This is a genomic window from Latilactobacillus fragifolii, from assembly GCF_905332535.1.
Classification (GTDB): Bacteria; Bacillota; Bacilli; order Lactobacillales; family Lactobacillaceae; genus Latilactobacillus; species Latilactobacillus fragifolii.
This window is the reverse complement of the sequence record NZ_CAJOCF010000002.1, coordinates 1-230,686: the sequence shown is the minus strand read 5'-3', so window position 1 is coordinate 230,686 and position 230,686 is coordinate 1. Positions and strand designations below refer to the sequence as shown.

Below are 230,686 nucleotides of genomic sequence, written 5' to 3'. Positions count from 1 at the left end.
TGATAATGGTGCTGTTGACTATACTGGTGGACAACAAATTGACAAAAGATTATTAAAAGTGCCAGCTTCAACGATGATTACAGCTCCTAAAGCATTAAATATACAGCCAAAAACTAGTCGAAATGTGGCTTTTAGGGTGAAACAGCACAGCACAGCATTTGTAGGTCAAAAAGCAGCAGCCTTAAACATTATTGCTAGTGGTATTAATACTCCGAAAAGTAGTATTCAAAATCAATATGTTTATGCCATCGGTATTATTTTACAGGGCCGCCCTTTGAAGAAACAACAAATGAAAAAATTGCGACCTGAAGGCATTAAAGTTCGCATTCTTCAAAATAGAAAAGCCGCCATCAGTGTGAAGTTAGTGAACCCTGATGCGACTTATCTGCAGAATACAACAATCGAAATGCGGTTAACGAATCAAAAATATTCCTTTTTTAGTTATCAAAGTACCAAAAAAGGGTTAAAAGTTGCGCCAAGTTCTGCCTTTTATAACGACCTTTTACTCGGGGGGAAACGATTAGTACCAGGCTTATATCGGTTAAAGATCACAATTAAAAGTACTCAGTATCAACATACCACGTATAAATACGTTGAAATTACTAAAGGACAAGCACGTTTTATCAATAATCATAATTATCTGTACTTAAAATACCGTAATCGAATTCTAATGGGTGTTGGTGGTGTACTTGGGTTATTGATTATATATGGAATTGTTATGCGAATTTATTTTAAAAGTAGGAAGAAGCGATTAAATGAATAAATTATGGGTAACACATTATGTTAATGAGCATAATTACAAAAAGTTTAAGTGGATACTGATTGCGCTGGTCGTTGGATTAACAATCATTTTTGGTATCAGTTTATACTTTGCGATTAAGTTCAATATTGAGTTGAACTCATTTACCACAATTACACTAAGTAGTTAGCTAAATAAAAGCTCAATCTTATAAGTAGATTGAACGCTTCTAACGGCCCGCTTGGGCTTGTCTCGTACTAACCAAAAGTTGTTTATAATCTCAATGCATAATCGCTATTGAGTTATAAAAATAAACCGCGACATCGTCGCAAATATTACACAGGGAGGAATTTCGATATGAAATTCACTAAATTAACAAGCGCTACATTAGCTAGCGCAACAGTACTATCAATTCTAGCACCAACTACTTCAGCATTTGCTGCAACCGCTGAAGGTAAGACAGCTGATAATGGTGGGGTTGCCTTACCACAAACCGATACAACTAAAGCTGGTATTTCTTTTGGTGATAATAAACCCAATCCTAATACTGGTTTCTTACGACTTCAAATGGTACCACACGTATTAGATTTCGGGAATCACACGAAATTTGATACAGCTTATACAACATTTACAGCTGACGGCAAGAACTATGCCAATCCATCAAATGATCGCCAAGCATCATATGAAAATGGTAAAGCTAACCAAACTGCTTTATTAAATACGCAAGATCCCGCATTAATAAAAGCTAATGAAAATGGCGACGCATGGGCGACAGTTGTTGATAAACAAGTAACACGCACACCAAATAAAACTTATGATGCTAAAACAACCCAAGCATCAGGTGATTGGACTTTGAGCGTAAAAGCAAATGATTCATTAAAATCGGCTAGTGGTCAAGAATTGGCTGATGGGCAACTATTATTTAAAAATATGAATTATGGACATACACAAGATGTCTTTGGCTTAACAAATGAAACTCAAGATCAATCATTTAAAGATGATATGGCTAATTTAGCTAAACAAACACCAGCAGTTGACCCTGGAACAAAAGATGTTTCAACACTAGATAAAACAATTGCAGTAGACATGAGTTCAAATGATACACAACATGAAGTCGCAAAAGCCGCAACTGGTGAGGGTACCGGTGCAAATGTCTTTGGGTGGGCACCAGAAGATATTCAATTAGTCTTACCAGCAGCTACTTCAGTTCAAAACGCTGAATATACAGCTAACTTAACATGGACACTAAATGCTGTTAAATAATACTTTAATTTAAGCAAGCGAGGCCCTGCTTCACTTGCTTTTTTTAAGATATTGGTTTTATTGAATTAATATAGTAAGAGATTGAGGGAGAAATTATGAAACATTTAGCATACGCAAGTTTAGCTTTAATAGCAGCATCAACCTTGGCAACCAGTACAATGTCGGTAGATGCCGCAACCAATACAGATACGGCGTCAGCGGTAGCTACTCATAACAATATTCACCAATATCAAGACTTTTTAGTCGGCAGCCATACAAGTAATTTTACGACTGCTAACTTAAAAGGCGCTTTACAAAAAGCTGATATTAAAACGGTGATTAACCAAGATATTAATAATAAAGGGGTTGCTTACAACCTTAATAATTATGCAATGGCGGCTATTGAAGTGACAGATACTAAACAAAATGCAGCTGCATTGCACGATTTAGAAAACGCCGTACCAGGTATTTATCACCTAGAAATTGCAGTTGTTGATCATGCTGAATGTACTTCAACAATTACAGTTGTTCTCAAAGATAGCACTCATCCAGACAATTATATTGCCGGACATGATGTGACATTGACAAAAGCGGAAGTGGCCAAGCTTCTTTCTCTGGCACCCAGTCAGCAAGATCAATATTTAATGACACTAGCTGGTGTTAAAACGGTCGACTATCATGGCCATGATATTAGCCAATTAGCACATTTAACTGAAAACGGTAATTTCTATCAATATAATGAATTACTTAAAAAAGGCAAACCAGGTCAATATGTAATTAACTACTCAGATGCTTATTCTAATAGAGTAGTTACTTTTACAATTAAATAGGTAACAGGAAAACAAACCGATTATTGGTTTGTTTTCTTTTTCAATAAACATTAATACTATTATTTTTTGAATGGAAGGACTATTTTAAGATGAAAAGTATTTCAAGTTTTGAACAGTGGTATACAGAAGTTCAAAAAATTATAAGCCAAGTAAATATTATACTCAGTAAGTATGATTTAACGATCGAACAGTTTTTACTAATAGAACAAATTATTGATAATCAAATTGAAACCCCAAGCGAGCTAGCGCGGGCATTAAAGGTATCAACACCAGCAGTCTCGCGTAAATTAAATGTACTATTAGCAAAAAAATTTATTTACAAAGAGCATGACCAAACAATTGACCAACGATTAGTCAAAATTAAAATAACTGATAAAGGCAAGCAGTGTTACCTAGGTGTTAAAAATGAATTGGAGGTGGCTAATATTGTTTGAGATCTATTCAACGGGCTAAATGCTGAGCAATAAAATGTGATAGAAGATAATCCTATATTAGACGATGCTTATTGTTGAATTATTTCTTAAATGTCTTGGTTGGCCAATTTAAAATAGAATGTTCTTTCCTAGCTTGAATTGCCCATATTATAAACATTTTACCCAGCGGTGTCTTTTCAATGGTCCCCAAGTTAAGCACTTTAGGACGGATATATTGCGAAATTTATTTTTCTAAACTTTAACCAGAAATACCACGCTTTGCTGAGATTAATCATTCAAAATAAGTCTACTAATTAAATTCTATCAAATTATAAAAATCCGAATGCTTAAGTAAGCATTCGGACCTAAACTTAGTTAGTATAAAAGCCATTAAAGTCATAACTCATGTCAAGGTTTTGACTATTCCAATGATTCGTAAACTGCCATGCCCCAGCATTATCAACATCTGGTTGTGGTCGGCCATAGTTGGCGACCCAGCAGTTTTGTGGAATCAACTTTTCTCGATAGAACCGTGGTTGGTTAAACCACGACGCAGAAGCATAAATATCACACTTAGGATAACCATTGGCTTTAACCACCGTCATAAAAGCATTAATTTGATCGGTTAAAGCTTGGGGGTTAGTGGTTAAGTCGGTACTTTCAACATCTAATACTAAAATCGTGGTGGAATCCATGCCAAAGGCTTTGACGTGCTGCACAAAAAAGGTTGCTTCATTTTTGGCGTCTTGGACACTTGTAAAGCGGGCAAAGTGGTAACAATGGGCTTGCAAACCAGCATTCAACGCGTTGGTAATTTGGCTAGCCGCTTTGGGATTAACGTAGTTTGTCCCATCGGCTGAACCTTCGGTGATTTTTACAACCGCAGCTTTGATGTTCTGGGTTGCTAGTTGTTTAAAGAATAGTGCGGAATCTTCATTCCACACTGATACATCGGTAAATAAAGTAGTCATCATAAACCCTCCTATTTTATTGGTACTGTTTATAAAATTGACGGAACAAATGACGGAGCCGGCAAATTTTTTGGCGTGACAGGGCCGAATAGTTTGAATCGTGATAGGCAATCTGGGCAACTTCAGCAGGGGTCCAGCCAGCAATTAATAGGCTAATTAAGGCACCTTCCTGGGGATAATGTCGATTAAAATCTGAAAGAATCTTTTTTAGGGTGATTTTATCAACTAAGGCTAAGTGATCACTTAGTTTTTCTGCCAGTGACGTGGTATTAATCGTTTCTTGACGATCTGTATCCAATGAATCGCAAGCAGCAATACTTTGATTTTTGCGATATAAATCAGAGTCTCTCAGTTTAATCCGATGTAAAAATATTTTTTTAGTGAAAGATTAGGGTCTTTTTGACAGGTTAAAATACACGCCCATAGATTTTCTAAAAAAATACTTTTTAAATCATCTCGAGGAATTATCACACCACTACTGATTGCGCGATAATAATAATGCTCAATTAACCTCTCGATTGGTACCCGTAACAGATAATAAATGGTCATAAATTGCTTATCATCAATTGGATAATTAGTTGATTCCAGGATTGTCTGTGCCGCTTGCCACAAAATTATCAACTCCCATTAAAGTCCGTCTACTTAATACGTCGTTGGAAAATAAAAATTGTGACAAAAAAATAAAGAATTTCGAAGAATAATTTAATTTTTCGAAATTCTTTATTTTTTTTTGCTTATTTTTGTCACAAATCAGATTTTCTTACGACGGATTAAGTAGACGATTCAGTCAAACAGAAGGGAGTGGTTGCTTATCATAATTCACCAACAGCTTATTTTTGGCGCTAAGACCAGTCTAGTAGGCACTTATCTGTTGTGTTGCTGTCTGCGTTTCATTTTAACCTTACTAGACTTAAAGCACCAAGCTAGGTGGCAACAGATAGTTGATTTCATAAAAAATGAACTGGTTAATTTGATATTAATTGGTAGTTGTATCGCAATCGATCAATTATTAGTCGATTTGCATATTGAATGGAAATGGTCGATCGCGGTTATGGTCACCGGATTAACAATTATCGATCAACTATCCTTTGTTGTAAATCAGTTACCAGTGACTAACAGTAGCTATTTTGTACGCCAAGTCATTCAACAAATTGAACAGCTACTTACAAAATCGTCTAAATAAAGATTATTAAGAGAGGTGGTGAGGCCATTGATTGCATTAACGGATTACCTCAGAAAGTAAATAAAAATAATGGAGGCTTTAAAAATGACAAAACAATTAAAAGATGACATGGTCCTAGCGGTTCAACAATGGTTAAACAAAACGTATGGTGGTGTTTCAGGATGGACTAAGGTTCCAGAAACAGGTAATACTGGTTGGAATACAGTGTATGGTTTATTGTATGGCTTACAACACGAGTTTGGGTTACCAATGGTTGATAATTTTGGACCTGGTACTGAGGCTGCGTTCGATAAGATTGCGGATAAAATTGTTCCTGGAAAATATAATGGCAATATCGCTCAAATTATTCAAGGTGGATTTTGGGCCAAGGGGATTAATCCTGATGGCTTTGATGGCAAATACTCAACAAAAACTCAGGCGGCGTTTGAATCATTACAAAAAGACGCTGGTTTTTCAACCCCTGATGGCAAGTGGAGTGCAATGTGGATGAAACCTTTGTGTGACATGAGTCAGTTTACCTTAATTCAAGGTGGCGACAGTCGCATACGGACAATGCAACAAGATTTGAATAAAAAACTTTATAAATATACCGGTATTTTACCATGTGATGGTTTTTATCAACGTGAAACAAATACTGCACTAATTTATGGACTTCAAGTGGCGATTGGTATGGCAGATGTCGCCAATGGCGTTTACGGTCCAGGTACAATTGCAAAATGTCCAACTTTAACAATCAATAGTACTGGTGACGTTGTGAAAATCCTTCAGTATGGCCTATACGTCAATAAAGTTTATACTGGGGCGTTTGATGGCACGTATGGAAGTAGCGTTGGGGCTTCAGTTCGTGGCTTTAGGAAAATTATGAATTTAGCGCCTGTTGATTCTGAAGTGGCGCCAAATCGTGTTATGAAGGGCTTATTAACATCTAATGGTGATACTAGTCGAGACTCAATTGCTTGCGACACTTCAAAACAACTCACCGCAAGTGATGTCAAAAATCTTAAAACCTATGGTTTTTCAATTGTTGGTCGCTATTTAACAGGAACGGTTGGTAACGGTGTTAATGAAACCCCCAAAAATTTAACTAACCAAGAAATTAAATTAATTACAGAAGGTGGCTTAAGTATTTTTGCCATCTATCAAGATGGTGGTGCGCAAAAAGAATATTTTACCAATACGCAAGGCCTGATCGATGGACTTGAAGCAATTAGTGCAGCTAGAGTACTAGGATTTACAAATGATACTATTATCTATTTTGCCTGTGATTTAGATTTATTGGAAGGCGAAATCGGCGGTACTATCATTCCTTATATGCAAGGCGTTAACGCGGCATTTAACCAAATTGGCCGATTCCGTGTTGGGATTTATGGTACACGGAATGTCGCCCAGCACGTGATTGACTCAGGGTTGGCTGTTTATGCCTTTGTGTCAGACATGTCGACAGGCTACTCTGGTAATCTAGGTTATCCAATGGCCAAGCCATGGGCGTTTGATCAGTTTGTTGAATATCCAATTGCGGGTACGCCAATTGACCAAGTGGCAGTCAACGATGATCAAGCACCACACGATATTGGCTGTAAAACATTTACACCAGGTAAAGCGACTGAACAGGATAATATTATTGCAATGGCCAAATTATTAGGTGGACATATCAATAATGTCATTGATTTTGAGCTTGGTAAAGAATATTTAATTGGCGCAAACCAATTTATGCGAGTTACTTTTGAAGGCGAAATGGGCGCCGGTGATGGACCCGTCAAAATCAAAAACGGGGTTATTGAGGAAGTTGAATTGGCAAAGCAATTAGAGAAGCAATTTGGTTCATACAATGAGACAGAACTAGTTACTGTTTTTAATAAAACGGGCATTACTAGTCTTGGTGCCAAAATCTCTAATGGCGGCGTTAAGATTAGTGCTGAAATGACGACAGGGGGTCTTTTGATTACAATGGAGGAAAGCATCAAGGGTATGATGCATCAAGATAATTTACCGCTTGATTGTAAAGTAACCTACAAAGTTTTAATTTATAATGCCTACTTTTCCGCTAATGATGCTTTAAAAGTCTTAGAAACTGATGCAGAAAAGATTCGAGCGGGCGTATTAATTGGTTTAGATTGGTTGACTAACCAAAAAGAAACTATTTGGGTTGCGTTTTTAGCCTTCCTTGCAATATTAGCCAAGTTCTTACCTGATATAGCACTTGCAGTATTTGCAGCTTAAAAGAAACAATTTATCTCGATTATTTTTGAGGTAAATTGTTTTTTTTAAATAGTCCTTTTTTTTCTAAAAATTTGTAAAAATTAGAATCAAACGTTAAATATATAGTTAGTGATAAAAACTGAAGTCCACTACTTATCATACTTAATGGTGAGTAAATCGGCATCACTGGAGGTAAAAAGAAGTCATGTAGGGGAAAGTGCCAGCCATAGTTAATATAGCTAAAATTAGGATATATTCCAAATAAGAAAAACAAAAATAAAAAAAGTTCGATACAAGTCGTCATATATTTATAATATCTATACAAGTGGGTCTTTTTTTGTAATATAAAAAAAAGACTAACTAACAACAATAATGCAATCAGACCATAATCTATCAGTGTAAAACTTTTAGGTGTGTTTTTATAATTAAGTGTTGAAAACTTGTAAATATAACGTAAATATATATTGAAAATAGTTGATCCGATGAGTAGATAGATTACTATTTGTTTGTATTTGGCTATATTTATAAACTTATCTTTCAATAATTGAGGATTAAGCTTTCTTTTATCCAATCTAGTCGCTCCCTAATCATATCGATTTTACGAATAGCGCTAGTTTACCATGTAAATTAATAGTGAACAAGGTACGTCTTTGTTTACGGTCAGTATTTGAGATGCTATATTCCGGCAAATAATAACTATTTTTAGAAGTATAATTCAAAGTGAATAAGTTTTGGATTAATAAATTGGATAAATCGCTTGCCTTATAGTTAAGGTAAAGGTGTTAAATGTAATTAACAAGAGGAGGTCAACAACTATGAATATAAAAGAAGCTGCCAAGCTAACCGACTTAACGCCCAACACAATTCGGTACTATGAGCGAATTGGGGTTGTCCCGGCTATTCCTAGAGACCAAAATGGTAACCGCATATTTGGTAATTTAGAAATCCAATGGCTCGAATTTAGTCGTGATTTAAGGCATGCTGGTGTCCATGTTGAAACAATTATTGACTACGTGCAACTGGTTGCCCAAGGGGATCGTAAAATCCCGGCTCGTGTCAATTTACTCGAGGAAACTAAAGCAGAAATCGAAGATACGATAGCTGAACTAACAGCAACTTTAGAACACTTACAATATAAGATAGATCATTATGATACGCATATGGTTAATCTAGAAAATAAACTAACTAATGAAAGTAGGAAAAATTAATATGAATTGGACTACAGAAGAATTAAACATAATTGATCACGAAGACGCATTATTTATTTCGATACCTGATGACCAAGGTGTTATGCACAAACCAACTTATATTTGGGGCGTTAGTGCTAACGGAGATTTCTATGCTCGTGGTGCCCATGGTATTGCATCTAAATGGTATAAAGCCGCGCTAGAAACACAAAAAGCACACATTACAATTGGCAATATTGAAAAAGATGTCTGGCTAACCTTCCCAAAGGATAGTCAAGTACGTCGTGCTATTGATCAAGCTTATAAGAATAAATATGATTCATATCTTGAACTTATGACGAGTGACGAAGTAGCTGAAGCGACTATTAAGCTTACTCCAGTCCAGTGAAGTTTTGTATTGAGCAATAACTAAAAAAGAAGGTATATCGATGAATTATAATTTTGAACCCCCCTTAACACTAAAACACGGTGCTATTTTGAAAAATAGAATTGTAATGGCACCAACAACGCTAGACTCATCTTTTTATGATGGGCATATCTCTAAAGATGAGGTCGACTATTATGCATTACGTTCAGGTGGGCCGGGCATGATTATTGTCGAAGCCGCATATATTAATGACTTAGGTAAAGGATTTCCTGGACAAATTAGCATTGCAAATGACACACTAATTCCCAGTTTATCAAAATTAGCGCACGCAATTACCGACAATGGTTCAAAAGCCGTATTACAGTTGCACCATGCAGGTCGCTTAACCAATCATCAATTATTAAACGACGCTCAACCAGTTGCCCCATCAGCAATTGCCGATCCCAACGGTGGTGAATTACCGCGCGCTTTAACAGCGCTTGAAATTGAACAAACGATTGAGGATTACGGTCAAGCTGTTCGACGTGCCATTCTTGCGGGGTTTAGTGGGATTGAAATCCACGGTGCTAATCGTTTCTTACCGCAACAATTTTTCTCACAGCAAGCAAATCACCGTACGGATAAATGGGGCGATAAATTTGCTTTTCCAATCGCTTTGATCACTAGAATCTCTGAGGTTGTTAAGAAATATGCATCAGAAGATTTTATTATTGGTTATCGCCTAAGTCCAGAAGAAACGTATAAAGATGGTTATCATTACACAGAAGCAATCGAATTAGCACAAAAATTAACTGAAAATGGTCTGTTAGATTACATCCATTTGTCTCAATTTAGTGCGGTCGGGACACCATTTGTCGATCAAAATGTTAAGCGCCCCTTAGTCACAATGTTCAAAGAAGCATTGCCTAAAGATGTAGCGCTGATTACTGTCGGTGGTGTGCGAAATGCACAACAGGTCACTGAAGCCTTAGAAGCTGGTGCTGACTTGGTTGCCATGGGGATTCAATTGATTATTGAACCTAAGTGGGTTGAAAAACATGCTGCTGGTGAAGAAAGTGCCGTCCGATATGTACTTTCACCAACTGACTATGAGACATTACGGATCCCTGAACCTGCAGTACGGATGTGGCTTGAAGGTGCTTTAAAAGAATTTGTACGTTTTGCAAAAGATGAAAAATAAGCTATAAGTATAAAAAGGCAAGACCGATTATAGGGCTTGCCTTTTTTTTAATTTATCAATTCTGCAATTGGATAATAACGCAGCGAAAAATAGTAACTTTAAAAGTGGTTGAAGATTTTTGGGGGTAAAAAGTTAATATGCCAGTGCTGTTTATCATCAAATATTGTATGTGTCTTGTTCTTCCCTAAAGATAAAATAATACCAATACTAATGAAATTAGATAGCAAGGCCGAACCCCCTTGCGAAATAAATGGTAACGGAATTCCAGTTAGCGGCATAATACCAATATTCATACCGATATTTTCAAAAATATGAAAAGTCAGCAAGACGATATAGCCAATTATATAATATGAAAGAAAAATATTCTTGCTAGCAATAGCCATCCGATGGAAACAAACAATTAGCAATAAATATACCGCGATCACGAAGGTTGTTCCTAAATAGCCAGTTGCTTCACCAATTGTTGAAAACAACATATCTGATTCCCGGACAGGAACGCTAATATGTAAATGATTAAATCCATGGCCACTCAAATTGCCATAACCAATCGCATTCATACTTTGCGTCACCTGATAATGATTGCCGCTTGGATCACTACTTGGATTTAGCCAAGCATCTAATCGTTTAAATTGATAAATTTTAAATCCTAGATGCATTAAAATATTTTGACCTTGTTTTGTAACAAACATTAAGTAACTAACGAGCACAATACTAAGTGTCATCAGTGTAATAATACAGATTGTTTGCCAAGTTAGTTTGGCTGATATTAGCATAATAATTGTGACGATCATAAAAGCAAGGGCTGTCCCTAAATTGTGTTGGAGATGTAAAACAAAAAGGAGTGGTAATACTAGAATCATGATTTTTACGATAAATAGCCAATCGGATTTCATTGTCGGCTCAGCTGCTTGAATATCATGAATTGTCATGGCTCTGGCGACATATAGTATAAAGAAAGGCTTGACAAATTCGCATGGCTCAAGTGATACCCCACCAATTGCCAGCCAGTCCTTTGCACCTGTTTGTAAATAGATACCTTTGTTATATAAAAATAACGTGGCTACTAACAATAACAACGTTAGATCCAGCATGGGGATGGCTAGATAAAACAATTGCTCGTCAGTTAAGTTAGTCATAATAAATACAGTAGCCCCGCTTAAAGTCAGCCAGATAACCTGCATCATCACCATATGCTTTGCGTTTTGACCATCGTATAAAGCTGTATAATAAATACTAATACAGCCAATAGTTGTTAAGATGGCAATCAGCCATAAAATACTATGATTAATCCGCATATGTGCCTCTCCTGTACTCATTTATCGTTGTACTTTATTACTAACTAGGCGAGTAACACTAGCGACTACGGCAGCTAGTAGAATCCCGCCTAATATATCACTCGGCCAATGGACGCCAACATAAATTCGACTAAAGCCAATGATGAAAGCTAAACTAAAAAGCCAAATTGATAATTTTTTTGAAACGCCAAGACTGGTGAATGCCAAGGTCCAACTGCCGGTTGTGTGTTTACTAGGGAAAGAAGAATCCGCTTTATGACCAATTAATGTAGTGACATGGCTGATTTGCGTTGATACAAAGGGCCTAGCTGAGTAATACCAATGACCAATCCCGTAATTAATGAGTAAAGCAACGACAGTCGCACATGCACTCCATAATAAAATCGTTCGTTGAGTAATTAAGTGTCTTTTTAAAGTATAAAGTAACATTAATAGCCAAGTTATCCCGCACAACACAGGGGCTTGATTAGTTAAGAAAATCATCAGCTGATCAATGATTTTCTGATGGTTGGCTAATTGATTAATTGTTTTAAACAATTCAAGATTAACGTTCATATTCGCATGTACCCGCTTAGTGAGTATTATTTGTGTAGTAAGTCGAATCCAATCCGTTCGTATTATAGGTTGTACTATTAGCATTATTGAAGAAAGCATCATTTAATTGATTGAGTCTCGTTTCAGTATTATCCAACGTTTTGGGCGCTAAACCTAAATTGTTTCGTAATTGATTTGAAGCAGCTTGTAGTTTATCAGTCGCAATTATCTGATAGGAACTACCATTAATCCACGCGCCACGGCCAATTAATTGACCTGTTACAACATGCTGGCTACATTGATGATAAGCCTTAACGAGTTTCTCGATTTGTTGGGCAGTTAAGTCGGTATTAATGTGTGAGCCTAACTTGTTCATTAAATCCGGAATTTTAATTAAGTACGGTGGTGTCCGTAGTTTATCAACAACTTGTTTCAAAACCTCTTGTTGCCGTAATTGGCGACCATAATCTCCGCGAGGGTCTTGATAACGCATTCTTGTATAAGCTAATGCTTCTTTGCCGTTTATATGGTGGGTACCTTTCGTGATGGTCTGATTATCAAAACTAACATCAATATCTGTTTTGACGGTTACCCCACCGACAAAATCAACTAATTCTTTGAGTGCTCCCATATCAATTGTGACATTATAATTAAGCGGGACCCCTAAGAATGCACTGACCGTTTTTTTAGCGACGGAAGATTTCCCAACTTCATAGGCAGCATTGATTTTTTGCACATTTGCTTTATCACTATTCGTCATAATTTCAGCCAATGAATCGCGTGGAATTGAGTAAACAACCGTCTTTTTAGCTTTAGGGTTCATGGTCGCAACCATCATAGAGTCAGATAGACCACGATCAATTCGACCATCGGAACCCGTATCAACACCTAGTAGTAAAAACGAGATTGGCTGACTGTGGTTAATTTGATTAGAAACAGCGCTAGACCCCGTTTTAATTGTATTAACCGCTTTATTCTCAGTGTACTTAGCGATGATTAGCCCTATTACTAGAATGGTCAATATAATGCCGCTCGCAAATTTCAAATTTCTTCTTATCATATTATTATCCCTCCATATCTCATATTAGTAATCATAGAGATTATAGTATAGATGAGGGAAGACGAGCGGCCTTATAGGGTTACTTACATTTTTTTTATACTTCTTACAAAACATTTAAGGTAAACGCATAAAAATGAGTCAGCATCGAGATACGGTTATTTTTGTGGGATGACAGAGCATTTCTAACTTTTTTCGCATTGCGCTAGTGCGCTTGCTCAAATAAAAAATGACGGACAAATCAACGGCTGTCGTTGGTATTAATTTGATAATAATTTGGTTAGCTTAATTACAATTACTGACAAATAATTTATTTAGAACATCAAGTTATTTAGAATTAGCTTAAAAATTGACAACGCTTACACCGACTGTGTATTCTATAAATGTAATATCAATTATATATTTAGGAGATGATGATATGAAAAGCAAAGGATTTACTTGGGCTGTTGTAGGTGTTTGTTCTTTAATTGGTGGCGTGACAATGTTAAGCGGCCAGGCTAGTGCCCATGGCTATATTACGCAACCAGGGAGCCGGGCTTACTTAGGTAGTAACGCTTTTACAGCTGCTACAGGCCAACAACCACTAAATAAAAATATCGGGCCAGTTCAATATGAACCACAAAGTATTGAAGCTAAAAAGGATACATTTGTAGACGGTCGAATTGCTAGCGCCAATATTGCTAATTTTCATCAACTAGATGAGCAATCAGATACTAGATGGTATAAAAATCAAGTAAAGAAGGGGACAATGACGATTAAATGGCATTTAACAGCCCAACATAGTACGAAATCATGGGATTATTATTTAACTCGTCCCGGTTGGAACCCTAATCAGCCCTTAAGCATGCTTAATTTTGAAAAAATCGCTACAATCGACGACCACGGGGCACTGCCTGCAAAAGATGTTACCCAGACAATTAATATTCCGGATAATCGCATTGGTTACAATGTCTTGTTAGGCGTTTGGAACATTGAAGATACTTCTAATGCATTTTATCAAGCCGTTGATCTCAATATTACTGACTGAAATGGAAGTTCACAAAAATTTTAATTAAGCTATGCGATGGCGGTATTGAATAGAGGATAACGACCGCATTTTGCGAAGGCCTTCAATCCATGTCAATCCCTGATGGCATATTTTTAACCAACCAAAAAAGCATTTCGCTTTTAAGATTGATAATACTAAATCTTAACTAACGAAATGCTTTTTAGGTTGGCTCATATGATAGCCACCGTACTCGGTATCCAGATACTGCTAATGATGCATTTAATACTGACTAGGCTAAATAGGTTTACTACTTAACACAATAGTAATTGAGAATGACTTTGTCAGGTAATCGCTTAGCCTGACAAATAAATATATTAGTTGTCAACCAACTCAGGCTTTCATCATAAATTTCGAAGCGAGGGACTGTGGTGAAATAGACTTTATCTGAATCGATAATATGACCTTTTAAGACCTCTGCAACATATTCTGCAGGAACGGTACGAATCCCGTCGTTTTGTATATAAAATGAGCGCCCGTCATCTAACTTCACGCCGTAACGCGCACTCACTTCTGTAGCGCCGTTAGGTCGGATGATTTGTGAATCGATTCCACCTGAAAGAAGGTGACCATTAATGACACCTTCAACTAAACCGTCAATAATTGGAATGAGTTGCCGCCGACCTTGATCGGCTGATTGGCCTACAAAGACCGGTTTATCGACGGACACTTTAATTGAAAACTTAAATTCTAACGCTGGTTGTTGGTTAGCCATTGAAATTACGCGCTCCTTTAATCTATTTATCAAAAAATTATTAAGCAAAATCCCCGCATTAATATTAGCTGTTATGGCTAATGTTAATGCGGGGATAGAAGTTACAATAAAATTATCTATTTATTGATTCTCTTGTAATCTTTGTCAAAGTACTTACCTTCACGAATGTCATTTGGCATTTCTTTGTAAGGTGCTTCAGCGATAACATCTTCGTTATTTTGTCCAGCATCACCCATATAAGTAATGTTAGCAAATTCTGGTACAACTAATTTAGGATATGTTTCGTATTTTTCACGTGATTCTTCCATTAAATCAATGTGTTCGTTTTGGAAAGTAACCGTAATTTCTGGGTGTTCTTCAACCCATTTAGGGAAGAAAATTGTCCCGTGTAGTTTCTTTTCGTTAGGCATAAAATCTAAGGCAACGTCTGTACCAGTAGGTTCTGTCCAAGTAATTTTATAAACGCCTTCGGTTAGCATAACGATATCAGCTTCTTGGTCTTTAACCCAACGGCCAGCAACCATCCCACCATGAATTCGGTAGTCAACAGTGTGATCGTTTTTAGCATACCATTCGTATTCCCAACCATTATCATAAGTGTAAATAAAGTGTGTGCCTAAAAAATCGTCTAAAGTTTTAAAAGTTTTTTCCATGTTAATAACGCTCCTTTAAAATATAATTTTCATGTAATTAATTACATGATTTTGATTACATATTTATAATATGCCTATCTGATTTAATTGTCAAGGAATAAAACGAGAATTGCGTCAAAACATTTAAATTATCGTTTGGTGGTACTTCTATATTAGTTTCTGACGCATTAATCGGTTGTGCTCTGAATCTTACTAGAGTTCGAGAACCGTAATTAAAATCGAAAAACACCTCACTTTTAAGCGTTAGTAATACAACGTTTAAAAGTGAGGTGTTTTTATGGTGTTTCATATTAAATCGCGTACGGTATCTTTGGATTGTTATTCTAAATACGCAGTCATAACAGCTTTGAAAAAGTTAATATGTCTGAGGTACATTTCTTCATCGACATATTCGTCAATCATATGGCTTGAATCATTTCCAGGGCCGACAACTGCCACTGGTAAGTCAGGATTGTTCTTAACAAAATGGGCGGCGTCAGTGCCGCCAGCCACGTGCATGAGTGGATAATCTTGAGCTAATGTTTGCTGGCCGATTTTCTGGACGGTTTGAATAAATGGGGCTTGAGGATTGCTCTTAACGGGTGGTTGGTTATTAATGACGGTCAGTTCTAGGTTTAGATCTGCTTGCTGGTTAAGTTCAGCGATAATGGCATTGAGATCAGCAATCACTTGGTCACCAGTTAATGCAGGTGTTGTACGAACGCGGCAAGTCAACTCTGCATGCCCCGGTACTGAGTTAATTTGTTCACCACCATTGATTAAAGTTGTGACGGGCACAATATCGCCAAGGACATCATCAACCGGATGCTTTTGATCGAAGTATTGTTTTTGGCGGTTGTAGTAGGTGAGTAAATGATCGATGGCATTAATTCCGAGTGCCGGCATTGAACTGTGGGCAGTTTTACCAGTTGCAGTCACCTTGAAATCAAGGGAACCGTTGTGCGCAAAAATCAGAAAATGTTGTTCGTTTGTTTGATTGGCAGCTAGTAGCGTTTGAAGATTTTCTTTGGGAATTTTGAGGTTACTGTGGGCCAAAGTTTGTTTATTAACGCCAGAAGGTTCAGCAACTAACAAGGCTGTTAAATCATCAGCATAACCTTGTGCAGTTAACGTTTGGGCACCAGTTTCGTTTTTTTCTTCGTCGACGGTTGCAAGTAATTTGATTTGACCAGCTAGTGGGACTTGTTCGTCATGTAATTCAATCATTGCAATGACCAAGGCAGCAAGGCCGGACTTCATGTCAGTTGCCCCACGGCCAAAGAGCTTACCATCGCGAGCGGTTAGGGTGAAAGGATTGTTTGTCCATTTGTGACGATCACCAATACTGACGACGTCCATATGACCAGTTACGCCGAGCACCTTGTCAGTTGCTGCACCGAAGTAGGCCACTAAGTTTTCACGGCCAGGTTTAGAAGCCACTTTTTCGGTCTGAATGCCATGGTGAGCAAAAAGATCGGCTAAATAATCAGCCACAACACTTTCTGCTTGATCGGTTGTATCGATTGAGACTAGTTTTTCTAGAATCGCGATTTTTTCATTTTTTTCCATAAGCTAAAGACCTCCAGATAAGATTACATACGCATTATAGGGCCCGCATTTAGGGAAAGCAACGGACATAGCTTATAAAAAAATGCAAATAAAGTGGTTTAGAAGGGAAAAAGTCATTTTTATGACAACCGGTTGACATATAAGATAAAACGATTATAATTTAGTTATTCCAATAAAAGAAAGCGCTTTTCTTGAATGGTATTATTCATTGGAGGTTTTACGAGTAAAGGTTAATGATTTGATTTTGAACATTAAAATGAATGGAGTTGAAAAAATGGCATCTGTTATTAATAAAGAAATCCGGGAAAAAGAAGAAATTCCACTATTTCGAAAGCTAAGTTACTCACTGACGGATTTTGGAGGCAATGTCTTATTTGTTAGCATTAGTACTTACTTACTTTATTTTTATACGGACGTGTTTGGTCTTTCAATTGGTGTTGCTGGGACTATTCTACTGCTGACAAGGTGTATTGATATGTTCGATGCACCAATCTGGGGGTTTTTAATTGACCATACGCATACACGTTGGGGACAAAGTCGACCATATTTTTTATGGTTATGTTTACCGTTTGCAGTATTCACGTGGCTAACGTTTACAACGCCAAATTTGTCGGGCTCAACAAAGGTGGTTTATGCAGCAATAACCTATGTCATAGCTGGCATTTTATACACGGGTATTAGTACCCCAATGACATCGATTTTGCCCAATTTAACCAATGATCCAGAACAACGAACGGTGTTGAATTCTTATCGGATGGTCGGAGGCAATATCGGACTATTGATTGCCAATAGTGTGGTGTTACCATTAGTGCAACTCTTTGGACAAGGCAATGATCGCAAAGGTTTTTCGATAACAATGATTGTTATGGGAATTGTATCGATTGTAGCTTTTTTAATCGCTTTTTGGAATTTAAGAGAAGTAAATGCAGTATCGACACAGTCTATTTCTTTAAAAGAAAGTGTTAAAGCAACTAGAAGTAATTGGCCTTGGGTCTTAATTGTTTTAACGAATTTATTTTATTGGATTGGCACAACTGTTAGAAGTTCAGCAATGATTTATTATTTCCAATACAATATTCATGCTAAAGCTCTGGTGTCAGTAGCGGGTGGTTTATCAGCAGTTGCGGTAGTTGGAATGATGTTAATTCCATTATTTGTTAAAAAGACAAATAAACGCGCAGTTTTAATTGGGGCCTTAGTCCTTGCTGCTGTCTCCAACCTCTTATTGCAAATTGTTGGGGCTAATCAAGTGGCGGTGGTGGTTCTCTATTGTTTAGGTTCAATTGGCACGGGGGTTGCTGCAGCAATGCCATTTTTGATGCTTGCTGATGCGGTAGATTTTGGCGAATGGAAAAATGGTATTCGAGCAAGTGGTTTTTTAACAGCTATCGGAAGTGCCTTTTGTGTCAAAGCAGGTAGTGGGATTGGTGGATTTGTACCTTCTAAGATTATGGAATACTTTGGATATGTACCTAATCATACCCAGTCTGCACATTCATTAGTTGGTATTAATTTTAGTTTTGTCTGGTTACCAGCTATTTTATTCTTGGTTGCTGCTATCCCAATGTTTTTCTATGCAAAATTTGAAAAGAATGAAACAGTCGTTCAAGCTGAATTAGCAAAACAACATTAAGGAGGATCAGCGTTTTTTACGCTTTATGTTAGAATATAAACGAAAGTGTTTAGTATGAATGACATAGGAGTAGAAAATGCAAAATCCCAAACTTGAAGACGTCGCCGCATTAGCAGGCGTTTCTAAAACAACTGTTTCGCGAGTATTAAATAATCGAGGCTATCTAAGTGAAAAGACAAAGCAAAAGGTGTTCGATTCAATGAAAGCGTTACATTATCAACCTAATGATGTCGCGCGCCAGTTATTTACAAAAGAAACGAAAATGGTTGGTTTAATTTTTCCAACCGTTGCGAATCCCTTTTTTGGTCAGATGGCGGCGCAGTTAGAAATGAAACTTTTCAACGCTGGTTATAAAGTATTGATTGGTAATTCAATGAATGATCCCTTAAAAGAAAAGGAATATTTACAGAAATTACTGGCTAATCAAGTAGACGGTTTGATTGTTGGTGCGCACAACCAAAATATTGCGGAATATAACCATACTAATTTACCAATTGTGGCAATTGATCGGGTGATGAATGACGATATTCCAGTGATTGCTTCTGACAATTATGATGGCGGTAAAAAGGCAATGACGTTACTGCTAAAACGTGGTGCACGGCATATTGTGCATACGGATGGCCCAACCGATTTGCAGTCACCAGCTTTAGATCGTCGGCGTGCTTACGAAGATATGATGACGGCTAATAATTTACCAACCGTTGTCTATACGGTCGCACTTGATTCATCCGATACACAGAAGAAAGAAACGTTCCGCCAGATTTTTGAAGAAAATCAAAAAATCGATGCGATTTTCGCATCAAACGACGTTGATGCTAGTCTGATTATTCAAGTTGCTGCCGAATTTCAAAAGCAAGTCCCAGAAGATTTGTTAGTGGTTGGTTATGATGGGACAGACATGGTTCGCTTATTTAAACCCGAATTAACAACGATTATTCAGCCGATAGAAGAAATGGCAGCAGTCGCAGTATCAACTTTGATGGAGCGAATTGAGGGTAAAGAAACACCTCATAAAATTGTATTACCAGTGACAGTCCATCAGGGGACAACGGCGTAGTAGCTTACGCTTTACTTTGGCATAAAATGTCAATCGGTTGACACAAAGGAGAATGATGATGACAAAGAAATTAAATTACCCCGAAATAACAAATGATAGATATCGTTTAAATTATCATATTATGGCGCCTTCAGGCTGGATTAATGATCCAAACGGTTTCTGTTTCTTTAAAGGCTACTATCATATTTTCTATCAATATCATCCGGAATCAGTTAAATGGGGGCCAATGCATTGGGGACACGCTCGTAGTCGCGATTTAGTGCATTGGGAACAATTACCAATTGCGCTTTTCCCTGGAGATGCTGAAGATCCAGATGGGTGCTTTTCGGGCAGTGCAATTGAAAAAAATGGTCGCTTATATTTGATGTACACCGGCCAACACTTGAAGAATAATGACCCAGAACAATATTGGGAAACGCAAAACTTAGCAGTCAGCGATGATGGCATTCATTTTGAAAAGTACGCAGGTAATCCAGTGATTGCAACGCCACCAGCTGATAATGCGCGCGATTTTAGAGATCCAAAGGTTTGGTTTGATGGGCAAACTTATTTTGTTGTGATTGGGAGTAAGGATCAAGCTGGATTAGGTCGCGTTTTATTATATCAATCTAAAGATTTAATTGATTGGGACTATATCGGACCGATTGCAACGGCTAAATCAGTTGATGAAGAAGGCTATGTCTGGGAATGCCCTGATTTCTTCAAAATGGCAGATCAGGATATTTTAATTATGTCGCCACAAGGGATTAAACCCCAGGGATTGAAATACCGTAACTTTCATCAGACTGGTTATTTAACGGGGCGTTACAATCAGAATAGCAAACAATTCGAACATGGTGCCTTTAGAGAACTCGATCATGGCCATGATTTCTATGCAACTCAAACAACAATTGCCCCAGACGGTCGCCGAATTCTTTTTGGTTGGTTAGCGATGTGGGAAAGTGTGATGCCTGAACAAGCAGATGGCTGGGCAGGAGCCTTAACCTTTCCACGGGAGATAACGGTTACTGGGAATAAGGTGTTGATGACTCCAGTGAGAGAAGTAGCACAATTACGAGAAAAACAATTATTGGCAACAACGGGAGCCAATCTTTTTGAAGCCCCCACTAAGAGTTTAGAATATTTAGGCCAGTTTGATAGCCACCATGATGTCACGATTAAAGTGGCTGCAGAAAATGGTAAGTCATTAATTGTTTTACGATACAGTGCGAATGAACACACAGTTAGTCTTGAAAAATATAATGATGATAAACAACGAGTAGCTTCGGTTGAAACAACAGGTCAATTTGATGTGCATTTGCTAATGGACACGAGTTCGATCGAACTATTTACTAATCAGGGCGAAGCTTGTTTCTCAGAGCGAATTTATTGTGAACAAGCTGTGCATATTGAAACAATTAGTGCGGTATCGACTGATACCATCCAAATTTATCAACTCGGAGGAATGGCTTAATGTTACTAGGTAGTATTGAAGCAGGTGGGACAAAATTTGTGTGTGCTGTCGGTAATGATGATTACCAAGTAAAAGATAAGGTGCAATTTCCAACAACCACCCCCGAAGAAACATTAACAAAGGTTGTCGATTATTTTGAACAGTTTGAAATTGATGCTCTTGGGGTCGCTACCTTTGGACCTATTGAAATTAGAACAACATCTCCAAAGTATGGTTACATTACCTCAACGCCTAAACCTGGTTGGCAAGATGTTGATTTTATCGGCTTTTTAAAACAAGAAATGGCTGTGCCAATGGCTTGGACAACGGATGTTAATGGTTCTGCATACGGAGAATTTACGATGGCTACGCTATTCAATGAAAAAATTAATTCGCTCGTTTATTACACAATTGGAACGGGTGTCGGCGCTGGGGCAGTTATTAACGGTCAACTAGTTGGGGGCATCGGTCATCCAGAAATGGGGCATGTTCTTTTGAAACGCCATCCTGACGATTTAGGATTCAAAGGAATTTGTCCATTTCATGGCGATTGTTTAGAGGGGTTAGTTGCGGGACCAACATTTGAAGCCCGGACCGGTAAAAAAGGGGCAGAAGTTCCTTTAACCGATCAAACTTGGGATATTCTAGCATATTACATCGCACAAGCTGCGTTGCAAACAACCCTCACACTACGGCCTAACAAGATTGTCTTTGGGGGCGGGGTCACTAATCCGGTGTTATTAGGAAAAGTACGTACAGAATTCGCGAAATTATTAAATGATTATGTACAAGTTCCCGCACTCGATAATTATTTAACAATGCCGAGCGTTCCAAACAATGGTTCAGCGAACGTTGGCAACTTTGCACTAGCTGCTAAATTATTGGTCGGTTAATTCGAAAATATTGGAGGAAAAATCATGACAGAAGCATATTATTATGACGTAACAAATTGGCCCATTGGTAACCCTTTTGAAGATGTTGGTCAAGTGATTAACAGTATAATCGAAGATATTAAAAAGAAACAGGATAATCGTGATCTTAACGAAGGTGGTAAACCAGGGGCAGTGATTTATTTACCACCTGCTGATTATCACTTAAAAACGCAAGTTTTAATCAATATCAGTTTTCTTAAAATTATGGGAGCTGGTCATGGTTTTACATCTTCAAGTATTCGGTTTAATGTCCCAGAAGAAGATGTGCCTAATCTGCACGAATTATGGCCAGGGGGTAGTCGAATTTTAGTGGATCTTGAAACATCACTAGATGCACCTGAAGTTGAGGGGGCAGCGTTTGTTGTTAAACGGGATGGTAATCCACGAATTAGTTCTGTTGAATTCAATAATTTCTGTATCGATGGCTTACACTTTGTCGATGATGGTATGGGCGAACCCAATGTTGAAAACACTTATGTCAATGGGAAAACTGGAATCTATGTAGCGAGTGCGCAAGATTCATTCTTGATTACAGATATGGGTTTGGTTTATCTTGAACATGGGGTAACAATCTATAATGCAGATGCCTTAACAATTCATAACAATTTTATTGCTGAATGTGGGAACTGTATTGAATTGCGTGGTTGGGGCCAAGCTTCTAAAGTAACGAATAACTTGATGGGGGCAGGCTTTAAAGGCTATTCAATCTATGCTGAACATTTTGCACAACTGTTGATTAGTAGTAATAATATTTTTCCACGAGGTGCAAGTACAATTGAATTTAATAGTGTCACGCGTTCGTCAATTGTCGGAAATATCTTGCACGCCTTCTATGCAGGAATGGTCATGTTGAAGGCGAACAGTTCAGAAAATTTGGTTTCCGGGAATCACTTTTTACACGATCATGAGCCTTGGAAGCCAATGCAAATGCACGATAATGGTTTAGATGACCTCTTTGGCTTATTAACCATTGAAGGCCATAATAATTCGGTTATTGGTAATCACTTCTCAGAAATTCTAGACCGTGAATTTATTAAGCCGGAGGGTGCTAAACCGGTGATTATCCGGTTAATTAGTGGTGATCATAACTATATTGCTACTAATCACATAGTGGCAACTGAGGCACATACTGAAAGTGGCGATTCAGCTTTTGCAGCCCAGGTTGATTCCCTATTAACGACGGAAGTATCGGCACCAATAACTGTTACGACTGTTCTTGTTGAAGATGGCGCTGTTCAAAATACAATTCTCGATTCAGGAACAGATGAACAAGTTGTTTTAAATCAAAAGGTGAATGCCTTTAGGGCAACACCATCAATTTAGCGAAAAAGCCGTCAATATTGACGGCTTTTTTTGATATCAGTTTAATTTTAATTGCTAAATTACTTATTTATTTGTTTGTCTGATTTGTAAGGGCATCTCGAAAAGCTTGACCAGCACTTGAGAAGACTTGGCCTTTTTTCCAAATGATATTCGTATTGACAGATAAGGGGGGATTGAATGGGATGAATTTTAAGCCGTTGTCCTTGGTATTGATAATGCCATCGATACACAATGCGGCGCTGTTGCTGGTCTTCACCAATAATGAGGCATTGTATAAAAGGGTATAGCTTCCAACAATATCGAGTTGATCAAGGTTAGCACCAAACCAATTACTAATTTGTTGGCGGACGAGGGATTGACCGGAAATTAATAGAGGGTATTTAGCCAAAGTGTTTGCATCGACGGTTGATTGGGCCGCTAGCGGGTGATTCGTAGCAACAAGGACCCCCCAATGATCTGATACGGGTAAGCGAACGTATTCATAGCGTTGTTTATCAACAGGGTCAATGACGAGGCCAAAATCAAGAAGCCCTTGATCAATGCGTTCCTTAACGTCGTCGGCAGTTCCACTGAATAATTGAAGGTTGATGTCGGGATAACGTTTACGGAGGTCGTTAATAATTACCGCGATTAATTGAAAGGCCTGTGTCTCACCAGCACCGATGCTGATAGTGCCACTAACAACCGTGTTATGCGTTAAGTTAGTGGTGGTTGCCGCAACCAATGAAAGGATTTCGCGCCCCCTTTTTTGTAGATAGATACCGTCAGTTGTTAATGTGATTTCACGATTGCCGCGTGTGAAAAGTTGGACCCCTAGTTCGACTTCCAAGTCCTTCAGTTGCTTAGATAGTGTCGGTTGTGACAAGTGGAGGACTTCAGCTGCTTTACTGATTGTCTTTTCTTGGGCGACGGTTAAAAAGTAGTTCAAAACGCGAAGGTCCATAGTAATTCTCCCATCGTTAAAAGTTATACATGGCTATTCAATATAAGTATTAGTCATTGATAGTGTAGCGCAGTATACTAAAATCATCAAGAAGGAGATGGATTGAAATGGACTATTCATTACAATCAAGAATTATTGGGCGCCCAATCTATGCTGATTCAGAACTATTGCAAGAAATACACTTAGTCAAGGGTAACAATGAGCGGTTGGTGATGGAAATGAATACTGGCTACCATGATGCGGCTGAGGTACGAGCCTATTTAAAAAGTATTACGGAGCAAGCTGTCGATGAAACAGTAACGGTTTCGTTACCATTTTATACAGATTATGGGAAGCATATCACGTTTGGTAAACAGATTTTTATTAATAATAATGTTTCATTTGTTGATTTAGGCGGGATTACAATTGATGATCACGTGTTGATTGGCCCCCGGGCCTCCCTCATAACCGTTAATCATTTGGAAAAACCTGAGGATCGGCGGGGATTATTCGTTAAACCGGTCCATATTAAAAGAAATGCGTGGATCGGGGCCGGAGCGACAATTTTACCGGGTGTGACGGTTGGTGAAAATGCTATTGTGGCCGCCAATGCCACTGTGACTAAAGATGTCCCCGATGACATGATTGTTGCCGGGACCCCAGCTAAAATTATTCGCCAGATTGAAATGGCTTAGTCTTATAGAAAGAAGGCATTAAATTGAAAGTCATTAAAGAAAAAGTATTAACAGGAGAACGCGCATTATTTAAAGCGCACGATTTAGCGATTACCGCTACTATTTTTCAAGATGGAGAATCACCGTTAAAAGAAAGCCGTGATCTTCAATTAACCAACACAACTTTTCGATGGAAATATCCATTGTGGTATGCCGAAAATATTAAGGCCGACCATTTAACGTTCACCGAAACGGCGCGTTCAGGTATCTGGTACACACAACATCTGCAGATAACGGATAGCTTGATTCAAGCACCTAAAACATTTCGGCGTGTACAAGATGTTACGTTAAAAAGTGTCGAAATGCCTAATGCTGAAGAAACATTCTGGCAGTCAACAGATATCCATTTGGACCATGTGTCAGCTACCGGCGATTATTTTGGGATGAACAGTCAAAACATTACGGCCGATCACTTTTCATTATCCGGTAATTACTTGTTCGATGGTGCCAAAGATGTCGAGATTGACCATGCACGCTTAATTGCTAAAGATGCTTTTTGGAATTGCGAGAATGTTGTGGTTAAGAATTCAACAATTACCGGTGAATATCTCGGCTGGAATTCTAAAGATGTGACTTTCATTAATTGTGTGATTGAAAGTGAGCAAGGACTTTGTTATATGGACAATGTGCAGTTGATTGACTGCCAATTAATCAATACGGATTTGGCATTTGAATATTCGACTGTTGAAGCAAAAATTGATTCAACCATCACCAGTATTAAAAACCCAATCAGTGGTCACATTCATGCAAAGGGCATTCAAGATATTATTTTTGATGATCCTGAGATTGATTCGAAAGCCTCGGTTATTGAGCAAGAAGTAGGTGCGTTACATGCAATATGATTTCGACCATGCGCCCGATCGCTTTGCGACCAATTCATATAAATGGAATGTTGCGCCTAATGAATTACCAATGTGGGTGGCGGATATGGATTTTGCGGCTGCGCCCGAAATTATTGCGGCTATTCAAAAACGGTTAGATCAAGGCGCTTTTGGCTATAATATCGTCCCTGAAAGCTTTAAACAAAGTATTGTGAATTGGTGGCAGCAGCAACATGCGTTCACAATGCAAACTGATTGGATTTTGTACTGTACGGGAGTAGTTCCCGCCATCTCATCGATTGTCCGCAAGATGACGGCTGTCAATGATCGGATTGTCGTTTTGTCACCAGTGTACAACATCTTTTATAATTCAATTGTTAATAATCAGCGCGTAGTTCTCGAGAGTCAGTTAGTACAGACAGAAGGGGACTATACGATTGATTTTGCTGATTTGGAGCAAAAACTGGCATTACCAGAAACAACAATGCTTATCTTTTGTAATCCACATAATCCGATTGGCAAAATTTGGGATCGCGCAACACTTCAACGGGTTGGGGAATTATGTCTAAAACATGACGTCTTAATTTTAAGTGACGAAATCCATTGTGACTTAGCACACCAAGGCAAGCACTATACACCAATGGCAGCAGTCTCACCAGCAATTGCTGCGCAAACGATCATGTGTGTGGCACCCACCAAAGCTTTCAATATTGCCGGTTTGCAAGTCGCTGCAATTGTGGTGCCAAATGCTGAATTACGGCAGCAAGTTGACCGGGGAATTAACACGGATGAAGTGGCTGAACCGAACACGTTTGCTATTCAAGCAGCCGAAGCAGCGTTTAATCATGGGCAAGAATGGTTAGCGCAACTGATTGCTTATTTAGAGGCGAACCGACAGTTGCTTGAACGAACTATCAATGAGAAGTTACCGGCAATTACGGTGATGCCAGCCGACGCAACTTATTTAGCGTGGCTTGATTGTTCACAAATAACTGACGATACCACAGATTTATGCCACTTTATTAGGCAACAGACTGGTTTGTATTTGTCGGACGGTGCTATCTTTGGTGGGGATGGTAAGCAGTTTATTCGTTGGAACTATGCCTGCCCACGTGAACGACTAGCGGAGGGCTTAGAAAAATTTATAGTAGCGATTAAAAATTATCAAAAAAACCATTAAAAGGAGCGTTTTAACATGTCAATTCAAAATAAAGTTGTCATCATTACTGGTGCCTCATCAGGCATCGGGGCAGCTACTGCCAAATTATTAGCTAGTAAGGGGGCCAAAGTCGTTCTTGCTGCCCGGCGTGAAGATCGCCTGCAAGCGTTAGTTTCAGAAATTGGTGAAAATGCGATTTATCAAGTTACTGACGTGACTAATCGGGAACAAATGGCCAGTTTAGTCCAACTAGCACGCGATCATTTTGGGCGTGTGGATGTTTTATATAACAACGCCGGCGTAATGCCTCAAGGTAACTTAAGTGAACGGGACTATGACCAATGGCAAAAGATGCTCGATATCAACATCATGGGTGTCTTAAACGGAATTGGCGCCGTCTTGCCAACGATGCAAGCGCAACAAGATGGGTTGATTATCTCAACTGATTCGGTTGCTGGTCACGTGGTTTACCCAGCTTCTGCTGTTTATAACGGAACCAAATATGCGGTGCGCGCTATTATGGAAGGCTTACGCCAAGAAGAAAAAGACAATGGCATTCGTTCAACGATTGTTTCACCAGGAGCTGTTAAAACAGAATTGGTGAATACGATTGGCAATACTGCTGTTTTCGAAGGGGTTAAACAATTAATGGATGCGCCAGAAGAATCAGCGCTTGCGCTTAATCCAGAAGACATTGCTAACGCGGTATTATATGCGATTGACCAACCTAAACACGTCGTTGTCAGTGAAGTCTTAATTCGTCCCGCCAAACAACAAGTTTAATATCCAAAAATGCCGGGAAAAATGGTGTCCCGGCATTTTTAATAGGAGTGAGATGAAAATGAAAAAAAGAAGTTACCAACTAATCATTGCACTAGCAATCATCTTGTTAGCAAGTGGACTGATCTATCAAAATCGCTCGCAAAGTCAATCTAAGCAGCATCAATATGTACAAAGTCATACACCAACGTTATTTTTTCATGGTGGGGGCAGTAATTATCATGCTGAAGAATACATGGTGAACGCAGCGGTTAAGGCGGGCGTAACAAAAACGGTTGTTCGGGCATTCGTTGATCAAAATGGCAAGGTGACTTTGAAAGGCCACCTTTCTGGTCAAGCGATTAATCCCATTGTTGAGGTGAATTATGCGGATAATCGTTCGGTCGATTTTAAGCAGTACGGTCAATATGCGACGAATGTTGTTCGCAAATTAGAAACCGTCTATCATTTCAAGCAGATTAATATGGTGGGCCATTCAGCTGGGAATATTTCGCTCATTTATTATGAATTATTGAATGGTAATAAAGCAAACATGCCTAAGATTAAACGGCAAGTCGATATTGCAGGTCACTTTGCTGGCTTGAAATTTGCCAACGTACCGCCCGCGATTCGGCAGCCGAGTCATCTGCAACTGGATAAAAAAGGACGGCCGCATCCAATGAATGCTTCTTACCGTGAAATGACCAAGGTCCGCCAGTTATATGCTAAAAAGCAACTCGCCGTTTTAAATATCATTGGTGATGTGGGTGATCAAACTGACGGGACGGTTGCCAATGTTTCCACGCGTTCATTAAAATATCTTGTTCAGCCTGGGGTTAGTCATTACGAAGTTATGAAGGTTAATGGCAAGCAGGCACAACATTCGAAGTTACATCATAATCAGCAAGTTAATCGAAAACTAATCCAGTTTATTTGGGCGAAATAGATGACGACAGCTTTTTGGGGCCAATAGTCGTATAATAACAGTATTCTAAATGAAATTGGAGATTACAATATGGCAGAATTGATGCGTTTTTATCAAAGCTTTCAACCGGAACATTATCAAGTTTTTCTAGATATTAATCGGGCTCAAAAGCGATTTAGTGGCCGCACGACGATTACGGGGAATGCTAAAGAAGCGCTTGTTTCAGTCCATCAAAACGGTTTAGAAATTGAAACAGTGACAGCTGCGGGTCAGAACGTACCTTTTATAGTTGATAATGACGCGGACGCCTTGAGAGTCGAAGTCGGTCAACCTGGCGAAGTGACGTTGGTCATTTCATATACCGCTATTTTAACGGATTCGATGATGGGGATCTATCCTTCTTATTACCAAGTCAATGGCGTGCAAAAAGAATTAATTGGGACGCAATTTGAAACTAACTTTGCGCGTCAAGCCTTTCCTTGCGTTGATGAGCCCGAAGCTAAAGCGACTTTTGATTTAGCAATTAAATTTGATGAACACAGAGGCGAGACTATTTTGAGCAATATGCCAGAAAAAGCAGTTATCGATGGTGTTCATCATTTTGAAACGACAGTCCGGATGTCAACGTATCTTGTAGCGTTTGCTTTTGGTGAATTACAAGGCATCCAGACAAAGACTAAAAGTGGCGTTCAAGTTGGCGTCTTTGCAACCAAGGCACATCAAATCAACGAACTCGATTTTGCATTGGACATCGCCAAACGATCAATTGAATTTTTCGAAGATTTCTATCAAACTCCATATCCACTTCCGCATTCATGGCAGTTGGCATTGCCTGACTTTTCAGCCGGTGCGATGGAAAACTGGGGGTTAGTTACTTATCGGGAAGCCTACTTATTGCTCGATCCGGACAATACAGCGTTAGATGTTAAACATCGTGTGGCGACCGTGATTGCACATGAATTGGCGCATCAATGGTTTGGTGATTTAGTGACAATGCAATGGTGGGACGATCTTTGGTTAAACGAGAGTTTCGCCAATATGATGGAATATGTTGCCATCGATGCGTTACAACCTGATTGGCATATTTGGGAAAGTTTTCAAACTTCAGAAGCCGCTGCTGCCCTCCAACGCGATGCGACTGATGGTGTTCAATCGGTTCATGTCCAAGTCAACAATCCAGCTGAAATCGATGCGTTATTTGATGGTGCGATTGTCTACGCTAAAGGCGCACGCATGCTTGTGATGGTTCGCGCTTTAATTGGTGATGATGCCCTACGCGCAGGCTTGCAAGCATATTTTGCCGCCCATCAATTTGATAATGCTACCGGGGCTGACTTATGGGCAGCACTTGGTAAAGCTGCTAACTTAGATGTCGGGGCCATTATGCATTCATGGCTTGAACAGCCCGGTTATCCAATGGTGACAGCTAAAGTTGTTGACGGGCAATTGATGCTTAGTCAACAACAATTTTTTATCGGTGAAGGCCAAGAAGTCGGGCGAAAATGGCAAATTCCGTTAAAGAGTAATTATATTGTTGCGCCATTATTGATGACCGATCGTGAATTAGTGCTGGGTGATTACGCCCAATTACGCGCTGCTAATGGGCAACCATTCCGGTTAAATGTTGGCAATGAGTCACATTTTATCGTTAATTACGATCAAACGTTATTAAATGATATTTTGAATAATAGTGCTGATAGAACACCAATTGCGCAACTTCAAATATTGCAAGACTTACGATTATTAGCTGAAGGCCGCCAAATTTCGTACGCGGATGTTGTACCTGTTTTAGCGTCCTTTGCTAAGAGTGATTCGAATGTGGTGGCCAATGCGCTTTACACGGTGGCCGACAACTTGAAAAAATTTGTGACGCCGGGTGAAGCGAGTGAACAACACTTACGTAATTTTTTCAACCAATTGAGTGCAGGCCATGTCGCACGCTTAGGGTGGACTGTTCAAGCAACTGATACTAATGATGATCAATTGATGCGGCCAACTGTTTTGCGGGCAGCCTTGTATGCTAAAAATCAAGCCACCATCGATGCCGCTCACGCATTATTCCAAGCAAATCAAGCGCAGTTGGGGAGCTTACCAGCTGCGGTTCGGGTACTGGTCTTGATGAATGAAGTCCAAAACTTTGGTAATGGACCGCTTTATAACCAGCTCTTAGCCGCTTATCGCCAAACAAGCGATGCTAGCTATAAGAACGACTTAAGTGCGGCCTTAACCCGTACGTCTGATCCGGAATTAATCGCCACGTTAATCACTAAATTTGAAGATGCTAGGACAATCAAACCACAAGATTTACGAGCTTGGTTCCGCGGTTTACTCGCTAATGATGTGAGTCAACAAGCAACTTGGGATTGGATTCGCAACGATTGGCAATGGCTAGAAGACACAGTTGGCGGTGATATGGAATTTACAACGTACATTACCGCGATTGCGGCAATCTTTAAGACACCAGAACGTTTGGCAGAGTTCAAAGCCTTCTTTGAACCTAAACGCAATATACCAGGTTTAACCCGGGAAATTACGATGGACATTAAAGTCATTGAAAGTCGAGTTGCGCTGATTGAAGATCAAAAAGCGGCTGTCAATGAAGCAATCGCCAAGTGTGGGTAGTCACGTTGTGCAAGTTGAAATCAATTTGAGACAGTTCGGGATCACGATTAAATGAGTCGCGATTGCTATTGTGCCACTTGAATGCTGGCAATTAATAATGAAAAGCCCCTGACATTTTGTCAGGGGCTTTTCATTACGACAGGACCACTGTTGTGATGAGCTAGTAGGTCATGCCTGTTCGGATCAGTAACACGCTATTTAATATATTCAATATATACAATAAGTGTAAGCGTTGTCAAATAAAGTATGGATGATTGTTGCGAATCGCGAAAATGATAATTGGTGTCGCTAAATAAGTGGTATATACTATGAATTAATAAGTAATATGAAGGAGTTAAAGATGAATCTTTTAATTTCAACGTTGGTGATTATGCTGACGGTCGCAATTAGTAACATCATTGCACGTTATGTTAAGGGAATTGCGAGCACGTACATTAATTTATTACTGGGGATTATTATAGCGATTGTTCCGTGGACCAATCAGTTAGTGTTGGCGTTTGATAATGATGTTTTCATGATTATGATTTTGGCGCCATTACTATTTTTTGAAGGCCAGACGACACCTTTATTGATGGTTGGTAAAAAGTTGCAACGCATACTGGGGGTGGCGGTTGTGCTGGCGATTGTTTCGGCAGCGTTAGCGACAGTTTTTACAAGTCAGCTATTGATGATTACTTTACCGATTATGTTAACGATTGTCGCAATCGCCACCCCAACCGATGCGACTGCTTTTGATGCGGTGGTTGAAGGACGGAAAATTTCACAAGCGATTCGAAACATTTTAAAAATGGAATCACTGTTTAACGATGCGACAGGCATTATTTTACTACAGGCCGGTATCCTGTGGTTAACGACCGGCCGATTGTCGTTTTGGCAAAATACAGTTGACTTATTCAAATCAGCGGTTGGTGGGGTCGCTTTGGGAGCTGCTTTAGCATTCTTGTTGATGACTTTGCGACAATATTTTGTGCGTTCTACCTATAATGTGATTTCGTCACAGACTTTATTTTATTTGCTGACGCCCTTTTGTGTTTATTTCGTAGCGGAAGAAGTAGGGGTTTCTGGGATTATTGCAGTCGTTACTGCAGGTTTAGTGCATAATAGTGAGGCTAATCGCAGTCGCTTTTCTTCACCGCGTCAGATGCATTTAGGACTGCAACTCAGCAATTTTGGTACTGAAATTTTGAATGGCGCAGTGTTTGTTATTTTGGGAATTAGTTTGGCACGAATTTTCCATAGTCAAACGCCGATTCTGTTTAACTCTGCGAAGTGGTTAGTCGTTGGGGTGGCCGTTTATGGGTGCTTATTAGTTTGTCGTTATGGCTATGCGCGGCTATTTATTGGCGATCATCAACATCAAACGGCCATTTTATTTGCATTGGGTGGGGTACATGGAACAGTGACCCTTGCGATGACATTTTCAATCGCTAATCAGGTAGATAGTCAGTTATTTAATTTCGTGATGATGGTTGAAACGGTCGTGATTATTTTAAGCATGCTAGTCCCCACGATATTGTTTAAATGGTTATTACCGATTGATGGGGATGCAGCAATTCGAGCGGCACAATTAGCTAAAATGCGAAATGAAATGGTTGCTGTGGGCATTGAATCGCTAGAATCCTTAACACTTTCACCGACGGTTAAATCAAGTGTGCTTTATGATTTACATGATCAGATTCAGCAAAATACGTTGAAATCGTTCTTTAAACAATGGCACGGGTTCACAGCAAATAAAACGGTGATTACCAATTTACAAAGTGTTGAACAACGCCGCGCCTTAATGCAGGCCTTTGATGCTGAACGAGATTATTTATATGGTTTGGCAAAAAATCACCTAGTCAGTTCAGATTATGTGTACGAAATTTATAGTGAGATTTTATTGGCGGAATCATTGGTGTTAGATCCACGAAATCAGATGATTTAAGGGCAATGGTGATTGTTGAATTTTTTTGAAAAAGGGACTTGCCTTAAAGTGCATCATTAAGGCTAGGCCCAGGAAGCGGTTAGTGAAAGCACGTTTAACAACAGAGTAGTGCCCAATTGTTTGGGGCGCTGCTCTGTTAATCGTTTTAAGGTATAATAGTAGGCAATGCTAATCAGTCGGTACATCATAAATCAACAAAAAGTTTTACGTAATGGAGATAGATAAATGAATGAATTTTACTTAGTGGCCCTGTTGCTAGTTGGCGTCATCGAGGTCAATGTGGTCAAACAACTTGTGCCACGGATACCAGAGGCCTTTTTATTAATTGCGATGGGTTGGGGGCTATCGTTTATGCCAGTGTTCCATAATTTCAAATTGGAACCTGAATTTTTTATGTTATTGATTATTGCACCGTTAATGTTTATTGATGGGCAAAAGCAATCCTTTGCCAATATTCGCAGGAGATTCCAAGGGATTTTGCTGCTGTCAGTGGCCTTGGCAGTGGTCACAGCAATTGCAGTTGGCCTAATTACGAAACAAATTGAAGCACAATGGACATTGCCACTGGCGCTTGCACTGGCTGCGATTGTCACGCCAACCGATGCAGTGGCTGTGAAGTCGATGACTGGTAGTAACGAGATGCCCAAAGGGGTTGGCGAAGCCCTTGAATTGGAATCCCTTTTTAATGATGCGACTGGATTGGTCTTGCTAGATCTTGCGTTATCAGTGCTTTCAAAAGGCACTTTTTCAGTTGTTCAAGGGATTGGCCACTTCCTTTTTGTCGCTGTTGGTGGGGTGGTTATCGGTATTATTGGTGGGTTCTTATTGGTAATGCTCCGGTTTAATTTGAATCGCCATGGTAAAAATCCTGAATTAACAACAATTCCAATCAGTTTGCTGACACCATTTGCGATTTACTTATTGGCCGAACATTTTGGCGTTTCTGGGATTTTGGCCGTGGTTGCAACTGGCATTGAACATAACTGGGAAGCTGATCGACTCCGATTAACGTCAACCAATGTGCAACTCACTTCGCGGACGATTTGGAATATTTTATCAGACATTCTCAATGATTTTGTCTTCTTGATTTTAGGGATTTCATTGCCAGAAGTGGCCCGTAATGTCATGAAAATGGGCTGGCGCGGGGCTTTGGCATTATTGGGGGTTAGTGTTTTAATCTACGTTGCAATGTGGATTGTTCGGTATGTTTGGGTGCGACGTGGGGATAGTCCGTGGATTTCGGCATTCTTCGGTGATCCTAAAGGTGACCAGCGCCCATTTTATGCCCATCTATTTGCGGTGAGTGGCATTCACGGCACAGTGACGCTGGCGATGGCTTTCTCATTGCCAAATAAAATCGCGGGGCATGGGTTTTTGTATCGTAATGAGTTGATTGCGATTGCGACGTTTGTCATCTTAATCAGTATGATAGTCAGTGCACTTGTCTTACCCCGTAAGTTACCACAAAAGACGGCAGCTTACACAATGGCCGATCTGGATCATATTCGCAACAAGATGGTTGATTATGTCATCTTACAAATGCGGTCACAAATTGAAGACCATGCCGTCCGTGAAGCATTGACCGATCAATTACAATCCCAAAAGAGTAATCGGTTAACTGTCGATCGTGCCCAATCGACGGCCAACTATACTGTGCTATTGAGTGAAACTAAAGAAGTCGTTGATAATTTCCTACACTGCGAGGACGTGAATAACCGATATAGCCCGGAAGTCGTTAATCTGTATGATCGAATCTTTCAGCGCGTGTTAGTTGAATCTAAGCGTGACCATCTTGGGTTACGCATGAAACATACGATTAAACATTGGCAAAAGGAGTTTTTCTGGCACACGAGTCATCGCGTAATTACCAAGAAACAGCAATTACGTTTCCACGCTGCTAGAATGGCCGATAATCCACAGTATTCAGAACGGGTTGCGACTTGGCAAGCAACGCGGGATGCTTTATTAGCGCTCAACAGTGAAGTTACGGAGACGATTGACCAATATCTCGATGCTGTTTTGACGAATCGGTTGAAGCAAAAACACAGCGATAATGACTTTGTCTACCTCGTTCGGCGGACAATGAATCACTTCTGTGCGCACATTAAACACGACTATCAAAAGAATGCGGTAGTCGTACCCGATATTTTGTATGTGCAAGCTTTCCAACACGAATATGATTTTGTGCAACAAGGGATTAATGCTGGCTATATTAATCAAACGATTGCTAGTGTTTTGTACACTGAAATTAACCAAGCGCAGTTATTGCAACTTCAACAATTTCAAGAAACGGATATGGCCTTGATTGAAGCTTAATCAATAGCCACAAAAAGAGTCGTTCAGATTTTTAAATCTGAACGACGCTTTTTTAATTGTTATTCAAACATTTTCTTGGTAGCGCGCATCAATGTCTTGATATCCCGATCGTAACGTGGTGTAGCGACTAACTTCGCCATTGGAATACCAGCAAAGTGGTAAGCCGCAATTTCACCAGAACGCACGGCACTTTGTTCAGTAAAAATCATCTGATAAGGTTGTTCAACAAATTCACCAGTGAAGGCTAAGTTGGTTGAATGTTCAGGGATGACTTCGGGCCGATCCGTCTTGGCACGATTGTTAAAGAGCGCTGAAGCATATGGCATGTAAACCGGGATGTTATTAATGACACTGTCCATAATTGCAGCTTCTTTTTCACGAATATTGATTGGATCAGGATCGACTTTTGCTAATTGGCCAATTAATTCTTGAAGCATTTCCTTACCTGTCATTTCGATGTAAGGTTTGTCCACAAATTCACCATTACGCCGTGGATAGAGGAAGTAGCCCCAGATAACTGTTTCGTTTGGTTTTTGCGTCGTGAAATGTGGTTGATGGTGAACAACAATCGACATATTCACGTCTTTTTGACCAAGGGGGGTGATTGGTTTTGTTGATAGGAACGAATTTAAAGCGTTCCCAGGAATTTGCGTTGTAATCCGTTCGATTTCGTTTAATAAAATATGGTTCTTAGTGGTTAAAGTGAAGCTGACCCATTCACTCGCATTACGGTCAGCAAAGAACTTATCGGGATTGCCAAGATTATAAAATTTAGAAGCAATTTGCTTCCACAAGCCAGCGGCAGCCCCGTAATCCATATTTTCTGGGGCTGGTGTATGATAATCGCCAAGTGTGGAAGAATCAGTAATGGAACCGTTCGTAAAGATGACGGCAGTATCATCATCAACGATAAGATGCTCAACTTCATCTGTTTCAGTATTGGTCATCGTCATACCTGTAACTGTGATTTCATCGGTCATCTTAGTCTCTTTAAAGTCTAGATCCGTAACCCGCCGGTTGAGAATGATGTGACAACCTTGGTTTTTTAAGTAGTTAATAAGCGGCAACATGATACTTTCATATTGATTGTAACGTGTCCGGTTAACGCCGACTAAGTGTTCAATCTGGGTGAATTCGTAAATCATTTGGTGCATATAGCGTCGTAATTCTTGTGCGGAACTTTGAGTTCTGAAAGCGAAGGTGGTCTCCCACATGTACCAGAAATTAGTTTGGAACATATGTGGATCATCCTTGAAGTATTCGGCAATTGAAACGTTATCTAATTTTTCTTCTTCAGAATCGGGCATCATAATCAATTTGGTCATTAATAACCGGTCCTTATTATTGAAGCCAAGGTGTCCGGCATCTAAAATGCCTTTACTACCTTCTAATAAACGCGCTTTGTCGAATGTGCGGTGTTGGGCATCGAATGAACGGGTATCTTCTTCAGCCGTCATATTCGGTTCAGTTGCAGAAGGAATGCGACCTAGAAGATCCATTAAATCGACATAAGTCCGATAGTTAAGCATCCGGCCACCACGGGCAACGTAGCCCTTAGTATTTTCGAGAGGATGGTTTTTATTCCAATATTCATCGGTTGTTTCCGAGACTGGGGCCCCATCGTTTGAACCGTGGTCATCTAATGAATAGAATGTAATCGCATCACCAGGCCAACCGCCTTCTTGAATTAAATAGACAGCTGCGGCCATGTTAGAAAGGCCAGCGCCAATCATAATTGCTTTTTTCTTAATCATATGAAAAACCTCCTAGATTCAGTTTAGAAATGATAAGTGACTAACGACTTTCGAATTTTTCGTAATCCACGGAATCATCTCTAAAAAGTTCCATTTTCTTAGCTAATAAACAAGCGCCAGTTGCTGTAACACCGACAAAAATAAGGCTGCCTAATAAGAATTTTTTCATATTGCTCGCTTCCTTTCATTAACTACTTTTAATATCTATCTACAGTATACCGCGAATACTTAAAATAGAAAGATAAAACCCTTACATCTTAATTAATACTTGCTTGAAAGCGACTACTTGAGTAGCTGCTAGTCTGCGTAAAACCGGATTAGTTAAGTTTAACTTAATGTCATACTTGGTTCTTATTGAAAAAAGCAACCGCCGCTGCCCAATTGTTAATGATTGGCCAGCGGCGGTTGCTTTTTTTGAAAGTTTAAAGGGTTAGTGTCTTTTGCATAATCAGATCACGTTGTGCGTCACTCCCAAGTTGGAAGACGTGCTCACCAACTTGGCTGAAGCCAAAGTTTTTGTAAAAGCTAAGTGCAGCAGTGTTGTGCTCCCACACACCGAGCCACACGTTAGTTTTGTGTGTTTGTTGCGCTACGGCTAAGGCATGGTTAATCAATTGCGTTCCTAAACCAAGCCGTTTAAATGATTGCCGAATATAAATGCGTTCAATTTCCAACGCATCCAAAGCGGCCCCTTCGGTTTGCGCATCGTTAATATTGAGTTTTAAATAGCCAGCGACTTGGTCATCGTGATAAATAAAATAGAAAAACGAATTGGGATTTTCAAGTTCACCAGTCAACTGGTCTGTATTATAGGCTTCTTCTAGGTATTTAGCGAGATCTTCTGCTGAATTTTCATTTCCAAAAGTTGCGGCGAAAGTCTCACGACTAATTAATTGTAAAGTGGGGAGTTGGTCGAATGTAACAGGTTGAATTGGCATTGTAATGTCTCCTTTATTGTAGTAGTGGCGGTTGTTTCCTTTTTTGACAAAATCCCAGTTGGCGGCGACGTTATGACTAACTTTGTGTAAAAGTTGTTCAAGACTATCAGCTTCGGTGGGAGTTAGTCCAGCTAGGGCTATTTGATTTGAATAATCGTTCTCAGCTTTAATGATGGGATAGATAGCTTGCCCAGCCTTGGTGAGATATAGATGTTTGATTTTCCGATTGGTTTCATCAGATTGTCGTTCAATCAAGCCAGTCTTAATTAATCGTTGAACAGCACGCGTAACTGTTGCTCGGTCGACTTTTAATAATTCACCTAAACGCTCTTGAATGATGCCAGGCTGTTCTGCAATACGGACTAAGTAAAGGTATTGCCCACGAGTTAAACCATATTGTTGGAATTCAATATTAGCAATCGATTCCAGTGCGCGGGCAATTACCCCAATGGGGCGAAGAATTTCAGTCATGGTAACCCACCTCGTTTCGATAAAAATAGTATAAAACATTTTTGTTGTATATGCAACAAAAAAGCTAGCCGGTGTCAAAATGACGATTAATGCCCGATGTGGAAAATCTGTTTTCATTTTAAGTTTAATAAAATTTTGAACACTATATTTAATAACGTGAACTTAATGTGTTATTGTATTCATTGCAGAGCAATTGATTGCTCAAGAGGAAGTTGGTGCTTATTAAAAATAAACACCGATAAGGACTGGGTGAAGACTACATGGCTTTTTCAGATTACATAACAAGGATACTTATCTATACAATTGTTTCGTACCCCATTGTCGGGGGCTTATCCTTTATCGTTTCCAGTCTTTACTACTGGTTATTTTTAGAACGCAAAGATATGCCACGTTACTTGGAAAAAGGAACGCCGTTTATTACGATTCTCGTGCCGGCACATAATGAAGAAGCTTCGATCGAAGCGACAATTGAACACCTTGAAGAGCGAATGAATTATCCAACTGATCAGTATGAGGTAATTGTGGTCAATGATGGCTCAACTGACCAAACAGGGGCCATTTTGAATCGACTGCAGATTCGGTATGGTGAGAAGCGATTGCGCGTGATTACCATCATTAATAATCGGGGGAAGGCAGCCGGTTTTAATATTGCACTCGGATTTTCAAAAGGACAATTCTTACTATCGAATGATGCCGATTCCAAACCAGAAGTGGATGCATTGTGGAAATACATGCACTATTTCGAACGCGAGGGCGGGGATCGATTAGGAGCCATTACTGGCAATATGTTGTCAATCAACAAAACATCGTTGGTGGCTGAAGCCCAACAAAACGAATTGAACTCCATCATCGGCCTAATTAAACGGTCGCAGCTTTCATACGGCGGTTTATTTGCGTTTTCTGGTGCTAATACCATGTATCGTAAGGCGGCGGTATTAGATGTCGGGGGATGGCAAGCGGAACAACCAACGGAGGATATCGCGATTTCGTGGGATATGCAAGTGCATGGTTGGCAAGCATATTTCGCACCGCATATCCGTTTTTTTATGGATGTGCCTGAAACCTTGCCCGAGTTAGTCAAACAGCGACGGCGGTGGACTGCTGGGGGGATCCATGTATTATTAACGAAATCGATGGATGTCTTTAGGCACCCGCTCAAACAATTGGCGATGATTCCCATTATTATTGATTACAGTTTAAGCGTTGTCTGGTCGCTCTTTTTTTGGTTAAGTATGATTGCATTTGTTGGCGTTCAGGTGCTGTACTTGGTGCAAGGAGCTTGGGCCCCGTTAATCACCAATTTCTGTTTTGCAGCGATTTTTATTTCAATTGAAATTGTGGTGGGCTTAATTCAGTTGATTATGGCATCTTACTTTAATGACCACGGGCAATCATTAAAATATATCGCGTTTGCACCATGGTACATCCTAATCTATTGGATGGTGAACACCTACACCGTGGCGGTTGAAATCGGACCAACGATTATTCAGATTCTTAAAGGTGAGGATGCTGGTGTTTGGAAGTCACCCAAACGTTCAGTCGATGTCATTACTAAGTCAAAAGAGGAGGACGATCAAGATGACTAAACCAGACTATATCACGCATCAAGTGAGTGAGGCATCGTTGACCACCAATTGGTTTTTTACGAAGAAAAAGACGGGCAAAAAAATCTGGCAGGGGGTTTTGATTGTCATTGGGTGGCTAATGTGTTTGGTACCAATGACCATCACTGGGGTCTTATATACTGCCAAAAGGGTGCCACTACCAATTGACTTAACGGCCTTTAGAAAGATTTTATTACAAACTAATTATTACTTTTTATTGTACGTTGCCGTATTTGCAGCCTTCTTTTTAGGCCTCTTTTTGTTGAACAAATTAAAAAAATATCGGTTGCAAAAAGGAACACTACGCATGTATGATCCAGCGCGCTTAAGACAACGTATCGATTTAGCGGAGGATATGTATCTCTTGAAATACGGACCATTAGACATGCGCCATGAACAACCACAGATTGTTATTCCGGATTATGCAGATGTGGGCACCTATGAATTACGGCAAAGATTTGATTATTTTGAGGAGGAAGAAGATGCTTTCTAAAAAAGATCAAGCAATTGTCGATGATATGATTGTTCGTGAGCGGAATATGAAAAACCGGCAACGCGTGATTGGGGTCATCATGCATAAGCGCCGACTGTTTAAACAACGATTAGTGACGTATGCTGCCATTTTAACAACGGTCGGTTTTTGGGTGCTCTATATTGGCTTTGCACGATATGATAATTTGTCCATTATCAATATTATTCAAGTGAATGTGTTGATGACGGTGATTTTGCTATTTTTCAATTTTTATATTTGGCAGCGATTGGTGAACTATAAGCCAATGCAATTACTCATTAAACGCTACAATAATCATTTACGGGTTCAATATGCAGGCGCACTGTTGGCGTCTAAACGATGGTTGCAATTTTATTACCACAAGCGGGAAATTTCACGAATGATTCCTCAGATTTTGTATTTTTTACAGACAAAACCTCAATTTACATCGATTGATCAAGTCATCGCGTATATTGATGAACAAAATGCTAATCCCCATATTCATCAAAATGATTTACAGAAATTTCGGAAGTTTGTTAATCAAACTAATGAAATGATGCTCAGTACTTCGGACAAAGATGGACGACCATCGAGTCGTCAAATGCGATTTATCGTGTTAGATGAGCCAAATGTGTGGTATTTCGGGACGGCACCGGACACCCCTAAGATTGAAGAACTCGATCGTGGCTTGGCGGCAATTCATACGTTGCCAACGAAAGAAGGGATGACGATTGCTAGCAACCGGTTACGTGTTTACCGTTCACATTACAAGTTAGATGATTTGGCTGATTACTATAATGCTCAAGTACCGGGTTTTATGGACAGTTTGTCACCAGAAGATCGCCAACGAGAAATTATTTACGCAATTGAACTAAAAAGTGCGCGCTTGGATAGTTGGACGCAACATGAAGAGGTAACCTTTATAAAGGATTAACATGAGCGGACGCTGGATTCATTTCAGCGCCCTTTTTTATGCTATTTCTTAAGTTAGGCGCATTTGGTGAGCAGATAACTTGCGATTTGTTAAGTAAGCATAATATCTGTGTAATATTAATGTAACATTCGCCCTATATACTTAATTTCAGAGTTCGTTCTTAACTAATAGGAGAAAATAAACCATGTCATTTAAAAAAACGATTACGACGACAATTGCACTTGGATTATTAACAGCTTCATTTCTTTCAACAAACGTAGTATCTGCTACAACATCAAGTGAAGCACAAGAAGCAATTACTGCTAATAAGAACACAACAAATGATTTGCTCAAACAAATTGAATCAGCCAATACAGAAGTGATTGGTTTAGATCAAAAGATTTCAACCAACTCCGCTAAAATTGCTGACCAAGAAGCAGCAATCACTAAAGCAAATAATCAAATTGCATCTCTTTCAGGTCAAATTACCGATGCTCAAAAAGAAGTTTCTAAACGAACAGTGGTATTGAAGAAGCAATTGGTGACTTTACAAGAAAAGAGCGGCGACGCTGTCAGCGGTAACGTGTATGTTGATTTTCTTTTAAACTCAAATGATCTTTCCGATTTGGTTTCTCGTACATTTACCATCAATAAATTAAATCAAGCAAGTAAAGAAGCTTTAAATGATGTTAATAGCGCCAAGACAAAATTAAGTAGCTTAAAGGCGGAGCAAGAAAATACTAAAGCAAATTTAGTTGCAACTAAAGCTGACTTAGAAAAACAAAAGACAAGCTTAGAATCATTGAAGAGTGAAGCTGATCAAAAACAAGCAGCTTTATCACAAAAAATCAATGAAAACAAAGACCAGTTAACAGCTTTGCAAGCGGCCTTTGACAAAGCAAGCACAGAAGAAGCAGACGCTGCCGCTAAAAAAGCTGCGGAGGCTGCCAACAACGCCAAAAAAGATACCCCTAAACTGACATCAGTTGATAACCCATCAGATAAGAAAGGGACATCTGTTTTTGGTGGTAGCGGAATGGTAGCTGGTAATTCAGCTGGTAATTCATACGCATGGGGTCAATGTACATGGTATGTTAAATCCGTTGCACCTTGGGCTGGTAATAACTGGGGGAATGGCGCGCAATGGGGCGCTTCAGCCGCTGCCGCTGGTTTCCGTGTTGATCACACACCAGCAGCAGGCGCAATCGTTAGCTTTGCTGGTGGCCAAATGGTAGGTTCATGGGCAGCAGATGGGACATATGGTCACGTTGCTTATGTTCAATCATACGATGCCGCAGCGGGGACAATTACCATCACCCAAGGTGGGATGGGCTTCAGCAACCCTGCTGGTCCTAACACCCAAACAATTTCAAATGCTGGGGCATTTACTTATATTCATAACTAGACATTAATGATTAAAGGCTCGCATCTAAGATGCGGGCCTTTTTTATAGCATAAAATAGCAATTAAGACTAGAATCCCCTTTTGCGTGACGTTAGTCATAAAAGGGTATTTATTAATATGAATTTTGGTAATTTCTAAATAAACCACGTCTGAAAACCGCACTTGACGTAGTAGGTTAAAAAAATATTTACTTTTTATGAAATATTGGCGACAATACCTTGCACAAAAGACAATAGCGCGATAAACTTGATAATAATTATTATTATAATTTTGGCAAATTATAATTTGGTTTATTATCAAGTAAATGCTGATTATACAAATGATGGTAATGAGAATTTAGTAGGAGAATAAAAAATGGCTGAAAATAATGCAAAGAAAGATTTAACAGAATTTGTTGATTGGGTCAATGCAATCAAAACGATTCAATTCAAACTTAATCAAATTGGTGAAGAATATGGTGTCAGTTTTGACAGCCATTTAATCTTAAAGTTAATCGAAGAAGAACAAGCAATCACACCGGGCCAACTCGCTAAGGAAATTGGTGGTGGCGCGCCTAAGACGTCACGTAAGATTAACACGCTTTACCGCAAAGGGTTAATCACCAAAGAATTTGGAACACCTGACGATCAGCGACGGGTATCATTGGCGGTCACTGATAAAGGTAGAGAAGTATTAAAGCTCGTCGGTCAGGCCTATGAAGAATGGTATGCAAAGCATATTGATGAAATTCTAGAAATAAATGGCAAATTAAACTATTAGCCATTCCCAAAAAAGCGCGACCACTTAGTTGGTTGCGTTTTTTTGTGTTCATCTAACAGTTTTGTTCGTCCATTCGTTAAAGGCGTACATTAAATTCATAGTTTGATATACTGAAGGAATCAACCAGAAACTAAGCGTGTTGCGGATAAGGAATAAGGTCATGTCTTTGAAAAAACGAACAGCCTTTTTATTAATTGGTTGTTGTCTTTTTGCCAGATATGATTTCATTGGGGTGTATATGATTGTGACCATTATGACCGGCAGTTTTTTAATTTTGGACAGGGTCGTGATGATTCTAATGGAAAGTAAGATTTACTAATTATTTTAACGTAACAATTTGGGAGGATTGCCTATGCGCCGTTTAATATCTTTTTTGAGGGCCAATTATCGGCTATTTAGCCAACATTGGAGTGTCTATTTATTACTGCTCGTCGGTACGAATTTAATGATTGGTAGTGTGGTGGCACCTTTGTTGACGTGGCTTGTAGAACGATTGATGGCGTTCAATGGTGTAACATATTTAACCTACACCAACATAGGGCCGGTGATGCTGCACCATCCGCTTTTACTGGTTAGCTTATTAATTATTTTAGCCTTGATTTGTGCGGCAGTTTATCTGCAAATGACGTTTTTGTTGCGTAGTATGTGCCATATTCAAAAGCAAACGCAAGAAACGTATTGGACAATTTTTACAGAAACAGTTCGTGGATTAGTCGCTTTACGACCAACCACGATGTTGGCTGGGTTGCTGTATTTCTTATTAATCTTACCATTTGGACAGGTCCTCTTTAAACCAGTGCTATTATCAAAGGTGACCGTGCCAGCGTTTATTATTCAGGATATGTGGTCATCACCCAAAATTTGGGTGCCAATTATCTTGGTCTACGTGAGTGCGTTAGTGCTTTCGATTCGCTTAATCACGTTCTTACCAGAAACGATTGCGCATCCAAAGGCGAAATTAAGAACCACGCTTAAACGCTGCTGGCAAGCCACTCAACATCAAGCTTGGCGTATTTTCCTAAAGGGTTCTGTATTAACAACATCGGTGGTGCTTGTTGGCGTGGGCTTTCGGTTGATTTTATTTATCAGCCAAGAGTATTATGATCAACATTTGCCCCATCAAGCTTTATTTTTAGCTATTTTGAATCTGTTTATGCTCGAAATTGTTAGTCAGATTTTACTGGCATTAACGGTGGTACTAGTCTTACAGGTCGTATTGAACCAATATGGGGAAGTTCCCGCAATGGCGACGGTTGTTCGCCAAGCAAAGGTGAAAAAACGGACTAAGTTGACGATTCTTCGTCAAATTGTCACCATCGGCTTAATTGTCACCGTGGCTGGGAGCGTGGCATTATACAATTACGTCTATTTAGAAGGTATGTTGGACGATCAGCCAGCTTTGATTTCGCATCGGGGTGTTGACGATGGTAACGGTGTACAAAATACGATTCCGGCACTTGAAAAAACGGCACAGGAAAAACCGGATTATGTTGAAATGGATGTGCACGAAACTAAGGATCAACAATTTGTCGTGATGCATGACGACAATTTAAACCACTTGGCGGGCGTTGATCGCGATGTCCATGATATGACGCTTGCTGAACTAACGGCATTGACTGTCCGTGAAAATGGTCATTCGGCCAAAGTTGCCAGCTTTGATCAATATTTAGCAGCAGCTGAAAAACAGCATCAAAAACTGCTCGTTGAAATTAAAACGACGAATGAAGACAGTCCGCAGATGGTGCAACATTTTATCGATAAGTGCGAAAAACGACTTTTGAAGGATCATAGTCGGATTCATTCATTAAGTTATCCAATTGTGGCGGAAATTAAACAAAAAGCGCCCGAACTGTTTGTTAGTTTTATTTTGCCGTATAACATTACATTTCCGCAAACACCAGCTAACGGCTATACGATGGAAGCCACGACACTAAACGCGACTTTTGTGGATCAAGCACACAGTAAAGGGCAGACGGTGTATGCTTGGACGGTCAACGATGAGGATGTGATGCAGCGCATGCTATTCACTAGCGTTGATGGCATTATTACCGATCAATTAGCGACGCTTAAAGAAGTGGTTAAGGAAAATAATGACCATCCTAGTTATGCGACGCGTTTATCAATTTATGCCAATCAACTCGCTGGTTTTAATGGCGATGCAGAAAATTAAGGCAAAAGCTCAGCAAGATTATTTTGCTGGGCTTTTTTAATGACGATGCTCATTCTAAAATTTAATCTAGACAAGAAACTTTAGCAGGGATATGTTACGCTGAAAGGAACTTGCTAAGGAGGGTAACAGATGTTCTTTTTAAAAGGAATCTTGATGGGCTTTGCGTTTGTCGCACCAATCGGGATGCAAAATATTTTTGTTTTTAATAATGCCCTGTCGAATACAACGCGGCGGGCGGTGTTCAATAGTTTGTTTATCTGGCTATTTGATGCGCTCTTCTCGTTAGTGGCGTTTTATGGGATTGGTGCACTGATTGTTCAAAATGATGCAATCCGGCTTGCCATCATGGGGATTGGCGGGCTTTTAATTCTATGGATTGGGTATACCATTTTAAGAAGTGCTCGTAGTACCGTGACGTTTGGGGCGTTAGAACCGATGCCACTGGGTAAGGTTATTTTGACAGCATTTGTTGCGGTATGGGGGAATCCGCAAGCCTTAATTGATGGGACGTTAATGTTAGGCGCATTGCGTGGTGGGATGAGCAGGAGTGAAGCGATTCCGTTTATCGTGGGCGTCGTTTCGGCAACGGCGACTTGGTTCTTTGGCATCGCGATTGTCTTTAGCCTTTTCCGGAAAAAAGTCTCACCAAAATTCTTGATGGGTGTCAATTTAGCGAGCGCAATCATCATCATTGTGTACGGGCTTGGCTTATTAGTTATGGTGGGCGTCGTATTGCTGTAGAAAAGGTAAGGTCAATTAGCCACTGAAATTGGTATGCTAATTGAAAAAAGTGGCTAGTTAAAACGCATAAAAAAGCGCCGTCGAGAATAATTTCGACGGCGCTTTTTCTACGATAATGCTATTGAATAACTGGTTATTTCGATGATCTGAAATTGGCAAAAATGATTTAGAATCAAACTTTTAGTAACGGTTAATTAAGGATTGCTACTGCTACCGTCAAATAAGTTGCAAATATAAGCCATACTAGGTAGGGAACCAGTAAGATTCCCGCTAATTTATTCAGAGCAAAGCAGTTTTTAATGCAAAAAACGACGACGATATCCAGTAATAATATAATCACCAATCCGATCCAGTAATATCCTTGGAAAAAGATAATACTCCATACGAAATTTAGGATTAACTGTGTAATATAAAGAATGATGGTTACTGACTTAACTTTTTTGGGAAGCAGCTCTTGATAAATTAAATAACCAGCGATCGCAATCATTGCGTATAACAGCGGCCACACAATCCCAAAAATATAAGCCGGCGGTGCAAGGGGCGGAAGTGACAGGCCATTATAAATACCTTTGATATCACCAGCAAATAAGCTAGATAACCCCCCGATTCCTTCGATAATTACAATGAAACCTAATAATGTTAGTAGCGTGTGTTTGGTACGCTTATTAGCCATACAACCTCAACTCCTTAATCATTAATATTAGCCTGTAGCTTAAATTTATTTGATTCCTTCAATGACAGTTTACATGAGCGGAAGCTTTTACACAATTATAAGAACTATAACTTAATACTACTGGATACAACGCTTTGAAAATGAATTGTGCTATGGACGATATTCACTTTTGAACAGAGAGGAATTTAAAATGCGCCATCATGAACAATAAAGTTTTTTATTTAAATAAAAAAAGTTAGCATAGCCTAACTTTTTATTTACATTTCGTTAAAACGGCGTACAATAAAACTGTTATCAAGATCAAAACGAGGAGTGAGGATAATGACTCAACAAGAAAAGGGCAAGAAGCACAAACTGGTTGAATATGCCAACGGCCCATCACTTGAAGAAATTAACGGAACGGTCGAAGTGCCAGAGGGCAAAGGCTTTTGGAAGATGCTACTAGCGTATTCAGGACCAGGTGCGTTGGTGGCAGTGGGCTATATGGATCCAGGGAATTGGTCAACATCGATTACTGGTGGACAGAGTTTCCAATATCTGTTAATGTCCGTGATTTTGGTGTCTAGTTTAATCGCGATGTTATTACAATATATGGCGGCTAAACTAGGCATTGTAACTCAAATGGATTTAGCGCAAGCAATTCGCGCAAGAACAAGTAAACCATTGGGCATTGTCTTGTGGCTTTTGACAGAATTAGCGATTATGGCGACTGATATTGCCGAAGTTATTGGGGCGGCAATTGCATTGTATTTATTATTTAAGATTCCACTGTTGATTGCCGTGTTCATTACCATTTTAGATGTCATGCTATTATTACTGTTAACGAAAATTGGTTTTCGTAAGATTGAAGCAATTGTTGTCGCATTAATTGTCGTGATTTTTGTGGTTTTCGCTTACGAAGTAGCGCTATCGAATCCTGATTGGTCAGGGGTTATTATTGGGTTAGTGCCCACTGCTAAGACCTTTGCTACTGGTCCAGCGGTTGGCGGTTTAACACCATTGACCGGTGCGTTAGGAATTATTGGGGCAACTGTCATGCCGCATAATCTATATCTGCATTCTGCAATTTCGCAAACGCGGAAGATTGATCGTCACAACGAAGCGCAAGTTGCACAAACGGTGCGTTTTGCTACTTGGGATTCGAACATCCAACTTACAATGGCATTTTTCGTTAATGCTTTGTTATTAATCATGGGAGTTGCGGTTTTCAAAACAGGAGCAGTGAAAGACCCATCATTCTTCGGGTTATTTGAAGCCTTGTCAGATACCTCGACAATGAGTAATGGGATTCTTGCGAGTGTTGCCCGGACTGGGATCTTATCAACATTATTTGCCGTTGCATTACTTGCTTCTGGACAAAATTCGACGATTACTGGGACATTAACTGGTCAAGTCATCATGGAAGGGTTCATTCATTTGAGAATGCCACTGTGGTTACGGCGCTTGGTAACACGTTTATTGTCAGTGATTCCCGTATTAATCTGTGTCATGATGACTAGCAATAAACCGGCCTTGGAAGAACACGAGGCGCTCAATACCTTGATGAATAACTCCCAAGTTTTTCTAGCGTTTGCCTTACCATTTTCAATGTTGCCACTATTGATGTTTACCGATAGCCGGGTTGAAATGGGCGATCGCTTCAAAAACAGTTGGTTGATTAAAAGCTTAGGTTGGTTATCCGTCATCGGCTTGACCTATTTAAATATGATGGGGTTGCCTGGACAAATCGAAGCTTTCTATGGTGATCACGCAAGCGCTGCACAATTGGCTACAGCTGACCACATTGCCTATGGATTGATTGCCGGTGTGATGGCATTATTAGTTTGGATGATTATTGAATTGTATAAAGGTAATAAGCGGTTTGAACAGCAATTAGCAACTGAAAATTAATTGGAGGTTGAGTACATGTCAGTTTTAGAAATTAAGCGGATTTTAGTCGGCGTCGATGATTCAGCGGATGCGTTATTAGCATTTGATTATGCGATTGAACGGGCTAAACGCGAGGATTTAGAATTAGTGGTTGTTTCAGTATTGGAAAACGATGAAATGAATGTTTATCAAGCATTAAACAAGGATTTTGTCCACGGTCAATATGAAGACCTGGAAAAACACTTACGCGAATATCAAGATCAAGCTTATGCTCGGGGCGTGAGTCACGTGTCAACAGTAATCGCAGAAGGTGAACCAGGCGAAGCAATTATCGAAGATGTGATTCCCAAGGTTAAACCCGACTTATTAATTGTTGGTTCAAAATCCCAGACAGGTGTCGCCAAATACTTTGGTAGCCAGGCCGCTTACATGGCAAAATACGCACCAATCCCGGTATTGGTAGTAAGATAACGAAAACGTTTTTGAAAAAGCACGTTTTAAAAAGATGGCAGCAATTTATTTTGTTGGCATCTTTTTTATGTGCTAAGCTAAAAAATAAAGTTTAATTGGAGGATATACAGTGGATAATGAAGTGGCGGCTTTTTGGGATGATTTTGCAGCGGAATACTATCAGATTCAACAAGAATCACAGGTACCGATTGTCACTGACGTAGTAGCTTTTTTACAGAGTCGGCAATTACTTCCTGTTGATAAGGTGGCTGACTTAGGTGGTGGCAGTGGGCGATATTTGCCACTGTTAGCGCAAAATAGTCAAGCTTATACGATTGTCGATATTTCGGCACAAATGCTACATTACGCCAAACAAGAGGCAAAACAGCATGTGCCAGACCAACCGATTGCTTATCAACAGCAATCGGTTACGACATTTACCAAGCAGACAGCGTCTAGAACGTATGATTTAATTTGGATGGCTTTAAATCCGGCGATTCAAGCCAACCGAGAATTACTGACGATTACCGAGAAGAGCCGCCAGTGGTGTGCATTTTTACGGCTCACCAAAAACGAGGATGACTTGTTCACCCCCCTTGAACGTTACTTTGGGATTGAGCAAGAAGATCCCAACACTGCACCGGCAATTATTTCAGCTGTGAAAAACATGTTAACGACCGCCGGTTATCGGGTCCAGGACCAAGCTTTTCAGTACCAAACGCGTGAGGTGTTTGATAGGGCGTTTCTAGAAACGTATTATGAAGAATTACCGACGCCCCAACTGGCAGCTTATTTAGACCAAGTATTTGCTGCTAAAAAAACACGGACCAGTACAACAACGCTTGAATATACGTTACTGTATTGGCACGTGCTTTAATTAATGAATATTAATTACTATCGTCTGTAAAAGACAGTGGTATGAGACGTAAGTTTACGTGATTTTGCTAATTAGTAGCGGGTTTAAACGCGTTTCATTAAGACCATAGTCCTTAAAAAATTACGACTAGGTTAATTTTTATGCACTTCATTGAGGCGTTATTTCTGGGTTAGATGCCCATCGCCACAAGGCCTGTCGGCATATTTTCTACTGGTACCGGATAGAATGGGAGGCCGGTTTGAATGGCCGCCCCCATCAGGTGGTTGAGTGTCATGATTTGCTCAGCACTGATGGTTGCTGATGGTGTCAGGGCAGTCGGGATGATGAGGGCAGTTAATTGGCGATTGTTGATGCGTGAGAGGATAATTTCGGGATCGCCCAACTGGGAATCGTTGTGATAAGCGCTAGCAGCACGCTCTGCTAGTGTAAGTGCCTTGTGACGAAGTTCATGCCGCGCGTTTGTGAGCAACTTGTCAAGTAAGTCATCATCTGAAAGTGAATCGGGAGAGGTTTGAATTGCCTGATCCAGACGGTAATTAGGATTAGTCATGAGTTCCTTGAAGAGCTTTAGATTTCCAGGCAAGGTGACCACGTAAATGGGGGCTTTTTCAGGTAGTAATTCATCGAGATAGCGCCCAATTACGCGAAAATAATTGGTTTGATCAATAAGTTGTTCATTTTCCTTTACAACAAAACTGTGGGTGGGACTTGAAAAACCTTGAACGACTTCCCCCTTGCGCTCTGTGCCAATCCCAATTTCAATGGTTGTGGGGGCGTCTTTAGGTAAGGAATAATCCCGGATGACATTTTGTTGAATTGATTTTAAGTTAAAGCTAGTTTTATTGAGGCATAGAATGGTCCCGTTCAGACTCAGACTTAATTCTGAACTGAGAGGGCGCAAATCAGGTTGGTCAGCAATCAGGAAATATTCAGTTGTTATCGGATAATGAAGGGGTTGACTGTAGTGACCAGTAGCCGTGATGTAAAAAGCAACGGACTGTATATGCGCCAATTCCTGCGGTGCAGTACTCAATAAGCTTTCGAGTTGGCTACGTAAGTTCTTTGCTTCAGGATAGTCGGTGGTTAGCTGTTCCCGGATTTGCTTCGAATAACTATTGAGCTTAATTTTGTTTGCATTAATAGCTTGTCCGCCAGTCTCTAAGTTAATGAATAACGAGATAACCGGCTGATTTGAGTCGGCGAGTAATTGTGTTAAGCTTTCTGGATATAACATATCGACACCTCCGTTTGATTAACTTCACCTTAGCACACTGAACAGCCCCCTTAGAAGAAAGATGCCTTTATAAAAAATTAGCTAACGAGGGACTTTTAATCAACTTGAAGGAAACGTTATGCTAAAATGATAAGTAGGTTAACAAGGGAGGATTCACGGTATGGAAGATAAGATGAAAAAGGTAACTGCCACGAAGATTGGCAAAAGTATTCGGACGCGTTTTTTTGTACTCCAAATGGTTGTCATTTTAATCCTTGGTGGCCTCACAATTAAACTTGTGAGCGGCTTTAGTCCATTATTAACGGATTCAGAGATTCTAAAAAATACTATTTTGACGGCTTTTGGGGCAACCTTAGTCGCGCTTGGGGTGTGGTATTTATCGTACAAAATTATTGCGATACGAATTCGGCGCCAAATTATGAATAAAGACCTAGAGGATAGCTATACCTTTAGTTTGAATCATGCCGCTAGTAGCCTGAGCTTACATATTGTGTACTTTATTAGTATGCTAGTGATTATCTGGTTAATGTTGAATGCTCAAAATGTCCGCCAATCATTAGATGGTTTAAACCTTTTTAAAGGGGAACAACCGATTGTGCGCCTTGTCGATAATCACAGTATGAAGCAAATTAAACAATTTTATCAAGCTGATCAACAACAAAAGATGACGTATCTTGGCAGCAATCGCAATATTGCTTATTTCAAGATTAATCGTGCGATTATTAGTTTGCCGTTAGCAAAGATTCAATTTTATGGGCAAGATGAAGCATCGACTGACCATCAAAAACAAGTTATTCAACAGTATCACTTAAAAGACATGCAAAATAAAAAGTACCTTAAACCCAATATTTATATTAGCGAATCAGGGTTACCTAAGGTGGCCATTACAAAGATGTATCAACATTATGAACCGCAAGCAACGGATAAAATTTATAAACTAGACATTAAATAGGATAACTGCTAAGAGGACTGGATAAAACGGCTTTCATTTGGTACAGTTAGAGATGAATATTTTTTTAAAATAAAGGAGATCAAGCCATGATTGAAGCAGTAAACCTTAGAGCAGGAATGACGTTTGAACAAGACGGCAAATTAATCAAAGTTTTAGAAGCTAACCACCACAAACCAGGTAAGGGTAATACGGTGATGCGTGTTAAATTACGTGACTTGCGGACTGGCTCGATTGTTGAAACAACAATGCGTCCAGAAGTTAAAGTAGAACAAGCAATGATTGATACAAAGGATGTTCAATACTTATATACACAAGATAACGTAGCATTCTTCATGGATCTTGAAACATACGAACAATATGAAATTCAAACTTCAGCAATTGAAGAAGAATTGAAATATCTATTGGAAAACATGAACTGCAAGATTCAATTCTTTGGGTCTGAAGTGATTGGTGTTACTTTACCAACAACCGTTAACTTACGCGTTGTTGAAACACAACCGTCTATTAAAGGGGCAACTGTGACAGGTTCAGGTAAACCAGCAACCATGGAAACCGGCTTAGTCGTTAGTGTTCCTGATTTCATCAGTGCTGACGAAATACTTGAAATCAATACCCAAGACGGCACATACGTTAAACGAGCAGCAAAATAATACACTTAAGGCCGACTAAGCACATAGTCGGTGCTTCAAAATGAAGCCAAGGTGGTTTTCTTTCGGTAAACGAAGGAAACACCTTGGCTTTTTATGTCTGGGTAAAGGGGCAAAAAAATAACAGAGAAGCAACTTATGATGGATTGCCTCTCTGTTAGTTATTAAATTTATTTGACGCAAATCGTGGCTTTAACCAACAATTTTAGTGAATATAAACCGTTATTACAGTAACGAGTCCGAAAATAACGCCAGGGACGTTAGAAATAATAACTGGCCAATCTTTATAGGTTTTGTTCCAACCATAGGCGGTCCATAGACACCCATTAATTGTTGCGACTAAGGGCTGTAAAGGTGAGACGGGGGATCCTGAAAAATTAGCGATAATTTGGGGGATGTATGAAACATACATTGCAATACAGGTGATTGTTGCAACTTTGCTAAGTAATTTTAACCGTTTAACTTTCTTAGGATGGACGGCTTTTTCGCCGGTAGGGTATTCGCCAGTATCAATGCGCATAATAGACTCCGTTTCATAATTGAATTTTATTGTATGTTGAATGACGTTCTTGGAATTGTTTTCTAGATTGACTCATTATTTAGAGTGAACAGAGTCATCCCTTTTGGTGACTAGTCATTTATTAGTGTCAATTCTAGAACATGCCTAACCAAAAAGCAAGTTTACCGAATTTTATGAGACGGTGCATTTACGATACCCGACGCAAAAAATTCGATAAGTGATCAACCGACGATTCTAAAAGGTGAAGCGCTAAGTTAATGGTTGACTTGAAATCGCTTAAATTCTATAGTGATAGTATGCACGAAGTGAAATAGAGTGGAGGTTTTCCCAATGGCAAAGAAAATTATTCTTGATTGTGATCCAGGTCATGACGATGCCGTTGCCATGATGTTAGCGTATGGCAATCCAGAAATCGATTTAATGGCAGTGACAACGGTGGCCGCTAATCAAACGTTAACGAAAGTGACACGTAATGCCCTCGCAGTCGCGACAATGATCGGCATGCACGATGTACCGATTGCTGCCGGTTGTTCGCGACCGTTAATTGAAGAAATTAAAGTGGCGGCTGATATTCATGGAGAAACCGGCCTTGATGGGGTTGTGTTACCCAAACCAACTGTCGAACTTGAAAAAGTACATGCCGTCGATTTAATGATTGATTTAATCATGAGTCATCCAGCGAAAACAATCACATTGGTGCCAACAGGTGCGTTGACTAACATTGCAATGGCGGTGCGCAAGGAACCGAAGATTGTGGAGCGGGTTAAAGAAGTCGTTCTCATGGGTGGCGGCTATCATGAAGCTAACGCAAGTGCCGTGGCTGAATTTAACATTAAATTTGATCCAGAAGCGGCTAAAATTGTCTTTAATGCGGGGTGGGACGTCACGATGGTCGGCTTGGATTTAACGCATCAAGCATTGGCAACACCAGATATTGTTGCATCAATTGAAGGGATTCATACTGAAACGGCTAAGTTTGTGGTTGATTTGTTAGCCTTTTTCCGCGATATGTATAAGAAAGGCCAAAACTTCGATGCCCCACCCGTTCATGATCCATGTGCGGTGGCCTATGTGATTGATCCAAGTGTCATGACAACTAAGAAAGTACCTGTTGATATTGAACTCAACGGGACATTGACGCGTGGGATGACGGTCGCCGATTTTAGATTTCCAATTCCAACAGACTGTCACACATCTGTAGCGGTCAAACTTGATCACCAGAAGTTCTGGGGATTAGTGGAAGCTGCCATTAAAACGATTGGTTAAATAATTGAAATTAAGTAGAGAAGGCGTTGTGTATGTATCACGCATTAGAAACGCGTTATCAAGAAATGCAATATAACCGTGTCGGTCATTCTGGGTTAAAGTTACCGGCGATTTCATTAGGGTTGTGGCATAATTTTGGTGAGACGGATAGGATGGCGACCCAAAAAGAAACTATTTTTGGCGCGTTTGATATGGGCATTACCCATTTTGATTTGGCGAATAATTACGGGCCACCAGCGGGCAGTGCCGAAGAAAACTTTGGCCGCATTTTGCATGATAATCTGCGGCGCTATCGCGATGAGATGATTATTTCATCGAAGGCTGGCTACTATATGTGGCCCGGTCCTTACGGTGAATGGGGATCTAAGAAAAATATTGTCGCTAGCTGTGATCAATCGTTAAAACGACTTCAGTTAGATTACGTCGATATTTTTTATCATCATCGTCCAGATCCAGAGACACCCATCGAAGAAACGGCGCAAGCCTTGGATTTATTGGTCCACCAAGGTAAGGCGTTATATATTGGCATTTCAAATTATTCGGCGGCGCAAACCAAGGCAATTACTAAGGTTTTCAGAGCGCTCGGGACACCATTTATTATTCATCAACCACGTTACAATATGCTTGATCGATGGATTGAAGATGGTCTAACGGATGTATTGGCGGATGAAGGGCTTGGCGCGATTACATTTAGCCCACTAGCGCAAGGACTATTAACCAATCGCTATTTAAATGGAATTCCGACTGATTCACGGGCGGCTCGGCCAGATAGTCCCTTTCTGTCACCTGAAAAGGTTCACCAGACAATCAATACAGTTCAAAAATTGAACAAAGTTGCGCAACAACGGGGCCAAACGTTGGCTGAAATGGCGCTTGCGTGGAATTTACAGCAACCAACTGTGGCCAGTGTGTTGGTTGGAGCGTCGCGCTTGAGTCAACTGCAAGACAGCGTCCATGCCCTAGATAACTTAACGTTTACGACCGAAGAATTAACTAGTATTCAAAAAATTTTAGCATAATTAAAACGACGACTAGCCATGTAAGCTAGTCGTCGTTTTTGGGTTTTATTCAGCCGTTTCAGTTTCGGCTGCGTTGGCTTGAATCTTGCCAAGAATGGCGCGTGAGAAGGGTCCCACGATGATGAGTTGTAATGGTAATGCTACGATGACGTTCATCAACCATGTGTGGCGGTAGACGCTACCTAAGTTGTCAGGGATGCCGCCTTCGATTAGAATTCCGAAAAGTGACATACATGTAACCATGCCAAGAATCATTAAACATGAAATCGTAAGAATCATGATTAATTTATTTTCTTTATTAAGTGGTAAGCTGAATGCGATTTTTTTAGCAATCGCGCCGACAATGAATACATCGAGGATGAATGCCACGATGAAGCCTGGGATCAAGCCGGTAAATAAGGCGCTCCATGATAGGCTGTCGTGTAAAACTAAGTTGTAGATACTCATTCCGAGGACCATACTAAAACACATTAATGTTGTAAAAATAATACCTTCTTTTTTATTGGTTGGCATTTTAAATTCCTTCTTTCTGAAAAGTTAACACATATTACCGTATCACAAAAAAAAATTCGACGTAAGCATTTTTTCAGAAAATAATATTTTTTCCTTTTCCAGTTTCGCCATTATGCACAACGTGGAAAATCGAAATGAGCAACAATACACAGACAAAAATCAACGGAAAACCGGCAATTACGCAAATCGCTTGAATGGTTTGAAAACTACCAACAAACACGATGCCAAGTGAAAACAAAATGAAAATGATTACCCAAGCCATACGATTCCAACGATTAGGTTGTTCCCCGCTTTTTAATTCAAGACTGGTCAATGAGGAGACAATAAAAGCCGAAGAAGAAATGGTTGTGGCCAAAAAAATGAAACATGAAAGGCAGAAAATGGCCAACATTATTATTTTGAACGGTAAGGTGGCGATTACCGCGGCAATCACAGCGGCCTGACCTTGAGTATTTAATAGATGAACAAGATTAATTTGACCGGAGCGTTGTAAAAAAAGTGCATACCCACCAAGCACAGCATAAAAACTCATACAACTAAACGCACCATATGTTGCCATCCCCAATAACACCTGTCGAATGGTCCGGCCACGTGAAATCCGAGCGATGAATAGGCCCATGACAGGCATATAAGATAACCACCAGCCCCAGTAAAAAAGGGTTTCGTGTTGCGCAAATGTACTGTGGGTCCCAGTCTGGTTTAAACTTAAACGTCCGAAGTTACCAAAGAGATGAAAGATATCACGGCCTTCAGCACCAATTAACTTGAATGTCGGCCCGATAAGTAGGACAAGTAGTAAAAAACCGATTGCTGTATAAATATGCCAAGCACTTAGCTTCTTAATCCCTTGATCTAAACCGGCATATACTGTGAGGGTGAACAGGACCAGTAAGATAACGAAGAGGGCGAGTTTAAGCCAGATGGTGTCATTCAAACCGATCATTGTGCTAAGAACTTTAGAAATTACGGGAATTTCCATCCCAATTGATGAGCCAATACCACCCATAATTCCGAAAACAACGATGAGATCGATTAATTTGCGGATTAATTGTTTATAAGGTTGTGGGCCTTCCAGCAAATCAATTGCAGCGCTTAAACGTTGTACCTGTAAGTTCTTAACATAAAGCGCGTAGCCGATCGCGATAGTCGCGGTAGCAAAAATCATCCATGCCATAGGTCCCCAGTGAAATTGACCACAAACGTTGGCGTAGCGATATGCCTCAGTCGAAAAAGGTTTAGCGCCAAATAGCGGGTTTTGCAAGTATTGCAGAGGATCGGTGGTACTGAGCATTAGGATGCTGGCGTCAATTCCAGTTGCAAAAACCATACTGCCCCATTGGAAGTCGTTGTGTTCTGGTTTTTCATTTGGTTGGCCAAGGCGAATATGACCATAGTGACTGCCCCCTAGCCAAAATAGAAAAATAAAATTAATGATATAAATACCAATGTAAAGCCATTTAGAATGGTTCGTCAGCGCATTGAGCAATTGCGAAATCGACTGCTGAAGCGTATCACCACCCAACATTAAAAATGCGGAGACAATCCCGAACAGCAACATCGTGGGGATGAAGACGACTTGATCAACATTCTTGCGCTTTAAAATAATAGTCCTCCTGAATTTGTTAAAGTCTAGGTTGCTAGATTGAACAAAAAAGCACCCATACAATTGGTCAACTGACCACCTGTACAAGCGCATTATTGTAACGTATACAAATGAAGAAACAGCCTAACTTGATTTACTTCTCACCAATAGGATAGCACTTATCTCAAATTTGTTAAGGGGTGATTTTACGGGCGCGTGGTTGTTAGCCAATCTAGGTAGTCTTGTTCGCGGTTAATCGCATGCTCTAAAATAAGGTAGTGACCATAGTGTGCATCAATTGCAGCTTGTTGGCTGAAAAGGGCTTGGCGCCGGTTGAGGAGGTGCTCTAGCTTAGCTTGGTGCAAGCTTTTTTGCTCGGTAAACATTGCGTCTAGATGCGCATCATTTTTGGAGTCGATGAAGTACAATTTTAAAATAAATTCGTCTTTGCTAGCAATAATTTCACGGGTCGGTGAGTATCGCCACTCGTCAAAAAAGGCAACCCCACTTGCGGTAATTGAATACTGTTTCTTTTTTAATTTTTTCCCGGCAATCAATTCGACGTGAGTGATCCGATCAGCCTGTTCGAGCCGCTTGAGTTCAGGATAGATTTGGCTGTGTTGGGCCTGCCAAAATTCACCGATGTCGTCTTCGAAGATACGTTTTAAATCATAACCAGTTTTGGGCGACTGATTTAACAGTCCGAGAATTAAGTATTGAAGAATATTTTTTTGGGCCATAGGAAAGTGCCCCTTTCTGTAAAATCAACTTATATTTAGTATAGCATAGGCCGGTATCGAAAAATGGTTACTTTTTATAAGTCTTTTTAATTGCATTTCATAAATAGTTGGCGTAGGCTATTTCAATCGGGTATCTAATCAGATAGAAGTGCATTCAAGCACATGAAGAAGGAGTTTTAACAATGGCCAAGAAATCAAAAATTGTAAAATTAGCAAAACAACGCGCACTTGTCGCAAAATACGCTGACTTGCGGGCAGAATTAAAGGCAAAGGGCGATTACATGGCCCTTTCTCAATTGCCTAAGGATTCTAGTCCGGTACGGTTACGTAATCGGGATGCCATTGACGGGCGTCCAAGAAGCTTCATGCGGCAATTCGGCATGAGTCGTATCAATTTCCGCGAATTGGCCCACAAAGGTCACATCCCAGGCGTCAAAAAAGCGAGCTGGTAAGCAACTGACTGCTAAGAAAAGGCGGCTATTTTCCGGGGATTAGCTAAACTGCCAGTTTTGCTAGTCATTTGACTAACGGAATAAAGCGCCGAAAATAGCGAATTAAAACGAGCGTTAAAGAGGTCAGCTTGCGACCTTTTTTTATTTGTCTTGAAACAAGTCTGGCTATTTGATATATTGTTAGGAATTATTTAACAAGTTGACGATGAAATCAATGGAGGTAATTAGATGAATTATACGCAGTTTATCCAAAGTGCAACGGTAAGTGACTAAAGACGTTTTTCAGCAGATTAAATTAATTAGGAGTTTTAAAATGAAAAACGTCTCAAAAAAAAGCCCATCGATTCTATTGATGGTTGTATTGGTGGGATTTCCCCAAATTAGTGAATCAATTTTTACCCCTGTATTACCGCAATTAAGCCGAGCATTACAGGTCAGTGCCCAAACTGCACAATTAACGATGAGTATTTATTTCATCGCCTTTGCAGCCGGTGTTTTATTCTGGGGCTGGTTATCCGACCAAATTGGGCGGCGCCAGGCGATGTTATTGGGAATTGGGGTCTATTTAATTGGTAATTGTGGGCTATTGCTTGCGCCACAATTTTGTTGGTTAATCCTTGCACGCCTCGTTCAAGCCTTTGGTGCGAGCGTTGGTTCAGTCGTGACGCAAACGATTATGCGTGAATCCTTTAGTGGTGTTCGTGGGGCGCAAGTCTTTGCTAAAGTGGGGGCAGCAATGGCCTTGGCACCAGCTTTAGGACCGCTAATTGGCGGATTGGTGCAAACATATTTTGGTTATCGGAATGTCTTTTCAGCATTAATCATGATGGCAGTAGCTGCACTTTTATATGCAGGCGCTAGTTTACCGGAAACACGCGTTGTGACAACGGGACAAGTCAATGGGTGGCACGTGATAAAGCGTTTATTGACTGATCGAACGGTTTGGATCTACGGTTTAGTGATTAGTGGCATCAATGGGATTTTGTTCAGTTATTATGCTGAAACTCCGTTTATTTTTATCAGTCACTTCCAAATGAGCACGGTGCAGTATGGTTGGCTCGGGATGGTGTTGGCGGCCGCTAGCATCATTGGGGCAATGACGACTAATTACGGCGCACCCAAGTTTGGGGCAATCACAACCGCTAAAGCCGGTTTGGTTGGCGCGTTAATCGGTGGGATTGGCCTAGTGGTTGCGAGTGCTGCGAACCAATTATGGTGGATGGTTGGTTTAATCTTCATTGTCTTTTGGGGATTGAACACGACTTTGCCAGTCGTCTTGAATTTAGCGTTAGTTGGTTATGAAGATGTGATTGGCACGGCAAGTGGTTTGTTTAGTTTCGGCTACTACCTAGCAATCAGCGCTCTGACGTATGGCATGAGTCTATTGCACACGGGATCGATTAGTCGATTACCGCTGTATATCGTCATGATTGGCGGCGTGATGGCCCTGATTTATGGTTTAGGAATTCGTTCAAAAACAGTTTAAAAATAAAAGAGCTAGGCCAAAGTAATTTTTGGCCTAGCTTTTTTCAGTAATGTAGTTAAATTCGCCGGTGTGGCAGCCTGCTACTGGGTGGGATTGGCGGCGCGGTGATGGCACAGTCGCTTACACTAATCCGCAATACGCTATTCCAAGTAATCTTCTTTTAATTGTTTGATTTCTTCTGGTTTGAGCGCCATTGCTTTTGATAGATAGTTGTCGACGGTACCATATGCTTGATTAATCGTCTCACGGACAAGCTCTAGGTTCGTCCGGGTAACGCGCTTAGCGTTCATTGAAGCGACTTGGCTATCATTACTTGAAATCCGGGTCGAAGTTGCTGAGCTGAGCCCTAAAACCTCATTGGAGAGGATGTAATCGGCAACGATTGTTTCCCAGTCAACGCCAAGGGCACTTAGAATTAAAAAGGTTGCCACACCAGTGCGATCTTTTCCGGCTGAGCAATGATAAAGAACCGCGCCGTTTGGATCATGATTATTTAATAGGACGGTAAATAAATCGCGGTAAGCTGCCTGAGCATGAGCGTCGGTGACTAGTTGCTGGTACATCCGCTCCATACTCGATCGTTCGGGAGTGGCTGGTTCTTTTTTACCAAAAAAGCGGATTAAGCCTTTTTTAACTGGTTTTTTAGGGGCAGCATCTTGATCAGTGAATGGAAATACCGAAAGACGATGGTAAGTCAGTTGGCTGTCATCAAATGGATCGGGAGCTACCTTGATTTCGTGGCGTGAACGGAAGTCGACATCGTAAGCAACACCGTAATCTAAGAGGTCTTTAATATCAGTTGCGGTCAGGGCATTTAAACTACCTGAGCGCAGTAATTTGTGCCATCGAACGGTTTTACCATCAACTGTTTGGTAACCACCTAATTCGCGGAGATTATAACTGCGTGTCAAATTGAGAACCCGTTGTTGTTCTTGCATGCCAATCCATCCTTTGTTATTAGTTATTTCTATTGTATAACGAAGCCAAGTGGTGTGCACCCTTATTTTAAATGTTCGTGATTCATTCGGACCGGCTATGGCTAAAAATGAATTTTCAATAATAGTTTATTGACGTTTGCAGAAAAATCTGCTAGTATTTTATCAAATTTTAAACTGGTTATTGATTGGAGATAATACGAACAATCAGTAGGTCGGTGGTTAATTTAGTTCATAAATTGGAGGAAGATTATGTCTGCATGGGAATCAAAGTTTACAAAAAAAGGGTTTACGTTTGATGATGTCTTATTAATACCTGCGGAGAGTCATGTACTCCCCAACGAAGTTGATTTAAGCGTCCAACTGGCAAAGAATATCAAGTTAAACACACCGATTATGAGTGCTAGCATGGACACCGTTACGGAAGCACCGATGGCAATTGCCATGGCCCGTCAAGGTGGGTTAGGCGTGATTCATAAGAATATGAGTATTGAACGCCAAGCGGATGAAGTCTTGAAGGTTAAACGTTCAGAAAACGGTGTGATTATTGATCCGTTTTATTTAACGGCGGATAAACCCGTTAGTGCTGCTGAAGATTTAATGCGTAAATACCGCATTAGTGGGGTCCCAATTGTCTCAAATCGTAACGATCTTAAATTAGTCGGGATTATTACCAACCGTGATTTACGCTTTATCACTGATTTCTCTGCTGAAATCAAAACCGTGATGACGCACGAAGCGCTTGTAACCGCCCCTGTTGGCACTTCTTTAGAAGAAGCTGAACAAATCCTCCAACAAAACAGAATTGAAAAACTACCTTTAGTCGGTGATGATGGCCGCTTAGCCGGATTAATCACGATTAAGGATATCGAAAAAGTACAAGAATTCCCGAATGCGGCTAAAGATCAATATGGGCGGTTATTAGTTGCGGCCGCTGTCGGTGTTACAAGTGATACTTTTGAACGGGCGGCAGCCTTATTGAAAGCGGGTGCCGACGCCATCATTATCGATACAGCGCATGGTCATTCAGCTGGTGTGTTACGTAAGATTAGTGAAATTCGTGAACGGTTCCCAGAAGCGACTTTGATTGCTGGAAACGTCGCAACTGCGGAAGGGACAAGAGCCTTGTACGATGCTGGGGTTGATGTGGTTAAAGTTGGGATTGGACCTGGTTCAATTTGTACAACCCGAATTGTGGCTGGGGTTGGTGTGCCGCAATTAACAGCAATTTACGATGCTGCCAGTGTTGCTCGCGAGTATGGTAAGACCATTATTGCGGATGGTGGCATTAAGTATTCTGGCGACATTGTGAAAGCTCTTGCAGCTGGTGGAAACGTTGTGATGCTCGGTAGCATGCTAGCTGGTACTGACGAAGCCCCTGGCGAATTTGAAATCTATCAAGGACGTCGTTTCAAGACATATCGTGGGATGGGGAGTTTGGCTGCTATGTCACATGGTTCTTCAGACCGTTACTTCCAAAGTGGCGTGAACGAAGCTAACAAACTGGTACCCGAAGGCATCGAAGGGCGGGTTGCTGCTAAAGGGGCTCTTGGGGATGTGATCTATCAATTACTTGGTGGTTTACGTTCAGGTATGGGTTATGTGGGCGCTGCTAACTTACAGGACTTACAAGATAATGCGCAATTTGTCCAAATTTCAAATGCTGGTTTAGCAGAATCACATCCACATGATGTACAAATCACAAAAGAAGCACCTAACTATTCAGTGCGTTAATTCAAATCGTTTTGATTAAGATTTAAGTCGAGCATTTTGCACGATTTGAATCTTTTTTTGTGATTAAATGATGGGGCGGATTTAAAGAATTCTTTAACCCTAAGTAGAAGATAGTTTGTTACAATGAAAGCGAATCATGCAAAATGATGTTAAATTAAACGAGGTAACGATTATGAAAATTCTAATTGTAGACGATGATAAAGAAATTGTTGAACTATTAAGTATTTATGTTAAAAACGAAGGTTATGAACCCATTCAAGCTTTTACAGGTAAAGAAGCTTTAACTAAAATTGCCACGAATCCCGATATCGATTTGATGATTTTAGACATTATGATGCCTAATATGAGTGGTATCGAGGTCATCAAAGCGGTTCGCAAAGACTCCCAAGTCCCAATTATTGTGGTATCTGCCAAAACAACCGATATGGATAAGATTCAAGGACTTCTAACGGGTGCCGACGATTACGTATCAAAACCTTTTAATCCATTAGAAGTGATGGCACGTGTGAAGTCGTTGTTACGGCGTAGCCAACAACAAGTTACCAACGAAGTGCCTGATGTGTTAGAAGTTGGGCCACTAATCATTAAACGCGATTCACATGAAGTGACAACGATTAATCATAAGCAGATCCAATTAACAGCGTTGGAATTTGGAATTTTATATTTACTCGCTAGTCATCCTAATCGTGTCTTTTCAGCGGATGATATTTTTGAACGGGTTTGGAAACAAGAAAGTATCGTTTCCGCTAAGACGGTAATGGTTCATGTGAGTCACTTACGCGATAAAATTGAAGAAGCAACAGATGGTGAAAAGGTGATTGAAACTGTCTGGGGTGTTGGGTATAAGGTAGAAGTTTAATGGCTAACTATCAAGGAGAGAAGAACTTACAAAAAATTGCACTAACCGCTAAGGAAAAGAGTGAGCTCTTTGCCGAGGGAATCATCACAATTATTTTGTTATTGCTGTTAAATTTATCAATTATGGTGCTGTTGCAACAAGCCATTGTGAACAATCCACAATTAAGCGGTGGCGTCTGGATGATTAAAAATGCCATCACAATTGGGCCCAATGAATGGCATATCTGGAGTTGGCAAAATTGGTTTGTTATCTTGATGGGAATTGCCGATATTTTAGTCGTCTACTGGCGGCTTATTCGGCGTTACCGGCAAATGCAAATGTGGCACGTGATTGGTGAGTTGCATTACATTGCTGATGGTCATTTAGATCACCGGATTAATTTGCGGGTTAACCGTGATTTGCAACGTGTGATTGATAGTGTGAACACACTAGTCGATAGTACTGTGCGCTCAATGGAAGAAGAACGCAAGATTGAAAAGAGTAAGGATGAATTGATTACCAATGTCAGTCATGATTTGCGAACGCCATTGACCTCAATTATCGGGTATCTTGGTTTGATTGAAGATAACCAGTATCAAACCAAGGAAGAGCTGATGAAATATACCCACACTGCTTTTGTGAAGGCGCAACAAATGAAGGTCTTGGTTGAAGATTTATTTGAATACACGAAGGTTCGGCAAACATCGACGCCCATTACTAAAACAACCTTTGATATGGAACAGATGTTAGAACAATTAGCGGCCAGTTTCGAGTTAGAAGCGAACAAAAAGGGGATGCGGATTAGCGTCACCTGTAATCCGGCACCGTTAATGATGGAAGCCGATACTGAAAAACTCGGTCGCGTATTCAATAATTTAATTGCCAATGCTTTGAAATATGGCAAAGGTGGTAAAAAAATTATGTTAGCAGCTGAAAAAATCGGGCAAGAAGCGATTATTAAGGTATCAAATGATGGGCAACAGATTCCCAGTGATTCATTAAATCAACTCTTTGATCGTTTTTATCGGGTTGAAGCATCGCGTTCACAAGAAACTGGGGGGACGGGGCTTGGACTAGCAATTACCCAAAGCATTGTTGCATTACATGGTGGCTATATTTATGCTGATTCAACGCCAGCTTTAACCAGTTTTGTGATACACTTACCTTTGAAGTTAGGTCAGCAGATTGATCCTCAAACTGTTGGCGCAAAATCAGTTAAGGAGTAATGTTGTGTTAAAAAAATTAGTACAATATATGATGGTCGGCTTACTGGCAATTGCACCGGTGGGTGGGCTTTTGAGCGCACAGACTACTGAAGTTACAGCGGCAAGTACGCCGGTGAGTTTACCAGCCGCCCCGCAAATCGATGCGAGTGCAGCAATCGCGCTTGACCCAGCAACGGGACAAGTATTATATGAACAAAATGCAGATCAGGCGTTACCAATCGCTTCCATGACGAAGATGATTACGGCCTACATCGTATTAGAACAAATTAAACAAGGTAAATTGACGTGGGAACAAACGGTGAAACCCGATGCGCTTATTTATCAATTAAGTCAAAATAAGGATTTAACGAATGTCCCCCTTCAAGTAGATGGCCAATATACTGTCAAAGCTCTTTTCCAAGCGATGATGGTGGCTTCTGCTAATGATGCGGCAATGATGCTTGCCAACCAAGTAGCCGGGTCACAAAAGAACTTTGTTGATTTAATGCGTCAGAAAGTGGCGGACTGGGGAATTAAAGACGCCCAACTTTATTCTGTTTCAGGTTTAAATAATACCTTCCTTGGTGCGGAAGTCTATCCAGGTAGTCCAGCTGACGCTGAAAATGAAATGAGTGCGGCAGATGTCGCCATCGTTGCGCAAAAGTTGTTGACTGATTACCCTGAAATACTTGAAACAACCAAACAAGCGCATTTTACATTTGGGGCCCAGACAAGTGATGAAACGGCCATGTCAACGTGGAACTTAATGTTGCCAGGTGAAAGTAATGCGCCGCAAGGCTATGTGGTTGATGGTTTAAAAACTGGGACAACGGATAAAGCGGGCGATTGTTTTACCGGAACGGCGACCAAAGATGGGCAACGGATTTTAACAGTGGTAATGCATGCTAATGGTGAGAATACGGGGCGTCGGTTCATTGAGACCAATAAATTAATGCAATATGTCTTTGATGGCTGGCAGCCAAAACAATTGGTGCCTGCTAACCAAAGTGTCGCCGCGTATAAGACCGCAACCGTCAAATATGGTCGGCAAAAGACGCTTCAATTGGTGACTGATCAAGCAATCTCAATGTGGGTACCGAAGGGCACGAGCACAGCCAATATTGACTGGCACTATCAAGCAATTAAAGGTGGCCAAAAACGACAATTACAAGCGCCCATTAAAAAGAATGTACAAGTTGGTCAAGTGACACCGCAACTAAATGGTGTGTCAAACCGCTATATTGGCCAAACACCGCAGTATCAATTACGGACAAAGACGGCCGATGCTAAAGCTAATTTATTTGTTTTAATTGGCGGCGGCATTCACGAATTTTTCACGAATTTATTTTAGTTAGCATTTAAACGCGACACTTAATTGTGGCGCGTTTTTTTATGGATGCGATTATAAGCCGTTTCAAGCGCAGCATAGTTAAATCGTGCTATAATTAAAATCATTCACAGGAATCTTGAGGAGGACGAAAATGGCTTTAACATTAGATGCATGTACGTTAATTCTAAAAGAGCATCATTTATTAAAAAGTGTGGCGCTCAATGGCGATCCAACGTTAAATATGACTGGCATCGCATATGATTCACGGCAAGTGACTGAGGACACGCTCTTTTTCTGTAAAGGGAATTTTCGCCCCATCTATTTAACAAATGCAAAAGAATTAGGGGCCGTGACATATGTTGCCGAACAAGCGCTTGTTGAAGGCAACGGGATGAATGCCTTAATCGTCACGAATGTCCAAAAAGCAATGGCGGTTTTATCAGCGGCTTTTTATGACTATCCACAGGACGATTTATTTATCGTGGCTTATACTGGGACGAAAGGCAAGACAACAGCGGCCTACTTTACCCAATCGATTCTACAAGCGGCAACACGGCACAAGACGGCGTTATTTTCAACAATTGACCGGGTCTTAGGGCCTAAAGCGGAGGATCGCTTCAAATCGGATTTAACGACACCCGAAAGTTTGGATCTATTCCGTGATATGCGCAAAGCTGTTGAAAATGGTATGACGCACTTAGTGATGGAAGTCTCGTCACAAGCGTATAAGAAAAACCGGGTGTATGGGTTAACATTCGATGTTGGCTTCTTCTTAAACATTTCGCCTGATCATGTCGGGCCAAATGAGCACCCTAATTTTGAAGATTATTTACACTGTAAATTACAATTATTGGTTAACTCACGGCGTTGCGTGATTAATGCGCAAACACAATATTTTGCGGATGTCTATGCAGCAGCAACAGCGACGACCGATCCTGAATCAATTTACTTATTTGCTGAAACAAATTATCAACCAACGATCCCGGTGGTCATTGACTTCCGCTTCGGAAATTTAGCAACGGGCTTAGCAGAAAGTCGCTTTAAAGTTACCGCAGCTTCTGAACGGGCCATTCAACTTGGCGTTTCTGGTGATTACCAATTGCGGCTAATAGGCGATTTCAATGAAAGTAACGCAACGGCTGCGGTGATTGGTGCCAGTTTAGCGGGGGCTGATTTAATTGCAGCGCAACAAGGGGTGCGCGATTTGCGGATTCCAGGGCGAATGGAAACTTTGGCCGTTCCAGGGCATGGGCAAGTGTATGTCGATTACGCACATAATTATGCCAGTATGAAGGCCCTCTTGAGTTTCTTACAAAAAGAATACAATCAACCACGGCTATTAGTCGTCGTTGGTAGCCCTGGTGATAAAGGCGTTTCTAGACGTGCTGGTTTTGCGCAGGTGCTTAACGAATATGCAGATCGTGCTATCTTGACAACGGATGATCCGGGATTTGAAGATCCAGCAGCGATTGCCGCTGAAATTTTGGCCGGGATAGACCAGACTAAGGTGACAACTACCATTGAAATTGATCGTGCAACAGCGATTGAACAAGCAATTACGGAAAGTAAACCTGGCGAAATTGTTGTTTTAGCGGCTAAAGGGGCCGACGCTTATCAGAAAGTGCGTGGGGTCGATACGCCATATCCAACTGATATGGTGATTGCTAAGCAAGTGGCTGCTAAGTTGAGCTAAGCAACGGTTTTTTAAGATTTTTTAATCAGATGGAGATTTAATTGCTATTCTGATGTGTGTCTCGTAGAATAAAGGTGAACCAATAGGAGTTGGAGGGGTTATTATGAAAAAGATGGTTACAGTTAGTACAGTTTTGTTATCAGGACTACTGCTATTAGGGGCATGTGGTCAAAGTAGTACAGCCAATCAAGATGCTGATGCTAAGCAAAGTTCGACCACAGCGAGTCTCAAAGCACGTGAAAGTAGCGTTGCCAAACGCGAAAGTCAACTTTCAAGTAGCGCCAGTCAATTGAAGGCCAGTTCCAAAGCAGAAACGGCATCTTCAACTGAAGTAGCATCCTCACAAGCAAGTTCATCAACGGCAAGTGTCGCTGAATCATCATCAACTGCGACAACGACAAGCAGCAGTAGTAGTCAATCTGCGAGTCAATCAAGTAGCAGTGTACCAACAACGAATACAAATACAACTACGCCACAACAAACAACTGCCGTCGATGGCAACCAAGCGATTAAATTAGTCGTTCAACAAGTTGGCGCACAATTTGGGCAAACCGCATCGTATTTGAACAATGGTTTAATCACACGCAGTGGACAACAAGGCTATCTCATTAATATTTATGTACCAAATGAAGATCAACCACGCGCAGGTTATTTTGTTGTTCAAGCAACAGGCGCAGTGGAACAAATCTGGTAATTAAAGGGTTAACCGGAGGAGAGTGACGACAGAGTACCTTTAAAAGTCACCAATTAAAAAAGGGGTTAGGACAAAAGATAATTTTGTCCCGATCCCTTTTTAAATGTTTTCGGGAAAACGATTGACAATTAGTGAGACTCGTGTAAAATATTTTTAGTAAACCGTAACAATTACGATTTAGAAAAGAGGAGCAAAAGATGCGTAAAAAAGGTTTGGAAATCATGGCGGGAATCTTACTACTAATGTTATTAGTAGCTGGTTGTGGTCACAGTACGAAAAAAACGAATGGGATGCAGGTCGTATCGTCACTTGATTTTTATGGCGAGGCTGCTCGGGCGGTTTTAGGTCAGCAAGGCCACGTGACGTCGATTATCAATAGTCCGAGTTTAGATCCACATTCGTACGAAGCAACGACCAATGATGCTAAACGCGTGGCTAAAGCGGATGTTGTGATTCAAAATGGGCTTGGATACGACAGCTGGTTAAATAAAGTAGTCAAGAGTGTCCACCCAGATGACCAAACTGTATTGACAGTCAGCCAATTAATGCAACAGTCTAATGGCGCTAACGAACATTTATGGTATGATTTAAAGACGATGCCAACGTTGACCAAACGCTTGGTGACTGAATTTAGTAAGCGCGATCCGCAACATAAGGCAACGTATCAACAAAATGGTGCGGCGTATCTAAAAAAATTAGCCGTATTAAACGGACAACTCCAACAACTAAAGGCGCGGGCCAAAGGACAACAAGTGGCTGTTAGTGAACCTGTTTTCGACTATGCTTTGGCCGATATGGGCTACACAGTCGCCAACCAACACTTTGCCAAAGCAATTGAAGATGGCACTGATCCGTCACCGAAGGATATTACAACGATGCGGGATTTAATTAAAAACCATCAGATTGCCTTTTTAGTGATTAATAAGCAAGAAGAAAGTCCCGTTATTAAACAAATGCACGAACTAGCGGATCGACAAGGCGTGCCAGTTGTGCAAGTGACGGAAACGCTACCTGCGAAAAAGACATATTTAACATGGATGCAACAGCAATTTGATGCAGTTAGAAAGGCTCAGGACTCAAAATGACAGAATTAGTGAATGCACAACATTTAGGGCTTGCTTTTAGTAACCGCCAAGTACTAAAAGATCTCAGCTTTACGATTGAACGTGGTAGTATGACGAGTTTAATCGGTCCAAACGGGGTTGGTAAAACAACTTTGGTGCGCCTATTAATTGGTAATTTACAACCGACAGAAGGACAGCTCAGGTTTACCCCAGATAAGCAAACGTTAAATATTGGTTATGTGCCACAGTTTAGAAATTTAGAAGCTGAATATCCGTTGTCCATTCGTAGTTTTGTCAGTTTAAATCAATTCGAGAGCCGGCTACCGTGGAAATCGCGCAAGGAACGGCAAGCACTTGATCAAATATTGGAACAGACCCATTTGACGTCATTACAAAAGACGACCATGGGGAACGCTTCTGGTGGTGAAAAGCAAAAGGCGTATTTAGCGCAAGCGTTAATCAGTAAGCCTGATTTATTGATTTTAGATGAATCGACAGCGAGTTTGGATATTGAAACCAAAGAAGAAGTGATGGCGCTTGTTGCAGAGTTGAACCGGGAACATGGCTTGACGGTGATCTTTGTCACCCATGATCTGGAATTGGCACGAAAATACACAGATCAATATTTATTGTTAAAACGAGATCAATATGAAGCCGGTCCAATGAGTCAGTTGGATCCTAATTTGGAATTAGATTAAAGCGGAGGATAAGCGAGTGTTAACTTTTGATTTTATGCGGCATGCGTTTGCTGCCAGTACTTTTATCGCAATTACCTGCGGTTTAATCGGGGTATTTGTTGTTGCACGTAATATGTCATTTTTAGCGCATACCCTATCTGAAATCGGATTTGCCGGGGCCTCATTCGGAGTCTTTATGGGGATTGCTCCATTAAACGGGATGTTAATATTTACATTACTTAGTTCAATTACAATTGGACAGATGAGCGCGAAAGAATCACGCCGGGAAGCGTCGATTAGTGCCATTTCGAGTTTGTTTATCGGTTTGGGAATTCTCTTTTTATCCCTTTCAAATCGGAATGCCAGTTATGCGACCAATATTTTATTTGGCTCGATTATCGGGATTAGCCTGGCAGATGTTTATCAATTAGTCATCCTCTCTGGGGCAATTATGATTGGGCTGCTTGTCTTTTACCGGTACTTAGTGTTTGATTCATACGATCCGATTGGCGCTCAAGCCCAAGGGTTAAAGACCAATTTACTATCGATTTATTTTTTAATTTTATTGGCGATTAGTGTTAGCATTGCCGCTCAGATTGTTGGGTCATTGCTCGTATTTATCTTAGTTACGATTCCAGCGTTCATTGCTAAATATTTAGCGAAGAGCGTACCAGGAATGTTGGCAATCTCAGTAGCCGCAGCGCTATTAGGGGTTTGGCTCGGTTTATGGCTTGGCTATCTAACGAACTGGCCAGTGACCTTCTTCATCGCAACAATTGAGTTTGGCTTTTACTTTATTGCATTGTTATATCATCGCCGAATTAGTCGTTAAAAAAACGCCCTCAATGATTGAGGGCGTTTTTTTATGGGGCTTAATTTAGTTTAGTGAGTAGGGTTTCAAGTTGCGCTAACCGTTTTTCGAAAACGGCAAAAGCGCGTTCAAGATAGTCAGCACTTGTCATATCGACCCCAGCTTGTTGCATAATCTCAATTGGATAGGCGGAACTACCGGCTTTTAGGTAGTCTAGGTAGTGCTCAAGGGCACCCGGTTGTTTGGTGCTAATGCCATTAGCCAAGGTAGTTGCTGCGGCAAATCCGGTTGCGTATTGGTAAACGTAATAGTTCATATAGAAATGTGGGATTCGAGTCCATTCAAGGGCAATCTGGGGATCGTTAACCACGGCAGGTCCATAGTAACGGGCATTGATTTCAGCATATTGTTGCGACATGAATTCGGCGGTTAGAGGCTGTCCATTGGCAGCGGCAGTGTGCATCGCATGTTCGAATTCAGCGAATTGTGTTTGACGGAAAACCGTGCCTTTAAAACCGTCTAAATAGTAGTTCAATAGATAGGCTTGGACCTTAGGATCAGACTGGGTTTGCAATAAATATTCTGTTAAGAGATTTTCATTGGTTGTTGATGCAATTTCGGCTACAAAAATCGGGTAGTCACCATAAACGTAATCTTGGGTCTGGCGGGTGAAGGCACTGTGGACACTATGGCCTGTTTCGTGGACCAATGTGTATAAGTTGTTTAAATCGTTTTGCCAGTTCAGCAAAATAAACGGATCGGTATCATAGGCACCACCAGAATAAGCGCCACTTCGTTTCCCCTGATTTTCGCAAACGTCAATTAAGCGATCATCAAAAATATGGGCAACCTGTTTGGCATAGTCGGGTCCTAGGATAGCCAGGGCTTCTTTGGCGGTCACTTGTGCTTGTTCATAAGTGTAGGTTAATGCGGGCTTTCCTAGAAGTGGGGTGTAGAGATCGAACATGTGCAATTCAGATAAATTCAGTTGTTTTTTGCGTAATTCAGTATAGCGGTGCAAAAGTGGTAAGTGGTGGTTTACCTGATCAACCAAAGTTGTATAGACAGTTTCAGGAATAGCTTTGGGGGCTAAAGCAGCTTGACGAGCACTATCGTAATGATGGACTTGAGCCAAGTAGTTGTGCCCTTTGATTTCGGTCGCAAGCGTTGTCGCAAACGTATTTTTAAACTGGCCATAAGTTGTATAGAGTGCTTCAAAGGCTTCTTGGCGCACTGTTTTGTTTGTTGATTGTAAGAGTTGGCTATACACCCCATCTGAAAGTTGCAACGTTTGCCCGTTTTCGTCAGTCACTTTCGGAAATTGTAAGTCAGAATTATCCAAGACGCTGAAGGTTTGACTAGCGGCGCCAAAGATATCACCGGCAGCAGCTAATAAAGCTTCTTCTTGCCCAGATAAGACATGGGACCGACTATCAGTAATGGTCTGAATAAAATGCTCATATGTTGCTAATGCAGGGGTATTTGCAATCCAATCCATCAATTGCGCTTCAGGGATGGCAAGGATTGCAGGTTCTAAAAAGGCCGCTGCTGCTGAAACTTCGGCAGCTAGTGCATCAACTTGGGCTTGGTAGCCTTGATAAATTGCGTTGGTAGTGTCTTGGTCATTTTTCATGCTAGCATAAACATAGACCGTTTCGAGTTGGCGGAAAGTAGCTAAGCTTTGTTCGATTGTAGCGACCAATTGACTGGCCGATTCAAACGGACGATCAAGTGCTTTGAGGGTCGGTAATTGTGCTTTAACTTTCTTAAAGGCCGCTTCGAAAGCTGCATCATTTTTGAAAATAGTGGTTAAGTCCCATGTGAGCTTTTCTGAAACAGCATCACGGGTAGGGAGTTGTTGAGTTGACATATGAAACCTCCATTAATTAAGACTAATTGCTTACATTTTAGCATAAAAGCGATTAAGAAAGCGTTATTCAACAGTTGAAGGAAATATTAAAATTATGTAACTTTTCTTAAAAGACGTTGTTTGAAATGATATTTTCGCTATAATAGCACATAGCATTGATCCATAATAGAAGGGGAACACCTATGCAGAATTCTAAATTTTTTGGCTCTCGAGAAGCCAACTACAAAAAGGTTAAAAAGCATCGCACGATGAAAGTTTTGATACTAATTCTAACGCTAGTCCTCTTCGGGGGTGGCGCGTACGCGTTACGTATCAGTAATCAAGTGAAGTCTGCAGCAAATAAAATTTATAAACCATCGGCTACCAAAAAAGCCGCTAAAACAATTAAAAACAGCAAACCATTCGCTATCTTGTTGTTAGGGGTTGATACCGGTGCTGAGGGGCGGGTTGATAAAGGAAACTCGGATACAATGATTGTCGCAACGGTTAATCCCGATAAAGAAGAAGTAAAATTGGTTAGTATCCCACGAGATACGCTAGCGCAACTTCAAGGGGCAAAGCAGTTTGATATGCAGAAGATTAATGCTGCTTATAATGTCGGCGGTTCTGATATGGCAATGTCGACGGTTGAAAAGATGTTTGCTGTGCCAATCAATTATTATGTGACGGTTAACATGGGGGGCCTCTCTCGTATTGTAGATGCCGTCGGTGGAGTTGACGTTGATGTACCCTTTAACTTTGAATGGAATGGAAGCGAGTTTACTAAGGGTAAAATGCATCTTAAAGGAAAAGCTGCTTTAGATTACTCACGAATGCGTTACGACGATCCAGAAGGCGATTACGGTCGGCAAAAACGACAAAAACAAGTAATCACGTCGATGATTAATTCCGCAGTCTCGCTTAAGTCCTTGACCAACTTTGAGTCCATCCTAGACTCTTTATCAGATAGTGTCGCTACTAACTTGAGTTTTGATGACATGGTGGCAATTCAAGCGAACTATCGAAAGGCAGCTAAATCAATTAAATCTGACGTTTTAACTGGCCGCAATGCAGATATTGATGGCGCCTCTTATCAAATCCCAACAAATGAAGAGATTCAACGGGTTTCCGATGTTTTGCGGACATCACTGGGCTTAGAAAAAACAACGATTAACAACGCAGAAACTAAACAAAATGATTTGAACACGTACTTTACCGGTGAAGAAAATCACCAAGAATTTACGGTTTATCCCGAAAGAGTGATGAATGGTGAAAAGAGTGCGACAACGACAACGCAAAGTAATTATGGTTACTCGAATAGTGCGACTTATAGTGACAATACTGGTAACACCACCAATACTTGGCAAACGCAACAATCGACAAATCAGTGGCATGCAGGCTATTAAAAATGAATTGAAAAGCGGTCCCTTGGCAAACGGGGGACCGTTTTTTTATTGCGATAATTAGTTACGTTTGGCAAGTGATTATTTATACGATTAGGGGGTGAACAATAGTTTACATTTATAAGGGGGAACGGTATCATTTAAAGCGATACAAAAAGACAAAAAAGAAGGGTGTGGCGTGTCGTGTATTTGCTTGTAAATGTTGTTGGATTACTGATTTTTATTGGAGTCGGCTTTCTATTCTCAAAGAAAAAGAAAGAAATCGATTGGCGTTCTGTCCTAATCATGTTAGTGATTAACTTAGTCCTCGCTTGGTTTTTAACGAGTTTTTCAATCGGGCGGGACATTGTTTTAGGCGCAGCAAATGGATTTAACTGGTTAGTGCAAATTGCCTATACTGGGATTGCTTTTGCGTTGCCAAGTTGGGTTAATGTGAAACAAATGGATTTTGTGGCGAGTGTGCTCTTACCAATCTTGATGATTATTCCATTATTCGATATTCTAACGTATATTGGCGTCTTACCGTGGGTGATTAAATGGTTAGGCCGCGGATTAGCTAAGATTACCGGACAACCAAGGTTTGAATCATTCTTTGCAGTTGAAATGATGTTTTTGGGCAATACCGAAGCATTGGCTGTTTCAAGCTTACAATTGAAACAAATGAAAGCAGAACGAACATTAACACTTGCGATGATGTCAATGAGCTGTGTCACAGCTTCCATCATCGGCGCATATACACAGATGATGCCGGGCCAATTTATTTTAACGGCGATTCCGGTCAACATTATTAACGCTATTATTGTCACCAATATTTTAAATCCAGTGAAAGTCACCCCTGAAGAAGATACGATTGCTAAAATGAGTGGGAGCGGTTCTGCCGCTGTTGAAGCAACCGAAATTGTTGAAGGCAAAGTAGAACGTGAACCCTTCTTCTCATTTTTAGGCGATTCAATCTTAAATGCTGGTAAATTAGTTTTAATCATCACGGCCAATGTCATTGCCTTTGTTGCGTTGGCGGCCTTAATCGACAAGGTACTCCAATTAGTGAATCCGTGGATTACTCTTGAACATTTACTTGGAATTGTGATGTTCCCATTTGCATGGTTGATGGGACTTGATGTGCATCATGCCTTTGAATTTGCCCAATTCATGGGGACGAAGTTAGTGACCAACGAATTCGTTGTCATGGGTAAGGTACAACATTCAATTGGCAGTTTCGCACCACATTATCAAGCTGTCTTAACGGTGTTTGTAACGTCATTTGCCAACTTCTCAACTGTTGGGATGATCATCGGCGCTTTCAAGGGGCTTGTCGACCGTGAAAAGAATGATATGATTGCCAAAAACGTTGGTTACATGTTGCTATCTGGCATCTTAGTATCATTGCTTTCTGCTGCAACAGTTGGCTTATTTGTTTGGTAGTCTAAAGCGGACGACGATTGGGCGCAAAGCCAACTGGGTTTGAAATCCTGGCATGCGCTAGTTTGAATTCAGTGAGCCGAATCCAACTTGCCAAACTTGACGGTTCAAGGGCTTTGTGATATATTTTGAACATTATAATAAATGTAGCCATCGATAAAGTACTTAGTTTTAGCAATCAATCACAGAGAGAGTAACCTAGTTGAGAGTTACTTATTGATTAAAGTTGACAGCTTTTGAGGCTTGGATGAATATCCCGCTAGCAGATAGCGTTATCAACAGCTGAAATTAAAGGTGGTACCGTGCATAAAGCACCCTTGTCAAATGACGAGGGTGCTTTTTTTATTTTTTATAAAATGTAAATTCAGAGAGGATTGGCAGATATGCGAACAAGAACAACATATTGTGGATTAGTTGGGGAAGAATTCCTTAACCAAGAAGTTGTATTACACGGTTGGGTGCAAAGCCAACGTAATTTTGGGAACTTAATTTTCGTTGATTTAAGAGACCGCGAAGGCATCGTTCAATTGGTGTTTAATCAAGAGACAGATGCAGCGATTTTTCAAATCGCAAGTAAATTAAAAAGTGAATACGTCGTTGAAGTTCAAGGGACGGTAATGGCGCGTGATGAAGCTGCCATTAATCCAGATATGAAGACGGGCAAAATTGAAGTGATTGTTAAAGACTTAGTGGTCTTGAACAAAGCTGAAACACTCCCATTTGAAATTTCAGATAACAACACGGCTTCTGAAGATTTGAAATTGAAATATCGGTATTTAGATCTTAGAAGACCAGAAATGCAAAATGCCATTAAAACCCGGGCTGCCATCACACGTGCCGTTCATAGTTATTATGATAACAACGGTTATTTAAATATTGAAACCCCCAACTTAACGAGTTCAACACCTGAAGGGGCCCGTGATTACTTGGTACCGTCCCGGGTCTACCCAGGGAGTTTCTATGCATTGCCCCAATCGCCACAATTATTCAAACAATTGTTGATGTCAGCTGGCTTTGACAAATATTACCAAATCGCTCGGTGCTTTAGAGACGAAGATTTACGCGGGGATCGGCAACCTGAATTCACCCAAATCGACGTTGAAACAACGTTCTTATCAGATGTTGAAATTCAAACTGAAACAGAAGGCTTATTGAAAAAAGTTATGAAGGACGTCAAAGGAATTGATGTACAAACACCATTCCCACGTTTGAAATGGCAAGATGCAATGGATAAGTACGGTTCCGATAAACCTGATGTTCGTTTTGACATGCAAATCCAAGATATTACTGAAATTGTGAAAGATTCTGAATTTAAGCCATTTTCTGAAGCTATTGAAGCGGGCCAATTTGTCCGGGCCATTGTGGTGAATCATGCTGCGCCTAAATACTCACGTAAAGCATTAGAGGAACAACAACAATATATTGAACGGTATGGCGCTAAGTCATTGTTATGGGCTAAATACGCTGGCGGTAAATTATCAGGCGCTTCTGCTAAAGGTTTGTTACCACATCAAGATGCCCTTGTTGAACGCCTGCACTTAGCGGATGATGATTTAATCTTAATCATTGCCGGTAACTTCCAAGTAGTTTGTGATAGCTTAGGTTATTTGCGGACACACTTTGCTAAAGAAATGGATATGATCGACAAGAATCAATTTGCATTTACATGGGTCGTCGATTGGCCATTATTTGAATACGATGAAGGCTTTGGCAAATGGATTGCAGCACACCATCCGTTCACTCGTCCACGTGATGAAGATATTCCATTATTGGATACTGATCCACACAAGGCGCACGCCATTTCATACGATATCATCTTGAATGGTTATGAATTAGGTGGCGGTTCACTCCGTATTTTTGATCCAGAAGTCCAAGAAAAAATGTTATCTGTTTTAGGAGTTGCACCTGAAGTTGCTCAAGAACGTTTTGGGCACTTATTAAATGCTATGAAATTTGGTTTCCCACCATCAGGCGGCTTAGCAATTGGTTTAGATCGTTTCGCAATGTTACTTGCTGGTCGCGACAATATTCGGGACGTGATTGCCTTTCCTAAGAATTCACGGGCCACAGAACCAATGACCAATGCGCCCAGTGAAGTAACACCCGAACAATTAGCAGAATTAGGGATTGAAGTGCACCCTAAACAGAAGGACTAGGCATAATCAAGTGCAGTCAATTAAGTAAAGGAGTATTGCCATGGAAGAAATGTTTACGATTTTAGGCGGTATGGGGCCGGCAGCAACCGAAACCTTTGTGCATCTAATTAACGAATTAACGCCGGCCAAAAAGGATCAAGATTATCTAAACTACGTCGTGTTCAACCACGCTGAAATTCCAGATCGCACTGCGTATATCCTCGACAACAGTCAAGAAAATCCGTTGCCCGTTATGTTAAAAGATATTCGCCAAATGAATTTGTTAGCGCCGAAATTCATGGTAATGACCTGTAATACAGCCCATTACTTCTACGACGAATTACAAGCTGAAGCAAACTTTGACATCATTCACATGCCACGGGAAACAGTCAAACATATGCAACAAACAATTCCAGGTTTGAAGAAAATCGGTGTTCTCAGCACAACTGGGACCCGGCAAGCGGGCATTTATCAAAAAGCAATTGCCGCCTTTGGTCTTGAAAGTGTTGTGCCCAACCAAGAATTGCAAGATATGACGATGAGCTTGATTTATGATGATATCAAGGCTACCGGTGAGTTCAGTCACGCTAAGTATCAACAAATTGTTGATACAATGTTAACTGATTACGATTGTGACGCGGTTATTCTGGGGTGCACCGAACTCAGTGTCGCGCAAGCTGAATTCCCTTTGTATCCTGACAAAGTGATTGATCCAATGACAGTGGTTGCTCAAAATATTGTCGACGGACTTTATAACAAATAGCAATTACTCATTAAGTTTTCACAAAGAGCATCCCGGGTTGACGTTGATTGAACGGCAGTCTGGTATACTACGATAAATATTGATATAGAAGGTGACAGCATGCAAGCAAACGGTAAAAACTTTACCCCCATTTTATTGGGGAGTGATTTTAACGTTTACGGGATGGCCCGTTCGTTTTATGAAATGTATCATGAACCTGTTAAGGCCTACGCAAGTCAAGAATTAGCACCAACTCGGTTTACAAAAATTGTCGATTTAGAATTGATTCCAGGATTTAGTGAAGATCCGGGGTTCATAACTGAAATGCTAAAGTTAAAGGAACGCTACCGCAATAGTGATGGCCCAGTCATTTTGATTGGCTGTGGCGATGGCTATGCTAGCTTGATTTCACAACATAAAGCGGAATTAGAAGACGTTTTTGTTTGTCCATACATCGATCATGATTTATTAGAAAAGTTAACCTACAAGGAAACTTTCTACGAAATCTGTGACAAATATGACTTACCATATCCCAAGACCCACATCATTACCAAGCAAATGGTTGAAAATCAACAAGTTGAGCAGCCATTTCCGTATCCAGTGGCATTAAAGCCAGCTGATTCAGTTGAATGGCTTGACGTGCATTTTGAAGGCCGCAAAAAAGCCTTCACAATTAAAAATGAAGCCGAATTCCAAGATATTATGCGAAAAGTATACGATAATGGCTATCAATCGGATATGATCTTACAAGACTTCATTCCAGGTGATGACAGTCGAATGCACGTGATGAACATCTATGTGGATCAGCAACACCACGTAAAGATGATGTGTTTAGGCCATCCATTATTAGAAGATCCAGCACCCGCAGCTATTGGGAATTATGTGGCGATTTTACCTGAGTACAATGAACAAATTTATCAACAAGTCCAGAAATTCCTCGAAGATATCAAGTTTACGGGTTATGCCAATCTTGATATGAAATATGATGAACGCGATAACACCTACAAGTTATTCGATATCAATTTACGGATGGGCCGGAGTAGTTTCTTTGTTACCTTAAACGGCTATAACTTAGCCCAATGGGTTGTAAGAGATTATGTGCTAAATGACTTGCAAGATGAACCAGTAGTTTGGGCGAATAAAGATGAAGACAGTCCCGCACTCTGGTTGGGTGTTTCAGTTGACGTCTTTAAGAAATACGCGCGTAATAATGCTGAAAAAACCAAAGCGTTGGAACTTATCAAACAAAAGCGCTATGGCACCACTTTTGAATATAGCAAAGATATGAATCTTAAACGATGGTTATTGCTTAAATGGATGTTGCACAACTACCGTAAAAATTTTGCGAAGTTTTTCAAAGAAAATAAAGAATAACATGCCCAAAATATTAAAAAAGCCCATCATCGTTCATAGATGATGGGCTTTTTTTAGTGGCCTTAGAAAAATGCCGTGGGAGGGTTGCCACTTTGTGGTAAATGATGCAATATGAAGTTGGAACAATGCGGTGGCCTTTATGATGTAATTTTTGAATGAATGCTTTATTTTTGTAGCAAAAACGATATAATAAAGCAAATAATAACTTACCATGCTCGCCGTTATGTTGACTGGCCATTAGTGTTAAAGTGCCGTTAGATACGATTATGAATGTAGTAAGTAATTGAAAAAGGTGGAAAAATGATGCACTCATTAGATATTGAGCGATTAAAAGAGATGTCAAATTTTGAAGTTGCCGCTTTGTTCTTAGAAAATTCCGAAAAAAATACAATGCATAATACGCCAATTAACGTTGGTCGCGGAGATCCTAACTGGATCAATACGCGCGCGCGACTAGCTTTTAATAAGCTTGTTGAATTTGGCATCGAAGAAGCAGCTAAGAAAATTAACGAAGCTGATGGCGATATGGCCGGTTATGTTGACAAAGTAGGGATTGCACAACGGTTGCATGCGTATCTTGATGCCCACCATAAAACCGATCGATTCATACTCGCCTTTTTAGATTACACCGAAAAACGTATGGGCCTCAATCAGGATGAGTTGGTCTATGAATTTGTCGATGGTGCACTTGGCAATCACTATCCAATGCCTTCTAGAAGCTTAGTCAATGTGGAAAAAATTCTGAACAAATACCTTGAAGTGTCATTATACAACGGTGAAAAATTAGCTAATCAAACGGATGTCTTCCCGACAGAGGGGGGGACAGCCGCAATGGTTTACTTGTTCAAGGAATTAAAGATTAGCCACATTTTACGCCCTGGCGATACGATTGCCATTAATACCCCAATCTTTACCCCTTATTTACAGATTCCAGAATTAAGTGAATATAAATTAAAACAGTTTGATGTGAGTTCAGTTGAAGACGACAACTGGCAAATGATGGACGCTAAGTTTGAAGAATTAAAAGACCCAACCGTTAAAGCCTTTTTTGTTGTTAATCCAACAAATCCCACTTCACGGGCTTTCAGTAAGCATGCGTTAGCTAAAATTAAAGAGGTTGTTGAAGCAAACCCAGAAATTGTCATCATTACGGATGATGTTTATGGGACTTTTGTAAATGATTTCCAAACAATTTACGCAATTGCACCTCGAAATACGATGTTAGTTTATTCATATTCAAAACTTTATGGGGCGACGGGGCATCGTTTAGGGCTGCTGGCAGTGCACCAAGATAATGTTTTTGATGAAATTATTGCTAAGCGAACCGCTGATGACCCAGCAGTTAAGGCAGAATTTGAAAAACGATACTCAGTTGTGGCCCCTAAGCCACTAGCAATGAAATTCATTGATCGAACAGTAGCTGACAGTCGTGAAATTGCGTTGTACCATACAGCGGGATTATCGACACCGCAACAAATCTTGATGGCATTATTTAGTTTGACTAGTTTAATTCACGAAGGTGAAAAGGATCCGTACATTGAAGCTTCCAAGAAAATGGTTGATACCCGGTACAATGCTTTTTGGGAATCGATGGGCATGGCATGTGATCATTCTAAAGAAAACGCTGAATACTATGCGGTATTTAACATTTATGATTTTGCTGAAAAAAAATATGGGCATGCATTCCGCGACTATTTCGAAAAGCACGTCAGTTATCTTAATTTCGAAGAAAAATTAGCGTCCAAATATGGAGTCGTTGTGATGGACGGCGCAGGAATGGGGACGGATGATGGCTACTTGCGAATCTCATTAGCGAACCAACCTGCTGAAAATTATGCCATCACTGGCAACCGGATTGCCCAATTGCTAGCTGAATACCATACCCAATTTCAAGCGCGTTAAGTAAAAGCGGGTATTGTGGGTCAGTTTTTTTGCAAGGTGCTTCGATTTAGAGCATATGATATAAAAAAGAAGTACTGCGGCCGTTGACCTATACCCCAATTGTTAAAGTAAAAACTTTAATGATTGGGGTATTTTGATGACTAAAATTTCTAAACAGACAAAATTAAAAGCAATCCTTGAGTATCATCAAGGAGAATTTAGTAAGAATCAAATCAGTAGAAAATACGGCATAAATCAAACAAGATTTAATTTGATGTGTGTAGCGTATGAATACTTTGGCCCTGATTTTTTATTAAATCCACCTAAAATTACGAGCACTTTTAGAATTAAGATTGCTAGTTGGGCAATTCAAAATAATGCATCATACAGTGCAGTCGCTGCTAAATTTGGTTATATTAATGTACGTCAAATCCAACAATGGAAAGAAATATATCGTACCGAAGGTCCGAATGGTTTATGCTTAATACAAAATAGAATCATGGATAACCTATTACAATACAAAACGTATTCAAATGAAACTAGGCGGCACATCGCCGGTAAAATACCGACAACGTGCCGCCTAGAAAAGACAACTAAATATTTACTTTAACTTTTGGGGTATACCGCACGTGTCGCAGTACTTCTTTTTTAACGGATGATGATTAACAAAACAATTGACCATTTATCGATACCGTTTGTAGACGGTTTTTAGGAATCATGTATAATAAGCTAGAGATAAAATGATTTATAAAGGAGTTTAGCATGGCTGACTTAGTTTATCAAAACATTATTGCGGATTTAAAAAAAGCAATTAACGCAGAATCTTTTCCCAGCATGAAATTACCCGACGAACGGTCGTTAACTGAACACTATCAAGTAAGCCGTAGCTCGGTTAAACGCGCGTTAAACGTCATGGCTAATCAAGGCATTATTTTCAAAAAACGAGGGTCAGGGACCTTTATTAACCCACTGTACTTAAAAGGAGGCTCGTTTTTTAATTACAACGGCTCTAACCTAGGGGTGACCGACAGTTTTAAAGCCGGAAACCGGAAACCGGGAATTAAACTATTAGATTTCCAAGTCATTAAGCCGAGTGCGGAATTACAACGTGACTTGTTTTTGACACCAGATGATTTTGTCTATGAAATTAAACGCCTCCGGTTGTTTGATGACGCCCCTTTCATGATTGAAACCGGCTTTATTCCGATTAAAGTAATGCCGGAATTGACCGAAAAAATTGTGTCGAGTTCAATCTTTAACTACTTGGAAACTGAGAAAAATCAAGAAGTGACACGCGCTTTTTTGTCAATTTTCGCAGAACCATCAACCGATGACGATCAAGCACATTTGAAGTTACAGCCGACGGAACCAGTCGGCATTATGGAGGGCATTTTCTTCTTAGACGATGGGACGCCATTTGAATTTTCAACGATGCGTCTGCATTATCAATACATGAAATATAATACATTCGTTACGGTTAGCGGTCGCGAATAGAGCCGCTATTTTTTTAATCAAAAAATTGGTACGACCCAATATTTAAAATGGTTGACTTTTTTTGGAAATCTAGTATGATGAGAGAGTAGTCAGAAACAATAAAGTTGCAAAAGATGCAACTGGAACTTAAAGTAAAGCTACTAGGAACTTTTTTAAATTAAAAAGGGGTGCTATTAAAATGACAGATTATTCAAGCAAAGAATACCTTGCTAAAGTTGACGCATTTTGGCGGGCTGCAAATTATATCTCAGTTGGTCAATTATACTTAAAAGATAACCCACTATTGAAACGTCCTTTGGAAGCAAAAGACGTTAAGGCAAAACCAATTGGTCATTGGGGCACAATCTCCGGCCAAAACTTCCTATATGCTCATTTAAACCGTGCAATTAATAAATATAACTTAAACATGTTCTACGTTGAAGGCCCAGGCCATGGTGGTCAAGTGATGGTCTCAAATTCATATTTGGATGGTAGCTATTCAGAAATCTATCCAGAAATTTCTCAAGATGCTGAAGGGATGAAGAAATTATTCAAACAATTCTCATTCCCAGGCGGGGTGGCCTCACATGCGGCGCCTGAAACACCTGGTTCAATCCATGAAGGTGGCGAACTTGGTTACTCATTATCACACGGTGTTGGCGCGATCTTAGACAACCCAGACGTTATTGCTGCCGTTGTAGTGGGTGATGGGGAAGCTGAAACTGGCCCATTAGCTGCATCATGGTTATCAAGCACATTCATCAATCCGAAGAATGATGGGGCGGTCTTACCAATTTTGAACTTAAACGGGTTCAAAATTTCTAACCCAACGATTCTTTCCCGTAAGAGTGATGAAGAATTGACGAAGTATTTCGAAGGTAATGGTTGGGAACCAATTTTTGTTGAAGGCGACGATCCTGAAAAGATGCACCCAGCAACTGCTGCTGCGATGGACGAAGCCATCGAAAAAATCCAAGCTATTCAAAAGAATGCGCGTGAAAACGGCGATACATCTCGTCCAGTATGGCCAATGATCGTCTTCCGCGCCCCTAAAGGTTGGACTGGTCCTAAGACATGGGATGGTGTCCCAATCGAGAATTCATTCCGTGCGCACCAAATTCCAGTACCTATCGATAGTGCTGACATGCAACATGTTGATGCGTTAGTTGACTGGATGAAGTCATACCGTCCAGAAGAATTATTTACAGAGGATGGCCAATTAAAACCTGAAATCGCAGCAATTGCCCCTAAAGGCAATATGCGAATGGCTGCTAATCCAATCACTAATGGTGGGATTAATCCAAAACCATTACGCTTACCAGATTATCGGGATTATGCTGTAGATAATTCAGAACACGGAAAAGTTGTTGCCCAAGACATGATTGTTTTAGGCGAATACGTTCGTGATATCATTAAAGATAATGATCAAAATAAAAACTTCAGAATCTTCGGGCCTGACGAAACAATGTCAAACCGGTTGAACCATATTTTTGAAGCGACAAACCGTCAATGGATGGAACCAATCAAACAACCAAATGATCAATATATGGCTTCAGAAGGCCGTGTTCTTGATTCACAATTATCAGAACATCAAGCTGAAGGTTGGTTAGAAGGATATGTCCTAACTGGTCGGCATGGTTTCTTTGCAAGTTATGAATCATTCTTGCGCGTTGTGGATTCAATGTTAACCCAACACTTCAAGTGGTTACGTAAGGCTGATGAACAAGCATGGCGCAACAAGTATCCTTCATTGAACATTATTGCAACCTCAACTGTTTTCCAACAAGATCACAATGGGTACACCCATCAAGATCCAGGGATCTTAACACACTTAGCTGAAAAGAAACCAGAATTCATTCGGGAATACTTACCTGCTGATGCAAATACGTTATTAGCAACAATGGAGACTGTCTTCAAGAGTCAAGAAAAGATCAACTTAGTGGTTGCTTCAAAACACCCACGGCAACAATGGTTCTCAATTGACGAAGCAACAGTCTTAGTTAAGAATGGTTTGAAGATTATTGACTGGGCAAGTACTGATCAAGGTGCTGAACCAGACGTTGTGATTGCAGCCGCTGGGACAGAACCAACCCTTGAAAGTCTAGCCGCTATCTCCATCTTACACAAACAATATCCTGATATGAAGATTCGCTTCATTAACGTTGTTGATTTATTGAAACTTCGTTCACCTAAAGTGGATCCTCGTGGGTTAACAGATGAAGAATTCGACATGTACTTTACAAAAGACAAACCAGTTGTCTTTGCATTCCATGGTTTCGAAGGCTTAATCCGGGATATCTTCTTTGATCGTCACAACCATAACCTTCATGTTCATGGCTACCGTGAAAATGGTGATATTACAACACCATTCGACATGCGGGTCTTGAACCAAATGGATCGTTTCAGTTTAGCCAAAGAAGTTGCGGTTGACGTGCTTGGTGACCAAGCCGGCCAATTCGCACAATCAATGGATGATATGGTTGCTAAACACAATCAATATATCCGTGATGAAGGTACTGATTTACCAGAAGTTGAAGAATGGCAATGGGAACCACTCCGTTAAAATGGTGGTTAGAACAGATTGGCGCAAGCCAATCTGTTTTTTTGTGGATTAGTGGTCGCTGAGCCTTTATTTTTAGGCATAATAACGGTAAACTAGTAGACAAGTATAATTTTAGAAAGAGGCGTTTTTTTATGGCAAAAAATAAAATCCGAGTGCGGTATGCGCCAAGTCCAACAGGTCATTTGCACATCGGAAATGCTCGTACAGCATTATTTAACTATTTATTTGCACGTCACAACAAAGGGACTTTCGTGATTCGGATTGAAGATACCGATACGAAAAGAAATATTGCTGACGGTGAAAACAGTCAGTTAGATAACTTGAAGTGGCTAGGTATGGATTGGGATGAAGGTCCAGACAAGCCTGGTGATTTTGGTCCTTACCGTCAATCAGAACGTCGCGAAATTTACACGCCTTTAATTGAAGAATTAGTGGCTAAGGGATTAGCTTACGAATCATATAAAACAGAAGATGAATTAGCTGAAGAACGGGAAGCGCAAAAAGCAGCCGGCCAAGCACCACGTTACATTTACGAATATGAAGGTATGAGTGATGACGAAATTAAGGCTAGTCAAGCAGCTGCTAAAGCAAAAGGCTTGAAACCAGTTGTTCGGTTACGGTTACCTAAGAATCACGTTTATAAGTTTGATGACATCGTTAAGGGAGAAATCAGTTTTGAATCGGATCGTTTAGGTGGCGACTTTGTCATCATGAAACGGGATGGCATGCCAACTTATAACTTTGCCGTTGTAGTGGATGATCATTTGATGGAAATCACACACGTCTTGCGTGGGGATGATCATATTGCTAATACGCCAAAACAATTGGCTGTTTATGAAGCTTTTGGCTGGGAACCACCAGTCTTTGGGCACATGACATTGATCATCAATACTGAAACAGGTAAGAAGTTAAGTAAACGTGATGAATCAGTACTGCAATTCATTGAACAATACCGCGAATTGGGTTACTTACCAGAAGCGATGTTTAACTTTATCGCCTTATTAGGTTGGTCACCAGTTGGTGAAAGCGAATTGTTCAACCGTCAAGAATTTATCAAGCAATTCGATCCAAAACGTTTGAGTAAATCCCCCGCTAGTTTCGATCAAAAGAAACTCGAATGGGTGAATAACCAATACGTTAAGCAATCAGACCCTAACAAAATTATGGATCTTTCGTTGGACAGCTTGATTAAAGCGGGTAAAATCGCTGAAAATCCCGATAGCAAAACGATTGAATGGGCCCGTCACTTAATTGCGTTATATCAAGATCAAATGAGTTATACAGACCAAATTGTTGAAATGGCGGATGTTTTCTTCGAAGAACCGGAACAATTAGACGCTCAAGCGCTTGAAGAATTAAATAACGAAACAGCCCCCGTTGTTTTGAAAGAATTCAGCGAACGCTTAAAAGATTTGACATTGTTCACAGCACCCCGAATTATGCAAATTATTAAAGGTATTCAAAAAGATACCAAGATTAAAGGTCGTCAATTGTATATGCCAATTCGAATTGCGACGACACGCGAAATGCACGGTCCATCATTACCTGATTCAATCGAATTATTAGGGAAAGACCGGGTCTTAGCCCATCTTGAAAAAACATTAGCTGAAATTAAATAGGATATTTAAAGCCTCCAGGGAACTGGGGGCTTTTTTGTACGATAAATTTATAATTTAAGCAAACGCTAATTGAATAAAAAAGGCCCATAATTGATGACTTCTTTTTATTGATGGAATCTAAACGGTATCAATTAACGGGGAATGATTTTGAATTTAAATTTGCCCGATTTAGTAAGGTTACAGTGATCAGCATTCAAATTCACGGGCTGCGACTTCGCTCAGAAAAGGTGATTTAGTATTGTTCCTTCATTGGTGTTTGGCAGATGAAATAATAGCATGCCATCTGATGAGCATGGAGGGCTTTTTAGATGCCCCGACCGGCTAAAAAACTTAGAAAATTAGTTAACGCTATCATTGTAACCGTTTTAATTGTATAATTAACTTATCCAATTAGGAGGCGTAGATTATGACAAAAAAAGTAGCTTTTATTACAGGTGCAGCACAGGGAATCGGTAAAGCAATTGCACAACGTCTTTCGAAAGATGGCTTTGCAGTTGCCATTGCTGATTTCAATTTAGCAGGTGCCCAAGCAGTCGCAGCAGAAATTAATGAAACAGGCCGGGCCATTGCGGTTAAGGTTGATGTTTCTGATCGTGATCAGGTATTTGCAGCGGTTGAAACAACAGTTGCTGAATTAGGTGGGTTAGACGTTGTTGTGAATAATGCCGGTGTCGGCCCAACAACTCCGATTGAAACGATTACTCCAGAACAATTTGAAAAAGTGTATGCGATTAATGTCGGTAGTGTATATTGGGGGATTCAAGCAGCTGTTAAAGCCTTTAGAGATCTTGGTCATGGTGGTAAAATTATCAATGCTTCTTCACAAGCAGGACAGGTTGGTAATCCAGAACTTGCTTTATATGGTGGCACTAAATTTGCCATTCGAGGAATCACGCAAACGGCAGCCCGTGATTTAGCTGATCAAGGAATTACAGTGAATGCTTATTGTCCTGGTATCGTTAAAACCCCAATGATGATGGATATTGCACATAAAGTGGGCCAAAATGCAGGTAAGGATGATGAATGGGGGATGCAACAATTTGCCAAGGATATCACCCTAGGTCGTTTATCAGAACCAGAAGATGTAGCAGCTTGTGTCGCTTATTTAGCTGGTCCAGATTCTAACTACATGACCGGTCAAGCTTTAATTATCGATGGTGGGATGGTCTTCAACTAAGATAACGATAAAAAAACGATGCTCACGTTTAATGTTGTGAGCATCGTTTTTTAACTAGAGTGGAATAATTTTAACAGTGACGATAGTGTTTTTAAACGTTAACAGGGTGAAACAGCCGAATATCATCGTTAAAGAGAGCTTGTTTGCTTTATTGTCTAGTGCGATCAATTTCAGCACGAATCGCTTTGAAACGTTGTTCGGTTAGTGGGCCATTGTTGACGGCGACCATCATGAACAGGCTATCGACGATGCTAATTTGGGCAATCAGCGCATGTAAGGCTTCAGCGCGATAATTGGTTTCTTCGGAGATGGATAGCAGCGTCACATCACCTAATTTAGCGAGCGTTGAATTTCCAAAACTGGTGATAACAATGAGTGGAACGTGACGTTCTTTTAAGATCCGTGCAATCTCTAGAGCATCTTTATTTTGCCCACTGTGCGAGATAATCAACGCACAGTCTTGGTCGGTGAGTTGGGTAGCCTGCATTAATTGTAGATGGTAGTCTTGGCTGTAGACGGTTGGAATTGCGGTCCGTAAAAATTTGTGGTAACCATCTTGGGCAACGATTCCAGAAGCACCCAAGCCAAATAAACTCAAACGCTTGGCCTGGTTAATGTAGTCAACGGCTTGACGTAATTGTGCTTCAGTTAGTAATGAACGAGTCGCTTTGAGCGCGTTAGTATTGGACAAGAAAATTTTATCGGCCATGGTCAGATAATCATCATTATTACTAATTTCATGGAAGATTGGATTATTTGGTGCGATAGCTTGTTTAGCTAGCAACGCCATTTTAAGGGCCTGAAAGTTTGTAAAGGTCAATATTTTGGCAAAACGGGAAATAGTGGCAGTTGAAACACCGCAGTCAGCTGCAAACTCTTGAATAGTTAAACTTTGATCGAAATGGTTAGTTTTTAAAATGTAATCTGCGATTTGTTTGTATTTTTCACTTAAATTCGGGTAGTACGCACGGAGTAAGGAATCGATATTTTGTGTCATTATAGTGTCCTCCTATTATCGATAGTATAGCATAAAAAGCTATAAAGAAAATTGTTTTCTAAAAAAAGGTTGATTAAAGAAAAAAATTTACATATAATAAAGCTATTAAGAAAAGTGACATGAAATTGTGGATAAGGGGACTGGCAAAAATGAAATTAGCAATGATTGGCTTAGGAAAAATGGGGATTAACTTAGTCGCTAACTTACGGCGTAACGGGCACGAGGTTGTTGCTTTTGACTTGAATGAAGCAGCAGTTCAAGAAGCAACGCGCTTAGGGGCACTGCCTGCAAAGAATATGGATGATTTGTTGACACAATTGCCACAACCTAAGATTGTGTGGAGTATGTTACCAGCTGGCAAACCAACGCAAGCCACAATTGAATCATTGAGCACTAAACTGGCAGCCGGTGACATTGTCATTGATGGTGGTAATTCATTCTTCGAGGATTCTAAACAACACAATGCATTGCTTGCCGCAAAAGGCATTCATTTCTTCGACGTCGGGACTTCCGGAGGGACAAGCGGGGCTAACGCAGGCGGCAACTTCATGATTGGTGGCGATAATGCTGAAGTGTTTAAGCAAATTGAACCGCTTTTTAAAGATATTGCCCAAGAAAATGGCTATCTTTATACCGGCAAAGCTGGCAGTGGGCATTATCTCAAAATGGTGCATAATGGGATTGAATACGGCATGATGCAATCCATCGCTGAAGGATTTGACGTGTTAGCACATGGTGAATTCGAATACGATAACGAAGCAGTTGCTAAGGTATGGAGTAATGGGTCAGTGATTCGTAGTTGGTTGATGGAACTAGCAGAATCCGCTTTTGCCAAAGATCCTAACTTAGAAGGGTTAAAGGGGATTATGCATTCATCAGGTGAAGGTAAATGGACGTTAGAGGAGGCCTTGAAATTACAAGTGCCAACCCCGGTCATTGGGCTATCATTGATGATGCGGTACCGTTCACTTGAAGAAGATACATTCACTGGTAAAGTCGTCGCTGCTTTACGAAATGAATTCGGCGGTCATGCCGTTGATAAGAAATAAGTGGTATCCTAGTAAGTAGTCAGTAAACATCACATAAACGAGGTAATTATGATGAAATATATGATTGGTGCGGATATTGGAACAACAAGCACGAAAGCGGTTTTATACGATTTGCAAGGGACCGTTAAGGCTTATGCAAACGTTGGTTATCCTTTATATCAGACTGTCCCCGATATGGCAGAAGAAGATCCAGATGAAATTTTCAATGCAGTGTTAGAAGTGTTGCGCCAAGTGATGCGCAAGGGGAACGTTCAGGCCGGTGAATTACAAGGGGTTAGCTTCTCGGCAGCGATGCACAGTTTAATTTTGATGGATGAAAATGATCAACCGTTAACGCGAGCAATTACTTGGGCGGATAATAGGGCTGCTAAAGCAAGTCAACAATTGAAAGAAAGTGGATTGGGCCAAGCGATTTATAAACATACGGGGACGCCAATCCATCCAATGGCGCCGCTTTCAAAATTAGTTTGGCTGAAAGAAGCACAACCTGAATTGTTCAACCAAGCTAGTCAATTCATCGATATTAAAACATATGTCTTCCAAAAACTATTTCATACTTATCAGATGGACTATTCAATCGCTTCGGCAACTGGGTTATTCAATATTTTTAATTTAGATTGGGATCAACAAGCCCTTGAAGTGGCGGGTGTCACAAGACAACAATTGCCTGATTTAGTTGAACCAACGGATTATGTCAAAGGGATCGACCCCATTTATGGAGAATTAACCGGCATTGGCGCCGAAGTACCGTTTATCTTTGGGGCAAGCGATGGGGTTTTATCAAACCTTGGGGTTAATGCCATTGACCCTGGTGTAGTCGCGGTTACGATTGGGACGAGTGGCGCTGTGCGAGTGGTTGTCGATCATCCGGTGGTCGATCCCAATGGTAAATTATTCTGTTATGCCCTGACCAAGGATAAATGGGTCGTCGGGGGCCCAGTCAATAATGGTGGAATTGTCTTTCGGTGGGTCCGCGATCAATTGTTTGCACCTGAAAAAATTACGGCTAAACAAATGCATGTGTCAACATACGATATTTTGACACAAATTGCGGCAGAAATTCCGGCGGGTTCAGATGGCCTCTTATTCCATCCTTACCTAGGTGGTGAGCGAGCACCAATTTGGGATGCTGACGCACGCGGTTCATACTTTGGATTAACCCGGCAACATACACGTGCGCACATGGCGCGTGCAGCGCTTGAAGGGATTGTCTATAATTTATACATGGTGATGCTGATGATCGAAGGCGTCGCTGGTAAACCAAAGAGTATTCAAGCAACAGGCGGGTTCTCCCGTTCTGAATTATGGCGCCAAATGTTGGCGGATGTCTTCGAACAAGACGTTACGATTCCAGAAAGTTTCGAAAGTTCATGTTTAGGGGCTGCTGTCTTAGGTATGTATGGTTTAGGATTAGTAGATGATTTATCAGCGGTCAAAGAAATGGTAGGGGTTACTAATGTCCATCATCCAGAAGAAGCCAACTTTGCAGTTTATCGTGAACTATTGCCAATCTGGATTCGTTTAACACGGGAATTAAATACGGAATACGGTGCAATCGCTGATTTCCAACGTAAACATATGCAAGTTAAAGAGTAACTAAGTAACTGGGTGGGAACGCCCAGTTACTTTTAGCAATATTATGGTAGCGCAAACATTATTGAAAGTAGGGAAAATTATGGCATTAGTAGTCCTGTTATTGGGCATTATCTTATTACTTGCCCTTATTATTCGATTTAAGATTAATACGTTTATCGCTTTGGTTATAACGGCGATGGCTGTTGGTGTTGGCTTAGGCATGCCACTCACGGCCATTGCAACCAGTGTTCAAAATGGGATTGGTGGTCAATTGGGAGAACTTTCGATCGTCTTTGGCTTTGGGGCGATGATGGGGCGCTTGGTTGCTGACGCTGGGGGGGCTTTTAGAATTGCACATACCCTAATCGACATGTTCGGTAAAAAACGACTCCAAATCGCCATCATGTTGGCTTCATTCATCATTGGGATTGCCTTATTCTTTGAAGTCGGGATGGTCTTGTTAGTACCAATCGTTTTTGCCATTGCAATCGAAGCAAGTGTGCCTATTTTGTACCTCGGAATTCCAATGGCTGCAGCACTTTCGGTCACCCATGGCTTCTTGCCACCTCATCCGGCACCAACTGCGATTACATCAGCTTTAGGGGCCAATGCAGGCCATGTCTTATTATATGGGGTCTTGATTGCTGTTCCATCGGTGATTGTTGCGGGACCATTATTCACTAAGATTGCCCAGCGCCTAGTCCCTGATGCATTTGCACGTCAAGGTAATCTGAGCGCACTTGGCCCTCAGAAAACCTTTAAACTGGATGAAACCCCTGGTTTTGGGATCAGTGTATTAACTTCTTTATTCCCAGTCATTTTGATGGCTGTGACAACCATTTATCAAATGGCCTTCAATGGGGGAAAATTACCTAAGAACCCAACGCTCTTGGATTCAATCGTCGGGTTTATCGGGACACCTGCCATTGCCATGACAATCTCATTACTAGTTGCGATGTATACGATGGGCTGGGCCCGCCGGATTAAAACACCAGCGATTATGAAGACGATTGAAGAAGCCGTTAAATCAATTGCTATGTTACTCTTGGTAATTGGTGGTGGCGGTGCGTTTAAACAAATCCTAATCGACGGCGGAGTTGGCGATAGTGTTACAAAATTGTTTGCGAATGCCAACTTATCGCCCCTGTTATTAGGTTGGTTAATCGCGGTTGTCTTGCGCGTGGCTTTAGGATCAGCAACGGTTGCGTCCTTGACAGCGGCAGGTTTGGTCTTGCCACTAATGCGATCAGCTGGTGTAAACCCTGCCTTGATGGTCCTGTCAATTGGCGCCGGCAGTTTAGCTGCTTCTCATGTGAATGATGCTGGCTTCTGGATGTTCAAGGAATACTTTGATTTAAGCGTCAAAGAAACGCTTGCAACGTGGACTGTTTTAGAAACATTGATTTCGATTGTTGGATTAATCGGTGTTCTATTATTGAGTTTAGTTGTTTAAATAAAAAGTTAAGTAACGTTGACTGTTAGAGACAGTCAACGTTTTTTTGAATAGTGTTTAAGACGGGCAATTGTTTGTAATCGATTACCTAAAAAAACGCTGAGAAATAGCTTTTTTTAATCTTGTTCGGGGACAATGTTAAGGAGATATGATAGAATAGTGAAGGATTAATTTGAACACTGGAGACGATCAAAGTTAGGTCATCCTAAAACCAAAGTCATTGAATCCTAATAGTTGAACGACTCAATCGAAGAGAAAGAGGTACTTATATGGATAAGAAGCAGCGAGAAGATTCACAAAAGGGTGAACTTAATCAAAAAAAGCATGAGAAATTCATACACTATGCTGATGGTACGAGTCTTGAAGAGATTAATAACACGGTTGCGATTCCCAAGAACGCTGGTTTTTGGCGGACATTGATGGCGTTTATGGGGCCGGGAGCATTAGTGGCCGTGGGTTATATGGATCCGGGGAACTGGATCACGTCAATTGCCGGTGGTGCGCAATATGCGTACACCTTGATTAGTGTTATCTTAGTGTCAAACTTGATTGCGATGTTATTACAAGCGATGGCAGCGCGTTTAGGGATTGTGACCGGTATGGATTTAGCGCAGATGACGCGCGCTAAAACCGGTAAAAAGATGGGGATTTTCCTCTGGATTGTCACCGAATTAGCAATTATGGCGACTGACATCGCCGAAATTATCGGTTCGGCAATTGCATTGGAACTGATTTTCAACATTCCATTGCTCTGGGGTGTCTTGATTACGGCATTTGACGTCTTGCTATTATTACTATTAATGAAACTTGGTTTCCGGAAAATCGAAGCGATTGTGGCAACCTTGGTAGCTGTTATCTTATTCGTTTTCTTATACGAAGTGATTTTAGCGCAACCCAACATGGGGGATGTGATGCGCGGATTCATACCAAGCCCACAAATTGTTACCAACCAGAAAATGTTATTCTTAGCGTTAGGGATTGTCGGGGCAACTGTTATGCCACATAATCTCTACTTACATTCGTCAATTGCGCAAGCACGACAATATGACCGTAACGATTACGCAGAAAAGAAGAAAGCAATCAAGTTCACCGTCATTGATTCAAACATTCAATTGACAGTCGCATTTATCGTTAACTGTTTACTATTAGTTTTGGGGGCAGCAATGTTCTTTGGCACTAACAGTGATTTAGGACGATTTGTTGACTTATTCAATGCTTTACAAAATAAAGCAATTGTTGGGAATATTGCTAGTCCAATGTTGAGTTTACTCTTTGCCGTTGCCTTATTGGCTTCTGGACAAAACTCAACCATCACCGGAACGCTTTCAGGACAAATCGTCATGGAAGGGTTTATCCGGATGAAGATTCCATTGTGGGCCCGCCGGGTGATTACCCGGGGGTTATCAATCTTGCCGGTTATTATTTTTACGGTTTACTACCATGGTAATGAGGCACAAGTTGAAAATCTCTTGATTTATTCACAAGTCTTCTTGAGTGTTGCATTGCCAGTTTCGATGATTCCATTGACAATGTTCACGAGTGATGAAAAGATCATGGGCCCATTCGTTAACCGCCCTTGGGTGAAATATACGGCATGGTTTGTCACAATTGTATTGACGCTTTTAAATATCTATTTGATTCTACAAACAATCGGCCTAGTTGGCTAATGAATAAGTGCTCGTTAATCCGTAAATTGCTATGGGTTAACGAACGCTTTTTTTATTAGGTATGCTAGACTATTGATAAGGTATTATTTGGAGGGATTTTATTGTTTGAAGTAACGAGTGTTGAAATTATTATTCGGCTACTACTGGCAACATTAATTGCGGGGATTATTGGATCTGATCGGGAATACAAGAATCGGCCAGCTGGGATGCGGACGCATATCTTGGTCTGCATTGGTGCCTGTGTGATTGCAATGATTCAGCAGGAAATTGCAGCGCAAAACGTTCAGTTTGCATTAGCGCATAGCGCAATTAGCACGACCATTCGCTCCGATCAAGCACGGCTGATTGCCCAAGTTGTTAGTGGGATTGGTTTTTTAGGAGCGGGCACGATTATTGTCACCCGGCACAAGATTCAGGGCTTGACGACAGCGGCCTCGCTTTGGGCTACTGCTGGCCTAGGCCTCGCCATTGGGATGGGCTATTATCAAATTGCCGTCATTAGTGCGGTCTTCGTCATTTTCGTCATTGTTTTTTTGAAAAAGATTATTCATATCAATACGTTGAAGAAAATCGAAATTAAGTATAAGCACAAACTGGAAACAAAGGAGTTCATTCAGCATTATTTTGAACAACATCAGATTCAAATTCGCGATGTGAATTTCTCAGTAACACAAAATGAACGCGATACGATTTATACGAATGTTTATCGAATTGAAATTCCCCGGGAAATGCAATATGCAGAAATTGTGGAAGATATTTCAATGAACAAAAATATTATGACAATTCGAATGGTCAGTGTTTAAAAGAAGCATGCTGGCTGACAGAACATGTTTATGAAAAAGGAAGACCACTGATAAACTCATTTTATCGGTGATCTTCCTTTTTAACTTTTTATTTCAATTAAATGTAATCGGTCTGTCTCTTGGTAAGATTAGGTTGAGAATAATTGCTGCCAGTGCACAGATTGAGATGGGTGATTCGAGTAAGTATTGAATCATCTGGGGGGTTGCTTTTAATAATGATGGCGGCATGATGATGATGGCGATACATAAAATAATCGGAATTCCGATGATGTACATATCACGTTCTTGGGTACGTAGTGTTCGAATGACGTTTAACCCGTTGAGCATAATGGTTGAACAAATGATGGCGAAAATGCCGCCAATGACTGGCGCTGGAATCGCCGATAAGAAGGCAGCTAACTTATTAAAGAAGCCAAAGATGATAAACCAAATGCCGGCAGAAACGAATACTTTTTTACTAGCAACGCCAGTGATTGAGATGATGCCGGCGTTCATTGCAAACCATGTCCCGGTTGTTTCGGTCATTAAAACGGCGTAGATAATGATAAAGGTCATGATGGCTGTCATGGAAAAGTGCACGCCATAGTGGAATGCAGTGAAACTGGGAAGGCTAAACCAATGCGCTTGATGTACGCTTTGCCAGTCAAATTGACCAAGCATGGTCGCTAAAACTGTTCCGCCCAACAAGGCGATGATGATGGAACTGACTTTGAAAAGTTTTTGTAATTTAGGAAAGTAGATGCCAAGCGAAACACAAAGAATCAAAATGGTGACGGTCACCACTGCTAATAGTAAGTTCTCGTTGATGTTTCCTTGTGCTTTGAAAATGTTATCACCTAAAGCAGATGGCATCAGGGACAGACCAACAACTGTAATGATCGTCCCGCCAACTACTTGTGGGACTAAGCTGTTAATAATTTTTTGGAAGAGCCCGGTGACGCCGAGGAGCATCAATAGAATTGAACCAATAATGGAAGCACCAATGACCGTTGCCATCCCGCCGTCTTTAGCACCACTAGCAAAGTAAATCCCGGCGATTGCCCCGATTGGAACGAATGAAGGCCCTTGAGAAACGGGCATTTGCATAAAGAATTTCGTTTGCAAAATCGTGCCAATCCCGGCAGCAAGGAACGTAGCTTGAATTAAGCCCGCTTTTGCATCGAGACTCATTGCCAATAAACCGGCGATAATAACGGGTGGCACATAGACATCCATTGCTAAAACGTGTTGCAGTCCTAAGAAACCTGCTTCTTGATTGGAAATTGGTTCATCCGGACCGACCATTAATTTTTGCGATTGTTCATTTTCATTCATACCAGTTGTGCTCCTTTTCGTGGACCAGTTTACCTTGGATGTAGACGGCCTTAATTTGTTGTTTGGTGTGGCGGAATAAAAGTTGTTCATCTGGGGTAAGACGGACAAAGCGTGGCGGGGCTTAAATAATTTGCAAGTCAGCGAGTAAACCGGGTTCAATGGCATCAGCTGGAATGCCAAGGCTAGCTGCACCACCAACGGTTGCCATATAAAAGGCCTGTTTAGCGCTAATGCGGCTATTAGCACCCCCACGGTGTTCAGCTACAGTGGGGTGTCAATTCCATCTTGTCGAATTTGGGATGTCGTTACGGCTTGTTCGGTTTTAATAATTATTTGGACCTGCTTTGTAATTTGGGTTGCATGTGCTGATACCGAATGTTGGTTTAATAAACCAAATGATTGCAACATTTCAGAGTCTGTATGGCCGAACCGTTTGAGCACATAATCGTCTTCCCAGTTGCTGTCACGACAGTGTGTTTAGTGATGCGCTGGGACTATGTGCAGTGTCCGGGCGCGAACGTGATTAAATGGTCATGTTGGCGTGCAACCAGTAATCGTTCTTGATATCCCGAGACCTTTTGATGGGTAATGTTTGTAATGTGACCGCTATTAGTGGTTTCTGTCGGTGAATCTTCGTGAAATGAACTGTAATTATGCGAATTTGTATAAAAATGACTTGCTTTTAGTGTGAATAACAAACTTTTACCCCGCGCCTTCTAAATAATGTGTTTAAAGTATATCACATACTATAATGGTTTTAAACTTTATAATTGTTCGTTTTTAATTGATGCACGCAGAAAGCAGGATGTGAGCAAAAAGATACCTTATAAGATTGCAGGCTGCTAGAATGACCTTAAATAAACTTGTTGAAAGGATGAATCACATGCGTTTAGCAGACGAATTTGTAGAACGACGGTTTATTGTTTTTCAATGTCATAAGTGTCAACACCCGGCGATGGAAATCACGACGAAGACGGTATTCGAAACTAATCCAGATGGCTCAACTAAGTTTCGCATTGAAACGACTTGTCCGCGGTGTCAAGCAACTGATCAATTTGGCATCAATGATGGTCAAGAAGGGAAAATTAGCGCAAGTGCCAATAGTGGTCAAGTCGCTAAGGTTGCTAACATTAAATAAAATCCTTGGTAAAGTGAACGTTTTTTGTTATGAATTGCATATAATCATGAATATATGAATAAAACCGCTTTAAACGGTTGATTTATTCAATAATAATTGACATTATGCTCTTTAAATTGTATATTTATGCTACTTAATACAATATAAAGGACTTATTAAAATGGCGAAATCAAAAAAAATTAACGTTCAAGGGCTTGTATTGATGATTTTTGGGTCAATCTTTGGCTTTGCGAATACCACGATTGCTTTCTACTTAATGGGTTATGCCAGCATTATTTGGTATATCTTGGCGGCAATCTTCTTTTTCTTGCCAACCTCATTAATGTTTGCTGAATTCGGTTCTTCTTTGAAAGAATCACGCGGGGGCATCTATTCGTGGCTCGAAGCCTCCATTGGGAAAAAAGCGGCCTTTATTGGCACTTTCATTTGGTTAGCGTCATGGATTGTCTGGATGGTGTCCACGGCTGCCAAAGTATGGGTGCCTTTTTCAACGTTCCTCCAAGGATCCGATCAAACAGCAGCCTGGCACTTATTAGGGATGAACGGGACTCAAGTGGTCGGGGTTTTAGGGATCCTTTGGATTTTGTTATTAACTTTTTTATCAAGTCGAGGAGTCGATAAGATTCAAAAGTTTGCGTCGTTCAGTGGGGTGGCTGTTGCCTTTTTATTTGCTGCATTCTTAGTGATTAGTGTGGCTACTTGGCTTAAGACAGGGTTCCATTTAGCAGAACCGATTCATGGCACAACAACCTTTGTTAAGAGTCCGATGAGTAGCTATCAAACACCAATCGGTATGTTATCGTTTGTGGTCTTTTCAATCTTTGCTTATGCGGGGATGGAAGCCATGGGTGGGGTTACCGACAGTATGGATCAGCCTGAAAAGACTTTCCCAAAAGGATTGATGATTGCGACCGTTTTTATTACATTAATCTACGCCGTTGCCATCTTTATGTGGGGAATTTCAACAAACTGGCAGCACGTCTTGAGCGGTAATAAAGCTAACATGGGAAACATTACTTATGTCTTAATGCACAATTTGGGTTATCAATTCGGACATGCTTTTGGGATGACGACACCCGTTGCGCTGACAATTGGGACGACCTTTGCTCGGATTACTGGGTTAATCATGTTTATCAGTTATTTAGGCGCATTTGCCGTCCTAATCTATTCACCATTAAAGTCGTTTGTGCTTGGAACCCCTAAAGCCCTTTGGCCGAATGGGTTTGCAGGCGTCAACAAACATGGCATGCCTGAAAAAGCAATGTGGGCGCAAGCGTTATTAGTCTGCCTCTTAATCGCTGTTATTTCATTTGGTGGAAAAGCTGCCGGTGATTTCTATAACGTCTTGACCTTGATGTCTAACGTTTCGACATCGTTGCCCTACCTTTTCTTAGTGACAGCTTTTCCTTATTTCAAGGCACGCAAAGATTTAAAACGACCTTATGAATTCTTTAAGTCACCAGTTGCGGTTAAGGCGGTGACGATTGTGGTCGATTTAGTGCTCGTTTTCGGAATTGCCTTTACAATTATTCAACCAGTGTTAGAGGGGCAATATTTAGATGCCTTCTGGATGGTCATCGGCCCGATTGTCTTTACAATCATGGCACTTGCCCTGTATCACCGTTATCAACGAAAAACGAGACATGCATAACTTTTTAAAAGCGTTGACCAACTTGGTCGACGTTTTTTTGGTAGGGGAATTGAGCGGTTGTGAATTTTAGAAGGAATAAAATCTCATTAAATTCTAATGTTGCAAGGAAATTAGTTGCAATTTTTGATTGGTTCCATTTTAGAACTAATCCGATTTTTAAAGACTAACATAAAGCCCCATCTAGCGATTTTTAAATTTTAGCGAAAGTTGATTACCAGACGATTATATTAGAATTTAATGAAAATAAAAATGGGCGGTGTGTAACTTTCACAATAAACCTGTATACTTTTTACATATAGTTTTCAGAAAATGAAATCAAAGGGGGATTCTATGACTGTCAAATTACAAGTCAAAAACCTAACCAAAATATTTGGTAAGCGTGTCGTGCGTGCCAAAGAATTACTGAAACAGGGAAAAACAAAAGCGGCGATTCTAAAGGAAACAGGTGCGACAATCGGTGTCGACCGGGCTAACTTCGAAGTGGAATCAGGTGAGATTTTTGTCATTATGGGCCTATCTGGGAGTGGTAAATCAACATTGGTTCGGATGATTAACCGGTTGATTGAGCCTACTGAAGGTAGTGTATTAATCGATGGCGAGGATTTAATGCAGATTGATAAGAAGGAATTACGTGAAGTCCGGCGCAAAAAAATGAGCATGGTGTTCCAAAATTTCGGGCTTTTTCCCAATCGAACCATTCTCGAAAATACCGCCTATGGTCTTGAAATTCAGGGAATTGATAAGGCGACTCGGGAACAAAAAGCCAATGAAGCCCTTGACTTGGTTGGCTTAAATGGTTACGGGGATCAATATCCTACGCAATTATCCGGTGGGATGCAACAACGTGTTGGTTTAGCACGGGCGTTAGCGAACGATGCTGAGATTTTATTAATGGACGAAGCTTTCTCAGCGCTTGATCCATTGAATCGTTCGGACATGCAAGATCAACTACTCGACTTACAAGAAACGATGCATAAAACCATTATCTTTATTAGTCATGATTTAAACGAAGCGCTCAAAATTGGTGATCATATCATGATTATGAAGGACGGCGAAATTGTTCAAACTGGGACTCCGGAAGATATCTTGACGCGTCCAGCTGATGAATATGTTGAGAAATTCATCGAAAACGTTGATCGTAGTAAAGTCTATACAGCCGGCAATGTTATGATTCGGCCAATGACCGTGAATATTGAAAAAGATGGTCCGCGTTTGGCCTTGAAACGAATGCGTGAGAATGAAGTTTCGAATGCTTACGTTGTCAACAGTAAACGCGAATTAGTGGGAATTATTGATGCCCGTGATGTGATTGAATTAGTCCGCAAAGGAAGCCGTGATTTACAATCAATTGTGAATACTGAAGTGCCAACGACTGATGAAGAGACACCAATTGCCGATATCTTAGATGATATTTCGCAAACAGGCATTCCGTTTGCTGTCTTAAACGATAAACAACAATTACGGGGAATTATTATTCGCGGGGCTGTCTTAGGGGCACTTGCAGGAAATGAGGTGAACCATTTTGCTTAATTTAATGATGATTGCTAAGTTACCGATTGCCAATTGGATGGATCATTTTGTCGATTGGCTCACACAATTCACCGGCTTTTTTAATGGCCTTACGAACTTTATCGGGGGAATTATTAACGCTTTTCAATGGGTGTTTGATTTAATTCCGATTTGGCTATTCATTGTGATTATCGCCGGTGTGACATATCTAGCGAATCGCGATACAAAAAAATGGGGCTTAATTATTTTTGAAGTCCTCGGCTTACTTTTGATTTGGAACCTTGATTTTTGGCGGGATATGACGCAGACCTTGACATTGGTGTTAACGTCGAGTCTGATTTCACTCGTGATCGGGGTCCCACTTGGAATATGGATGGCCAAAAGTGACATTGCTCAAGCAATATTTAAACCCATCTTAGATTTCATGCAGACGATGCCGGCATTTGTTTACTTAATTCCAGCCGTTGCCTTCTTTGGAATTGGGATGGTACCTGGGGTTTTCGCATCAGTGATTTTTGCAATGCCACCAACGGTTCGAATGACGAACCTTGGGATTCGCCAAGTGCCAACTGAATTAATCGAAGCTGCTGATTCATACGGTTCAACCGAATGGCAGAAGTTAATCAAGGTCCAGTTACCATTGGCGAAATCAACCTTAATGGCGGGGGTCAACCAAAGTATGATGCTCGCCTTATCAATGGTCGTCATTGCGTCAATGATTGGGGCAATGGGCTTAGGAACGCGGGTTTACTTCGCTGTTGGTCGGAACGATGCTGGGGGCGGTTTTGCAGCCGGCTTGGCAATCGTCATCTTAGCGATTATTATTGATCGGTTGACGCAAGCTTTGAACCGGCAACGCAAACATTAAGGAGGGATTCAGTGATTAAGAAGAATAAATTAATAGCTTTTCTTACCTTAGTGGGGTTCGTTACACTTTTAACGGCCTGCAGTTCACAAACGAAACCATACGCCGCCGATGAGAAATTAGGGGGCCAAATTAATTACACGATTACCGGCATTGATGCGGGTGCTGGGATTATGGCATCCACGCAAACTGCCATCAGCAAGTATCATTTAGATGATCAAAACTGGCAGTTACAAACCAGTTCAACGGCTGCAATGACCAGTACGTTAGACAAAGCGATTGCCGATAAACGCCCAATCGTGATTACTGGTTGGCAACCGCACTGGATGTTTACCAAATATCCAATTAAGTTTCTCAAAGACCCGAAGAATGTTTTTGGTCAAGCTGAACACATCAATACAGTTGTCCGTAAGGGATTGAAACAGGATATGCCAGAAGCCTATACCATCTTGGATCGTTTCCATTGGACACCAAAGGAAATGTCGTCAGTGATGCTTAAAGTCAATGATGGGGTTGAGCCTGAAAAGGCAGCACGTGATTGGATTAAAGCAAATCCCCAACAAGTTGCTAAGTGGACGAAAGGCGTTAAAAAGGTCCATGGGACGAAAATTAAGTTAACTTACGTGGCTTGGGATTCAGAAATCGCGTCGACGAACGTGGTGGCGGAAGTTTTACGCCAACAAGGTTATCAACCAACCATTCAAGCGATGGAAATTCAACCCATGTGGGCATCAGTCGCAACGAAAGCTGCCGATGCACAAGTTTCGGCATGGCTACCCAAGACCTCTGGCTTATACTACAAGGATTACAAAGGCCAGTTTGAAGACTTAGGTCCAAACTTAGAAGGTGCCAAGGTCGGCTTAGCTGTACCGAAGTATATGACGAATATTAATTCGATTGAAGATTTAAAAACAAAATAAAATCCAAGGAGTCTGATACAAAGTAATTTTGCTGTCAGACTCTTTTTTATTTAGGGCCGCTTCTCTGGTAAAATGGCTATATTGAATAATAGCGGAGGCGGAGTAGATGTCGGTTAAGGCATTTTTAGATTTTATCGAATTGCGCACTAAAGTGGGTAGCGTGATGCCCTTTATGGCTGGTTTTTTCTTTACGTTGTATTATTTTCATCAAATTGATCCCATTAATACGGTGCTGTACTTCTGTGCACTGGTGTTGATTGATGTTTTCACAACGGGGTGGAATAATTACAACGACTATCATCTCGCCAAAAATGAAACGCTCCAGCAATCAACCAGTGCGTTGGGCCGGCAAAATATTGCGCCTAAAGTTGCTTTGCGCTGGTTAATCGGCTTTATTGGGGCGGCAACCGTTTTGGGCCTGATTTTAGTCTGGCGAACAAATTTCATCGTGTTAGCCATCAGTGTTTTGTTCATCTTAATTGGGATTTTATATACTTACGGACCCTTTCCAATTTCGCGGTTACCATTGGGCGAACTACTATCAAGTTTGGTGTTAGGGTTTGGTAATTTCTTTTTAACGGTGTATGTTAACGTTCCGACGGACCAGTTGATTGATTTGCACTTTGCGGGGCAGTTGGTGGTAGTCCAACTGAATTGGCTGAAGGTGCTTTTGGTGTTTGTTGCGAGTTTACCGACGGTCTTCTTAATTGCTAATTTAATGTTAATGAACAATATTTGTGATGCCACAGTCGATTTAGAAAATGGTCGGCACACACTAATTAGTTATATCGGCAAAAAACGCAGTATTCAACTTTATCAACTCAACATGTACAGCTGTTATGTAGTGATGATTGTCGGGATTGGTTTGAAGTTATATCCATGGCTAGCAGCACTAGCGTTTGCTAGTCTCCCGACTTTGTTGCGCAATGGCCATGCACTACAAAAGAGTCAGGAAAAACGGGTTGTGTTTGGCACAGCGGTTCAGAATTTGATTATCTTCAACGTTTTTTGGTTCGTGGGAATGCTAATTGGTTGCTATCTTTAAATGAAAAGACACTGATCCAACATTACCGTTTATTCAACAGCTTTCTGCGATTTATGCGACGGATACCGGTTTAGACGGGACACCGGTCACAACCACCGGTGTGACTTATGCCCGGGCGTTACCGACCATCATCGCGTTTGGGCCATCCTTTCCAGGCCAAAAAGGCATTGCGCATAAAGGCGATGAATGGCTACGGTTCAGTGATTGGCAAATGATGATGCAGATTTATTATGATAGTTTACTGGCAGTAGGGACTGGTAAATAAAAAAGACCCAGATAATTTAAATTATCCGGGTCTTTTAATGTTTAATGACTTGCTAAGGCGCCCATTGGATCCCATGGGGCAAGAACGGTTGGGTGATCGTATTCTTCGGTTTCAATCCGTTTCATGTCATCTGTCAAGAAGCGTTTGTTGATCACGATTTGATAAACAAATTCGTCAAACCAACTATCACTCATCACGAAATAACCTTTTGTGCCAACTTTGTCGCCCCAAGAGTTTTCAACCTTCCATTTGGTTGGTTGGCCATCGACAAGGTCAACACCGGTGATGACCATCGCATGGGTCATGAGGCTTTCACCATAATCGAGACGTTGGTCTTTTGACATTGAAAGATCCATCCCCAGCATAGCAGCTTCTTGATAGATTTCAGTATCCATGATGCCGCGTTTGCGATCAGATGATTGACCAACATCGCTACCGAACCAAACGGATTCGCCAGCTTGGAGTTGCTTAATTACCAGTTGTTTGAAAGTGTTGATATCAAGGTTTAAATGACGAACTTCACGGCCCCCAACCACGTTTCCCAACATTTCAACGCTGTATAAGTGGTTGTAAGGTTTGTCGGCGGTTGGGGAGTTAATCAATGAGACATAATTTTCCAAATCCCAACCAACGTATTTTTGATAGAACGTTTGTGGTGTAAGTCCTTTTTCAATATGGTAGTGATGATTATCGTCGCGGTATTCAAAGTCGAATTCAACGGGAGGTTCACCAAGGGCATAGACGAGTATCCGATAAACCTCGGTTAATAGTATATCTTTTTTAGCTTGAATATCGGTTTCGCTGACCCCGTCGGCCACTAGTTGCCGTAATGCGACGGCATCTTTACGGAGCTTAAGGTTTAAAACACTATTGAGTTCACTCGATTTTTCACTGTTGTAAGTTTCGGGCATCACCGACTTAGGCACGATGCCGTATTTTTCGATCAAAGCACATAACATATCCCATTGCCCACCATCTTGTTGCGGCGTGGCCATTAAGAAATCGACTTTCCGGTCACCGATTGGTCGGTTGGCGGTCTTCAAAACATTTTCGTAGAAGTAATTTGATTTTTCGAATTTATCCCAGAAGTTGGTATAGTTTTGGGATAGTTCGAAATCTTTAATATTGAATTGCTTTTGAAGACTGTGGCGCATTGTATTTAACGCGGCAAACATCCAGCAACGACCAGATTGCTTCTGATTTGAAACAGCACCAGTCTCTAGATCGATTGAAAAAACGGGGGCCATTAAGGCCTTTGAAGTTGTATTTTGACTACTGGCTAAAAAGCCATTGTTCATCACAGCATTTTTAATAACGTTTGCTTGTGGAACTGCTTGGAAGTCTGCTTTAAACTGTTGAATATTTTCGGGTGTAATTGATTGAACCATTGAAAAAAACCTCCTTAGGAATTGAGCTAGATTATTGATATTGCTTAAGGTGCTTTCCAAACCATACGGCTGTGTTTAGCTTGTATTATTTATTCACCGCCCTGTGTGAATGCTTAAAAGTTGTCCCATTATTCTATTGTAATGCATCCCATGGGGCTAGTTTGATTGGGGGTTGGTTGAGTAGAGCTTGTTCTTCTTTTGTGAGGGTTTCTTTTTTGATAACCACTTCGTATACATAGTCGTCAAACCAAGCGTCGCTCATGCTGAAGTAACCTTTATAACCGACTTGGTCACTCCAAGTATTTTCAACTTTCCATTTAGTTGGTTGATCGTCTACAAGATCGACACCAGTGAGGGTCATCGCATGCGAAACAACGCCTTGGCGATAGTCGAGTCGTTGGTCTTTAGGCATGGTTAAATCAATGCCAAAGAGGCTTGAGTAGTCGTAGAGATTGCTGTCTAACCATCCTTTTTGCCGGTCTAAGTCGGCGAGCACATCGTTACCAAACCAGACTGTTTCGCCAGCTTTAAGGGCTTGAATCGCTAGTGCTTTTAACCGGTCGGGTGGAAGGTTCAACAGGCGCATTGGATGGCCTTCAACCACAGTATCTTGTGCGTCTAAACTGTAAAGTTGGTTATAGTGTTTACTTGCTTGCGGACTGCTGACAACTGTGATGTAATCATCGAAATGACGATTCAAATATTTTTGATAGAAGCTCAGCGGTGTTAATCCTTGCTCAAGGTGATATTGTTGATCATTATCGCGATAGGCGAAATCGAATGTTTCAACGGGTTCGCCAAACGCGTAAACGCAGAGGCGGTAAATTTCGCTTAGCATTGCTGTTTTGGTTTCGCTGATTTTGTCAGCAGAGGCTTGATTAGCAACTAATTGGCGAAGTTTAATGGCATCTTTGCGTAATTTAAGGTTTAAAGTACTGTTAAATTCAGTTGTTAAGTCACTGTTGTAAGTCTCGGGCATAACAGATTTAGGGACGGCACCGTATTTTTGAATCAATGCGACTGCGTTATCCCATTGACCACCGTCAAAATTAGGGCCAGCAAGCGCGAAAGCAACTTCCCGATCCGTAATGGGTTTGGTAGCTGTGGCGAGGATTTTTTCATAAAAAAGATTAGCTTTTTCAATTCGATCCCAGAATGATAGATAGTTTTGAGATAGTTCAAAGTGCTTCACATGATATTTTTGTTCAAAATCATGGCGAAGGGTATTGAGGGTGGCAAATAACCAACAACGACCACTCTTTTTTTGGAAGCTGACCTTACCAGTTGGCAAGTCGATTGAATAGGTTGGATCAAGGGTTACGGCAGCATCAGGGCGCTGAGCGACCGCGTTAATGCCGTTGTTCATAACGGCATTTCGTAATGTTGCGGCTTGCGGCGTGGCGGCGAGTGCTTGGCGCATCTTCATTAAATTAGCATGTGTAATTTCGCGAGTCATCTAATCACTCCTTAATTTAAAGCTATCTTAATTCTAGTTGATTTAATAGGATAAGTAAACATAGGATCAGTAGCCGATGGTGATTATTTAAAAGGATAAAATGAGAACATGAATGGTTAATATGAGAATGATTTTTATGGGGCACTCTCGCACGCAACAGCCAGCACTAACTAGTTTAAGCATTATTAGCTTGTCAGAATGTGTAATTTTTAAGTATTATGATGGCATTTTTTTTATATTTTAAAAATTATAGGCTACAATTTTAGAGTTTCAATTGCTATACTTGAAGAGTAATAACAGGTTATTGATGACAATAGTAACGTAAATATAATTAAATAAGGGAAGCAAATTAACATGAAAAATATTATTGTGGTTGGCGCCGGCATTGGTGGGCTCACTGCTGCGGTTCGTCTACAAAAATTAGGCTATAACGTCACTATCTATGAAAAGGAAGCCACTCCTGGTGGTAAAATGAACCAAATAAAATCTGGTGGTTTTACTTTTGACGTAGGGCCGACAATCGTTATGATGCCGGATATTTACCGAGAGATTTTTGAATTTTGTGATCGTAATCCGGATGACTATATCCCGATGCAAAAAGTTGAGCCGATGTTAGACCTATTCTTCCGGGATGAAGAAAAGCTATCATTTACTAGTGATTTGGTTCAGCTTGTTAAGACTTTAGAAAAGATATCTGAAGAAGATGCGCAAGGTTATTTGCAGTTTTTGACCGATATTTATAAGCGCTACCTCATTGCTAAAAATGCATTTTTGACCAAATCTTTCCGGGGCCCCTTGGACTTTTATAATCCTAAGTCTATTTATGCAGGGCTTAAGTTAAAAACGTTTAATGATGCGTATTCTTCAATTTCTAAGTACGTTAAAGATGAACGTCTCAGAAAATCGCTTGCTTTTCAAACCCTCTATATTGGCATATCACCTTATCAAGGCCCGTCACTTTATACGATTATTCCGATGATTGAGTTGCTGTACGGTGTTCACTACATTAAAGGTGGCATGTATACGGTAGCAACAGCTGTCGCTAAGCTATTTAAGGAATTGGGTGGTGAAATTGTCTATAATGCACCCGTAGAAGAGTTAGTGATTGAAAATCGCAAAACAACGGGCATTAAGGTGAACAATACTGTGATTAATGCCGATGCTGTAATCTGTAATGTTGATTTTCCGTATGCCATGCGAGAATTAATTCCAGATGAAAAGCAACGTGGGAAGTATACCAATAAAAAAATTGATAATATGGCATATTCTTGTTCCTGTTTTGTCCTTTACTTAGGTTTGGATAAAAAGTATCCAACGAGTTCCGTGCATAATATCTATTTTGCGGATGATTTCAAGTTAAATGTTGATGAGTTATTTGAAAAAGGTACTTTACCCGAAGATCCTTCATTTTATTTATATCGGCCATCATTAATGGATGCAGATTTAGCGCCAGATAACCAAGAAGCATTATATGTGTTAGTCCCAGTACCGGAACTTTCTAAATTTTCTGATTGGTCAGACGAAATGCAACATCAATATCGAAATAAGATTATTGATTTGATTAAACAACGAACAGTTTTTAAAGATATTGAGGAACACATAGTATTCGAAGACTGCTATACCCCCAAGAAGTTTAAAGACAACTTTAATGCGTTTAATGGGGCGACATTTGGGTTAAAACCAACCCTTTCTCAAAGTAACTATTATCGGCCACATAACAAATTTAAGTATGCTGAAAATTTATATTTTTGTGGTAGTAGCACGCATCCTGGTGCAGGTGTCCCAATCGTTATGCAAAGTGCTAAGTTAGCTGTAGAGGAGCTAGTTAAAGATGACCGGCCTTGACCCCCAATCATTTGAGAGTAGACAAGAAGATTTCAAATTCTGTGAGAATATTATTAAAAAACATTCGCAGTCTTTTTACACAGCATTTTCACAATTACCTAAAACTAAAGCACAAAGTGTGTATGCGATATATGCATTTTGTAGGGTTGCTGACGACGCTATCGATGAAGAGGGCGCTATTCAAAAAATAATAGCGTTGGAAGAGCAACTCACTTTATTTAAAAATAATAAGCAACCTGATACGCCCATTTGGAGAGCGTTAAGTGTCGTTTTTAGTCATTATTCACTGGACACCCAATATTTTCAAGATATGTTAATTGGTCAGAAAATGGATTATCAATTCGAGCAACCGACATCTTACCAACAACTATTAGATTATGCCTACTATGTTGCTAGTAGCGTTGGGTTGATGCTTTTACCGATTCTTGCTAGTCGCTATTCAAAAATAAAAGTACAGGCAAAACAGTTAGGTCAAGCAATGCAAATTACAAATATCTTAAGAGACGTAGGTGAAGATTTACAAAATAACCGAATTTATCTCCCCAAAGAAGAGATGCAAGCTTATTCAGTAACGCCTAAAATGTTAGCTGAAGGGAAAGTAACGACGCATTTTATCGAATTGTGGGAGTCATTAGCGCGTAGAGCGGAAGCTTTATATACAAGTTCATTAAGTATGATGGCGTTGGTCGATGAAGATGCGCAAAAGGCATTATTGAGTGCGGTGGTTATCTATCGAGAGTTATTAAATGAAATTAGACGCAACCACTACGATGTATTTTCTAAGCGACAAAGCGTTAGCAAGCGCAGAAAATTAGCACTTTTGAAAAAGTATCAAATTATCTAAGCCGGTTAAAAAATCGATTAACTGATAGTCATGATATTATCAATACCAGACTAAATGACCGATTATGAGGTATCAAGAAAGAGTGTTCAGGCAAGACAGCGGAGGCCAGCCGCTGTCTTGCTTTTTTTGACGGTTAATTTTGGTGGTTTTAGAAGAAAAAAGAAGAAGGTCATATGACCTTCTTCTTGAACGTTGCTTGTTAGGCATCCATTGGTTGTTCCCATCCGCCACGGGTATCAACATTTGCATTGTCAGCCAAACTTTCCAACAGACTGATTTCTTCAGCAGTGAGTTTGATTTTATTAACTAAGATTTCATCATCGATATATTTAGGTTTAGTAATCCCAATAATCGGAGTAGTGCCTTTTGCAATGGCCCATGCCGTCGCAATATCCGCGGTGGAAACACCACGTTTTGCCCCCATTGCTTGCATCTGGTCTGTTAAAGCTTGTAGTTGTGGAAGTAACCCATTATAAATGTTAGCGCGATCGCTACCAGCCGGTAATGGGTTATCAACATTATAGCGGCCTGTCAATGCGCCTTGTTCGAGTACCATGTACGCAAAGAATTTAATGTTATACTCCTGACAATAATCAAGGACACCAGCTTGTTCAGAACTACGATAAAGTAAGCTAAAATGATTTTGAACAGCTTCTACACGATAACCTGCTTCACCTAAAATACGATCTGCTAATTTAATTTGTTCAATATTATGATTAGAGACGCCGACATGTTTTATTTTTCCGCTCTTTAATAATGGAATCAGATAGGGCGTCCATTTTTCAACATCAGCCGGATTATGGATCCAATAAAGATCAATGTAATCAGTGTTTAGGCGTTTCAAACTAGCATCTAACATGGTTTCAACTGGGTTATCGCTGCTATCGGCAATTTGTGGCGTAAACTTCGTTGAAAGTTGGTACGTGCTTCGGTCATGTTTTTTTAATGCTTCTCCAAGTACTTCTTCTGAACGGCCCATACCATTACCTGCCAATAGTGGTGTGACTAACAGTAGCGGTGATATTAATAATTTGGCTGATTTAAATACGGCGCAACCGTTAACGTTTGCTAAAAACAGTTCCTTTATGAAACAAGCTGCGGCCGCAACAGCTAGTGGCAAGAGTTATCAAGCACAGCTAACATTGACCACTAGTGTTAATTCTGAAGAAGCTGCGAATAAAAAAGAAGTGGCAGTACTTTCTAATAAGGCTGAATTACAAGTGCAGCCAGCACTAGGTAAGTTAACGTTGGATCAAGTGCCTAATTTTAGATTTGGGAACGTTTTAGCCAAAGATGTTTACGCAGGGACAAGTGCTCAAAAACAGCGCTATGCAGTCAGTGATAGGTTAAAAATTACCGATACGAGAGTTGAGCCGGGTTGGAAATTAACCGCTAAAATGACTAAAATGGCGTCTAAAGAGGGTCAGCAATTGAGTACTACAACCATTAATATGAGTGGGCTACCAGGTATTGCGAACCTCGGGCTAATTGATAACAATAGTGAAACAGCGATTGCATCGGGTAAGTCTTCAAATACTTGGTCGGTAACGGGGAATCTATTATTGAACGCCAATCCAGCGTTGCAACTTAAAATTGGTGAAACTTTTGCCAGTGAAATTACATGGACCCTTAATAGCACGCAACCGGAAGTACCAGCAGCATGAATTAGGACGACCGAGCAAGTAAATCAAGAGTTAGTGGTCCTTTCTAGGCAGCACATTAGCGATATTTATCGTTAGTGTGCTGCCTAATTTTATTTTCGAAATAAAAAAAACGACACCGTTCAAAGTGTCGTTAAACTTAAAAATTATTATTTGTACTAGCATTAAGTGAACTTAATTAACCGGAAATTGGTGTTGCTAATATCTCTGATGTCCATTCTTTCACGATTGTTATCATTTCCCGTTAAATAAACCGTTTCTTGATCTTTATCAATTACCATCATCGCATGGTACCAATCCCCGCCGGCAGTCGATTGTAGTTGAACAACATCGCCGACTTCTGCATCTTGCATGATGTTTAAGTGGGCCGCTTCAATAACGGGTTGTGATTGCGACCAGTAATCATAGAAAGCATTGACATTAATCCAAGAGACAGATTGGCAATATTGATTAACATAATCGGGTTTTCGATAGCTATACCAATGTGTGCCACCATAAATATTCACATCAGGAACTGGCGTCGGCGCCGCCATTTTTACGCCGCCTGCAAACAATAATTGGGAAACATAGTTCATACAGTTATTGGGGTTCCAGTCTTGGAACTCTGGGTTACGGTGATTCCACCACTTTTGGGTGTATTCTTTTACTTTTTCAGGGTTGACTTTAACGGCTTCACTTAATGGCGTCGTTTTCTCCGAGGCTACTCGCTGATATTCTTTAACATGCCCATCAACGGTTTGTAATTCAAAATTAGGGTGCTGATTAGTTTCATTATCGAGATAAGCCGCCATATAGACCAATAGATCTTGATAATTTGATTTTTTGGCCAGGACTTTATCCTTTTGAAACATTAACTGGTTTAAAAGATATGTTTTATAACCTCTACCGGTGAATGGGATTTTTCGCGTTTTCAAATAACTCTTTAATTCAGTCTCGACTGTTTTCAAGCTTTGATCAGCCGTAGCAGCTGAAACAGATCCTTTTAAACAAATAACGCCTAGTGTGAGGACGCCTAATCCAATTAAAGTTTTACGCATAACGTCACCTCCTTTTCGTTTTTTATTATGGTTACCATAACTGTATTATTAACTATTTTTTTAAGACATGCAACAAAAATATCAACGCGTTGTTTAAAATTTATTACGCTACAGTACAATAATATTCGCTTTTATGATTAATAAAGTTTATTTCAATCCGTTAGATTGTGCACAATCGATGCTTGCTTTTTCGTTTGCGTTAATTAATAATATGCGTATGGTAACCATAAATAAAAAATTATACGAAATATGGTTCCTGTTATCATAATAAAAATATTAGGAGGTCGACATGAAAAAATTTGTCGCTTTAACATTAGGTACTACTTTACTATCCAGTGCGTTACTCACGCAAAATATGGTGCACGCTGCTACAACTACCGGTGCACAGAATATTGAGACCCATATGGTGATTAATCAATTAAATAATCATGCGATGGGTGATTTGATTAAACAAAGTACAACAGTATCTTTTGCTGATGAATCAGGAATTTCAGCAGCTGAAACGGGCCGTCCTTCAAAGGATTTTATTGATATTTCAAGTAATAATGGGGCCATTTCAAAAGATGAATTCCAATTAATGAAAGATAAATATGGGATTAAAGGGGTAATTGTTAAATTAACAGAGGCCGATTCATACCGAAATCCAGAGGCACCAGCACAAATTGCCAATGCCAAAGCTGCTGGTCTGAAAGTGAGTGTCTATCATTTTAGTTGGTTTGCTAACGCTGAAGAAGCTGCTGAAGAAGCCAACTATTTCCTCGATTACGCAAAAGAATTAAATTTAGATCAAAATACATCATTTGTAAACGACTATGAGTCGGTAACCGTTCCTGAATCAACCGAGAATTCTTTAGCATTTGCACAAACGCTTAAAAATGCCGGTTACACAAACGTCTATCATTATTCGTCTAAAAACAATTTCGACGCCTTATTAGATATGTCAAAATTAGGTGAAAAAAATTGTTGGGTAGCCCAATGGCCAATGGATCCTTCAAGTGATAATTTATTAAACACTAACAATGCTGCTTGGCAATGGGCGAGTGATTTATACTTCCCAGAATTAGGAAGTGCCCGTCATTTTGATATCAGTACTGACTATTTAAACGCGTTTAGTTAAAGTTAGCTGTCGCACATAAAATTACAAGATAACTTTAAGCATTAGCTATCTATTCCCAATAAAAGGATAATGGGCACAGTTACAACAATTTAAAAAATAATTTTAAGAGGTGTTTTTATGAAACTAAATAAAATGTTTTCAAGTCTGATTTTAAGTACAGTGATGTTAGGCTCAGTTGTTACCGGGCCCATGGTTAATATTGCGCAGGCAAGTACCAATAGTCACCTTTCTACTAAATTAAATGAAGTGAAACAAATTAAAGAAACCTATTCTTTTGATTTTAGCGACCTGAATATTGGTGCTCATCTTGACAAATTGACTTAAGTAAATATAATTTGGAAGGCCAAAACAGCAGTGTATCTGACGATTTTAGTTTAATGGCAAATATTAATAATTACGCCAGCTTATATAGAGGCGCGCTGGTTAATAAAACGACATTGCCAGTTGGGGCATATTATTTAGCCCTATCGGTGCGAAGGATAGATACTTCAAATTTTAGTAAATTAAAATTAGTAATACACTACACAGACGGTCGTTCAAGGGTCATTAGCAATGCATTTGATGTCGACTCAACCGGGGAGGACTATGGTGTGATAGTTGGCCTAGATAGTTCTGCCCGGATTGGCTTCCAGTATGACGGCAACGAAGTATCTGACGATGCATTAATCCTTACAGGCTATGCTATCCGGCAACTATAAGCCATTGTTGATTGGAGACAAAACAGAGCAACCGCCAACAAGTATCAAGTAAGACGATGAAGGTTGGATGGATCATCAATGCCTGTTCATCGGGCCATCCGCAATGGGCGTTTAAATCGTTGAACAGAGGGACAGTAATCTTTTAAAGATTACTGTTTTTTTGTTAAATCATTGAAATCATGGCGATTTCGATTAGTTGTTAATAATTTGGCACAAGACGGTAAAACACAGCAAAAGGCTTCAAGAAAGTGGTTAAGAAAACTTTCTTGAAGCCTTTTTAAATTTTGTCCACTGGATTAACCTGGAGGCGATCCATATTTGACGCGCATGAAAGTAATAATTACGTTAAATAAGATTGAATTATAGCTGGGGAAGCACGATGGATGCCAACAGCACCGTTGATTAAGAAAATTACAAGCGATGCGGAAAGCGGTGGCTTAAATTATTTGGGTTAAGAAACTATTTGGCGGCATTCTTAATCGTTGATTCGAAAAAAGTTTGCATAGCATTTTGGGTTTGCTTGCCCATGTCACCTACAAAAATATCACCACCATGCGTAGCACCATGCACGATTTCTAAGCGGTTTTCAGTCCCACTAGCCTTATCAAACAGTAATTGGGCATTCTGTTCTGGGACAATTTTATCCGCATCGCCGTGAATAAAAAGTTTTGGTAAGGTCGTTGATTGGACCCCTTGAAGTGGTAAATCGGATTTAAACGGCATCTTTACGTTTGGTAATAATAGTTGCTGCTCCAATAAGTTAAAGGTAGCTGCCCTTTGAACCGCCGTAAAACCGAGGAGGTCAGCAACAGTCGGGCCCATTGTTTTAGACAATGCATTATAAACATCTGTCATTTGTTGGTCGATTGCAGTGTACCCAGATATTTCGACGAGCCCTTTAACATTTTGCGGTAAATTATTATTTAAGGCGCCCATTGCTACCGCAGCCCCCATCGATCCACCATAGAGCAGGATTTTTTGAGTTGGTTTTAAATTGATTTCATCATGAACCCAAGCTGCAAAATCATCTTTTTCATAATACCCTAAAGAAATATAGGTCCCTTGACTAGTCCCAGAAGAGCGTGGTTCGGTCATTAAGACGTTGTATCCAAAAGATTTTAAAATTTGAACTTCGGGCGAAGTTATATCCCAGCCATTACCACGGAAACCACCGGTGGCAACGATGGTTGTATCAGAACCTTGATCGAGATAAAAGGCATTCAAATTCATTAATTTTCCAGTAGCTTGTTCAGTTACTGGAATTTGTCTTTTCGGTAAATTGGGTTCTGGCTGTGGACTAGGACCAATCATTTGGAATAGTTTACCATTGCGATCAAACCCTGCATCGTAAAGAAAATAAGCTGACCAAGCGTGGCTAATATCATTAGCATGACTAAGATTAAAGGCTTTATCAACTAATTGACGTGCTAGTATTTCTTCCATAAATCGTTGCGCCCCCAATTGGGGATTATAGCTGTGATAAAAATCGCTGACGTGGTCTAGATAACTTGCCTGATCCACATATTTAGTTGCTTGTAGATGATATTTAGCTTTTAGGGTATTAATAGATTGTCCCTGAACAGCCTTACTTGCCTGCTCAAATACCGTTTTTAGATTAGCTTGGTTAGTTGCGGCAATCGCAGTTGGCTGGTGGCCGACACTTGCAGCATGTGTCGGTAAAGCATGAACCAACATTGCTGAGGTTGCAGGAATTAGCATAGCGGCTGTTATTGATCTAGTTAAACATTTTTTCATTAATCTGCCTTCTTATTTAAAATTTTATTTAAAACCTCGATGCTTTGAAAATACAATGGCATGTCTAATGGTGCTTACTCATATTGACAACAAATCTAAAACAGTCAATATGAGCTAACTCAGTATCCGTTAGTTAACTTCGACTAACTGCACATCGCTAATCTTTAGTGGTGGGTTAGTCGCGTATTCACTGTTGCCAGCTACAAAAAGGGTTGTGAGTGAATGCCAATTTCCGCGTGTGCCATTTGCGGGCATCACAATTTCTTGATTAAATTGCCGCCACGTTGCTGAGCTAGCGGTTAAATCAAAAAGCCCCACCATCTGATGCTGATTAGACGTTGAACTATTAGCCTCAAGTACTAATTGCCCATGCGGTGTTCCTTGGTACATAAAACTTAATTTATATTTTTTCAGCTGGGTGGCAGGCATATCTTGTGCGATTGCTGCGACCGATTCTGCTGTAGGGTGCGCGAGCTCAGCATAATTATGAGTGCCTTCTTGTTTAACCGTAACGGTGCCAGTATTGTATGTTCCGACTTGCCAGTTGGTGAGCCCAGTGCTAAAATCCCCGTTTTTAACTAGATTTTTAAAGGCTGATTGGATAGCCTCCCCACCTACCGAGCCCCTAGAGACAGCTGCAGCGTTTACTGACATTGTGCCGCCCAATAACGTACCACCTAAGATAATGGTGGTTAATAATAGCCGATGAAATGTTTTTCCCATGTGTTACCTCCTGATTAGTTTGTATTTGATATAACCTGTTGAACAGTTTAAATATAACGCCCGGCCCCCGCGATTATCAAAGAAAACGCTATCGAAAAACTATATTAATTTTAAAAATATGTTCAACAAAGGGCTATTAATAGGCAGAGAGCGCATTTTTTAAGCATTAAAATTTATCATTTTTATTACTCGGATACTCTTTTTTAAAGAAGGGTGAGTTAGTTAATCAGGAAAAAAGTTGATCGCAATGACGCGTTTTTCCCTGATTTTAAGCTCTTTCGAAGGTTAGTCACTAAAAAATCCCCCCAATGACTAAAGCTTTCGCTTTAATCATTGAGGGGAGAAGGTCGTTATTAATTTTTTAGAGTATTTAGGCCAATGGGCTATTACAAATGGAAGACCGCAACTCAAGAGTTGCGGTCTTTCGATTTATTGACTATTTTACCCCATTGATTAATGGAATGCAAGCTTATTTTATATAATTTTCTTTACCATAATTGTTGCTAAAAAAACGGTTTAACAAGGACGGCTAGCTTTTTTTTTTTAAATGTTTTTAATTCCGAAAAGGAAATATTATTCATGTTACATAATGATAAATTTAACGGGCCACAACTCTTAAGTTGTGAACCTTTCGCGCCTGTTATACTAATCAATTTAATATTATCAATCGAGCATATTAAATGGGCGGGTATGACTATAACAGCATACCTAATAATTAATCCTCCTCGTACATTTGAACGGATAAAAAAACTCGAAGTTACGCAACTAAGTATTAACAGACAAGATGCTTTTAGAAGGTGGTGTGGTAAATGAAATTATTGTACAAGGTTCTAATGGTCATTTTATTAATCAGTAGCGTTGATGGTTTATTAGCATCCACTCAAAACTGCTTGGCGGAGAGTCATCAAACAAGCAGGGCCCATCCTGTAGCGATTACAAAGCATAGTCAAAGTGAGTCATATACGAGTCATTCGCCCCAGTTAGCTAGCAGTACTTCAAGCAGTGGGACGGATAAAATAAGGACTAATCTGCATAAAACCCAAGATGGCGCCGACACCTCTAGGACCACAGCGATGCCTACGGATAGCTATAACTTAACGGCTAATCAACTGAACCCAGTTGTCAATAATACTATTCAGGTAACGATTACGGCTAAAAAGATAATCAAGACACCCATTGCAATTCCGGTTGACGCCCAACAAGCGGTTTTAAATGTTCAAGCGACATGTAAACTGAACCCACAATATACTTTTAAACTAGAAAATAATATGTTGACGATTACGCCACAACAGCAAAATAATACTGATCAAGTAGTCCTCGTTATTAAATTGATTCAAACGGGGCAATTAACCTTACAGTTGAACCGGCCGCATATGAGCTCTAATCGTTTATGTATTACGACGACTGACAATCAAACGCCTAAGGTATTGGCAGTGAATCCAGAAGAATTTGATGATGGAATTACTAACTGGCAAAAAGTAACGACCGCCCCAGAAGCTACGTATGCGATTAATAAAGACCTCTCATTAGCCTTTACTTTTGGCGCACTAGGTGGTGGAAGCCAATTTCCGGGCGTTGGCAATCCCACCCCAATCTACTTACAACCTAACGTTTACCTTGTAGATCATGGTACTGACATATGGGCGCTTTATAGTAATTTCAGCTCTGCAACTGACTCCTCTAATTCATTTGGGATTGTCACGGATAAAGCTGCTAATCCATCTGATCAAAATTGGCGTGGTTATGCCCCTAATGAAAAAGGTGAAGGGTTAGAGTCAGATACTTATAAAGAAAATGCCCCAGATGCTAACGTTGACCCCACTTTGTTCGTTGGGACTGATAGTCAAGGACGAATGGCAATTAAAAAAATAGTCGACAATATTAAAAATAAGTATCAGTTTGAGATTTTATATCGTTTTAGCACGAACGGCGCCCCCGTTATTCAACAAGAATTATATCTTAAAAATACCGCTACTACTGATTTAACTTATGGCGCTTATCTATCTTTAGATACTGACTTGAATAAAAATGATGATATTCCCTTATTTTCACAAGGCTCGAGTACCGGTATATATATGCAAGATCCTGATTATAAAATTCTCATGAATATGCATGTACCAGATGGACCTACCGATTATGCCGCGACGCTTTGGAGAGACCCAGGTAAGATAGATGCAACGCATGTCTTCGATAGCTTTGTGCCCAAAAATATTACGGGTCAGGGGCGTTCTTTTATGAATCCAAGTCACCCGGTTAAAGCCACCCCGAATGGTGAGCAACTATTTCCCGAAAAAGATTCAGCCTACACAGCAAGATGGGATTGGCACGCATTGAAACCTGGTGGTGTCGACCATTATCGCCAAGATATTGGGATGACTAAGCAGCCGTATGTTGTGCCATATGCGCATAAAAGTTATGTAAATAGTACCAGTACCGATCATAAAAATCGTGTCGGCGATACAGTGCAATTTAAATTAACGGCTAAAAACCAAGGTTATAAGACGTCATGGGGGAAAGTGAAGTTCACCGATACAATACCAACGGCATTTCAGATTGATGCGAACACAATTAAATTAATTAACGCTGATGGCAGTACCGTAAAAGTACCAGCTAGTGCCTATGACCCCACTACACATCAATTAAATGTGGGGGTAAACCAAGCTATTGCTGATAATCAATCGGTCGCAGTGACGTTTGCAGCTAAAATCTTACCGGCTGCATCTGGAAAAACGATTAGAAATACATTCACTGCAACCGGCGTTGATGATAATGACAACGGCACAGTAAAAACAGCGACTGCTTTTGTAGATGTTCCTGTTGAGTCGGTGCCTTATAGTGGTCACCTGGATAAGTTGGTCAAAAATGAAACACAAAAAGAGCCTGATTACCAACAAGCAACTACTGGTAAATACGGGGATATTGTCGACTATCAAATCAAATATGGTGTTGATCAAGATAGTACCACTACTTTAGCTACTGGTGATCTTAAGGATGAACTTCCCCAAGGGTTAGTCTTAAAAAAAGGTTCAATCAAAGTGACATATGACGATGGGTCCTCGGAATCGCCTTCAGATACTAATGATATTCAGCTCAAACCACTTGGAAAAGGTAATTCGGTGACTGTCACTTTTGAAGCCCAGATTACGCAACAAGAAGCGGGGATGATCAAAAATACAGCTCACTTTTCCGGGACCACGTCGGCCAACGTTCAGGCCCCTTCATCAGAAAGTGAAGCGGATATTAAAGTGGCTAAAAGTGAGCAAGGGAAAGTGATCTTTAGATACATTGATCGAAAATCTAATATGAAAAATCCTGCTCAGATTGCCGATACAGTAACGGTATCGGGACCAATTGGTAAAAAGGTCTCGGCGATCAATGCAGAACCAATGCGCCCTAAACATATTAAAGGTTGGACGGTTATTGATGTGACCCAAACGGCTGATTTGACAAACGCGACTTTTTTCCAAGCTGAGAAGCTTAATCCAATAATCGCCAAACAAGATCAAGTCATTACGTACCGTTATGAAAAAGCAATGATTTCACTGTCAGCACTAGAAACATGGAACTTTGGTAAATATCTGAATACCCAACGTGATGCAATTTATTACTTACCTGCTACTAGAAATGCGGCTAATCAAAAAGTTCCTAGTGGGGTGAACGTAGAAGATTACTTCGGCACTGATAGTTGGACTTTAAGTGTTCAACAAACCGGTCAGTTTAAGTCCCAAGCTGATCCTAATAGTCATGATCCCGCGCTGCGACACGCGCATGAGTTAACGGGCGCTCAGTTACAGTTTAACAATGCACTTTTAAAGAAGATAGCGGCCCATGAAGCTAGTACAGCCAAAGATGTAGTTAATAATTTAAGCCATTTTACGCTTGAGCCTGCAGCCAAACAAAGTACAACCGTGGTGACTTATTCTAAAAAAGGCCATTTTGATCAGCATGTAGCGACTGACTCCGATGGTCAAAAATATGATGACCCAGGCTGGAACGTTTGGCGGTATCAATTTGGGCGTCAACAACAAGCCGATTATAGTGTCGGCTTACACGTACCGGCAACGACTAAACGCTACAAGACACACTACCAAGCTGATTTAACTTGGACACTGGCAATTGCGCCATAGAATATCGTGAGGTGTTAATTTTGAAAAATATTGTTAAATATGGGGCACTCATTTTTTTAGGGTTAGGCTGCTTAATGGGCCACGGCTTGGGGAAGGTGCAAGCTACGGTTGATCAACAACGGGCTGACTTTGAGGTCGAACCCATTTTGCCAGATCAACAAGTTGATGATAGTTTAAATTACTTTGATTTAAAATGTGCGCCGGGTTCTGATCAAAGAATTAAAATACGGATTCAGAACTTCACAGACCATGCCATTACGGTTCATGCTCAGTTGCGCAATGCTTTTACGCAAGCTGGCGGGGGCATTGACTTTACCCCTAAAACCAATTTGGATAAGAGTCTTAAAATACCATTCACCAAAATTGCTCAATTAAAAAAAGGTGAGGACGTTATTCACTTAGCGCCGCAAGCAACAACTGTCTTAGAAACGAATATTAAGTTACCGCAAAATAAATATCGTGGCTTGATATATGGTAGTTGGCACTTTATCGAATATTTACATGCCAGTGGCAACGGGGCTTCTGCAATTTCTAGTAACTATTCATATTCAGTTGGGGTCGCTTTAAGAGGGGCCCACTATAAAGTTTATCCCGAATTAAAATACAGTTCAGTCAAGCCGCTGCTTTACAATAAGCATCCAGCGATTGGCATTCATTTAAGAAATATTGAATCAATGGCAATTTCTAAAGTGGCGATTGATGCGGCGATTGTTAAAAAGGGCATTTTTAGTTCGAAATATACTTATAAAACAACTAATACGAATGTTGCCCCTAATTCACAACTGACACTGCCAATTTCCTGGGCTTATGATAAATTATCGCCTGGCACCTATACAGCACGGGTCAAAGTGACTGGTGAAAATTATTGGAACAAGTTGCCAATGACTTGGCATTTCAACAAAACTTTTACGGTCAAAGATCGTGATGCGGCAGTCATTAATCAACAAGCAATCAAAAAGCCGATTAATAAATGGGCGCTTGTGGCCACCACTAGTGGCTTAGTAATGTTGATCAGTGTCATTGCTTATTTGAAACTGCTTAAGATTGGAGCGGCATAATGCGAAGGCTGCAAACACGATTGCTAACGGTGATTGGCACATTATTATTAATCATCATGAGTGGTCGCCCGGTTCAGGCGAAAAAGGTGCCAAGCTCAACCCAAGCGCTTCATGAAGTCACTTTTATGATTCAACCCGAAATACCAGCTGATAATATTGGGGGCCCAAAATTAGGTTATTTTAATCTTAAAATGACTTGGCAGCAAACACGGCGGCTGAACATTACGGTTTACAACCCTACGAATCACCCAATCACGATTCAAGCTAAAGTGGTTAACGCCAATACTTTAGATGATGGCGTTATTAACTACACGGGGGCTAAAAAAAATGACCCGCGATTATTACCGCAACCGGCGAAACATTTTGTGCAAGTGCCGGCAAAAATTCATTTGGGGCCGGGGGCAACCAAAAAGGTGCCCCTTATAATCAAGGCGGTTAATAAACCCTTCAAAGGGGAAAAAGTAATGGCAATTAATCTTTATGATGCCGCTACCAGACACAAGACAGCGATTAAGAATCATTATACCTATGCTGTCGGGTTGGTTCTGCAGGGCAAGTCATTGGTTACTAAGCCGACTTTACAAGCTAATCGAATTGTTGTCCGCATGACAGAGGGGAAGCCGGCGTTGAGTGTCTTATTCACGAATAAGCAACCATGGTTTTGGCAAAATGCCCAGATTAAAATGACCCTTAAAAATACGAAGTGGCCTATTTTCCAATATCATGACCACAAAGCGGCTTTAAAAATTGCGCCGCAATCACGATTTTATAATAATTTGGATCTAACCGGTTATCGCTTAGTACCTGGCCTATACCGATTAAAGGCTGAAATTAAAGATCAAACGCATCGACAGACACTGTCTAAATACGTCAGCATTACGCACGATCAAGCCCAGTTTATTAATCGGCAAAATTATGTTTATTTACAGAATCGAATACGCATATTGATAAGTGTTGTGGTAATTATTGGCGGCTTGTCTAGGAGGAAAAAACATGCAAAAACTCATTAATAAATACAGTTATGCCAAACTTAAAAAGATCATGATTGCGCTGATAGTCGGATCATCAATCATTTTTATGATTAGCTTAGGCTTGGCGATTGTAACGTATATCAATTTTAATTCTTATACGACAATTACCATGTGATTGCTGGAGAGCAACTTTTGATAAGTTACTAGTATTGGTTTTTCCATTCATCGTTATAACGATTCTTGATTGAGGATCTTATAAAAAAAGTGCCTAGCGCACCAAATAAAGGAGGAATTTCAAAAATGAAATTCACAAAATTAACAAGTGCCACCCTATTGGGGGTTTCCGTCTTATCTGCATTCATTGTTCCAGGAACCTCATTTGCGGCAACGCAGGAACATAACGCTGATGCCAATGGCGGGATTGAGTTACCGCAACACGATACAACAACTGCCGGGATCTCTTTTGGTGATAATAATCCTAGTGGTAATACTGGTTACTTACGGCTTCAAATGGTGCCTCACGTACTTGACTTTGGGAATCATGAACAATTTTTCGCGCAATACCCAATGTTTACTGCTGATGGTAAAAACTACGGCAAAAATGATAATAACCGGCATCCAAACTACAAAAATGGCGATACTAACGAGACCGCTATTTTAAACACGCAAGATGAAAAATTGGCGGATGTTGCGGGCAAAGCTTGGGCAACGGTGGTTGATAAACAAGTTACGCGTGATGCGACTAAATTCGCCGCACCAAATACGTCAGTTTCTGGGACGTGGACATTAAGCGTCAAACCGGACGGGCCACTGCAAGCTAAAAATGATCAGGGCAACGTGATTAACGGTGAAGATATTAATGATGCAACGTTGTCATTTAAAGATACTGCGTACGGACGAACTTTGGATATTTATACCTTAACATCGGAAGACCAAGATAAAGACTTCGCCAACCGGGATAAGACTAAAGATGATAATAAAGATCTTGATGCTAGTGCAATCACATCTGACTTTTCATTACCACTGACTTCTGGTGGCAAGTATCAATTAGTCGCTACGGCTGCTGATACCCAAGGTGAAGGGGCCGATGTATTTGGTTGGAATAAAGACGATATTCAATTAACGATGCCAACCACTTCAGTTGTCAAAAACGCGGTCTATGAATCAAATCTAACATGGGAATTAGCAACTGGGATTGCTTAAATGCAAGACCCCCGCACTTCAAGCGCCAATGATTGTAAACATTAGTCAATTAAGCCTATAATGGGATGCGTTGCTAGCCAAAAGACGGATAATGACGATTGTCCGTCTTTTTTGGCATGTTAAGAGAAACACTTTAAATAATGCTTCAGTGCAGCCCGCTTCACTTGCACTATACTTTAGAACGACTTGCTTGTATGATATAAGAAAGATGATAAGTTTTTAATATCTGGGGGAAAATGATGAATCGAAATCGGACCTTTTATCTGTATTTAATTTTAGAACTAATTATTTTTATTATTTTATTCTTAGTATTGAAGCTGAGGAATTAGGCTTTTAAAAAAATTATAAATATGTTAATATTAAATTGCGTCAAATTAAATCAAGAGTCTCTCAAAAAAAGTTGCTAATTATTTTAGTGGCTTTTTTTGTTTGTTTAGGGGGAGAGACAATGTTAGGGAATACTGTATACGTCATTGAAGATAATTTCATTCATCGTAGTAAAATCATCCATTATTTAGAACAGTATGGTGAAGACAAGATCGTCGCATTGACGGGCTTAAGAAATATTGAGGAATCTGTTAATCAGTTAACGATCGGCAATAATGACATTTTTTTAATTGATATTGAGTTGAATCAGTATATCGACGGGATTCAAATTAGTAAAATTATCCGAACGAAGAATAAATTTTGTTTTATTGTTTTTATTACAGCTGATAATCACAAAGCCATTAAGGTGATTAATAACGACATTAGACCTACCGGGTATATTGTCAAAAGTACTCATTTAGACAAAGTGAGAAAACAACTCCATGATAGTTTGCAAAGCATCACTTTAGAAATTCAAAGTCGAATGAATACGGGGCAGTGGTTCATTGTTAAAAGTTTAGGCGTCGACTATAAAATACCCTATAAAGAAATCGACTACTTCGAGACTTTGAAAGGTGAGCGGAACAAGGTGCTAATTGTTAATTCTGAAACGGACATTATTATTAATATATCTTTAAAAACGGTGCGTAAACAGTTAGCGGACGTTCGAACGTGGCTGAGCTTAAAATCATATTTACTAAATTTGAATAATATAATGAAAATTGATACGCGAAAAAACGCCATCATATTTAGTAGTCATAAAGAATTATATGTGGGCGAAAGAATTATTAATAAAGTACGAAAAGTATGGGAGAGCATGTATGCTAAATAAGGTGCCGATCCAATTCACGGAAGTGATTTTGCTAATTGATATAATCGTTATCATGGTTTATCTTCTAAAAAAATATTTTACGGCCAGAGAACGCTCCTGCGTCATATTTTCAGTAATTGTCGTTATTCCGCTGTTATTTTTTTTGAAAGATGACTGTAATACGCTCCTTATTTTTAGTACCATTTATCTTTTTTTCATAGTTAGCTTTTACAAGGTTTACAAAGCCTCTAAATCTTTAATCTATAGCAGGTTATTTCCTTTAATTATTAGTGATATTGCGTTAATATCTTGGACAATCGGTTTTAATATTATGCCACGCATCGCTAAATTTATAATCGGGATTAACTACCAGACACCATTTATCCTGGGGCTACTGACGATAGTCAACTTTGTGGGGGTCATATACCTCTCTAAAATGGCAGCGCATATTATTAATTCAAACACGATTAAGGCGTATTTCTTAGTCATAAAAGATGGCGCCTATCACAAGGTGCTGTTAGCATGTTTGGTTGCAGATGCTTTGATTGTTGCTAATGTGTTGAGTATGGGAATAAATGATTACCTGTATTGGTGTTCATTAGTAGCGGTGATACTAATTAGTTTTCTGTTAACCATTATGCTTAAACTCTATTTAAAAAATACCTATCAAAATTATGAATTAGCGAGTCAATTAGCCTTGTACACTAAAGTACAAGAAGAAAACAAAAAAGCGGATCGATTCAAACATGATTATAAAAACTTAATGACCAGTTTATATTTGTTAATTGAGCAAGGCGAAAATCAAAAAGCATTAACATTAATCAGCCAATTAGAAAATTATGGGCATAATGCGGTTGGTTCAGACCATGTAAAAGCATTAACTAATATTCCCAATCTTTATGTAAAGTCGTTGTTTTATAACAAAATAGCTGCGGCTGAAAATGAAGGGATTCCAGTAAATGTAAGGATTAACGCCTATACGGATCAAATCAGTATGGGATTATTTGATTATGTCCGTTCTTTAGGTATTTTATTAGATAATGCAACGGAAGCGGAAAAGGATTTTCCAGTCGGAGAAGGGTTGATCAAGATTGATGTTAACATCATCGGCGGGTATCAAATTGTTACCATAAAAAATAAAGGAGCATTTAATATTGATGCCGCATATAAAAGTAATGGCTATGGGCTATTGAATATTAATCAGATTTGTAAACAATACAACGATTGTGGGCTAAACATTGAAGTAACTCAATCGGAATTTAGCGTTACTTTTTCTGTCGCGTTGAACTAATTAAAGCTGACCATCCGGATTTCAATTGAAACCGAGATGGTCAGCTTTATTTTGTATCTTTTATTAATAATAGCTTTCAAGGTTTCACTTGCATCGCTGAGACGGACGCCGTTACTTTTTCATGAATGTAACTTTAAGTTGCTTGAATGTAGTCAAAAAACAAATTGAAAATTGTTATCATAGCAATGGTTAAATAATAGAACATTTCGCTAAGAGGTAATAACGTTGAATTTATATAAATATCAGAAAACGATAGTAGCATTTTTTATAATTGCATTTACTTGCTGTCTAGTCTTTTTAATGGGGACCAACGTTTTTGCAGCTGGCATTAAGCCGGTCTATCCTCATCCAGCAACCGATAATGTTGAAAAAGGCGATGAAGAAGGCGTTACTTTTCATAAGAATCAAAGTCCTCATTTTAAAAATACTGTTGCTGACGTCCACGAGTATACAGCTAATTACTTAGACGGGCCGAATGATATGAAACGCGATAAGGATGGAACATATATTACTAAGTTTAATGAGCCTGTTAAAGGGAATTCGATTTTTTCTGATATTGGCGATTATTCAAGTCTATCCCACATGAAAATAAGCTTTCATCCATCACTTGGGTTACAAGGTAATTTTAAATCAACTTTCATTCCTAAAAGTCAAAATGAACCTTGGTTAGGTGGCAAACTTGATTTTGATGGACTATACCCAGTATCGGCCTCACTATTCGGGAGTACGCTTGGTGACTTTCCCAATGGAAATTATGGGGCCTACGTGCGTTTCACATTTCCGCCTGGGACAGATGCGCGAGCGATGGGAAAAGCAATTAATTGGGATACTGTCGGGGCTGCTTCTCATTTGACATGGTCGTTTCTAGGAGTCAACGTTGAAGATTTAATTAGTGCGGTTCGCCTAGTTCCAGTAGTGGGTAATGGTATAGCTGATACCATTCAGAAATTATTTGGCCCAGTTTTTGATATGGGACTTTATGTCAATTTCCCATTACAGTGGTATCCACGGTGGGCACGTTGGTCGGTTGAAGATCCCAACTCTTTATATATGCCAATTCGAGGTGTTGATTACCCTAAAGTGGCACGTGAATTACACATACCAGAAAATCTACTGCCGGATGTCCCACTTGTTACTGGCGGGTATGCTTCTTTTATCGCTGTGTTTGATTCGTTGGGGCGACTTAACATCAATCAGATTCCAGGGCTTAGCGAAATAGTTAATTTAATTAATAAATTTTTACCTTTTGGAATTAAAATCGATACTAATATTGGTGCTTCAACCGACGGCCCAGTTGAAGGACATGGTGAATTTAATTTAGATCACTATAGTGGTAATCTTTCCAGTAGTGAAGTTGAACAAATGATTGCTGAAGGTGCGCCTAAAAGTAATGATTTCAACCCTACTATGCAAGGAGTCGATAATAGCCCAGGTAAATTACTGACGAAGCATGCTTTATCACCATCTGAAACCAATCGTTTTTTACTTAAATATAATGCTGAAGATAATACACAAGTCGACTCTGGGCCTGGGCTTATTGTGCCAAGTAGCAAACGAGATATGTTATACGCATATATTATTAAAGGGATGCGTAAGCAAAACCCGTTTCCTAATCAAGATATTCAAACATGGAGTTCATACTTCTCACCAATTGATGGCAATCGAGGAGCTGATAGCCTTAACACACAAAGCCAAGTCGATGCAAACGGACAATATATCAATAATGATAAGCAACAAGAATTCCAAGAAATCGATAACGATCAATATACGATGTCTTTGCCGGGGGCTAATTTTAAAAAACGACGGGTCGTAATGGATTATGTTAAAGATGGTAACTTTACCAAGTATGATCACGGCCAGTTTGTCCGCGTTATCGACTTTTTTAAGCGCGCAGACATTACCCCAAAAATTAGTTTATTGAACTTAACCGCAACCTTATTAACTGGTGACCCAGATGATCCCAACACGACAGAGATTCCGTTGGCAAATTATAGTGATATGGATAACTATTATGATCAATGGATGAAGGTTTATTATAACGGGACCGCTCCTCCTAGCAAGGCTTGGGGGGGACAGAAGGGCCCGATTAATGACAATACATTGTTAGTTTATCAATATCTGGATCCTACTCAGATTAAGCTGAATACTAAAGAACCAACCAAAGTCAATGTCAATGGCAGTTTAAACTTTACAGGTCATGGGCTTTCTAATGTGAAAGCTGTGAAGAATTTACAGTTATGGTACAAAGTGTTACCTAAAGGGCAGAGTCCTTATACGAATCCAGACGCAGCTCCATCAACTGATGGGTGGCAAAAAGGGCCTAGTGAAGATATTGCTTCGGGCAAAACCGATTGGTCGATTAATACCGGGAACTTGACGAATTTAGGCCAATACACAGTCTACGTCCGTGCTCAGGATAATTATGGTGTTTGGTCACAAGATAATTTAGAAACACAACATGTACAAACCAATAAGACGGTGGATACCTTGTCCGCGGATTTTGAAGTGACTGATGATAAAGTCGGTCTTGATGTGACCAAAAAAGTGGTGGACCAAACGAAGGTTCCGAACCCTAAAGATGCAGATTATAAAGATAATGTGACTGGTTTACCAGGTGACAAATTTAGATATCACATTCGAATTAATGCTACCAACGGAACGACTGACCATATTGTTTTTAGAGATAATGATTTTGATAAGGACCAAACTGAATATTGGGACGATAAGGCGGATAACTATATGCTAATCCACCATAATGATGGGACTAGTGATGAGAAAGTTAAATTAATTGGTGAAGATTTCACAGATCCAAATACAATTGACTTTTCTAAGCGGTTTAAATCAGATCAAATTGGTAACGGCGCTTATATTGACCTTTACTTTACAACGGGGACAGTGGCAATTTTAACGCCTGTCGGGACCGTAATTCCCAATACGGCATATATTGTTAGTACGAGTGGTGGTGATAATGATGGGCACGGTTGGGCGTCTAATACGGCTAATATTAGTTTATATCCAGACCCAAGCATGACTAAACAGGTTAAATTAGCCGCAGACAAAGACGCGGCTTATACCGATAAACTCGAAGCTAGTCCTGATTCTGATTTAGACTATCGGGTTCAAATTAAGCCGAATAAAGATGTTAAGGACCCTGAGTTAAATGAAATTAAACTCTCAGATCCATTTGATAACAAACTGAATCAAGGGTTAACGCTCAAGAAAGTAACCGCCAACTATTATGATGCTGATAATAAAATAATCAACGATCAGACGGAAGTGCTAACACCTGATAGTCATCAAGTCGTGGCACTCAGCCATCCAGTAGTGCCCGGGGGGCACGTTGATATTGTTTATCAAGTTCATTTAGATCAAGCCGCACCGGCTGGAACCACTTTTAAGAACATTGCTTATATGGAGAGTTCTAGCTATGGGAAGAACCCAGATCACCAACTCCCTAACTGGCAAACCAACAATGCGCAAGTCACGGTGGCTAACTCGGATGGCACGGTTAACTTTAAATATGTTGATCTGGATACCGGCAAAGAAATTGCTGGTCACAATCCAGTGCAAGTGACTGGGAAGGTTGACCATAAAGTTTCCGAATACACGAATGATCAACTCGCACCGGCTTACATTGACGGTTATACCGTGATGAAAGAACAAATTGATGACCAAGCCATCCAACGCGCAAGTAAAGCGGACCCGGTAATTGCGCAAAAGCCACAAACGTACACTTATTATTATGAAAAAGCGGCCCTCTCGATGGAAGCGCCTAAAAATTGGAACTTTGGGCGCTATAATACGAGTCAAACCGAGGCGACTTATTATCTACCAGCGCGTCAGGATGCTCATGGGAAAACGAAACCTTATACGGTCGATGTCCATGACGCCTACGGCGTTAAGGACTGGACTTTAAAAGTACAACAAAAGCATCAGTTCACGGGCATTAATCCAACTAATAAAAAGGCGACCGTTTTAAGTGGTGCTCAATTAAATTTCACTCATCTTAACGCCAAAAAAACCAGTGATGATGGCCAAGATACCCATCCACAAGGCGATCAACTGGATTTATTAAGCGGTGATCAGTTTAAGTTGCCCGTTGGTAATGAAACCCCAACCGCCTTGATGAGCTACCATAACGCTGGAACATACGTTACCGCCCATGATCAGAACCCAACTGGAAGGCAGTATGACAACCCAGGTGTGAAGAGTTTTGCTTATCAATTTGGCGACAGGACTAACGCTGGTTATAGTATCGGCCTCCATGTTCCGGCAAGTACCAAACGGGAAGCCACTGATTATACAACGACCTTAACGTGGTCCTTATCCGTGGCCCCCTAAAAATTAATTGAGGTGTTTATTTTGAAATACAAACTTAAATGGTTAGGTGGTTGGAGTCTACTGCTATTGGGGCTATTGGTGGCCGTTGGCCACCCAGCGCAAGCTGCTTCGGTCGCTCAAAATGCGGACTTTAGTATTCAACCGGTTTTTGACCAAAATCAAACTAACCGTAACTTAAATTATTTCAATTTAAGGTTTAAACCAGGTACGACCCATGAAATTACGCTCCAAGTTCAAAACTATACTGAGCGGACAATTACCATCCATAGTCAATTTCGGAATGCGATTACCGGTTTCGGTGGAGCAGATGCTTTTACTGCCAGTGACAATCATCTCGATCCAAGTTTAAAGATTCCGCTAACCAAACTCGTTCAGCTTCAAGGTAGCGCGACGATTAAGCTCAAACCGGAAGAAACTCGATTTGTTAGAGCGACAGTTAAAATGCCAGCTAATCAATACCGCGGTATGATTTACGGCGACTGGTACTTTATCGAAAACATGAAGGGGAATAAGAACGATCGTTCTTCCGTGGCTAGTAACTACGCTTATTCCATGGGGCTGATTTTACAAGGTAGTCCCTATCATGTTTATCCTGAAATAAAATATGCTAAAACCGAACCAATTCTATACCATAGTCATCCGGCACTGGGGGTCAAATTGCGGAATACCCAGCCGATGGTCCTTAATAATGTTTCAATCAATGCTTCAGTTGAAAAAAAGGGGTTATTTGCGTCTAAGTATACCTATCAAGCCGCTAATCGGGTGATTAATCCAAATAGTTCAGTCACCTTACCGGTTTCATGGGCTTACGATCAATTAAAACCCGGCACCTATACGGTGCACGCTAAAATTATTGGGCAAAATTATTGGAATCATTTACCCATGACTTGGACGATTAATCAAAAATTCACCGTTAAAGCTGGTCAGGCGAATGCCATTAATCAAAAAGCACTTAAAAAGCCCGTTAACCAATGGATTTGGATTGCCAGCGCCACCGGCGTACTATGGTTACTCTCATTAGTGGCTTGGCTACGGCTATTACGGTTAAAAGGCTGATGAAAATGTACCGACCTATTTATAAGCAGGTTCAAGGTTATCTTCTTTTAATCTTCATTTTAAGCTTAAGTATCTTCGTCACACCGGTGCACGCTAAAAAAGCGGTCCATAAACCGCCACACGCTTTTGAAAAGGTGACTTTTATGGTGGCCCCGCAGTTACCCCCCGATAATATTGGTGGGCAACACTTAGGCTATTTCAATTTGCCAGTTAAACCGCATCAACAACTTGATCTAGCGGTTAAGGTCATCAATCCAACTAATCAAGCGATTCATATTAAAAGTAAGGCTTATAATGCCACCACTAATGATAATGGCTCCCTTGATTATCAAGGGACGCATCCAGATGATCCGCAACTACTAAAGCAACCAGGTACGACGTTTATTGCATTACCTAAAAAAATTACCTTACCGGCCCAAGCAACCCAGTTGGTTCATTTTAAAGTCGCAATTCCTAAAAGGGGCTTTGTTGGCCAAAAGGCCATCGGACTCAACTTAATTGCTGACCAACCAGCCGGGAAGGCCGCTGTTAAAAATCGGTATGTGTATATTATTGGTTTGGTCTTAAACGGCCAAAAACTGAAACCGCCCCACCAAAAAGGGCTATCGGCCGATAACATTCAAGTCCGCCTGGTGTCCCCTAAAAAAGAGCCGGCAATCAGTGTTCAGCTGGCCAATCATGATCCCGCGTATATTTTAAACGGCCGCTTAGCGATGGCGCTAGTCAATCAAAAATACCGTTTCTTTAGTTATCATGTCATCCGGAAGCACGTTAAAATCGCGCCGAATAGTCGTTTCGATAATAATTTATTGCTCGGTGGTAAACGACTAGTTCCTGGGATTTACCAGCTAAAAGTTAAAATTGATAGCCATAACAATCACCATACCATCAATAAGACCGTTAAAATTACGAAAAACCAGGCGCGGTTTATTAACCGCCACAATTATCGATATTTAGTCTTGCAATATTGTTTAATGGCGGGCCTTAGTGGGCTGTTACTGTTAATCACTTGTTTAATCTACTTTAAGAAAACGAGGTTAAAAGATGCAAAAATTAATTAATCGCTTTGGCTATAAAAAAGTCAACTATGTCATGATTGCGCTGGTCCTTGTGCTAACAATCATTTTTATTACAAGCATTGTGTTTGCGGTTAAGTACTACATTGAATTAACCAGCATCACCAACATTACGATGTAACTTCTAACTAACCCGTTGGGTTAGTAACGTATTTCTCATGGACGTTTATGCCCCTTATTAAGGTTAGTCACTTAATGAGGTATAAAAAACTGCGATTGAATCGCAAAAATTAACAAAGGGAGGAATTTCATGATGAAATTCACAAAATTGACAAGCGCTGCTTTAGTGGGCGCAACAACTTTATCAGCTTTCATGGTACCGGCCGCTTCATTTGCCGCAACACCAAATAACAACGCGGACGCTAATGGCGGCACAGCGTTACCACAAACTGATACAACTGAAGCCGGTATTTCTTTCGGGAACCCTGGTCCTAATCCGAACACCGGTTACTTAAGACTCCAAAAAGTGCCTTCAATCTTAGACTTTGGGAACCATGTTCAATTTAACAAGGCTTACCCTAACTTTACCGCTGACGGTAAAAATACTGGTAATAGTAGTAACGATCGTTTTGCCAGCTACAAAGAAAAGGACACAAACTTAACCCCAACGCTTTCAAATGACGCTAAGGGCTTAGAAAATGTTCAAGGTATGACTTGGACGACAGTGGTTGATAAACAAGTTAGCCGAACTAACGCTGATGATAAAAAAGGTATTACAGCCAAAGCAGGTTTATGGTCACTATACGTCAAAGCTGACGGTGATTTGAACCGCATTGATACCGCTGGGAATATCATGTCTGATGGGGATATTGCTGACGCAAACTTGACTTTTAAAAACACGACTAAGGCACAAACTCAAGAAGTTTATAAATTAACCGGTGAAGCCCAAGATAAAGATTGGAAGACTGACGCAACCGCTAAACCAGTTAGCGCAGTTACCGAAAATATCAGCGTGCCTTTAGCTGCTGATACAAAGGATAACGGTGCTTTAGTGGCCCAAGCAAAAGATGGTGAAGGGTCAGGGGCTGATGTTTTTGCTTGGAACCCCGCTGATATTAACTTATCATTACCAGCAAGCGCGACCGTTCAATCACCAGCTACTTACCAAGCTAAACTAACGTGGACCTTGTCTGCGGATGCCGCAACACCAAGCAATTAGTAAACCACTTTAAAATGAGAAGCTGATGTTTATCAGCTTCTTTTTTAATAAAAAAGAGCTTAATAGAGACTGATATTATTAGGACGCTAATTTTGGGCGTGATCGCCTTACTAGTCGTTATTTATTTGATTAGGAGCGGCGGTAATAAATGCTTTTTAGATTTACTGTCCGGTAATGATTGAAAGGTGTTTATCAGAAAAATAACAGAGAGGTGTCACATGAAAAATAATATTGAATTACTAACCGAATGGTATGGCGAAGTGCAACAAATAATTAATTTGTTAGACTTAATTACGGCCGATTACGGGCTTAGTTTTACGACATTTAGAATGCTCGATCAGCTTTATCAAAATGAACCGTTAACGCCCGGCCAATTATCAAATTCTGAAAAAACTTCGCGGCCGGCTGTTTCGCGAAAATTAAATTTATTGCAGAAAAAAGGCTACATTCGTAAGCGGAGAGATAATCCTTATGATCAGCGAATTGTTAGGCTTGAAATGACTGTTGAAGGTAAAAACGTCTACTTAGAGATTCAAAAAAAAGTTAACGAAGATATTAATCATCTTTTGCATGAGGTTAAAGAATTGAGTCATATTAGCGACAATCTAGAAATTAATCTGTAATGTCAAGAAATGGTTACGGAGGTGAATAGTGCATGGAAATTAAAATAAATCAATTAGTTGCTCGTTATCAAAATAAAATTGCTTTAGATATCAGTCAAATGGCGATTACTAAACCGGGCGCTTACGGCATTATTGGGCCCAATGGTGCGGGAAAAACAACATTTTTTAAATGCTTAGCGAATATTATAACGAATTATTCGGGAGAAATTACGATTAATGATCAAAGTGTCGCTCAAAAACCGGCCGTCTTAAAAAACGCGGGGTTTGTACTTGATGGTGTTTCATTGTATCGCAATCAATCCGGCTGGTTTAATATCAAATATTTTAGTCGGTTGCGTGGGACTTTTGATCAGCATAAAGCAAATGAATTGGCTAACAATATCGGCTTAACCAAGGTGCTGGATCAAAAAGTTAAAACATACTCCTACGGGATGCAGAAGAAACTAATTTTGATGATTGCGCTATTAAATAACCCGGAATTACTCGTTTTAGATGAGCCTTTTAGAGGCCTAGATGTACAAACAGTCACTTGGTTTAAAACTTATTTAAAAGATTTAGTCGCCAACGCTCATTTAACACTGTTAATATCCAGTCATATTAAAGGCGAAATTGAAGAGCTCTGTGACCAGGCTTATGTCTTGAATGAGGGGCAGTTTATTGAGGTGATTGATTTACAAGCAGGCGTCAATCAACAATTACGACTGCTTGACACTAGTAACAATCGGCGCCTTGAAACAGTATTAGACGAATTAAATTATAAATATGACGTTTTAACAGATGGACGGCTTGTTTTGTCGCTAAAGGACCAAGACCTACAAATCTTACAAAAACAGTTGTTGCAAAACAAAATAGATATTAAAGAAATGTCTTTTTTCAATGCACTTGATCATCAATTAAATTAAGGAGTATGTAAAAATGACTATTGGCCATGTCGTAAAATTAGAATTCTACAAATTTTTTCACGAAAAAAGTTATTTATATTTATTTGGAACGGTCGCGTTAATTAATATTTTGTGTACAGGCATACTGGTTAACTTTGAAAATATTAATACTTTTGCAACCAATGCCAAACCTCTTACAGGGTTGATTATATTCAGCTTTTTCTTATTAGTTATTATCAACTTTATACTGCTTTATTGGTATCCATTTCATGTCTTATCGATTGATTATAATAATCAGGTTATGGGGCTTTTAATGGCATCTGGGATTAAGCGGCAACAACTTTTTTATGCCAAATTAGTGACGGTTTTGGGCTTATCTTTAGTGACTTTTATCGGCTTATTATTCGGACCACTAGTCATTTGTATTATCAAAATTCAAATGACTAGTGGCACACTAGATTCAGTATTGACAAGTATAAAAAGTAACTTAAATGGCCTGCAAGCTTTTAAATTCCTATTAAGTTATATCACGACCACCATCATTATGATGTATGCCTGTATTTTAATGAAGGGGGCCAAATGGTCAATTTTAGTTTTTATTGGATTATCTTGGCTATACCAAGTGGTTGTGACCTTAATAACTGATTTACTGCCTGTTGATAGTGGCTTTGGACACAATATAGTCACTATGAGTTGTGAATTACTAGCAATCTTAATATTTGGTTTTTTAGCCCAAAATAAAATGCGTAGACAAGCACTATAAGCATTTAACTGATAGGCTAAAGCGCCGTAGCCATGCAAGCAGTAATTTCGGAATACGAATGATAGTCTTACTGGACTGTAAAAAAATAAAGCGCGTTTAAAGTACCAATAGATCAATGGGAGGCATTTCAACAGGCAATTTACAAAATTAACAAGTGCTGCTTTGGTGGCGCAAGGAAAAGATGGTGAAGATTCAGGGGCCGAGGTTTTTGCTTGGCACCCAGCAGATGTCAACTTATCATTACTAGCAATTACGACCGTTCAGTCTCCAACCACTTATCAAGCCAAATTAACAGGGACATTGTCTTTAGATGTTGCCAATGTTTAATTAATATTAATTACAAAAAAGAGTTGATATTTATATCAACTCTTTTTTGGGTAAAATAATAGTTATCAATGCTAACGCAAATAGCGTTAAGATGATAATTTGAAAAATTGCTTTCTGGTTTAGTTCGTTATCTGGCTTTTAAAATTTTTACGCCTTCAGGTGAGCCGACTACGACTTCATTGACGAGGTCGAGGAATAGACCATGTTCAACAACGCCAACTTGTTCGCTTAACCAAGCTGCTAAAAGATGCGGATGGGTAATCTTTTCAAGATGCAGATCGATAATTTCATTTTTTGAGTCGGTTAAAACACGGTGCCCATCAGCGGTAGTTCTAAATTCTGGATGAAGGCCTTCTTTAACGAATCGGTTGTAAACTTGTTGACTGCCAAACGGAATCACTTCAACCGGCAATGGGAAACGGCCGATCGTATCGACAACCTTTGCTTCATCAACAATCCAGATATTGCGGGTTGAAGTGGTTGCAACTAATTTTTCGAATAAGTGAGCAGCACCACCACCTTTAATCCCTTGGAAGTTAGCATCGACTTCATCAGCACCGTCAATTGTCAGGTCAATGTGGTCGACTTCATTGAGTGCTTTGACTGGAATCCCAAGCGATTTGGCTTGGTCAGCGGTTCTGATTGATGTGCAGACGCAAGTTAAGTGGAGGTTTTCAGCTTTTACACGCTTAGCAAGGGCTTCAACCATATAAACGACGGTTGAACCAGTTCCGAGCCCTAAAACCATGTTGTCTTCGACATAGGCCACTGAGCGTTCAGCAGCCATTTTTTTCATTGCATTCTTATCCATTAAAGACACCTCTTCTACTGTTAATAAGTCCATTATACGCAATAATGAGGAAAAAAGCGCTTTAAAACGGGTGTTTTTTACTAAAATTTCTATTAAATCGGTCGGAAGGATTATTCAAGTCCATTGGTTTTCATGGTATGATACAGTAGTAAAAAATAGCGCCAACTAGGTGTTAATGATATAGGAGCTTTTTAGATGAAAAAACGTGGATTCGAAATAGTAACTAAGTACCAATCAGCAAACTTAAGTTTACCAGTGCGCTCGACTGCCCATTCAGCAGGATATGATTTTGCTTGTGCGGAGGACTTCGTTTTACCATCCATCTGGCACTATAATTTTGTCCGTTTATTTCGGATGATTCGCAATGGGAAACCTTTAGTTGATGATGACTTTGAACGGGCTTCTAAAACATTAAAACCTTTTTTGGTGCCAACTGGGATTAAGGCTTATATGCAAGATGACGAGTATTTAATGATTGCTAATCGTTCCAGTAATCCCTTGAAAAAAGGGCTCGTGCTTCCAAATGGTGTCGGGATTATTGATGCGGATTATTACGATAATGAGGCCAATGAGGGTGAGATTTTTATTCAAATGTTGAATTTCAGCCCACGCGATATCATCTTACGCAAAGGCGAACGAATTGGGCAAGGGATTTTTATGCCCTACCTTGTGGCTGATGATGAGGTAGCTGTGACAACTAAACGGACCGGTGGCTTTGGTTCATCTGGTCGTTAGTTCGTGCTACGGTAATCAATAGACGATATGTGCTAGAATAGTAGACAATCAGGATAGTAAAGGAGAAGCTTGTGGCTAAAGTTAAAACGCAGTTTGTCTGCCAGAATTGTGGCTACAGTTCCCCCAGATTCTTGGGGCGCTGTCCGAATTGTGGTGCTTGGAACCAAATGGTTGAAGAACGAGAACAACCAGCCTCAGCGGCGAAATCAAATTTCACAATTTCAGGTCGTGCCACTGAACCTGAAAAAATCAATTCTGTTAACATCCAAAAAGAACCACGGGTAAAAACGGAGTTAAATGAATTGAACCGCGTTTTAGGGGGCGGTGTCGTACCGGGCTCACTGATTTTAATCGGGGGCGATCCTGGCATTGGCAAATCAACTTTGTTACTCCAAGTTTCAGGACAACTGGAAAAAATGGGGAAGATGCTATACGTTTCAGGTGAAGAAAGTGCTTCACAAATTAAGATGCGGGCTAATCGCTTAGGGGTTAATGGTGACCAATTGTATCTCTATCCCGAAACGGATATGGGTAATATTCGCCATCAAATCGAAACGCTCAAACCAGAGTATGTCGTGATTGATTCGATTCAAACTATGAGTGAACCAGAAGTGACTTCCGCAGTCGGGAGTGTTTCACAGGTTCGCCAAGTGACCGCCGAATTGATGCGGATTGCTAAAACCAATCAGATTACTATTTTCGTGGTGGGACATGTGACCAAAGAAGGGGCGATTGCCGGCCCTAAGATTTTGGAACATATGGTGGATACTGTGTTGTACTTTGAAGGTGACACCCATCATACTTACCGGATTTTACGTTCTGTTAAAAACCGGTTTGGTTCAACCAATGAAATCGGGATTTTCGAAATGCGCGAAGCGGGCTTACAAGAAGTCGCTAATCCATCTGAAATCTTCCTTGAAGAACGACTGGCCGGTGCAACCGGCTCAGCAGTTGTGGTATCAATGGAAGGGACCAGGCCAATCTTGGTTGAGTTACAGACGTTGATTACTCCTACCTTGTTTGGCAATGCGAAACGGACATCTTCCGGATTAGATCATAATCGGGTGTCATTGATTATGGCCGTCTTAGAAAAACGGGCGAGTTTGATGCTTTCAAATCAAGATGCTTATCTTAAAGCAACCGGCGGGGTTAAATTAGATGAACCTGCGATTGATTTAGCGATGGCGGTCTCGATTGCTTCGAGCTATCGGGACAAAGAGATTCCCCCAACCGATTGTTTTGTCGGCGAAATTGGGTTAACTGGTGAGATTCGACGGGTGAACCGAATTGAACAACGCGTTGGTGAAGCAGCGAAGTTAGGTTTTAAACGCATTTACGTTCCTAAAAATAATTTGCAAGGTTGGGAGCCACCAACTGATATTCAAGTCGTTGGCGTTACAACCATTGCAGAAACTTTGAAAAAAGTATTCAACTAGGCATAAGTTGGTACGAGAGGAGGTTTTATGATGCAACAAAAACCATTAACTAAAAGAAGAGTGTTAGGGATTGTCTTTGTGATTCTAGGGGGCGCTTTAGGCATCACGGCCTTTCCAGAGTTTTGGCGGGTTGTTCATTTAGATTTAGTGACATATCTCAATAACGGCATTACCAACGCTGTGTTAGGTGCAATTATTTTTTATCTTTTATTCTTGGTATTGGCTACGCCGATGTTACGAGCAATGCGTCAGTTGGAAAAAGCGTTGTTTAAACAATCCCCTAGTTTTCTATTATTCGGGAGTGTCTTCTCATTAATCGGCTTGTTATTAGCGAATGTTGTTTCGATTCCGTTATACCGGATGCCGATTTTTGTTTTAAATACGATTGTACCAATCCTATTGATGTTTGCGCTCGGTTATTTAGGTTTTAAGGTGGGGACGACGCGCTTAGATGAATGGCGTAAGTTCTTGCAGCCTAAAAAACGCAATCCGGATGTGTTAGAACGCAAAGTGGATGATAATTTTCATAAGTACAAGATTTTGGATACAAGTGTCATCATTGATGGTCGGATTAAGGACATTGCTAAAACCGGGTTTATCGAAGGCACATTGATGGTTCCTAATTTTGTTTTACATGAATTGCAATTAATTTCCGATTCTGCTGATAATTTAAAACGGGCGCGTGGCCGTCGCGGCTTAGATATTTTAAATGAATTACAAAAAGACCAAAGTTTGTCAGTCGAAATGTACGATGGTGATTTCGAGGACTTAACGGAAGTGGATGGCAAATTAGTCAAGTTAGCGAAATTATTAGACGGAATTGTGGTCACAAACGATTACAATTTAAATAAAGTTTGCGAATTCCAAAACGTCCCGGTTTTTAATATCAATCAATTGGCTAATACGTTGAAACCAGCAGTCTTACCTGGTGAAGCGATGACCGTTACGGTGGTCAAAGCCGGAACGGAACGGCAACAGGGGGTAGCTTACCTTGAAGACGGGACGATGATTGTTGTTGAAGATGGGCAACACTATCTCAATAAACCATTAGATGTAATTGTAACGAGTGCCTTACAAACAGCTGCTGGCCGAATGATTTTTGCCAAACCAGCGCATCAACAAAAAGGCTTGAATGAAAAATAAGTTTTCAGATGTCTTTACACGGCCACCAATAATCGGTATGATTGAGACTAACTAAATTGTATAAATTGATGAAGAGAAGAAGTAGATTAGTCGAATTTTCAGAAAGCTTCTGGGCGCTGTGAAGAAGTAATCGCATTAATCGAAATGCACCTCGGAGATGCTAGTAGCCTTTTCCTGCTAGTCGGGACACCGTTATCTGTTTGAGGCATTTTTGCGAAGAAAAGTGGAACCACGCTCAACCGGCGTCTTTTGTTAATTAACAAAGGGCGCTTTTTATTTGGAAGCGTGTCTTTTAAGCGAGATGCCAAAAAAGCACGTTTAAAGTAGAAAGGATGATTGGATGCTAACTGTTTATAATACCCGCACGCGTCAAAAAGAAACCTTTAAACCTCTTGAAGAAGGCCGCGTTAAGATGTATGTCTGTGGGCCAACTGTGTATAACTATATTCATATCGGTAATGCGCGTAGTGCGATTGCCTTTGATACGATTCGTCGCTATCTCGAGTACCGTGGTTATCAAGTCGATTATGTTTCGAACTTCACCGATGTTGATGATAAGATGATTAAGGCTGCTAATGCAGAACAAATTACGGTACCAGAATTAGCCGAACGTTACATGAATGCTTTTAAAGAAGATACAAAAGCGCTTAATATTGAACCAGCAACGCGCAATCCACGGGCAACGGATAATATTGAAGAAATTGTTGCGTTCATCGAAGATTTGATTGCTAAAGGCTACGCTTATGTTGTTGATGGTGATGTCTATTACCGGGCTCGTAAGTTTAAGGCTTATGGGCAGCTTTCAGGGCAAGATCTTGATCAGCTCGAACAAGGGGCCAGTGAGCATACGGCGACTGAAGAGACCTTGCGCAAGGAAGATCCAATTGATTTTGCCCTTTGGAAGGCAGAAAAAGGGACCGCTATTGCTTGGGATTCGCCTTGGGGGAAGGGCCGCCCTGGTTGGCACATTGAATGTTCTGTCATGTCGACCAAGTATTTAGGGGACACGATTGATATTCATGGTGGTGGCCAAGATTTAGAGTTTCCCCATCATGAAAATGAAATTGCTCAAAGTGAGGCGAAGACTGGCAAACATTTCGTCAACTATTGGTTGCACAATGGCTTTGTGACAGTTGGCGATGATGATCAAAAAATGAGTAAGTCACTGGGCAACTTCGTAACGGTTCATGATCTGATTCAAGAAGTTAATCCACAAGCGTTGCGCTTTTTGATGAGTAGCACGCAGTACCGGCGACCAATTCGCTATAGTGAATCATTATTGGCTGAAGCACAAACCAATCTTGATCGTTTAAAGACGACCTTCGATAATTTAGCATTCCGCCAAGCGACGGCCAAAGAGGGAGCTGACACGAATATTGCCAAGCAAGCCGCAAATTTAGAGGCTGCTTTTGTGACAGCCATGGATGATGACTTTAATGTGCAAAATGGATTAACCAAATTGTATGAACTTGCTAAGTTAAGCAATCAATATTTGGAACGTGCGACAGTGCAAGCCGCCACGTTAGCTGATTTAACGGCTCGCATGTCGCGCTTGTTAGCGATTTTTGGCGTTGAATTTAAACCAGCGCAACTATTAGATGCAGATATTGAGCGCTTGATTGAAAAACGACAAGCCGCACGGGCCGCAAAGGATTTTGCCCGTAGTGATGCGATTCGGGATCAATTGAAAGAACAAGGGATTATTTTGGAAGATACACCACAAGGAATGAGATGGAGACGCGCATGAAAAATGCTTTACAATTAAATGGAATTGCGTTGGCATACATGGGCGATTCAGCCTACGAAGTGTACGTCCGCGCCCATTTGCTAGAACTGGGGTTAACCAAACCAACCCGCTTGCAACAAGTGGCAACACATTATGTTTCTGCTAAGGCACAAGCTGCTTTGATTGGTTTGATGATCGAGGATAATTATTTGACAGAAGAAGAAATGGCTATTTTTAAACGCGGTAGAAATGCCAAAAGTTATACGAAAGCCAAGAATACCAGTGTTGGGACTTATCGGACCTCAACTGGTTTTGAAGCGGTTTTTGGCTATCTATACTTAACTGAACAACAAGAGCGCGTCGCTGAATTAGCCCACTGGTGTATTCAACAAGTCGACGCGGGGAGGACCCATGAGAAAAAATAATAATCAAGTATCCAAACAAAAGAATAACGAATTTAATAGTCGCCGGACGGCTAAGCCAACCCGGCGCCCAGCCAATAAGAAAACGACAGCACCGGTCGAAGAAGCAGTTGTCGAAGAACAAACCGATTTTGTCATTGGTAAACATGCTTCTTTGGAAACATTAAAGACCAGTGATGCGAAGAAAATTAACAAAATTTTCCTACAAGATGGGCTAAAAGCTGATTTCGTACACGACGTCGTGAAATTAGCGAAAGAAAAACGCCTGATCATTCAAAATGTCCCTAAGAATAAATTAGACTTATTGAGTGACCGGCAGAATCACCAAGGGATTATTTTAGCAATCGCACCGTTTGAATATGCGAGTGTTGATGATATTTTTGCCAAGGCTAAAGCTCAAGAAGAAGAACCATTTATCTTAATTTTAGATAACTTGGAAGATCCGCATAACTTAGGTTCAATTATGCGGACGGCTGATGCAGTTGGTGTCCATGGGATTATCATTCCTAAACACCGTGCGGTTGGGTTAACATCAACCGTTGCCAAGACGTCAACTGGGGCCATTGAACATATGCCAGTTGCGCGCGTTACCAACTTGACACAAGAAATTAAGAAATTGAAGGACCGTGGTCTCTGGATTTTTGGGACCGATATGGCCGGTACTGACTATCGTCAGTGGGATGCTAAAGGGCCAATTGGTTTAATCATTGGCAACGAAGGCAAGGGTCTTTCACCAATTGTTAAAAAAGAAGTCGATCAAACTTTGACGATTCCAATGGTGGGCCATGTGCAAAGTTTGAATGCCAGTGTTGCTGCGGGTGTTTTAATGTATCAGGCTTATAACAGCCGGCAACCTTTGGTATAGCTGATGAAAAAGCAGATCTTAATTGCAGATGGGTATAATATTATCGGGAATTGGCCAGAGCTGAATAAGTTGAAACAAAGCGATCATCTTGCCGATGCACGGGATCGTTTGTTACAAATATTATCGGAGTATCGTAAATTTCGGGAAATCGAGATTATCTTAGTATTCGATGCGATGTATGTTCCGGGAATTAAGCAAAGTTATGCCCAGTATAATTTAGAAGTAGTCTTCACCGATGAGGATGAAACAGCCGATAGCTATATTGAAGGCTTGGCTGGTAAACTAATGTCACCAATTAATCAGGTGACGGTAGTTTCAAGCGATCAAGCGGAGCAGTGGACGATTTTTTCACGGGGTGCATTACGTGTGTCTTCGCACGATTTCTATCGTGAGATTCGGCGTACCCGGCGAGAAATTGACCACGATGCCAAGCATTATCATGACCGGACATTGCAACGAAATACGCCTTGGAATCCGACCCAACTCGACCAGCTTGCCCGAATGCGGGATGAACTAAGCGCTGAAAAAGATGATTAAACAAACGTTCTCTTAATAAATATGCAATAACTTGTTAAGATAATGGTGTGGAGTTGCGTGAAAGGTGGTTCGTTAATGGAATCAGCAAAACGTGATACAAACTTAATTCAAGCGGTGGTTGAAAACGACTCTGAGGCGTTAGATATTTTATTTAAAGCCTACCTACCGATGGTTTATCGGACCTTTACGCCATATTATGTTCGCTTGTTTGATAAAGACGATTGGTTACAAGAAGCGCGAATCGTATGCTATGAGACTTGTCAGTGTTATGACCAAAACTGTGGCAAAAGTTTTGGAGCCTTTTATAAATTACGATTTCACCACCATGTATTGAACTTGATTCGCAAAGAGCTTGCTCAGAAACGGCAAGTCGATCAGCAAGCCTTGTTGTTTGATTGTTGTCCAGAATGTAATGCGCTCGCTGAAGATACCATAGCATACTATCAATCAACGGTTGAAATGCGGGCTTACTTAGAGACCCTATCAGCTTTAGAGCTAGTGGCCTTTCGAGTTTTAACGGGGCAATTAGCGATTGAACAAGCGTGTAGTCAGCTCGATTGTACGCTTGAACAGATGAAACGGGCCCAATCGCGCTGCCAAACCAAATTAAAACGCTTCTATACTAAACAATCAGAATAGCTAAAAGCTGCTAACCGATCCTTTTTAGGCATCGGTTAGCAGCTTTTTTTCATTTAGTGCGAACATTAACCGCTGTTTTTCGGACGATAAAATAACAGGTGACAGGTTAACAATCGGGATGAAACGACAAAACGGGCGGCTGATATGGTTTTAAATAACGTGAATTGACATTAATAAAGAAAGCGCTTATACTAAAAACATAGAAGAAATGAAAACGCTTTTACAAAGCCTTTTGTCGCTTTCTAATCAATTAAAATTTAAGGGGTAATTCATTATGGCAGAAAAAACAATTATGTTATGTTGTGCAGCAGGCATGTCAACAAGTTTATTAGTTTCAAAGATGCAAAAGGCTGCTGAAGCACAAGGCATAGACGCAGAAATTTTTGCAACCGGCGCTTCAGATGCAGATAACCAACTCGAATCTAAACAAATTGACTGTGTCCTATTGGGGCCTCAAGTGCGTTTCATGGAAGGTCAATTTAAAGAAAAATTGGCGCCAAAAGGAATCGGCGTTGAAGTAATTGATATGAAGGCTTACGGTATGATGGACGGCGAAACAGTCTTGAAACAAGCGTTAGCATTGATCGGTTAAACAAATTAAGAAGAGCGGTGGCAGTCTATTTTTAGGCGGCCACCGCTTTTTTTATTTGTAAATCAGGTATAATTAAGGCAATCAAGTATAAAGGAGTTTATTTAATGAATTTAATTGGTACATTAATTTGGTGGTTGTTCGGGGGACTAGTAGAAGCAATTGGCTGGTTTATTCTAGGAGTTGCCTGGAGCATTACCATTATTGGCCTTCCAGTCGGGCTACAATGTTTTAAGATTGGTGCATTAACCTTGATGCCATTTAACGCAACTGTTGTCTCAACCGGGGGCGCCGGTTCATTTTTACTAAACATCATTTGGTTTTTCTTAGGGGGCCTTGTGATGTGGGCGGGTCATGTCTTTTGGGGACTATTATTATCGATCACGATTATTGGGATACCATTTGGTCGACAACACTTTAAGCTAGCGGCGTTATCGTTAAGCCCGTTCGGCAAACAAATTAATTAAAATAAAAAAGGGCAGCGATGTTGATCGCGCCCTTTTTTTAACGTCCTGATTCCAATCAATATATTATTGCATTAGTTCTTCCAATGCCGTTGCTTGGACTTCCCAGTTTGATTCAGTTTGAGCCAGTTCGGCTTGGACTTTTTCTAAATCTTGTTGTAGTTCTTGGAGCATGAGCGGTTTGGTAATGACGTCGGCTTGGGTCATTTGTTCTTGGATTGCGTTGGCCTGCGTCTCTAATTCGGCCATTTTTGTTTCTAAAGCTGCCACTTCGCGTTCTAATTTTCGTTGTGCACGTTGATTTTCCTTACTTGCTTTGTAATCCTCCTGAGCATTGGTACTCGGTTGGACAACGACGCTATTTTGACGAGCGGCTTCTGCATAGGCTTCTTCTTCGGCTTTTTTGGCGAGGTAATAATCGTAATCACCCAAGTAACGTTTGCTACCGGCATCGGATAGTTCGATAATGCCGGTGGCGACTTGATTAATGAAATATCGGTCATGTGAAATGAAGAGGACGGTGCCATCGAATTCGCGGAGCGCCTTTTCCAAGACTTCCTTACTATCAATGTCTAAATGGTTCGTTGGTTCATCCATGATTAAGAAATTGTCATGGTTCATTGCGAGTTTCGTTAAGAGTAAGCGGGCTTTTTCACCACCACTGAGTTGGGAAACAACCTTTAGCACATCATCACCGGTGAATAAGAAACTACCAAGTAGGGTACGAATATCTTTTTCAGGCGTTGTGTGGTGTTCATCCCATAATTCGTTGAGGACAGTTTTGTTGGTGTGTAAGTTGCGTTGCTCTTGATCGTAGTAGCCGATTGAAACATTGCTCCCGATTTTTTCGTGGCCTTTGATAAACGGAATTTGGTGCAAGATACTTTTGAGAAGGGTTGATTTACCAATTCCATTGGGGCCGATGATGGCTAAGCGCTCATGCCGGTTCACTTCAAAATTGATTGGTGCCACCATAATTTTGTCTGGATCATAGCCGACAGCGGCGTCGATTACTTGTAAGACTTCATTACCACTGGGATGTTCACTTTCAAAATGAAAATGAATCTTACTAGCTTCGTTTTGAGGGCGATCTAATTTATCCATCTTTTCCAGTTGGCGTCGGCGACTTTGCGCTTGTTTCGTGGTACTTGCACGCACCAAATTTTTATCGACGAAGGTTTGCAGTTTGTCAATTTCAGCTTGTTGTTTTTCGTAGGCCTTCCATTCAAGAGCGAGGTTAGCTTCTTTTAAAGTGAGGAAGTGGCTATAATTCCCCGTGTAATGGGTTAACGTGTGGCGACTCATGTCGTAGACTTCTTTAGTAATTTTATCTAAGAAGTAGCGATCATGCGAAACCGTGAGTAAGGCGCCAGGATAAGTTTGGAGATAATTTTCTAACCACGTTAGCGTTTCGATATCTAAATGGTTTGTTGGTTCGTCCAAAATGAGAACGTCTTTTTTCTCAAGGAGTAACTTAGCCAATGCAAGTCGAGAGCGTTCGCCACCTGATAGCGTACTGATTGGCTTTTCAAAGGTGTCTTCTGGGAATTGAAAACCATGTAAGACGCTACGAATTTCGGTTTCATAGCCGTAACCATTGGCTTCAGAGAAGTCGTGTTGGATTTGATCATAGCGTTTTAGCAAGGTTGCATATTCTTCACTATCATGGTCGATGGTTCCATCAGCAATCGCTGTTTCCAGGGCATGCATTTGGGTTTCCATTTGACGGAGATCATCGAAAATCGTTAACATCTCTGCATAGATTGTTCGCGTTGAGTCTAAGCCACTGTCTTGGGCTAAGTAACCGACTTGAACGTTTTTACCAAGGATGATTTGTCCTTCATCAGGGGTTGTGATGCCGGCAATCATTTTTAATAAGGTTGATTTACCCGCCCCATTTGGACCGACCAAGGCAACTCTAGCGTGGTCTTGGACTTCGAGTTGGGCATTTTTGAAAAGGTAATCGCCGCCAAAACTGCGTGCGACTTGTTGAACTTGTAATAATATCACGGCTAAAAATCCTTTCGTGCAGTGTTTTTTAAAGTTAGTTTCGTTCATTTTAGTAAGACTACTGTCCACTATCATAACAGATTTAAACGATGGACAGGCAAAATTGTAAATATATTGCTTTTCACAAGAAAATTCAGTATGATTTCAGTATAGTACTACACTATTTTCACAAGCAAATCAAAAAGGAGGTTTTCAAATGGTTGAGAATAATATCCCAAGAGCAACGGCCAAACGTTTGCCTTTATATTACCGCTACTTAAACTTTTTGAATAATTCTGGGAAAACTAAAATTTCTTCTACTGAATTATCCGAAGCAGTTAAAGTAGATAGTGCGACAATTCGTCGTGATTTTTCGTATTTTGGCGCACTGGGTAAACGTGGTTATGGTTATGATGTTGCTTCGCTGCTAGACTTTTTCAAGAAGACCTTGAACCAAGATCGATTGACAAACGTTGCATTGATTGGGGTGGGGAACTTAGGGCACGCCTTATTGAACTACAATTTTAAGCAAACTAATAATATTCGGATTAGTGCAGCATTTGATGTGAAACCCGAAATGGTCGGCACAATTCAAACGGGCGTCCCTGTCTATTCAATGGACGAGATGGCCGAACAATTGAAAAACCAACAGATTGAGATTGTCATTTTAACAGTGCCAATTGATGAAGCTCAAGCAGTCACGGACGAACTAGTGGCCGCTGGCATTAAGGGGATTATGAACTTTACGCCAATTCGGATTTCTGTACCATCCAACGTGCGGATTCAAAATGTTGATTTGGCTAAAGAATTACAAACTTTGATTTACTTCCTCGATAATTATACTGACGAACAAAATCAAGAATAAAAAAGCGTTCAAACCAGTTGCTAATCGTAGCTAGCTGTTTGAACGCTTTTTTAACGATACAGTAAGATGACAATCAGGTTCATTCCGGCATGACTGATGATGGTGGTGAAAATCGAACCAGTCTTGTGATACAGCCAACATAGGAAAAGACCGATCGCCGTGTAGATGAGTAAATGCCCGTCTTGATGTAAAAAGGCAAATAGCAGACTTGAAATGACGGCTGCTAAAGTTAGCTTTAAGCCACTGGCTAAACCGCCAAAAATTGCTTTGCGAAATGTGATTTCTTCCATGATTGGCGCGGCGATGGTTGTTGCGAAGATCAGAAATGGTTGGTGTTGCATCGTGGTCATTAGTGCGGTTGTGTTGAGTGATTTGGCTGGGAGATGAAAGAGCGTTTGTTCAATGAAGCTGGCCAGAATCTGAATCAATAAGACCAGTATAATCCCGCACACCCCCCAAATTAAAATAGGTTTGAGGGCCAAAGCCTGGCGTTCAATTGCATTGGCCTGTGTCCGCTGATTCAGATAGAGTAACCAAGCAGCACCGAGGCAATCAACGATGGTTGTGATGAGGAAAAACGAGTCAGGTAGCTGGCTAAAGCGGACGACTGCACTGGGAATCAATAAAATGAATAAATAACTAATGATAATTGAAAAATTTTGCTTGTATAGCGTCATGGGAAAGCTCCTCAAAGATGATTGTGACAATAGCTTAGCGTATTAGCACTCAAATTGCAAAAGTGCTAACATAATACTTGCAATGTTCTGAAAAAATGTTATGATAAAAATTGTAATTAGCACTTGTAATGATAGAGTGCTAAAAAAGTAAAATTGATGGAGGGATTTTAAGTGTTAAAACCATTAGAAGATCGTGTGATTATCGCCGTTAAAGACGAAGAAGAACAAACAGTAGGTGGGATTGTTTTAGCAAGTAACGCTAAACAAAAACCACAAACCGGCAAAGTAGTCGCAGTTGGTACCGGCACATTAACAAGTGACGGCAAACGAATTCCACTTGATATTAAAGAAAACGATGAAGTGATTTATGATAAATATGCAGGTTCAGAAGTTGAATATGAAGGTCAAAAATATTTAGTGCTCCATGCTAAAGATATTATGGCTATTGTTAAATAATAATAAATAAAAATTTTTGAGGTGAATAAATTATGGCAAAAGAAATTAAATTTTCAGAAGACGCACGTTCAAAGATGTTAGCAGGTGTTGATCAATTAGCTAATACTGTTAAAACAACATTAGGACCAAAAGGGCGTAACGTTGTTTTGGAAAAAGCTTACGGGTCACCAGAAATTACTAATGATGGTGTGACAATCGCTAAAGCAATCGAATTAGAAGATCATTTTGAAAACATGGGTGCCAAATTAGTTTCTGAAGTCGCTTCAAAAACAAACGACATCGCTGGTGATGGGACAACCACTGCTACTGTTTTAGCCCAAGCAATTATTCGTGAAGGTATGAAGAACGTTACAGCTGGCGCTAACCCAGTTGGCATTCGTCGTGGGATTGAATTGGCAACTAAAGAAGCTGTTAAGAAATTACACGAAATTTCACACAAAGTGGAAAGTAAAGATGCAATTGCTCAAGTAGCTGCTGTTTCATCAGCTAACGAAGAAACTGGTCGCTTAATCGCCGATGCAATGGAAAAAGTTGGCAACGATGGGGTCATCACAGTTGAAGAATCAAAAGGAATTGATACTGAATTAAGCGTTGTTGAAGGGATGCAATTCGATCGTGGTTACTTGTCACAATACATGGTAACAGACAACGATAAAATGGAAGCTGACTTAGATAATCCATATATCTTAATTACAGATAAAAAGATTTCAAATATTCAAGATGTTTTACCACTATTACAATCAATCGTACAAGAAGGTAAGGCTTTATTAATCATCGCTGATGATGTTGACGGTGAAGCATTACCAACCCTTGTTTTGAACAAGATTCGTGGGACATTCAACGTGGTTGCTGTTAAAGCCCCTGGTTTCGGCGATCGTCGTAAGGAACAATTAGAAGACATTGCGACATTAACAGGTGCAACAGTAATTACCGGTGACCTTGGTTTAGAATTGAAAGAAACAACAATTGATCAATTAGGGACAGCTGGCAAAGTAACAGTTACAAAAGATGATACAACAATCGTTGAAGGTGCTGGTAGCAAAGATGCCATCGCTGAACGAGTTGAAAACATTAAGAAACAAATTGCTGAAACAACATCAGACTTTGATCGTGAAAAATTACAAGAACGCTTGGCTAAATTAGCTGGGGGCGTTGCAGTTATCAAAGTCGGTGCTGCTACAGAAACAGAATTGAAAGAACAAAAATACCGCATTGAAGATGCTTTGAACGCAACGCGGGCAGCGGTCGAAGAAGGCTACGTTGCCGGTGGTGGGACAGCATTAATTGATGTTATCGAAAGTGTGGCGGCTCTTAAAGAAGAAGGCGACGTTCAAACCGGGATTAACATTGTCCTTCGTGCATTGGAAGAACCTGTTCGTCAAATCGCAACAAACGCTGGTCTTGAAGGCTCAGTAATTGTTGAAAAAGTTAAATCACAACCAGTTGAAGTCGGCTATAATGCAGCCAACGGCAATTGGGAAAATATGATTGAAGCGGGAATCTTAGATCCAACTAAGGTGACACGTTCAGCATTACAAAACGCAGCTAGTGTGGCTGCCTTGATGTTAACAACCGAAGCAGTGGTTGCTGACAAACCAGAAGACAAACCAGCAGCTCCAGCAGCCGGAATGGATCCAGCAGCAATGGGCGGTATGATGTAATCAAAGAAGTGTGGCGTAAGCTAAACCGGCTTTGAGGCTTAATCGTAAAATGGGCAGTCATCCAGATTTTGGGATGACTGCCCATTTTATATTAACCGGCAATGGTTGCCCCAACTAAAAGTTCCCGAACTATCAACAGTTTTGGAACTTTTTTATTTTGCGCTCAAAAATGCGTAAATATCATTGTCAGCAACCCTGTTAATTAATTTTAATTGCAGTATAATATAATCGGAGGTGTTGACAATGCATTTTAAAAACCGGTGGCTATTACTTGCGTGTTTAATGTTGGGTAGCTTCTTTCTAGTGCGACCACAGACGGTCCAAGCAACGCCCGAAGAGACGCAAACTGCCATTAAAACAGCCCAAGATCACTTATCTGAGTTGAATAACAATATTAGTAATTTAACGCTCAAAACAACGCAACTGAATGCCCAAATAACTGCAAAACAAGCAGATATTAAAGAAAAACAGGCCGAGCTTAGCCAAACATCTGCTGATTATCAAAAGCAAGTGGCAATTATTGAAGGTAATCTGCGACAACTACAAACGCGCGATAGTAGTTTTACCCTTGATATGATTGATAGTTTGTTGTCGAGTCAAAGTTTAAGTGATTTATTCCAAAAAGGCTCAATCATTAATCGCCTGTTGGACGCTAAGGCTGACAATGCCGCTGAAACAGCTTCGTTAGCTGAAAAAAAGGCGGAACAAAAGACTGCCTTAGAAGCACAACAGGCCAAGCTTGTATCGCTGTCGCAAGAAAACGATGCTGCTATTAAGGATTTAAATCAACAAAAACAACAAGCTAACGACCAATTGACGCAACTACAAACGAAATTTAAAAAAGAATTAGAGGCGCAAGCGGCTGCTCAAAAAGCGGCCAGTGAGGCAGGTGCAGCATTAATCACTGGTAATAAGGACTTGATGAACAATAAGATTGTCCAAGAGGCAATTAAATATTTGGGGGTCCCCTATGTTTGGGGTGGAACCACGCCAAAGGGCTTTGATTGTTCTGGTTTAGTCCAATACGTTTACGCTAAAAATGGGATTAAATTACCACGTGTTTCACAGGATCAAAGTAAGTTAGGTAAAGACGTCCCGCTCAATGAATTACAACCAAACGACTTATTATTCTGGGGCGGTGTCGGAACCGCCCACCATGTTGCAATTTACATTGGTGATGGCTACTTTATCCAAGCACCACAACCTGGCGATAAAGTTCGGATTACTAAAATTGCGGATTACAAACCAGATTTTGCCCGTCGTTTATCATAAAAAATAAGAACTGATCAAGAATCGAGGCATTTCGATTACCTTGATCAGTTCTTTTTTAAATTGTGGTAGTAATTCATGGATAACTATAGTAGAATACGACTTGTTTGAATAAACGGCAATTATTTTTTAAGTTATAGAGAAATTCAAAAGTCACTGTGTGGATTGCGACGAATGATATTCACATGAGGGCTTTTTATGTTAGAAATATTATTTAAAGGGGTCATATTGCTATGCAACAGTTAAAACGGATTTTTATCGGGAAACCGTTAAAATCTTCCGATGAGGGTAATCAAAAATTAGGACGCTTTAAAGCGTTAGCGATGCTATCTTCTGATGCATTGTCATCAGTGGCCTACGGGACAGAAGAAATCGTCATCGTCTTGACGACCCTTTCGGCCGCGGCAATTTGGTATTCAATTCCAATCGCAGCTTTCGTGCTGGTATTGCTATTGTCATTAACTTTGTCATATCGCCAAGTAATCCATGCCTATCCAGGTGGTGGTGGGGCCTATGTTGTTTCCAGCGAAAACTTGGGTAAAAACGCAGGGTTAGTGGCAGGTGGTTCACTGCTTGTGGATTACATGTTAACCGTTGCAGTTAGTATTTCTGCGGGGGCAGAAGCCATTACGTCAGCCATCCCGTCATTGTATGGGCATCAAGTAGGCATTTCCTTCATTATCGTTTTAATTTTGATGGGGATGAATTTACGCGGGATGCGTGAATCAGCGTCATTTTTAATGGTGCCAGTCTACTTGTTTGTTTTGATGATGACTTTAATGATCATCGTTGGGTGCTATAAAATCTTCACAGGGGCCATTCCGTTTCATGCCACCTCAACCGTTGGGGCGGTTGTACCAGGTGTTTCGATGGCGTTGATATTTAGGGCTTTTTCATCAGGCTCATCATCGTTAACCGGGGTCGAAGCGATCAGTAATGCCGTACCGTTTTTCAAGAAGCCACGCGCAACTAACGCGGCTGAAACCTTAGCCATCATGGCAGCCATCTTAGGTTTCTTCTTTGCTGGGATTACATTTTTAAACTACTGGTACGGGATTGTGCCAGCAGAAAAAGTAACTGTCTTGTCACAAGTGGCACAACACACCTTTGGAAAAGGCTTTTTCTTCTATATCGTGCAATTTGCAACGGCCTTTATTTTAGCTGTGGCTGCGAATACCGGTTTCTCCGCTTTTCCGGTATTAGCGTATAATTTAGCAAAAGACAAATATATGCCGCACATGTACATGGATCGTGGTGATCGTTTAGGTTATTCAAACGGAATTATTACATTAGCCATTGGTTCGATGGCATTGATTTTCATCTTTAACGGGGATACATCACGCTTGATTCCACTTTATGCGGTGGGGGTCTTCATTCCATTTACGCTGTCTCAATCAGGGATGTTGCGTAAGTGGTGGGTTGAACGACCAAAGAACTGGTTTGGTAAATCAATTGCCAATTTCGTTGGGGCTTTGATTTCATTTGCCATCTTAGTTATTCTCTTCGTTTATCGTTTGCCTGATATCTGGCCATTTTTTATCATCATGCCGGTTATGATTTGGATTTTCTATAAGATTCATGATCATTATAAGAAAGTAGCACTTCAACTCCGCGTGAGTGCTAAAGAAGCCGTCTTGCATGATTATGACGGTTCAACGGTCATCGTCTTGGTCAGCAACGTGACGCAAGTAACCCGGGGGGCGCTTGATTATGCGCAATCAATTGGGGATTACGTCATAGCGATGCATGTTTCAACGGATGAAAATCCAGCGAAGGAACGTGAAATTCAAGCTGAATTTAAGCAAGATTTTCCTAACGTCCGGTTTGTTGATGTTCATTCATCATATCGTTCAATTCAAAAACCAATTGTGCGTTTTGTAGACATTGTCAGCAAGAATGCGCAAAAACGGAACTTTACCACCACGGTTTTGGTACCACAATTCGTACCAAGAAAACCATGGCAAAACATCTTGCATAACCAATCGAGCCTAAGATTAAGAACGGCATTTGCAAACCGCGAGAACATTATTATTGCGACATATAGTTACCATTTGAAACATTAAGAAGTGCTTGGCCATCATTTGCCTTGTGTAGGCATAGCAATATGGCTTGAAAAGCACGTTATTTTCCCCGCATACCGAAAAGGTGCGCGGGGCTTTTTTTGTTTTTCGACGCGTCCAGCAAAACTTTTTATTCTGAGTAAAAATTGCTACAATAGAAGCTATATCAAAGTCTGAAAAAGAACATTAAGGGGCGCAACATGCGAATTTTATTTATTGGTGATACAGTGGGCACAATCGGTCAAAAGATGATCAATGATTACCTACCAGCATTAAAGCAACAATACAAACCACAGGTGACCATTATCAACGGCGAAAACATCGCCGATGGGAAGGGCATGACGCAAAAGGATTATAAGAATCTTTTACAAGCTGGTGCCGATGCGATTACGATGGGGAATCATACTTGGAATAAACGGGATATCTTGACTTTCATCGACGATGCCCCCAAATTAGTACGACCTGCCAATTTTCCGAAAGGAACGCCAGGCCAAGGAATGACAATGATTAACGTTAATCAAGCAAAGTTAGCAGTGATTAACTTACAAGGCCGCGCTTTGATGAATGAATTGCTAAGTGATCCATTTGAAATGATAGATGCGATGGTGGCTGAAATTAGTAAATCAACAGATTGTATTTTTGTTGATTTCCATGCTGAAACAACGAGTGAAAAACTTGCACTTGCTTGGTACCTTGATGGTCGGATTTCAGCTTTAGTCGGGACGCATACGCATGTTCAAACTAACGATGCGCGCGTCTTACCTGCCGGCACAGCCGTTTTAACGGACGCCGGGATGACTGGCCCTTATAACGGTATTCTAGGTGTGAAACGCGAAAAAATTATTAATCGTTTCAAAACACAACGCCCAGAACGCTTTGAACTCGTTACTGAAGGACCTGGTCAATTGAATGGTTGTTTAATTGAAGTTGATGACAAGACGGGTCACGCTAAATCGATTAAGCCAATCCAGATTTCACCAGATCACCCTTATACGCAATTTTAAGCATCCTAGCAGCAGACCATGCCAATGAGAGAGGGATTAATAACATGCCACAAAAAACGAAAGAAACGCCAATGATGGCGCAATATCAAAAGGTCAAGGATCAGTATCCGGACGCTTTTTTATTTTATCGCCTCGGTGATTTTTACGAACTCTTTAATGATGATGCTGTCAAAGCTTCGCAATTATTGGAACTCACACTAACTGCGCGGAATAAAAACGCGGATGATCCAATTCCAATGTGTGGGGTACCACACCATGCAGCTCAAAATTACATCGATATTCTAGTTGATCAAGGTTACAAGGTTGCCATTTGTGAACAAATGGAAGATCCTAAAACCGCCAAAGGTATGGTAAAACGGGAAGTCGTGCAGTTGATTACACCAGGAACAATGATGGACGAAAAAGCCGGCCACGCCAAACAAAATAACTACTTAACGGCAGTGGTTTCAGACGGGGAGCAATTTGGATTTGCCTACACCGATTTATCAACCGGTGAAATGAAAGTTAGCCAGATTGCGAGTTTGGATTTACTGCTGAACGAAATGTTGAGTTTGCAAACCAAAGAGGTCGTGATTAATCACGATATCGCTAGCGAAGTGGTGCACGCGTTTGTCCAACAACAAATTCTCGTGTCGTATCAAGAAGATGACGCTGCAACCGCTGAAGTCAGCTTTGTGTCGCAAAATATCGTGCACCCGCTTGAACTAGCCGTCATCAAACAACTGGTCTTGTATTTGGCGACAACGCAAAAACGCCATTTGGGACATCTACAACGGGCGCAAGAATACGAACCATCACAATATTTAAAATTAGACCACTCCGCTAAGATGAACCTTGAATTAACGGCTTCATTGCGCACTGGTCATAAGAGCGGGACATTATTGTGGTTATTGGATGAAACTAAGACGGCAATGGGTGGGCGCTTATTAAAACAATGGTTAGAACGCCCCTTATTGGATTTAAAGGCGATTCAAAATCGGCAACGGCAAGTCGCTAGTTTCATGAATCATTATTTTGAACGAACGAACTTACAAGACGCCCTCACAAAAGTGTACGACTTGGAGCGGTTAGCTGGGCGGGTCGCCTTTGGAAGTGTCAACGGCCGTGATTTAATTCAGTTGAAGACTTCGCTGGAACAAATTCCAACCATCAAAACGATTTTGACGGGGATTAATGACGATCAAACGTTTGACCGGGCCTTAGACCAACTCGATCCAGTCGATGATGTGCGCAACCTCATTGAAACGGCCATCAATCCCGATGCACCGATTTCAGTGACAGACGGTGGGCTTATTCAATCTGGCTATAATCAAACCCTAGATGATTATCGCGATGCGATGTCCAACGGTAAACAATGGTTGGCACAACTAGAAGCTAAAGAACGCGAAATTACCGGAATTCATAATTTAAAGATTGGCTTTAACCGCGTGTTTGGCTACTATATCGAAGTGACGCGCGCTAATTTAGACGCACTACCTGAAGGACGCTATGAGCGCAAACAAACCTTAACCAATGCTGAACGGTTTATTACTCCGGAATTAAAGGCGAAAGAACAACTCATCTTAGAGGCGGAAGAGCGCTCAACCGCGCTTGAATATGAGCTATTCACGCAAGTCCGTGAAACCGTCAAGTTAGAGATTGAACGCCTTCAGACCCTCGCTAAGAGCGTGGCAGCCCTTGATGTGTTGCAAAGCTTTGCCGTAGTCAGTGAAAATTACCACTATGTTCAGCCAACGCTAACAGTTGATAGTCGTGAAATCGACTTAGTGGACGGTCGGCATCCTGTGGTTGAAAAAGTACTCGGTCGGCAAAAATATATTCCTAATGCCGTTCAAATGGGGCCCGATACGGATATGCTCTTAATTACCGGTCCTAACATGTCTGGGAAGAGCACATACATGCGACAACTGGCTTTGACGGTTATTATGGCGCAGATGGGGTGTTTTGTACCGGCTAAATCTGCGCACTTGCCGATTTTTGATCAGATTTTTACACGGATTGGTGCGGCCGATGATTTAATTTCCGGTCAAAGTACTTTCATGGTCGAAATGATGGAAGCTAATCGTGCGATTATGAATGCTACCCAAAATAGTTTGATTCTCTTTGATGAAATTGGCCGTGGGACAGCGACTTATGATGGGATGGCATTGGCCCAAGCAATTATTGAGTACATTCACGACAACGTGCATGCCAAGACGCTTTTTTCAACGCATTATCATGAATTAACTAGTTTGGCTGATTCGTTAACAGCATTGAAAAACGTCCACGTCGGTGCTGTTGAAGAAAATGGCGAGTTAGTCTTTTTACACAAGATGCTTGCAGGGCCAGCTGACAAATCATATGGGATTCATGTGGCTAAATTAGCGGGAATGCCAACGCCCTTATTGAATCGCGCTGATGTCATCTTGAATCAATTAGAAGATAAACCAAAGGCGGCCGTTGCCCCGGCTGCTGAAGCCGTTGAAGAACAAATTTCATTATTTGAACCAGAAGTGCTACCACAAGTTGATTCTAAAGAAGCCCAAGTTTTAGCGGCTGTCAAAGCGTTTGATTTAATGAGCGCCACACCGTTAGAGGCCCTCAATATACTATATAAATGGCAAAAGGAACTAAAATAAGCGTGCGTTTGCAACGCTTCTGAACATTAACTGATTTTACCGGAAGGAGAACGCTAATGGGGAAAATTCATGAACTGTCAGAAATATTAAGCAACCAAATTGCGGCGGGCGAAGTAATCGAGCGCCCAGCTTCGGTGGTCAAAGAATTGGCAGAAAATGCGATTGACGCCAATAGTACGCAAATTGATATTGTCATTGAACAAGCCGGATTGCAATTGATTCAAGTCATTGATAATGGCGATGGTATTGATCCGGAAGATGTACCAACGGCATTTAAGCGGCATGCAACAAGTAAAATTACGACGCGTCAAGATCTTTTCAAAATTCAATCACTCGGCTTCCGGGGTGAAGCGTTAGCCAGTATTGCATCGGTATCTGATTTAACGATTGAAACGGCGACGGCTAATTCATTAGGGACATTTGCGCATTTCAAAGGGGGCGTGTTAGAGGAGCAAAAAACTAATCCGATTCGCCCTGGGACGGCAATTACGGTCCGTGATTTATTTTTCAACACACCAGCTCGTTTGAAATATGTGAAGACGTTCCAAACTGAATTGGCAAACGTCATCGATATCGTCAATCGGTTGGCAATGAGCCATCCTCAGATTGCCTTTACGCTAACTAATGATGATCATCTCCTATTAAAAACGGCGGGGAACAACGATTTACAACAAACAATTGCCGGCATTTATGGCGTAACAATGGCTAAGCAACTGCTACCCATCAGCGCTGAAGATCTTGACTTCAAATTAACCGGTTATGTATCGTTGCCGCAATTAACGCGGGCGAGCCGTAACTATATTTCAGTATTGATTAACGGGCGATATATTAAGAATTATCAATTGAATAAGGCGATTATCAAGGGTTACGGTTCAAAATTAATGGTTGGTCGTTATCCAGTGGTGGTTTTAAATATTCAAATGGATCCCCTGTTAATCGATGTCAATGTTCATCCCACTAAACAAGAAGTGCGTTTGAGCAAAGAATCAGCTTTGATGGCGTTAATTGAAAAAGCAATCCGGGAGCGTTTGAGCACTGAGAACTTAATTCCCGATGCAGTGCAGAATTTAAAACAAACCAAGCCAGTTGATGTTGATCAATTACAAATGGATTTAAACCAAATCACGCGTCAACGGCGCAATGCAACCGGAACGGTCCGGCCGCTTCAGACTCAAACAGTCCCCGATAAGTCGGTTGGGCCTGAAGCCGCTGAGGCGATTGCCGAAACCGAAACACCGCTCAAACAAGAACCGCCGGCCAATCCTAATTTAAACAACCGGCCGATTTTTGAACACCCACAACAATTGGCCCGGTGGGATGAGAAGTATGCCGCTGAGGCGGTCGGTAATCCTTTTGGTGAAGAAGCTGAAGCAGATGATGTGCCAATTGCGCGCTTTCCGGTCCTACGATATATTGGGCAATTGCACAATACATTCTTATTAGCAGAAGGCGAAGATGGATTTTATATCTTAGATCAACATGCCGCTCAAGAACGGATTAAATATGAGTACTATCGTGAAAAAATGGGTGAAGTCAGCAGTGATGCTCAGAACTTATTGGTGCCCCTCGTGTTGGAATACCCTAATAGTGATGCGATTAAGATTCAGGCTCAAAAGGCGCTTCTTGCCGCAGTTGGCGTGCAGCTGGAAAACTTCGGCCAAAATAGTTTTGTTATCCATAGTCATCCGACTTGGATTGCCCAAGGCCAAGAGGAAGCAACGATTCGCGAAATGATTGAAACTGTATTGGAAAATGGCAAGTTAGATATTGCGCATTTCCGTGAGAAAACGGCGATTATGATTAGTTGTAAACAGTCGATTAAGGCGCATCATCACTTAGACGATGCCCAAGCCAAAGCGTTGTTAGTCGATTTAGCCCGGACGGAAAATCCCTTCAACTGTCCACATGGCCGTCCTGTTTTAATTCACTATACCCAAAAAGATTTAGAAAAGATGTTTAAACGGATTCAAGATCCACACCATAGTTGGGAGGGCGAATAATGTTTATCCTAGCATCACAATCACCAAGACGTCGTGAACTTTTACAAAAAGTCGTGTCTGATTTCGATGTCCAACCCGCAGCAATCGATGAACGCCAAGTGCCAATGACGGCACCGGCTGATTATGTGCAGACGTTAGCGCAACTTAAAGGTGAATACATCGCGCAAAAGAATCCGCAGGCAACTGTGCTCAGTGCCGATACTGTGGTCAGTTTCCAAGGAACGATTTATGGTAAGCCGCATGATCGCCAAGATGCAGCTGATATGTTACGGCAATTGAGTGGTGGGACCCACCAAGTTTATACGGGGGTGTGGTTATCGGTTGATGGAAAACGCCGTAAGACAGTGGTCCAAACTGATGTCACATTTTGGCCATTGAGCCGTGAAATGATTGAAACGTATTTAGACACCGACGAGTATCGGGATAAGGCCGGTGCTTATGGGATTCAAGGACAAGGTAGTTTGCTCGTTGAGAAAATCAACGGTGACTTTTACAATGTCGTTGGCTTGCCGATCAGTACGGTGGCCCGCTTATTAACTGCTAAGGCAGGCGACTAATGGTCACGCAAAACATTGCCGTTTATTGCATTCCCCGGTGGGCTTGGCATCCTTTATGCTTTTTGGTTACGGGTTGGTTCATAATTCGGATTTTATGTTACAATTTAACAAGCAAATATACGTTCTCGTAAAGTAGGTAAATTTATGTATGAATATTTAAAGGGTTTGGTGACAGCAGTTAGTCCGTATTATGTCGTTTTAGAGGTTCAAGGTATCGGTTATCAGTTGCAAGTGGCTAATCCATATCGCTACGTTGAATCAACGACGGATATTGTTCAGATTTATGTCTACCAAGCGGTGCGTGATACGGATATCACGTTATTTGGCTTTTACGATTTAGATGAAAAACAAATTTTCCAAAAATTAATCAGTGTGTCGGGAATTGGTCCCAAGAGTGCCTTGGCAATCTTAGCCAATAGCGATCACTCTGGCTTAATCCAAGCGATTATGAACGATGATGTAAGCTATTTGACTAAGTTCCCTGGTGTCGGCAAGAAAACAGCACAACAAATTGTCTTGGACTTAAAGGGGAAACTCGGTGACTTGGAACAAAGTGAAACACTTGCGGGTCAAACCGCAATCGACCTTGGAACACCGGGCGAATCACCGGAATTAAATGACGCCTTGGCGGCCTTAACTGCGCTGGGGTATTCAGCCCGCGAAGTTAAAGCGATTACCAAGGCCTTGGCTGATTTCAATGCGCAAACCACAGATCAGTACTTACGTGAAGGTTTACGCTTGTTAATGAAGAAATAAAGGAGGACGAATGGATGGCAGAAGAACGAATTGTTTCCGCAGAAAATAAAGATTTTGCAGAAACAAGTATTGAAAAGACGTTACGGCCACAAGTCCTCGCGCAATATATCGGTCAAGATCGGGTTAAAAATGAGCTGGCGGTTTATATTGAAGCTGCCAAAAAGCGGGAAGAGTCACTGGATCATGTGTTATTATATGGCCCGCCTGGTTTAGGGAAGACGACGTTGGCGATGGTGATTGCCAACGAACTACACGTGCAAATTCGGACAACAAGTGGCCCGGCAATTGAACGGCCCGGTGATTTAGTCGCGCTGTTAAATGAATTGCAGCCGGGAGATGTATTATTTATCGATGAAATTCATCGTTTACCGAAAGTGGTTGAAGAATTGCTCTATTCAGCCATGGAAGATTTCTACATCGATATTGTGGTCGGGCAAGGTCCAACTGCGCATCCAGTGCATTTTCCGTTGCCACCGTTTACCTTGATTGGTGCAACGACCCGAGCTGGCTTATTATCGGCACCGTTACGGGATCGTTTTGGAATTGTTGAACATATGGCATACTACAATGAAGATGATTTGGTTGAGATTGTTGAACGATCAGCGGATGTCTTTAATATGGCTATTGTTCAAGAAGGCGCCCATGAGATTGCGCGGCGTTCGCGCGGGACGCCGCGGATTGCGAACCGCTTATTGAAACGAATTCGCGATTATGCTCAAGTTGCAGACCAAGCGGCGATCGACCAAGCAATTGCGGATCACGCCCTTAGTCAATTACAAGTTGATGTGCGTGGTTTAGATAGTATTGACCGTAAAATCCTCCAAATGATGATTGACTATTATCATGGCGGACCAGTCGGTTTAAAGACGATTGCAGCCAACATCGGCGAAGAAAACGAAACAATCGAAGCGGTTTACGAACCGTATTTATTACAAATCGGGTTTTTAAAACGGACCCCCCGAGGGCGCGTTGTCACGCCTGCTGGTTATGAACATCTTGGCATTCCCTATTCAGAAAATTAGAAAGAGGTTACACAATGGTTTCTACAGAAGATTTTGATTATAACTTACCAGAAGAATTAATTGCTCAAACACCAATGATTGAACGAGCAGCATCGCGTTTATTGGTGATGGATCACAAAACAGGTGCACTAGAAGATAAGGTTTTCTATGACATTATCGATGAATTAAACCCTGGTGATGCCGTTGTTATGAATAATACACGGGTCTTACCAGCACGTTTATATGGTGTGAAACCTGATACGGGTGGCCATGAAGAAGTCTTGCTCTTAAACAATACGCATGACGATGAATGGGAAGTGTTGATGAAACCAGCACGGCGGGCCAAAGTTGGGACGGAAGTCGTTTTTGGCGATGGTCAATTAAAAGCAGTTGTCACCAAAGAACTTGATCATGGGGGCCGTATGATTGAATTTAAGTATGACGGTATCTTTATGCAAATCCTAGAAGCTTTAGGCGAAATGCCACTACCACCATACATTAAAGAAAAATTAGACGATCCAGAAATGTATCAAACGGTTTATGCTAAAGAACCTGGTTCAGCTGCCGCACCAACGGCTGGTTTCCACTGGACAGAAGAGCTCTTACAAAAAGTGCAAGATAAAGGCATCAAGCTCGTATATTTAACGCTGCATGTTGGTTTAGGGACTTTCCGGCCTGTTTCAGAAGCCAATGTGGAAGATCACAAGATGCACAGTGAGTTCTATCGGCTAACGGAAGAAGCGGCTGCAACATTGAATGAAGTTAAACAAAATGGTGGTCGCATTGTAGCAACTGGAACAACTAGCATCCGGACACTAGAAACAATTGCGACGAAGTTTGATGGTGAACTCAAAGCCGATAGTGGTTGGACCTCAATTTTCATTAAACCTGGTTATCAATGGAAGGCCGTTGATGCTTTCATTACGAACTTTCACCTACCCAAATCAACCCTAGTGATGTTGGTTGCTTCATTTACCGGCCGCGAAAATATCCTAAATGCTTACCAACATGCCGTTGATGAACGGTACCGCTTCTTTAGCTTTGGCGATGCCATGTTTGTAAAATAAATAAACGCAAAATGAGGTGGCAACATTGATGTATTTAAGAAAAGCAACGTTTGCAGACTTATCGCGAATTACCGCGATTATTGAGGATGCAAAGGCTGTTTTAAAAGCACGCCAGATTAATCAATGGCAAGCAGGCGAACCCAACCAAACGCAGTTTGAAGATGAAATTCGGCAAGAATTATGTTACGTCCTGATGGCTGACCAACAGGTGATAGGGGTTGCCTCAATTCTAGCAACTGAAGATCCTAGCTATGCGGCAATTACCAATGGGCAATGGCGTCCTAGTTTTACACCTTATTTTTCAATTCATCGCGTCGCACTTGATAGTACAGTCCATGGACAACATCTCGGGACACAGTTTTTAACCTTATTGGTGACGGCTGCCAGTTTACGAGGCGCCCATGATTTACGCATCGATACCCATCCGGATAATTTAGCGATGCAGCATGTGATTCAAAAAGTAGGCTTTCAATATTGTGGTGACATCTTCATTGCCAATGATCCGTCGCCTAAACGGTATGCTTATCAACTTGTTCTAGAATAAAGTTTAAAAAAGTAAGATACTCAGGTATCTTACTTTTTTTTTGCATTTTTTTGGTAAGCGCTAACAGCGGACATGATCGGATTTTCATTATAAAATGTGAAATCGCCAACATTAAGAGTGTAAGAATTACACTGAAAGCGATTACCGATGCGACTATCGTAGGTCTTGTAAACAAAGGGGGTAGTTTTAAATGACAAGACCAATTCATGTAAATAGCGAAATCGGAAAACTTAAGACGGTCCTACTAAAACGGCCAGGTAAAGAAGTCGAAAATATTACACCTGACATTATGTATCGTTTATTGTTTGATGATATTCCTTATTTACCAACAATCCAAAAAGAACATGATCAATTCGCACAAACATTGCGTGACAACGGTGTTGAAGTGCTTTACTTAGAAAACCTTGCTGCCGAAGCAATCGATGCAGGTGATGTTAAGGAAGCTTTTCTTGATAAGATGCTGAATGAATCACACATCAAGTCGCCACAAGTTCAAGCAGCTTTAAAAGACTACTTAATTAGTATGGCGACATTCGACATGGTTGAAAAAATCATGGCTGGTGTTCGGACCAACGAAATCGATATTAAATCAAAAGCATTGATTGACGTTAGTGCTGATGATGACTATCCATTCTATATGGATCCAATGCCTAACCTATACTTCACACGTGATCCTGCTGCATCAATTGGGGATGGCTTAACTATTAATCGAATGACTTTTCAAGCTCGTCAAAGAGAATCAATGTTCATGGAAGTCATCATGCAACATCATCCCCGCTTCGCCAACCAAGGCGCACAAGTGTGGCGCGACCGGAATCACATTGACCGCATGGAAGGCGGCGATGAATTAATCTTGAGTGACAAAGTCCTCGCAATTGGAATTTCGCAACGGACCTCCGCACAATCCATTGAAGAACTCGCCAAGGTATTATTCGCGAACCACAGTGGCTTTGAAAAAATCTTAGCAATCAAAATTCCCCATAATCATGCCATGATGCATTTAGATACAGTTTTCACCATGATTGATTATGATAAATTTACCATTCATCCAGGTATTCAAGGGGCGGGTGGTGTCGTCGATACTTATATCTTAGAACCAGGCAATAACGACGAAATCAAGATTACAAAACAAACTGATCTTGAAAAAGTTCTGCGCGATGCTTTGGAAGTACCTGAATTAACTTTAATCCCATGTGGTGGCGGGGATGCAGTTGTTGCCCCTCGTGAACAATGGAATGATGGTTCTAACACCCTAGCAATTGCTCCTGGTGTAGTTGTGACCTACGATCGTAATTATGTTTCAAATGAAAACTTACGTCAATATGGTATTAAAGTGATTGAAGTGCCATCAAGTGAATTGTCACGCGGTCGTGGGGGCCCACGTTGTATGAGTATGCCACTTGTAAGAGAAGACTTAAAAAAATAAACAATAAAAAACGAGGTTGATGAACATGACAAATAGCGTATTTCAAGGCAGAAGTTTATTAGCAGAAAAAGATTTTACAAAATCAGAACTCGAATACCTAATCGATTTCTCGTTACATTTGAAGGATTTAAAGAAAAAAGGGATTCCACATCACTATCTTGAAGGTAAAAATATTGCCTTATTATTTGAAAAGAATTCAACAAGAACCCGTTCTGCTTTTACAACAGCTGCGATTGACTTAGGGGCTCATCCAGAATTCTTAGGTAAAAATGATATTCAACTTGGGAAAAAAGAATCAGTTGAAGATACCGCTAAAGTTTTAGGAAGCATGTTTGACGGTATTGAATTCCGGGGCTTTAGTCAAAAAGTGGTTGAAGATTTAGCTAAGTATTCAGGTGTACCGGTTTGGAACGGCCTAACTGACGAATGGCATCCAACACAAATGATTGCCGATTTTATGACGGTTAAAGAAAACTTCGGCAAGTTAAAAGGTGTGACATTAACTTATGTTGGTGATGGCCGTAACAACATGGCTAACAGCTTGTTAGTAACAGGTTCCATGTTAGGGGTTAATATCCACATTGTTGCCCCAGATTCATTACAACCAACACAAGAAGTTCGTGATTTAGCTGAAGGTTACGCTAAAGAAACAGGGAGCAAGAACATGATTACTTCCGACGTTGATGCTGGTGTGAAAGGCTCAGATGTTTTATACACAGACGTTTGGGTTTCAATGGGTGAGGAAGATAAGTTTGAAGAACGTGTCAAATTATTAAAACCATACCAAATCAATATGGATATGGTTAAAAAGACCGGTAACGAAAATATGATTATCATGCACTGTTTACCAGCGTTCCATGATATTGAAACTGAATATGGCAAGAAGATTGACGAACAATTCGGCATTCAAGAAATGGAAATTACTGATGAAGCGTTCAGAAGTAAATATGCCCGTCAATTTGAAGAAGCTGAAAACAGAATGCACTCAATCAAAGCAATCATGGCAGCAACATTAGGCAATTTATTCATACCGCAAGCATAACCAGATTGTAGAAAGGGGCTGGAAAACAAAACTTTGTTTTGTCCCGGCCCCTTTTTTAATTGAAACCACAATTAATCAACAGAAAGTAGGACAAGCTTATGACAAAACGTAAAATCGTCGTTGCATTAGGTGGCAATGCTATCTTATCAACGGATGCCTCAGCAAGTGCTCAAATCAAAGCCGTTAAGGAAACGGTTAAACAATTAGTCGCATTCGTAAAACAAGGCGATCAACTTATTATTTCACATGGTAATGGCCCTCAAGTTGGGAACTTATTGATTCAACAAGCTGCTAGCGATTCTGAAAAGACACCTGCAATGCCCTTGGATACAGTCGGTGCAATGTCTCAAGGTGAAATTGGCTACTGGATGCAAAATGCCTTTAACCAAGTTTTAGCAGAAGAAGGATTGGCTTTAGACGTTGCGACAATCGTGACCCAAACGATTGTTGATGCTAAAGACGAAGCTTTTCAAACCCCAACAAAACCCATCGGTCCGTTTTATACCGAAGCAGAAGCTAAGAAACAACAAAGGCTCAATCCAGAAGCACACTTTGTTGAAGATGCTGGTCGTGGTTGGCGGCGGGTCGTGCCTTCACCACGGCCAATCGGGATTCAAGAAGCACCCGTTATTCAAAAATTAGTTGAAAGTAATGTGATTACCATTTCAGCTGGTGGTGGCGGGGTGCCAGTTGTTAAAGAAGGTAACACACTCAGCGGTGTTGAAGCGGTAATCGATAAAGATTTTGCATCGGAAAAATTAGCTGAATTAGTGGGTGCAGACCTATTCATAATCTTAACAGCTGTGGATAACGTCTACATTAACTTCAACAAGCCAGATCAAAAGAAATTAACAAACGTCGCAGTAGCTGAATTAGAAGATTATATTAAAGACGATCAATTTGCCAAAGGTAGCATGCTTCCTAAGATTCAAGCTGCAATCGAATACGTTAATAATCGTCCTGATAGTAAAGCCATTATCACTTCCCTTGATAACGTGAAGAATTTATTGGCCCATGATGCCGGTACAATTATTACGAAATAAAGACCAAAACAAAGCGAAATTGCAAATTTCGGGGTTGAAAAATGGTTAATTGAATTATTCAAAAGCACTCAGAACCTAATCATAATTGAGTGACGTAATTGAGGAGTGGTTTAAAATGACGGAAGAAAAACCAGCAAAAAAAATTAGCTTATTTGCATTAATTGCATTGGTTATTAGTTCATCTATTGGTAGTGGCGTTTTCGGATTAACATCTGATTTAGCGGGGGCATCCGCACCGGGCCCAGTTTTAATTGCGTGGATCATTGTCGGTTTTGGGATTTTAATGCTGGCATTATCCTTAAATAATTTATTGATGAAAGAACCTAAACTAGAGGGGATTTTCTCTTACGCTGAAAAGGGCTTTGGCCCCTTTGCTGGCTTTGTTAGTGGCTGGGGTTATTGGCTATCAGCCTGGTTGGGAAACGTAGCCTTTGCGACAATTCTAATGAGTGCGTTGGGTTATTTCTTCCCGATTTTTAAATCAGGACAGAATTTACCCTCAATCTTAGTGGCCAGTATTTTATCATGGAGTTTAACGTATTTTGTTAACCGCGGGGTCGAAGGTGCAGCCGCGATTAATACGTTGGTAACAATTTGTAAATTGATTCCATTGTTTGTCTTCATTGTGTTTGGAATTGTGTTATTTAAAGGGCATCTTTTCACACAAGCTTTTTGGAATAATATGAGTAATAGCTTTGTGGCCGGCGATGTGATGAGTCAGATCAAGAACTGTATGATGGTGATGATGTGGGTCTTTGTCGGTATCGAAGGGGCTTCAATGCTATCAGCGCGGGCGGAAAAAAAGTCCGATGCAGGAAAAGCAACGATTTTAGGCTTAGTGAGTTTATTAGCGATTTATATCTTAGCCTCTGTGTTACCTTATGGGTATTTAACACAAAATCAATTGGCAAGCATCAAACAGCCAGCCATGTTATATATTTTTGAACAAATGGTTGGGACTTGGGGCGGCTACTTCATCGGGGTAGGGTTAATTATCTCGATTTTGGGGGCTTGGTTGTCTTGGACCATGTTACCAGCGGAAACGATGCTATTAATGGCAAAGCAAAACCTATTGCCAGCTTATTTCGGGCGCGTCAATCAGAAAAAAGCACCGACATTTGCACTGGTCGTTACAGCAGGATTGATTCAAGTATTCCTTTTTACCCTACTATTCACAACGAAAGCTTATAACTTTGCTTATTCATTATGTACGGCTTCAATTATTGTTTGTTATATGTTAGTAGCAGCTTATCAAATTAAATATTCTTGGGCCCACATTCAAGAAAAGGGGAATCGGCAACAATTATTAATTGGGATTTTAGCCTTATTATTTGAAATTGCCGGCATCTTAATGGCGGGGATCAGTTACTTATTGCTTTGTTTTATTGCCTATATTCCTGGGATTTACTTTTATGGACGGGCACGTAAAAATAACGGGCAACAACATTTCTTATCAAAAAAGGAATGGTTAATCACGGCGATTATTGTCGTGGGTGCAATTGTTGGTATTTGGTTAGTTGTTTCAGGTAAAATTATCATCTAGATATGTTATATTAGAATTAGAGCTTTGGTTACTTTAAGTAAAAGTAATAATTGAGAATACTTTGGGAGCGAAAACCATGATTGCCGCAGATGAATATCCAAGATATATTCAATACTTAAGGACCAGACCTGAATTTATTGATTTTTCAGATGAAGAAATGAACATTCTGATGAACAATATGAAAGTCAAAGATTTTCATAAAGGCCAGGAATTGTTTGATCAAACGGATGAACGTAGCCGCTTCTATTTTGTTGTCAGTGGTCTGGTAAGAGCCGAACGGATGGACAAGAATGATGATTTTACGTTTTATACGTATATTAAGCAAGACTTGGCATTTCCTTATCGGGGGATGTTTACCGATCAATATTATCCTTACACGGCTCGTGCGATGACCGATATTGAGATTGTTTATTTCCCGATGGCAACTTTTGAGCATTTATTACAAAAGAATACCGCTTCAATCGTCAAAGTGGTTCAAGAAATGGGTGCGATTATTAGTGAATCGGAAGATCAAATTCAAAGAATGGTGACCTCTAGTGCGAAACAACGGGTTATTCAAGCTTTAAAATTATTTGAAATTAACTTGGGTGAACCACTTCGGTGTGGCCGCTCATATATCCCGTATCCGATTACCGTGAAGGAATTAGCGACGATGAGCGGGACCACCCGGGAAACGGCAGGCCAAATTGTTAAGCAATTAGCTGCCCAAAAATTACTAAGCTATGAGCATAAAGAGTTTAGGTTTGAAAAAGCTTTTTTTAAAGATGAGTTGGCCTAAAAATTAGGGGTACTGTGTCGCGAAATTAAATTTAAAAACCCATAACAGTCGTTTTCATTTCATGCCGGCTGTTATGGTTTTTTTGTGGCAATGCTTTTAAGCGGTTTGAACTTAAAATGCCGGAGCGTTTGGCATCTGATTCAGAATGACAGTGGTCGTGGTTAGGGCAACGTGGGTTTCACCAAGGGGCTGACCATCTAAAGCGCACACAATGAGCTGTGAACAACTGATCTGGCCTGTTCATATAGCCGTGTTCATTCTGACGGGAGCATGTTAGGCTTGCAAGCTTGAATCTATCCGTAAAATCGCTCGGAGAAATATTGGGTTTTCTTGCTTAATCACTAAAGTCTGATAGAATGAAGCAAGTAGAAATTCTAGAATTGGAGTCGATTAAATGGAACCAGCGATCAAGTATCGTTTAATCAAAAAAGAAAAACATACCGGAGCGCGCCTTGGTGAAATTGTGACACCGCACGGCACGTTTAAAACACCTATGTTTATGCCGGTCGGGACCCAAGCCAGTGTTAAGACAATGGCGCCTGAAGAATTAAAAGAAATGGGGGCCGGGATTATTTTATCGAATACCTACCATCTTTGGTTACGGCCTGGGGAGGACATCGTTGAAAAAGCTGGTGGGCTTCATAAGTTCATGAACTGGGATCGCGGTGTGTTGACTGATTCTGGCGGGTTTCAAGTGTTCTCGCTTGCGAAATTACGTGACATCAGCGAAGAAGGGGTCGCCTTTAAGAGCCATTTAAGCGGCGAAAAATTGTTCTTATCACCGGAAAAAGCAATCCAAGTGGAAAATGCTCTGGGGGCCGATATCATGATGAGTTTCGATGAATGTCCACCATTCTTCGAAAGCTATGACTACGTCAAAAAATCAGTTGAACGGACATCGCGGTGGGCTGAACGGGGGCTGATTGCGCATCAAAATCCAGCTACTCAAGGCTTATTTGGGATTGTTCAAGGGGCCGGTTTTGAAGACTTACGTCGCCAAAGTGCGCATGATTTAGTCGGGATGGACTTCCCTGGCTATTCCATCGGTGGCTTATCAGTTGGTGAATCAAAAGCCGAAATGAATCGCGTGCTCGATTTCACAACCCCGATGTTACCAGAAAACAAACCACGGTATTTGATGGGGGTTGGCTCACCGGATGCCCTAATTGATGGCGTTATTCGGGGAGTCGACATGTTTGATTGTGTGCTTCCAACGCGGATTGCGCGTAATGGGACAACGATGACCTCGCAAGGACGCTTAGTGGTTAAGAATGCGAAATACGCAGAAGACTTCCGCCCATTGGATCCTAAGTGTGATTGTTACGTTTGCAAAAACTACACCCGGGCTTATATCCGGCATCTCATTAAAGCGGATGAAACGTTTGGGATTCATTTGACGAGTTACCATAACTTATACTTCTTGATCAATTTGATGCACCAAGTGCAAGATGCCATCGAGCAAGATGATTTATTGGCCTTCAGAGAAGCATTCTTCGAAGAGTACGGCTATAATGAAAAGAACACCCGGAATTTCTAGTGAATCACTGGAAGTTGCTTGGTAAGTCTGATAGAGTTAGTAGTAGACAAAATTGAAAAGAGGTTTTTTTAAATGACAAACTTTGTATTAGGTGCTGCAGGTTTTAACCCAAGTTTCTTTGTAATTTTAATTTTAATGGTGGCAATGATGTATTTCATGGTCATGCGGCCTCAAAAGAAGCAACAACAAAAGCATCAAGAAATGGTTAACCAAATGAAAAAAGGCGACGCAGTGATCACAATCGGTGGGCTACATGGGGTGATTGATTCTGTTAATACAGATACTAAAATCGTTGTCTTAGATTGTGACGGTGTTTACCTTAAGTTTAACTTAAGTGCCATTCGGACAGTAACCCCAGCTGCTTCTGCAGCAACAACAGCGGTTGAAGAAAAAGGAGACACGTCAGAAGAAGAAACAAAATAATTTAAAATGCGCCCTCAATCGGTTTACGCGATTGAGGGCTTTTTTTGTGCTTTTAATCGTGAAATAATTATCAAAAAGAAACTTTTTTATCGTAAGAACCTTATATAACAAGGTTTTTATTTTGTAACTATCATCACAAAAGTGGTTTACAAATAATGCAAAATGCGCTAAACTAACTTTGTTAAATAAATCACAATAATTAATTGACATGGAGGAAAGCAATATGGTTAAGAAAGCAGCAGTTGAAATGGTTGGAAACACTGTGGATGAAATGATCACGGATTTGGTGACACGCGCACAACGAGCGTTAGCGATTTTGGAAACATTTGATCAAGCTAAAATTGATCGGATTGTTCACCAAATGGCGATTGCTGGGTTAGACCAACATATGACGCTCGCTAAGATGGCGGTCGAAGAAACTGGTCGGGGAATTTATGAAGATAAAGCCATCAAGAATATTTTTGCGACTGAAGAGATTTGGAATGCCATTAAAGATAATAAAACAGTGGGGGTGATTGAAGACGATCCAGAACATGGAATCACTAAAATTGCAGAACCAGTGGGGGTAATTGCGGGGGTAACGCCAGTGACAAATCCAACCTCAACAACCATTTTTAAAGCTGAAATTGCGATTAAAACGCGTAATCCAATCATTTTTGCTTTCCATCCTAGCGCACAACGCTGTTCAGCTGAAGCGTTGAACGTTATTAAAGCCGCAGCGGTTAAAGCTGGTATGCCAGCAGATGCACTCTTATACATTGAAAAACCAAGTATTGCAGCTACCCAAGCCTTGATGAATCATGAAGGGGTCGCAACGGTTTTAGCAACTGGTGGGCCTGGCATGGTGAAGGCGGCTTATTCAACTGGCAAACCCGCGCTGGGAGTTGGGGCCGGAAATGCACCAGCGTATATCGAAGCCTCTGCGAATATCAAACAAGCAGTCAATGATTTAATTCTTTCAAAATCATTTGATAATGGCATGATTTGTGCTTCTGAACAAGCAGTGATTGTCGACGCAGAAATCTATGCGGCAGTGAAGAAAGAATTCCAAGCTCAGGGGGCTTATTTCGCTAAATCAAGTGAACTACCGGCACTCAATGACGCGGTCATCGATCCCGATAAGAATGCGGTACGCCCTTCAATTCCAGGACAATCCGCTGCTAAAATTGCCAAACTAGCTGGTATTGATATCCCGGAAGAGACACCAGTTTTAATTGCTGAAATTAAAGGTGTTGGCCATCAATATCCACTCTCGCATGAAAAGTTATCACCCGTACTAGCAATGATTAAAGCCAAAGATCGCGAAGATGGTTTACAACTTTGTGAAGCAATGCTAGAGCTTGGTGGCCTTGGACATACGGCTTCGTTGCATACAACTGATGAAGATTTACCGCTTGAATTTGCCAAACGAATGAAAGCCTGCCGTGTTTTAGTGAATACGCCGTCAGCACAAGGTGGGATCGGTGATCTATACAACGACATGTTGCCATCATTAACCTTAGGCTGCGGCTCATATGGGCATAACTCAATTTCTCACAACGTTTCAACGGTTGACTTGTTAAACGTGAAGACCTTAACTAAGCGACGTAACAACATGCAATGGGTGAAGTTACCTAGCAAAATTTATTTTGAAAAAAATTCAGTGAACTATTTAGAAAAAATGGCGGATTTGCATAAGGTTTTTATCGTCGCTGATCAAGGCATGATTGACCTAGGTTACGTGCAAATTGTTGAAGACGTATTGGCCCGGCGCACTGATCAAGTGCAAGTTCAGGTCTTTGCCGATGTTGAACCGGATCCATCGACTGATACCATCTACAAAGGTGCTGAAGCCATGAAACGCTTCAAACCTGATACAATTGTTGCCATTGGTGGGGGTTCAGTAATGGATGCGGCTAAAGGAATGTGGTTATTCTATGATTCAGAAGATGCCGACTTCTTTGGTGCCAAGCAAAAATTCTTAGACATTCGAAAACGGACTTACAAGTTCCCCAATCTTGACCGGACGAAACTAATCTGCATCCCAACGACTTCAGGAACTGGTTCTGAAGTCACGCCGTTTGCGGTGATTACCGACAGTCAGACCCACATCAAATATCCATTGGCTGATTATGCCTTAACACCAGATGTTGCAATCGTGGACAGTCAATTCATCGAAAGTGTGCCACCACGGGTTGTGGCCCACACCGGAATGGATGTTTTATGCCACGCCACCGAAAGTTACGTATCAGCGATGGCGTCCAATTATACAAAAGGGCTCAGTTTACAAGCTATCAAATTAGTGTTTGATAACTTACAAGCGAGTTATGCGGGCGATAAGACTGCTAAAGCTAACATGCACGATGCGTCAACGATGGCGGGAATGGCGTTTGCCAATGCGTTATTAGGCATCAACCACTCGATTGCCCATAAACTCGGTGGAGCATTCAATTTACCCCACGGTTTGATGATTGCCATTACAATGCCCCATGTCATTCGTTATAACGCCAAGACCCCAACTAAACGGGCACTGTGGGCCAAATATAATTATTTCAGAGCTGATGAAGATTATGCTGAAATTGCACGTTATCTTGGCTTGCCGGGTAAAACAACTGAAGAATTGGTGGCCGCTTATGCAGAGGCTGTGACCGCACTGGCCGAAAGTATCGGTATCAAGATGCGGTTGCGGGATAACGGTGTGACAAAGGCTGAATTTGACCGGCACGTTGATGATTTAGCCGAACTAGCATACGAAGATAATTGTACGGTAACCAATCCCAAAGAACCGTTGATTAAAGAATTGAAAGACATTCTCGAAGCAGAATTCTAGTAAGTAACCCAGTTAATTGGTTAAAATAAACGTATCGAGAAGATCGAGCGTAAATTGAAGGTGGTAGACTGAAACAAATTGGTCTACCACCTTTTTTGTTGCTTAAAACAGATTAATTTTTTACTATATTAAGGGACTAAATTGAAACTTGATGGTATGAAAATTTTGCCAAATAAGGCATAATAGAGAGTAGACATTCATTTAGTTCAGGGATAACTGGGAAAAGTTTGTCGACAAACTTGATTAAGGATCGGGATGGCAATGACACCCAATAAAGAAGACTATTTAAAAATTATTTTTGAACTTGGTGGCGACGCAAAAAAAGTTACCAATAAGGAAATACTAGCGGGATTGAACGTTTCGGCGGCATCAGTCACGGAAATGGTCAATAAGTTAGTGAAGGAAAATTACGTCAACCACACACCTTACCAAGGGATTCAACTAACAAGTGAAGGCGCCCGCGAAGCAGCTCTATTAGTGCGCAATCATCGGTTATGGGAAGTTTTTTTAGTCGACAAGTTACACTATCAATTCAATACGGTGCATCCAGAGGCCGAGCAACTGGAGCATGTCACTAATCATGATTTAGCTGAACGGTTGGCTGATTTTTTGGGCCATCCAACGCGGTGCCCACACGGTGGGATTATTCCCAATGCCAAAGGCGAATTCGAACAACAAAGTCATATCGCACTGGCAACCTTACAAGTGGGTGAATCGGCGATTATCGATCGGGTATTGGATGATAATGACTTATTAAAATATACACTGGAAATCGGCTTATCAGTCGGTGACAGTGTAACATTACAAAAGGTTGGCCTCTTCGAAAGTCCGTTGACCGTTTTTAATCATACGAGTCAAACCGAAATCCAAATTGGCCTCAAAGCGGCACAACACATTTTTGTGACGCCACAAAATTAATTTATATGAAAGTGGTGTGAGATATGCACACAGATTCAGCAGCACTCTTTATTATTTTTGGTGGTTCCGGGGACTTAGCCCAACGGAAATTATACCCCGCATTATTTAATTTATACCGGAAAGGTTATTTAAAAGAACACTTCGCTGTCATTGGGACCGCGCGTCGGCCATGGACAGATGAACACTACCATGAAATTGTCATGGCGGCTTTGGACAACTTTGATGAAGATCAAGCGACCAAAGAGGCTTTTGTAGAGCATTTCTATTATCAATCACATGATGTGACGGACGCTAAGCACTATGAAACTTTAAAGGCTTTAGCAAGTCGGCTGGACGAACAATATGATTTACAGCAAAATCGCATTTATTACATGGCAATGTCACCGCGGTTCTTCGGGACAATCGCAAGTCACCTTGGGTCAGCAGCACTCCTAACCGCAGATGGCTTTAACCGTTTGATTATCGAAAAGCCATTTGGGCGCGATTATGACAGTGCTAAGGCGCTTAACCAAGAATTGACGCAAACCTTTGATGAAGACCAAATCTATCGGATTGACCACTACCTTGGTAAAGAAATGATTCAAAATATTGTGGCTTTACGTTTCGGAAATGGGCTATTAAGCGGTGTCTGGAATAATCAATTTATCGATAACGTTCAAATTACGCTGGCGGAATCGGTCGGGGTTGAAGAACGCGCCGGTTACTACGAAACATCAGGGGCCTTGCGCGATATGTTCCAAAACCATATCATGCAAGTCATCGGGATGTTGGCAATGGAAGTGCCGGTGAACTTCTCTGCCGAAGATGTTCAGCGTGAAAAAACGCGTCTTTTCAGAAGCATTCAACCTTACTCACCAGCGGAAATCAAGCAAAACTTTGTGCGTGCGCAATATGCTGAAACCATGGTCGACGGGGAAAATAAACCAGGATATCGCCAAGAAACGAATGTCGCGCCTGATTCACAAACCGAAACATTCGTTGCTGGCAAAGTCATGATTGATAACGAACGTTGGTGTGGCGTCCCGTTTTATGTCCGGACGGGTAAACGATTGGCCCGTAAAGAAACCCAAATTAATATCGTCTTCAAGAAGACTGGCGTGAATATTTTTGCAGATGATAAAGCTGATCGTTCAGCGATGGCGCCAGATGTCTTAACAATTTATGTAGAACCAGAACAAGGTTTTTCATTAACGATTAACGGTAAAGAAGTCGGTCAAGGGTTTGCGTTGAAACCCGATCAATTGACTTACCAATATGATGAACAAATGCTGGCTGATAGTCCGGAAGCTTACGAACGTTTGATTTTAGAAGCGCTCAATGGGGATGGCACGAACTTCACGCATTGGCATGAACTAGCCGCTTCATGGCAATTTGTTGATGCGATTCGCGAAGTCTGGGATGCGGATCAAACACCGCTACCAAGCTATGCCATTGGTTCAATGGGTCCACAAGAAGCCACAGATTTATTGGCAACAACGGGCGCCAAATGGATTTTTGATCCAACCCAAAATAATGAATGAAACAAGTAAGCAAAGTCTGTGCATGAGGTCTTCATGCCAGGCTTTTCTTATTGAAAGAAGTGCGTTAATTCGCGGTTAGCCTTTGAGCATTTGCCTAACCAGACGGATAAGCGCCAAGGGCGATTATTTGGCTGATGTAGCAAAGCACAGAAGGTTGCGAATTAAAAGCACGTTAAAGAAAGAAGTGCGTTAATTCGTGGTTAGCCTTTGAGTATTTACCTCACTTGACGAATTGGCGACAAAATCGCCGCTTTGGCAAGTGAGGTAAAGCGGAAGAAGTTGTTGATGAAACACGTTGAAAAAATCAAGGAGGGGTAAAATGGCGGAGCTGTTCAAAATGCCTTTGGAAAATGATACGAGTCGCAAAATTATTCATATTGATATGGACGCATTTTACGCATCGATTGAAGAGCGCGAACAGCCCGAATTACGCCACAAGCCCCTCGTGATTGCTCGTAATCCAAGTGACACTGGTGGGAAGGGGGTCGTGACAACCGCAAACTATGTGGCGCGCCAGTATGGCGTGCACTCGGCAATGAGTGCGCAAAAAGCGGCTGAACTAATTCCTAATCACCAAGCTGTTTTTAAGGCGCCCAATTTTCCACTTTATCAAGCGGTTTCGGAGCAGATTCACACAATCTTTCATACGGTAACCGATAAGATTGAACCGGTTGCCTTTGATGAAGCGTACCTCGATGTCACCGAGAATAAACTTGGGTTGGCGCACACAATTGATGTGGTTGCCTATATTCAAAAAGAAATCCTTAAAGAAACCCAACTCGTCAGCTCAGCGGGGATTTCGTATAATAAATTTTTGGCAAAGATGGCCTCGGATTACCGCAAGCCGGCTGGACGGACACTGGTTTTACCGGAACAAGCGATTGCTTTTTTAAGTCGCTTACCAATTGAGAAATTTCGCGGAGTCGGTAAGAAAACTGCGCCGCGCATGCAGGAACTCGGTATTATAACGGGGGCGGACTTACTAGCGCAATCGGAAATGATGTTGATGCAAAATTTTGGTAAGCTCGGCTACGGCTTATACCGCCATGTGCGCGGTATCGATAACCGGCCGGTCGCTTATCAACGTGAACGTAAATCTATCGGTAATGAGAATACTTACGGGCAACCACTCATTAGTGAAGAGCAGGTACAAGTTGAGCTGAAAAAATTGGCAATTGAACTCGAACGACGATTGCGTAAAAATCAAAAACACGGTTTGACAGTTGTTTTAAAGGTACGAAATCGACAATTTGAAACCATTACTAAGCGTAAAACATTTAATGAATATGTCGGTAAAGCAGCGGAACTCGAAGCAATTGCTTGGGAAATTTGGCAAACTATCGGCCATGCAGAAGATGGTGTTCGCCTGCTCGGGATTACGGTCACTAATTTGGCACCGCAAACATTCGAGAATATTACGTTACCGTTATACGATTGGGAGCGGGAATAGTTGAGTTTCCTTTGTTTTTGTGTACTAAAACCGATATACTATTAATAACTATGTAATTCTGATAAAGGGTGGTGGCATTGAGTGGCAACTAAGCATGATCAAATTTTAATGTATATCGAAAACTTACCGATTGGTGACAAGATTTCGGTGCGCTCAATTGCCAAAACACTCTCGGTAAGTGAAGGAACAGCTTATCGCGCAATTAAAGCGGCGGAAAATAATGGCCTCGTTAGTACAATTGAACGGGTTGGGACCATCCGTATTGAACAGAAGTTAAAGGGGAAGATTGAAAATCTGACCTTCGAAGAAATTGTTCAAGTAATTGACGGCGAGGTTCTTGGTGGCCAAGCCGGCTTAGCTAAGTTATTGGATAAGTTTGTGATTGGTGCGATGCAAATCGATGCCATCACACGCTACATTACGCCGAAGTCACTGATGATTGTTGGTGATCGGACGGATGTGCAACGCTTAGCACTTGAAAATGGGGCTGCCGTTCTAATCACCGGTGGTTTTGGGACTTCGGCGGACGTCATTGCATTGGCCAACGACTTGGCCTTACCAATCTTACAAACCGCCTATGATACCTATTCAGTGGCGGCATTGATTAACCGGGCTTTGACGGATCAATTAATTAAAAAAGAAATCACAACAGTGGCTGATATTTACCACCCACTTGCTGAAATCCATACGTTACGTGCTAATCAAACGGTGGCTGACTATAAGCAATTGAGTGCGGCGGTAAAACAATCGCGGTTTCCAGTTGTTAACGAACATATGCGGCTTGTTGGGATTGTGACGGTGAAGGATATTTTAGATAAACCGGCCACCATGACTTTGGATAAAGTCATGACCAAGGAACCTGCGAGTGTTAAAAAATATATGAGTGTTGCTAGCGTGGGCCATTCAATGACTTGGAATAGTTTAGAAGTCATGCCGGTGGTGGCCGACAATTTAGAACTAGAAGGGGTAATTACTCGCCAAGATGTCATGAGTAATATGCAAACGGCGCAACGCCAACCGCAAGTCGCAGAGACATTTTATGATCAGATTGTCGAGCCACTGCGCCCTAGTGAAACGGTTCCAGATTTTTATACGGCGGCATATGAATATGAAGTGACGCCACAGATGACGAATAACTTAGGCACAATTTCGTTTGGGGTATTGACCGAAGTGGTTTCGGCAGCGTGCCAACAGATGCTCCAGGCGCAACACCAGCGCTATTCAATGATTGAACAGATCAATCTTCATTACTTACGGTTGATTCAAATCGACACGCAGATTCAGATTTTACCGCGCTTGCTTGAAATTGGACGGCGCTCAGCTAAAATTGATGTCGATGTTTATGCCAATCATGTGATTGTGGCTAAGGCTATCGTCACCGGCCAACTCTTAGAAAGAGGTTAATAAATGACAATTCCAGAACAAATTATTGCTAAAATCGAAGCCTACCAAACAATTATTATTCATCGCCATGTCAATCCCGATCCAGATGCGATTGGCTCCCAAGTTGGTTTAGCTGAAGTGCTTCGCAACAGCTATCCAGACAAGACCATTTACCAAGTCGGTAGCGATACTGGGAACTTGGCATGGCTAGCGAACGTTCAAGAAATTGACCCCGCTACTTATCAAGACGCATTAGTGATCGTCACTGATACGGCTAACGCACCTCGAATCAGCGGTGAGACGTTCAACTTAGGGGCTGCGTTAATTAAAATTGATCACCATCCTAATGATGATCCATATGGTGACTTAAACTGGGTATTACCGGATGCCTCAAGTACCTCAGAAATCATCATCGACATCGTTAATAACAGTGACGGTCGCTTGCAATTCAACCAAGCGGCAGCCCGGGTTTTATATGCCGGAATTGTTGGGGACACAGGCCGGTTCATGTTTAATTCAACGAGCCCGCACACCATGGCATGTGCTGCACAAATGATGACGTTTGATATTCATCATGATAAGCTCAATCAGAAGATGAACGAAATCACATTGGAACAAGCTAAATTACAAGGCTACTTATTCGATCAGCTCCAAGTCAATGCTCAACAAGTTGCCTACTTGGTTGTCGATCGTGCAACACAGGCACGTTTACATGTTGATCCCCAACAAGTACACTCGATTGTTGGGACGCCCGGTCGTTTGAAAGGGGTGCTGACGTGGGTCATCTTCGTGCAACAAGCAGATGATACGTACCGCGTCCATTTCCGCTCAAAAGGTCCCATCATTAACGAATTAGCGAAACACCATGATGGCGGGGGACACCCCCTCGCCAGTGGCGCCAAAGCAGCTGATCAAGCAGAAATCGATGTGATTATTGCTGAATTATCAACACTTGCTGCTCAGTACACGGAATAGATACAAATCCAGATTTATCGGATGCACACAATAGAAAGCAGGTCTTTATGGATAATCAATTTACACAATTTAACCTAAAACCCGAAATCATCGCGGCTTTAGACGATATGCACTTTACAAAACCCACGGCGGTTCAACGGCGTGTGATTCCAGCCATCAACGCTGGTAAAAGTGTTATCGGTCAATCACAAACAGGGAGCGGGAAAACCCACGCGTTCTTGTTACCCCTTTTAAACAAACTGGTCCCTGAAAAAGATGAAGTCCAAATCGTCATCACAGCCCCAAGTCGGGAATTGGCTTATCAAATCTATACGGCAGCTGAATTAATCACCCAACACATGCCTGGTGATATTCGGATTGGTCGCTATGTTGGTGGGACTGATAAGCAACGGCAAATTGAAAAACTCGAACAACATCAACCCCAGATTGTGATTGGGACCCCGGGACGCATTTTAGATTTAATTAAGAGCAAAGCGCTTAAGATTTATACAGCGCAGTTCTTGGTCATTGATGAAGCAGATATGACACTTGACATGGGCTTTTTGAAGCCAGTGGATGATATTGCGAGTCGTTTACCAGAAGATTTACAGATGATGGTCTTTTCGGCAACGATTCCTGATAAGTTACAACCCTTTTTACAAAAATACATGCATAATCCCGTGATTGAAGAGGTTAAAAACGAAACCGTGATTAGCCCAACAATCGACAATTGGTTAGTGCCAACAAAGGGAAAAGCCCTTAACCAAACAATTTATTCATTATTAACGATGGGGCATCCTTTTATGGTATTGGTTTTCGCTAATACGAAGAGTAAGGTTGATGACATCCACCATTACTTACAATCACAAGGCTTGAAAGTCGCTAAGATTCACGGCGATATTCCACCACGCCAACGAAAACGTATCATGAAAGAAATCCATAATCTAGATTATCAATACGTTGTGGCAACTGATTTAGCAGCCCGGGGGATTGATATTGAAGGGATTAGTATGGTGATTAATGCCGAAATCCCGCGTGAAGATTTGGAATTCTTCATTCACCGGGTCGGGCGGACTGGTCGGAATGGGCTTAAAGGAACGGCAATTACGCTTTATGGCCCGGATGATGAGCAAGCCGTTGCCCAAATTGAAGCAATGGGCATCAAGTTCACACCGAAGACATTTAAAGATGGCGAATTGGTCACATCCTATGACCGTAACCGTCGTAAAAAACGGGTGGCAACAACGCATAAATTAGATGTCGGCATGAAAGGAATGGTCAAAAAGGCCAAACTGAAACGCAAACCAGGTTACAAGAAAAAGATTAAAGCTGCCATTAAACAAGATGCGCAAAAGAAACGACGGATTGAACAACGACTTGAATTACGCGAAAAGAAACGTCAAAATAAAAAGCAAAATAGCTAGTTAATTCATAATTGAGGTGGCTGTGATGCATGAAAATGACTTGCAATTACTGAACTGGTTATCGTTATCCGAAGAAGCACGACGCGCTAATTTTGGACAGGTGTTGCGCTATTTTGTTAGCCCACTGATACCGATTGAAGCGATTCAAAGCGAGACCGCGACAATTGGTACGCAAGTCTTCCAAACTTATAGTGCCCGTTTAGCCGGACAGAAGTTTATTTTTATTCCCGGTCAAGCTAATGTGCAACTTGGATGGCAAGCCGGCGCAGCCTATTTAGCCCCGAGTGAATGGTTTGCCCAAGCTAAACGTTCATTGCCGGCTGATCAAGGCTTAGTTTGGACCACGCAAGCGGATGTTGATCGATATGTTGACCAGATGACATCCGAATATCGTTCGGTTAATATGGCACCGATGTTAGTGGCGCAAACGCCAATTCCAAGTGAATGGTTACTCCAAGGCACGTATGAAACGATAACGGGCCGGTTTAAGGGGAACCAATTAGCCGGGCGTCAGTTTTTGGCGGAAATCCAGAACACTTTGTTTCAGGCGCGGCGAAAGCAACGTTCAATTACAATCTTGGTAAGTGCGCACCTGATTTTACAAGTAGGTGGGCGACCAGATTGTTACCAAGTATTTGAAAAAACAAATGGTGATGAAAGCAAACTGCGGCAGATATTACGCCGGCGCGGATTTGATCTGGTTAGCGTTGACCAGTATGAATGGCTCAAAGGTGCAGGATGTAAGACGTTATGGCTAAGTGGCAATCACTTACCACGACCCGCGCAACATCAGCAGATGCCATTTGGCTTACAAGCAACAGCACCTGACGCGTATGAAATGACACAAGATCCACTCGTTTATAAAGGCGGATCTTGTGTGACGGGCGGACGGTATAGCTTGGAGCAATGGTTACCTGAAGCACCGGCTTATGAATCAGGGATGCAAACAGCGGCATTGGGCAATACAACGCTGCAGTGTTACTATCGTCCCGCGATTACCGTTACCTTGGATTAGTTGACAATTCAGTGAATCTTTTTTATACTTTGGAAGTGCTGGGATATACCCAACGAACTAGCGGACACAGGAATGCCTTTCTAGACTGAGAGAAGGCGCCGTTATTGGTTGACGTGCTCCCCAGTACCACAAACAATTCAATAAAACTCATAAAGAGGTTAACGACTAACATCGTTGCAATCAAGGTGGTACCGCGCTTTTGCGTCCTTGAAATTGCAGCGGTGTTTTATTTTTTGGAGGAGCAAACACGATGAAAAAATTAACTAGCGCCCAAGTGCGCCAAATGTTCTTAGATTTCTTTAAAGAAAAGGGGCATGATGTTGAACCAAGTGCTTCCCTTATTCCAGATGATGATCCCACATTATTATGGATTAATTCAGGGGTTGCAACCTTAAAGAAGTATTTTGACGGGCGCGTTGTGCCGAATAATCCACGGATTACCAATGCACAAAAGAGTATTCGGACAAACGATATCGAAAATGTTGGCAAGACAGCTCGCCACCATACGTTCTTCGAAATGCTTGGTAACTTTTCTGTTGGTGACTACTTTAAAGAAGATGCGATTCCATGGGCTTGGGAATTCTTAACGAGCGACAAGTGGCTTGGTTTCGACCCTGAAAAATTATACGTGACGGTCTATCCTAAGGATCAGGATGCGCACCGTATCTGGCGTGAAAAAGTCGGTTTACCAGAAGACCACATTGTGGCAGTCGAAGATAATTTCTGGGATATCGGTGAAGGTCCCTGTGGCCCCGATTCAGAAATCTTTTACGACCGCGGTCAGCGTTTTAACAATGTCAGTGAAGATGATCCTGAAAATTACCCTGGCGGCGAAAACGAACGGTACCTTGAAATCTGGAACATTGTGTTCTCAGAATTTAACCATTTACCAAATGGTGAGTATGTTGAGCAACCGCACAAGAACATTGATACGGGGATGGGCCTTGAACGGCTTGTCTCAGTGATTCAAGAAGCCCCAACGAACTTTGAGACTGATTTATTCATGCCACTTATCGATGCAACGGCTAAGATGAGTGACCATAAACAATACGGTCAAAATGCGGCTGATGATATTTCATTCAAGATTATTGCTGATCATGCGCGAGCGGTTACGTTTGCAATTGGTGATGGCGCAATGCCGGCCAATGAAGGCCGTGGCTATGTGCTGCGCCGTTTAATTCGCCGGGCCATCCTCAATGGTAAGAAATTAGGCATCAATGATGCTTTCATGTATAAGTTAGTACCAATTGTTGGTGAAATTATGCAAAGTTACTACCCAGATGTTTTAGCACAAAAGGCATTCATCGAAAAAGTAATCCGTTCGGAAGAAGATCGTTTCCGAGAAACTTTGAATGACGGGTTACGCTTGTTGAATCAAACGATTGACAGTGTCAAAGCTGCTGGGCAAAGTGAAATTTCTGGGACAGATGCCTTCAAGTTATTCGACACGTACGGTTTCCCAATCGAATTGACAACTGAATACGCTGAAGATGAAGGGTTAACGGTTGATCAAGCAGGTTTCGAAAGTGAAATGGCGCAACAAAAAGCCCGTGCCCGCAATGCCCGCAGTGATGAACAATCAATGGGGATGCAAAACGAACTTTTAATGGATATTAAGGTCGAAAGTACCTTTACCGGTTACACGGCGCTTGAAACTGAAAGTAGGCTAAGTGTCATCTTACAAGATAACGCTGAACAACAGATGATTAAAGGAGGGACTGCTCAATTAATCTTCGAACAAACGCCATTCTATGCGGAAATGGGGGGCCAAGTTGCCGATCAAGGGATTATCAAGAACTTAGCTGGGCAAGTGGTTGCTAAAGTGACTGACGTGCAATACGCCCCAAACGGGCAACCATTACACACAGTTGAAGTACGCAAAGAAATGATTAATGGTGTCCATTACGTGTTAGCTGTTGACCCAATTTTCAGAGGCGGTGTTACCAAGAACCACACCGCGACGCACTTATTGGATCAAGCCTTACGGGATGTTTTAGGTGAACACACGCATCAAGCTGGTTCACTAGTTGAACCTGACTATTTACGGTTTGATTTTACGAACCTTGGCCAAGTAACACCTGATCAATTAGCTACGGTAGAAAAAATTGTAAACGAAAAAATTTGGGCAGCCTTACCAGTTAAGACGGTTGAAACCGATATTGAAACGGCTAAACAAATGGGGGCAATTGCACTCTTTACCGAAAAATACGGTCAGACAGTCCGGGTTGTTCAAATTGGTGATTACTCAATGGAACTTTGTGGAGGGACGCATGCTGCCAACACCGCTGATCTTGGTTTGTTTAAGATTACAAGTGAATCAGGAATTGGTGCTGGGACCCGTCGGATTGAAGCCGTGACTTCAAAGGCGGCCTTCGAGTATTTGAATGACAAACAAGCTTTGTTAAATGAATTAGCAAGTGAATTGAAAGTTGCTCAAACCAAGGATTTACCAAAGAAGATTCAACAACTACAATCTGATTTAAAAGCAGAACAAAAAGAAAATGAACAACTCAAAGCACAGTTTGCTCAACAACAAGCTGGCAATGTTTTCGAAAATGTCGAAACAGTTGGCCAATGGCGTTTAGTGGCTGCCGATGCGAAAGTGGCCGGTATGAACGAATTACGGCAACTAGCGGATCAATGGCAACAAAAACAAATCTCAGACGTCTTAGTTCTGGCAACAGTTGCGGGTGACAAGGTCAATTTGATTGTCGCGGTGGCACCGGATGCGATTAAAGCCGGTATTAAAGCCGGTGATTTGATTAAACAAATCGCACCACTCGTTGGTGGCGGTGGTGGTGGCCGTCCAGATATGGCTCAAGCCGGTGGGAAGAACCCCGCTGGGATGGCAGCTGCTTTGGCAGCAGCTAAGACAGCTTTAGCGAATGCTTAATGGATAACGGGATTGGCGTCAATTTTTAATTGATTGCCATCCCGTTATTTTTTTGGCCTTTTTATTAATCAATTTGGCAAAATATGTTATAGTTATCTTCCATCCGTATTCTGCTAAGCGAGGAGAGTTGTACTTTGTCCTATTTTCGAGTAGAATATGGTTGTATAAGTAGCGAAAAGTTGAGGTGTTGAGAGATGAATCTAGATAAAACAGTCCATTTTGATTTTGGTAAAAATAGTCCTAAGAATGTTCATGAAACATTAACGACGGTTTATCAGACATTAGAAGAAAAGGGCTACAACCCAATTAATCAGATTGTAGGTTATCTGTTGTCCGGTGATCCAGCATACATCCCGCGCTATAATGATGCTCGTAATTTAATTCGCAAGCATGAACGTGATGAAATTATCGAGGAATTAGTTAAAAATTATTTGGATAAGGAAACGATTAAATAATGCGCTTAATGGGATTTGATGTTGGATCAAAAACGGTTGGCATTGCGATTAGTGATTTATTGGGCTGGACAGCCCAAGGAGTTGAGATTATTCGCATCAATGAAGATGAATCAGAATTTGGGTTAGACCGCGTGAAAGAATTGGTTGCAGAACATCAAGTGACCGGTTTTGTTTTGGGACTCCCCAAGAATATGAACAATTCAATTGGGCCACGGGCGCTTAAAGCGCAAGAATATGGGGCAATGCTGAATGAACTTTTCCCAGAGATTCCGGTTGATTACATCGATGAACGCCTAACAACGGTTCAGGCTGAACGCATGTTAGTGGAACAAGCAGATACGTCACGGAAGAAACGCAAGCAAGTGATTGATAAACTCGCTGCAGTGATGATTTTGCAGAACTACTTGGACGCGCATGGTCGCTTAACACAAGGCTAATAAAAAAACAATTAAGGAGTTTTGATGAATGACTGAAGATAACAAGAACATCCACCAAGATGAAGAACAACAAATTACACTAATTGACGATCAAGGTAACGAAGAATTATACCAAGTACTCTTTACATTTGATTCTGAAGATTACGGTAAATCATATGTGTTATTGTACCCAACCAGTGCTGAAGAAGATGAAGAAGTAGATATTCAGGCTTTCTCATTCACGTCTGACGATGCTGGTAATGCTAGCGAAGGTGATTTATTCCCAATTGAAGACGATGAAGAATGGGAAATGGTAGAAGAAGTCTTGAACACATTTTTGGCAGACGACAATATGAACTAGATATGTGTCAGCGAACAGAAGGTTTTACTTAGTGGCCATCTGGTTTGCCGTTAACTTTAAAAAAGGGTTACCGCCGCAATTAATAATTGCGACGGTAACCCTTTTTATACGTGGTGGCCCTGTAAGGTGTTGAGACGCTTTTTTAAGTAGCTGCTAAGGCTTGGCGGTAACTCGCTTTAAATAAACGCTATAATAATTTCTGTGCTTTCTCTGTGTTAATGAAATGTAACTTAGCAAATTCGCCAAGGTAAGCCATTCCGCCTTTTGCGAGTAAATCTGCAGCGATTTGGTTGACTGCTTGATGGTTACCAAGTGGGATGTGGCGGCCAGCTTTTTTAGATAATTCAAGCATTGATTGGTTGGCTTGATGACGGGCTAGGATTGAAGCAGCAGCCACGGCTAGATGAAATTGTTCTGCTTTGGTTGAGAAGTAAACGTTATCGCGTAAAACGACGGGCTCATTCTTTAAATAGTTGTAGTAAACACCGCGAGGTTCGAATTGATCAATTAGAATACCAGCGGGTTTTTCAGGTTGGATTTTTTGTAAGACTTTGAGAAGCGCAAAATTATGGCTGATGGCCTTCATTTTTTCGATGTTCATTGTCGCGTGTACTTCATTGTATTTAGCCGGCATAATGTTGACGATGTGATAGGGGAGTTTGGCCATCATTTTAATCGCCATCTGGTCGATTTGTGCGTCGCTTAGCGTTTTGGAATCCGCAACACCTAGGCTATTGACGAATGCCAGATGCTCTTGGCTGACGTACACAGCCGCGATGGTTAGCGGACCGAAGTAGCTCCCGTTACCGACTTCATCTGAACCTAAAACGGACCATTTGGCAAAATCAGTTGGCAAAACATCACCTTTGGGCGCTTTTGGTTTAGCGCGATTGGTCGCTTTTGCTTTGCTAGGAGCAGCAAGGCCCCATTTAGCAGCTTCTTGTTCGGCATTGGCGCCTTGGAATAATACTTTGCCGGAACGATAACCGGTAATACTCAGACCATTGGCTTGATGCGCAAAAACGGCTCCTGGTGGCAATTGACGGTTAGTCGGATAATTTTTTTGAATGGTGGTTAATTGTGAGGGTGTCACTTTGATGACTGCTTGCATACACTTAGCTCCTTAATGAGTGGCAAATGAAGAGATTCGGAGTAAAATTGCCACTTTCCCTTATTTCATGATAAAATAGTTCAGTTGAACTAGCAAATAAAATTAAAGTGCGACATCCAGCGCATGTTTCAAATATATTCAAAAATTATAAACCAGACATCTACGCCATAAACGCGTATCTAAGGGGAACTCATGCTAAGTCTAATTATTATCTTAATGTTGTTATATGCTATTTACACGGGAGTTAGACGGGGCTTTATCATGCAAGCCGTCTACACGATTGGTTACTTCATCGTCTTTTGGATTGCTCAAGCGATGAGCCGATCATTAGGTCCTAAGCTAAGTTTACTGGTGCCATATCCATCGGCAACTGAAAACAGCTATTTTGCATTTTTCCAAAAGAGTATTGGCTTATCACTCGATGATGCGTTTTATATTGGTGTCGCCTTTATACTTGTGATGTTTATTGGCGGCTTGCTAGTCCGGTTAATCGGATTATTGTTGAATTCATTGACCTATATGCCAGGCTTGAAGCAATTTAATAAGGCGGCAGGGGGACTTTTAAGTTTTTTAGTCGTTTATGTAGGCATCTTTTTACTCCTATACGTGGTGGCCTTAGTGCCAGTCGACGGCTTACAGAAGACATTGGAAAACTCGACCGTTGCGCGCGTCATTGTCTTACACACACCAGTTCTCACATCACAGGTGACAAACTGGTGGGTTGCTGGCTAAAGTGAATAGTGCAGTTGGGGTTGACGGAAGTCGCCCCTTTTTTAGAAGGAGTTAACTTAAATGAATCATAAAATATTACAAACACTGGAATACGATAAAATTAAACAAATGCTCCAAAGCCATGCCATCACGGCGTTTGGTCAAGAGCAAATCATGCAACTAACGCCATCTAGCGATGCGGTATTGATTCAAGAACGTTTGGATCAGACCAAAGATGGGGTCGATATTGAACGGCTAAAGGGTGGCATTCCTTTGCCACAATTAGATAATATTCGTCCGCACCTAAAACGAATCGAAATCGGGGCCACTTTAAATGGTGCCGAACTCGCACAACTCGGGCGGGTTTTACGTGCTACTTCTGCGACGGTTCGTTTCTTTGATGACTTAGAAAAAGATGAACTAACTTTAAAAGCCTTACCAGAGTTAGTCGCACAATTGGTAACTTTACCGCAACTAACTGAAAAAATTAGAAGTTCGGTCGCTGACGATGGGGCCGTTTTAGACACGGCTTCCACCAAGTTACGTGGCTTACGAACTGGGTTAAAACAATTAGAAGGCCAAATCAGATCACGGATGGCGAACTATACACATGGGGCTAAAGCCAAATATTTAAGTGATCCGATCGTCACGATTCGCAATGATCGTTATGTGATTCCCGTTAAACAAGAATACCGTGGTCAATTCGGTGGTGTTGTGCATGATCAAAGTGCTAGTGGCCAAACGCTATTTATGGAACCACAGGCCATCATGGAATTGAATAACCGCTTGCGTCAACTACAAATTGAAGAACAACAGGAAGTCGAACGGATTTTGGCTGAGTTATCTGCAGCGATTGTGCCAGAACGCCACAATATTTTAGCGAATGCTGAATTGCTGGGCCAACTTGATTTCGTCAACGCTAAGGCCCAACTTGCCAAAACATTGAAGGCAACTGAACCTTTAATTAATTTAGAGAACCATGTCGAACTTAAACAAGCACGCCACCCATTAATTGACGCGGAAAAAGTCGTTGCCAACGATATCGCGATTGGTGCGGATTACCAAGCCATTGTGGTGACTGGCCCGAATACTGGTGGGAAAACCATTACGTTGAAAACATTGGGGTTAGTCCAATTAATGGCCCAATCCGGATTATTCATTACCGCGCGTGAAGAGAGTCAAGTCGGTGTGTTCTCAGATATTTTTGCCGATATTGGCGATGAACAATCGATTGAACAAAACTTGAGTACGTTCTCAGCCCATATGGAAAATATCATTCAGATTCTCCAACATATTGATAATCGGAGTTTAGTCTTGCTTGATGAACTAGGGGCAGGAACTGATCCACAAGAAGGCGCGGCTTTAGCGATTGCGATCTTGGATCAAATTGGGATTGTTGGGGCTGATGTGGTTGCTTCAACCCATTATCCTGAATTAAAAATTTACGGTTATAACCGTCCCCAAACGATTAATGCCAGCATGGAATTCGATGTTGCTACCCTGCAACCAACGTACCGCTTATTGATTGGGGTTCCTGGTCGCAGTAACGCGTTTGATATTTCAACTCGTCTAGGCCTACCAAGCGCGATTGTGCAACAAGCCAAACAATTGATGGACGATGAAAGCCAAGATTTAAACAATATGATTACTGATCTTGAAAATCAACGCAAGGCAGCTGAAACGGAATACCATGCTTTACGTCATGAATTGACAGAAGCCACTGAATTACATCAACAGTTATCAACTGCTTATCAACAATTCCTCGAGGACCGTGAAACCGAAATGACGAAAGCTAAAGAAAAAGCGAATGCAATCGTCGAAAAGGCTGAGGTCAAAGCAGATAAAGTGATTGCTAAGTTGCGGGACATGCAGATGAATCAAGGGACCCAGATTAAGGAAAATCAATTAATTGATGCGAAGTCTGAATTAGGTCAACTGCATCAAGAAACAACCTTGAAGAAAAACAAAGTGCTTCAACGGGCCAAACGCCGTCAAGCCCTTAAAGAAGGCGATGATGTGCTGGTTACTTCATATGGTCAGCGGGGGACATTAGTGCGCCAAATCGATGCCAAGAATTGGGAAGTTCAAATGGGCATTATCAAAATGAAGATTGCTAGTGAAGACCTCGAAAAACAAAAAGTTGTTGAAGATAATCGGCCACAACGGCATGTGACAACTGTTAAAAGCGGTGGTGCCCGCCACGTTAAAGCGCAACTCGATTTACGCGGTAAACGGTACGAAGAAGCAATGGCCGAAGTTGATCAATACGTCGATGCGGCCTTGTTGGCGAACTACCAACAAGTGACAATTGTCCACGGAAAAGGGACCGGCGCAATCCGCCAAGGGGTTCAAGATTACCTAAAAAACAATCGCCAAGTAAAGAAATACGAATACGCCCCAGCAAATGCAGGCGGCAATGGTGCGACGATAGTAACATTCAAATAGAGTGCGATGGCAGGCGTTTATAGTTTGAGCATTAACTGGGTTTGACGAATTGGCGATGCAATCGCCGATTTGGCAAATTTGGTTAAGCACAGAAATATGCCTGCCAGAGCACGTTTTAGAACAGAGTGCGTTTAAAACGGTTTGACTCTGAGCATTAACACAGTGTTGTGAATGACCGCCGAAGTCGATCGTTTGCAATACGAAGTTAAGCACAAGAATCAGCTTTAAAAAGCACGTTTTCATCGCCAAACTAAACCCCCCCCAATTTTCGTCAGGCTTGCCTGGTTAGAATTGGGGGGGTTATTTTTGTTAAATTAAAAGGCGGTAAAATCGGCCGCCTGTAACGAATAATGAGCGAGTTAAGTTGTTATTTAGCCACGATAGGCGTATCATAATAGATAATATATTTTACGCAATTAAATGGAGGATTAATAGTGATGGTTCAAGTATTAACAGATAAAAATTATGAAGAAGAAACAAAGAGTGGTGTTGTTTTGACAGACTTCTGGGCAACTTGGTGTGGCCCTTGTCGCATGCAATCACCGGTTATCGAATCATTGGCAGAAACAAACGACAAAGTTAAATTTAGTAAAATGGATGTGGATGCTAATCCAAAAACGCCTGCGAATTTCGGAATCATGGCGATTCCAACGTTAGTGGTAAAAAAAGATGGTCAAGTTGTTGAAAAAATTACCGGGTTCCATAATAAAGAACAACTAGAAACAATTTTGGCACAATACACCGACTAATTATGAAAACACCGACTATAATTAGTGGGTGTTTTTTATGTGACAGTGTGTGACAAAAATGTTAGTGGTTGTTTAATAAACATTGTGGTAACTTTAATGATGAACAAAATAATGAAAATCAAAACGAGGGAAAAAGAGATGGTGAAAAATGGGTCAAAAAATAATTAATTTTTGGAATAAACCGGCCGTCAATTTCATTGGCAAAACCATAATTTATTTTGTTATTCTATTAATTTTACTTTATTTATATGATTATAGTGGTATTGGTAGTCCTAAATTTATCTACAATGAATTCTAATGAAGGAGCGGCGTTAAAATGAAAAAGAATATCATTCAACAAATTGATGCAATTGCAATTGATCAACCACAAACTGTGGCTTATCAATTAGGGACGACGCAACACACTTACGCCGACCTAAAGGCTGCTTCAGACCGCATTGCGCATTTCATTCAAAGTCAAGCCTTACCAGCTAAGGCTCCCGTGATTGTCTTCGGTGGTCAAAACTTCGAAATGGTGGCAACTTTTCTCGGGGCTGTTAAAGCCGGTCATGCTTATATTCCGGTTGAACAACATTCAGATCCGGCGCGGATCAAACAGATTGAAGCAGTCGCCACCCCGGCTGCTGTCCTATCATGGGCCGGCGAAACAGCAATCGATGTTAATATGCCCGTGTTTGCAAAAGCACAATTAACAGAGGTGATTGCAAATGGGGCAACCGATTATGATGCTAGCCAAAGTGTGCAAGGGAATGAGAATTTCTACATCATCTTCACGTCTGGGACCACTGGGTTACCCAAAGGCGTTCAAATTAGTGAAAGTAATTTGCAAAGCTTTGTTGATTGGGCCAACCCAGCCTTCAATGTTGCCGACAACAGCCGTGTTTTAATCCAAGCACCATACTCATTCGATTTATCAGTTATGGATTTATTCCCCGGGTTATGTTCAGGGGCAACTCTCGTCGTTTTAGAAAAGGCTGTGACGGACAATTTTAAGACGCTCTTTCAAGTTCTGCCAACGCTTAAGGTGAACGAGTGGGTTTCAACACCATCGTTTGCTGAAATTTGCTTATTGTCACCAACCTTTGATAGTGAACATTTCCCAGAATTGAAACAATTTGTTTTCTGTGGGGAAGAGTTAACGCATCAAACAGCGACGAAGTTAAGCGAACGGTTTGGTGATGCACAAATCTTCAATACTTATGGACCGACTGAAGCAACGGTTGCGATGACGAGCATCGAAATTACGGCCGCACTCTTAGCAACTTATGATCGGCTCCCAATCGGGTACACGAAACCTGATACGCAAACCGTCGTCGTGGACGAACAAAATAACCCAGTCACACCCGGTCAACCTGGTGAACTTTTAATCAGTGGTCCAAGTGTTTCAAAAGGTTACTTGAACAATCCCGAAAAGACAGCCGCCGCCTTCTTCGAAAAAGATGGCCGTCGCTTCTATCATTCAGGTGATTTGGTCACTCAAAATGAAGATGGCTTACTCTTTTATAAAGGACGGACTGACTTCCAAGTTAAGATGCACGGTTATCGCATTGAACTAGAGGAAATCGACCATCACTTAAGCCAATTAACAGCAGTTCATCAAGCATGCACCGTACCGCGTTACAATAAAGCCCATCAAGTTACGCAATTGATTGCCTACGTTGTGCCAGCTGATGGCCAAGAAGCGGGGAATGAGTTAACGAAGACGTTAAAAGCAGAACTTGCTGAAAATACAATGGACTACATGATTCCGCAACGATTTGTCTATCAAGAAAAATTACCATTATCCGTCAATGGGAAGATTGATCGCAAAGCATTGATTAAAGAGGTTAATGGCAATGCCTAATTTACAACCATATGCGAATCCGAATTATTTTCTTATTCTAGGTGTGGCGTTAATGCCGTTAGTGATTGGTCTACTTAACGGCAAACGTTGGCACATTTATGAGACACTTGTCTCACTGCTCTTTTTGATCCTGATCTTTGACGGGGATAAGGTTCACCAGGGAATCGCCTTAATTGGTTACGTCCTGTTTGAAGGCGCGCTGATTTGGGGCTATACCGTTTATCGGCAAAAGCACAATCATACGTGGTTATTCGATCTGGCCGTCATCCTAGCGATTATGCCGCTAGTGATTGTCAAGTTCGTGCCATTTTTAAACCCGGGTAGCAATTCAATTCTCGGGTTCTTGGGGATTAGTTATCTGACCTTTAAGTCAGTCGGGATGATTATGGAAACCCGGGATGGCAGTATTAAAAAGTTTGAACCATGGTTATTTTTACAATTCATGCTATTTTTCCCGACGATTTCATCAGGGCCAATTGATCGTTATCGGCGTTTCAAAAAAGATTATCTAAAAGTTCCTGATCGTGACCATTATCTCGACTTACTGGGCAAAGCCGTTCACAACTTTATGTTGGGGTTTGTGTATAAATTTATGCTTGGGTACTTGTTCGGGACCGTGTTACTGCCTAAAGTTGCGCATCTAGCAATGGCAAGTCGCGGCGGCTTCCTTGATATCTCATGGGGGCTTGTCGGGTATATGTATGTCTATAGTATGTATTTGTTTTTCGATTTTGCTGGGTACAGTTTATTCGCTGTTGCGACGAGTTATGTGATGGGAGTTGAAACCCCAATTAACTTTAACAAACCATTCGCATCACCCAATATTAAAGAATTCTGGAATAGATGGCATATGACATTATCATTCTGGTTTAGAGATTACATTTACATGCGCTTAGTGTTCTTCTTGATGAAGCATAAGATTACCAAGAATAAGGTCCTTATTGCGAACCTCGGTTACTTAACGCTGTTCTTATTGATGGGCTTTTGGCATGGGTTAACATGGTACTACATTGTTTACGGCTTGTTCCATGCCATCTGGATCATCCTGACCGATGTTTGGTTACGGTTCAAGAAGAAACACAAGGCTCATATTATTAGCAACCGGTGGACGAACTACCTAGCCATTTTTGCAACGTTTAACACCGTTTGTCTCAGTTTTCTAATTTTCTCAGGCTTTTTGGACCGCTTATGGTTCCACTAGGACCTACACATTAAAGGAGCGATTAAATCATGGACGTAGAAAAGACAGTAGTAGAAATTTTAGCAGATTTAACAGGGAACGATGATATTAAAGACGATATGGATATGGAATTATTCGAATCAGGAACATTAGATTCGATGGCAACCGTGCAAATGTTGCTTGAATTACAAGGTCAATTAGATATCGAAGTGCCTGTTTCAGAATTCGATCGTCAAGCATGGTCAACGCCTAACAAAATTATTGCGCGCGTAAAGGAATTGCAATAAAATGTTTAAACGTTTATGGCAAATTTTCGGCCCGGTTTTAGTGGCTGGTCTCTGCTTAATCGCCTTATTACTATCACCTCTTCAATTAGGCCGACCTAGCGAAAAGACGTTGTCGACAGCGGCGACGTCTTTATCAGCCAATGTCCTCAAAGGGGAAGCCATCAAAGATGTTGCATTTAACGCTAACTACATTCCGATGATTGGCTCATCCGAACTATCGCGAATGGACGCGTTACATCCATCTGTTATGGCAAATAAGTATAATTGGCAAAATAAGCCATTTTTACTAGGGGCACCAGGGACGCAGTCGTTGACGCACTTTTTATCACTTCAAGCGACTGGTAATCATTTGAATGGTAAAAAGGCCGTCGTCGTTATTTCGCCACAATGGTTTGTACCACAAGGGGTAAAACCTGAGATGTTTGATTTCTTTTATTCACCACTACAAACCACTTATTTCTTAATTCACGCGAAGGATTCTGAAAGTACGCGGTATGCAGCCAAGCGAATTCTAGAACTTACAAGTGATACAACCAACGGGATAATGCGGGATGCATTGAAAAATAAGGCGTTAGGCATACCTTTAACAAAGACGCAAAAAGTATACATTAATAATGTGAAACGCCCAACATTACAACATCAAGATCAACTCTTTAGTCAATTATTCATTCGTGGTCGTGAACAAGAATTACGCAAAGGCTTGAAGGTGTTACCAAGACGGCCTGATAACATGCGATTGGATCAAGTTGCAACGGAACTAGGGCAAAAAGCAACGAGTGATAATCCGTTTGGAATTCAAAATAGTTTTTACGAAAAGCGGGTTAAACCCAATGTTGATAAATTGAAGGGTGAACAAAGTCACTTTAATTATGAAAGTTCGCCTGAATTTGCCGATTTTCAATTGATGTTAGACTACTTTGCAGAACATAAAGTGGCCGTTCAATTCATCATTCCACCAGTTAATGCTCGGTGGGCTGCTTATACTGGGCTCTCACAAGCCATGTTGAACCGTTTTGATAAGAAGATTCAATATCAATTGAAAACGCAAGGCTTCAACAATATTGTTGATATGACTAACGATGGTGGCGAACAATTCTTCATGCAAGATACAATTCATCTTGGCTGGCGTGGTTGGTTGAAAGTGGACCAACGACTCCAACCATTCATGAAGACGAAAAAAGCAAAAGCCGTGCACTATCACACGACCAACGACTTCTTAAGTCGCGACTGGCAAAACGTCAGTGGCGATAATATCGATGAATTTGATTAGCGTGCGACTGGAACCAAGTAGGGCTTAAGAAACAGGTTAAATCAGCTAGGTATTCAAAAAGGGGCGGAACAAAATTAATTTTGTTCCGCCCCTTTTTTGTTTGTTAAAAGATGTTCGCTCAGGCGACGCGCATCAATCGGCGATCCTCGATTGATAGCATCCTTTTATTTACGCTTACGATGCATTTCACGCCGGCTTGGTAAGTCAGCCACCCGCGTTCTTGTGTAGTGTGGGATTTCTTCGGGCATTGGGGTAGCTTTAGGTGCAACCGTTTCTGGGACATTCGAAGTTTCTTGGGTGGATTTTGGCGTGGGGACAAGTTCTTCTTCCAGGGGCTCAACTGACGTCGTCTGTGTGACCACGGTTTGGATAGTTGGTTCCGGGTTTGCGGTTGCTTGTGGTGCGGGAGTCGTTAAATGAATTGGAGCTCCTGCTTCGTCTTCAATCGGGGCTTTGGAATCCGTTTGGACAAAAATCGTTACGGTTTTTTTATTTTCAATGGTTGCCTTGGCTTCAGTAACAATTTGTAATTGTTGTTCGAGAATTTGGGCAATGAAGCCGGCTTCTAATTGGAAATCAGGGGTATCGAAATCCGCGATCCGTGAAATGACAATTGGACCAGTCAATTCGAAGAAGTATTGGTCTTTTTTCTGTTTCTTAAGGCTCAGGTGACCGAAATTGATTTGTTCGAAAAAGGCGTAAAGGTCTTCAAAAGAATTGAGCGGGAATTGTAAAGCGAGTTGCTTACCGGCCCAATAGCTGATGGCATCATTTTCGGCCCCCAGAATTGATGGTAATAAGATGTCGCGTAAGGTTGCTTGTGTCAGGTATGATGCAGTTTGGGGATTTTGGGCGAGTTGTTCGTAGCGTGATTGAGTCACAATGGTACTCCTTTATAGATCGTTTTTTATAAGTACTCTTATTATACCGCGAAAACTCTTTATTTTTTATAAAAATTAACGCTAACTGTGAATTGCTAGACGGGGCCGTTGTTTTAGTTGAATTTTGGACCGAAAAAAGAGAAAATAGAGATTACGAGTGTATCCTGAAATGAAAAGAGAAATCTAATATGCAAAAACAACCCATTGGTTTTATGGATTCAGGTGTTGGGGGCCTAACCCTCTTAAAAGAGGCGCTCAAACGCCTCCCAAACGAAGATATGGTCTTTATTGGGGATCAAGCGCGCCTACCATATGGTGAAAAGCCAGCGGAAACCGTGCGCAAATTTGCGTGGCAGATGACCAATTTTCTACGGCGACAAAATATTAAAGCGTTGGTTGTCGCCTGCAATACCGCAACGGCTGCGGCCTTACCCGATTTGCAAGCTCAATTGACGATGCCTGTTATCGGGGTGATTGTACCTGGGAGCCAAACAGCATTGGCGACGACCCGTAACCGGCATATTGGGGTGATTGCCACGACCGGAACGATTAATAGTGGGGCATACGCCTATCAACTAAAGGCCCTCAAACCAGCGATCCACGTCACAAGTTTGGCTGCTGCCACTTTTGTCCCAATGATTGAAGCGAATCAATTGAGTGGACAAACTGTGCAAAACACGGTTGACGAAACCCTCGCACCATTGAAAGGGACCGGCATTGATACGCTGATTCTCGGCTGTACTCACTTTCCATTGTTAACCGCGGCGATTCAAAAGACAATGGGACCGGCAGTCACATTGGTTGACCCCGCCCAGGCGGCGGTTGATAGTTTAGTGCAGGCGCTACAAGAGCGTCATCAGTTGGTGACCGATACAACAGCGGGCCAACTGCACACCTATACGACCGGCTCCGTTACGAATTTCGAAGCAATCGCGCGTCAATGGTTAGCAATCCCAACCCTTGAAGCCCAACATGTTATCATTGAGGAGGAAAAAAATGATGGTCCGAATGAATAATCGTGCTGCTAATGATTTACGGCCAGTGCAAGTCACTTGGCGCTTTTTAAAACAACAACCCGCTTCTGTCTTATGGCAACGCGGTGATACCAAAGTGCTCGCCGCTGTCCAACCAACAGAGGGGGCCTTGCAAATTACCGGCAATGGTGTAACAGCATATCAATTAGAATGGTTGCAAACGACGTTGCAGCCCTTTTTGGTAACTGAAGCACTCACCATCAGCGTGATTTGTCTTGAAGATGGCGGGGGCTTACTAGCAGAGCTTTTTAACGCTGTTTATTGCGCATTAACCTTATTACCAAAAGACAAACGGCCTACACAAGTAGCTGCAGCCGTCACAGCAGCAATGGTCACTGGTACGTCACTCGTTGACCCAGACGCCACTGAAAGTGACCAAGCAACTAGCTTAGTCACAATGGTGGCCACGCCAGAGGAACAAATTATCGCCCTTGAACTGGGCGGACAACAATCAGTCAACAGTAGTGAATTTAACGAACTCATATTGCGTGCGAGCCAAGGCGTGACCCGAACGAATGAGCAACGGCAAGCCAGCTTCGAACGTGCCGTTCGCCCGAATATCCAAGTCACCGATACCGATGAACAAACGATTGTGATTGCTACGAAGAATCCAGGCAAGGCGCGCGAATTCGAATCCGTCTTCGCAGCGGAGGGGATCCAGATCAAGACATTATTGGATTACCCAGAATTACCAACCATTGATGAGACCGGGGCGACATTTGAAGAAAATGCCCGCTTAAAGGCTGACCAAATCGCAGCCATCTTACATTTACCGGTCTTAGCAGATGATTCTGGGCTAATGGTTGATGAATTAGGTGGTCGCCCAGGGATTTATTCTGCGCGTTTTTCCGGAGATCATAACGATGCTGGCAATAATGCGAAGTTACTCTACGAATTAACCGGGGTGCCTGCGGAAAAGCGGACCGCAACCTTCCATACAACATTGGTCTTCGCTAAACCAGACCGACCAGATGAAGATCTCGTCGTTCAAGGCAACGTGAAAGGCCAGATTCTAGGAATTCCACGTGGCGATAACGGTTTTGGCTACGACCCGCTTTTTTACGTTCCAGAACTAGATGCAACGATGGCACAACTCACGGTGGAACAGAAAAATAAAATTAGCCACCGCGCAAAAGCAATTGAGAACCTAAAAGATCAATGGAAAGAATGGCTCAAAGATTAGCGTACGCAAACAGCCGGTGATTTGCCTGCGGAAGTTGGTTTTAAAATCACAATTCACCGGTCATTGAGAATCGCAAAAAAACAACGCCTCTTGGCGCGGAAAGGACTGTTTAGTATTGCGTTTTGTTATTGTGAGTGATAGTCATGGTGATCGCGATATTCTTGTGCAGTTAGTGGCACATTATCAAGCTGAACCAGTTACCATGCTCCATTGTGGGGATTCGGAATTAGCAACCGATGATTCCTTGTTTGAGCACATGATTGTTGTACAAGGGAATATGGATTTCAATGGACAATTCCCAGCACAGGTGGTGATACCAGGCACCAATGAACGAATTTTCTTAACCCACGGGCACTTGTATGGGGTCAATAATGATTTAATGCGTCTTTTATTAGCTGCCCAAGAAAAGCAGGCCAAGCTGGCATTTTACGGTCACACCCACCAATTGGCTTGTGAAATGCATGAAGGGGTCTTGCTTCTAAACCCAGGCAGTATTGCCCAACCACGTGGGCAATTCCGTGATTTAAAAGGGACGTATGCCGTAGTAGATGTCACTTCTGACCAGTATCAAGTTCAATACTACAATCGTCAGTTCGAACCTGTCTCGCCGTTACATTTCACCTTTAAACGGGCCTAATTCTAAAGACTATCCAAAGTTTAGTCGCTATGGATGGTCTTATATGGTTGCTCTTTGGTACAATCTAAAAGTAGCATTAGTTGATTGGAGGCCAAGTGATGATTTCAGATGCATTTTCGAACTTATTATTAGAAAATAAAGAACACTTCTTAATCCCGGGTGAGGTTGTTGCGAGTGTTCAAGAAAGCAACTCCTTGGAACATGCGTTTATCCTACTAACAACGGTGAAATATTCCAGTATTCCGGTTTTAGATAACCATTCAAAGTTCAAAGGGATGTTGACGATGCCGTTAATAACTGAGACAATGCTGGGATTAGATAATCTCAGTTTTGAAAATCTGCGGAAACTAACCGTTAAAGATGTCATGCAAACCGATGTCGTGACGATTAAAGATCCATATGATATTGAAGAAACACTCCATCTTTTAGTGGACCATCCTTACCTCCCTGTGATTTCCGATGAAGGGGAATTTACAGGGATTGTCACTCGGCGCGAAATGATGAAAAGTTTCAACCGAGTTGCGCACAATATCGAAAAAGAATACCAAATCAAGCCGCTAATCGATGAAATGGTCAAAAATAATGATTAAAAATCAAAAAGCGATTAATTGATGAGAAAGGGGCGAACTAAATTTGTGAACGCCAACCAAAATGATTAAGCGATACTAATTTTTAGCGGATGAAATAATTTTTATTATGAACTGCGTGCTAATTTCTGGAACATTGCTTATGTTTTATCGAAATAGATTGTTGCGATTGTTCCTAAAATAATCATGGCGATGATTAATACGATTGAACCTAGTAGTGCTGTAGTGGTTGTTAAAGCTGGCCATGCTGGTGCGACACCGGTTTGGGCGAGGATCCAGATGGCGGCAACGACAACGCCGAGCACACCGGCGTAAACATATTCGACGAAGTGTGCTAATAGATAATGCATTAATTTGGCAACGAGCACGGTTCCGATGACGGCTCCGATGATGAATGGCAAGAGGAGCGCAACACTTTTGAACGCTTCGGTTGCTTGTGATAAGCGTCCGGTGACGAGGTAGACCATTAAGTCGAGCAATTGGCTGACAGCGTGATAAACGGTCCCATATTGTTTCACAATCATTAGCATGATGGAACCGGAGACCCCCGGGATAAGCATGAGTGACACTGAGAAGAAGCCGGCAAATAGTAACGTGCCAAAGTCTTGGAGGGTAGTGAGTTGTTTGATCGCGATATCGGATTCGCTTTGGTGGCCACCCATCTGGGTTAACAGAAGCATGATGGTCCCACAAATGATGGCGATTAATACTTTTTGCCAGTTGACTCCGGCGAGTCTCCGCCAGATAAATGGCAGACTACCGACGACAAGTCCAATAAAGAAACTATAGGCTGCTAGTGGATAAGCAGTGCATAACCAGAGAATGATTTTGGTAGAGAGCAAGACGCCAGCGCCGGCGCCAATTCCGATTGGACATAAAAAGCCAATTGCTTGGCGCCAATCTTTTTTGAATTGCGTAATAGCCGCCAGAAGTGGTTCATAAAGACCAACAATAACGGCGAAAATACTGCCGGATAGACCAGGTATTACGAGTGCAACGCCGATTAGGGCGCCTTTGAGTGCGTCAATAAGTGGCATAAGCGGTTCTCCTTTTTATATGAGGGGCCTTTTTTAGTTGGTGGGGATTGTAACGGGGGTAGAAGGTAGTGGGACACCAGCTTTATTTAAAGCTTGCAAGTAAGCCTGCAAGAAAGTACGGTTAGTGGCAGCTTGTTCGCCGTTAGTGGTGTGCATGACAATCTGGTAGGCAAGGACGCCATCTGCGAGGGTTGTTACCCCGAGAATAGTAGGACCGTCTTGTATTTCAGGATGCTTGGGGACCAATTGCACGTTGACCTCGTTGACAGTCGTTGCCAAAAGTTGTAAGTCGGTGTCTGGTAGGATGCGAATGTTGATCAGAACACGCATATCATTACGCGATAAGTTGCTGACAATCGAGATATTACGGTTCGGAATGAAATTTAAGGTACCGTCGTAACTTTGAACTTGTGTGGTTCGTAAGCCAATCGCATTGACGGTCCCTTCTACCGTCCCGATTTTAACTGTATCACCGACATCGAATTGTTGTTCTGCAAGGATGAAAAAACCGGTAACGATGTCGTTGACGAAGCCTTGGGCGCCTAATCCGACGGCTAAACTGAAGATTCCAGCCCCGGCGATCAATGTGCCAACGGGAACGCCGAGAACGCTGAGGAGTGCATAAAGATAAAAGAAAATCACAAGGTATGAAAAAGCATTAACCATCAAAGTATAGATGGTATTCATCCGGTTGCTCGAGAAACCATCAGTTTGCCGGTATTTCCTGAAACTACGCTTGATGATATATTTGCCTAAGCGGTTGATGAGGTAGAATAAAGCGGAGAATAGGATAATTTGAAATAACCCAGAAATGAGGGTGCTAAGTAATTGATCCCAGTCAATTGAAGTGATGTAGCGCATAAAAATATTGGTCTGTTTCTGAACAGATTCGACCGGAGTTGGGGCGGCCGCTAATAAACGTGTGAACATGCATGAAACTCCTTTTTGTAGCATGTCTTTAGTTTAGCAAATGTCAGGAAAAATGGCACCTAATATAGTGAAGATAATTGAAGGTTCAGGAAAATAATGCTATTCTAGTCTTTAAGAGACAATGTAATAGATAACGAAGTAGGAGGCACAAATCAATGACGGGTGGTCAAATTGCGGCGTTAATCGCCGCAGGGGCTTTTGCGGTCCTAGTTGTTTTTCTAATAGTGATGCTCTTAAAAGTCACGAAAGTCCTAACCGATGTTTCGAAGACAGTCACAGAAGCCAATAAGAGTGTCACAGTTGTTACTGAGAATGTTGATATTTTATCTAAAGAAGTCGAAGGTTTACTCAGCAAAGCTAATGTATTGCTAGACGATGTGAACGGGAAAGTCGCTGACTTAGATCCTGTTTTCAGAGCGGCTGGTGAACTTGGGCAGAGCGTTTCAAGTTTGAATATGGCAAGCCGCAATTTAACGGAACGTGTTACCAACGTCGGGCGGACAACTGCTAAGGCGACGGTCGCTTCAAAAGTTGGTGCAAGAGCATTAAGATTCTATCAAAATCGACGTCAAACAAAGGATAAGGGGTAATTCGCATGGCAAAAAAAGGACATTTTCTATTAGGAGTATTAGTCGGTGGTGCAGCAGCCATTGGGGCAACATTAATGTTAACCCCTAAGACGGGTAAGGAATTACAATCAAAATTAGTGGATTTAGGTGATGATTTAATGGATCGCGCCCAAGACTACTATTATTTAGCAAGTGAGACAGCAGCGGATTTGAAAGATGACGCCAAACAGCACATGAATCGTGTTCATGATTATGCAAGTGATTGGCAAGACAATGCTTCTGATATCAAAGAACAAGCAAAAGCGCAATTTGATGAAAAAACAGCAGACTTGAAATCACAATTTGGTGATGGTCTTGAAGTTGGCCAAGAAGATTTCGACGATATCGTCATTGACGGTAAGAGTGCATTTGGTCAAGCTAAAGACGAAGCAGTCACAGCCGCTAGTGAAACTGTTCAAAAAGTAACTACTGAAGATGAATAATCAATGATAAAGTTTCCGCCAAGTTTGCCTTGGCGGATTTTTTAATTAAAGCAAAAAAGCCAGGCGAAATCAGCTTTTGATTTCGCCTGGCTTTGTTAATTAGCGGTATAACCTAAAAGCTCCCGCTGGCGCTTTTAGAATGTTTGCAGTTCTTTTGTCATGTGTGTGAAGGGTTGTGAACCGGTTTCGGTAACATGGACACAGTCTTCAATCCGGACACCGGCAACGCCTGGAATGTAAATCCCTGGTTCGATGGAGAAGCACATGCCTGGTTGGATAATCATGTCGTTACCTTCCATGATTGATGGGAATTCGTGTTCTGAGGTCCCAATTCCGTGCCCTAAACGGTGAATGAAGTATTCGCCGTAGCCAGCTTTAGTGATGACATCCCGGGCAATTTTATCTAATTCAGCAGCTGTGATACCGGGTTTGATTGCTGCTTGGGCCGTCAGGTTTGCTTCAAGACAGACTTTATGAATTTCAAGTGATTTTGCATCGGGTTTGCCAAAAGCAACAGTCCGCGTTGCATCACTCATGTAACCTTGATGCAAGGTTCCAAGGTCAAAAAGGACGAGGGCATCGGGGGTTAAGACGTTCGCTTCAGGGCCGCCATGGGGGTTAGCAGCATTGATGCCTGACTGTACAATGGTATCAAAACTCATATGCATAACCCCTTTTCGCATTAAAGCGAATTCGATTTCGGCAACGATGTCTTGTTCTGTTTTACCAGCTTTTAAGGCATTGAAACCAACTTCGAAAGCATAATCGGCTTCGCGGCCGGCTGCTTCCATTAAAGCAATTTCTTCAGGGGTTTTGATTAATTTTAAGTTTTCCAAGAAACGGGAAGCATCGCCTGGGAATGTTGCGTCTGGGAATTGCTTTAGAATGGCTTCGTAGCGTTGAACTGGTAGGTCATCTTTTTCAAGTGCCCAACGTGTAGGGTGGGCATTGCGTTTCTTGATTTGATCAGCGATGATGGCATATGGATCTTCGTGATCGAGGTAGCCATAAACATCGAGTTTCCAGCCAGCTTTTTTAGCCGCTTCAACTTCTAATTGTGGCGTAAATAGGAATGGGTCTTGGTCTGCAAAAACAAAGAGGGCTAAAACCCGTTCTGCAGGATCACTTTCGAAACCAGTAAAATAAAGGATGTTAGTTGGGTTACTGATGTAAGCCACATCCATCTTATTCTCGCCAAGCCACTGTTGTAATTGGGCCAATTGGTTATTCATCTAAAGCACTTCCTTTACAGTTGATAGCACTAGTATATCACAACCAATGTAAACGGTAATGTAAACCACAAATGAAAATAAAAATGTAAATTTCATGAAAATTAGTTTGAACCGCTTGCATTTGCTTTAAATCTTTGCTAAATTAGTCAAGAAGTAAAATGAAAACTGCTGAAAATATATTCTATTTTATTTTACAAATGAAAGGAATCATTTAATCATGGAAAAACAAACAATTACAATTTATGACGTTGCGCGCGAAGCCGACGTTTCAATGGCAACTGTCTCACGGGTTGTTAATGGTAACCCGAATGTGAAACCCGCAACCCGTAAGAAGGTGCTTGAGGTTATCGATCGTCTTGACTATCGCCCAAATGCGGTGGCCCGTGGTTTAGCAAGTAAGAAAACAACAACTGTGGGGGTAATCATCCCCGACGTTAGTGATATTTATTTTGCATCACTTGCTCGTGGGATTGATGACGTTGCGACGATGTACAAATATAACATTATTTTGGCTAACTCAGATGAAAATAACCAAAAGGAAGTTCAAGTATTGAATACCTTATTGGCTAAACAAGTCGACGGGCTAATCTACATGGGGCACAGCATTTCAGACGAAATTCGCGCTGAATTCTCACGTTCAAAGACCCCAATCGTCTTAGCTGGTTCAATTGATCCAGACGAACAAGTGGGCAGTGTTAATATTGATTACGTTGCCGCTGTTAAAGATGCCACCTTGAAGTTAATTAAAAATGGTCATGACAAAGTCGCTTTCGTTTGTGGGAGCTTGAAATCCCCAATCAACAGTAAGTACCGTTTACGCGGTTACAAAGATGCCTTGAATGAAGCTGGCATTGCTTATGACGAAAGTTTAATTTTTGAAACAGAATACAGCTACAGTGCTGGTGAAGCGTTGTTTAGCAAAATCAAAGCAACGGGCGCAACGGCGGCTGTGGTCAGTGATGACGAATTGGCAGTTGGTGTCTTGAACGGCGCAATTGACGCCGGGGTTCAAATCCCAACTGAATTCGAAGTTATTACAAGTAATAACACGAAGTTAACTGAAATGGTGCGGCCTAAGATGACATCCATCTCACAACCCTTGTATGATATGGGGGCCGTGGCAATGCGGCTCTTAACAAAGATGATGAATAAAGAAGACGTAGAAGATAAAACCATTCTATTGCCATACAGCATCGTAGCAAGAGCATCAACAAAATAAAGTATGACGTTTTTAGCAATTAAAAAAGCCCTCAGTTTTAACGATTTAATCGTTGCAACTGAGGGCTTTTTTTAGATTAGTCCGTTGTGTGAGTACCACTGCGCCGACTATTGTAGCCACTTGTTGGATTTAATTCATCGGCGGTGCTATAGGTAATTGAACCATAGCCGTTGTTATAACCCAAATAATGGTTCCAGAAAGTTTCGTAGTTGCGGGCAGAACCACCAATCCCGAATTCATAACTAGTTGCTTTTGGCGTCCAGTTATTATAAAGCGAGGTGACGGTTGCCCCATTTAAGTTCTGTGAGCTACCGTTGATTGAAACCGTTCCAGGTAATTGACCGGTTAATTTCAAGACTTTGCTGCTCGTGACTGTGCTTGGTTTTTCATGGTCATCTTCCAAACGCATGAGGCTTGGGTTGATTTGATAAATGCTATTGGCCAATTTCGACCAGTATTTTTCATTAATCAGACTTGAGTTGTCAGTTAAGTTACGACCAGTACTATCATACCCCATCCATGAAGCGAGAGTAATCCCAGGGGTACTCCCGATAAACCAAATATCGCGGTTATCATTTGAAGTCCCCGTTTTACCAACTAAGTTGTTGGTATTAAAGTAGAGTTGATCGTAAATTGCAGTAGCCGTCCCATCCGTTAAAACTCCGGCGAGCATTTGATTCATGATGTACGACGTTGCTTTTGAAAAGACGCGTTGCTTCTTAGCATGATGTTGGTAAACAACATTGCCAGCGGGATCCGTAATTTTTTCAATCACGTAAGCATCGGTGTGTTCGCCTTGATCAGCGAACGTTGAAAAGGCACTGGCCTGTTCTAGGACGCTGACACCTTCGCTTGTCCCCCCAAGTGAAATCCCGAGTTGCCGGTATTCGTCAGCAGTGAGGTTAATCCCCATCTTACGCATGTACTTCGATGGGTCGGTCGTGTTCTTCAAAGCGTTATAAAGGTTAACGGTTGGAATATTCAATGATTGTGCCAACGCTTCGTCGGCCGGAATGAATTTATTCTGAATTGTGCCACCGTAATCGGTTGGTGCATAATCTTTAAAGTTAGTCTTGAAATCGGCCAGCATTGTTTTAGAACCAATCAATTTCTGATCGATTGCCGGTCCATAAACCAATAATGGCTTAATGGTTGAACCAGGAGACCGTTTGGTTAACATGTAGTTCGTTTGTTTCAATGAGAAATCACGTCCACCGACAAAAGAAATCACTTTTCCGGTGCGGTTATCTAACAAGACACTCCCATTTTGAACAGGGGATGAAACTGTCTTTTGTAACCCGGTTTCTTCGTCAGTAACGGTATCGGTATAAGTCCGTCCGAATGTTGTCCCTTGTTGTTGAACAACGCCTTGCATGGCATCGTAAATTTCTTGATCGATAGTGCTGTGAATTTGATAGCCTTTAGTGCTGAGCAATTCAGTTGCTTGGGTTTCATATTGCTTATAAAGATTAGGATCTTTGTTGAGTTTGGCAGTTGAAACCTTGGCTTCTTTGGCTAATTGTTTAGCCATAATATCGGTTGCTTGGCTTTCCAGTAAGTTATAAACGTAGCCATAACGCTTCGTTGTTTCAGTTGGATCGGCTTTTGGTTGGAACTCGTGGGTTAAGTCAACTTTTTTAGCGGCTTTGTATTCTGCCTTGGTAATACGGTTGTCACGGTACATCCGGAATAAGACAGTATTTTTTCGTTCTAGACCATATTTTAAGTATTCAGAATCTTTCAGGGTACCATCTTGATTATACGGTGTATAGACGGAAGGACTCTGGGGTAAACCAGCAATGTAGGCAGCTTCGGCTAAAGAAAGATCCTTAGCATTTTTGCCAAATAGCCCCAAGGCAGCTTCTTGAACGCCCGCGATGTTTTGGCCTTTGTTGTTACGACCAAGCGTGGCAACGTTTAAGTAGTCTTGTAAGATTTCTTTTTTAGTGAAATACCGATCGACCCGCAAGGCGAGCAAGACTTCGGTTGCCTTGCGTTTAAAGGTTACTTGGGAGGTTAAAACCTGCATCTTAATCAATTGTTGTGTTAAAGTTGAGCCACCCGTTTGTGAACCGAATCCGGTGACATCGGAAATAATCGCCCGCAAAAGTGCTTTGGGAACCACCCCATCGTGTTTATAGAAATCCTCATCTTCGGTTGCAACAATCGCATCCTTTAGATAGGGCGACATCGCGTCAATGTTGACGGGGGTCCGAATTAAGTCGGTTTTGATTGTGCCGAATTTGTTGTTCTTGGCAAAGTACAAACCGGCCGCCTGATCGGTATTATCAAGTTGTTGCTTTAACACTTGATAACTCGGAATTGGTTCGGATTTCATCAACGCGGCAAAATAGCCCACGCCAATTCCAGTAGCAAGGGCCAGACAGATTAAGCCGATTGAAATCCCATAGAGAAAAATACTCTTAATGGCTTCAAAGAAGACGTTAATCTTAAAAGAGAGTGGTGATTGGCTCAATTCTTGGATGTAGGCTTTTTTTTGTTCCTTAGTTGGTTGTGCAGACCGTTTATCGGGTAAATGGAGTAAATGTGCGAGTCTGTCTTTAGCAGATGTCAATAACGTTGCGACTTTTTGTCTGCTTAATTGGAGCAGTGCTCGCCATCGACTGGAACCGTGCTTTGGATCATTCAAATAATAACGCCACCTTTTTTCTCATACTGTCCCATATTATATAATAGTCTAGCCCATTATCATACCCGAATTCAAATTTGTAAGACAAATGAAAAATATCCATAAGAGAACGTGAAGCGATGAATAGCGGGCAACTGGTTGACCAAGCCGAATAATGAGGCATAAAAAAGCTGGTTTGCTAACAATTAAAAGTAAACTTTTAATGAAATGCCGTGAAAACGCTAAACGCTAGCTATACCAATTATTTAGCGCGTTTTTTAAGGCTAAAAGGCTTGCAATTGAAATTTTAGCCGTTTATAATTGGACTATACCAATGAACGACTTGAAATCTTTTAGGATGAGGGGATAAGCATGATGAAAATTATTAAAGTAAACGATCAAGTAGAAGGCGGCCAAAAAGGCTTTGAAATCTTCAAAGCTGGGTTAGCCAACGATGCTAAAGTATTTGGGTTGGCAACTGGGAGCTCACCCATCAAATTCTATGAGACATTAGTGGCTAGCGACTTAGATTTTACCGATTGCATATCCGTTAATTTAGACGAATATGTTGGTTTATCAGCTGATGACCACCAAAGTTACCACTATTTCATGAAGCAAAACTTATTCGACAAGAAACCATTTGCTAAATCATACTTACCAAACGGCTTAGCAAGCGACATTCCGGCTGAATTAAAACGGTATGACCAAGTGCTTGCTGACAATCCAGTCGATATCCAAATTTTAGGGATCGGCCAAAACGGGCATATCGGTTTTAACGAACCGGGTGCTGCTTTTGATAGCAATACACAAGAAGTGCAATTGACTGAATCAACCATCAAAGCTAACGCGCGTTTCTTCGAAAATGAAGCTGACGTGCCAACAAAAGCAATCTCGATGGGGATTGGTTCAATCTTAAAAGCTAAGCAAATTGTCTTATTCGCATATGGTAAATCAAAAGCGCAAGCTATCAAAGCGACAGTAGAAGGCCCACAAACAACAGACGTTCCAGCCAGTGCATTACAACGCCACGCCGACGTCACCATCATCGTGGATGAAGCGGCAGCTAGCTTGTTATCAAAATAGCGTGCGCCAGAAAGTCTGTTGCTCCCAAAAAAAGCCCCCACTGTTCAACAGTGGGGGCTTTTTTAATAATCAATTATTTCAGGGTTGCCATCACTTTGGCCATTGCGGCTTGTTGATAGGCAACGGCGGCTTTTTTAGCCACTGCTTGTTGTTGGTCAGCAGTCATTGCTGGATTGGCTTGCATCGCTGCCATCACAGCTTGTTTCCCGGCGTTAGTGGCACCAGCTTTTAATTGGGCTTGTTGACTTTTTAACGTTTGAGCGAGTTGTTTAGCTTGGGTATCGCTTAAAACGAGCCAGCCTTTAGCCACCTTAAATGTGTTGTGGCGACTAACGAATTCATGGTTATTACCAGAAATTCCGAACCAGAACTTAGCCGTATTGTTTTTATAAACGCGGTATTTAGTAGTTGTCACTAAGACGGCCTTATCAGCATTTTTTTGAACACTGTTGGTTGTCTTTTCAGTTTGGGTTGCTTTGGGTTTACTTTGATTGGCATCGGTCCGGTAAAGATAGACTTTTTCAGTGCCGTTCCCCAGTGGATGATAAAGGAGCATTGACATGCCCTTTGCATCAGCACTTGAGACGAGCGTGCGGGTCTTAGTTTCACTCACCGTTTTCATCCCGTAATGATTGTGATCATTTTGGACGATGAAAACAAGTGAAGCGATAAACATGAGTCCGAAGAGGACCATTAAGATTGGCCGCCACATCTTTTGACCGAAAATCGATGAGAGGAATAATGCGAGTGTGCTAATAACGAGTGTAATAATGATCATGCTTTGGCACCTCCATTAATAGTTGTTTTCTTCGATGATAGGAAGAATGTGATGATAAAGCCAATCACACAGAAAATGACAGCAACGATGAAGGCTGCATGGTAACCTGAAAGGGTCGCATTAACCATCTTATCGCGGAAGGCCAATGGTAAAGTTTTAACCAGGTGGCTGCTTGGCATGTTGTCTTTTGTTACGCTTGAAAGCACACTGATTAGAATGGCTGTCCCGATTGAGCTGGCAACTTGCCGGAAGGTATTATTAACAGCTGTCCCGTGACTGATTAAGTTCATTGGTAAAGCATTCATCCCGGAAGTTGTGACAGGCATCATTACCATTGAAATCCCAAACATCCGAACCGCGTATAACACAACGATGTAGATGATTGGGGTATTAGCCGTAAGGAAGATGAAGGGCGCAGTTGCGGCCGTTAATAAGAACATCCCGGTCATTGCCAAGCGTTTTGCACCGTATTTATCAAAAATGCGGCCCGTAATGGGCATCATAATCCCCATCATCAGGGAACCGGCTAATAACGTTAAGCCGGAGTGGAAGGCAGATTCGCCACGGATATTTTGAATGTACAATGGTAAGACCATTTCGGCACCGACCATTGCCATGTTGGTGACACCACTTAAAATTGCGGCAATGGTAAAGACGGGTGATTTGAAAACGCGAAGTTCCAAGAATGGATTTTCCATCGTGAGCTGGCGCCAGACAAACAAAGCAATCACGATAACCCCGATTGCTAAAGTTGTGAGGACGAGGGCATCGCTCCAACCTTTATCGCCAACTTCTGAGAAGCCATAAAGCAAACTCCCGAAGCCGATAGTTGATAAAATGATAGAAGGGATATCAATTTTGGGTTTAGAAAGTTGAATAACACTCTTCATTTGGAAACTAGCAAGAATTAAGACGATAATCACGATTGGAATAATCATTCCGAATAAAAGGCGCCAGTTGTAGGAATCAATAATCCAGCCTGAAAGGGTAGGACCTAAAGCAGGTGCCAAGCCGATAACAATACCGGCCATCCCCATGGCGGTCCCCCGTTTTTCAGGTGGGAAGATGGTGAGCATAATCGTTTGCAAGATGGGCATTGAAATCCCAACACCGGCAGCTTGAATAAGTCGACCGACTAATAAAGTTGCAAATGAACTCGTTGGTGCGATGTAACAGATAATAGTCCCAATTAAGAAGACAGTCATTGCTGACATGTAAAGGACTTTTGAGTTGAATCGGTTAATTAACCAAGCACTAATGGGGATCATAATCCCGTTGACTAGTAAAAAACCAGTTGTAAGCCATTGAACGGCTGAGGTGGACACATCGAATGCTTTCATTAATGTGGGAAAAGCAGTTGATAAAATCGTTTGGTTTAAGACGGTACAGAAAGTACCAATCAATAAGACCAAGACTAAGACGGTCCGATTGTATGGTTTCCCATGAATGTCTAATGGTCTAGCGTCTGACAAGATAAAAATCTCCTTTGTGTGTTTTTTGTTGATGCGATTTATTAGTTTAGACGCATTTGGAGCCTTTGTCAAGTAAGTTGACAAATGTGTTATATAACTTGACAAGGACAATAAATTATCTATAATGAAAAATAATAATAGGAACGGAGTGGGGACTTGCAAAAAGACCTTTTTTTAAAGTTAATAGATACCGATCGATTGATTTTTGGGATTAGTGAAGTTTGTAAGATGGCGGGGGTCACACCGCGTCAACTCCGCTATTGGGAGCAAAAGGGATATATTAAAGCGCGTGAATCAGATGGCAATAAAGCGCGCGAGTACGATGCGCAAACGATGATTAAGGCGCTTTTTATTAAGCATTTCTTAGACGAGGGTTACACACTAGGGATTGCCGTAAAGAAAATCCAAAAGCACATGGATAACATGCAAGTTGTTCGTTCGATCATTCGGGAACATTTTGAAGGCATTGAAGAAATTGATGGTGAAATGGCCGTTAATCTCGGTTACTTCGATGAGACCAAACAACAAACGCTATATGCGATTGTAAAAGATGGCCACTCAACCTTTAAATTAGTACCGGCTAATAAATGAAGATCACAAAAAAACGGTCCAAAGCGTTTACGCTTTGGACCGTTTTTTTTAATGACTAACGTGTTCGGTCAGCCATTTAGTATTAGTTATCAGGCTATCCTGACTTGTCCGCTATCTTGTTAAACGATAAATAGCGTCTGCATAAATTGCGATAGCATTCATGATATCTTCAATGTACATGTATTCGTTTGCTTGATGCATCACGTTTTCGCGTTCTTCTGGTAAAGCCCCGAACGCAACACCACGTTCTAAGATCCGACCATAGGTGCCGCCCCCGATAACTTGTTCATGGCCCTTAAGACCAGTTTGTTCTTCGAAAACGTTCAATAAGGTTGCAACCAATGAATCGTCACCAGGGACGTAATGTGGTTCTTGTGCATGACCGTCAATTGTGACATCAGCAAGCTCACGAAGTGTGTTTGCTAAATCAGCACGGGTGCTTTCAGCAGTCACCCCTTTAGGATAACGGACGTTCAAGAGCACAGTTGCCACACCATCTTGGGTGTAGTTGAAGACTGCAGGACATGCTGTTAAGTCGCCCATCACATCATCTGTGTAGTTAATGTTTAAGCGGTGTCCACGTGAGTCTTCATGCATCAAGCGAGCGATAGTTCCGATGTAGTTGCCACCTTTAGTGTCTAAAGCAAAGTCAGCTAAGAAAGTTGCCAAGTGAGTGGCAGCATTTACGCCGGCTTTTGGTTCTTGCGCATGCGAACCTTTGCCGATTAAATCGATGATGGTTTGGTCACCGTCAGTTGTCATTGTCCCCTGTAACTTGTGATCGGCGACATAGGCGTCAAACTGAGCTTCAAAATCAGCTGGCATTGCACCCGTTAAGATGGCTTTAGCTGTTTGTGGCACCATGTTGGCACGTAAACCAGATTTGAAGCTAACCAATGTCATATCGCCATCAGCACCATCAACGGGTTTGAAAGTCATACGGTATGACACAATTCCTTTTTCGCCATTGATGATTGGGAAGTTTGCATCTGGAGAAATTGCGAAATCGGGTTTTGGTTCAACTTCGAGGTAACGGTTGATGCCAACCCATTCACTTTCTTCGTCAGTCCCAACGATGAAGTGGACCTTTTTGTTTAATTCGATACCGTTGTCTTTTAATAATTTCAAAGCATAGTATGCTGCGATTGAAGGCCCCTTGTCATCTGATGAACCACGGGCATAGATTTTACCGTCTTTAATCACTGGTTCAAATGGATTTGTTTTCCAACCGTCGCCAGCAGGCACAACATCCATGTGACCTAAAATTCCCAAGATTTCGTCACCGCTCCCCAGTTCAATGCGACCAGCAACATTTTCAACATTCTTTGTCACAAAGCCGTCGCGCTCAGCGATTGCTAAAAATTGAAGCAAGGCATCGCGGGGGCCAGGGCCAAGTGGGGCGTCGTCTTCTTTGTGTTCAACGTCGCGCGCGCTATTAATCTTGAGTAAACTTGTTAAGTCAGCAAGCATTTGATCTTTGTACTTTGCCGCTTCTTGTTGCCAATTCAATGTCATTGCAGTCCCAGCTTTCATTGTTAAATTTTAACCAAAAAACGGTTAATTAATTATTAATCTATTCACATTTTAGCATATTATTGTAGATTTAAAAAGCGCTTGCCATTAAAAAATAAAGGGTTCACAAAGTCGTTGTGAACCCTTTAAGGTTAGTGCTTTTTCAAAATTCGAAGTGCATTTAAAATTGCGATTAACGTTACCCCGACATCGGCGAAAACGGCTTCCCACATCGTGGCAATTCCAAAGGCGCCTAATAGTAAGAAGAGGCCTTTAACTACTAATGCGAAAATAATGTTTTGCCAAACGATGTGGCGGGTGTACTTGGCGATTGAAAGCGCAGTTGCTAATTTCGTCGGTTCATCGGACATCAAGACGATATCAGCAGCTTCAATAGCGGCGTCAGAACCTAACCCGCCCATAGCAACCCCCACGTCGGCACGGGCTAAAACGGGCGTGTCGTTGATTCCGTCACCAACAAAGACGATTTTTCCGTTGGTAGCGCGGTCTTCTGTGAGTTTGGCGACGGCGGCCACTTTATCTTGCGGCAGAAGTTCGCTTTGATACTTATCGATGCCTAAGACGGCGCTGACTTGTTGCGCAACAGATTGGTTATCGCCAGTCAACATAATTGTTTGATGAATCCCGGCGTGTTTTAACTGGGTAATCGCCGTTTGTGCATCTGGTTTGATGGTATCGGCAATGACGATATAACCTAAGTAGCGGTGGTTGTAAGCAACATGGACACTGGTACCCACTTCATCAGGTGTAAGGGTTGCGATGCCAGTGGCTTGTAGCCAACTCGCCTTACCAGCTTGTAAAAGAGCCCCATCGAGGTGCCCACTTATTCCGTGGCCAGCGCTTTCTTGGACGGCAGACAATGTCTTTGTAAGTGGGGTTTGGTTGGCTGCTAAAATCGACTGACCAATTGGATGGGTCGAGTGTTGTTCAATAAGTGCAGCTAGTGCTAAGAGCTGATTTGGTTGTTGATCGACCGAATGAACGGTGGTGACCTTAAAACTGCCCTGGGTTAAGGTCCCCGTTTTGTCGAAAACAACGGTTTGGACATCGTTTAAAGCTTCGAGATAGTTGCTACCTTTGACCAAAATACCATTTTTAGAAGCTGTTCCAATCCCAGCGAAAAAGCCAAGCGGAATCGAAATGACGAGGGCACATGGACAAGAAATGACTAAGAAAATCAATGCTCGGTAGAGCCAATCGCCAAATGGTGCGCTAAGTAGAAGGGGCGGCACAATGGCCATGACGGCTGCAATGCCGACAACAATTGGTGTATAGATTTTTGCAAACCGCGTAATGAAGTTTTCAGTGGGGGCTTTTTGACTGCTTGCATTTTCGACAAGGTCTAAAATCTTAGCGACCGTTGAATCAGCATAGGGTTTCGTAACGGTAATCGTCAGTAAGCCGGATTGATTAATCGTGCCACTGAGTAGTTCATCGCCAGGATGAAAGGCACGGGGAACCGATTCACCGGTGATAGCTGCTGTATCTACGTAACTGTCGCCAATGGTAATCACACCGTCAAGAGGGACTTTTTCCCCAGGCTTGACCACAATCTGTTCACCAACTTGGATTGCTTCAGGCGCAACAACTTCGGTGGTGCCATCAGCTGCTAACCGGTTGGCGCTGGTTGGCTTGATGGCCACTAGGTTGGCAATTGACCGCCGGGAATGGTTGACCGCTAATGATTGGAAGTATTCACCGATTTGGTAGAATAGCATGACTCCGACGGCTTCAGCATATTGCCCGATTCCGAAGGCGCCAATGGTTGCAATCGACATTAAGAAATGCTCATCGAACCATTCACCATGGCGAATATTGCTGATCGCGGTCCAGACGATATCGTAACCAATAACCACAAAGGTCGCTAGAAGTAACGTGGTTTTGACCGGTGCGCTGAGCGGGGTGAGATAGGAAATTGCCAAGGCTAAAGCGCTAATTAGAATCCGGATGAGATCGTAATGAATCGCGTGTTTGGCTGGCGCTGGTTCTCGGATGGGGGCGTGTTGAATTGCTACAGCGGGTTCGATGGTTGGTAAGAGTGTCGCGAGCTGTTGTTCGAATTCTTCAGCTGCTTCTTGACCAGTGAGTTCATAGTTTAATTTTTGCGTGGTGAAATTGACGGAGCAACTTCTAACGTTCGCCATCTGCTTAACGTTCTTTTCAATTTTAGTAGCGCAAGCGGCACAATCAATGCCGGATAATTGAATTTGGGACATGTTATTCAGGCCTCCTTATTGGGTAAAAAGCTAAAGCGTAATCTTTACTAAATAAATAAACATATGAGCATATATTCATATATTGACTATAAGATACCACCAATTACGATCGAATGCAATTAAGATGGTGGGTGTGGTTTATTAAAAAAGCACCCACCAAATTAAATTTGATGGGTACCACAACCGGTTACCTAGTGTTCGTTAACATGGGCGATAACTTGCGAAAAGATATTGATGACATGGTTGTCAGCTAATGAATAAAAGACTTCCTTGCCTTCTTTACGGCTTTTCACTAGTTTTGCTTGCTTGAGCGCACGTAATTGATGTGAAATTGATGATTGCGACATCTCTAACACACTAACGATATCGCTCACCCGTAGTTCGGATTGAAAGAGTGCATACAAAATCTTAGCACGTGTTTTATCACCAAGTATTTTAAATAGGATTGAGATGTGATCAAGCGTTTCTTCTTTTGGAAGGGTGTTTTGGACGGAACGAATCAATTGTTCATAATTGGATGTCATAAAAAGTGGCCTCGTTAGAATTTAGTGGTAGTTAATTGTAGCGAATGGGCAAACTGATTGAACAGTTGCGTATTGACTGATGGTTGGTGGGGCAATTGGAGTAGTTGTATTGGGTTAATCAGTAGGTTGGTTGGTCGTAATTGTTGGGGAATTTCACGGTAGAAATGGGTTACCATTAGGGATTGGTTTGGATTGAAATCGATTAATGCTTGGCGACTTTTGAACCAACCACTCGCAACTTTCAACCAAACTTGATTACCGACATAGCGAACCCCTAAAATTTGATGGTGCGTATTGGCGCTGAGGTAACCAGTTATCTGAGTGGGATGCAAGGGATTATTCCAGGTAGCGACGATGTTTGCCGTTGGTTTAATCTGGGCTGTTTTCCCCACTAACAGGGCAGCGGCTTTCGCTGTTTCACCGACGTTGATGCTATCGCTGAGAACAAAGCGATTAGTGCCTATACGGTAGTAAGTTTGATCGGCAATTGTAACGGCTTCCGTGATATTGTAGAGATGACCCGCTTTGGCGGGGGCTTTATTTAGAGTCGGTTCATAGGGATTTTCAACGGTTGGCAGGTCTTGAACGTTATTGACTTGGCCGCTTGTGTCGAGCGATTTACTTTCTGCTTGATCTTGGGCGGCTTGATAGTGATGCCCAAGTGCAGGATAGTTGGTGACGACACCGTCGACTTTTAAATTGACTAGCCAGTTCCAAGTTGCTTGGTTTTCAGACATTTCATTCCATACGTATACTTTTTGATGAAGATAATGGAGCTGTTTAATGATCGTTGGTGTAACGAGGGATGACGCGATGTTAATCCCATTGGCGTATTTAAAACTTTCAAACGAAATCCGCTGTAAGCTCCCAACGATAAAAATCCGGGGAATCTCTGGCATTAAGCGTTGCATGTTTTGTAAACTAGCAAGCGAAAAGGAATGTACCATGACGCGATCTTGCATGTGATACTGGCGAATGAGTGCCACCAGTTTGGCTTCCATATCTTGCGGATTGCCCTTTTTAGTTTTCTTAGTTTCGATGAGGAATTTTGCATTGGGATTGTTTTGATAATGTTCGAACAATTGATCGACGCTATGGGGCGGCTCACCGTTACTCATTTTAAGTTCGCTGAGCTTGGCAAATGTATTTTGTGAGACGATCGCATCGGTTCCCGTGACGCGTTGTAAGTTACGGTCGTGGGAGATGACTAAGACGCCATCTTGAGATTCATGCAGATCGAGTTCGACATAGTTGGCGCCTTGTGAAAAGGCCATATCGATACTTTGAAATGTTTCTTCGGGTGCGTTGATGGGGTCGCCACGATGCGCGACAACGGTAAAACCAGTTAAAAACCAGAAACAAAGGCTTGTTAATACCAAAAGCCCCCATCGTGAATGTTGCTGTGACAAATCAATGGCCTCCTCGATTGATAAAACTACTCTTTTTAAGATACCATTATTCCCTTCAAATGCCTACGATTGTTACAGAACTTTAAAAAAACGGGCAAAGAAATTAAAAATAATAATTGACAACGCTTTCATTGGACGGTATATTATGTTTGTAAGGTACTTATGCAATTACCTTTTTATCAATTCTCTTTCTCTCTTATGCCAACCACTATCTGCGGATAGTGGTTTTTTTGTGTACATATTGGTAGAATAAACGTAACTGAAATTGGATTAGAATAGGAAGTCACACAATGGCAGAGAAGTACCAAGTATTTGATATTATTGAAGAAATTACACGCTTAGATGGCACAACGTATTATGAATTGGCTAACATCTTTATGAATGGACGCGCCGAACTGGCGGCTAACCGCGGCTTTATCAAGCAAGTGCGTATTTTACAGTTGAACATTCCGCATTCGAATGCGGTCCAGACTTACGAAGCTTACATTAATGAGCGTTATACAATGCCTGCGGTTGATTTTGATCATTGGGAAGAATGGGAAAAAGAAGCGGGCGCAGTGGCCCAAGCCTTTCAGGAGGTTTTAAAAGCAAATCATATTGGTTAGGTGGGATTGCCGGTGATTTATTGCACAACGGATACGCATTTTTTCACGCCGCATTATTAGGGAATAATGATTTTGCACCGCGTCTCTTTAAGGATGTAAGTATGATGCATGCGACGATTGCCGTTTGGCCCCCCTTTTTTTTCGGCAAATGAGATTAAAATGCTTTTTGAACGAAAACAAGCCACGCTGGCCAATCCCAACCACAATTAGCTGAAGGGAGTAAGCAAAATGGAAACAATTCATATTTTACACACAAATGATTTACATTCACATTTTGAAAATTGGCCCAGAATGCGGCGCTTCCTCTTAGAACACCAAGCAACATACCGCAAGCAAGGGGATACGGTCTTGACCTTTGACATTGGGGATGCAATGGATCGCAGTCACCCCTTGACTGAAGCGACGAATGGTCAGATCAATACCGAGTTACTCAACCAAATTGGCTATGACGGGGTGACGATTGGTAACAACGAAGGCATCGGTAATGGGCATGCTGATTTGGAACATTTATATGATAAGGCGAATTTTCCGGTATTACTGGCTAATCTGTATGAACAAGCAACAAACCAGCGGCCGGCCTTTGCGCAACCTTACCGACTAATGACGACTGATGCTGGGACACGGGTAGCAATCATTGCCTTGACCGCGCCGTTTTTCTTAACCTATCGGCCGAATGGTTGGGAACCCACGACTGTCAGTGAAGAGTTGCCGCGACAATTAGCGGCGATTGACGGGCAATATGATGTCTTAATTGTCCTATCACATCTCGGGATTACGACTGATAAGTGGTTGGCTGAACAATTCCCTAAAATTGATGTCATCTGTGGTGCCCACACCCATCATTTGTTAAAAGATGGCTTACTTGTTAATCAGACTTTGTTGACCGCCGCTGAGAAGTATGGCCATTATCTTGGGGATATCACGGTCGAACTTGATAATCAGCACCATGTGATTCATAAAAGTGCTCGGACAGTGCTAACCGCGGACTTGCCAGTTGCGAAGACTGACGCAGCGGAAATTGAAGGTTACTTGCAAAAAGGACACACACAATTAGCTGCCGAGAAAGTTGCTAACTTACCCCATACCTTTAAAATTAACGCAATCGGCGAATCAGAAATGATGACGACCGCCTTAAAGGCAATTGAAGAAGCCACGGGCACTGAAGCCGCCGTTTTGAATACTGGCTTGTTTTTGCAAGATTTGCAAGCCGGGATTGTCACCAAAGATGATTTACAAACGCAATTACCGCATCCAATGCATCTGATTAAAGTAACGCTCAAAGGATATGACTTGTGGCGGATGGTGCTCGAAATGGAGAAAAACCGGCTCTTTTTACGTAAGTTTCCGATTAAAGGGATGAGTTTCCGTGGTAAAATCTTTGGAGATATCGTTTATGATGGGATTGCGGTTGATATGAAATTACGGCGTGTCTTCTGGCATGGTCGAGAAATTGAGCCAGAAGCCACCTATACGTTAACGACCGTCGATCATTATCTATTCATTCCATTTTTTCCAACAATTGAGATTGTTGGAAAAACCGAGATCGTGTTCCCTGATTTTCTCAGAAACGCGGTCGCTAAATATTTAAGTAAACATTATCCCTTATAAGGAAAGAGGAGGTTCGCTGTGGCGGATATGAAAAACAGTCCTAAGATTGCCAAGAAAGTGACTAAGGCGATTGAAAAAGAAATGATCGCTTCGGCCAAACAACCAGAAGTACCACAACATGTTGTCATGAAGACTGAAACCACGCTTGAAATTGATAAGTGTGCATATGAAGTTGTTGTCAATTATCGTGAAGGATTCGATGCTGAAAAGTTGAACGAACGCTATAACGAAGTGTTGGCTAAGTATGATTATATCGTGGCTGACTGGGGCTTTGAACAATTGCGTTTGAAGGGGTTTTACAAAGCAACCAACAAACGCGCCAATAAAGATCAATTAATCAATACATTACAGGATTATCTATATGAATACTGTAACTTTGGCTGTGCCTACTTTGTTTTGGAACGACAAGGCAAGCCGGTTATTAAGAGTGAGAATCGCCGGAATAACCGCCAACGTAGCCAGCAAAGGCGTCGACGGCAAAAACCAGGCTTTACAGAACGTAAAGTTACCGATAACAAGCAAAAAGTGACTAAAGAACGGCCGCAAAAGGCGATAACCGAGAATCAAAAATCAGTTAACAAGCGTCATTTTAAGATTCGTCCTTTAGAACACAATAAAAAGTAAAACGTAATTGGAGTTAGACAACTATGACAAATACAGATTATGCAGGGTATTTAATTGATTTAGACGGCACCGTGTATCGCGGCCGTGACCGGATGCCAGAAGCCAAAGATTTCATTGAACGCCTCCAAGCAAAACAAATCCCGTTCATGTTTTTGACGAACAACACTACGAAATCACCAGCTGCTGTGATTCAGAATTTAGCGGATAACCATGATATTCATGCCACCGTTGACCAAGTGTATACCCCATCTTTGGCAACGGCCCGCTATCTATTGAATCTAAACGGTGGCACAGCTAATGGGAAAACCGTCTACGTGATTGGCGAACTTGGTTTGAAACAGGCGCTATCCGATGCCGGTTTTAGAACCAATGAATTTAATCCGGACTACGTGGTAGTCGGTTTAGATTATGATGTGACTTATCACAAGTTTGAATTAGCGACGTTAGCGATTAAGCGCGGCGCATTATTCATCGGGACCAATGCGGATACGAATTTACCGAATGAACGTGGACTAGTCCCTGGGGCCGGTTCGGTGATTGCGATGGTTGAACGCGCAACCCAACAAAGGGCGCTTTATATTGGTAAACCTGAAAAAATCATCGTCGAGATGGCGCTCGAACAATTCGGCCTCACTAAAGAACAGGTTGTGATGGTTGGGGATAACTACAATACGGATATCAAGGCTGGTTTGAATACAGGGATGGATACGTTGTTAGTTTACACTGGTGTTTCAACGCCAGCAGATGTGGCAAAAGAAGCCTTACAACCAACATATAGCATCAACAACTTAACTGAATGGGAACTCTAATGCGGGTTAGACGGATTGCAAGTTGGGGAGCGTTGTATTTAGCGCTTGTTAGCAGTGCCATTTTACTCACAATATTGCTAAGTTGGGCGCTTTATTTACCATTGAGTGCCTACCTCAATTTGGCAGGCCAATGCGAACTAACGCAACCGCGGTTGATAATGAATTTTAATCAGTTAATGACATACTTGCTTGTACCGTGGCAATCACGCTTACAGCTACCAGACTTTCCAATGTCATTGGCTGGTCGCCAACACTTTGTCGAAGTGAAACGATTGTTTGGCTTGGCAGCGGTTATTTGGTTAGTGACAATTGGACCAGTGATTCAGCATTGGCAAAGTCGCCGCCGGACTAATCGGCTTTGGCAATATGTGCGTCCGATGCAAGTGGCCCTTGTGGTGCCAGTTGTGCTAGGGTTTATCGCTAGTATGAATTTTGAATGGTTTTTCATTACGTTTCATGAATTATTGTTCCGCAATTTGAATTGGCAGTTTGACCCAGTCACTGATCCAATTATCTTAGTGTTACCGACGCTCTATTTTGGCGTTTGCTTTGCGTTGTTTTTTATTTTGTTAGAGAGTAGTTTTGCTTGGCTATTATGGCGAGGTAAACGTGCGCTATAACGTTTGGCTTTTTATTAAGAAAATGCAAAAATGATTACTTTGATGCCTAGTTTCGGTATCCTAAATAAAGAATTGATAGTTTAAAATGAAAAAGAGTATAGGAGAAATCGTATGACGCAGTTAATTGATTTTGTTTTACATATTGATGCCCACCTGGTCAACATTGTCAATCAGTTTGGCAATTGGACCTATGTCATCTTGTTTGCCATTATCTTTATTGAAACTGGGGCGGTCATCTTACCGTTTCTACCGGGGGATTCGCTGTTATTTGCAGCCGCTGCTTTAGCGGCCCGAACTGACAACGATTTGAATGTCTGGCTTTTTGCGGCATTATTCTTGATTGCCGCGATTGCCGGGGATTCATTGAATGAACAAATTGGTCAGCGGGTCGGTTTGGCTGCAACGAAGAATCGTTTCTTCGGTAAGTTCATCAATACCGAGAAAATTGCAGAGGCGCAAGTCTTCTTTGATAAGTACGGTGGTAAGACAATTGCAATTGGCCGCTTTATGCCAATCATTAGAACGTTTGTCCCGTTTGTGGCTGGTGGAAGTCAGATGGCTTTTATGAAGTTCTTCCGCTATGACGTGATTGGGAGTATCTTGTGGGTCGCCCTTTGTTGTGGCGCCGGTTATTTCTTCGGAAATATTTCCGTAGTCCGTGAACATTTCTCCCTAGTTGTACTTGGGATCATCGCGGTTTCATTGATTCCGATGATCATCACAGCTGTTAAGAGTCAGATGAAAAAAAATAATGCTTAATAGAACACTAAAAAGCCCTGCATCAACGTTTTAACCGTTGATGCAGGGCTTTTTTTGATGATTCGTTGAAACGTGCTCTTGCAGGCATATTTCTGGGCTTAACCAAATTTGCCAAAGCGGCGATTGCAGCGTCAATTCGTCAAATCCAGTTAATGCTCGAAATATAAACGCCGGCTGTCGCACGCTTACATAATGGATGTGCTGTGGAGTGGTTGGCGCTTTTCGGGGTAGAGATTCGTTAATAATTCGGTAACGGCCATGGGTGCTTCGCCAAAGCCACTAGCAATTAACTTCACTTTACCAGGGTAAGTGGCAATATCGCCAATCGCATAGATATTCGGAATATTAGTGGCCATCTGTTGGTTAACGGCGATTTGATGATGGTCCAACGTTAATCCCCAATCGCGTAAAATACGAGTATCAGACATAAATCCATAATTGACGAGGAGCTTGTCAATTGTTAACTGTTCTTGATCAGTGGACTTCATCTTATTTAAGGTTAATGCGAGCTGGTGGTTTACTTCAGTGAGACTATCGATTAAAAAGGGCGTCTTAATTTGGACGGTTGATTGCTTGAGTGTCTCGACGCTACTTTCAAGCCCACGGAATTGATCGCGGCGGTGAATTAAGTAAACTTGTTTAGCCACTTTTTCGAGCATTAGTGCCCATTCGATGGCTGAATCACCACCACCAGCAACGGCAACGGTTTGGTCTTTAAACTGAGCCATTTCTTTGGCGAAATAGTGAATATAGCGATTTTCCCATTCTGGATCGTAATCGACAGCGAGTTTTCGTGGGGTGAAAGCTCCGTTTCCAACGGCGATGATGACGCCCTTGGTGCGTGTGGAGCCCTTAGTTGTTTTAAGAACGAATGTTCCATCTTCTTGGGGGGCGATGCCTTGCACAGCTGTTGATAATTGCAAAGTTGGTTGAAAAAGTGCGAGCTGTTCGATTAAGTTTTTGGTGAGTTGTGCCCCAGAAATGCCACTGAAACCAGCGACATCATAGATTTGCTTTTCTGGATAAAGGGTTGCAACTTGACCACCAAGTTCGGGAAGGCTTTCGATAATCTGAACGTCCGCTTTGCGCATACCAGCGTAATAGGCAGCAAACATCCCGACAGGTCCGCCGCCGATAATGGTGATATCAAAGAGATGATTTGAATCGAGCATGAGATAACTTCCTTAATAGTAGATTTCTTAAATTAGTATACTAGAAAAAAATAAGGAAAGCATGTTTAATGAAATAATCGTAGTAATTTATGAGGCAATTCGCTATCATAATGATTGTGAGTCAAAACAAGGAGGACGATTAAATGACATATCCACAACTAGATCTTAAAAATTTTGCAGGGCCAACCGCCACTTTTGATACCAACCAGGGCGAATTTACAGTCGCACTTTTCCAAGATCAAGCACCTAAGACGGTTGAAAACTTTATCGGCTTAGCCGAAAAAGATTACTACGACGGTGTAATTTTCCACCGCGTCATCAACGACTTCATGATACAAGGCGGCGACCCCACTGGGACTGGGATGGGTGGCGAAAGTCTTTGGGGCCAACCTTTTGAAGATGAATTCAACCAAGAAGTTTTTAATTTAAACGGCGCATTATCAATGGCAAACGCCGGTCCAAATACTAATGGTAGCCAATTCTTCATCGTGACTAACGAACACATTAACCAAAACATGTTGTCCCAAATGCCAGGTGCGGGTTACCCAGAAGAAGTCATTGCAGCTTATGAAAAAGGTGGCACACCTTGGTTAGATTTCAAACATACGGTCTTTGGTCACGTATTAAGTGGCATGGACGTGGTCAATAAAATTAATGCGACAGAAACCGGGATGCAAGACAAGCCAGTCGAAGAAGTTATCATCAATCACATTACGATTAATCATTAATTTTAATTGGAGAGGTGTTTTAGATGCTAGTAGGTGGAATTGAAGCGGGGGCACGAAGTTTGTCTGTGCCGTAACAGATGGAAAAAATGGGATTCAAGAACGAATTAGTATGCCAACCGAGACGCCAGAACAAACGCTACCACGGTTATTTGAATATTTTGATCAATTCGATCATTTAGATGCCATCGGTTTGGCATCCTTTGGCCCAATTGATGTTAACCCCAAATCGAAAACGTATGGCGCAATCATGGATACCCCCAAAGCCGGATGGGAACACTATGATATCTTAGGGGCGATGAAAGCTCATTATCCTGATACCCAGTTTGCCTTTACAACGGATGTGAATGCCGCAGCTTATGGTGAATTGAAGATGGGGGCTGCCGATGGCCTTGATAGTTGTGTCTATTTAACTGTCGGGACCGGCATTGGCGGCGGCGTTGTTGAACACGGTCAGATTTTACAAGGATATAGTCATCCTGAAATTGGCCACATGTTAATTCGGCAACAATCAGAAGACTCATATGAAGGAACATGTCCATATCACCACAATTGTTTGGAAGGCTTAGCAGCTGGTCCAGCAATCGAAAGACGTTGGGGGAAGAAGGGGCATTTGTTACCTACTGATCACCAAGCATGGCAAATGGAAGCTGATTATTTAGCGCAAGCCTGTGTCAATATCGCTTTAATGCTATCGCCGGAACGCATTGTCTTTGGTGGTGGGGTGTCCAAACAAGCCCAACTATTCCCCATGATTCGCGAATCTTTTAAACGGCAGATGGCAGGCTACGTTCAAACGCCAGACCTTGATGACTACATTGTGCATGTCGCATTAGGGGATGACGCTGGGATTACCGGGGAACTTTTACTAGCAGCTGAGCTACTTTAATTTAACGAGAACCTGAGGGATATTTCCTCAGGTTTTTTTTACGGATAGCGAAGAAAGCGGACAAAAGGTCTTAGCCGATCGCTTGCCTTTTACTAACTGGAAGGCTTAAAATAGATGGGAATATTGAAGTGGAGGAAAATATGGGTTATCGAATTGGACAAAAGATTACAGGCACTGTAACAGGCATTCAACCATATGGTGTATTTGTTTCATTAGATGCAACGGTTCAAGGCTTAATTCACATCTCAGAATGTGGGCATGGTTTTGTTAAAGCATTAGATGAACAGTTTAAAGTCGGACAGGTGCTAGATGTGTTAGTATTAGACATTGATGAATACACACATAAAATTAGTTTGTCATTACGTGCATTACATAAAGCACATGACTTAGCACCACAGCGTGCTAAGAAACATTACTGGACAAACCGGCGGATTCATATTGGGTTTGCGCCTATTGCAGAACGATTACCAAGATGGATTGAAGAAGCAATAGAAGACTTGAATAAGGGTGAGAATAGATGAGTGCTAAAGTAGCTGGGACAATTATGTATAAGACAGCACAAGGACAATACGATTTTTTGGTTCAACCACAAGTAGACGCTTCCTATAAGATGTTAGTGACCAACAAACAAGATGATCAAACACCACTTGCAGCTGTTTTGATTGCAATTCAAGCACAGTTAAAAATTGATGTTAATGAACTGAGATTGATTAATTTAGCCAATATTAACCTTGAAGGTGAGAATGTTTCTTTCTTTGTCTTTCAATGGGGGAAACATGAAACTGATTTTTATACCGAACAATTAAGGAAAATTAGTGAAGCCGGTTTTCGGTTTGCGAAACCAAGTGAATTCACGGAATTACTGGATAAATTAGAAGTGACAAGTGTTCCGCATTTAAATTAGTTCGGACAATCGATGAATATCTATTCAGTAATGTACGCTTTTGTAACTTTTTATATGTTTATTCAAAAAAAAGCAAATAATTGCTTGACGATGTCTCGGATTGTTGGTATAGTATTCTATGTTGTCAGCGCGATGAAGCATATCGCTAACGAAATAAAACGTCAAACGGAAACGAATAAATATTCAAAAAATATTTATAAAAAGTGCTTGACAGTGTTCGTTGAAAATGATATATTAATTAAGCTGTTTCAACACAGTAGACCTTTGAAAACTGAACAAAGTTTCGACAAACCAAATGTGTAGGGTCGCCCTTCGGGGCACAAAACATATTTGCGAAGTCAATTTCGCTAGCAAATAAATTAAGTAACAAAACAAGAGCTACA

At 41.2% G+C, this 230,686-nt stretch carries 206 protein-coding genes, 5 pseudogenes and 1 other annotated feature (1 of these 212 cut by a window edge); of the genes and pseudogenes, 163 read left to right on the top strand and 48 right to left on the bottom strand.

Annotation, left to right across the window (positions count from 1 at the left end; genetic code table 11):
• The 4 genes from J7Q78_RS03830 to J7Q78_RS03815 form a co-directional block, all read left to right on the top strand.
• Positions 1-763, top strand: partial view of a WxL protein host-binding domain-containing protein gene (locus J7Q78_RS03830; protein WP_208422920.1) — the 3' portion only. 329 nt of this gene lie to the left of the window's left edge; 763 of the gene's 1,092 nt are visible here — the last part of the coding sequence; its start codon lies off the left edge, out of view; the stop codon is at positions 761-763.
• A 333-nt stretch (positions 764-1,096) separates the two neighbouring features.
• Positions 1,097-2,002, top strand: coding sequence for a WxL domain-containing protein (locus J7Q78_RS03825; RefSeq protein ID WP_208422919.1), 906 nt, complete (start codon positions 1,097-1,099; stop codon positions 2,000-2,002).
• A 95-nt stretch (positions 2,003-2,097) separates the two neighbouring features.
• Positions 2,098-2,811: a hypothetical protein gene (locus J7Q78_RS03820; RefSeq protein WP_208422918.1), complete on the top strand. Its 714-nt coding sequence runs from the start codon at positions 2,098-2,100 to the stop codon at positions 2,809-2,811.
• 89 nt (positions 2,812-2,900) lie between these two features.
• Positions 2,901-3,245 (top strand): transcriptional regulator, SarA/Rot family, encoded by a 345-nt coding sequence (locus tag J7Q78_RS03815; RefSeq protein WP_208422917.1) that lies wholly within the window; start codon positions 2,901-2,903, stop codon positions 3,243-3,245.
• Positions 3,246-3,595: 350 nt separating this feature from the next.
• On the opposite strand, the gene J7Q78_RS03810 is transcribed toward J7Q78_RS03815, so the two are convergent.
• Both J7Q78_RS03810 and J7Q78_RS03805 read right to left on the bottom strand, forming a co-directional pair.
• Entirely contained in the window at positions 3,596-4,195 is a 600-nt protein-coding gene (locus J7Q78_RS03810; protein ID WP_208422916.1) for a GH25 family lysozyme, read from the bottom strand.
• Between the two features lie 16 nt (positions 4,196-4,211).
• Positions 4,212-4,493: a hypothetical protein gene (locus tag J7Q78_RS03805; protein WP_208422915.1), complete on the bottom strand. Its 282-nt coding sequence runs from the start codon at positions 4,491-4,493 to the stop codon at positions 4,212-4,214.
• A 507-nt stretch (positions 4,494-5,000) separates the two neighbouring features.
• Here J7Q78_RS03805 and J7Q78_RS03800 point away from each other — a divergent pair.
• Both J7Q78_RS03800 and J7Q78_RS03795 read left to right on the top strand, forming a co-directional pair.
• Positions 5,001-5,378, top strand: coding sequence for a hypothetical protein (locus J7Q78_RS03800; RefSeq protein WP_208427749.1), 378 nt, complete (start codon positions 5,001-5,003; stop codon positions 5,376-5,378).
• Between the two features lie 84 nt (positions 5,379-5,462).
• Entirely contained in the window at positions 5,463-7,598 is a 2,136-nt protein-coding gene (locus J7Q78_RS03795; protein ID WP_235688043.1) for a glycoside hydrolase domain-containing protein, read from the top strand.
• 19 nt (positions 7,599-7,617) lie between these two features.
• Here the strand turns inward: J7Q78_RS03795 and J7Q78_RS03790 are convergent, their stop codons facing one another.
• Positions 7,618-8,148 carry a hypothetical protein gene (locus J7Q78_RS03790; protein ID WP_208422913.1) on the bottom strand — a complete coding sequence of 177 codons (531 nt, stop codon included), beginning with the start codon at positions 8,146-8,148 and terminating at the stop codon, positions 7,618-7,620.
• A 244-nt stretch (positions 8,149-8,392) separates the two neighbouring features.
• Here J7Q78_RS03790 and J7Q78_RS03785 point away from each other — a divergent pair, with 244 nt between their 5' ends.
• From J7Q78_RS03785 to J7Q78_RS03775, 3 genes are read left to right on the top strand one after another with little or no spacing between them, the layout of a single operon-like run.
• Positions 8,393-8,785 (top strand): MerR family transcriptional regulator, encoded by a 393-nt coding sequence (locus tag J7Q78_RS03785; protein WP_208422912.1) that lies wholly within the window; start codon positions 8,393-8,395, stop codon positions 8,783-8,785.
• A gap of 1 nt (position 8,786) precedes the next feature.
• The gene (locus J7Q78_RS03780) at positions 8,787-9,152 is read left to right on the top strand and encodes a DUF2255 family protein (RefSeq protein WP_154242988.1); all 366 of its coding nucleotides are present in this window, start codon (positions 8,787-8,789) and stop codon (positions 9,150-9,152) included.
• A 40-nt stretch (positions 9,153-9,192) separates the two neighbouring features.
• Entirely contained in the window at positions 9,193-10,311 is a 1,119-nt protein-coding gene (locus tag J7Q78_RS03775; protein WP_208422911.1) for an NADH-dependent flavin oxidoreductase, read from the top strand.
• A 98-nt stretch (positions 10,312-10,409) separates the two neighbouring features.
• Here the strand turns inward: J7Q78_RS03775 and J7Q78_RS03770 are convergent, their stop codons facing one another.
• From J7Q78_RS03770 to J7Q78_RS03760, 3 genes are read right to left on the bottom strand one after another with little or no spacing between them, the layout of a single operon-like run.
• Positions 10,410-11,606 (bottom strand): FtsW/RodA/SpoVE family cell cycle protein, encoded by a 1,197-nt coding sequence (locus J7Q78_RS03770; RefSeq protein ID WP_208422910.1) that lies wholly within the window; start codon positions 11,604-11,606, stop codon positions 10,410-10,412.
• Between the two features lie 21 nt (positions 11,607-11,627).
• Positions 11,628-12,161 (bottom strand): phosphatase PAP2 family protein, encoded by a 534-nt coding sequence (locus J7Q78_RS03765; protein ID WP_208422909.1) that lies wholly within the window; start codon positions 12,159-12,161, stop codon positions 11,628-11,630.
• 16 nt (positions 12,162-12,177) lie between these two features.
• Positions 12,178-13,200, bottom strand: a complete 1,023-nt coding sequence (locus tag J7Q78_RS03760) for an LCP family protein (protein WP_208422908.1) — start codon at positions 13,198-13,200, stop codon at positions 12,178-12,180.
• 415 nt (positions 13,201-13,615) lie between these two features.
• On the opposite strand from J7Q78_RS03760, the gene J7Q78_RS03755 reads away from it, so the two are divergent.
• Complete coding sequence (locus J7Q78_RS03755; protein ID WP_154242993.1) at positions 13,616-14,224, top strand: lytic polysaccharide monooxygenase; 609 nt, start codon at positions 13,616-13,618, stop codon at positions 14,222-14,224.
• Positions 14,225-14,492: 268 nt separating this feature from the next.
• On the opposite strand, the gene J7Q78_RS03750 is transcribed toward J7Q78_RS03755, so the two are convergent.
• The 3 genes from J7Q78_RS03750 to J7Q78_RS03740 form a co-directional block, all read right to left on the bottom strand.
• Positions 14,493-14,957, bottom strand: a complete 465-nt coding sequence (locus J7Q78_RS03750) for a DUF3237 domain-containing protein (RefSeq protein WP_154242994.1) — start codon at positions 14,955-14,957, stop codon at positions 14,493-14,495.
• Positions 14,958-15,073: 116 nt separating this feature from the next.
• Positions 15,074-15,610, bottom strand: a complete 537-nt coding sequence (locus J7Q78_RS03745; RefSeq protein ID WP_154242995.1) for a phenolic acid decarboxylase — start codon at positions 15,608-15,610, stop codon at positions 15,074-15,076.
• A gap of 318 nt (positions 15,611-15,928) precedes the next feature.
• Positions 15,929-17,158, bottom strand: a complete 1,230-nt coding sequence (locus J7Q78_RS03740) for an ArgE/DapE family deacylase (protein WP_208422907.1) — start codon at positions 17,156-17,158, stop codon at positions 15,929-15,931.
• Between the two features lie 274 nt (positions 17,159-17,432).
• Here J7Q78_RS03740 and J7Q78_RS03735 point away from each other — a divergent pair, with 274 nt between their 5' ends.
• The 5 genes from J7Q78_RS03735 to J7Q78_RS03715 all read left to right on the top strand — a co-directional run bounded on the left by J7Q78_RS03735 (position 17,433) and on the right by J7Q78_RS03715 (position 23,535).
• Entirely contained in the window at positions 17,433-18,791 is a 1,359-nt protein-coding gene (locus J7Q78_RS03735; RefSeq protein WP_208422906.1) for an MFS transporter, read from the top strand.
• Positions 18,792-18,867: 76 nt separating this feature from the next.
• Positions 18,868-19,848 carry a LacI family DNA-binding transcriptional regulator gene (locus J7Q78_RS03730; protein WP_208422905.1) on the top strand — a complete coding sequence of 327 codons (981 nt, stop codon included), beginning with the start codon at positions 18,868-18,870 and terminating at the stop codon, positions 19,846-19,848.
• Positions 19,849-19,906: 58 nt separating this feature from the next.
• Positions 19,907-21,301, top strand: coding sequence for a glycoside hydrolase family 32 protein (locus J7Q78_RS03725; protein WP_208422904.1), 1,395 nt, complete (start codon positions 19,907-19,909; stop codon positions 21,299-21,301).
• Positions 21,301-22,173, top strand: a complete 873-nt coding sequence (gene scrK / locus J7Q78_RS03720; protein ID WP_208422903.1) for a fructokinase ScrK — start codon at positions 21,301-21,303, stop codon at positions 22,171-22,173. Before J7Q78_RS03725 ends, scrK begins: the two co-directional genes overlap by 1 nt.
• Positions 22,174-22,197: 24 nt before the next feature.
• Positions 22,198-23,535 (top strand): NosD domain-containing protein, encoded by a 1,338-nt coding sequence (locus tag J7Q78_RS03715; RefSeq protein WP_208422902.1) that lies wholly within the window; start codon positions 22,198-22,200, stop codon positions 23,533-23,535.
• Positions 23,536-23,602: 67 nt separating this feature from the next.
• Here J7Q78_RS03715 and J7Q78_RS03710 read toward each other — a convergent pair whose 3' ends face one another.
• Positions 23,603-24,478 carry a LysR family transcriptional regulator gene (locus J7Q78_RS03710; RefSeq protein ID WP_208422901.1) on the bottom strand — a complete coding sequence of 292 codons (876 nt, stop codon included), beginning with the start codon at positions 24,476-24,478 and terminating at the stop codon, positions 23,603-23,605.
• A gap of 107 nt (positions 24,479-24,585) precedes the next feature.
• Here J7Q78_RS03710 and J7Q78_RS03705 point away from each other — a divergent pair, with 107 nt between their 5' ends.
• The 8 genes from J7Q78_RS03705 to J7Q78_RS03670 all read left to right on the top strand — a co-directional run bounded on the left by J7Q78_RS03705 (position 24,586) and on the right by J7Q78_RS03670 (position 35,717).
• Positions 24,586-25,152, top strand: a complete 567-nt coding sequence (locus J7Q78_RS03705) for a DapH/DapD/GlmU-related protein (protein ID WP_208422900.1) — start codon at positions 24,586-24,588, stop codon at positions 25,150-25,152.
• Positions 25,153-25,175: 23 nt separating this feature from the next.
• Entirely contained in the window at positions 25,176-26,033 is an 858-nt protein-coding gene (locus tag J7Q78_RS03700) for a DUF3737 family protein (RefSeq protein WP_208422899.1), read from the top strand.
• On the top strand, positions 26,023-27,192 hold the full coding sequence (locus J7Q78_RS03695) for a MalY/PatB family protein (protein WP_208422898.1): 1,170 nt from the start codon (positions 26,023-26,025) through the stop codon (positions 27,190-27,192). Before J7Q78_RS03700 ends, J7Q78_RS03695 begins: the two co-directional genes overlap by 11 nt.
• A 15-nt stretch (positions 27,193-27,207) precedes the next feature.
• The gene (locus tag J7Q78_RS03690) at positions 27,208-27,954 is read left to right on the top strand and encodes an SDR family oxidoreductase (protein WP_208422897.1); all 747 of its coding nucleotides are present in this window, start codon (positions 27,208-27,210) and stop codon (positions 27,952-27,954) included.
• Positions 27,955-28,006: 52 nt separating this feature from the next.
• Positions 28,007-28,876 carry an alpha/beta hydrolase gene (locus J7Q78_RS03685; RefSeq protein WP_407929552.1) on the top strand — a complete coding sequence of 290 codons (870 nt, stop codon included), beginning with the start codon at positions 28,007-28,009 and terminating at the stop codon, positions 28,874-28,876.
• Positions 28,877-28,945: 69 nt separating this feature from the next.
• Positions 28,946-31,477 (top strand): M1 family metallopeptidase, encoded by a 2,532-nt coding sequence (locus J7Q78_RS03680; RefSeq protein WP_208422895.1) that lies wholly within the window; start codon positions 28,946-28,948, stop codon positions 31,475-31,477.
• Between the two features lie 340 nt (positions 31,478-31,817).
• Positions 31,818-33,401, top strand: a complete 1,584-nt coding sequence (locus J7Q78_RS03675) for a cation:proton antiporter (RefSeq protein WP_208422894.1) — start codon at positions 31,818-31,820, stop codon at positions 33,399-33,401.
• Between the two features lie 225 nt (positions 33,402-33,626).
• Positions 33,627-35,717 (top strand): cation:proton antiporter, encoded by a 2,091-nt coding sequence (locus J7Q78_RS03670; RefSeq protein WP_208422893.1) that lies wholly within the window; start codon positions 33,627-33,629, stop codon positions 35,715-35,717.
• Positions 35,718-35,776: 59 nt separating this feature from the next.
• Here the strand turns inward: J7Q78_RS03670 and J7Q78_RS03665 are convergent, their stop codons facing one another.
• The 4 genes and pseudogenes from J7Q78_RS03665 to J7Q78_RS03655 form a co-directional block, all read right to left on the bottom strand.
• Positions 35,777-37,471 carry an oleate hydratase gene (locus J7Q78_RS03665; RefSeq protein ID WP_208422892.1) on the bottom strand — a complete coding sequence of 565 codons (1,695 nt, stop codon included), beginning with the start codon at positions 37,469-37,471 and terminating at the stop codon, positions 35,777-35,779.
• A gap of 40 nt (positions 37,472-37,511) precedes the next feature.
• A complete protein-coding gene (locus tag J7Q78_RS10065; RefSeq protein ID WP_004270458.1) occupies positions 37,512-37,640 on the bottom strand; it encodes a hypothetical protein in 129 nt (42 codons plus the stop codon).
• 253 nt (positions 37,641-37,893) lie between these two features.
• Positions 37,894-38,313: pseudogene (locus tag J7Q78_RS03660) on the bottom strand (GNAT family N-acetyltransferase); the annotation flags it as partial.
• A gap of 117 nt (positions 38,314-38,430) precedes the next feature.
• Positions 38,431-38,880 (bottom strand): annotated as a pseudogene (locus tag J7Q78_RS03655) (MarR family winged helix-turn-helix transcriptional regulator); the annotation flags it as partial.
• Between the two features lie 260 nt (positions 38,881-39,140).
• On the opposite strand from J7Q78_RS03655, the gene J7Q78_RS03650 reads away from it, so the two are divergent.
• The 8 genes from J7Q78_RS03650 (at position 39,141) to J7Q78_RS03615 (ending at position 46,961) form a co-directional block, all read left to right on the top strand.
• Positions 39,141-40,466, top strand: a complete 1,326-nt coding sequence (locus J7Q78_RS03650; RefSeq protein ID WP_208422891.1) for a glycosyltransferase — start codon at positions 39,141-39,143, stop codon at positions 40,464-40,466.
• The gene (locus J7Q78_RS03645; RefSeq protein ID WP_154243008.1) at positions 40,459-40,977 is read left to right on the top strand and encodes a hypothetical protein; all 519 of its coding nucleotides are present in this window, start codon (positions 40,459-40,461) and stop codon (positions 40,975-40,977) included. The genes J7Q78_RS03650 and J7Q78_RS03645 overlap by 8 nt, the downstream gene beginning before the upstream one ends.
• The gene (locus J7Q78_RS03640; RefSeq protein WP_208422890.1) at positions 40,967-41,908 is read left to right on the top strand and encodes a pyridoxamine 5'-phosphate oxidase family protein; all 942 of its coding nucleotides are present in this window, start codon (positions 40,967-40,969) and stop codon (positions 41,906-41,908) included. The genes J7Q78_RS03645 and J7Q78_RS03640 overlap by 11 nt, the downstream gene beginning before the upstream one ends.
• Before the next feature lie 184 nt (positions 41,909-42,092).
• Entirely contained in the window at positions 42,093-43,292 is a 1,200-nt protein-coding gene (locus tag J7Q78_RS03635) for a coiled-coil domain-containing protein (RefSeq protein WP_208422889.1), read from the top strand.
• 353 nt (positions 43,293-43,645) lie between these two features.
• Positions 43,646-44,050 carry a MarR family winged helix-turn-helix transcriptional regulator gene (locus J7Q78_RS03630; protein WP_154243011.1) on the top strand — a complete coding sequence of 135 codons (405 nt, stop codon included), beginning with the start codon at positions 43,646-43,648 and terminating at the stop codon, positions 44,048-44,050.
• Positions 44,051-44,210: 160 nt separating this feature from the next.
• Positions 44,211-44,369 (top strand): hypothetical protein, encoded by a 159-nt coding sequence (locus J7Q78_RS03625; RefSeq protein ID WP_208422888.1) that lies wholly within the window; start codon positions 44,211-44,213, stop codon positions 44,367-44,369.
• Positions 44,370-44,402: 33 nt separating this feature from the next.
• Positions 44,403-46,220 (top strand): glycerophosphoryl diester phosphodiesterase membrane domain-containing protein, encoded by a 1,818-nt coding sequence (locus tag J7Q78_RS03620; protein WP_208422887.1) that lies wholly within the window; start codon positions 44,403-44,405, stop codon positions 46,218-46,220.
• A gap of 129 nt (positions 46,221-46,349) precedes the next feature.
• Complete coding sequence (locus tag J7Q78_RS03615) at positions 46,350-46,961, top strand: LysE/ArgO family amino acid transporter (protein ID WP_208422886.1); 612 nt, start codon at positions 46,350-46,352, stop codon at positions 46,959-46,961.
• A gap of 190 nt (positions 46,962-47,151) precedes the next feature.
• Here J7Q78_RS03615 and J7Q78_RS03610 read toward each other — a convergent pair whose 3' ends face one another.
• Positions 47,152-47,634 carry a TspO/MBR family protein gene (locus tag J7Q78_RS03610; protein WP_208422885.1) on the bottom strand — a complete coding sequence of 161 codons (483 nt, stop codon included), beginning with the start codon at positions 47,632-47,634 and terminating at the stop codon, positions 47,152-47,154.
• Positions 47,635-47,955: 321 nt separating this feature from the next.
• Here J7Q78_RS03610 and J7Q78_RS03605 point away from each other — a divergent pair, with 321 nt between their 5' ends.
• From J7Q78_RS03605 to J7Q78_RS03595, 3 genes are all read left to right on the top strand, one after another.
• Entirely contained in the window at positions 47,956-49,524 is a 1,569-nt protein-coding gene (locus J7Q78_RS03605; RefSeq protein ID WP_208422884.1) for an Nramp family divalent metal transporter, read from the top strand.
• Positions 49,525-49,539: 15 nt separating this feature from the next.
• Complete coding sequence (locus J7Q78_RS03600; protein ID WP_208422883.1) at positions 49,540-49,974, top strand: universal stress protein; 435 nt, start codon at positions 49,540-49,542, stop codon at positions 49,972-49,974.
• A 109-nt stretch (positions 49,975-50,083) separates the two neighbouring features.
• Entirely contained in the window at positions 50,084-50,830 is a 747-nt protein-coding gene (locus J7Q78_RS03595) for a class I SAM-dependent methyltransferase (RefSeq protein WP_208422882.1), read from the top strand.
• A 169-nt stretch (positions 50,831-50,999) separates the two neighbouring features.
• Here J7Q78_RS03595 and J7Q78_RS03590 read toward each other — a convergent pair whose 3' ends face one another.
• A complete protein-coding gene (locus J7Q78_RS03590; RefSeq protein WP_208422881.1) occupies positions 51,000-52,064 on the bottom strand; it encodes a baeRF6 domain-containing protein in 1,065 nt (354 codons plus the stop codon).
• Between the two features lie 160 nt (positions 52,065-52,224).
• Here J7Q78_RS03590 and J7Q78_RS03585 point away from each other — a divergent pair, with 160 nt between their 5' ends.
• Both J7Q78_RS03585 and efp read left to right on the top strand, forming a co-directional pair.
• Positions 52,225-53,016, top strand: coding sequence for a hypothetical protein (locus tag J7Q78_RS03585; protein WP_154243019.1), 792 nt, complete (start codon positions 52,225-52,227; stop codon positions 53,014-53,016).
• 86 nt (positions 53,017-53,102) lie between these two features.
• Positions 53,103-53,666, top strand: coding sequence for an elongation factor P (efp, locus tag J7Q78_RS03580; RefSeq protein WP_154243020.1), 564 nt, complete (start codon positions 53,103-53,105; stop codon positions 53,664-53,666).
• 202 nt (positions 53,667-53,868) lie between these two features.
• Here efp and J7Q78_RS03575 read toward each other — a convergent pair whose 3' ends face one another.
• On the bottom strand, positions 53,869-54,183 hold the full coding sequence (locus tag J7Q78_RS03575; RefSeq protein ID WP_154243021.1) for a SemiSWEET family transporter: 315 nt from the start codon (positions 54,181-54,183) through the stop codon (positions 53,869-53,871).
• Between the two features lie 330 nt (positions 54,184-54,513).
• On the opposite strand from J7Q78_RS03575, the gene uriH reads away from it, so the two are divergent.
• Together uriH and J7Q78_RS03565 are read left to right on the top strand one after the other, a co-directional pair.
• On the top strand, positions 54,514-55,449 hold the full coding sequence (gene uriH / locus J7Q78_RS03570) for a uridine-preferring nucleoside hydrolase UriH (protein ID WP_154243022.1): 936 nt from the start codon (positions 54,514-54,516) through the stop codon (positions 55,447-55,449).
• A gap of 32 nt (positions 55,450-55,481) precedes the next feature.
• Positions 55,482-56,468, top strand: a complete 987-nt coding sequence (locus tag J7Q78_RS03565; RefSeq protein ID WP_154243023.1) for an aldo/keto reductase — start codon at positions 55,482-55,484, stop codon at positions 56,466-56,468.
• Positions 56,469-56,513: 45 nt separating this feature from the next.
• Here J7Q78_RS03565 and J7Q78_RS03560 read toward each other — a convergent pair whose 3' ends face one another.
• The 3 genes from J7Q78_RS03560 to J7Q78_RS03550 all read right to left on the bottom strand — a co-directional run bounded on the left by J7Q78_RS03560 (position 56,514) and on the right by J7Q78_RS03550 (position 59,303).
• A complete protein-coding gene (locus J7Q78_RS03560; protein ID WP_208422880.1) occupies positions 56,514-56,981 on the bottom strand; it encodes a DUF2798 domain-containing protein in 468 nt (155 codons plus the stop codon).
• Between the two features lie 73 nt (positions 56,982-57,054).
• The gene (locus J7Q78_RS03555) at positions 57,055-58,677 is read right to left on the bottom strand and encodes a BCCT family transporter (protein ID WP_407929551.1); all 1,623 of its coding nucleotides are present in this window, start codon (positions 58,675-58,677) and stop codon (positions 57,055-57,057) included.
• A 92-nt stretch (positions 58,678-58,769) separates the two neighbouring features.
• Positions 58,770-59,303, bottom strand: a complete 534-nt coding sequence (locus tag J7Q78_RS03550; protein WP_208422879.1) for a PadR family transcriptional regulator — start codon at positions 59,301-59,303, stop codon at positions 58,770-58,772.
• 182 nt (positions 59,304-59,485) lie between these two features.
• Here J7Q78_RS03550 and rpsN point away from each other — a divergent pair, with 182 nt between their 5' ends.
• The gene (gene rpsN / locus J7Q78_RS03545) at positions 59,486-59,755 is read left to right on the top strand and encodes a 30S ribosomal protein S14 (RefSeq protein WP_208422878.1); all 270 of its coding nucleotides are present in this window, start codon (positions 59,486-59,488) and stop codon (positions 59,753-59,755) included.
• 313 nt (positions 59,756-60,068) lie between these two features.
• A complete protein-coding gene (locus J7Q78_RS03540; protein ID WP_208422877.1) occupies positions 60,069-61,241 on the top strand; it encodes a multidrug effflux MFS transporter in 1,173 nt (390 codons plus the stop codon).
• A 140-nt stretch (positions 61,242-61,381) separates the two neighbouring features.
• Here the strand turns inward: J7Q78_RS03540 and J7Q78_RS03535 are convergent, their stop codons facing one another.
• Positions 61,382-62,179, bottom strand: a complete 798-nt coding sequence (locus J7Q78_RS03535) for a tyrosine-protein phosphatase (RefSeq protein ID WP_208422876.1) — start codon at positions 62,177-62,179, stop codon at positions 61,382-61,384.
• A 249-nt stretch (positions 62,180-62,428) separates the two neighbouring features.
• Here J7Q78_RS03535 and guaB point away from each other — a divergent pair, with 249 nt between their 5' ends.
• The 9 genes from guaB to J7Q78_RS03490 all read left to right on the top strand — a co-directional run bounded on the left by guaB (position 62,429) and on the right by J7Q78_RS03490 (position 72,243).
• On the top strand, positions 62,429-63,910 hold the full coding sequence (gene guaB, locus J7Q78_RS03530) for an IMP dehydrogenase (protein WP_208422875.1): 1,482 nt from the start codon (positions 62,429-62,431) through the stop codon (positions 63,908-63,910).
• Positions 63,911-64,082: 172 nt separating this feature from the next.
• Positions 64,083-64,769: a response regulator transcription factor gene (locus J7Q78_RS03525; RefSeq protein WP_208422874.1), complete on the top strand. Its 687-nt coding sequence runs from the start codon at positions 64,083-64,085 to the stop codon at positions 64,767-64,769.
• On the top strand, positions 64,769-65,974 hold the full coding sequence (locus J7Q78_RS03520; RefSeq protein ID WP_208422873.1) for a sensor histidine kinase: 1,206 nt from the start codon (positions 64,769-64,771) through the stop codon (positions 65,972-65,974). The genes J7Q78_RS03525 and J7Q78_RS03520 overlap by 1 nt, the downstream gene beginning before the upstream one ends.
• 4 nt (positions 65,975-65,978) lie before the next feature.
• Positions 65,979-67,304, top strand: a complete 1,326-nt coding sequence (locus tag J7Q78_RS03515) for a serine hydrolase (protein ID WP_208422872.1) — start codon at positions 65,979-65,981, stop codon at positions 67,302-67,304.
• 130 nt (positions 67,305-67,434) lie between these two features.
• The gene (locus tag J7Q78_RS03510) at positions 67,435-68,976 is read left to right on the top strand and encodes a UDP-N-acetylmuramoyl-L-alanyl-D-glutamate--2,6-diaminopimelate ligase (RefSeq protein ID WP_154243033.1); all 1,542 of its coding nucleotides are present in this window, start codon (positions 67,435-67,437) and stop codon (positions 68,974-68,976) included.
• Positions 68,977-69,079: 103 nt separating this feature from the next.
• Positions 69,080-69,670 (top strand): hypothetical protein, encoded by a 591-nt coding sequence (locus tag J7Q78_RS03505; RefSeq protein ID WP_208422871.1) that lies wholly within the window; start codon positions 69,080-69,082, stop codon positions 69,668-69,670.
• Positions 69,671-69,867: 197 nt separating this feature from the next.
• On the top strand, positions 69,868-70,755 hold the full coding sequence (locus J7Q78_RS03500; protein ID WP_208422870.1) for a metal ABC transporter solute-binding protein, Zn/Mn family: 888 nt from the start codon (positions 69,868-69,870) through the stop codon (positions 70,753-70,755).
• The gene (locus tag J7Q78_RS03495) at positions 70,752-71,432 is read left to right on the top strand and encodes a metal ABC transporter ATP-binding protein (protein WP_208422869.1); all 681 of its coding nucleotides are present in this window, start codon (positions 70,752-70,754) and stop codon (positions 71,430-71,432) included. Before J7Q78_RS03500 ends, J7Q78_RS03495 begins: the two co-directional genes overlap by 4 nt.
• 34 nt (positions 71,433-71,466) lie before the next feature.
• Positions 71,467-72,243, top strand: a complete 777-nt coding sequence (locus tag J7Q78_RS03490) for a metal ABC transporter permease (RefSeq protein ID WP_154243084.1) — start codon at positions 71,467-71,469, stop codon at positions 72,241-72,243.
• Between the two features lie 40 nt (positions 72,244-72,283).
• Here J7Q78_RS03490 and pepF read toward each other — a convergent pair whose 3' ends face one another.
• Complete coding sequence (pepF, locus tag J7Q78_RS03485) at positions 72,284-74,092, bottom strand: oligoendopeptidase F (protein WP_208422868.1); 1,809 nt, start codon at positions 74,090-74,092, stop codon at positions 72,284-72,286.
• Between the two features lie 182 nt (positions 74,093-74,274).
• Between pepF and J7Q78_RS03480 the strand changes: the two genes are divergently transcribed.
• The 11 genes from J7Q78_RS03480 (at position 74,275) to J7Q78_RS03430 (ending at position 89,857) form a co-directional block, all read left to right on the top strand.
• Positions 74,275-75,477 (top strand): LCP family glycopolymer transferase, encoded by a 1,203-nt coding sequence (locus J7Q78_RS03480; protein WP_208422867.1) that lies wholly within the window; start codon positions 74,275-74,277, stop codon positions 75,475-75,477.
• A 180-nt stretch (positions 75,478-75,657) separates the two neighbouring features.
• On the top strand, positions 75,658-76,896 hold the full coding sequence (locus J7Q78_RS03475) for a NupC/NupG family nucleoside CNT transporter (RefSeq protein ID WP_154243039.1): 1,239 nt from the start codon (positions 75,658-75,660) through the stop codon (positions 76,894-76,896).
• Between the two features lie 380 nt (positions 76,897-77,276).
• The gene (gene aspS, locus J7Q78_RS03470) at positions 77,277-79,049 is read left to right on the top strand and encodes an aspartate--tRNA ligase (RefSeq protein WP_208422866.1); all 1,773 of its coding nucleotides are present in this window, start codon (positions 77,277-77,279) and stop codon (positions 79,047-79,049) included.
• A 40-nt stretch (positions 79,050-79,089) separates the two neighbouring features.
• On the top strand, positions 79,090-79,791 hold the full coding sequence (cuyB, locus tag J7Q78_RS03465) for a cysteate racemase (RefSeq protein WP_154243041.1): 702 nt from the start codon (positions 79,090-79,092) through the stop codon (positions 79,789-79,791).
• A gap of 99 nt (positions 79,792-79,890) precedes the next feature.
• Positions 79,891-81,144 (top strand): carboxylate--amine ligase, encoded by a 1,254-nt coding sequence (locus tag J7Q78_RS03460; protein WP_208422865.1) that lies wholly within the window; start codon positions 79,891-79,893, stop codon positions 81,142-81,144.
• Positions 81,145-81,447: 303 nt separating this feature from the next.
• Positions 81,448-83,046, top strand: a complete 1,599-nt coding sequence (locus J7Q78_RS03455) for a bifunctional aspartate transaminase/aspartate 4-decarboxylase (RefSeq protein ID WP_154243043.1) — start codon at positions 81,448-81,450, stop codon at positions 83,044-83,046.
• Between the two features lie 136 nt (positions 83,047-83,182).
• A complete protein-coding gene (locus tag J7Q78_RS03450; protein ID WP_208427748.1) occupies positions 83,183-83,635 on the top strand; it encodes a helix-turn-helix domain-containing protein in 453 nt (150 codons plus the stop codon).
• Positions 83,636-83,787: 152 nt separating this feature from the next.
• Positions 83,788-84,519: a GntR family transcriptional regulator gene (locus J7Q78_RS03445; RefSeq protein WP_154243044.1), complete on the top strand. Its 732-nt coding sequence runs from the start codon at positions 83,788-83,790 to the stop codon at positions 84,517-84,519.
• Positions 84,520-84,697: 178 nt separating this feature from the next.
• Positions 84,698-87,061, top strand: coding sequence for a phosphoketolase family protein (locus tag J7Q78_RS03440; RefSeq protein ID WP_208423081.1), 2,364 nt, complete (start codon positions 84,698-84,700; stop codon positions 87,059-87,061).
• Positions 87,062-87,192: 131 nt separating this feature from the next.
• Entirely contained in the window at positions 87,193-88,680 is a 1,488-nt protein-coding gene (gene gltX / locus J7Q78_RS03435; protein ID WP_154243046.1) for a glutamate--tRNA ligase, read from the top strand.
• Between the two features lie 406 nt (positions 88,681-89,086).
• The gene (locus J7Q78_RS03430) at positions 89,087-89,857 is read left to right on the top strand and encodes a (S)-acetoin forming diacetyl reductase (RefSeq protein WP_208423080.1); all 771 of its coding nucleotides are present in this window, start codon (positions 89,087-89,089) and stop codon (positions 89,855-89,857) included.
• 148 nt (positions 89,858-90,005) lie between these two features.
• Here J7Q78_RS03430 and J7Q78_RS03425 read toward each other — a convergent pair whose 3' ends face one another.
• Positions 90,006-90,854 (bottom strand): MurR/RpiR family transcriptional regulator, encoded by an 849-nt coding sequence (locus tag J7Q78_RS03425; RefSeq protein WP_208423079.1) that lies wholly within the window; start codon positions 90,852-90,854, stop codon positions 90,006-90,008.
• A 149-nt stretch (positions 90,855-91,003) separates the two neighbouring features.
• Here J7Q78_RS03425 and gnd point away from each other — a divergent pair, with 149 nt between their 5' ends.
• The 5 genes from gnd to J7Q78_RS03400 all read left to right on the top strand — a co-directional run bounded on the left by gnd (position 91,004) and on the right by J7Q78_RS03400 (position 97,401).
• A complete protein-coding gene (gene gnd, locus J7Q78_RS03420; protein WP_208423078.1) occupies positions 91,004-91,903 on the top strand; it encodes a phosphogluconate dehydrogenase (NAD(+)-dependent, decarboxylating) in 900 nt (299 codons plus the stop codon).
• 51 nt (positions 91,904-91,954) lie between these two features.
• Positions 91,955-93,499, top strand: a complete 1,545-nt coding sequence (gene gntK, locus J7Q78_RS03415; RefSeq protein ID WP_208423084.1) for a gluconokinase — start codon at positions 91,955-91,957, stop codon at positions 93,497-93,499.
• Positions 93,500-93,578: 79 nt separating this feature from the next.
• Positions 93,579-94,931 (top strand): gluconate:H+ symporter, encoded by a 1,353-nt coding sequence (locus J7Q78_RS03410; RefSeq protein WP_208423077.1) that lies wholly within the window; start codon positions 93,579-93,581, stop codon positions 94,929-94,931.
• Between the two features lie 269 nt (positions 94,932-95,200).
• Positions 95,201-96,598, top strand: a complete 1,398-nt coding sequence (locus J7Q78_RS03405) for an Nramp family divalent metal transporter (protein WP_208423076.1) — start codon at positions 95,201-95,203, stop codon at positions 96,596-96,598.
• A gap of 101 nt (positions 96,599-96,699) precedes the next feature.
• Entirely contained in the window at positions 96,700-97,401 is a 702-nt protein-coding gene (locus J7Q78_RS03400) for an MgtC/SapB family protein (protein WP_208423075.1), read from the top strand.
• A 93-nt stretch (positions 97,402-97,494) separates the two neighbouring features.
• Here J7Q78_RS03400 and J7Q78_RS03395 read toward each other — a convergent pair whose 3' ends face one another.
• The 3 genes from J7Q78_RS03395 to J7Q78_RS03385 form a co-directional block, all read right to left on the bottom strand.
• A complete protein-coding gene (locus tag J7Q78_RS03395) occupies positions 97,495-98,715 on the bottom strand; it encodes a uracil-xanthine permease family protein (protein ID WP_208423074.1) in 1,221 nt (406 codons plus the stop codon).
• Positions 98,716-98,836: 121 nt separating this feature from the next.
• Positions 98,837-98,947, bottom strand: coding sequence for an amidohydrolase family protein (locus J7Q78_RS10110; RefSeq protein WP_407929554.1), 111 nt, complete (start codon positions 98,945-98,947; stop codon positions 98,837-98,839).
• Between the two features lie 29 nt (positions 98,948-98,976).
• The gene (locus J7Q78_RS03385) at positions 98,977-99,156 is read right to left on the bottom strand and encodes a hypothetical protein (RefSeq protein WP_208423073.1); all 180 of its coding nucleotides are present in this window, start codon (positions 99,154-99,156) and stop codon (positions 98,977-98,979) included.
• A gap of 406 nt (positions 99,157-99,562) precedes the next feature.
• Between J7Q78_RS03385 and J7Q78_RS03380 the strand changes: the two genes are divergently transcribed.
• From J7Q78_RS03380 to J7Q78_RS03350, 7 genes and pseudogenes are all read left to right on the top strand, one after another.
• On the top strand, positions 99,563-99,853 hold the full coding sequence (locus J7Q78_RS03380) for a hypothetical protein (RefSeq protein ID WP_154243056.1): 291 nt from the start codon (positions 99,563-99,565) through the stop codon (positions 99,851-99,853).
• Positions 99,854-100,013: 160 nt separating this feature from the next.
• Positions 100,014-101,504 carry a glutamate/gamma-aminobutyrate family transporter YjeM gene (gene yjeM, locus J7Q78_RS03375; protein ID WP_208423072.1) on the top strand — a complete coding sequence of 497 codons (1,491 nt, stop codon included), beginning with the start codon at positions 100,014-100,016 and terminating at the stop codon, positions 101,502-101,504.
• A 330-nt stretch (positions 101,505-101,834) separates the two neighbouring features.
• The gene (locus J7Q78_RS03370) at positions 101,835-103,034 is read left to right on the top strand and encodes a quaternary amine ABC transporter ATP-binding protein (RefSeq protein ID WP_154243058.1); all 1,200 of its coding nucleotides are present in this window, start codon (positions 101,835-101,837) and stop codon (positions 103,032-103,034) included.
• Positions 103,035-103,038: 4 nt separating this feature from the next.
• Positions 103,039-103,881 (top strand): ABC transporter permease, encoded by an 843-nt coding sequence (locus J7Q78_RS03365; protein ID WP_154243085.1) that lies wholly within the window; start codon positions 103,039-103,041, stop codon positions 103,879-103,881.
• A gap of 11 nt (positions 103,882-103,892) precedes the next feature.
• Positions 103,893-104,798, top strand: a complete 906-nt coding sequence (locus tag J7Q78_RS03360) for a glycine betaine ABC transporter substrate-binding protein (protein ID WP_208423071.1) — start codon at positions 103,893-103,895, stop codon at positions 104,796-104,798.
• Between the two features lie 106 nt (positions 104,799-104,904).
• Entirely contained in the window at positions 104,905-105,843 is a 939-nt protein-coding gene (locus tag J7Q78_RS03355) for a UbiA family prenyltransferase (protein WP_208423070.1), read from the top strand.
• A gap of 25 nt (positions 105,844-105,868) precedes the next feature.
• A pseudogene (locus tag J7Q78_RS03350) lies at positions 105,869-106,108 on the top strand (Sapep family Mn(2+)-dependent dipeptidase); the annotation flags it as partial.
• Between the two features lie 41 nt (positions 106,109-106,149).
• Here J7Q78_RS03350 and J7Q78_RS03345 read toward each other — a convergent pair.
• Positions 106,150-107,496, bottom strand: a complete 1,347-nt coding sequence (locus J7Q78_RS03345) for a C1 family peptidase (protein WP_208423069.1) — start codon at positions 107,494-107,496, stop codon at positions 106,150-106,152.
• 133 nt (positions 107,497-107,629) lie between these two features.
• Positions 107,630-108,952 carry a C1 family peptidase gene (locus J7Q78_RS03340; RefSeq protein WP_208423068.1) on the bottom strand — a complete coding sequence of 441 codons (1,323 nt, stop codon included), beginning with the start codon at positions 108,950-108,952 and terminating at the stop codon, positions 107,630-107,632.
• A gap of 354 nt (positions 108,953-109,306) precedes the next feature.
• Here J7Q78_RS03340 and J7Q78_RS03335 point away from each other — a divergent pair, with 354 nt between their 5' ends.
• Both J7Q78_RS03335 and J7Q78_RS03330 read left to right on the top strand, forming a co-directional pair.
• The gene (locus J7Q78_RS03335; protein ID WP_208423067.1) at positions 109,307-110,797 is read left to right on the top strand and encodes a phytoene desaturase family protein; all 1,491 of its coding nucleotides are present in this window, start codon (positions 109,307-109,309) and stop codon (positions 110,795-110,797) included.
• Complete coding sequence (locus J7Q78_RS03330) at positions 110,784-111,641, top strand: phytoene/squalene synthase family protein (protein ID WP_208423066.1); 858 nt, start codon at positions 110,784-110,786, stop codon at positions 111,639-111,641. The genes J7Q78_RS03335 and J7Q78_RS03330 overlap by 14 nt, the downstream gene beginning before the upstream one ends.
• 199 nt (positions 111,642-111,840) lie before the next feature.
• Here the strand turns inward: J7Q78_RS03330 and J7Q78_RS03325 are convergent, their stop codons facing one another.
• On the bottom strand, positions 111,841-112,620 hold the full coding sequence (locus tag J7Q78_RS03325; protein WP_208423065.1) for an aldo/keto reductase: 780 nt from the start codon (positions 112,618-112,620) through the stop codon (positions 111,841-111,843).
• Positions 112,621-112,672: 52 nt separating this feature from the next.
• Here J7Q78_RS03325 and J7Q78_RS03320 point away from each other — a divergent pair, with 52 nt between their 5' ends.
• A complete protein-coding gene (locus J7Q78_RS03320; RefSeq protein ID WP_208423064.1) occupies positions 112,673-113,305 on the top strand; it encodes a WxL domain-containing protein in 633 nt (210 codons plus the stop codon).
• Between the two features lie 161 nt (positions 113,306-113,466).
• Here J7Q78_RS03320 and J7Q78_RS03315 read toward each other — a convergent pair whose 3' ends face one another.
• Positions 113,467-114,339, bottom strand: a complete 873-nt coding sequence (locus tag J7Q78_RS03315) for an amidase domain-containing protein (RefSeq protein ID WP_208423063.1) — start codon at positions 114,337-114,339, stop codon at positions 113,467-113,469.
• A gap of 289 nt (positions 114,340-114,628) precedes the next feature.
• Between J7Q78_RS03315 and J7Q78_RS03310 the strand changes: the two genes are divergently transcribed.
• A complete protein-coding gene (locus J7Q78_RS03310) occupies positions 114,629-115,456 on the top strand; it encodes a GH25 family lysozyme (protein WP_235688042.1) in 828 nt (275 codons plus the stop codon).
• 117 nt (positions 115,457-115,573) lie between these two features.
• Positions 115,574-115,780, top strand: a complete 207-nt coding sequence (locus J7Q78_RS03305; protein WP_208423062.1) for a hypothetical protein — start codon at positions 115,574-115,576, stop codon at positions 115,778-115,780.
• An 833-nt stretch (positions 115,781-116,613) separates the two neighbouring features.
• Here J7Q78_RS03305 and J7Q78_RS03300 read toward each other — a convergent pair.
• Both J7Q78_RS03300 and J7Q78_RS03295 read right to left on the bottom strand, forming a co-directional pair.
• Entirely contained in the window at positions 116,614-117,909 is a 1,296-nt protein-coding gene (locus J7Q78_RS03300) for an alpha/beta hydrolase (RefSeq protein ID WP_208423061.1), read from the bottom strand.
• A gap of 129 nt (positions 117,910-118,038) precedes the next feature.
• The gene (locus J7Q78_RS03295) at positions 118,039-118,632 is read right to left on the bottom strand and encodes a carbohydrate binding domain-containing protein (RefSeq protein ID WP_208423060.1); all 594 of its coding nucleotides are present in this window, start codon (positions 118,630-118,632) and stop codon (positions 118,039-118,041) included.
• 809 nt (positions 118,633-119,441) lie between these two features.
• Here J7Q78_RS03295 and J7Q78_RS03290 point away from each other — a divergent pair.
• The 16 genes from J7Q78_RS03290 to J7Q78_RS03215 all read left to right on the top strand — a co-directional run bounded on the left by J7Q78_RS03290 (position 119,442) and on the right by J7Q78_RS03215 (position 138,685).
• Positions 119,442-122,759 carry a WxL domain-containing protein gene (locus J7Q78_RS03290; protein ID WP_208423059.1) on the top strand — a complete coding sequence of 1,106 codons (3,318 nt, stop codon included), beginning with the start codon at positions 119,442-119,444 and terminating at the stop codon, positions 122,757-122,759.
• 20 nt (positions 122,760-122,779) lie between these two features.
• Positions 122,780-123,817: a DUF916 and DUF3324 domain-containing protein gene (locus J7Q78_RS03285; protein WP_208423058.1), complete on the top strand. Its 1,038-nt coding sequence runs from the start codon at positions 122,780-122,782 to the stop codon at positions 123,815-123,817.
• Positions 123,817-124,827 (top strand): DUF916 domain-containing protein, encoded by a 1,011-nt coding sequence (locus tag J7Q78_RS03280; RefSeq protein ID WP_208423057.1) that lies wholly within the window; start codon positions 123,817-123,819, stop codon positions 124,825-124,827. Before J7Q78_RS03285 ends, J7Q78_RS03280 begins: the two co-directional genes overlap by 1 nt.
• Entirely contained in the window at positions 124,811-124,963 is a 153-nt protein-coding gene (locus J7Q78_RS03275) for a hypothetical protein (protein WP_154243077.1), read from the top strand. Before J7Q78_RS03280 ends, J7Q78_RS03275 begins: the two co-directional genes overlap by 17 nt.
• 125 nt (positions 124,964-125,088) lie before the next feature.
• Positions 125,089-125,991, top strand: coding sequence for a WxL domain-containing protein (locus tag J7Q78_RS03270; protein ID WP_208423056.1), 903 nt, complete (start codon positions 125,089-125,091; stop codon positions 125,989-125,991).
• Between the two features lie 448 nt (positions 125,992-126,439).
• On the top strand, positions 126,440-127,189 hold the full coding sequence (locus J7Q78_RS03265) for a LytR/AlgR family response regulator transcription factor (RefSeq protein ID WP_208423055.1): 750 nt from the start codon (positions 126,440-126,442) through the stop codon (positions 127,187-127,189).
• Positions 127,179-128,459 (top strand): sensor histidine kinase, encoded by a 1,281-nt coding sequence (locus J7Q78_RS03260; RefSeq protein ID WP_208423054.1) that lies wholly within the window; start codon positions 127,179-127,181, stop codon positions 128,457-128,459. Before J7Q78_RS03265 ends, J7Q78_RS03260 begins: the two co-directional genes overlap by 11 nt.
• A 225-nt stretch (positions 128,460-128,684) precedes the next feature.
• On the top strand, positions 128,685-132,800 hold the full coding sequence (locus J7Q78_RS03255; RefSeq protein ID WP_208423053.1) for a WxL domain-containing protein: 4,116 nt from the start codon (positions 128,685-128,687) through the stop codon (positions 132,798-132,800).
• A 21-nt stretch (positions 132,801-132,821) separates the two neighbouring features.
• Entirely contained in the window at positions 132,822-133,856 is a 1,035-nt protein-coding gene (locus J7Q78_RS03250) for a DUF916 and DUF3324 domain-containing protein (RefSeq protein WP_208423052.1), read from the top strand.
• On the top strand, positions 133,856-134,917 hold the full coding sequence (locus tag J7Q78_RS03245) for a DUF916 domain-containing protein (protein WP_208423051.1): 1,062 nt from the start codon (positions 133,856-133,858) through the stop codon (positions 134,915-134,917). Before J7Q78_RS03250 ends, J7Q78_RS03245 begins: the two co-directional genes overlap by 1 nt.
• Positions 134,901-135,053 carry a hypothetical protein gene (locus J7Q78_RS03240; protein WP_154243400.1) on the top strand — a complete coding sequence of 51 codons (153 nt, stop codon included), beginning with the start codon at positions 134,901-134,903 and terminating at the stop codon, positions 135,051-135,053. The genes J7Q78_RS03245 and J7Q78_RS03240 overlap by 17 nt, the downstream gene beginning before the upstream one ends.
• A 132-nt stretch (positions 135,054-135,185) precedes the next feature.
• A complete protein-coding gene (locus tag J7Q78_RS03235) occupies positions 135,186-136,091 on the top strand; it encodes a WxL domain-containing protein (protein WP_208422860.1) in 906 nt (301 codons plus the stop codon).
• A 218-nt stretch (positions 136,092-136,309) separates the two neighbouring features.
• Positions 136,310-136,714, top strand: coding sequence for a MarR family transcriptional regulator (locus J7Q78_RS03230; RefSeq protein WP_208422859.1), 405 nt, complete (start codon positions 136,310-136,312; stop codon positions 136,712-136,714).
• 32 nt (positions 136,715-136,746) lie between these two features.
• Positions 136,747-137,616, top strand: a complete 870-nt coding sequence (locus J7Q78_RS03225; RefSeq protein WP_208422858.1) for an ABC transporter ATP-binding protein — start codon at positions 136,747-136,749, stop codon at positions 137,614-137,616.
• A 13-nt stretch (positions 137,617-137,629) separates the two neighbouring features.
• On the top strand, positions 137,630-138,358 hold the full coding sequence (locus J7Q78_RS03220) for a hypothetical protein (protein ID WP_208422857.1): 729 nt from the start codon (positions 137,630-137,632) through the stop codon (positions 138,356-138,358).
• Positions 138,359-138,523: 165 nt separating this feature from the next.
• On the top strand, positions 138,524-138,685 hold the full coding sequence (locus J7Q78_RS03215) for a hypothetical protein (protein WP_208422856.1): 162 nt from the start codon (positions 138,524-138,526) through the stop codon (positions 138,683-138,685).
• Positions 138,686-138,812: 127 nt separating this feature from the next.
• Here the strand turns inward: J7Q78_RS03215 and rpiA are convergent, their stop codons facing one another.
• Positions 138,813-139,496: a ribose-5-phosphate isomerase RpiA gene (rpiA, locus tag J7Q78_RS03210; protein ID WP_208422855.1), complete on the bottom strand. Its 684-nt coding sequence runs from the start codon at positions 139,494-139,496 to the stop codon at positions 138,813-138,815.
• A 195-nt stretch (positions 139,497-139,691) separates the two neighbouring features.
• On the opposite strand from rpiA, the gene J7Q78_RS03205 reads away from it, so the two are divergent.
• From J7Q78_RS03205 to J7Q78_RS03160, 10 genes are all read left to right on the top strand, one after another.
• The gene (locus J7Q78_RS03205) at positions 139,692-140,231 is read left to right on the top strand and encodes a dCTP deaminase/dUTPase family protein (protein WP_154243212.1); all 540 of its coding nucleotides are present in this window, start codon (positions 139,692-139,694) and stop codon (positions 140,229-140,231) included.
• A gap of 71 nt (positions 140,232-140,302) precedes the next feature.
• Positions 140,303-141,667 carry a DNA repair protein RadA gene (radA, locus tag J7Q78_RS03200; RefSeq protein ID WP_154243213.1) on the top strand — a complete coding sequence of 455 codons (1,365 nt, stop codon included), beginning with the start codon at positions 140,303-140,305 and terminating at the stop codon, positions 141,665-141,667.
• A gap of 30 nt (positions 141,668-141,697) precedes the next feature.
• Positions 141,698-142,810 (top strand): PIN/TRAM domain-containing protein, encoded by a 1,113-nt coding sequence (locus J7Q78_RS03195; RefSeq protein WP_154243214.1) that lies wholly within the window; start codon positions 141,698-141,700, stop codon positions 142,808-142,810.
• A 59-nt stretch (positions 142,811-142,869) separates the two neighbouring features.
• Positions 142,870-143,063 (top strand) — a binding site (T-box leader).
• A gap of 87 nt (positions 143,064-143,150) precedes the next feature.
• The gene (gene cysS / locus J7Q78_RS03190) at positions 143,151-144,557 is read left to right on the top strand and encodes a cysteine--tRNA ligase (protein ID WP_208422854.1); all 1,407 of its coding nucleotides are present in this window, start codon (positions 143,151-143,153) and stop codon (positions 144,555-144,557) included.
• A complete protein-coding gene (locus J7Q78_RS03185) occupies positions 144,554-144,961 on the top strand; it encodes a Mini-ribonuclease 3 (RefSeq protein WP_154243216.1) in 408 nt (135 codons plus the stop codon). Before cysS ends, J7Q78_RS03185 begins: the two co-directional genes overlap by 4 nt.
• Positions 144,948-145,823, top strand: coding sequence for a 23S rRNA (guanosine(2251)-2'-O)-methyltransferase RlmB (gene rlmB, locus J7Q78_RS03180; protein ID WP_235688041.1), 876 nt, complete (start codon positions 144,948-144,950; stop codon positions 145,821-145,823). Before J7Q78_RS03185 ends, rlmB begins: the two co-directional genes overlap by 14 nt.
• Positions 145,824-145,826: 3 nt before the next feature.
• Positions 145,827-146,360, top strand: a complete 534-nt coding sequence (locus tag J7Q78_RS03175) for an NYN domain-containing protein (RefSeq protein WP_154243218.1) — start codon at positions 145,827-145,829, stop codon at positions 146,358-146,360.
• 75 nt (positions 146,361-146,435) lie between these two features.
• Positions 146,436-146,999 carry a sigma-70 family RNA polymerase sigma factor gene (locus J7Q78_RS03170; RefSeq protein ID WP_235688040.1) on the top strand — a complete coding sequence of 188 codons (564 nt, stop codon included), beginning with the start codon at positions 146,436-146,438 and terminating at the stop codon, positions 146,997-146,999.
• 274 nt (positions 147,000-147,273) lie between these two features.
• Positions 147,274-147,591, top strand: a complete 318-nt coding sequence (locus J7Q78_RS03165) for a PTS sugar transporter subunit IIB (protein WP_208422852.1) — start codon at positions 147,274-147,276, stop codon at positions 147,589-147,591.
• 104 nt (positions 147,592-147,695) lie between these two features.
• Positions 147,696-148,055, top strand: coding sequence for a YccF domain-containing protein (locus J7Q78_RS03160; RefSeq protein ID WP_208422851.1), 360 nt, complete (start codon positions 147,696-147,698; stop codon positions 148,053-148,055).
• A 63-nt stretch (positions 148,056-148,118) separates the two neighbouring features.
• Here the strand turns inward: J7Q78_RS03160 and J7Q78_RS03155 are convergent, their stop codons facing one another.
• Positions 148,119-150,062, bottom strand: a complete 1,944-nt coding sequence (locus J7Q78_RS03155) for an ABC-F family ATP-binding cassette domain-containing protein (RefSeq protein WP_208422850.1) — start codon at positions 150,060-150,062, stop codon at positions 148,119-148,121.
• A gap of 196 nt (positions 150,063-150,258) precedes the next feature.
• Between J7Q78_RS03155 and J7Q78_RS03150 the strand changes: the two genes are divergently transcribed.
• On the top strand, positions 150,259-150,906 hold the full coding sequence (locus J7Q78_RS03150) for a redox-sensing transcriptional repressor Rex (protein ID WP_154243223.1): 648 nt from the start codon (positions 150,259-150,261) through the stop codon (positions 150,904-150,906).
• A gap of 50 nt (positions 150,907-150,956) precedes the next feature.
• Here J7Q78_RS03150 and J7Q78_RS03145 read toward each other — a convergent pair whose 3' ends face one another.
• Positions 150,957-151,583: a CPBP family intramembrane glutamic endopeptidase gene (locus tag J7Q78_RS03145; protein ID WP_208422849.1), complete on the bottom strand. Its 627-nt coding sequence runs from the start codon at positions 151,581-151,583 to the stop codon at positions 150,957-150,959.
• A 171-nt stretch (positions 151,584-151,754) separates the two neighbouring features.
• Between J7Q78_RS03145 and groES the strand changes: the two genes are divergently transcribed.
• From groES to J7Q78_RS02990, 31 genes are all read left to right on the top strand, one after another.
• The gene (groES, locus tag J7Q78_RS03140; RefSeq protein WP_154243225.1) at positions 151,755-152,039 is read left to right on the top strand and encodes a co-chaperone GroES; all 285 of its coding nucleotides are present in this window, start codon (positions 151,755-151,757) and stop codon (positions 152,037-152,039) included.
• Positions 152,040-152,071: 32 nt separating this feature from the next.
• Positions 152,072-153,700, top strand: coding sequence for a chaperonin GroEL (groL, locus tag J7Q78_RS03135; RefSeq protein WP_208422848.1), 1,629 nt, complete (start codon positions 152,072-152,074; stop codon positions 153,698-153,700).
• A 243-nt stretch (positions 153,701-153,943) separates the two neighbouring features.
• A complete protein-coding gene (locus tag J7Q78_RS03130; RefSeq protein WP_208422847.1) occupies positions 153,944-154,972 on the top strand; it encodes a C40 family peptidase in 1,029 nt (342 codons plus the stop codon).
• Between the two features lie 230 nt (positions 154,973-155,202).
• Positions 155,203-157,032, top strand: a complete 1,830-nt coding sequence (locus tag J7Q78_RS03125; RefSeq protein WP_154243228.1) for an APC family permease — start codon at positions 155,203-155,205, stop codon at positions 157,030-157,032.
• A gap of 197 nt (positions 157,033-157,229) precedes the next feature.
• Complete coding sequence (locus tag J7Q78_RS03120) at positions 157,230-158,033, top strand: TIGR00282 family metallophosphoesterase (protein WP_208422846.1); 804 nt, start codon at positions 157,230-157,232, stop codon at positions 158,031-158,033.
• A gap of 44 nt (positions 158,034-158,077) precedes the next feature.
• Positions 158,078-160,651 (top strand): DNA mismatch repair protein MutS, encoded by a 2,574-nt coding sequence (gene mutS / locus J7Q78_RS03115; RefSeq protein ID WP_208422845.1) that lies wholly within the window; start codon positions 158,078-158,080, stop codon positions 160,649-160,651.
• A gap of 56 nt (positions 160,652-160,707) precedes the next feature.
• Positions 160,708-162,651 carry a DNA mismatch repair endonuclease MutL gene (gene mutL / locus J7Q78_RS03110; protein ID WP_208422844.1) on the top strand — a complete coding sequence of 648 codons (1,944 nt, stop codon included), beginning with the start codon at positions 160,708-160,710 and terminating at the stop codon, positions 162,649-162,651.
• Positions 162,651-163,208, top strand: a complete 558-nt coding sequence (locus J7Q78_RS03105) for a Maf family protein (protein WP_208422843.1) — start codon at positions 162,651-162,653, stop codon at positions 163,206-163,208. The genes mutL and J7Q78_RS03105 overlap by 1 nt, the downstream gene beginning before the upstream one ends.
• 144 nt (positions 163,209-163,352) lie before the next feature.
• Complete coding sequence (gene ruvA, locus J7Q78_RS03100; protein WP_208422842.1) at positions 163,353-163,964, top strand: Holliday junction branch migration protein RuvA; 612 nt, start codon at positions 163,353-163,355, stop codon at positions 163,962-163,964.
• Positions 163,965-163,978: 14 nt separating this feature from the next.
• The gene (gene ruvB / locus J7Q78_RS03095) at positions 163,979-164,986 is read left to right on the top strand and encodes a Holliday junction branch migration DNA helicase RuvB (RefSeq protein WP_208422841.1); all 1,008 of its coding nucleotides are present in this window, start codon (positions 163,979-163,981) and stop codon (positions 164,984-164,986) included.
• A 14-nt stretch (positions 164,987-165,000) separates the two neighbouring features.
• Positions 165,001-166,032: a tRNA preQ1(34) S-adenosylmethionine ribosyltransferase-isomerase QueA gene (queA, locus tag J7Q78_RS03090; protein ID WP_154243235.1), complete on the top strand. Its 1,032-nt coding sequence runs from the start codon at positions 165,001-165,003 to the stop codon at positions 166,030-166,032.
• A gap of 28 nt (positions 166,033-166,060) precedes the next feature.
• Positions 166,061-166,576, top strand: coding sequence for a GNAT family N-acetyltransferase (locus tag J7Q78_RS03085; protein WP_208422840.1), 516 nt, complete (start codon positions 166,061-166,063; stop codon positions 166,574-166,576).
• A 190-nt stretch (positions 166,577-166,766) separates the two neighbouring features.
• The gene (gene arcA / locus J7Q78_RS03080; protein WP_208422839.1) at positions 166,767-168,002 is read left to right on the top strand and encodes an arginine deiminase; all 1,236 of its coding nucleotides are present in this window, start codon (positions 166,767-166,769) and stop codon (positions 168,000-168,002) included.
• 25 nt (positions 168,003-168,027) lie between these two features.
• Positions 168,028-169,044, top strand: a complete 1,017-nt coding sequence (gene argF, locus J7Q78_RS03075; RefSeq protein ID WP_154243238.1) for an ornithine carbamoyltransferase — start codon at positions 168,028-168,030, stop codon at positions 169,042-169,044.
• Between the two features lie 98 nt (positions 169,045-169,142).
• A complete protein-coding gene (gene arcC / locus J7Q78_RS03070; RefSeq protein WP_154243239.1) occupies positions 169,143-170,087 on the top strand; it encodes a carbamate kinase in 945 nt (314 codons plus the stop codon).
• 115 nt (positions 170,088-170,202) lie between these two features.
• Positions 170,203-171,630, top strand: a complete 1,428-nt coding sequence (arcD, locus tag J7Q78_RS03065; RefSeq protein ID WP_154243240.1) for an arginine-ornithine antiporter — start codon at positions 170,203-170,205, stop codon at positions 171,628-171,630.
• A 76-nt stretch (positions 171,631-171,706) separates the two neighbouring features.
• Complete coding sequence (locus tag J7Q78_RS03060; RefSeq protein ID WP_154243241.1) at positions 171,707-172,408, top strand: Crp/Fnr family transcriptional regulator; 702 nt, start codon at positions 171,707-171,709, stop codon at positions 172,406-172,408.
• 394 nt (positions 172,409-172,802) lie between these two features.
• Positions 172,803-173,945, top strand: a complete 1,143-nt coding sequence (gene tgt, locus J7Q78_RS03055) for a tRNA guanosine(34) transglycosylase Tgt (protein ID WP_154243242.1) — start codon at positions 172,803-172,805, stop codon at positions 173,943-173,945.
• A gap of 72 nt (positions 173,946-174,017) precedes the next feature.
• Complete coding sequence (yajC, locus tag J7Q78_RS03050; RefSeq protein ID WP_154243243.1) at positions 174,018-174,368, top strand: preprotein translocase subunit YajC; 351 nt, start codon at positions 174,018-174,020, stop codon at positions 174,366-174,368.
• A 223-nt stretch (positions 174,369-174,591) separates the two neighbouring features.
• Positions 174,592-177,177: a bifunctional acetaldehyde-CoA/alcohol dehydrogenase gene (gene adhE / locus J7Q78_RS03045; RefSeq protein ID WP_208422838.1), complete on the top strand. Its 2,586-nt coding sequence runs from the start codon at positions 174,592-174,594 to the stop codon at positions 177,175-177,177.
• Between the two features lie 261 nt (positions 177,178-177,438).
• Positions 177,439-178,095, top strand: a complete 657-nt coding sequence (locus J7Q78_RS03040; RefSeq protein ID WP_173011599.1) for a metal-dependent transcriptional regulator — start codon at positions 177,439-177,441, stop codon at positions 178,093-178,095.
• A 23-nt stretch (positions 178,096-178,118) separates the two neighbouring features.
• On the top strand, positions 178,119-179,615 hold the full coding sequence (gene zwf / locus J7Q78_RS03035) for a glucose-6-phosphate dehydrogenase (protein ID WP_154243246.1): 1,497 nt from the start codon (positions 178,119-178,121) through the stop codon (positions 179,613-179,615).
• Positions 179,616-179,934: 319 nt separating this feature from the next.
• Positions 179,935-181,065: a DNA polymerase IV gene (dinB, locus tag J7Q78_RS03030; protein ID WP_208422837.1), complete on the top strand. Its 1,131-nt coding sequence runs from the start codon at positions 179,935-179,937 to the stop codon at positions 181,063-181,065.
• A gap of 81 nt (positions 181,066-181,146) precedes the next feature.
• Positions 181,147-182,469: a DRTGG domain-containing protein gene (locus tag J7Q78_RS03025; RefSeq protein ID WP_154243248.1), complete on the top strand. Its 1,323-nt coding sequence runs from the start codon at positions 181,147-181,149 to the stop codon at positions 182,467-182,469.
• A gap of 3 nt (positions 182,470-182,472) precedes the next feature.
• On the top strand, positions 182,473-183,423 hold the full coding sequence (locus tag J7Q78_RS03020) for a DHH family phosphoesterase (RefSeq protein ID WP_154243249.1): 951 nt from the start codon (positions 182,473-182,475) through the stop codon (positions 183,421-183,423).
• Positions 183,424-183,470: 47 nt separating this feature from the next.
• Complete coding sequence (locus J7Q78_RS03015) at positions 183,471-184,826, top strand: DEAD/DEAH box helicase (RefSeq protein WP_154243250.1); 1,356 nt, start codon at positions 183,471-183,473, stop codon at positions 184,824-184,826.
• A gap of 25 nt (positions 184,827-184,851) precedes the next feature.
• The gene (locus J7Q78_RS03010; RefSeq protein WP_235688039.1) at positions 184,852-185,841 is read left to right on the top strand and encodes a hypothetical protein; all 990 of its coding nucleotides are present in this window, start codon (positions 184,852-184,854) and stop codon (positions 185,839-185,841) included.
• A 250-nt stretch (positions 185,842-186,091) separates the two neighbouring features.
• Positions 186,092-188,734, top strand: coding sequence for an alanine--tRNA ligase (gene alaS, locus J7Q78_RS03005; protein WP_208422835.1), 2,643 nt, complete (start codon positions 186,092-186,094; stop codon positions 188,732-188,734).
• Between the two features lie 194 nt (positions 188,735-188,928).
• Positions 188,929-189,189, top strand: a complete 261-nt coding sequence (locus J7Q78_RS03000) for an IreB family regulatory phosphoprotein (RefSeq protein ID WP_154243253.1) — start codon at positions 188,929-188,931, stop codon at positions 189,187-189,189.
• Positions 189,189-189,626 carry a Holliday junction resolvase RuvX gene (gene ruvX / locus J7Q78_RS02995; protein ID WP_154243254.1) on the top strand — a complete coding sequence of 146 codons (438 nt, stop codon included), beginning with the start codon at positions 189,189-189,191 and terminating at the stop codon, positions 189,624-189,626. The genes J7Q78_RS03000 and ruvX overlap by 1 nt, the downstream gene beginning before the upstream one ends.
• Before the next feature lie 28 nt (positions 189,627-189,654).
• A complete protein-coding gene (locus tag J7Q78_RS02990; RefSeq protein WP_154243255.1) occupies positions 189,655-189,966 on the top strand; it encodes a DUF1292 domain-containing protein in 312 nt (103 codons plus the stop codon).
• Between the two features lie 187 nt (positions 189,967-190,153).
• Here the strand turns inward: J7Q78_RS02990 and rnhC are convergent, their stop codons facing one another.
• Positions 190,154-191,077 (bottom strand): ribonuclease HIII, encoded by a 924-nt coding sequence (gene rnhC, locus J7Q78_RS02985; RefSeq protein WP_208422834.1) that lies wholly within the window; start codon positions 191,075-191,077, stop codon positions 190,154-190,156.
• A 192-nt stretch (positions 191,078-191,269) separates the two neighbouring features.
• On the opposite strand from rnhC, the gene J7Q78_RS02980 reads away from it, so the two are divergent.
• The 8 genes from J7Q78_RS02980 (at position 191,270) to dltD (ending at position 199,562) form a co-directional block, all read left to right on the top strand.
• On the top strand, positions 191,270-191,809 hold the full coding sequence (locus tag J7Q78_RS02980; protein WP_154243257.1) for a CvpA family protein: 540 nt from the start codon (positions 191,270-191,272) through the stop codon (positions 191,807-191,809).
• Positions 191,810-191,869: 60 nt separating this feature from the next.
• Positions 191,870-194,233 carry an endonuclease MutS2 gene (locus J7Q78_RS02975; RefSeq protein ID WP_208422833.1) on the top strand — a complete coding sequence of 788 codons (2,364 nt, stop codon included), beginning with the start codon at positions 191,870-191,872 and terminating at the stop codon, positions 194,231-194,233.
• A 437-nt stretch (positions 194,234-194,670) separates the two neighbouring features.
• The gene (trxA, locus tag J7Q78_RS02970; RefSeq protein WP_154243259.1) at positions 194,671-194,982 is read left to right on the top strand and encodes a thioredoxin; all 312 of its coding nucleotides are present in this window, start codon (positions 194,671-194,673) and stop codon (positions 194,980-194,982) included.
• A 148-nt stretch (positions 194,983-195,130) separates the two neighbouring features.
• The gene (locus tag J7Q78_RS02965) at positions 195,131-195,280 is read left to right on the top strand and encodes a teichoic acid D-Ala incorporation-associated protein DltX (protein ID WP_154243260.1); all 150 of its coding nucleotides are present in this window, start codon (positions 195,131-195,133) and stop codon (positions 195,278-195,280) included.
• 18 nt (positions 195,281-195,298) lie between these two features.
• Positions 195,299-196,825: a D-alanine--poly(phosphoribitol) ligase subunit DltA gene (gene dltA, locus J7Q78_RS02960; RefSeq protein WP_208422832.1), complete on the top strand. Its 1,527-nt coding sequence runs from the start codon at positions 195,299-195,301 to the stop codon at positions 196,823-196,825.
• Positions 196,818-198,026 carry a D-alanyl-lipoteichoic acid biosynthesis protein DltB gene (gene dltB, locus J7Q78_RS02955; RefSeq protein WP_208422831.1) on the top strand — a complete coding sequence of 403 codons (1,209 nt, stop codon included), beginning with the start codon at positions 196,818-196,820 and terminating at the stop codon, positions 198,024-198,026. Before dltA ends, dltB begins: the two co-directional genes overlap by 8 nt.
• A 29-nt stretch (positions 198,027-198,055) precedes the next feature.
• The gene (dltC, locus tag J7Q78_RS02950) at positions 198,056-198,292 is read left to right on the top strand and encodes a D-alanine--poly(phosphoribitol) ligase subunit DltC (RefSeq protein ID WP_154243263.1); all 237 of its coding nucleotides are present in this window, start codon (positions 198,056-198,058) and stop codon (positions 198,290-198,292) included.
• A gap of 1 nt (position 198,293) precedes the next feature.
• On the top strand, positions 198,294-199,562 hold the full coding sequence (gene dltD, locus J7Q78_RS02945) for a D-alanyl-lipoteichoic acid biosynthesis protein DltD (protein WP_208422830.1): 1,269 nt from the start codon (positions 198,294-198,296) through the stop codon (positions 199,560-199,562).
• 164 nt (positions 199,563-199,726) lie between these two features.
• Here the strand turns inward: dltD and J7Q78_RS02940 are convergent, their stop codons facing one another.
• The gene (locus tag J7Q78_RS02940; RefSeq protein WP_235688038.1) at positions 199,727-200,443 is read right to left on the bottom strand and encodes a YslB family protein; all 717 of its coding nucleotides are present in this window, start codon (positions 200,441-200,443) and stop codon (positions 199,727-199,729) included.
• A 188-nt stretch (positions 200,444-200,631) separates the two neighbouring features.
• Between J7Q78_RS02940 and murI the strand changes: the two genes are divergently transcribed.
• From murI to cbpB, 4 genes are all read left to right on the top strand, one after another.
• Positions 200,632-201,459 (top strand): glutamate racemase, encoded by an 828-nt coding sequence (murI, locus tag J7Q78_RS02935; RefSeq protein WP_208422829.1) that lies wholly within the window; start codon positions 200,632-200,634, stop codon positions 201,457-201,459.
• Positions 201,443-202,660, top strand: coding sequence for an XTP/dITP diphosphatase (locus tag J7Q78_RS02930; protein ID WP_208422862.1), 1,218 nt, complete (start codon positions 201,443-201,445; stop codon positions 202,658-202,660). The genes murI and J7Q78_RS02930 overlap by 17 nt, the downstream gene beginning before the upstream one ends.
• Positions 202,661-202,775: 115 nt before the next feature.
• Positions 202,776-203,297 (top strand): metallophosphoesterase family protein, encoded by a 522-nt coding sequence (locus J7Q78_RS02925; RefSeq protein ID WP_154243267.1) that lies wholly within the window; start codon positions 202,776-202,778, stop codon positions 203,295-203,297.
• A gap of 98 nt (positions 203,298-203,395) precedes the next feature.
• Entirely contained in the window at positions 203,396-203,887 is a 492-nt protein-coding gene (cbpB, locus tag J7Q78_RS02920) for a cyclic-di-AMP-binding protein CbpB (RefSeq protein ID WP_208422828.1), read from the top strand.
• A 137-nt stretch (positions 203,888-204,024) separates the two neighbouring features.
• On the opposite strand, the gene J7Q78_RS02915 is transcribed toward cbpB, so the two are convergent.
• Positions 204,025-204,921 (bottom strand): DUF368 domain-containing protein, encoded by an 897-nt coding sequence (locus J7Q78_RS02915; RefSeq protein ID WP_208422827.1) that lies wholly within the window; start codon positions 204,919-204,921, stop codon positions 204,025-204,027.
• Between the two features lie 33 nt (positions 204,922-204,954).
• Positions 204,955-205,851 carry a mechanosensitive ion channel family protein gene (locus J7Q78_RS02910; protein ID WP_208422826.1) on the bottom strand — a complete coding sequence of 299 codons (897 nt, stop codon included), beginning with the start codon at positions 205,849-205,851 and terminating at the stop codon, positions 204,955-204,957.
• A 155-nt stretch (positions 205,852-206,006) separates the two neighbouring features.
• Between J7Q78_RS02910 and J7Q78_RS02905 the strand changes: the two genes are divergently transcribed.
• Both J7Q78_RS02905 and J7Q78_RS02900 read left to right on the top strand, forming a co-directional pair.
• Positions 206,007-206,441: a DUF948 domain-containing protein gene (locus J7Q78_RS02905; protein ID WP_154243271.1), complete on the top strand. Its 435-nt coding sequence runs from the start codon at positions 206,007-206,009 to the stop codon at positions 206,439-206,441.
• A 5-nt stretch (positions 206,442-206,446) separates the two neighbouring features.
• The gene (locus J7Q78_RS02900; protein ID WP_208422825.1) at positions 206,447-206,902 is read left to right on the top strand and encodes a YtxH domain-containing protein; all 456 of its coding nucleotides are present in this window, start codon (positions 206,447-206,449) and stop codon (positions 206,900-206,902) included.
• 134 nt (positions 206,903-207,036) lie between these two features.
• On the opposite strand, the gene J7Q78_RS02895 is transcribed toward J7Q78_RS02900, so the two are convergent.
• Positions 207,037-208,134: a M24 family metallopeptidase gene (locus tag J7Q78_RS02895; protein ID WP_208422824.1), complete on the bottom strand. Its 1,098-nt coding sequence runs from the start codon at positions 208,132-208,134 to the stop codon at positions 207,037-207,039.
• Between the two features lie 217 nt (positions 208,135-208,351).
• Between J7Q78_RS02895 and ccpA the strand changes: the two genes are divergently transcribed.
• A complete protein-coding gene (gene ccpA, locus J7Q78_RS02890; protein ID WP_154243274.1) occupies positions 208,352-209,353 on the top strand; it encodes a catabolite control protein A in 1,002 nt (333 codons plus the stop codon).
• A 76-nt stretch (positions 209,354-209,429) separates the two neighbouring features.
• On the opposite strand, the gene J7Q78_RS02885 is transcribed toward ccpA, so the two are convergent.
• Entirely contained in the window at positions 209,430-212,003 is a 2,574-nt protein-coding gene (locus tag J7Q78_RS02885; protein WP_235688037.1) for a transglycosylase domain-containing protein, read from the bottom strand.
• Between the two features lie 354 nt (positions 212,004-212,357).
• Here J7Q78_RS02885 and J7Q78_RS02880 point away from each other — a divergent pair, with 354 nt between their 5' ends.
• A complete protein-coding gene (locus tag J7Q78_RS02880) occupies positions 212,358-213,065 on the top strand; it encodes a glucosamine-6-phosphate deaminase (protein WP_208422861.1) in 708 nt (235 codons plus the stop codon).
• Positions 213,066-213,138: 73 nt separating this feature from the next.
• Here J7Q78_RS02880 and J7Q78_RS02875 read toward each other — a convergent pair whose 3' ends face one another.
• Both J7Q78_RS02875 and J7Q78_RS02870 read right to left on the bottom strand, forming a co-directional pair.
• The gene (locus tag J7Q78_RS02875) at positions 213,139-213,843 is read right to left on the bottom strand and encodes a DUF4811 domain-containing protein (RefSeq protein ID WP_208422823.1); all 705 of its coding nucleotides are present in this window, start codon (positions 213,841-213,843) and stop codon (positions 213,139-213,141) included.
• On the bottom strand, positions 213,840-215,315 hold the full coding sequence (locus J7Q78_RS02870) for an MDR family MFS transporter (protein ID WP_208422822.1): 1,476 nt from the start codon (positions 215,313-215,315) through the stop codon (positions 213,840-213,842). The genes J7Q78_RS02875 and J7Q78_RS02870 overlap by 4 nt, the downstream gene beginning before the upstream one ends.
• A gap of 156 nt (positions 215,316-215,471) precedes the next feature.
• On the opposite strand from J7Q78_RS02870, the gene J7Q78_RS02865 reads away from it, so the two are divergent.
• The gene (locus J7Q78_RS02865) at positions 215,472-215,906 is read left to right on the top strand and encodes a MerR family transcriptional regulator (protein WP_208422821.1); all 435 of its coding nucleotides are present in this window, start codon (positions 215,472-215,474) and stop codon (positions 215,904-215,906) included.
• A 111-nt stretch (positions 215,907-216,017) separates the two neighbouring features.
• Here the strand turns inward: J7Q78_RS02865 and pepV are convergent, their stop codons facing one another.
• From pepV to J7Q78_RS02845, 4 genes are all read right to left on the bottom strand, one after another.
• Positions 216,018-217,421, bottom strand: a complete 1,404-nt coding sequence (pepV, locus tag J7Q78_RS02860; protein ID WP_154243294.1) for a dipeptidase PepV — start codon at positions 217,419-217,421, stop codon at positions 216,018-216,020.
• 149 nt (positions 217,422-217,570) lie between these two features.
• Positions 217,571-219,655 (bottom strand): heavy metal translocating P-type ATPase, encoded by a 2,085-nt coding sequence (locus tag J7Q78_RS02855; RefSeq protein WP_208422820.1) that lies wholly within the window; start codon positions 219,653-219,655, stop codon positions 217,571-217,573.
• A gap of 191 nt (positions 219,656-219,846) precedes the next feature.
• Entirely contained in the window at positions 219,847-220,179 is a 333-nt protein-coding gene (locus tag J7Q78_RS02850) for an ArsR/SmtB family transcription factor (protein ID WP_154243280.1), read from the bottom strand.
• Between the two features lie 14 nt (positions 220,180-220,193).
• The gene (locus J7Q78_RS02845; RefSeq protein ID WP_208422819.1) at positions 220,194-221,588 is read right to left on the bottom strand and encodes a glycerophosphodiester phosphodiesterase; all 1,395 of its coding nucleotides are present in this window, start codon (positions 221,586-221,588) and stop codon (positions 220,194-220,196) included.
• Between the two features lie 290 nt (positions 221,589-221,878).
• On the opposite strand from J7Q78_RS02845, the gene J7Q78_RS02840 reads away from it, so the two are divergent.
• The 7 genes and pseudogenes from J7Q78_RS02840 (at position 221,879) to J7Q78_RS02815 (ending at position 226,613) form a co-directional block, all read left to right on the top strand.
• Positions 221,879-222,193: a hypothetical protein gene (locus tag J7Q78_RS02840; protein ID WP_208422818.1), complete on the top strand. Its 315-nt coding sequence runs from the start codon at positions 221,879-221,881 to the stop codon at positions 222,191-222,193.
• A 12-nt stretch (positions 222,194-222,205) separates the two neighbouring features.
• Positions 222,206-222,321, top strand: a pseudogene (locus tag J7Q78_RS10105) (metallophosphatase); the annotation flags it as partial.
• Positions 222,322-222,421: 100 nt separating this feature from the next.
• A complete protein-coding gene (locus J7Q78_RS02835; protein ID WP_208422817.1) occupies positions 222,422-223,801 on the top strand; it encodes a bifunctional metallophosphatase/5'-nucleotidase in 1,380 nt (459 codons plus the stop codon).
• 27 nt (positions 223,802-223,828) lie between these two features.
• Positions 223,829-224,425 carry a YutD family protein gene (locus J7Q78_RS02830; RefSeq protein WP_235688052.1) on the top strand — a complete coding sequence of 199 codons (597 nt, stop codon included), beginning with the start codon at positions 223,829-223,831 and terminating at the stop codon, positions 224,423-224,425.
• Between the two features lie 23 nt (positions 224,426-224,448).
• The gene (locus J7Q78_RS02825) at positions 224,449-225,234 is read left to right on the top strand and encodes a TIGR01457 family HAD-type hydrolase (protein WP_208422815.1); all 786 of its coding nucleotides are present in this window, start codon (positions 224,449-224,451) and stop codon (positions 225,232-225,234) included.
• Entirely contained in the window at positions 225,234-225,854 is a 621-nt protein-coding gene (locus tag J7Q78_RS02820; RefSeq protein ID WP_235688036.1) for a TIGR01906 family membrane protein, read from the top strand. Before J7Q78_RS02825 ends, J7Q78_RS02820 begins: the two co-directional genes overlap by 1 nt.
• A 111-nt stretch (positions 225,855-225,965) precedes the next feature.
• Positions 225,966-226,613: a VTT domain-containing protein gene (locus J7Q78_RS02815; RefSeq protein ID WP_208422813.1), complete on the top strand. Its 648-nt coding sequence runs from the start codon at positions 225,966-225,968 to the stop codon at positions 226,611-226,613.
• A 185-nt stretch (positions 226,614-226,798) separates the two neighbouring features.
• Here J7Q78_RS02815 and J7Q78_RS02810 read toward each other — a convergent pair whose 3' ends face one another.
• A complete protein-coding gene (locus tag J7Q78_RS02810) occupies positions 226,799-227,785 on the bottom strand; it encodes an NAD(P)/FAD-dependent oxidoreductase (protein ID WP_154243288.1) in 987 nt (328 codons plus the stop codon).
• A gap of 143 nt (positions 227,786-227,928) precedes the next feature.
• Here J7Q78_RS02810 and J7Q78_RS02805 point away from each other — a divergent pair, with 143 nt between their 5' ends.
• The 4 genes and pseudogenes from J7Q78_RS02805 to J7Q78_RS02790 all read left to right on the top strand — a co-directional run bounded on the left by J7Q78_RS02805 (position 227,929) and on the right by J7Q78_RS02790 (position 230,303).
• Entirely contained in the window at positions 227,929-228,513 is a 585-nt protein-coding gene (locus J7Q78_RS02805) for a peptidylprolyl isomerase (RefSeq protein WP_208422812.1), read from the top strand.
• A gap of 43 nt (positions 228,514-228,556) precedes the next feature.
• Positions 228,557-229,399: pseudogene (locus tag J7Q78_RS02800) on the top strand (ROK family protein); the annotation flags it as partial.
• 140 nt (positions 229,400-229,539) lie between these two features.
• On the top strand, positions 229,540-229,920 hold the full coding sequence (locus J7Q78_RS02795; protein ID WP_208422811.1) for a CvfD/Ygs/GSP13 family RNA-binding post-transcriptional regulator: 381 nt from the start codon (positions 229,540-229,542) through the stop codon (positions 229,918-229,920).
• Positions 229,917-230,303 carry a hypothetical protein gene (locus J7Q78_RS02790; RefSeq protein WP_208422810.1) on the top strand — a complete coding sequence of 129 codons (387 nt, stop codon included), beginning with the start codon at positions 229,917-229,919 and terminating at the stop codon, positions 230,301-230,303. Before J7Q78_RS02795 ends, J7Q78_RS02790 begins: the two co-directional genes overlap by 4 nt.
• Positions 230,304-230,686: the final 383 nt, after the last annotated feature.

What these genes read in the sequence shown, in the direction of transcription:
- J7Q78_RS03825 (WP_208422919.1), top strand. Translation starts at nt 1,097, where the DNA reads ATGAAATTCACTAAATTAACAAGCGCTACATTAGCTAGCGCAACAGTA.
- J7Q78_RS03820 (WP_208422918.1), top strand. Translation starts at nt 2,098, where the DNA reads ATGAAACATTTAGCATACGCAAGTTTAGCTTTAATAGCAGCATCAACC.
- J7Q78_RS03815 (WP_208422917.1), top strand. Translation starts at nt 2,901, where the DNA reads ATGAAAAGTATTTCAAGTTTTGAACAGTGGTATACAGAAGTTCAAAAA.
- J7Q78_RS03810 (WP_208422916.1), bottom strand. Translation starts at nt 4,195, where the DNA reads ATGACTACTTTATTTACCGATGTATCAGTGTGGAATGAAGATTCCGCA.
- J7Q78_RS03795 (WP_235688043.1), top strand. Translation starts at nt 5,463, where the DNA reads ATGACAAAACAATTAAAAGATGACATGGTCCTAGCGGTTCAACAATGG.
- J7Q78_RS03785 (WP_208422912.1), top strand. Translation starts at nt 8,393, where the DNA reads ATGAATATAAAAGAAGCTGCCAAGCTAACCGACTTAACGCCCAACACA.
- J7Q78_RS03780 (WP_154242988.1), top strand. Translation starts at nt 8,787, where the DNA reads ATGAATTGGACTACAGAAGAATTAAACATAATTGATCACGAAGACGCA.
- J7Q78_RS03775 (WP_208422911.1), top strand. Translation starts at nt 9,193, where the DNA reads ATGAATTATAATTTTGAACCCCCCTTAACACTAAAACACGGTGCTATT.
- J7Q78_RS03770 (WP_208422910.1), bottom strand. Translation starts at nt 11,606, where the DNA reads ATGCGGATTAATCATAGTATTTTATGGCTGATTGCCATCTTAACAACT.
- J7Q78_RS03765 (WP_208422909.1), bottom strand. Translation starts at nt 12,161, where the DNA reads ATGAACGTTAATCTTGAATTGTTTAAAACAATTAATCAATTAGCCAAC.
- J7Q78_RS03760 (WP_208422908.1), bottom strand. Translation starts at nt 13,200, where the DNA reads ATGATAAGAAGAAATTTGAAATTTGCGAGCGGCATTATATTGACCATT.
- J7Q78_RS03755 (WP_154242993.1), top strand. Translation starts at nt 13,616, where the DNA reads ATGAAAAGCAAAGGATTTACTTGGGCTGTTGTAGGTGTTTGTTCTTTA.
- J7Q78_RS03750 (WP_154242994.1), bottom strand. Translation starts at nt 14,957, where the DNA reads ATGGCTAACCAACAACCAGCGTTAGAATTTAAGTTTTCAATTAAAGTG.
- J7Q78_RS03745 (WP_154242995.1), bottom strand. Translation starts at nt 15,610, where the DNA reads ATGGAAAAAACTTTTAAAACTTTAGACGATTTTTTAGGCACACACTTT.
- J7Q78_RS03740 (WP_208422907.1), bottom strand. Translation starts at nt 17,158, where the DNA reads ATGGAAAAAAATGAAAAAATCGCGATTCTAGAAAAACTAGTCTCAATC.
- J7Q78_RS03735 (WP_208422906.1), top strand. Translation starts at nt 17,433, where the DNA reads ATGGCATCTGTTATTAATAAAGAAATCCGGGAAAAAGAAGAAATTCCA.
- J7Q78_RS03730 (WP_208422905.1), top strand. Translation starts at nt 18,868, where the DNA reads ATGCAAAATCCCAAACTTGAAGACGTCGCCGCATTAGCAGGCGTTTCT.
- J7Q78_RS03725 (WP_208422904.1), top strand. Translation starts at nt 19,907, where the DNA reads ATGACAAAGAAATTAAATTACCCCGAAATAACAAATGATAGATATCGT.
- scrK (WP_208422903.1), top strand. Translation starts at nt 21,301, where the DNA reads ATGTTACTAGGTAGTATTGAAGCAGGTGGGACAAAATTTGTGTGTGCT.
- J7Q78_RS03715 (WP_208422902.1), top strand. Translation starts at nt 22,198, where the DNA reads ATGACAGAAGCATATTATTATGACGTAACAAATTGGCCCATTGGTAAC.
- J7Q78_RS03710 (WP_208422901.1), bottom strand. Translation starts at nt 24,478, where the DNA reads ATGGACCTTCGCGTTTTGAACTACTTTTTAACCGTCGCCCAAGAAAAG.
- J7Q78_RS03705 (WP_208422900.1), top strand. Translation starts at nt 24,586, where the DNA reads ATGGACTATTCATTACAATCAAGAATTATTGGGCGCCCAATCTATGCT.
- J7Q78_RS03695 (WP_208422898.1), top strand. Translation starts at nt 26,023, where the DNA reads ATGCAATATGATTTCGACCATGCGCCCGATCGCTTTGCGACCAATTCA.
- J7Q78_RS03690 (WP_208422897.1), top strand. Translation starts at nt 27,208, where the DNA reads ATGTCAATTCAAAATAAAGTTGTCATCATTACTGGTGCCTCATCAGGC.
- J7Q78_RS03685 (WP_407929552.1), top strand. Translation starts at nt 28,007, where the DNA reads ATGAAAATGAAAAAAAGAAGTTACCAACTAATCATTGCACTAGCAATC.
- J7Q78_RS03680 (WP_208422895.1), top strand. Translation starts at nt 28,946, where the DNA reads ATGGCAGAATTGATGCGTTTTTATCAAAGCTTTCAACCGGAACATTAT.
- J7Q78_RS03675 (WP_208422894.1), top strand. Translation starts at nt 31,818, where the DNA reads ATGAATCTTTTAATTTCAACGTTGGTGATTATGCTGACGGTCGCAATT.
- J7Q78_RS03670 (WP_208422893.1), top strand. Translation starts at nt 33,627, where the DNA reads ATGAATGAATTTTACTTAGTGGCCCTGTTGCTAGTTGGCGTCATCGAG.
- J7Q78_RS03665 (WP_208422892.1), bottom strand. Translation starts at nt 37,471, where the DNA reads ATGATTAAGAAAAAAGCAATTATGATTGGCGCTGGCCTTTCTAACATG.
- J7Q78_RS10065 (WP_004270458.1), bottom strand. Translation starts at nt 37,640, where the DNA reads ATGAAAAAATTCTTATTAGGCAGCCTTATTTTTGTCGGTGTTACAGCA.
- J7Q78_RS03650 (WP_208422891.1), top strand. Translation starts at nt 39,141, where the DNA reads ATGGCTTTTTCAGATTACATAACAAGGATACTTATCTATACAATTGTT.
- J7Q78_RS03645 (WP_154243008.1), top strand. Translation starts at nt 40,459, where the DNA reads ATGACTAAACCAGACTATATCACGCATCAAGTGAGTGAGGCATCGTTG.
- J7Q78_RS03640 (WP_208422890.1), top strand. Translation starts at nt 40,967, where the DNA reads ATGCTTTCTAAAAAAGATCAAGCAATTGTCGATGATATGATTGTTCGT.
- J7Q78_RS03635 (WP_208422889.1), top strand. Translation starts at nt 42,093, where the DNA reads ATGTCATTTAAAAAAACGATTACGACGACAATTGCACTTGGATTATTA.
- J7Q78_RS03630 (WP_154243011.1), top strand. Translation starts at nt 43,646, where the DNA reads ATGGCTGAAAATAATGCAAAGAAAGATTTAACAGAATTTGTTGATTGG.
- J7Q78_RS03625 (WP_208422888.1), top strand. Translation starts at nt 44,211, where the DNA reads ATGTCTTTGAAAAAACGAACAGCCTTTTTATTAATTGGTTGTTGTCTT.
- J7Q78_RS03620 (WP_208422887.1), top strand. Translation starts at nt 44,403, where the DNA reads ATGCGCCGTTTAATATCTTTTTTGAGGGCCAATTATCGGCTATTTAGC.
- J7Q78_RS03615 (WP_208422886.1), top strand. Translation starts at nt 46,350, where the DNA reads ATGTTCTTTTTAAAAGGAATCTTGATGGGCTTTGCGTTTGTCGCACCA.
- J7Q78_RS03610 (WP_208422885.1), bottom strand. Translation starts at nt 47,634, where the DNA reads ATGGCTAATAAGCGTACCAAACACACGCTACTAACATTATTAGGTTTC.
- J7Q78_RS03605 (WP_208422884.1), top strand. Translation starts at nt 47,956, where the DNA reads ATGACTCAACAAGAAAAGGGCAAGAAGCACAAACTGGTTGAATATGCC.
- J7Q78_RS03600 (WP_208422883.1), top strand. Translation starts at nt 49,540, where the DNA reads ATGTCAGTTTTAGAAATTAAGCGGATTTTAGTCGGCGTCGATGATTCA.
- J7Q78_RS03590 (WP_208422881.1), bottom strand. Translation starts at nt 52,064, where the DNA reads ATGTTATATCCAGAAAGCTTAACACAATTACTCGCCGACTCAAATCAG.
- J7Q78_RS03585 (WP_154243019.1), top strand. Translation starts at nt 52,225, where the DNA reads ATGGAAGATAAGATGAAAAAGGTAACTGCCACGAAGATTGGCAAAAGT.
- efp (WP_154243020.1), top strand. Translation starts at nt 53,103, where the DNA reads ATGATTGAAGCAGTAAACCTTAGAGCAGGAATGACGTTTGAACAAGAC.
- J7Q78_RS03575 (WP_154243021.1), bottom strand. Translation starts at nt 54,183, where the DNA reads ATGCGCATTGATACTGGCGAATACCCTACCGGCGAAAAAGCCGTCCAT.
- uriH (WP_154243022.1), top strand. Translation starts at nt 54,514, where the DNA reads ATGGCAAAGAAAATTATTCTTGATTGTGATCCAGGTCATGACGATGCC.
- J7Q78_RS03565 (WP_154243023.1), top strand. Translation starts at nt 55,482, where the DNA reads ATGTATCACGCATTAGAAACGCGTTATCAAGAAATGCAATATAACCGT.
- J7Q78_RS03560 (WP_208422880.1), bottom strand. Translation starts at nt 56,981, where the DNA reads ATGCCAACCAATAAAAAAGAAGGTATTATTTTTACAACATTAATGTGT.
- J7Q78_RS03555 (WP_407929551.1), bottom strand. Translation starts at nt 58,677, where the DNA reads ATGCGCTTGTACAGGTGGTCAGTTGACCAATTGTATGGGTGCTTTTTT.
- J7Q78_RS03550 (WP_208422879.1), bottom strand. Translation starts at nt 59,303, where the DNA reads ATGGCCCAAAAAAATATTCTTCAATACTTAATTCTCGGACTGTTAAAT.
- rpsN (WP_208422878.1), top strand. Translation starts at nt 59,486, where the DNA reads ATGGCCAAGAAATCAAAAATTGTAAAATTAGCAAAACAACGCGCACTT.
- J7Q78_RS03540 (WP_208422877.1), top strand. Translation starts at nt 60,069, where the DNA reads ATGAAAAACGTCTCAAAAAAAAGCCCATCGATTCTATTGATGGTTGTA.
- J7Q78_RS03535 (WP_208422876.1), bottom strand. Translation starts at nt 62,179, where the DNA reads ATGCAAGAACAACAACGGGTTCTCAATTTGACACGCAGTTATAATCTC.
- guaB (WP_208422875.1), top strand. Translation starts at nt 62,429, where the DNA reads ATGTCTGCATGGGAATCAAAGTTTACAAAAAAAGGGTTTACGTTTGAT.
- J7Q78_RS03525 (WP_208422874.1), top strand. Translation starts at nt 64,083, where the DNA reads ATGAAAATTCTAATTGTAGACGATGATAAAGAAATTGTTGAACTATTA.
- J7Q78_RS03520 (WP_208422873.1), top strand. Translation starts at nt 64,769, where the DNA reads ATGGCTAACTATCAAGGAGAGAAGAACTTACAAAAAATTGCACTAACC.
- J7Q78_RS03510 (WP_154243033.1), top strand. Translation starts at nt 67,435, where the DNA reads ATGGCTTTAACATTAGATGCATGTACGTTAATTCTAAAAGAGCATCAT.
- J7Q78_RS03505 (WP_208422871.1), top strand. Translation starts at nt 69,080, where the DNA reads ATGAAAAAGATGGTTACAGTTAGTACAGTTTTGTTATCAGGACTACTG.
- J7Q78_RS03500 (WP_208422870.1), top strand. Translation starts at nt 69,868, where the DNA reads ATGCGTAAAAAAGGTTTGGAAATCATGGCGGGAATCTTACTACTAATG.
- J7Q78_RS03495 (WP_208422869.1), top strand. Translation starts at nt 70,752, where the DNA reads ATGACAGAATTAGTGAATGCACAACATTTAGGGCTTGCTTTTAGTAAC.
- J7Q78_RS03490 (WP_154243084.1), top strand. Translation starts at nt 71,467, where the DNA reads ATGCGGCATGCGTTTGCTGCCAGTACTTTTATCGCAATTACCTGCGGT.
- pepF (WP_208422868.1), bottom strand. Translation starts at nt 74,092, where the DNA reads ATGTCAACTCAACAACTCCCTACCCGTGATGCTGTTTCAGAAAAGCTC.
- J7Q78_RS03480 (WP_208422867.1), top strand. Translation starts at nt 74,275, where the DNA reads ATGCAGAATTCTAAATTTTTTGGCTCTCGAGAAGCCAACTACAAAAAG.
- aspS (WP_208422866.1), top strand. Translation starts at nt 77,277, where the DNA reads ATGCGAACAAGAACAACATATTGTGGATTAGTTGGGGAAGAATTCCTT.
- cuyB (WP_154243041.1), top strand. Translation starts at nt 79,090, where the DNA reads ATGGAAGAAATGTTTACGATTTTAGGCGGTATGGGGCCGGCAGCAACC.
- J7Q78_RS03460 (WP_208422865.1), top strand. Translation starts at nt 79,891, where the DNA reads ATGCAAGCAAACGGTAAAAACTTTACCCCCATTTTATTGGGGAGTGAT.
- J7Q78_RS03455 (WP_154243043.1), top strand. Translation starts at nt 81,448, where the DNA reads ATGCACTCATTAGATATTGAGCGATTAAAAGAGATGTCAAATTTTGAA.
- J7Q78_RS03450 (WP_208427748.1), top strand. Translation starts at nt 83,183, where the DNA reads ATGACTAAAATTTCTAAACAGACAAAATTAAAAGCAATCCTTGAGTAT.
- J7Q78_RS03445 (WP_154243044.1), top strand. Translation starts at nt 83,788, where the DNA reads ATGGCTGACTTAGTTTATCAAAACATTATTGCGGATTTAAAAAAAGCA.
- J7Q78_RS03440 (WP_208423081.1), top strand. Translation starts at nt 84,698, where the DNA reads ATGACAGATTATTCAAGCAAAGAATACCTTGCTAAAGTTGACGCATTT.
- gltX (WP_154243046.1), top strand. Translation starts at nt 87,193, where the DNA reads ATGGCAAAAAATAAAATCCGAGTGCGGTATGCGCCAAGTCCAACAGGT.
- J7Q78_RS03430 (WP_208423080.1), top strand. Translation starts at nt 89,087, where the DNA reads ATGACAAAAAAAGTAGCTTTTATTACAGGTGCAGCACAGGGAATCGGT.
- J7Q78_RS03425 (WP_208423079.1), bottom strand. Translation starts at nt 90,854, where the DNA reads ATGACACAAAATATCGATTCCTTACTCCGTGCGTACTACCCGAATTTA.
- gnd (WP_208423078.1), top strand. Translation starts at nt 91,004, where the DNA reads ATGAAATTAGCAATGATTGGCTTAGGAAAAATGGGGATTAACTTAGTC.
- gntK (WP_208423084.1), top strand. Translation starts at nt 91,955, where the DNA reads ATGAAATATATGATTGGTGCGGATATTGGAACAACAAGCACGAAAGCG.
- J7Q78_RS03410 (WP_208423077.1), top strand. Translation starts at nt 93,579, where the DNA reads ATGGCATTAGTAGTCCTGTTATTGGGCATTATCTTATTACTTGCCCTT.
- J7Q78_RS03405 (WP_208423076.1), top strand. Translation starts at nt 95,201, where the DNA reads ATGGATAAGAAGCAGCGAGAAGATTCACAAAAGGGTGAACTTAATCAA.
- J7Q78_RS03395 (WP_208423074.1), bottom strand. Translation starts at nt 98,715, where the DNA reads ATGAATGAAAATGAACAATCGCAAAAATTAATGGTCGGTCCGGATGAA.
- J7Q78_RS03380 (WP_154243056.1), top strand. Translation starts at nt 99,563, where the DNA reads ATGACCTTAAATAAACTTGTTGAAAGGATGAATCACATGCGTTTAGCA.
- yjeM (WP_208423072.1), top strand. Translation starts at nt 100,014, where the DNA reads ATGGCGAAATCAAAAAAAATTAACGTTCAAGGGCTTGTATTGATGATT.
- J7Q78_RS03370 (WP_154243058.1), top strand. Translation starts at nt 101,835, where the DNA reads ATGACTGTCAAATTACAAGTCAAAAACCTAACCAAAATATTTGGTAAG.
- J7Q78_RS03365 (WP_154243085.1), top strand. Translation starts at nt 103,039, where the DNA reads ATGATGATTGCTAAGTTACCGATTGCCAATTGGATGGATCATTTTGTC.
- J7Q78_RS03355 (WP_208423070.1), top strand. Translation starts at nt 104,905, where the DNA reads ATGTCGGTTAAGGCATTTTTAGATTTTATCGAATTGCGCACTAAAGTG.
- J7Q78_RS03345 (WP_208423069.1), bottom strand. Translation starts at nt 107,496, where the DNA reads ATGGTTCAATCAATTACACCCGAAAATATTCAACAGTTTAAAGCAGAC.
- J7Q78_RS03340 (WP_208423068.1), bottom strand. Translation starts at nt 108,952, where the DNA reads ATGACTCGCGAAATTACACATGCTAATTTAATGAAGATGCGCCAAGCA.
- J7Q78_RS03335 (WP_208423067.1), top strand. Translation starts at nt 109,307, where the DNA reads ATGAAAAATATTATTGTGGTTGGCGCCGGCATTGGTGGGCTCACTGCT.
- J7Q78_RS03330 (WP_208423066.1), top strand. Translation starts at nt 110,784, where the DNA reads ATGACCGGCCTTGACCCCCAATCATTTGAGAGTAGACAAGAAGATTTC.
- J7Q78_RS03325 (WP_208423065.1), bottom strand. Translation starts at nt 112,620, where the DNA reads ATGGGCCGTTCAGAAGAAGTACTTGGAGAAGCATTAAAAAAACATGAC.
- J7Q78_RS03315 (WP_208423063.1), bottom strand. Translation starts at nt 114,339, where the DNA reads ATGCGTAAAACTTTAATTGGATTAGGCGTCCTCACACTAGGCGTTATT.
- J7Q78_RS03310 (WP_235688042.1), top strand. Translation starts at nt 114,629, where the DNA reads ATGAAAAAATTTGTCGCTTTAACATTAGGTACTACTTTACTATCCAGT.
- J7Q78_RS03305 (WP_208423062.1), top strand. Translation starts at nt 115,574, where the DNA reads ATGAAACTAAATAAAATGTTTTCAAGTCTGATTTTAAGTACAGTGATG.
- J7Q78_RS03300 (WP_208423061.1), bottom strand. Translation starts at nt 117,909, where the DNA reads ATGAAAAAATGTTTAACTAGATCAATAACAGCCGCTATGCTAATTCCT.
- J7Q78_RS03295 (WP_208423060.1), bottom strand. Translation starts at nt 118,632, where the DNA reads ATGGGAAAAACATTTCATCGGCTATTATTAACCACCATTATCTTAGGT.
- J7Q78_RS03290 (WP_208423059.1), top strand. Translation starts at nt 119,442, where the DNA reads ATGAAATTATTGTACAAGGTTCTAATGGTCATTTTATTAATCAGTAGC.
- J7Q78_RS03280 (WP_208423057.1), top strand. Translation starts at nt 123,817, where the DNA reads ATGCGAAGGCTGCAAACACGATTGCTAACGGTGATTGGCACATTATTA.
- J7Q78_RS03275 (WP_154243077.1), top strand. Translation starts at nt 124,811, where the DNA reads ATGCAAAAACTCATTAATAAATACAGTTATGCCAAACTTAAAAAGATC.
- J7Q78_RS03270 (WP_208423056.1), top strand. Translation starts at nt 125,089, where the DNA reads ATGAAATTCACAAAATTAACAAGTGCCACCCTATTGGGGGTTTCCGTC.
- J7Q78_RS03265 (WP_208423055.1), top strand. Translation starts at nt 126,440, where the DNA reads ATGTTAGGGAATACTGTATACGTCATTGAAGATAATTTCATTCATCGT.
- J7Q78_RS03260 (WP_208423054.1), top strand. Translation starts at nt 127,179, where the DNA reads ATGCTAAATAAGGTGCCGATCCAATTCACGGAAGTGATTTTGCTAATT.
- J7Q78_RS03245 (WP_208423051.1), top strand. Translation starts at nt 133,856, where the DNA reads ATGAAAATGTACCGACCTATTTATAAGCAGGTTCAAGGTTATCTTCTT.
- J7Q78_RS03240 (WP_154243400.1), top strand. Translation starts at nt 134,901, where the DNA reads ATGCAAAAATTAATTAATCGCTTTGGCTATAAAAAAGTCAACTATGTC.
- J7Q78_RS03235 (WP_208422860.1), top strand. Translation starts at nt 135,186, where the DNA reads ATGAAATTCACAAAATTGACAAGCGCTGCTTTAGTGGGCGCAACAACT.
- J7Q78_RS03230 (WP_208422859.1), top strand. Translation starts at nt 136,310, where the DNA reads ATGAAAAATAATATTGAATTACTAACCGAATGGTATGGCGAAGTGCAA.
- J7Q78_RS03225 (WP_208422858.1), top strand. Translation starts at nt 136,747, where the DNA reads ATGGAAATTAAAATAAATCAATTAGTTGCTCGTTATCAAAATAAAATT.
- J7Q78_RS03220 (WP_208422857.1), top strand. Translation starts at nt 137,630, where the DNA reads ATGACTATTGGCCATGTCGTAAAATTAGAATTCTACAAATTTTTTCAC.
- rpiA (WP_208422855.1), bottom strand. Translation starts at nt 139,496, where the DNA reads ATGGATAAGAATGCAATGAAAAAAATGGCTGCTGAACGCTCAGTGGCC.
- J7Q78_RS03205 (WP_154243212.1), top strand. Translation starts at nt 139,692, where the DNA reads ATGAAAAAACGTGGATTCGAAATAGTAACTAAGTACCAATCAGCAAAC.
- J7Q78_RS03195 (WP_154243214.1), top strand. Translation starts at nt 141,698, where the DNA reads ATGCAACAAAAACCATTAACTAAAAGAAGAGTGTTAGGGATTGTCTTT.
- cysS (WP_208422854.1), top strand. Translation starts at nt 143,151, where the DNA reads ATGCTAACTGTTTATAATACCCGCACGCGTCAAAAAGAAACCTTTAAA.
- J7Q78_RS03185 (WP_154243216.1), top strand. Translation starts at nt 144,554, where the DNA reads ATGAAAAATGCTTTACAATTAAATGGAATTGCGTTGGCATACATGGGC.
- rlmB (WP_235688041.1), top strand. Translation starts at nt 144,948, where the DNA reads ATGAGAAAAAATAATAATCAAGTATCCAAACAAAAGAATAACGAATTT.
- J7Q78_RS03175 (WP_154243218.1), top strand. Translation starts at nt 145,827, where the DNA reads ATGAAAAAGCAGATCTTAATTGCAGATGGGTATAATATTATCGGGAAT.
- J7Q78_RS03170 (WP_235688040.1), top strand. Translation starts at nt 146,436, where the DNA reads ATGGAATCAGCAAAACGTGATACAAACTTAATTCAAGCGGTGGTTGAA.
- J7Q78_RS03165 (WP_208422852.1), top strand. Translation starts at nt 147,274, where the DNA reads ATGGCAGAAAAAACAATTATGTTATGTTGTGCAGCAGGCATGTCAACA.
- J7Q78_RS03160 (WP_208422851.1), top strand. Translation starts at nt 147,696, where the DNA reads ATGAATTTAATTGGTACATTAATTTGGTGGTTGTTCGGGGGACTAGTA.
- J7Q78_RS03150 (WP_154243223.1), top strand. Translation starts at nt 150,259, where the DNA reads ATGGTTGAGAATAATATCCCAAGAGCAACGGCCAAACGTTTGCCTTTA.
- J7Q78_RS03145 (WP_208422849.1), bottom strand. Translation starts at nt 151,583, where the DNA reads ATGACGCTATACAAGCAAAATTTTTCAATTATCATTAGTTATTTATTC.
- groL (WP_208422848.1), top strand. Translation starts at nt 152,072, where the DNA reads ATGGCAAAAGAAATTAAATTTTCAGAAGACGCACGTTCAAAGATGTTA.
- J7Q78_RS03130 (WP_208422847.1), top strand. Translation starts at nt 153,944, where the DNA reads ATGCATTTTAAAAACCGGTGGCTATTACTTGCGTGTTTAATGTTGGGT.
- J7Q78_RS03125 (WP_154243228.1), top strand. Translation starts at nt 155,203, where the DNA reads ATGCAACAGTTAAAACGGATTTTTATCGGGAAACCGTTAAAATCTTCC.
- J7Q78_RS03120 (WP_208422846.1), top strand. Translation starts at nt 157,230, where the DNA reads ATGCGAATTTTATTTATTGGTGATACAGTGGGCACAATCGGTCAAAAG.
- mutS (WP_208422845.1), top strand. Translation starts at nt 158,078, where the DNA reads ATGCCACAAAAAACGAAAGAAACGCCAATGATGGCGCAATATCAAAAG.
- mutL (WP_208422844.1), top strand. Translation starts at nt 160,708, where the DNA reads ATGGGGAAAATTCATGAACTGTCAGAAATATTAAGCAACCAAATTGCG.
- J7Q78_RS03105 (WP_208422843.1), top strand. Translation starts at nt 162,651, where the DNA reads ATGTTTATCCTAGCATCACAATCACCAAGACGTCGTGAACTTTTACAA.
- ruvA (WP_208422842.1), top strand. Translation starts at nt 163,353, where the DNA reads ATGTATGAATATTTAAAGGGTTTGGTGACAGCAGTTAGTCCGTATTAT.
- ruvB (WP_208422841.1), top strand. Translation starts at nt 163,979, where the DNA reads ATGGCAGAAGAACGAATTGTTTCCGCAGAAAATAAAGATTTTGCAGAA.
- queA (WP_154243235.1), top strand. Translation starts at nt 165,001, where the DNA reads ATGGTTTCTACAGAAGATTTTGATTATAACTTACCAGAAGAATTAATT.
- J7Q78_RS03085 (WP_208422840.1), top strand. Translation starts at nt 166,061, where the DNA reads ATGTATTTAAGAAAAGCAACGTTTGCAGACTTATCGCGAATTACCGCG.
- arcA (WP_208422839.1), top strand. Translation starts at nt 166,767, where the DNA reads ATGACAAGACCAATTCATGTAAATAGCGAAATCGGAAAACTTAAGACG.
- argF (WP_154243238.1), top strand. Translation starts at nt 168,028, where the DNA reads ATGACAAATAGCGTATTTCAAGGCAGAAGTTTATTAGCAGAAAAAGAT.
- arcC (WP_154243239.1), top strand. Translation starts at nt 169,143, where the DNA reads ATGACAAAACGTAAAATCGTCGTTGCATTAGGTGGCAATGCTATCTTA.
- arcD (WP_154243240.1), top strand. Translation starts at nt 170,203, where the DNA reads ATGACGGAAGAAAAACCAGCAAAAAAAATTAGCTTATTTGCATTAATT.
- J7Q78_RS03060 (WP_154243241.1), top strand. Translation starts at nt 171,707, where the DNA reads ATGATTGCCGCAGATGAATATCCAAGATATATTCAATACTTAAGGACC.
- tgt (WP_154243242.1), top strand. Translation starts at nt 172,803, where the DNA reads ATGGAACCAGCGATCAAGTATCGTTTAATCAAAAAAGAAAAACATACC.
- yajC (WP_154243243.1), top strand. Translation starts at nt 174,018, where the DNA reads ATGACAAACTTTGTATTAGGTGCTGCAGGTTTTAACCCAAGTTTCTTT.
- adhE (WP_208422838.1), top strand. Translation starts at nt 174,592, where the DNA reads ATGGTTAAGAAAGCAGCAGTTGAAATGGTTGGAAACACTGTGGATGAA.
- J7Q78_RS03040 (WP_173011599.1), top strand. Translation starts at nt 177,439, where the DNA reads ATGACACCCAATAAAGAAGACTATTTAAAAATTATTTTTGAACTTGGT.
- zwf (WP_154243246.1), top strand. Translation starts at nt 178,119, where the DNA reads ATGCACACAGATTCAGCAGCACTCTTTATTATTTTTGGTGGTTCCGGG.
- dinB (WP_208422837.1), top strand. Translation starts at nt 179,935, where the DNA reads ATGGCGGAGCTGTTCAAAATGCCTTTGGAAAATGATACGAGTCGCAAA.
- J7Q78_RS03020 (WP_154243249.1), top strand. Translation starts at nt 182,473, where the DNA reads ATGACAATTCCAGAACAAATTATTGCTAAAATCGAAGCCTACCAAACA.
- J7Q78_RS03015 (WP_154243250.1), top strand. Translation starts at nt 183,471, where the DNA reads ATGGATAATCAATTTACACAATTTAACCTAAAACCCGAAATCATCGCG.
- J7Q78_RS03010 (WP_235688039.1), top strand. Translation starts at nt 184,852, where the DNA reads ATGCATGAAAATGACTTGCAATTACTGAACTGGTTATCGTTATCCGAA.
- alaS (WP_208422835.1), top strand. Translation starts at nt 186,092, where the DNA reads ATGAAAAAATTAACTAGCGCCCAAGTGCGCCAAATGTTCTTAGATTTC.
- J7Q78_RS03000 (WP_154243253.1), top strand. Translation starts at nt 188,929, where the DNA reads ATGAATCTAGATAAAACAGTCCATTTTGATTTTGGTAAAAATAGTCCT.
- ruvX (WP_154243254.1), top strand. Translation starts at nt 189,189, where the DNA reads ATGCGCTTAATGGGATTTGATGTTGGATCAAAAACGGTTGGCATTGCG.
- J7Q78_RS02990 (WP_154243255.1), top strand. Translation starts at nt 189,655, where the DNA reads ATGACTGAAGATAACAAGAACATCCACCAAGATGAAGAACAACAAATT.
- rnhC (WP_208422834.1), bottom strand. Translation starts at nt 191,077, where the DNA reads ATGCAAGCAGTCATCAAAGTGACACCCTCACAATTAACCACCATTCAA.
- J7Q78_RS02980 (WP_154243257.1), top strand. Translation starts at nt 191,270, where the DNA reads ATGCTAAGTCTAATTATTATCTTAATGTTGTTATATGCTATTTACACG.
- J7Q78_RS02975 (WP_208422833.1), top strand. Translation starts at nt 191,870, where the DNA reads ATGAATCATAAAATATTACAAACACTGGAATACGATAAAATTAAACAA.
- trxA (WP_154243259.1), top strand. Translation starts at nt 194,671, where the DNA reads ATGGTTCAAGTATTAACAGATAAAAATTATGAAGAAGAAACAAAGAGT.
- J7Q78_RS02965 (WP_154243260.1), top strand. Translation starts at nt 195,131, where the DNA reads ATGGGTCAAAAAATAATTAATTTTTGGAATAAACCGGCCGTCAATTTC.
- dltA (WP_208422832.1), top strand. Translation starts at nt 195,299, where the DNA reads ATGAAAAAGAATATCATTCAACAAATTGATGCAATTGCAATTGATCAA.
- dltB (WP_208422831.1), top strand. Translation starts at nt 196,818, where the DNA reads ATGCCTAATTTACAACCATATGCGAATCCGAATTATTTTCTTATTCTA.
- dltC (WP_154243263.1), top strand. Translation starts at nt 198,056, where the DNA reads ATGGACGTAGAAAAGACAGTAGTAGAAATTTTAGCAGATTTAACAGGG.
- dltD (WP_208422830.1), top strand. Translation starts at nt 198,294, where the DNA reads ATGTTTAAACGTTTATGGCAAATTTTCGGCCCGGTTTTAGTGGCTGGT.
- murI (WP_208422829.1), top strand. Translation starts at nt 200,632, where the DNA reads ATGCAAAAACAACCCATTGGTTTTATGGATTCAGGTGTTGGGGGCCTA.
- J7Q78_RS02930 (WP_208422862.1), top strand. Translation starts at nt 201,443, where the DNA reads ATGGTCCGAATGAATAATCGTGCTGCTAATGATTTACGGCCAGTGCAA.
- cbpB (WP_208422828.1), top strand. Translation starts at nt 203,396, where the DNA reads ATGATTTCAGATGCATTTTCGAACTTATTATTAGAAAATAAAGAACAC.
- J7Q78_RS02915 (WP_208422827.1), bottom strand. Translation starts at nt 204,921, where the DNA reads ATGCCACTTATTGACGCACTCAAAGGCGCCCTAATCGGCGTTGCACTC.
- J7Q78_RS02910 (WP_208422826.1), bottom strand. Translation starts at nt 205,851, where the DNA reads ATGTTCACACGTTTATTAGCGGCCGCCCCAACTCCGGTCGAATCTGTT.
- J7Q78_RS02905 (WP_154243271.1), top strand. Translation starts at nt 206,007, where the DNA reads ATGACGGGTGGTCAAATTGCGGCGTTAATCGCCGCAGGGGCTTTTGCG.
- J7Q78_RS02900 (WP_208422825.1), top strand. Translation starts at nt 206,447, where the DNA reads ATGGCAAAAAAAGGACATTTTCTATTAGGAGTATTAGTCGGTGGTGCA.
- J7Q78_RS02895 (WP_208422824.1), bottom strand. Translation starts at nt 208,134, where the DNA reads ATGAATAACCAATTGGCCCAATTACAACAGTGGCTTGGCGAGAATAAG.
- ccpA (WP_154243274.1), top strand. Translation starts at nt 208,352, where the DNA reads ATGGAAAAACAAACAATTACAATTTATGACGTTGCGCGCGAAGCCGAC.
- J7Q78_RS02880 (WP_208422861.1), top strand. Translation starts at nt 212,358, where the DNA reads ATGAAAATTATTAAAGTAAACGATCAAGTAGAAGGCGGCCAAAAAGGC.
- J7Q78_RS02875 (WP_208422823.1), bottom strand. Translation starts at nt 213,843, where the DNA reads ATGATCATTATTACACTCGTTATTAGCACACTCGCATTATTCCTCTCA.
- pepV (WP_154243294.1), bottom strand. Translation starts at nt 217,421, where the DNA reads ATGACATTGAATTGGCAACAAGAAGCGGCAAAGTACAAAGATCAAATG.
- J7Q78_RS02855 (WP_208422820.1), bottom strand. Translation starts at nt 219,655, where the DNA reads ATGTCCCAAATTCAATTATCCGGCATTGATTGTGCCGCTTGCGCTACT.
- J7Q78_RS02850 (WP_154243280.1), bottom strand. Translation starts at nt 220,179, where the DNA reads ATGACATCCAATTATGAACAATTGATTCGTTCCGTCCAAAACACCCTT.
- J7Q78_RS02840 (WP_208422818.1), top strand. Translation starts at nt 221,879, where the DNA reads ATGGCAGAGAAGTACCAAGTATTTGATATTATTGAAGAAATTACACGC.
- J7Q78_RS02835 (WP_208422817.1), top strand. Translation starts at nt 222,422, where the DNA reads ATGGAAACAATTCATATTTTACACACAAATGATTTACATTCACATTTT.
- J7Q78_RS02830 (WP_235688052.1), top strand. Translation starts at nt 223,829, where the DNA reads ATGAAAAACAGTCCTAAGATTGCCAAGAAAGTGACTAAGGCGATTGAA.
- J7Q78_RS02825 (WP_208422815.1), top strand. Translation starts at nt 224,449, where the DNA reads ATGACAAATACAGATTATGCAGGGTATTTAATTGATTTAGACGGCACC.
- J7Q78_RS02820 (WP_235688036.1), top strand. Translation starts at nt 225,234, where the DNA reads ATGCGGGTTAGACGGATTGCAAGTTGGGGAGCGTTGTATTTAGCGCTT.
- J7Q78_RS02815 (WP_208422813.1), top strand. Translation starts at nt 225,966, where the DNA reads ATGACGCAGTTAATTGATTTTGTTTTACATATTGATGCCCACCTGGTC.
- J7Q78_RS02810 (WP_154243288.1), bottom strand. Translation starts at nt 227,785, where the DNA reads ATGCTCGATTCAAATCATCTCTTTGATATCACCATTATCGGCGGCGGA.
- J7Q78_RS02805 (WP_208422812.1), top strand. Translation starts at nt 227,929, where the DNA reads ATGACATATCCACAACTAGATCTTAAAAATTTTGCAGGGCCAACCGCC.
- J7Q78_RS02795 (WP_208422811.1), top strand. Translation starts at nt 229,540, where the DNA reads ATGGGTTATCGAATTGGACAAAAGATTACAGGCACTGTAACAGGCATT.
- J7Q78_RS02790 (WP_208422810.1), top strand. Translation starts at nt 229,917, where the DNA reads ATGAGTGCTAAAGTAGCTGGGACAATTATGTATAAGACAGCACAAGGA.